At 68.9% G+C, this 230,686-nt stretch carries 173 protein-coding genes (2 of these 173 cut by a window edge); 78 read left to right on the top strand and 95 right to left on the bottom strand.

Going from position 1 to position 230,686, the window contains the following annotated elements:
• The 3 genes from POL67_RS22085 to POL67_RS22075 form a co-directional block, all read right to left on the bottom strand.
• Positions 1–1,430 carry the 5' portion of an acyl-CoA synthetase gene (locus POL67_RS22085; protein WP_271920144.1) on the bottom strand. It extends 214 nt beyond the left edge of the window, so only the first 1,430 of its 1,644 coding nucleotides appear in the window; the start codon lies at positions 1,428–1,430; its stop codon lies off the left edge, out of view.
• An 18-nt stretch (positions 1,431–1,448) separates the two neighbouring features.
• The gene (locus POL67_RS22080) at positions 1,449–1,781 is read right to left on the bottom strand and encodes a DUF2325 domain-containing protein (protein WP_271920142.1); all 333 of its coding nucleotides are present in this window, start codon (positions 1,779–1,781) and stop codon (positions 1,449–1,451) included.
• A 168-nt stretch (positions 1,782–1,949) separates the two neighbouring features.
• On the bottom strand, positions 1,950–4,484 hold the full coding sequence (locus tag POL67_RS22075; RefSeq protein ID WP_271920140.1) for a serine/threonine-protein kinase: 2,535 nt from the start codon (positions 4,482–4,484) through the stop codon (positions 1,950–1,952).
• 289 nt (positions 4,485–4,773) lie between these two features.
• On the opposite strand from POL67_RS22075, the gene POL67_RS22070 reads away from it, so the two are divergent.
• A complete protein-coding gene (locus tag POL67_RS22070; protein WP_271920138.1) occupies positions 4,774–5,391 on the top strand; it encodes an RNA ligase family protein in 618 nt (205 codons plus the stop codon).
• 168 nt (positions 5,392–5,559) lie between these two features.
• Here POL67_RS22070 and POL67_RS22065 read toward each other — a convergent pair whose 3' ends face one another.
• From POL67_RS22065 to POL67_RS22035, 7 genes are all read right to left on the bottom strand, one after another.
• Positions 5,560–6,495 (bottom strand): hypothetical protein, encoded by a 936-nt coding sequence (locus tag POL67_RS22065; protein WP_271920136.1) that lies wholly within the window; start codon positions 6,493–6,495, stop codon positions 5,560–5,562.
• Between the two features lie 158 nt (positions 6,496–6,653).
• The gene (locus POL67_RS22060) at positions 6,654–8,798 is read right to left on the bottom strand and encodes a hypothetical protein (RefSeq protein ID WP_271920134.1); all 2,145 of its coding nucleotides are present in this window, start codon (positions 8,796–8,798) and stop codon (positions 6,654–6,656) included.
• Between the two features lie 47 nt (positions 8,799–8,845).
• Positions 8,846–10,141, bottom strand: coding sequence for a hypothetical protein (locus POL67_RS22055; RefSeq protein ID WP_271920132.1), 1,296 nt, complete (start codon positions 10,139–10,141; stop codon positions 8,846–8,848).
• A 1,254-nt stretch (positions 10,142–11,395) separates the two neighbouring features.
• Complete coding sequence (locus tag POL67_RS22050) at positions 11,396–12,958, bottom strand: vWA domain-containing protein (RefSeq protein ID WP_271920130.1); 1,563 nt, start codon at positions 12,956–12,958, stop codon at positions 11,396–11,398.
• A gap of 18 nt (positions 12,959–12,976) precedes the next feature.
• A complete protein-coding gene (locus tag POL67_RS22045; protein WP_271920128.1) occupies positions 12,977–14,551 on the bottom strand; it encodes a hypothetical protein in 1,575 nt (524 codons plus the stop codon).
• A 158-nt stretch (positions 14,552–14,709) separates the two neighbouring features.
• Positions 14,710–15,558: an HAD hydrolase family protein gene (locus POL67_RS22040; RefSeq protein WP_271920126.1), complete on the bottom strand. Its 849-nt coding sequence runs from the start codon at positions 15,556–15,558 to the stop codon at positions 14,710–14,712.
• Between the two features lie 427 nt (positions 15,559–15,985).
• Entirely contained in the window at positions 15,986–16,588 is a 603-nt protein-coding gene (locus POL67_RS22035; protein ID WP_271920125.1) for a DUF4142 domain-containing protein, read from the bottom strand.
• A 239-nt stretch (positions 16,589–16,827) separates the two neighbouring features.
• Here POL67_RS22035 and POL67_RS22030 point away from each other — a divergent pair, with 239 nt between their 5' ends.
• Both POL67_RS22030 and POL67_RS22025 read left to right on the top strand, forming a co-directional pair.
• The gene (locus POL67_RS22030) at positions 16,828–20,283 is read left to right on the top strand and encodes a hypothetical protein (RefSeq protein ID WP_271920123.1); all 3,456 of its coding nucleotides are present in this window, start codon (positions 16,828–16,830) and stop codon (positions 20,281–20,283) included.
• A complete protein-coding gene (locus POL67_RS22025) occupies positions 20,280–21,080 on the top strand; it encodes an alpha/beta hydrolase (protein WP_271920121.1) in 801 nt (266 codons plus the stop codon). The genes POL67_RS22030 and POL67_RS22025 overlap by 4 nt, the downstream gene beginning before the upstream one ends.
• Before the next feature lie 4 nt (positions 21,081–21,084).
• On the opposite strand, the gene POL67_RS22020 is transcribed toward POL67_RS22025, so the two are convergent.
• Positions 21,085–25,080 (bottom strand): M36 family metallopeptidase, encoded by a 3,996-nt coding sequence (locus tag POL67_RS22020; RefSeq protein WP_271920119.1) that lies wholly within the window; start codon positions 25,078–25,080, stop codon positions 21,085–21,087.
• Positions 25,081–25,348: 268 nt separating this feature from the next.
• Between POL67_RS22020 and POL67_RS22015 the strand changes: the two genes are divergently transcribed.
• The 4 genes from POL67_RS22015 to POL67_RS22000 all read left to right on the top strand — a co-directional run bounded on the left by POL67_RS22015 (position 25,349) and on the right by POL67_RS22000 (position 31,986).
• Complete coding sequence (locus POL67_RS22015) at positions 25,349–26,437, top strand: phosphodiester glycosidase family protein (RefSeq protein ID WP_271920117.1); 1,089 nt, start codon at positions 25,349–25,351, stop codon at positions 26,435–26,437.
• Between the two features lie 297 nt (positions 26,438–26,734).
• The gene (locus POL67_RS22010; protein ID WP_271920115.1) at positions 26,735–29,845 is read left to right on the top strand and encodes a DVUA0089 family protein; all 3,111 of its coding nucleotides are present in this window, start codon (positions 26,735–26,737) and stop codon (positions 29,843–29,845) included.
• Positions 29,846–30,121: 276 nt separating this feature from the next.
• Positions 30,122–31,363 carry a hypothetical protein gene (locus tag POL67_RS22005; RefSeq protein ID WP_271920113.1) on the top strand — a complete coding sequence of 414 codons (1,242 nt, stop codon included), beginning with the start codon at positions 30,122–30,124 and terminating at the stop codon, positions 31,361–31,363.
• On the top strand, positions 31,360–31,986 hold the full coding sequence (locus tag POL67_RS22000; RefSeq protein ID WP_271920112.1) for an ABC transporter ATP-binding protein: 627 nt from the start codon (positions 31,360–31,362) through the stop codon (positions 31,984–31,986). The genes POL67_RS22005 and POL67_RS22000 overlap by 4 nt, the downstream gene beginning before the upstream one ends.
• On the opposite strand, the gene POL67_RS21995 is transcribed toward POL67_RS22000, so the two are convergent.
• The 4 genes from POL67_RS21995 to POL67_RS21980 form a co-directional block, all read right to left on the bottom strand.
• Positions 31,987–33,384, bottom strand: coding sequence for an RtcB family protein (locus POL67_RS21995; protein ID WP_271920110.1), 1,398 nt, complete (start codon positions 33,382–33,384; stop codon positions 31,987–31,989).
• A gap of 55 nt (positions 33,385–33,439) precedes the next feature.
• Complete coding sequence (locus POL67_RS21990; RefSeq protein ID WP_271920108.1) at positions 33,440–33,871, bottom strand: archease; 432 nt, start codon at positions 33,869–33,871, stop codon at positions 33,440–33,442.
• A gap of 31 nt (positions 33,872–33,902) precedes the next feature.
• The gene (locus tag POL67_RS21985) at positions 33,903–35,237 is read right to left on the bottom strand and encodes a tellurite resistance TerB family protein (RefSeq protein WP_271920106.1); all 1,335 of its coding nucleotides are present in this window, start codon (positions 35,235–35,237) and stop codon (positions 33,903–33,905) included.
• A gap of 807 nt (positions 35,238–36,044) precedes the next feature.
• Positions 36,045–38,096 carry a DUF4139 domain-containing protein gene (locus POL67_RS21980; protein ID WP_271920104.1) on the bottom strand — a complete coding sequence of 684 codons (2,052 nt, stop codon included), beginning with the start codon at positions 38,094–38,096 and terminating at the stop codon, positions 36,045–36,047.
• Between the two features lie 211 nt (positions 38,097–38,307).
• Here POL67_RS21980 and POL67_RS21975 point away from each other — a divergent pair, with 211 nt between their 5' ends.
• Positions 38,308–38,787, top strand: a complete 480-nt coding sequence (locus tag POL67_RS21975; RefSeq protein ID WP_271920102.1) for a Mut7-C RNAse domain-containing protein — start codon at positions 38,308–38,310, stop codon at positions 38,785–38,787.
• A gap of 10 nt (positions 38,788–38,797) precedes the next feature.
• On the opposite strand, the gene POL67_RS21970 is transcribed toward POL67_RS21975, so the two are convergent.
• The gene (locus tag POL67_RS21970) at positions 38,798–39,376 is read right to left on the bottom strand and encodes a BP74-related protein (RefSeq protein WP_271920100.1); all 579 of its coding nucleotides are present in this window, start codon (positions 39,374–39,376) and stop codon (positions 38,798–38,800) included.
• A gap of 188 nt (positions 39,377–39,564) precedes the next feature.
• On the opposite strand from POL67_RS21970, the gene POL67_RS21965 reads away from it, so the two are divergent.
• The 3 genes from POL67_RS21965 (at position 39,565) to POL67_RS21955 (ending at position 43,342) form a co-directional block, all read left to right on the top strand.
• Positions 39,565–40,347 (top strand): peptidoglycan-binding protein, encoded by a 783-nt coding sequence (locus POL67_RS21965; protein WP_271920098.1) that lies wholly within the window; start codon positions 39,565–39,567, stop codon positions 40,345–40,347.
• 63 nt (positions 40,348–40,410) lie between these two features.
• Positions 40,411–42,045 (top strand): hypothetical protein, encoded by a 1,635-nt coding sequence (locus POL67_RS21960; RefSeq protein WP_271920096.1) that lies wholly within the window; start codon positions 40,411–40,413, stop codon positions 42,043–42,045.
• 355 nt (positions 42,046–42,400) lie between these two features.
• Positions 42,401–43,342 (top strand): TolB-like translocation protein, encoded by a 942-nt coding sequence (locus POL67_RS21955; RefSeq protein WP_271920094.1) that lies wholly within the window; start codon positions 42,401–42,403, stop codon positions 43,340–43,342.
• Positions 43,343–43,367: 25 nt separating this feature from the next.
• On the opposite strand, the gene POL67_RS21950 is transcribed toward POL67_RS21955, so the two are convergent.
• The 4 genes from POL67_RS21950 to POL67_RS21935 form a co-directional block, all read right to left on the bottom strand.
• Positions 43,368–44,249, bottom strand: a complete 882-nt coding sequence (locus POL67_RS21950) for a hypothetical protein (protein WP_271920092.1) — start codon at positions 44,247–44,249, stop codon at positions 43,368–43,370.
• A gap of 227 nt (positions 44,250–44,476) precedes the next feature.
• Positions 44,477–45,067, bottom strand: a complete 591-nt coding sequence (locus POL67_RS21945) for a hypothetical protein (RefSeq protein ID WP_271920090.1) — start codon at positions 45,065–45,067, stop codon at positions 44,477–44,479.
• A gap of 383 nt (positions 45,068–45,450) precedes the next feature.
• Positions 45,451–46,719, bottom strand: a complete 1,269-nt coding sequence (locus POL67_RS21940) for an acetyl-CoA acetyltransferase (RefSeq protein WP_271920088.1) — start codon at positions 46,717–46,719, stop codon at positions 45,451–45,453.
• A gap of 44 nt (positions 46,720–46,763) precedes the next feature.
• A complete protein-coding gene (locus POL67_RS21935; protein ID WP_271920086.1) occupies positions 46,764–48,251 on the bottom strand; it encodes a multicopper oxidase family protein in 1,488 nt (495 codons plus the stop codon).
• Positions 48,252–48,468: 217 nt separating this feature from the next.
• Between POL67_RS21935 and POL67_RS21930 the strand changes: the two genes are divergently transcribed.
• From POL67_RS21930 to POL67_RS21920, 3 genes are read left to right on the top strand one after another with little or no spacing between them, the layout of a single operon-like run.
• The gene (locus POL67_RS21930; RefSeq protein WP_271920084.1) at positions 48,469–50,304 is read left to right on the top strand and encodes a hypothetical protein; all 1,836 of its coding nucleotides are present in this window, start codon (positions 48,469–48,471) and stop codon (positions 50,302–50,304) included.
• Between the two features lie 30 nt (positions 50,305–50,334).
• Complete coding sequence (locus tag POL67_RS21925) at positions 50,335–52,161, top strand: hypothetical protein (protein ID WP_271920082.1); 1,827 nt, start codon at positions 50,335–50,337, stop codon at positions 52,159–52,161.
• Positions 52,158–53,222, top strand: a complete 1,065-nt coding sequence (locus POL67_RS21920) for a multiheme c-type cytochrome (protein ID WP_271920080.1) — start codon at positions 52,158–52,160, stop codon at positions 53,220–53,222. Before POL67_RS21925 ends, POL67_RS21920 begins: the two co-directional genes overlap by 4 nt.
• A 3-nt stretch (positions 53,223–53,225) precedes the next feature.
• On the opposite strand, the gene POL67_RS21915 is transcribed toward POL67_RS21920, so the two are convergent.
• Positions 53,226–54,659: a carotenoid oxygenase family protein gene (locus POL67_RS21915; RefSeq protein WP_271920078.1), complete on the bottom strand. Its 1,434-nt coding sequence runs from the start codon at positions 54,657–54,659 to the stop codon at positions 53,226–53,228.
• A 161-nt stretch (positions 54,660–54,820) separates the two neighbouring features.
• Here POL67_RS21915 and POL67_RS21910 point away from each other — a divergent pair, with 161 nt between their 5' ends.
• The 3 genes from POL67_RS21910 to POL67_RS21900 all read left to right on the top strand — a co-directional run bounded on the left by POL67_RS21910 (position 54,821) and on the right by POL67_RS21900 (position 57,965).
• Positions 54,821–56,140 (top strand): AAA family ATPase, encoded by a 1,320-nt coding sequence (locus POL67_RS21910; RefSeq protein ID WP_271920076.1) that lies wholly within the window; start codon positions 54,821–54,823, stop codon positions 56,138–56,140.
• Between the two features lie 14 nt (positions 56,141–56,154).
• Complete coding sequence (locus tag POL67_RS21905; protein ID WP_271920074.1) at positions 56,155–57,366, top strand: vWA domain-containing protein; 1,212 nt, start codon at positions 56,155–56,157, stop codon at positions 57,364–57,366.
• A 320-nt stretch (positions 57,367–57,686) separates the two neighbouring features.
• On the top strand, positions 57,687–57,965 hold the full coding sequence (locus POL67_RS21900) for a hypothetical protein (protein WP_271920072.1): 279 nt from the start codon (positions 57,687–57,689) through the stop codon (positions 57,963–57,965).
• 28 nt (positions 57,966–57,993) lie between these two features.
• Here the strand turns inward: POL67_RS21900 and POL67_RS21895 are convergent, their stop codons facing one another.
• The 7 genes from POL67_RS21895 to POL67_RS21865 all read right to left on the bottom strand — a co-directional run bounded on the left by POL67_RS21895 (position 57,994) and on the right by POL67_RS21865 (position 69,705).
• A complete protein-coding gene (locus POL67_RS21895) occupies positions 57,994–58,272 on the bottom strand; it encodes a DUF5985 family protein (protein WP_271920070.1) in 279 nt (92 codons plus the stop codon).
• Positions 58,273–58,299: 27 nt separating this feature from the next.
• On the bottom strand, positions 58,300–58,563 hold the full coding sequence (locus tag POL67_RS21890) for a DUF5985 family protein (protein WP_271920068.1): 264 nt from the start codon (positions 58,561–58,563) through the stop codon (positions 58,300–58,302).
• Positions 58,564–58,571: 8 nt separating this feature from the next.
• A complete protein-coding gene (locus tag POL67_RS21885; protein WP_271920066.1) occupies positions 58,572–59,009 on the bottom strand; it encodes a hypothetical protein in 438 nt (145 codons plus the stop codon).
• Positions 59,010–59,031: 22 nt separating this feature from the next.
• A complete protein-coding gene (locus POL67_RS21880; RefSeq protein WP_271920064.1) occupies positions 59,032–61,131 on the bottom strand; it encodes a hybrid sensor histidine kinase/response regulator in 2,100 nt (699 codons plus the stop codon).
• Between the two features lie 31 nt (positions 61,132–61,162).
• Positions 61,163–67,477, bottom strand: a complete 6,315-nt coding sequence (locus tag POL67_RS21875) for a HAMP domain-containing protein (protein WP_308789546.1) — start codon at positions 67,475–67,477, stop codon at positions 61,163–61,165.
• Positions 67,478–67,807: 330 nt separating this feature from the next.
• Positions 67,808–68,479: an NAD(P)H-binding protein gene (locus POL67_RS21870; protein ID WP_271920062.1), complete on the bottom strand. Its 672-nt coding sequence runs from the start codon at positions 68,477–68,479 to the stop codon at positions 67,808–67,810.
• On the bottom strand, positions 68,476–69,705 hold the full coding sequence (locus POL67_RS21865; protein ID WP_271920059.1) for a HEAT repeat domain-containing protein: 1,230 nt from the start codon (positions 69,703–69,705) through the stop codon (positions 68,476–68,478). Before POL67_RS21865 ends, POL67_RS21870 begins: the two co-directional genes overlap by 4 nt.
• Before the next feature lie 165 nt (positions 69,706–69,870).
• Here POL67_RS21865 and POL67_RS21860 point away from each other — a divergent pair, with 165 nt between their 5' ends.
• Positions 69,871–70,989 (top strand): hypothetical protein, encoded by a 1,119-nt coding sequence (locus POL67_RS21860; protein WP_271920057.1) that lies wholly within the window; start codon positions 69,871–69,873, stop codon positions 70,987–70,989.
• On the opposite strand, the gene POL67_RS21855 is transcribed toward POL67_RS21860, so the two are convergent.
• Together POL67_RS21855 and POL67_RS21850 are read right to left on the bottom strand one after the other, a co-directional pair.
• Positions 70,986–71,180 carry a hypothetical protein gene (locus POL67_RS21855; protein ID WP_271920055.1) on the bottom strand — a complete coding sequence of 65 codons (195 nt, stop codon included), beginning with the start codon at positions 71,178–71,180 and terminating at the stop codon, positions 70,986–70,988. The two genes, POL67_RS21860 and POL67_RS21855, sit on opposite strands and share 4 nt — an antisense overlap.
• 43 nt (positions 71,181–71,223) lie before the next feature.
• On the bottom strand, positions 71,224–71,835 hold the full coding sequence (locus POL67_RS21850) for a Spy/CpxP family protein refolding chaperone (protein ID WP_271920053.1): 612 nt from the start codon (positions 71,833–71,835) through the stop codon (positions 71,224–71,226).
• A gap of 170 nt (positions 71,836–72,005) precedes the next feature.
• Here POL67_RS21850 and POL67_RS21845 point away from each other — a divergent pair, with 170 nt between their 5' ends.
• The 4 genes from POL67_RS21845 to POL67_RS21830 all read left to right on the top strand — a co-directional run bounded on the left by POL67_RS21845 (position 72,006) and on the right by POL67_RS21830 (position 76,364).
• Entirely contained in the window at positions 72,006–73,253 is a 1,248-nt protein-coding gene (locus tag POL67_RS21845) for a LysM peptidoglycan-binding domain-containing protein (RefSeq protein ID WP_271920050.1), read from the top strand.
• Positions 73,254–73,257: 4 nt separating this feature from the next.
• On the top strand, positions 73,258–73,944 hold the full coding sequence (locus POL67_RS21840; protein ID WP_271920049.1) for a hypothetical protein: 687 nt from the start codon (positions 73,258–73,260) through the stop codon (positions 73,942–73,944).
• A 46-nt stretch (positions 73,945–73,990) separates the two neighbouring features.
• Complete coding sequence (locus POL67_RS21835; RefSeq protein WP_271920047.1) at positions 73,991–75,742, top strand: M61 metallopeptidase family protein; 1,752 nt, start codon at positions 73,991–73,993, stop codon at positions 75,740–75,742.
• A gap of 292 nt (positions 75,743–76,034) precedes the next feature.
• The gene (locus tag POL67_RS21830) at positions 76,035–76,364 is read left to right on the top strand and encodes a four helix bundle protein (protein WP_271920045.1); all 330 of its coding nucleotides are present in this window, start codon (positions 76,035–76,037) and stop codon (positions 76,362–76,364) included.
• Positions 76,365–77,032: 668 nt separating this feature from the next.
• Here POL67_RS21830 and POL67_RS21825 read toward each other — a convergent pair.
• The 4 genes from POL67_RS21825 to POL67_RS21810 form a co-directional block, all read right to left on the bottom strand.
• The gene (locus POL67_RS21825; protein ID WP_271920043.1) at positions 77,033–77,419 is read right to left on the bottom strand and encodes a hypothetical protein; all 387 of its coding nucleotides are present in this window, start codon (positions 77,417–77,419) and stop codon (positions 77,033–77,035) included.
• Positions 77,420–77,626: 207 nt separating this feature from the next.
• On the bottom strand, positions 77,627–80,146 hold the full coding sequence (locus POL67_RS21820) for an FG-GAP repeat domain-containing protein (protein ID WP_271920041.1): 2,520 nt from the start codon (positions 80,144–80,146) through the stop codon (positions 77,627–77,629).
• A 51-nt stretch (positions 80,147–80,197) separates the two neighbouring features.
• Positions 80,198–83,314 (bottom strand): FAD-dependent oxidoreductase, encoded by a 3,117-nt coding sequence (locus POL67_RS21815; protein WP_271920038.1) that lies wholly within the window; start codon positions 83,312–83,314, stop codon positions 80,198–80,200.
• Between the two features lie 150 nt (positions 83,315–83,464).
• A complete protein-coding gene (locus tag POL67_RS21810) occupies positions 83,465–84,352 on the bottom strand; it encodes a 5'-3' exonuclease (RefSeq protein WP_271920036.1) in 888 nt (295 codons plus the stop codon).
• 284 nt (positions 84,353–84,636) lie between these two features.
• On the opposite strand from POL67_RS21810, the gene POL67_RS21805 reads away from it, so the two are divergent.
• On the top strand, positions 84,637–86,985 hold the full coding sequence (locus tag POL67_RS21805; RefSeq protein ID WP_271930864.1) for an ATP-binding protein: 2,349 nt from the start codon (positions 84,637–84,639) through the stop codon (positions 86,983–86,985).
• 6 nt (positions 86,986–86,991) lie between these two features.
• Here the strand turns inward: POL67_RS21805 and hflX are convergent, their stop codons facing one another.
• Together hflX and POL67_RS21795 are read right to left on the bottom strand one after the other, a co-directional pair.
• Positions 86,992–88,338 carry a GTPase HflX gene (hflX, locus tag POL67_RS21800; protein WP_308789545.1) on the bottom strand — a complete coding sequence of 449 codons (1,347 nt, stop codon included), beginning with the start codon at positions 88,336–88,338 and terminating at the stop codon, positions 86,992–86,994.
• A gap of 119 nt (positions 88,339–88,457) precedes the next feature.
• Complete coding sequence (locus POL67_RS21795; protein ID WP_271920032.1) at positions 88,458–89,258, bottom strand: M90 family metallopeptidase; 801 nt, start codon at positions 89,256–89,258, stop codon at positions 88,458–88,460.
• A 104-nt stretch (positions 89,259–89,362) separates the two neighbouring features.
• Here POL67_RS21795 and POL67_RS21790 point away from each other — a divergent pair, with 104 nt between their 5' ends.
• Positions 89,363–90,133: a hypothetical protein gene (locus POL67_RS21790; protein ID WP_271920030.1), complete on the top strand. Its 771-nt coding sequence runs from the start codon at positions 89,363–89,365 to the stop codon at positions 90,131–90,133.
• 329 nt (positions 90,134–90,462) lie between these two features.
• Here the strand turns inward: POL67_RS21790 and POL67_RS21785 are convergent, their stop codons facing one another.
• The 4 genes from POL67_RS21785 to POL67_RS21770 all read right to left on the bottom strand — a co-directional run bounded on the left by POL67_RS21785 (position 90,463) and on the right by POL67_RS21770 (position 94,656).
• On the bottom strand, positions 90,463–91,890 hold the full coding sequence (locus POL67_RS21785; protein ID WP_271920028.1) for an IS4 family transposase: 1,428 nt from the start codon (positions 91,888–91,890) through the stop codon (positions 90,463–90,465).
• Between the two features lie 176 nt (positions 91,891–92,066).
• The gene (locus POL67_RS21780) at positions 92,067–92,591 is read right to left on the bottom strand and encodes a cupin domain-containing protein (RefSeq protein WP_271920027.1); all 525 of its coding nucleotides are present in this window, start codon (positions 92,589–92,591) and stop codon (positions 92,067–92,069) included.
• Between the two features lie 53 nt (positions 92,592–92,644).
• Positions 92,645–93,424 carry a Uma2 family endonuclease gene (locus tag POL67_RS21775; RefSeq protein ID WP_271920026.1) on the bottom strand — a complete coding sequence of 260 codons (780 nt, stop codon included), beginning with the start codon at positions 93,422–93,424 and terminating at the stop codon, positions 92,645–92,647.
• 113 nt (positions 93,425–93,537) lie between these two features.
• On the bottom strand, positions 93,538–94,656 hold the full coding sequence (locus POL67_RS21770) for an SMP-30/gluconolactonase/LRE family protein (protein ID WP_271920024.1): 1,119 nt from the start codon (positions 94,654–94,656) through the stop codon (positions 93,538–93,540).
• Positions 94,657–95,107: 451 nt separating this feature from the next.
• On the opposite strand from POL67_RS21770, the gene POL67_RS21765 reads away from it, so the two are divergent.
• Positions 95,108–95,641 (top strand): methylated-DNA--[protein]-cysteine S-methyltransferase, encoded by a 534-nt coding sequence (locus POL67_RS21765; protein ID WP_271920022.1) that lies wholly within the window; start codon positions 95,108–95,110, stop codon positions 95,639–95,641.
• Between the two features lie 51 nt (positions 95,642–95,692).
• On the opposite strand, the gene POL67_RS21760 is transcribed toward POL67_RS21765, so the two are convergent.
• Positions 95,693–96,250 carry a hypothetical protein gene (locus tag POL67_RS21760; protein ID WP_271920020.1) on the bottom strand — a complete coding sequence of 186 codons (558 nt, stop codon included), beginning with the start codon at positions 96,248–96,250 and terminating at the stop codon, positions 95,693–95,695.
• A 72-nt stretch (positions 96,251–96,322) separates the two neighbouring features.
• A complete protein-coding gene (locus POL67_RS21755) occupies positions 96,323–97,171 on the bottom strand; it encodes a citrate/2-methylcitrate synthase (RefSeq protein ID WP_271920018.1) in 849 nt (282 codons plus the stop codon).
• Between POL67_RS21755 and POL67_RS21750 the strand changes: the two genes are divergently transcribed.
• The gene (locus POL67_RS21750) at positions 97,154–98,437 is read left to right on the top strand and encodes a citrate/2-methylcitrate synthase (protein WP_308789544.1); all 1,284 of its coding nucleotides are present in this window, start codon (positions 97,154–97,156) and stop codon (positions 98,435–98,437) included. The genes POL67_RS21755 and POL67_RS21750 overlap by 18 nt on opposite strands.
• Here the strand turns inward: POL67_RS21750 and POL67_RS21745 are convergent.
• Both POL67_RS21745 and POL67_RS21740 read right to left on the bottom strand, forming a co-directional pair.
• Positions 98,432–99,118: a dienelactone hydrolase family protein gene (locus POL67_RS21745; protein ID WP_271920016.1), complete on the bottom strand. Its 687-nt coding sequence runs from the start codon at positions 99,116–99,118 to the stop codon at positions 98,432–98,434. The genes POL67_RS21750 and POL67_RS21745 overlap by 6 nt on opposite strands.
• 63 nt (positions 99,119–99,181) lie before the next feature.
• On the bottom strand, positions 99,182–101,206 hold the full coding sequence (locus tag POL67_RS21740; protein WP_271920014.1) for a potassium transporter Kup: 2,025 nt from the start codon (positions 101,204–101,206) through the stop codon (positions 99,182–99,184).
• Positions 101,207–101,329: 123 nt separating this feature from the next.
• Between POL67_RS21740 and crcB the strand changes: the two genes are divergently transcribed.
• From crcB to POL67_RS21700, 8 genes are all read left to right on the top strand, one after another.
• The gene (gene crcB, locus POL67_RS21735) at positions 101,330–101,716 is read left to right on the top strand and encodes a fluoride efflux transporter CrcB (RefSeq protein WP_271920012.1); all 387 of its coding nucleotides are present in this window, start codon (positions 101,330–101,332) and stop codon (positions 101,714–101,716) included.
• Between the two features lie 199 nt (positions 101,717–101,915).
• A complete protein-coding gene (locus POL67_RS21730; protein ID WP_271920010.1) occupies positions 101,916–102,716 on the top strand; it encodes an AAA-like domain-containing protein in 801 nt (266 codons plus the stop codon).
• A gap of 209 nt (positions 102,717–102,925) precedes the next feature.
• Complete coding sequence (locus POL67_RS21725) at positions 102,926–105,061, top strand: serine/threonine-protein kinase (protein WP_271920008.1); 2,136 nt, start codon at positions 102,926–102,928, stop codon at positions 105,059–105,061.
• A gap of 79 nt (positions 105,062–105,140) precedes the next feature.
• Positions 105,141–106,349, top strand: coding sequence for a serine/threonine protein kinase (locus POL67_RS21720; RefSeq protein WP_271920006.1), 1,209 nt, complete (start codon positions 105,141–105,143; stop codon positions 106,347–106,349).
• A gap of 200 nt (positions 106,350–106,549) precedes the next feature.
• Entirely contained in the window at positions 106,550–108,028 is a 1,479-nt protein-coding gene (locus POL67_RS21715; RefSeq protein WP_271920004.1) for a hypothetical protein, read from the top strand.
• 110 nt (positions 108,029–108,138) lie between these two features.
• On the top strand, positions 108,139–109,458 hold the full coding sequence (locus POL67_RS21710) for a tetratricopeptide repeat protein (RefSeq protein WP_271920001.1): 1,320 nt from the start codon (positions 108,139–108,141) through the stop codon (positions 109,456–109,458).
• Positions 109,459–109,520: 62 nt separating this feature from the next.
• A complete protein-coding gene (locus tag POL67_RS21705) occupies positions 109,521–109,985 on the top strand; it encodes a hypothetical protein (protein ID WP_271919999.1) in 465 nt (154 codons plus the stop codon).
• A gap of 164 nt (positions 109,986–110,149) precedes the next feature.
• Positions 110,150–111,037 carry an STAS domain-containing protein gene (locus POL67_RS21700; RefSeq protein ID WP_271919997.1) on the top strand — a complete coding sequence of 296 codons (888 nt, stop codon included), beginning with the start codon at positions 110,150–110,152 and terminating at the stop codon, positions 111,035–111,037.
• 24 nt (positions 111,038–111,061) lie between these two features.
• Here the strand turns inward: POL67_RS21700 and POL67_RS21695 are convergent, their stop codons facing one another.
• The 3 genes from POL67_RS21695 to POL67_RS21685 all read right to left on the bottom strand — a co-directional run bounded on the left by POL67_RS21695 (position 111,062) and on the right by POL67_RS21685 (position 117,745).
• Positions 111,062–113,881: a YncE family protein gene (locus tag POL67_RS21695; RefSeq protein WP_373372365.1), complete on the bottom strand. Its 2,820-nt coding sequence runs from the start codon at positions 113,879–113,881 to the stop codon at positions 111,062–111,064.
• 353 nt (positions 113,882–114,234) lie between these two features.
• A complete protein-coding gene (locus tag POL67_RS21690) occupies positions 114,235–116,178 on the bottom strand; it encodes a HEAT repeat domain-containing protein (RefSeq protein WP_271919995.1) in 1,944 nt (647 codons plus the stop codon).
• Between the two features lie 31 nt (positions 116,179–116,209).
• Positions 116,210–117,745, bottom strand: coding sequence for a glycosyltransferase (locus tag POL67_RS21685; protein ID WP_271919993.1), 1,536 nt, complete (start codon positions 117,743–117,745; stop codon positions 116,210–116,212).
• Between the two features lie 225 nt (positions 117,746–117,970).
• Between POL67_RS21685 and uvrA the strand changes: the two genes are divergently transcribed.
• Positions 117,971–120,886, top strand: coding sequence for an excinuclease ABC subunit UvrA (uvrA, locus tag POL67_RS21680; RefSeq protein ID WP_271919992.1), 2,916 nt, complete (start codon positions 117,971–117,973; stop codon positions 120,884–120,886).
• 3 nt (positions 120,887–120,889) lie between these two features.
• On the opposite strand, the gene POL67_RS21675 is transcribed toward uvrA, so the two are convergent.
• The 16 genes from POL67_RS21675 to POL67_RS21600 all read right to left on the bottom strand — a co-directional run bounded on the left by POL67_RS21675 (position 120,890) and on the right by POL67_RS21600 (position 137,721).
• Complete coding sequence (locus POL67_RS21675; protein WP_271919990.1) at positions 120,890–121,438, bottom strand: response regulator transcription factor; 549 nt, start codon at positions 121,436–121,438, stop codon at positions 120,890–120,892.
• 2 nt (positions 121,439–121,440) lie between these two features.
• A complete protein-coding gene (locus POL67_RS21670; protein WP_271919988.1) occupies positions 121,441–122,799 on the bottom strand; it encodes an ATP-binding protein in 1,359 nt (452 codons plus the stop codon).
• A 150-nt stretch (positions 122,800–122,949) separates the two neighbouring features.
• The gene (locus POL67_RS21665; protein ID WP_271919986.1) at positions 122,950–123,453 is read right to left on the bottom strand and encodes a cytochrome C oxidase subunit IV family protein; all 504 of its coding nucleotides are present in this window, start codon (positions 123,451–123,453) and stop codon (positions 122,950–122,952) included.
• Between the two features lie 19 nt (positions 123,454–123,472).
• Complete coding sequence (locus POL67_RS21660) at positions 123,473–124,153, bottom strand: cytochrome c oxidase subunit 3 family protein (RefSeq protein ID WP_271919984.1); 681 nt, start codon at positions 124,151–124,153, stop codon at positions 123,473–123,475.
• A complete protein-coding gene (gene ctaD / locus POL67_RS21655) occupies positions 124,153–125,790 on the bottom strand; it encodes a cytochrome c oxidase subunit I (protein WP_271919982.1) in 1,638 nt (545 codons plus the stop codon). The genes POL67_RS21660 and ctaD overlap by 1 nt, the downstream gene beginning before the upstream one ends.
• An 18-nt stretch (positions 125,791–125,808) precedes the next feature.
• Positions 125,809–126,765, bottom strand: a complete 957-nt coding sequence (coxB, locus tag POL67_RS21650; protein WP_271919980.1) for a cytochrome c oxidase subunit II — start codon at positions 126,763–126,765, stop codon at positions 125,809–125,811.
• Complete coding sequence (locus POL67_RS21645; protein ID WP_271930859.1) at positions 126,762–127,616, bottom strand: SCO family protein; 855 nt, start codon at positions 127,614–127,616, stop codon at positions 126,762–126,764. The genes coxB and POL67_RS21645 overlap by 4 nt, the downstream gene beginning before the upstream one ends.
• Entirely contained in the window at positions 127,616–128,284 is a 669-nt protein-coding gene (locus POL67_RS21640) for a hypothetical protein (RefSeq protein ID WP_271919978.1), read from the bottom strand. The genes POL67_RS21645 and POL67_RS21640 overlap by 1 nt, the downstream gene beginning before the upstream one ends.
• Entirely contained in the window at positions 128,281–129,516 is a 1,236-nt protein-coding gene (locus POL67_RS21635; RefSeq protein ID WP_271919976.1) for a hypothetical protein, read from the bottom strand. Before POL67_RS21635 ends, POL67_RS21640 begins: the two co-directional genes overlap by 4 nt.
• Positions 129,513–130,124: a c-type cytochrome gene (locus POL67_RS21630; protein ID WP_271919974.1), complete on the bottom strand. Its 612-nt coding sequence runs from the start codon at positions 130,122–130,124 to the stop codon at positions 129,513–129,515. The genes POL67_RS21635 and POL67_RS21630 overlap by 4 nt, the downstream gene beginning before the upstream one ends.
• A complete protein-coding gene (locus tag POL67_RS21625; RefSeq protein ID WP_271919972.1) occupies positions 130,121–130,687 on the bottom strand; it encodes a DUF3341 domain-containing protein in 567 nt (188 codons plus the stop codon). Before POL67_RS21625 ends, POL67_RS21630 begins: the two co-directional genes overlap by 4 nt.
• A complete protein-coding gene (nrfD, locus tag POL67_RS21620) occupies positions 130,680–132,200 on the bottom strand; it encodes an NrfD/PsrC family molybdoenzyme membrane anchor subunit (protein ID WP_271919970.1) in 1,521 nt (506 codons plus the stop codon). Before nrfD ends, POL67_RS21625 begins: the two co-directional genes overlap by 8 nt.
• Positions 132,197–135,181, bottom strand: a complete 2,985-nt coding sequence (locus POL67_RS21615; RefSeq protein WP_271919968.1) for a TAT-variant-translocated molybdopterin oxidoreductase — start codon at positions 135,179–135,181, stop codon at positions 132,197–132,199. Before POL67_RS21615 ends, nrfD begins: the two co-directional genes overlap by 4 nt.
• Positions 135,178–135,831: a cytochrome c3 family protein gene (locus POL67_RS21610; RefSeq protein WP_271919966.1), complete on the bottom strand. Its 654-nt coding sequence runs from the start codon at positions 135,829–135,831 to the stop codon at positions 135,178–135,180. The genes POL67_RS21615 and POL67_RS21610 overlap by 4 nt, the downstream gene beginning before the upstream one ends.
• A gap of 263 nt (positions 135,832–136,094) precedes the next feature.
• Positions 136,095–136,799, bottom strand: coding sequence for an aspartyl/asparaginyl beta-hydroxylase domain-containing protein (locus tag POL67_RS21605; protein ID WP_271919964.1), 705 nt, complete (start codon positions 136,797–136,799; stop codon positions 136,095–136,097).
• A gap of 55 nt (positions 136,800–136,854) precedes the next feature.
• Positions 136,855–137,721 (bottom strand): iron-containing redox enzyme family protein, encoded by an 867-nt coding sequence (locus POL67_RS21600; protein WP_271919962.1) that lies wholly within the window; start codon positions 137,719–137,721, stop codon positions 136,855–136,857.
• A gap of 62 nt (positions 137,722–137,783) precedes the next feature.
• On the opposite strand from POL67_RS21600, the gene POL67_RS21595 reads away from it, so the two are divergent.
• Complete coding sequence (locus POL67_RS21595; protein WP_271919960.1) at positions 137,784–139,574, top strand: NAD(P)/FAD-dependent oxidoreductase; 1,791 nt, start codon at positions 137,784–137,786, stop codon at positions 139,572–139,574.
• Positions 139,571–141,340 (top strand): S53 family peptidase, encoded by a 1,770-nt coding sequence (locus POL67_RS21590; protein ID WP_271919958.1) that lies wholly within the window; start codon positions 139,571–139,573, stop codon positions 141,338–141,340. The genes POL67_RS21595 and POL67_RS21590 overlap by 4 nt, the downstream gene beginning before the upstream one ends.
• 314 nt (positions 141,341–141,654) lie before the next feature.
• Here the strand turns inward: POL67_RS21590 and POL67_RS21585 are convergent, their stop codons facing one another.
• The 3 genes from POL67_RS21585 to POL67_RS21575 all read right to left on the bottom strand — a co-directional run bounded on the left by POL67_RS21585 (position 141,655) and on the right by POL67_RS21575 (position 145,547).
• On the bottom strand, positions 141,655–141,960 hold the full coding sequence (locus POL67_RS21585; RefSeq protein WP_271919956.1) for an NHLP leader peptide family RiPP precursor: 306 nt from the start codon (positions 141,958–141,960) through the stop codon (positions 141,655–141,657).
• Between the two features lie 86 nt (positions 141,961–142,046).
• A complete protein-coding gene (locus POL67_RS21580; RefSeq protein ID WP_271919954.1) occupies positions 142,047–143,165 on the bottom strand; it encodes an anthranilate phosphoribosyltransferase in 1,119 nt (372 codons plus the stop codon).
• Between the two features lie 1,083 nt (positions 143,166–144,248).
• Positions 144,249–145,547, bottom strand: coding sequence for a cytochrome P450 (locus POL67_RS21575; RefSeq protein WP_271919952.1), 1,299 nt, complete (start codon positions 145,545–145,547; stop codon positions 144,249–144,251).
• Positions 145,548–145,977: 430 nt separating this feature from the next.
• On the opposite strand from POL67_RS21575, the gene POL67_RS21570 reads away from it, so the two are divergent.
• The 10 genes from POL67_RS21570 to POL67_RS21525 all read left to right on the top strand — a co-directional run bounded on the left by POL67_RS21570 (position 145,978) and on the right by POL67_RS21525 (position 157,489).
• Positions 145,978–146,109 (top strand): hypothetical protein, encoded by a 132-nt coding sequence (locus POL67_RS21570; RefSeq protein WP_271919950.1) that lies wholly within the window; start codon positions 145,978–145,980, stop codon positions 146,107–146,109.
• Entirely contained in the window at positions 146,106–146,252 is a 147-nt protein-coding gene (locus tag POL67_RS21565) for a hypothetical protein (protein ID WP_271919948.1), read from the top strand. The genes POL67_RS21570 and POL67_RS21565 overlap by 4 nt, the downstream gene beginning before the upstream one ends.
• A gap of 307 nt (positions 146,253–146,559) precedes the next feature.
• The gene (locus tag POL67_RS21560) at positions 146,560–148,242 is read left to right on the top strand and encodes a B12-binding domain-containing radical SAM protein (RefSeq protein WP_271919946.1); all 1,683 of its coding nucleotides are present in this window, start codon (positions 146,560–146,562) and stop codon (positions 148,240–148,242) included.
• Positions 148,239–149,048 (top strand): phytanoyl-CoA dioxygenase family protein, encoded by an 810-nt coding sequence (locus POL67_RS21555; RefSeq protein ID WP_271919944.1) that lies wholly within the window; start codon positions 148,239–148,241, stop codon positions 149,046–149,048. Before POL67_RS21560 ends, POL67_RS21555 begins: the two co-directional genes overlap by 4 nt.
• Before the next feature lie 399 nt (positions 149,049–149,447).
• Positions 149,448–151,397: a B12-binding domain-containing radical SAM protein gene (locus POL67_RS21550; protein WP_271919942.1), complete on the top strand. Its 1,950-nt coding sequence runs from the start codon at positions 149,448–149,450 to the stop codon at positions 151,395–151,397.
• Positions 151,394–152,422 carry a hypothetical protein gene (locus POL67_RS21545; protein WP_271919941.1) on the top strand — a complete coding sequence of 343 codons (1,029 nt, stop codon included), beginning with the start codon at positions 151,394–151,396 and terminating at the stop codon, positions 152,420–152,422. The genes POL67_RS21550 and POL67_RS21545 overlap by 4 nt, the downstream gene beginning before the upstream one ends.
• Positions 152,423–152,483: 61 nt before the next feature.
• Positions 152,484–154,172, top strand: a complete 1,689-nt coding sequence (locus POL67_RS21540) for an SGNH/GDSL hydrolase family protein (RefSeq protein ID WP_271919939.1) — start codon at positions 152,484–152,486, stop codon at positions 154,170–154,172.
• The gene (locus POL67_RS21535; RefSeq protein WP_271919938.1) at positions 154,169–156,373 is read left to right on the top strand and encodes an SxtJ family membrane protein; all 2,205 of its coding nucleotides are present in this window, start codon (positions 154,169–154,171) and stop codon (positions 156,371–156,373) included. Before POL67_RS21540 ends, POL67_RS21535 begins: the two co-directional genes overlap by 4 nt.
• A gap of 2 nt (positions 156,374–156,375) precedes the next feature.
• Complete coding sequence (locus POL67_RS21530) at positions 156,376–156,606, top strand: DUF5989 family protein (protein ID WP_271919936.1); 231 nt, start codon at positions 156,376–156,378, stop codon at positions 156,604–156,606.
• 97 nt (positions 156,607–156,703) lie between these two features.
• On the top strand, positions 156,704–157,489 hold the full coding sequence (locus POL67_RS21525) for an SIMPL domain-containing protein (RefSeq protein ID WP_271919934.1): 786 nt from the start codon (positions 156,704–156,706) through the stop codon (positions 157,487–157,489).
• Between the two features lie 362 nt (positions 157,490–157,851).
• Here the strand turns inward: POL67_RS21525 and POL67_RS21520 are convergent, their stop codons facing one another.
• Entirely contained in the window at positions 157,852–158,442 is a 591-nt protein-coding gene (locus POL67_RS21520) for a hypothetical protein (protein ID WP_271919932.1), read from the bottom strand.
• Between the two features lie 95 nt (positions 158,443–158,537).
• Entirely contained in the window at positions 158,538–160,103 is a 1,566-nt protein-coding gene (locus POL67_RS21515) for a sigma 54-interacting transcriptional regulator (protein ID WP_271919930.1), read from the bottom strand.
• 266 nt (positions 160,104–160,369) lie between these two features.
• On the opposite strand from POL67_RS21515, the gene POL67_RS21510 reads away from it, so the two are divergent.
• Complete coding sequence (locus tag POL67_RS21510; RefSeq protein WP_271919928.1) at positions 160,370–161,743, top strand: cytochrome-c peroxidase; 1,374 nt, start codon at positions 160,370–160,372, stop codon at positions 161,741–161,743.
• Positions 161,744–161,746: 3 nt separating this feature from the next.
• Here POL67_RS21510 and POL67_RS21505 read toward each other — a convergent pair whose 3' ends face one another.
• On the bottom strand, positions 161,747–165,943 hold the full coding sequence (locus POL67_RS21505) for a serine/threonine-protein kinase (RefSeq protein ID WP_271919927.1): 4,197 nt from the start codon (positions 165,941–165,943) through the stop codon (positions 161,747–161,749).
• 118 nt (positions 165,944–166,061) lie between these two features.
• Positions 166,062–166,646, bottom strand: a complete 585-nt coding sequence (locus POL67_RS21500; RefSeq protein ID WP_271919925.1) for an HPF/RaiA family ribosome-associated protein — start codon at positions 166,644–166,646, stop codon at positions 166,062–166,064.
• 199 nt (positions 166,647–166,845) lie between these two features.
• Here POL67_RS21500 and udk point away from each other — a divergent pair, with 199 nt between their 5' ends.
• A complete protein-coding gene (gene udk, locus POL67_RS21495; RefSeq protein ID WP_271919923.1) occupies positions 166,846–167,475 on the top strand; it encodes a uridine kinase in 630 nt (209 codons plus the stop codon).
• Positions 167,476–167,530: 55 nt separating this feature from the next.
• On the top strand, positions 167,531–168,775 hold the full coding sequence (locus POL67_RS21490) for an ATP-grasp domain-containing protein (protein WP_271919921.1): 1,245 nt from the start codon (positions 167,531–167,533) through the stop codon (positions 168,773–168,775).
• Positions 168,776–168,799: 24 nt separating this feature from the next.
• Here POL67_RS21490 and POL67_RS21485 read toward each other — a convergent pair whose 3' ends face one another.
• From POL67_RS21485 to POL67_RS21470, 4 genes are all read right to left on the bottom strand, one after another.
• On the bottom strand, positions 168,800–168,961 hold the full coding sequence (locus POL67_RS21485) for a hypothetical protein (RefSeq protein WP_271919919.1): 162 nt from the start codon (positions 168,959–168,961) through the stop codon (positions 168,800–168,802).
• Positions 168,962–169,579: 618 nt separating this feature from the next.
• Positions 169,580–170,125: a cysteine hydrolase family protein gene (locus POL67_RS21480; RefSeq protein WP_271919917.1), complete on the bottom strand. Its 546-nt coding sequence runs from the start codon at positions 170,123–170,125 to the stop codon at positions 169,580–169,582.
• A 105-nt stretch (positions 170,126–170,230) separates the two neighbouring features.
• Entirely contained in the window at positions 170,231–170,548 is a 318-nt protein-coding gene (locus POL67_RS21475) for an SWIM zinc finger family protein (protein ID WP_271919915.1), read from the bottom strand.
• A gap of 11 nt (positions 170,549–170,559) precedes the next feature.
• Positions 170,560–171,102 (bottom strand): hypothetical protein, encoded by a 543-nt coding sequence (locus POL67_RS21470; protein WP_271919913.1) that lies wholly within the window; start codon positions 171,100–171,102, stop codon positions 170,560–170,562.
• Positions 171,103–171,739: 637 nt separating this feature from the next.
• Between POL67_RS21470 and POL67_RS21465 the strand changes: the two genes are divergently transcribed.
• From POL67_RS21465 to POL67_RS21455, 3 genes are all read left to right on the top strand, one after another.
• A complete protein-coding gene (locus POL67_RS21465) occupies positions 171,740–172,546 on the top strand; it encodes a hypothetical protein (RefSeq protein ID WP_271919911.1) in 807 nt (268 codons plus the stop codon).
• Positions 172,547–172,983: 437 nt separating this feature from the next.
• Positions 172,984–173,730 (top strand): hypothetical protein, encoded by a 747-nt coding sequence (locus POL67_RS21460; RefSeq protein ID WP_271919908.1) that lies wholly within the window; start codon positions 172,984–172,986, stop codon positions 173,728–173,730.
• Entirely contained in the window at positions 173,727–174,746 is a 1,020-nt protein-coding gene (locus POL67_RS21455; protein ID WP_271919906.1) for a site-2 protease family protein, read from the top strand. Before POL67_RS21460 ends, POL67_RS21455 begins: the two co-directional genes overlap by 4 nt.
• Before the next feature lie 3 nt (positions 174,747–174,749).
• Here POL67_RS21455 and POL67_RS21450 read toward each other — a convergent pair whose 3' ends face one another.
• The 3 genes from POL67_RS21450 to POL67_RS21440 all read right to left on the bottom strand — a co-directional run bounded on the left by POL67_RS21450 (position 174,750) and on the right by POL67_RS21440 (position 179,490).
• Positions 174,750–177,173 carry a hypothetical protein gene (locus tag POL67_RS21450; protein WP_271919904.1) on the bottom strand — a complete coding sequence of 808 codons (2,424 nt, stop codon included), beginning with the start codon at positions 177,171–177,173 and terminating at the stop codon, positions 174,750–174,752.
• Positions 177,174–177,304: 131 nt separating this feature from the next.
• Complete coding sequence (locus tag POL67_RS21445) at positions 177,305–178,144, bottom strand: DAPG hydrolase family protein (protein ID WP_271919902.1); 840 nt, start codon at positions 178,142–178,144, stop codon at positions 177,305–177,307.
• Positions 178,141–179,490: an FAD-binding oxidoreductase gene (locus tag POL67_RS21440; RefSeq protein WP_271919900.1), complete on the bottom strand. Its 1,350-nt coding sequence runs from the start codon at positions 179,488–179,490 to the stop codon at positions 178,141–178,143. The genes POL67_RS21445 and POL67_RS21440 overlap by 4 nt, the downstream gene beginning before the upstream one ends.
• 78 nt (positions 179,491–179,568) lie before the next feature.
• Here POL67_RS21440 and POL67_RS21435 point away from each other — a divergent pair, with 78 nt between their 5' ends.
• Both POL67_RS21435 and POL67_RS21430 read left to right on the top strand, forming a co-directional pair.
• Positions 179,569–180,456, top strand: a complete 888-nt coding sequence (locus POL67_RS21435; RefSeq protein ID WP_271919898.1) for a LysR family transcriptional regulator — start codon at positions 179,569–179,571, stop codon at positions 180,454–180,456.
• 18 nt (positions 180,457–180,474) lie between these two features.
• On the top strand, positions 180,475–181,296 hold the full coding sequence (locus tag POL67_RS21430) for a hypothetical protein (protein ID WP_271919896.1): 822 nt from the start codon (positions 180,475–180,477) through the stop codon (positions 181,294–181,296).
• Here POL67_RS21430 and POL67_RS21425 read toward each other — a convergent pair.
• Both POL67_RS21425 and POL67_RS21420 read right to left on the bottom strand, forming a co-directional pair.
• Positions 181,258–182,607: a nucleobase:cation symporter-2 family protein gene (locus POL67_RS21425; RefSeq protein WP_271919894.1), complete on the bottom strand. Its 1,350-nt coding sequence runs from the start codon at positions 182,605–182,607 to the stop codon at positions 181,258–181,260. The genes POL67_RS21430 and POL67_RS21425 overlap by 39 nt on opposite strands.
• A 45-nt stretch (positions 182,608–182,652) precedes the next feature.
• A complete protein-coding gene (locus POL67_RS21420; RefSeq protein ID WP_271919892.1) occupies positions 182,653–184,110 on the bottom strand; it encodes a S28 family serine protease in 1,458 nt (485 codons plus the stop codon).
• A gap of 242 nt (positions 184,111–184,352) precedes the next feature.
• Between POL67_RS21420 and POL67_RS21415 the strand changes: the two genes are divergently transcribed.
• Positions 184,353–185,924 carry a benzoate-CoA ligase family protein gene (locus tag POL67_RS21415; protein ID WP_271919890.1) on the top strand — a complete coding sequence of 524 codons (1,572 nt, stop codon included), beginning with the start codon at positions 184,353–184,355 and terminating at the stop codon, positions 185,922–185,924.
• A 9-nt stretch (positions 185,925–185,933) separates the two neighbouring features.
• Here POL67_RS21415 and POL67_RS21410 read toward each other — a convergent pair whose 3' ends face one another.
• The 5 genes from POL67_RS21410 to POL67_RS21390 form a co-directional block, all read right to left on the bottom strand.
• The gene (locus tag POL67_RS21410) at positions 185,934–186,545 is read right to left on the bottom strand and encodes a TetR/AcrR family transcriptional regulator (protein WP_271919888.1); all 612 of its coding nucleotides are present in this window, start codon (positions 186,543–186,545) and stop codon (positions 185,934–185,936) included.
• Positions 186,542–187,873, bottom strand: a complete 1,332-nt coding sequence (locus POL67_RS21405; RefSeq protein WP_271919886.1) for a cytochrome P450 — start codon at positions 187,871–187,873, stop codon at positions 186,542–186,544. The genes POL67_RS21410 and POL67_RS21405 overlap by 4 nt, the downstream gene beginning before the upstream one ends.
• A gap of 104 nt (positions 187,874–187,977) precedes the next feature.
• Positions 187,978–188,949, bottom strand: a complete 972-nt coding sequence (locus POL67_RS21400; protein ID WP_271919884.1) for a hypothetical protein — start codon at positions 188,947–188,949, stop codon at positions 187,978–187,980.
• A gap of 79 nt (positions 188,950–189,028) precedes the next feature.
• The gene (locus POL67_RS21395) at positions 189,029–189,544 is read right to left on the bottom strand and encodes a GNAT family N-acetyltransferase (protein WP_271919882.1); all 516 of its coding nucleotides are present in this window, start codon (positions 189,542–189,544) and stop codon (positions 189,029–189,031) included.
• Positions 189,545–189,572: 28 nt separating this feature from the next.
• A complete protein-coding gene (locus tag POL67_RS21390) occupies positions 189,573–189,851 on the bottom strand; it encodes a hypothetical protein (RefSeq protein WP_271919880.1) in 279 nt (92 codons plus the stop codon).
• A gap of 87 nt (positions 189,852–189,938) precedes the next feature.
• On the opposite strand from POL67_RS21390, the gene POL67_RS21385 reads away from it, so the two are divergent.
• Together POL67_RS21385 and POL67_RS21380 are read left to right on the top strand one after the other, a co-directional pair.
• A complete protein-coding gene (locus tag POL67_RS21385) occupies positions 189,939–190,562 on the top strand; it encodes a hypothetical protein (RefSeq protein WP_271919878.1) in 624 nt (207 codons plus the stop codon).
• Between the two features lie 54 nt (positions 190,563–190,616).
• Positions 190,617–191,744: a WD40/YVTN/BNR-like repeat-containing protein gene (locus POL67_RS21380; RefSeq protein WP_271919876.1), complete on the top strand. Its 1,128-nt coding sequence runs from the start codon at positions 190,617–190,619 to the stop codon at positions 191,742–191,744.
• 133 nt (positions 191,745–191,877) lie between these two features.
• Here POL67_RS21380 and POL67_RS21375 read toward each other — a convergent pair whose 3' ends face one another.
• Positions 191,878–192,267 carry a hypothetical protein gene (locus POL67_RS21375; RefSeq protein ID WP_271919874.1) on the bottom strand — a complete coding sequence of 130 codons (390 nt, stop codon included), beginning with the start codon at positions 192,265–192,267 and terminating at the stop codon, positions 191,878–191,880.
• Positions 192,268–192,397: 130 nt separating this feature from the next.
• Positions 192,398–193,291 carry an SDR family oxidoreductase gene (locus POL67_RS21370; RefSeq protein WP_271919872.1) on the bottom strand — a complete coding sequence of 298 codons (894 nt, stop codon included), beginning with the start codon at positions 193,289–193,291 and terminating at the stop codon, positions 192,398–192,400.
• Positions 193,292–193,374: 83 nt separating this feature from the next.
• Between POL67_RS21370 and POL67_RS21365 the strand changes: the two genes are divergently transcribed.
• Entirely contained in the window at positions 193,375–194,292 is a 918-nt protein-coding gene (locus tag POL67_RS21365; protein ID WP_271919870.1) for a LysR family transcriptional regulator, read from the top strand.
• 30 nt (positions 194,293–194,322) lie between these two features.
• Here the strand turns inward: POL67_RS21365 and POL67_RS21360 are convergent, their stop codons facing one another.
• Positions 194,323–195,873, bottom strand: coding sequence for a M17 family metallopeptidase (locus tag POL67_RS21360; RefSeq protein WP_271919868.1), 1,551 nt, complete (start codon positions 195,871–195,873; stop codon positions 194,323–194,325).
• 168 nt (positions 195,874–196,041) lie between these two features.
• Here POL67_RS21360 and POL67_RS21355 point away from each other — a divergent pair, with 168 nt between their 5' ends.
• Positions 196,042–197,469: a protein adenylyltransferase SelO family protein gene (locus tag POL67_RS21355; RefSeq protein WP_271919866.1), complete on the top strand. Its 1,428-nt coding sequence runs from the start codon at positions 196,042–196,044 to the stop codon at positions 197,467–197,469.
• 22 nt (positions 197,470–197,491) lie between these two features.
• On the opposite strand, the gene POL67_RS21350 is transcribed toward POL67_RS21355, so the two are convergent.
• Complete coding sequence (locus tag POL67_RS21350; protein ID WP_271919864.1) at positions 197,492–198,574, bottom strand: hypothetical protein; 1,083 nt, start codon at positions 198,572–198,574, stop codon at positions 197,492–197,494.
• Positions 198,575–198,775: 201 nt separating this feature from the next.
• On the opposite strand from POL67_RS21350, the gene POL67_RS21345 reads away from it, so the two are divergent.
• The 5 genes from POL67_RS21345 (at position 198,776) to POL67_RS21325 (ending at position 206,125) form a co-directional block, all read left to right on the top strand.
• The gene (locus tag POL67_RS21345; RefSeq protein WP_271919862.1) at positions 198,776–199,696 is read left to right on the top strand and encodes a RipA family octameric membrane protein; all 921 of its coding nucleotides are present in this window, start codon (positions 198,776–198,778) and stop codon (positions 199,694–199,696) included.
• A 173-nt stretch (positions 199,697–199,869) separates the two neighbouring features.
• Positions 199,870–201,552 carry a serine/threonine-protein kinase gene (locus tag POL67_RS21340; protein ID WP_271919859.1) on the top strand — a complete coding sequence of 561 codons (1,683 nt, stop codon included), beginning with the start codon at positions 199,870–199,872 and terminating at the stop codon, positions 201,550–201,552.
• 4 nt (positions 201,553–201,556) lie between these two features.
• Positions 201,557–203,101 carry a Kelch repeat-containing protein gene (locus POL67_RS21335; protein ID WP_271919857.1) on the top strand — a complete coding sequence of 515 codons (1,545 nt, stop codon included), beginning with the start codon at positions 201,557–201,559 and terminating at the stop codon, positions 203,099–203,101.
• Positions 203,102–203,103: 2 nt separating this feature from the next.
• A complete protein-coding gene (locus POL67_RS21330) occupies positions 203,104–204,060 on the top strand; it encodes a peptidase associated/transthyretin-like domain-containing protein (RefSeq protein ID WP_271919856.1) in 957 nt (318 codons plus the stop codon).
• Positions 204,061–204,088: 28 nt separating this feature from the next.
• Complete coding sequence (locus tag POL67_RS21325) at positions 204,089–206,125, top strand: alpha/beta hydrolase family protein (protein WP_271919854.1); 2,037 nt, start codon at positions 204,089–204,091, stop codon at positions 206,123–206,125.
• A gap of 78 nt (positions 206,126–206,203) precedes the next feature.
• Here POL67_RS21325 and POL67_RS21320 read toward each other — a convergent pair whose 3' ends face one another.
• Complete coding sequence (locus tag POL67_RS21320; protein ID WP_271919852.1) at positions 206,204–206,758, bottom strand: hypothetical protein; 555 nt, start codon at positions 206,756–206,758, stop codon at positions 206,204–206,206.
• Between the two features lie 408 nt (positions 206,759–207,166).
• On the opposite strand from POL67_RS21320, the gene POL67_RS21315 reads away from it, so the two are divergent.
• The 5 genes from POL67_RS21315 to POL67_RS21295 all read left to right on the top strand — a co-directional run bounded on the left by POL67_RS21315 (position 207,167) and on the right by POL67_RS21295 (position 212,994).
• Positions 207,167–208,594, top strand: coding sequence for an IS4 family transposase (locus POL67_RS21315; RefSeq protein WP_271919850.1), 1,428 nt, complete (start codon positions 207,167–207,169; stop codon positions 208,592–208,594).
• 81 nt (positions 208,595–208,675) lie between these two features.
• Positions 208,676–209,377, top strand: a complete 702-nt coding sequence (locus POL67_RS21310; RefSeq protein WP_271919848.1) for a hypothetical protein — start codon at positions 208,676–208,678, stop codon at positions 209,375–209,377.
• 34 nt (positions 209,378–209,411) lie between these two features.
• Entirely contained in the window at positions 209,412–210,644 is a 1,233-nt protein-coding gene (locus POL67_RS21305; RefSeq protein WP_271919846.1) for a CapA family protein, read from the top strand.
• Between the two features lie 26 nt (positions 210,645–210,670).
• On the top strand, positions 210,671–211,792 hold the full coding sequence (locus POL67_RS21300; RefSeq protein WP_271919844.1) for a TolB-like translocation protein: 1,122 nt from the start codon (positions 210,671–210,673) through the stop codon (positions 211,790–211,792).
• Entirely contained in the window at positions 211,789–212,994 is a 1,206-nt protein-coding gene (locus tag POL67_RS21295; RefSeq protein ID WP_271919842.1) for an MYXO-CTERM sorting domain-containing protein, read from the top strand. The genes POL67_RS21300 and POL67_RS21295 overlap by 4 nt, the downstream gene beginning before the upstream one ends.
• Before the next feature lie 67 nt (positions 212,995–213,061).
• Here the strand turns inward: POL67_RS21295 and POL67_RS21290 are convergent, their stop codons facing one another.
• From POL67_RS21290 to POL67_RS21280, 3 genes are all read right to left on the bottom strand, one after another.
• On the bottom strand, positions 213,062–214,261 hold the full coding sequence (locus tag POL67_RS21290; RefSeq protein WP_271919841.1) for a hypothetical protein: 1,200 nt from the start codon (positions 214,259–214,261) through the stop codon (positions 213,062–213,064).
• 215 nt (positions 214,262–214,476) lie between these two features.
• Positions 214,477–215,610: a PAS domain-containing protein gene (locus POL67_RS21285; RefSeq protein WP_271919839.1), complete on the bottom strand. Its 1,134-nt coding sequence runs from the start codon at positions 215,608–215,610 to the stop codon at positions 214,477–214,479.
• A gap of 69 nt (positions 215,611–215,679) precedes the next feature.
• On the bottom strand, positions 215,680–216,705 hold the full coding sequence (locus POL67_RS21280; RefSeq protein WP_271919837.1) for a hypothetical protein: 1,026 nt from the start codon (positions 216,703–216,705) through the stop codon (positions 215,680–215,682).
• A 99-nt stretch (positions 216,706–216,804) separates the two neighbouring features.
• Between POL67_RS21280 and POL67_RS21275 the strand changes: the two genes are divergently transcribed.
• Positions 216,805–217,395: a hypothetical protein gene (locus POL67_RS21275; RefSeq protein ID WP_271919835.1), complete on the top strand. Its 591-nt coding sequence runs from the start codon at positions 216,805–216,807 to the stop codon at positions 217,393–217,395.
• On the opposite strand, the gene POL67_RS21270 is transcribed toward POL67_RS21275, so the two are convergent.
• Positions 217,392–218,375, bottom strand: coding sequence for a hypothetical protein (locus POL67_RS21270; protein WP_271919833.1), 984 nt, complete (start codon positions 218,373–218,375; stop codon positions 217,392–217,394). The genes POL67_RS21275 and POL67_RS21270 overlap by 4 nt on opposite strands.
• 114 nt (positions 218,376–218,489) lie before the next feature.
• Positions 218,490–219,563 carry an endonuclease/exonuclease/phosphatase family protein gene (locus POL67_RS21265; protein ID WP_271919831.1) on the bottom strand — a complete coding sequence of 358 codons (1,074 nt, stop codon included), beginning with the start codon at positions 219,561–219,563 and terminating at the stop codon, positions 218,490–218,492.
• Positions 219,564–219,700: 137 nt separating this feature from the next.
• Here POL67_RS21265 and POL67_RS21260 point away from each other — a divergent pair, with 137 nt between their 5' ends.
• Together POL67_RS21260 and POL67_RS21255 are read left to right on the top strand one after the other, a co-directional pair.
• Entirely contained in the window at positions 219,701–220,918 is a 1,218-nt protein-coding gene (locus tag POL67_RS21260; RefSeq protein ID WP_271919829.1) for an ATP-grasp domain-containing protein, read from the top strand.
• A 202-nt stretch (positions 220,919–221,120) separates the two neighbouring features.
• Positions 221,121–221,717, top strand: coding sequence for a hypothetical protein (locus POL67_RS21255; RefSeq protein WP_271919827.1), 597 nt, complete (start codon positions 221,121–221,123; stop codon positions 221,715–221,717).
• An 18-nt stretch (positions 221,718–221,735) separates the two neighbouring features.
• Here POL67_RS21255 and POL67_RS21250 read toward each other — a convergent pair whose 3' ends face one another.
• Positions 221,736–222,314 (bottom strand): TetR/AcrR family transcriptional regulator, encoded by a 579-nt coding sequence (locus tag POL67_RS21250; RefSeq protein WP_271930857.1) that lies wholly within the window; start codon positions 222,312–222,314, stop codon positions 221,736–221,738.
• Between the two features lie 100 nt (positions 222,315–222,414).
• On the opposite strand from POL67_RS21250, the gene POL67_RS21245 reads away from it, so the two are divergent.
• The 5 genes from POL67_RS21245 to POL67_RS21225 form a co-directional block, all read left to right on the top strand.
• The gene (locus tag POL67_RS21245; RefSeq protein ID WP_271919825.1) at positions 222,415–224,211 is read left to right on the top strand and encodes a flavin-containing monooxygenase; all 1,797 of its coding nucleotides are present in this window, start codon (positions 222,415–222,417) and stop codon (positions 224,209–224,211) included.
• A gap of 42 nt (positions 224,212–224,253) precedes the next feature.
• Positions 224,254–225,930 (top strand): NHL repeat-containing protein, encoded by a 1,677-nt coding sequence (locus tag POL67_RS21240; RefSeq protein WP_271919823.1) that lies wholly within the window; start codon positions 224,254–224,256, stop codon positions 225,928–225,930.
• A 27-nt stretch (positions 225,931–225,957) separates the two neighbouring features.
• Positions 225,958–226,767 (top strand): SDR family NAD(P)-dependent oxidoreductase, encoded by an 810-nt coding sequence (locus tag POL67_RS21235; RefSeq protein ID WP_271919820.1) that lies wholly within the window; start codon positions 225,958–225,960, stop codon positions 226,765–226,767.
• Positions 226,768–226,863: 96 nt separating this feature from the next.
• Positions 226,864–229,029, top strand: coding sequence for an RCC1 domain-containing protein (locus POL67_RS53685; RefSeq protein WP_271919818.1), 2,166 nt, complete (start codon positions 226,864–226,866; stop codon positions 229,027–229,029).
• A 1,421-nt stretch (positions 229,030–230,450) separates the two neighbouring features.
• Positions 230,451–230,686 carry the 5' end (the start) of a response regulator transcription factor gene (locus POL67_RS21225; RefSeq protein ID WP_271919816.1) on the top strand. 550 nt of this gene lie beyond the right edge of the window, so the window shows 236 of its 786 coding nt (coding positions 1–236); its start codon is at positions 230,451–230,453; the stop codon falls past the right edge of the window.

The raw sequence follows: 230,686 nt of genomic DNA, 5'->3' as shown, positions 1-230,686 counted from the left end.
TCCGGCGCGGCCACGACGGCCGCGGCGAGCACGGCGGGGTGGCGATAGAGCGTGTCCTCCACCTCCAGCGAGGAGATGTTTTCCCCGCCCGAGATGATGATGTCCTTCGAGCGATCCTTGATCTTCACGTACCCGTCCGGCTGGAGGACGGCGAGATCACCCGAATGGAACCAGCCGCCCCGGAACGCCTCCTCGGTGGCGCGCGGGTTCTTGAGGTAACCCTTCATGACGATGTTCCCGCGGAACACGACCTCGCCCATCACCTCCGCATTGGCGGGGACGGGCTCCATCGATTCGGAGTCCATCACGGTGAGCCCCTCCTCGACGAGGTACCGCACGCCCTGGCGGCCCATACGCTCCGTGCGATGGCTGATGTCGAGCGCCGCCCAGGCCTCGTGCTTCTCGCAAACGGCCGCGGGCCCGTAGGTCTCGGTCAAACCATAGACGTGCGTGAGATCAAAGCCCATCCGCTCCATGCCCTCGATCATCGCCGCCGGCGGCGCCGCCGCGGCCACCATGGCGTGCACGCGGTGCCGGATCCCCTCCCGGAGCGCGGGATCGGCGTTCACCAGCATGGCGTGCACGATCGGCGCGCCGCAATAATGCGTCACCCCGTGCTCGCGGATCGCCTCGAAGACGTGGCGCGCGTCGACCTTGCGCAGGCACACGTTCGTCCCGGCGTTCGCCGCCATGGTCCAGGTGAAACACCAGCCATTGCAGTGGAACATGGGGAGCGTCCAGAGGTACGTCGCGTGCTTCGGCATGCTCCAGGTGACCATGTTGCCGATGGCATTCAGGTACGCGCCGCGGTGGTGATAGACGACGCCCTTGGGATCACCCGTCGTCCCCGAGGTGTAGTTGAGCGAGATCGCCTCCCACTCGTCCTCCGGCACGCGTGGCGTGAACGCGGGATCCCCCTCCGCGAGGAAAGCCTCGTATTCGAGCGCGCCGAGACGCTCGCCCGGCCCCTCGTACATCGGATCGTCCACGTCGACGACGAGCGGCTTCGATTGCGCGAGCGCGAGCGCCTGCCGCGCCGTCCCCGAGAGCTCACGATCGACGAGCAGGACCTTCGCCTCCGCGTGATCGAGCATGAACGCGATCGTCGCCGCGTCGAGGCGCGTGTTCAGGGTGTTCAGCACCGCGCCCGTCATCGGGACGCCGAAATGGGCGTCGAGCATGGCCGGGATGTTCGGCAGGAGCACGGCCACCGTGTCCCCCACGCCGATCCCACGTCGCGTGAGCGCCGACGCGAGCCGCCGCGCGCGTTCGTACGCCTCGGACCAGGTAAAACGGAGGCGGCCATGCACGATGGCGACGCGATCCGGGTACACCGCCGCCGCGCGCTCGAGGAACGTGACAGGCGAAAGCGGGGCGAAGTTCGCCTTCGTGCGGGGCAATTCTTCGTACGGGTTCCGTTTCGTGCTCATGCTCGAAGGCGGAGCCTATCACGCCTCCCACTGTTCGAGCGCGCCTCGTAACGCCGAGACGGACGCGCTCCGCAGGTACACGACCGGCGCGTCGCTGATCCCGAGGTTGTGCACCTGATCCCGGAGCGCATGCGAGACCATCGTCACCATGATGATGACGAGCGCGACCTTCCCCACGTCGCGACGCACCCCTTTCGGCACGCGCGTCTCGTAGTGCTTGAGGGTCAAGCCGTGCTTCTCGGCGACGTCACGGTACCTGTCCGACATCCCGCCGCTGCCGCCGATCACGAGCACGGTCCGACCACCACGCGAATCCTTCTCGACCTCTCTGGCAAGGGCTTCTCGGCTCATGCCAGACGTCCATCGCAAGCTCCGGGCCAGCGCAGACGATCGCGTTTTCCCCGTGTTTTGCAGGGGGAGACGCTTTATTCCCGGCCAAAATGTCGACCCGCCCGAAGCGCGCTCTGACAAGCTGGCAAGGGGGGTGTCTCCGTGGCGGACGCTACGCCAAAGTGCCCCTCACGCCGGCCCGAGCCATTGCGACGCCGTTTCGAGCAGCCGCTGGTGGTCCGGCACCTGTTCGAGGAAGCTGCGCCGGAAGCGCCGATCGCCAATCTTGTCGGCCTTCTCCAAGAGGCGCCGCCGCGCCTCGCCGAGGCGGCGCTTGGCCTCGGGCTCCTGGCCGGTGGCGCGCATGGCGAGGGCCTGCACGAGGCGCGTCAATGCGTCCCCTTCCTCGATGCCGCCAATCCGCTCGAGGTGGCTCGCCGCCTCGCTCGCAGGCGCCAGGGCGGCGAGCGCGTGGCCCTCGGCGAGGAGCGCGTCCGCCAGCACCGCGAGCGCATAAGCGCGCTTGGGCGGCAGATCCTCGGCCTCCTCCGCCGCCGTGCGCGCGAGCGTCACCGCGCCGCCGTGATCGCCCTGCATCGAACGGATCCGCGCCGCGTAGATGAGCAGCCCCGCCTCGCGGCGCCGATCGTTTCGCTGACGCGAGGTCTCCAAGGCCGCCTCGATGATCGGCAGCCCCTCGGCGTCCCGTCCGAGGTGCGCGAGGCAATACCCGAGCGCACCCTGGGCGAACGGCAAGAAATCGAGCTGCATGGGCTCGGCCACCGCGACGGCCCGCCGCAGGCCAAAGCAGGCTCGATCGTAGGCGCCGAGGTGCATGTACGCGAGCCCGACGTTCGTCCGCTGCACGCAGGCGTTGCGAATGTCGCTCGCCTCGGTGAACCCGTCCACAGCGGCCTCGACGCGGCGCAAATACGCCGCCGGATCCCCCTCGAAGATGGCGATCTCAGCGCGGGCCGCGGCGAGCCAGGCCCGGAGGAAGGGGCCCACGACGCCCGCCCGCGCGACGCGGCTGTGGGCATCGCGCGCGAGCTTGCGGCCGAGCTGCGGGACGCCCGCGCGAATCACGAAAATCGCGAGCCGGCAGGCGCTCACGAGGTGCGCCTCGGTCGTGACGCCCTCCTCCTCTTCGAGCTGGACGAGCTCGTCCACCCGCGCGAGCAGCCGATCCTTGCGGCCGAGGTAGCCATACGCAATGACGAGGTGCCCGAACGCGGCATGCCAGCCGTTCGAGCCGCGCGGCATGCGGGCCATCGCCTCCTGCGCCGCGCGCGCGGCCTCGCTGTACTGGCCGAGCCAGCGCTGCGCGATGGCGAGCACGAGCCAGGCCTTGCCGCGGACGTCCTCGTTCTCGCCGGGGATTTCGAGCGCGATCTGCGCCCAGCGGATCGCGTCGGCGAGGGCGTTCACGTCGAGCGCCTCCTCGGCGAGCTTGACGGGGTCCTCCTCGTCCGTGTTGTGACGCTGGCTCTCGGACCCGCCCCACTCGGTCCGCGAAGCCGGGAGCGGAGTCAAGACGGGCACGCGCGGCCGCTGCAAGAGCGCACCGGGGCGCGGCGGCAGCGGGGGCGGAGGGCGGTTGACCCGGACGTACCCACCACCGTCCTCAGGCAGATGGGCACCGAAGCCGTCGTGGAGGTCGTGCACCGGCGCGTCGAGCACCGGGTCCTCGATCGGGACGACGTCGGCGAACGCCGGCCCCACGAACTGGCCCGGGTGCGGCGCCGCGTGCCCGACGAGCAAGCGCGTGCCGCCGTGGGCCTCGCAGAGCGCGTCGCGGAAGTCGAGGATCGTGGCGAAGCGCTCCTTGAGGTCACGCGCGAGCGCACGCGCGACGGCGGGCGCGAAGGGCCAGGCCGCCTTGGGCGCGACAAAGTCGAGCGAAGGAGGCGGGTCGGACGAGACGATCTTCGCGAGCAGCTTGGCGAGGCCGTCGGCCCCGAACGGCTGCACGCCCGAGAGCATCTCGAACGTGACGACGCCCATCGCCCACACGTCGGCGCGCGTGTCGATCTTCTCGGCGAGGACCTGCTCGGGGGCCATGTATTGCGGCGTGCCGAGGAGCATGCCGAGGCGCGTGAGGCTCTGCTTGCCCGGGTCGTGGAGCTTGGCGAGGCCGAAGTCGATGATCTTCGGGATGATCTCGCCCGACGGCGAGCGCGCGAGGATCACGTTCTCGGGCTTGAGATCCCGGTGGATGATGCCGGACGCATGCGCGGCGGCGATGCCGCTCATCACAGGCACGAGGATCGCGAGCGCCTCGTCGGGTTCGAGCGGCCCACGCGCGTCGAGGTGCTCGCGCAAGGTCTGTCCGACGAGCAGCTCCTGCACGAGGTAAAACGCGCCGTCGCGGCGGCGGCCGACCTCGAGCACGTTGACGATGTTCGGGTGCTGCACGCGCGCCGCGGCCTGCGCCTCGCGGCGGAAGCGGGCCACCATCGAGGGGTCGGTGGTGTAGTGCGGGTGCATGAGCTTGAGCGCGACCTTGCGCTCGATGAGCGTGTCCCACGCCTCGAACACCGTGCCCATGCCGCCCGAGGCGATCACCCGCTGGAGCGCGAACTTGTCGGCGACGACGGTGCCCGGCGAGAGCGGGATGCTGCTCGGCGGCGCGATGGATCGCGGCTCGGGGTCGAGGTCGGGCAGCGCATCGTCGTGGTGCATGCCCGGGGCGAAGGCTCCCTCGTCGTTCCGATCGTCGCCCACGGACGTGCTCCTCTCGGTTGTCCCCGCGAAACGCGCGCGGCGCCGTTATACCCAGGCACGCGCGGCAGGGGAAGCGGGGTTTGGCTCGTGTTGGTGAGGCCGCCGCGCTGGGGCGTCGCCCCAGGCCCCACCAGGGGCTGTCCGCCCCTGGACCCGGACCAGCCAGGGGCTGGACCCGTGGTCGATGACCTGCGCGATGCGCAGCTCATCGAGCAGGCCGTGGCGAGCTTCGCGGTGGAAGGGCTTATACTGGCCCGCGACCAGGGACAAGGTCCGTGGAGAGTTCTTCATGACCGAGATTGTCAAGCCGCCGTTCGAGCAGTTCCCCAAGATCCCGCGCCTCAACCGGCTGTGCGTCGCAACGGAGAAGATCGACGGGACGAATGCGTGCATCTACATCGGCGAGCCCGTCTCCCCCAACGCCGGTAAGCCGAACCCGACGATCCTCCTCGCAGGGTCCAGGACCAGGTGGATCACGCCGCAGGACGACAACTTCGGCTTCGCGCGCTGGGTCGAGGAGCATCGCGAAGAACTCATCACCGGCCTCGGGCCGGGCCTGCATTACGGCGAGTGGTGGGGAGCGAGCATCCAGCGGCACTACGGCTTGAAGGAGAAGCGCTTCAGCCTCTTCGACACCCAACGCTGGGGAGACAACGCGGTGCGTCCGGCGTGCTGCGGCGTCGTCCCGGTGCTGGCGCAGGGGATGGACATCCGCGCCGTCACCGAGAAGGCGCTAGCCCTTCTCCGCAAGGAGGGTTCACGCGCCGCGCCCGGCTTCATGCAGCCCGAGGGCGTGGTCATCGTCCACTCGGCCTCGGGCGGGTTGTTCAAGGTCACGCTGGAGAAGGACGAGGCCCCGAAGGGGCAGGGCAAGGAGGAGCCACGAGCCATCCGGCCTTCGAAGTGAGCGCTGGGGCGTCGCCCCAGGCCCCAGGAGGGGGCTGTCCGCCCCCTCGACCCCGGACCAGCCAGGGGCTGGACCCAAGGTCGATGACCTGCGCGATGCGCAGCTCATCGAGCAGGCCCGGGCAAGAGCGGCGACGCTTCGGCCCATCGAGACGGTAGGCAGAGTTCCCTACGGTCGAATCCCAAGCAGCGAGAGCGCATCCGACCAGAGAGGCCAGAGCGTGCGGTCGGGGTGCGCCATCAGCACGAGCGCGCCATTGTCGAGGCGCCTGACGTACGCCGGCGTATGCTCCTCGATGAAGCGGATGTGCTCCTCGGTCACGGGGATCATATCTCGCTCGTCGGCGGAGGCTCGTCCGATTTCGTCGATCAGGCGCGAGAGCTCCCATTGCATGGCTTCCCATGTGGGATGTAGCTTTTCTTGGGCTGCCTCCAGGGCCTCGATCAAGGCCTTGGGAGGCACGTCGAGCGCGGCGAGCACTTGTTCACGCGCCAATCGCTCTTCATCGATGATCCAGACGCTGCTCCCGCGCGGCGACGCTTCGACGCGCGCCCGGAGCACGTCGAGAGGAGAGCTCACGGCGAGATCGATCCGCTCCTTGTCGTGGAGGTGCATCCACGTCAGCGCGAGATCACGGCCGGGATATCCATCCGCGTGGTAGGTCCCTGCCATGGTCATGGGAGCGCCCCAGTCCGGCCCTTCGCCACAACCGCCTGTTGTGATGGCTGGGCTCGCCGTGCAAAACCGAACGAGGAGGTCGTAGCTGTCGATCAGCGCGATTTTCCAAGCAACCCCGGCCTCCATGGCCAGGGACGAGGGACCTCCGTGTTTCAGCCGCGGCAGCTCCGCCGGCAGGAGGAAGCCCTCCTCGAACCCCTTGTACCAGAAACCGATGTCGAGCGTGCTGCCTCCGCATCCGACCAGGAAGAATTTTTCTGCCTTCCAAGCCATGTTCACGTTGACACGGAATGCAAGCTCACGGCCGGACGCCGCCCTAAAATCGACGAGCTGCGCGCTGTTGCTCCCGTATTTCTCGTACCCTGGACGAAGCAACTCGGCCGCTTGCTTCGGGGGCAGGAGATACTCCGTGTCATCGTCGCCCATGACCATGAAACGCGATACGGGCCAATGCCCAGACGCGCCCACCAAGGTCGACAAGGCCGACCCGAAGGCCTCGAAGCGCTCGGCCTCTGGGCACCACGCGAAGAACGTTGCCCAGGGCCTCGGACCCTCGCCCGCTGGCTTGCGGCTCCATTTTCTTCTCATATCTCCACCACGTGGACGACGAGGTCGACGTTCTTCGCTCCGGTCACCTTCACGAGCTCTCCTGTGGCCATGCTGGTCAACTTCCCACCCTCTCCGATCTTAAAACCCGCCTTGAGGTTCGCCCCTTTCGGCACGACAATCTGCACGCGTTCCACGAAGCCGGCAACGTTCCTCTCGCCCAGCTTGGCCATGACGTTGTCGAACTGACTGAGCGCCTTCGGCACGTTGACGACGCTCATCGGGCCGACAAACTTCGAGTCGCTGAGGACGAGCCCGTTGGTCGGCGTAACCGTGAGGAAATCGCAAGCCCTGGAGACGCCCCGCGTCTGGGAGCTCTCGAGGATGTCCAGCAATCTGCGCACTTCGCCGTCCCCGAGCGCGAGTATCTTGTGTCCCTCCTTCTTGATCAAGTAGAGCGCCACATCTCGCTCGAACACGTGCTCGAGTTTCTCGCTGAGCTTGTAGCCACCGCGTTTGAGCTCTCTCCACTTTTTTATCCGACTCGTGCGCAACGCCTCGACGAGCTCTTCCCCGAACTCCACGACCCCCTGCGCCGTCGCCTTCCCGACCGCGCCGATCGGCGCATTCTTCATTCCCTTGTGGAACGCGACGCCCGCCCCCACGCCCGTCCCGACCGCCGAGAAGATCCGCTCGCCGAGCGACAGATCCCTCCCGGCGGGCAAACAAAACTCCTTCCCCGTCACCGCCTCGCACAAATCGAGCACCGCCCCCACGTACGGCACGAACCCGATCCCGATCCGCGTCGCCGCGTGCGTCATCGTCACTATCACGTCGACGTAGGGCGCCGCGACCTCGCCGAGCTCCGACACCCCCGCGGAAAACGCCCGGATCATCTGGAAGAGGTGCGTCTTCTCCAGATCGACCGTGCCCCCATCGCCGACCCCCATCGCATTGAGCGCGTCCTTCAACTCGTCCGCGTATGCGCCGTACAGGTTCTTCAAGACCCCGTCCACCTGCGCGCGCACGTCCGGCGGCACCTGCGAATCCAGGAGCCAATCCGCGGCGTCCATGTAGTGCTTCAGGTGGTTCGTCACCTTGTTCTGCGCGTTCAAGAACGCGCTCATCTCGGCCTGCGTCACGCCCGAGCCTGTCAGCAGCGCCTTTTCGATCGCCGCCTGGTTCGACCGCCACGCGCGTACCGTCGCGACGAACGAGCCCCTATCGATGACCTTGCCACCCGATACGTCCTCCGCGAGCGCCGCGATCACCGCGTCCGCATACGCGGCATAAGGATCCTTCCCCGGCTCGAACGCGCCCGGCACACCCGAAAGATCCGGGATGTCGACCGAGGGCGCCCCGCTCGGGCCGAGCCCGTAGTTGAACGGATCATCCGGATTGAACCCGTCCGTGCGCGCGTCCGCCGTCAGGAAGTCCGCCACCGCGTCCGCCTGCGCGCCGAACTCCGCGGCCAGGCTCGCGAGCTCGTTTTGCAGGTCGACAACGCTTTGCTTGAGATCGTCGATCAGCTCCTTCAGCGCCGCCCGCGTCGCCTCGTCGACGACGCCCGTGTATCGATCGAGGATCGCGTCGAGATCCACCTGCGCGATTTCATCGAGCGGCCTCTGCACCAGATCGTGAAGCTCCAGATCGAGCTCCCGCAGGAAGCTCAGCCGCTCGTCGAGCTCCGCGATCGCCGACGCGTTCGCGAGGAGCGCCTCTCGCTCGTGCGCGATGGCCACTTCCAGGTTCGTGATGGCCTGCGCGAGCGGAGGGTTGATCTCGGCAAGCGCGAGGCCGACCTGCGTGCTGCCGCTGAAGGCTGTCCCATCGCGGCGGACGTCGAACAGCGGCTTCTGGATTCCGAGCGTCGGCGCGACGAGCGTCACGAAATTCTGCGAATGGACGCAGGTGTTGTTGCCGGTGGAGGCAGTGACCCCGAACGAGAACTCGTTCGTGCCCATGCGCAGCAGCACGGAATCGAAGGGGGCTTCCGCCACATTCCCCCGCGAACCGTCGGGGCTCGCGAAGTAGGCCCCGGGCACCTCGAAGGTGGCCAGCGGCATCCCATTCCCGTGGAAATAGGCGCCTCCTTTCATGCTGAGCCTGGCGTCCTCGCAGGAGTTGCTCTCCTGGAACATCTCCCAATGCACGGTATACGGCGTCCCTGCGAACGCCGTCATTGGAAGGACGCATGCAAGGAGCAGGACCACCAAGCAAGGAAGCCTTCTCATAACCCCTCCGTGCTCTCGAGCGTCTCGAGCTCCGCCGCCATCGCCGCGAACCGCTGCCGCAGCGGCTTGCACGCCGCCTCGCGGAACGAGGACAATCCCTCCGCGCAAAGCGGCTTCAACTGGAGCAGCGTCTTCAACGTTCGACGGTGCTTCGCCGCGTCGGGCGACGCGAGCGCGTTCCCCGTCGCGCCGGCCTCGTCGAGCTGCGCGAGGAGCGCGCCGGTGTCCGCCTGAAATGCGGCGGAGGCCTTCGCGCGGCGCGACGCCATCACACCTTCGCCCGCGACCGGGCCAGCACCGAGCAAGGCGAGCGCGTGCCGTCGCAAAACGAGCCCCATCACGAGCGACGTCGCCATCCTGTCGCTGCGCTTGACCCGCTGTTCCACGTATCCGAGCATGGCGTGGATCGACCGCTGCGCGCCCGACGTCATGTCCGGCATGGCCGCGCCGTGCTCCGCCATGAATTCCATGTGCGGCGCGATCGCCTCCTCCGAGGTAAGCTCGAATTGCAGGATCTCCGCGGACAGCTCGAGCGCATGAAGCACGAGGTCATTCGGCTTCGCGCTCGCGGCCTTCGCCGTGCTCAAGATCGTTTGCTCGACGTCGTCGATCGTATCGAGCGTCGTCGTCGACGCATCATCCGCGAGCTTCTCGTACGCCTCTGTCTCGGCCGCCTCGGTCGCGCGATAGCTCGAATACTCCGCGACGATGTTCTTGTATGCAGCGCCGAGCGGCGAAGCGTCCTCCTTCGCCCCGTCGAGGACCGACCACGCCGCGCCCATGGCTTGCTTGTCGCTCGCGATCTCCGCGACGAGCGGGTCTTTCTCGGTCTTCGCTTTGTCCGCGAGCGCCGCCTTGAAATTCCCGATCGCGTCGACGGGCTCCTCCGATAGGATCTGCCGCTGTCTGCGCTTCGCTTGCCGGAGGAGCTCTCCCAGCCGGCCGTCCATGCTCGCTCGATAGGACTCGGCGCTCCCGGCGTTGACGCGCAAGTAGAAGAGCACTTCGTCGATCTCCGCGGACCACGCGTGAAGCTTGCTCCGGCTGCGGACGAGCTCGTCGAGCGTCACGTCCTCCGGCCATTCCGCCCACATCTGGATGGGCAATGTGCCATGGGCCTTCGCCTCCGCCCACGCGCTGCTCGGCCCGCGTTTCGTGCTCACGCAATACGCGCCCCCTTCGCTCGGCGACGCGCAGAATCGTCCCAGGGAGGGCTCGTCGCCCAGGAAACACGAGGACAAAGCCCCCGTCGCGGCGAGAAGCGCCGCGCGGATGAATGGTTTCGACTTCATTTCTATCGGATAACCGAAAGACCAGCGAAGAGCCAACCAAGCATTTCGACATACACCGAGGGCATATGCTGATTCCTCTGTATTCTTCGCCGGATAGAATCGCTCACGGTTTACGGCCTTGACAGATCCTGCCGTCCATGGCCGCGCCCCGGGTTATTCGAGACAATCGCTCGACGCGCGCCATCGCCACGCGCATCACGCTCACGGTTTACCCCTCGATTGCCCTGCCGCCGATGGAGCGTGCCCCCGGGGTGGCCACGTCCGTTTCTACGCGGCAAACGCTACGCCCAGTTCGCGGCACGCCGGGTCCCTCCATACGACGCCAGCATCCCGGACCCAGCGGGGCGCACGGACGACGCAGCTTGTCAAGGCGGAAGGAGTGTGCTGGCGCGCGCGGAGGCGGAAGCCGACATGTCGGCCGGACGATCCGCCTTCCGAATCCTCGCCGTCCGGCCCTGGCGCCGAGCATGGGTCTCATCGTGAAGTCGCTTCGCTGGGGCTTTGCCCCAGGCCTCACCCGGCCCCCCCCGTGGCGCCGTGCACGGGCCCGCGTTCTTCCTGGCAATCCGTTCTGCAACATCCGCCGACGCGGGCACAAGATCGATCGCCCGCGGATCGGACGCACATTGTCCCAAAGCACTCGATTGCACGCCCCCGCCCCCGCGCGGCAACCCCCTCCCCCACGAATGCATCCCCAAACCCCGCCACGGCACGCCATCCACGCAGGAAGGCACCCCCTCTCCCCGCGAAGGCACGCTCGCCCCACCCCAAGGCAGGCCCTCGACGTGTGGCGGCACACGTCGAACCCCTGAAGGCACGCACCGACCGCAGGAATGCAGCGCGCCGACGTATGAATGCACACGCTCGCTCCGCCACGGCAGACGTTGCCGTCACGAAGGCACAATGCCGACCCGTGAATGTACAGCGGGCGCGGAGCTGGGGCGTTGCCCCAGGCCCCAGCAGGGGCTGTCCGCCCCTGCACCCGGACCAGCCAGGGGCTGGACCCAAGCTCGATGAACTGCGCGATGCGCAGTTCATCGAACGGGCCCGGTCAAGACTGCCAATGACCCTGCCAACCAAGACAGCCGCGCTGCGGGTTCGGCTGGCAACCTGGGTTCTTCGTCGGCCTGTTTGAAAAACTGCGCGGAGCGCAGTTTTTCAACCCTGGGTCCAGCCCCTGGCTGGTCCGGGGTCGAGGGGGCGGACAGCCCCCCGCGGGGCCCGGGGCGGCGCCCCGGCTCTGCGGTTCCAGCGTCAGTCCGCGGGCCAGGGCGGCGGCGGATCGGCCGGCTCGTAGGGCGTGGTGTTTGCCTCGACGACCTTCAGATTCTCGATGAAGAGGTCGATGTACTTGAGATCGTCCTGGATGTCCGCATCGGGGTGCTCGGCGAGCCACGTGTCGACGCTCGGGCGGAGTGCTTCCAGCGTGCGGCGCGCGGTGCGCGGATCGCTGTCGGCCGTGAGCTCGGAGGCGAGCTTGAAGCCGGCGTAGATGTTCAGCATGACGAACCCCTTCTCGACGGTCTCGTCCGTGAAGAACGTCTGCGGATCCTCGTACATGTGCGGGGCCTTGATGTTCGTCGACTGGGCCTTCGTGAAGCCCGTGAGTGGATCCCTGTACGAGAGGTTGAGTGACCCGACCTCGTACGGATCGGGCACGCTGATCGCGCCGGAGCGCGGCACGAGCTCGAGGATCATGGCGCCGCCGCCGCCGCGCCGGCCCTCGGAGATGGGCTCGTCGGAGCTCGTGCGGCCCGCGAGGAAGAGGCTCGGGATGGAGATCGTCCCGCCGCCCTCGGCCGTCTGCCAGCCGTTCGTCCCGTAGACGCCGCGCACGACGTAGCCGCCGCCGACGGTGACGTCGATGTTCACGTCGAGCGCGACGGGCACGAGGAAGGTATTCACCTCGTCGGTGAAGACCTCGACGACCGCCTTCGGATCTTCGAGGAAGTAGAAGTTGCCCGCGCCGACCTCGCTGAGATCACGCATCACCTCGACGTCGAAGTCTCCGCCGACGCCGATCGTGGTCACGCCGATGCCCTTCTTCGCGTATGCCTCGGCGAGCGAGGTGAGCTTGCTCGGGTTCGTCAGGCCCGCCGTGGCCACGCCGTCCGAGAGGTAAAGCACGCGGTTCTGGTAGCCCGGATCGAAATACTGATCGGCGACGGAGAACGCGGTGAAGAGGCCGTCGTAGAGGTTCGTCGAGCCCGCGGCGAAGAGGCCCTGGAACGCGCTCTTGAGGGCCTGGGTATCGGAGGCGCTCACGTGATCGAGGACGAGGTTGGCGCTCGTCGAGTACGTGACGAGCGAGATCCGATCCGTCGGCTCGAGCGCCGGGATCATCTCGACGAGGCCCGCCTTCACGTAATCCATGGGCTGGCCGGCCATGGAACCGCTCACGTCGACGGCGACGACGAGGTGCAAAGGCGGGCGCGTCATGCTGCCGACGTCGATCGGCGAGTTCATGCCGATCTGGACGAGGGTGCAATTCGAGCCCGTGATCATGTTGCCCATCACGCCGAGCAGGCCGTGCATGCAGACGTTGTTGCCGCAGTTCGGCGCGGCGTAATCGAGCTTGTGCTCGGCGAAGAAGCCGAGGTCGTCGAGCGCGCCGGGGCCCGGGATCTCCCCGTCTTCGAGGATCTTGCGGAAGAGGCCGAAGTCCTGGGCGCCGCCTTGCGAGATGCCGGTGGCGCCGGGCTCGGGATCCACGTTGCCGCCGAAGGTGCCCGCGTCCGAGCTGTCAGCCGCGCAGCCCGTCAGCACGAGCGAGGCGAGCAAGGTCGAAAGGAGCGCTGTACCGATTCGATGGTCCATGATGGTTTCCTCCCGAAATCAAGGCCCCGCGGGGACGACGAGGACGGATTCGTAATGACGGCTGGAACGAGCGAAGGGCGGGCATTCCGTGTCGCGGATGGGCATGGCCTCGGCGCGCACGAGGTGCAGCGTGCCGTAGCCGTCCGCGAGATTGAGGCTCTTGCCCGCGCGCAGGAAGGTGATCGAGGGGACGTGATCGCCGAGGTAGGCGACCTCGAGCGGGACGAGCAGGCTGCCGCATTTGTCATGCGCGCCGGCGCAGCCCTCGGCGGGATCGGATTCGACGGTGGGCTCGGTGAGCGGCTCGGCCCCGCCCGTGGAGTCGTACCGCGCGAGGACGTTGCCGCGCACCGCGAGCACGGTATGCGTGTCGCTGCGGAGGTAGAGGGCCTTGCCCTCGGGCGCTTCGCCGTTCGTCTCGGGGTAGGAGCCGCCGTCGATCTCGAGCTCGTTGATGAGGATGCTGTCGCCCGCCTTGAACGGCATGGCCGCGCCGGGCACGCACACGTACATCGTCGATTTGTTCTGGAGCACGAGGGCGTGGCAATCGTCGGGGGACGAGAGGACGGATTCCAGGACGTAAGGTCCGCCGAGGGGCAACGGCGTGGACCACTCGATGCCGACGGTCTCGTCGGGCGAGGCGCAGCCGGGAGCGACGGGCGGATCTTCGAGCGCGGGCGCCTTGAAGACGGCCTCGTGCGGGCCGAGCGAGAGTTTGCCATTTGAATCGAGCGAGAGCGGGATCATGAGGCGATCGTCCGAGTTCGTCGCCGTGGAGACGAACTGGGTCGGGAATTTTTGCGAGGACCAGGCGAGGAGCGTGGGCGCGAGGCCGTCGGCGTCGACGAGGTAGGCGACGCAGCCCGCCGTATCATTGTTCTGGAGGGGCAAACCCCGGCCCGGCTGGAGGAGCCACGCCTCGGCGGGGGCGAAGAGCTCGCGCGAGAGCGCGGACTCGGGATCGGCGAGCAGCGTGGTGCAATCGACCTGGACCGAGTCCTTGAGCGGACGCAGGCGCACGATGCGCTCGCCGTCCGTGGTATTGCCGAGGGAGAGCGCGCCGGCCTCTGTAGGCGTGACGCCGCAGAAATCGGGGCCGCACTCCGGCGGCGGATCGACGGGCTCGCTGGTCGCGGCACACGCGAGGGATCCGAAAACGACGGCTGTGCGCTGGGCCAGGGGGCGCTCCGGGAGGGGGCGCTGCATGGCCGGGACGAGGACGCGGAACGCGAGGGCGAGCGCGGGCAGCGCCATCAAATCGGTCGGATCGACGGTGATCTTCCAGGGGAAAGGCGTGAGCGCCGCGAGGGCCTCGAAGCCGCGCGCCGCCGCGGGCGAGAGCTTGATCGCGGCAAAGACGGCGCCCGTTGCGAGGTGCGCGAGGAAAAGGCTGCGGCGACTCCCGAGGCGGAGGAGCGCCGCGAGCAGCGCGGGCGCCACCACGAGCCCGGCGAAATCACTGAGTTTGCCCGTGATCGCGCCGGGGAGAATGCCCGCGCCCTTGAGGACGTGGTCATTCAGGGCGAGGAGGGCGAGGGACCCGAGCCACAGGGGGTGCAGCAGCGCGCGACGCGCCGCCAAAGGTCGTTCCATCGGCATTTCATCTCCTGGATGAGGGAAAAACGAAGGCTGGGCACGGTCAGCAAACGATGTGCCATGCACGTATTCCAGGCATTCGAGGAGGGATCGTGCTCCGAGGCCCGCCGCGCGGCCCTGACAGCGGTGTCGCGGCGGGCGCGGCACCGCCCGAATCAGAGGCGGGCGCGCTCGATGCGTCGCTCGATCACGTCGAGGATCCCGCGGGCATAACTGGCCCCGGCGGTGCGGGAGAAGCGGCGGCGGGCGTCGTCGGTGGCGTTGTCGACGAGGTAGCCGTGTTCGACGGCGGAGAGCATGTCGACGTCGCCCACGTCGTCGCCGAAGCTGAAGGCCCGGGCGCGCGGGATGCCGAGGCGATCGAGGACGAAATCGACGACCTGGCGTTTTCCGACGCCCCGCGGCACGAAATCCACGTCGTACGTGCCCTCTGGCTCACCGAGCGCGGGATGACAGGGATAGACGTGAACGCCGATCCCGTGGCGCTCGGCGACCTTGTGGAGGATCGAGGTGATCTCGGGGGATCTGCCGCGTCCGCTCGGCTGGAACGTGTAACTGTCGATGCGCCGGCCCGCCTGCTCGCGGCGGACCAAGGGAATGCCGCGGCGGAGGAGATCGTCGAGCGCGGAGGCGACGCGGGCCCTCGAAAAGCCGCTCTGCGCGACGCGCGCGTCCCACTCGGCGACCGGGCGGCGGCCCTCCTCGCGGGAGAAAAAATCGAGTTCGGCGCCCCAGGAGCTCGCGATGAAATGGGGCACGACGCGCAAGCCGTGGGTGCCGACCGTGGCGGCGACGACGTCGATGGGCCCGTCGGCGACCCAGCCGAAGACGAGGCCGAGCGCGGTGGCCTCTTCGAGGAGGAGCTGCTCGAGCGAGCGCCGATCGCGGCGGCGCTCGGGCGAGCCGTCGTGCGCGAGGTAGGTCTCGTCGAAATCGGCGAAGACGACCCAGCGCGGGGCCGCGACGCGCGGCAGATACGTCCGGCGATCACCGAGCGGCGGCATGGCGGATCCATCGCACGGCCGACGAAACGAGGCCGAAGCTATTGTTTGTCAAGACAAGCATGGCATCCATTCCTTCGCGGGTGAGGCAAAAAAGAAAAAAGCGGCCCCCGAGGCGCAGGACGAGAGAGGCCACGATCGGCCGCGGCGAGCCCGACGGCCGCCGGCTCCCCGTCCATGACGCCACCCATCGCCGAGATTATCATGCAATGGTGGTGGGCCGCCCGAAATCGACGCTCAGATCGGACGTACCCTGTCCGATCCGAGCGTCCGGGATCTTTTTCGTGTTTATCGGCCCTGCGCAGGTCCGAGGGTGTTCCCCAGGCGTCGCGAGCGGCTCGAGGCTAGGGAGGCCGAGCGAGGCGTACACTGTACGTCGAGCGAGGCCGACCGACGCATCGAGCCGCGCAGCAGCCTGGGGGACACCCTCTCAGATCCGGTCGCCCGGCAGCATCGGGAAGCGGCTGCGGAGGCGCCGCGCTTGGGCGAGGTGCTGCGCGAGCGAGGCGCGCACCTCGCGCAGGAAGGTCTCGACCTCCGCCGACTCGGCGTTCGGGATGAGCTGCGCGTCGAGGAGCGTGATCGCGCGCTGGTGCCCGCCGATCTGGGCGTTGAGGTAGGTGACGTCGAAATCCGCGGCCGGCACGGTCCGGAGCAGCTCGCCCGCGCGCTCGGCCTCGTGGCGGAGGTTCGACTGCATCTCACTGCCCTCCTGCTTGATCCGGAGCTTCTCCTGGAGCGCCTGGATGCGCGTCTCGATCGCTTGATGCTCGGCGGCGACCCGCTCCGCGTAGGACCGGACCCCGTCGCCCGTGGCCCGGAGCCGCGCCGTCTCCGCGTTCGTGATCTCGTTTTGATTGACGGTCGACACGACGGCCAGGATCTGTCCGAGCGAGAGCGGCTCCGAAGGCTCCTCCTTGGCCGGACTCGGACGGTTCTCCCCCGCGTCCGTGCCGCAGCCCCACACGCCCGCGGACGCGAGCGCGAGCAGCGTGAAGGCGCGGCGGAAGGACCGATGGAATGCATGAGCCATGCGTCGTCTCCTCTTCAAAAGCGCCGCCCGCTCGCTTCGGCTACCGCCGAGATCCACGCGCCAGCGCCCCCCTGCCCATGAGGCCTCGCGGCGCGCGCCGAGAGCCGGGCCCACCGTCTCCCGAAGTCGGGGGGACCCGGACGGCCAATTGCTTTCCGCCCGGGTCGTTGTGCCTCCGCGCTGCGTGGTGTAAGTGGGGCCGAGCGCGGCGCTCGGGATCCGTCGCCCCGCCCTTGCGCATGGACACGACCCCCATCGAGCGAAGCCTGCGAAGCGCGGAGACCGGGACGCTCGTGGTGGACAGCCGCCTCGTCGCCCGCGTGATCAAGCGCCACCGGCGGATCGTGGGCATCGGGCTGCAGGTGCCGCATCCGTCGTGTTACGCGCTCGGGCGGGACGAGCTCCTTGCGCTCGTGCCGGCCGCGGAGCTCGGCGAGGCCGGTGCGAAGCTGCCCGAGCACGTGGTGCTCCTGCCCCGGCCGAAGGGCTCGGAGATCCTCGACGCGTCGCCGGCCGAGGTGCTGACGCGGCTCTGGCGCGGGGCGTTCCACGGGCAGGTGCACCTCGCGCTCGAAGCCGCGCGGCGCCGCGGCGCGCTCGACGAGGCGGCGATCCGGGCGCGGATCGATCGGATCGGGCAGACGGAGTTCGACGAGATCCGGCGGGTGCTCCGCGCCGACGATTTGCTCCTGCCCCCGGCCGACGACGCCGAGGTGTACACGGAGTTCGCCGCGCTCTTCTTGGAGCTCCACCACTTCGCCCCGCGCCTCGTGGCGAGGACCTTTCCGACGCTGCGGGATACGTCGCGGGCGCTCGCGGTGCTCGGCGGAGACGTGGACGCCCGCGCCCTGCTCGCGGCGTGCCGGCCCGAGGGCGCGGCGGATCCGACGGACGCGCCGTTCGGCAGGGAGTCGACGACGCCGACGTACTCGGCGCTGCCCGCGCTCGACGTGCTGCCCGGGTTCCTGTCGCGGCGCGCGACGACGGTCGCGGGGGCGCAGAAGCTCGTGGTCCAGGCCGAAAAGGCGCGCGCCGAGGGCAACCACGTGCGGGCCGCGCTCTCGCTCCTCGCGGCGATGCCCGCAGCGGGCGAGGATCAGCAGGTCAAGCTGCGCGCGCAGGTGCAGCGGGATCTCGACGCGCTCGGGGCGCGGCTCGACAGCGCGCTCGTGGGCCCCGGCGAGAGCGCGGAGAGCGCGCCGCGCGTGCCGTGGACCTCGTCGCTGATGCCGCTCGCGGTGACGGCGAGCGAACGGCAGGCGCTCCGGTATCCGGTCGAGGCGCGGCTGCTCTACGATCTGCAGCGGGCCTGCGTGGCGCACGAGCGCGGGGCGTCGGCGATCGATCTCGTGACGTGGGCGCTCTCGCTCGGCGATCGCCCGATCGTGCGGAAGCTGCCGGCGACGCGGCCGCTCAAGATCGCGCGGCACCTGCGGAGCGCGTTGCAAAAGCTGCGGCACGTGGAGATGCCGTCCGCGGATCGACGGCTCGTCGCGCGGCTCTTGCGGATGGCGGTGCGGCGGGCCGAGGAGAACGTACGGAAGACGCTCCGGCCGGTCATCGAGGGGACGCTCGACGGCGTGGGGCTCCGGCCCGCGAGCGTGCCCGAGCACGTGGCGCGCAAGAAGCTCGTCGAGGAGCTCTGCGATCAGGTGGTGGCGCGCGGGTTCTTGAGCATCGGGCAGCTCCGCGACGCGCTCTCCCGGAGCCAGCTCAAGATGGGCGACGTCGCGCACCCGCGTGAGCTCGTGCGCGGCGATCCGCTGCTGCTCGCCGATCGCGCGCTCGACGTCGCGCTCGACGGCGTCTACCGGCGCGGCGAGGTGTACCTGCGCGCTCTGCAGAAGGTGTCGAGCGTGTTCTTCGGCACGAAGGTCGGTCGGCTCGTCACGCTCTTCGTGATCCTGCCGGCCGGCGGCGCGTTCGTGGTGCTGGAGGGCCTGCAGCACATGGTCGGGCCGGCCGCGAAGGCGCTCGGCTTCGTGCCGCCGCACCTCGTGAGCACGCCTTCCCTGCTCGTGATGACCGCCGTGCTCTTCGGGCTCATCCACAGCGAGGCCCTGCGCGCGGGGGCGATGCGGCTCCTGTCGATGCTCGGCCACGCGCTCGCCGCCGTCTTCGTGCGCCTGCCGCGTTGGGTCTTCTCCCTCGGGCCGATCCGGCGCGTGCTGGAGAGCGGCCTCGCGCGGGCGCTCGCGCGTTACGTGCTGATGCCGCTCGTGGTCGCGACGATCCTCTACATGGCCACGCCGCTGCGCGACGTACCCGGCGTGATCGGGCCCCTCGGCGCGGCCGGCGTGTTCGTCGCGGCGAGCGTCCTGCTCAACACGCGCGTGGGCCTCGTCGCGCAGGAGGTCGTGTTCGATCAGATCGCGCTCGGCTGGGAGGCGCTCAAGGGGCGCGCGCTGCCGGGACTCGTGCGGCTCGTGATGGGCATCTTCCGCGCGATGCTGGAGCTCTCGGAGCGGACGCTCTACCGGGTCGACGAATTCCTGCGCTTCCGGGAGGGCGACAAGCGCGCCACGATCCCGCTGAAGGCCACGCTCGGGCTCGTGTGGTTCTTCGTGGCGTACGTGATCCGGCTCTACATCACGCTGCTGATCGAGCCCGAGATCAACCCGGTGAAGCACTTCCCGGTGGTCACGGTCGCGCAGAAGATGCTGATCCAGCAGCTCGCGGAGATGCTGACGGTCATGAACCACGCGCTCGCCCCGCTCGGCCCGGTGATCGGCGGGACGATCGCGGCGACCACGGTCTTCCTCTTCCCGAGCGTGTTCGGCTTCCTCGTGTGGGAGTTCAAGGAGAACTTCCGCCTCTACCGCGAGAACCGCGCGAAAAACCTGGGTCCCGTGCCGATCGGTCATCAGGGCGAGACCGTGGGCACGCTGATGCGCCCGGGGTTTCACTCGGGCACGTTGCCCAAGCTGTACGGAAAACTGCGTCGCGCCGCGCGCCGCGCCGATCTCGACGAGTCCCGCGGCATCGAGCACGGCCACGGCTCGCTGCGAGGCCTGCAGGAGCAACTCGACGATCTGCGCGAGACCGTGCGGCGCGCCGTCGATCGCGAGGTGAGCGGCCTGCTCGCCGCCTGCCCCCGCTTCCGCGCGGGCGCCATCACCGTGCAGAGCGTCGAGCTCGGATCGAACCGGCTGCGCCTGGAGCTCGCGTGCGACGCGCTCTCCAAGGCAAAGGCCGTGATCGCGTTCGAGGAGCAGAGCGGGCTCGTCGTGGCGAGCGTGGTCGAGCCGGGGTTCGTCGACGCGCTCGAGGGCGCGGATCGTATCCTGTTCGAGAACGCGATCGCCGGGTTTTACCGCATGGCCGGCGTGGATCTCGTGCGCGAGCAGATCCGCGCCGCGCTCGGCGACGACGTGCCGTACGACATCGCCGACGAGGGCCTCGTGCTCTGGCCGGGCGATGGCTACCGGACCGAGGTGATCTACGCGCTCGACGCCGGCTTCAGCGGGCCGCTCGTGCCTCCCGCTGTGCGTGGCGAGCGCCCGGCGGCGGAGCCCAAGCCGCTCGATCTACGGAAAATCCTGTTCCGGGATCAGCACATCCCCTGGGCCGAGTGGGCCCTGTCGTGGCGCGAGGAGGTCGCGGGCGAGGCGCCGCGGCGGGTGCTCTTCGGCGCGTCGATCCTGCCGCCGCCGCGACGCGAACGGGAGCGGGCCGCGCGCCTGGCGTCGGCATGATCCGCGCGACGGGCAGCATCTTCCTCGCGCTCGTGCTTCTCGCGCCCGCGTGCGGGCGAGACACGCCGCCGGAGCCTCCGCCGGGCAGCGCGGCCCCACGGACCGAGGCGAAGCCCGCGTCCGGGCCGCCCGAAGCCGCCGGAATCCGCTACCTCGAACGCGTGACGGGCGGCGCTGCCGCGACGGAACGGTTGCCGCTCGTGGTGGCGATCCACGGGCTCGGCGATCGTCCGGAGTCGTTCGTTCGGCTGTTCGATCGCATCGAAGGTCGCATGCGGGTCGTCGTTCCGTACGGGACCTCGCCCTACAGCGACGGCTTCTCCTGGTTCCCGCTCGCGCGTCGAGATCCGGCAAAACTCGCGGAGGGCACGTCGCTCGCGGCCGACGGGCTCGCGGCGATGCTGGAGGAGCTCGAACGAACACGGCCGACGCGCGGCCGGCCGATCGTGACGGGATTTTCCCAGGGAGGCATGCTGAGCTTCACGCTCGCGGTCAAACACCCCGAGCGCGTCGGCGAGGCGCTTCCCCTCGCCGGCTTGCTCGCGCCGCCGCTCTACCCGAGCGCGTGGCCCATGGGAAAACTCGCGCCGCCCGTCCACGCGTTCCACGGCGACGCGGACACGATGGTGCCGCACGCCGGCGCGACCGAGACCGTACGCGCGCTCGTCGCGGTGGGCTTTTCGGCGGAGCTCACCACCTACCCCGGCGTGGGGCACACGGTGAGCGCTTCGATGCGGGGGGACTGGCAGAAGGCGCTGGAGGCAGCGGCGCAGCGGGCCGCCGCCTCCAGCCCGTGACGGGTCAGTTGCGGTTCCGGCGACGCAGCCGCGCGAACACCGCGCCGAGCAGGCCGAGGGCCGCCGCCGCAGGCAGGGCCGGGCTCTTCTGCTCGTCACCCACGACCGCGCAGCCGCAACCACCGTCTTCGACGATGATCGGGCCGACGCCCGGGTTGCCGCCGGCGCCCGCGCCGCCGTCGCCGCTGCTCCCCGTGCCCGGCAGAACGGTGACCTTCACGAGGTCGCTCGCCAGGCCCTTGCCGTCGGAGACGGTGAGCTGGAACGTGAGCGTCGTCTCGGCCTGAACGTCGGGCGCGACGAACGTCGGCCTCGGCTGGTCGCCTCCCACGAGCGCGACCTCGGGCCCTTCCGACTGCGTCCACTTGAACGTCAGCTTGTCGCCCTCCGGATCGCTGCTCTTCGAACCATCGAGCTCGACCTGATCACCACCTGACACCACGAGGTCCGCGCCGGCGTTCGCCACGGGCAGGCCCACGCAGTTCGTGCTGTCCTCCACGATCGACGCGAACGGCTTGTTCACCGCGCCCTTCACGTCGATGTCGTCGATCTCCCAGCCGTACGCGCCGGCCGCCGGATCGGTGCCGATGCGGAAGCGCAACTTGAACGACTTGCCGGCGAGCGAGGTGCCGAAGTTCAGCGTCATCGTGCTGAAGCCCGGCCACGCCGCGTTCCGGTTCGTGAAGCCTTGCCGCTTGCCGAGCGGGTTGTCGGAGATGTCCGTGATTTGGCCGGTGTAGGGCACGTTCGCGAACTGGCTCGCGTCCTGCCAGCTCTGCCCGTCGTTCGTCGAGATCTCGAGGACCGCGCCGTCGTAGTTGACGGACCCACCGCCCTGCGGCGGCGGGCCCACCTCGAACTCGTGGCGGTGCTTCATCGTGATCGTGAGCGGCCCGGGGCCCGCGACGATCACCGGCGACTCGAACGAGGTGTCGCTCATGCTGCCGAGGTCCACGCCGTGGAAGACGTGGTTCGGCGGGCCGTTCTGGATGCGTCTCCAGACCCGATCGGCGCCGTCGCCCGACTTCTTCCACGTCTCGATGTCGCTCTCGGCGCTCTCGATCGTGGCCGACGCCGGCACGTTGTCGTAGTTGATGTACGGCACCTCGACGAGCGTCGACTTGGGCTCGCACGTCTGCGCGCTCGTCACGGCGATGTCGAGCTTCACCGAGCTGATGCCGGCGACCGAGCCGTCGAGGGCCACGTCGATCGTGGTCTTCGCCGTCCCGAAGGGCGGGACCGTGCCGAACTGCACCTGCGTGCCCTTCGGGAACGAGAGGCCCGCCTGCTGCGCCGTCACGCTCGCGACCGCGTCCGTGAGCGGCACGACGCCCGTGTTCTTCAGCTCGATCGTCACGCGGCCCGTCTCCTGGGCGTCGAGGCGCCCGTCGGCGTCGCAGGACTGCACGGCGTCGTCGAGCCCGCCCGCGAGATCGGAGACCGAAGCCTTGACCTCGAAGCTCTCGACCACGCCCACGTTGTCACCGGAGTCGCGCTCCGGCGAGACCGCGCACGAGCCCGCGCCGCGCTTGGCGAAGGCCTTGGCGAGGACCTCCATGTCCTTCACGTCGACCGCGAACGCGGCCGAGAGGATCGCGTCGCGCTGCTCGAGGTACGTCGCGTCCGGCGGCACCATCTTCAGCGACGTGACGATGTAGTCGGCCATGCGCCGGCGAGCCCCTTCGAAGTCGTAGGGAGCGCCCGGCTCCTGGCTGCGCTTGAGGAGGGCGATCGTCGCCTCGAACATCATCGTCGCCCACACCTCGCCGGCGTTGTGCACCTCGGAGTTCGGTGCGGGGACCACGGCCATCGGATGATCCGGCAGCGCCTCGTTGTCGACGATGTGCCGGTAGGTCAGGCCGTTCTTCGTCATGTCGGTCGAGTACGGGACACGCCGGATGCCGTAGTAGCCGCTGTCGCCGAGCGAGGCCGTGGCGTAGACGCTCATGCCGAAGACGCCGTCGAGATCGTCGCCCTCGCGCAGCGTCATGTGGAGGGCGACCGTGTCGCCCCAGCCCTCGCCCATGCCGCCGCACATGTTGGCGCCGCAGTACGCGAGCCGGTTGTGCAGGTAATGGCCCCACTCGTGCGCGACGATGTGGTTGTCGATCGTGCCGTCGCGCTCGACGCCCGTGGCCGAGCGGACCATCGTGGCCGTCACGTCGCCGCCCATCATCGCCAGCTTGATCGCCGCGGCCGACTCGAGCGTGATGGACAGGACCGGGAGCGTCACGGTCCCGTTCGGCTGCCCGTTCGGCATGTACGGCGGGGCCGGCTCGTTCACGTTGTTCGCGAGGATCATGCCGATCGCGCCCGCGGCCTGCGCGTTCACGGCCTTCTGCTTGAACGTGCAGGAGCCGCGATCGATGACGACGATCTTGCCGGACACGTTGTTCTTGATGGACTGGCAGCCGTCGCCGAAGGTGCCGGGCGTCTCGTTCGTCGTGGCCGTGGACTGGTCGTTGACGAGCGAGAGGGCGCCGGTCGTGTTGAACACCTGCTGCCCGAACTCGGCCACGTCGGTGCCGTGGTTCTTGCCGCCGGGGTTCGTCGTGAGGCTGCGCGCGGACGCGCCCGTCCAGAGGTACATCTGCATGATCGGCGACTCGCCGTCCGCAGGCGTCTGCATGTTCGCGTTGTCGCGGCTCTGGAACGCGTCGTCCTGCGCCTCGGCGCGGAGCGGATCCCCCTCCGCGCCGCCGCGGCCGTAGTTGCTCTTCTGTGCGTTGCCCGCGGCCTCGTCGAAGCCCGAGTCGTACCAGTAATCGTGCAGCCAGTTCGTCACGTAGAAGAGCTGCGTGGTGGCGGCCATGATCTGGTTCGGGTTCGCCGTCGGCGTGAGGTTCACGTCGTACGTCCGATCGAACGTGCCGGGGGACGTGACGGTCGGGCGCGTGTCGTTATTGCTGAAGCCGTCCGGCTGGTAGTGGTCGGCGTACGCGTCGACGTTGTTGCCCGACGTCTCGGTCGCCCCGGAGGGCAGCCACGGATCGAAGGTGCCCTGGGGGTTCTTGTTGAAGCCATCCATCGACACCAGCACCGGCGCGATGAAGTCGGGCTGGGAGCCGTCGGGCACGCCCGTCGGGTGCGGCGTGTAATCGGCCTGCGGGCCGTCGAGGGGGCGTTTGTCGCCGTTCGCTTCGGCCCATACCCTGTAATTGAAGACCACGTCGTGCGATAGGTTCTGCCGATAAAGGACACGCCCGTCGTCGGCCGCGATCACATAACCGTAGAGCCCCGCGTTTTTCTGGTCCACCTCGCGCGGGCGGATTTCGAGGTAGTACGCGGGAACGAGGCGATCCGGCAGCGGGAAATACACCTTCTTCACACGCGCGGGGCCTCCCAGCGCGTGCCCCTGCGCGGGCAGGAGATCAAAGGTCTGGTAACGGCCTTTTTCCCCGCGTGGGATGAGGTTCGCCGTGGGGAGCTCGGTCCCGTGGAAATCCCGGAACGCGCTGGCGAGGGCGCCCTGGGGTGTCACGACGAACGTGCGCGATACCCGCTTGTTTCCGGCAAACGCGGCCGGGTGGAGGTTGTTCGCGGCCGCCACGAGGCGGTGGCTCCGATCGAGCATGACGTTCGCGCCGCCGCGGAAGACCTCGACGCCGTCGATCTCCTGGCCGAGGCGCACGACGACGCCGCCCGCGCCGCGATCGTGAATTTCACGCACGACCGTGCCCTGGATGGCGGCTTCGGGGACCTTCAACATCTCCGCCGCGGAGACGAGCGCCTTGCGCGCGGCGAGGTCGGGCTTCGTGCTCGCGACGAGCGCCTGCGTGCCGGCCTGATCCCGCGCGGCCCAGAAGAACGTGGGGGCGCCCGAGTGCGGATGCACCGAGGTGACGTGTCCGCCGATGGGGGACCGTAAGATGCGCGGGGCCCCGGCGGGCGTCGGCTGCGCGCGATAAGAAGCATCGAAGTTCGGCAGCTCCTTCGCATGAGCGAAGGAAGCCCCGACCAGCGCCGTGAGCATGGTGAGACAACGAACGGAGCGCTTCATCGAATTCCTCCACCAACGGAGACGCTCTCGCCCTCGAAAGGGAAGTGGGCGAGAGATGGGCAAGGGCTAGGCGTACTCGGTTATCCCGCTAGAGGGAAGCACATTTGCGCGGCACGTTATGGTCTCTCCGCGGGCCGGCGCGCGCTTCCGCACGTATTCGGACGATGATGCAAGATTCCGTCGCCCGCGGCTTGGAAATTCCCGCCGCGCTGCTTTTCTTTCGCAGTTCAGGTGCTCGGCGCGCGACTTGTGCTAATGGCGGCCGGGCATGGTCCGTCGGTTCTTCCCGTGGTTCCTTTCGATCCTCGCCTGCGGGTGCGGCGGGACGCCCCCTGCCCTCGATCATTCGGCGCCGCCGCCGCGATCCGCGGCGATCCCCGCGGCGCCGCCCGTCGTGACGCCGCCGCCAAAGCCTGCGGAACCGAGCCCTCCAGAGACCGCTGCTGCACCAAAGGTTCCTGCTCCCACGAATTCGGGTCCTCCTTTTCCGCCCCCCGCGTTCCCGCCGCCCCACGCGCGCACCGCCAAACCCGGCGACGGTGTCTTCACGCCGATCGAGGAGGGCGCCGCGCGCGGCACCGGCGCGCTCGCGCGCGCCATGGTCCACCCCCACCCCATCAAACCCCACCCATATGTCGTCCTCGTGGCGATCGATCTGCGCCGGGTCGACCTGCGCCTCGTCGCAGGCACGGAGGAGCCTACGTCGACGGTGGTGTCAAAAGATCGACGACCCGGCCTCGTCCCCGCGGCGGATCTGCCTTCGCTGATTGCGGTGTTCAATGGCGGGTTCATGGCGAAGCACGGCCAATGGGGGATGATGGTCGACGGCGACGTTTTTTTGGCGCCGCGAGAGGACGGCTGCACGGTGGCGCTGCTCGGGGACGGGTCCGTGCGAATCGCGAGCTTCCCGGCGCTCGCGCCCGTCACCGCGGAGATCTGGTCCTACCGGCAGACGCCGCCCTGCCTGATCGAGGGCGGCGCGCTGCACCCGCGGCTTCCGGCCGAGGACACGGCGCGGCTCTGGGGCGCGGCCGAGGGCGGCGATCGCGAGATTCGCCGCACGGCGATCGGCCTGCACGAGGACGGCACGACGCTCCTCTTCGCGATCGGCGAGTGGGTATGGGCGCGTGATCTCGCGGCGGCGATGAAATCAGCCGGCGCCGCGTCCGCCGCGGAGCTCGACATCAACTGGTCGTATACACGGTTCCTCCTGTACGACCATTCGACCCCGCCCGCGGTCGTCTCGACGCTCATCGAAAAGGTCGAATACACAAAGACCGGATATGTATCGAAGCCCGCACCTCGGGACTTCTTCTACCTGAAGCAGAAACAATCCGGCGCCCCCGCGCGGCCTTGATCCGACGCTCGTGTTCCCCCCACCGAGGCCGAGGGGTTGGGTGGGGCAGACCGCAGAGTCGACACGAAGCGGGAGCATGCGGCCGAAGGCGAGGCCGGCCATAGCCCCGAAAACGCGTGTCCGAGGGTGCTTCCGGGCCGATCTACCCCTTGACCGGTTTTTTCGCCTGTGGTGAGGTCACGTGTTGGCAAACGGGAAAGTCCGGCGTCCCCGGGGGCGGCGGGCCGTGTGGTCCCTCGCGCCGGCATGGCGCCGATCGGGAGAAAGGGCATGTCGCCCATGAGTCGATGGAGAAGCTTGGGAATCAAAAGGTACGCCGCGGCGACCTTCGCGCTCCTCATGGCCGTGAGCGCGGGCGCGGGCTGCGAGAGCACGGATCCCCCGGACACCACCGGCGGCGCCGGGGGTGAAGGCGGGGCGGGCGGTATGGGCGCGTGCTCGGCGCCCGCGGATTGCCCCGGCGCCGACACGGTCTGCCGGACGCGCACCTGCACGGACCGCGTCTGTGGCGAAACGTTCGCCCCCATGGGCACCCCGAGCGATACGCAGATGCCCGGCGACTGCGCCCGCGAGATTTGCGACGGCCAGGGGAAGCTCACGCTCGAGAACGACGACAGCGACGTCCTCGACGATCAGAACGATTGTACCGAGGACGTCTGCAATGCGGGGCAGCCGGAGAACAAGCCGCGTGCGGCCGGCGACGCCTGCACCTCGAACGAGGGCAAGCTCTGCGACGGCGCGGGCACGTGCGTCGAGTGCCTCGCGCCCGCCGACTGCCCCGAAAACGTCTGCGCGAACAACGAGTGCGTCCCCGCCGAGTGCGGCGACACCGTGAAGAACGGCGCCGAGACGGACGTCGACTGCGGCGGCGCGGATTGTGGCCCCTGCGCCGACGGCCTCGTCTGCACGGTGGCCCCCGATTGCCAGAGCGGCGTGTGCAACGCCGGCGTCTGCCAGACGCCCACGTGCACGGATACCGTCGAGAATGGCGACGAGACGGACGTCGATTGCGGCGGCGCGAGCTGCAGCCCCTGCGGTCCCGGCCTCGGCTGCGCGCAGGACAGCGACTGCGTGGGCGGCTCCTGCTCGGGCTCGATTTGCTTGCCGACCTGCACGGACGAGGTCACGAACCACAACGAGACGGACGTCGACTGCGGCGGTCCGAACTGCTCGCCCTGCGCCGCCGGCCTCATTTGCTCGGTGAACTCGGATTGCGCGAGCACGGTCTGCACGACGGGCATCTGCCAGGCCTCGAACTGCACGGACACGGTCCAGAACGGGACCGAGACCGGCGTCGACTGCGGCGGCGCGGATTGTGGCCCCTGCGCCGACGGCCTCGCCTGCAATCAGCCGGCCGATTGCCAGAGCGGCATCTGCACGGGCAAACTCTGCCAGGTGCCGACGTGCACGGATACCGTGAAGAACGGCGCCGAGACGGACGCGGATTGCGGCGGCGGCACCTGCCCGACCTGCGACCTCGGCAAGGCGTGCCTCGTGAACGGCGACTGCACGAACAACATCTGCGCGGGGAACGTCTGCGTCCTCTCGCTCTGCGGCGACGGCATCCTCACGGGCGCCGAGACCTGCGACGACGGCAACGCCGTGGCCGGCGACGGCTGCAACGCCGCGTGCGCGCTCGAGGTGGGCTGGACCTGCGCGGGCACGCCGAACGTCTGCGCCCCGATCTGCGGCGACGGCGTCATGAAGGGCACCGAGACCTGCGACGACGGCAACACGAACCCCGGCGACGGCTGCGACGCGACCTGCAAGGCCCAGCTCGGGTACGTGTGCACCGGCCAGCCGAGCGTCTGCAAGACGGTCTGCGGCGACGGCATCCCGGCCGGCACCGAGGCGTGCGACGACGGCAACATGAACGACGACGACGCCTGCCTCCCGGGCTGCGTCGTGGCGACCTGCGGCGACGGCTACGTGAACGTGGCGGCCGAGACCTGCGACGACGGCAACCATACGGCCGGCGACGGCTGCACCGCCACCTGCCAATCCGAGCCGTTCTTCGCGTGCTACGGCACGCCGAGCACCTGCGTCCTCGTCGAGACCGAGCCGAACGCCGCGTGCGCGAGCGCGAGCGGCCCGCTCAAGCCGCCCTTCGCGGTCACCGGCAAGATCAGCCCCGTCGGCGACAGGGACCACTACTCGTTCACCGTGCCCGCGGTCGCGGACGTGAAGATCGAGACCTTCGTCCCGGCGGTGGGGAGCTGCACGACGGGGAACGACACCAAGGTCTTCCTCCTCGCGGCGAACTGCACGACGGTCATCATCGAGGACGACGACGACGGCATCAATACCTGCTCCCTGATCGATCCGACGGCGTCGGCCGACACGGCGGCGCGCAAGCTCGCCCCGGGCACGTACTATGTGCGCGTCGAGGAGTACGACAACAACGGGACCATCGGCGCCTACCAGCTCCAGGTGACGTTCACCGCGCTCTGCGGCAACGGCGCGATCACGGGCAGCGAGACGTGCGACGACGGCAACACGAACAACGGCGACGGCTGCTCGACGAGTTGTGTCATCGAGCAGGGCTACAAGTGCACCGGCACGCCTAGCGTCTGCACGCCGACCTGCGGCAACGGCATCATCGACGCCAGCGAGACGTGCGACGACGGCAACACGGCCAGCGGCGACGGCTGCTCGTCGCCTAGTTGTGTCATCGAGCAGGGCTACAAGTGCACCGGCACGCCCAGCGTCTGCGTGAAGACCTGCGGCAACGGCATCATCGACGGCACCGACACGTGCGACGACGGCAATGCGAACTCCGGCGACGGCTGCTCGTCGCTCTGCGTCATGGAGCCCGGTTACAAGTGCACCGGCACCCCGAGCGTGTGCACCGCCTTCGAGACGCTCTGCAACGACGGCATCGACAACAACGGGAACGGGCTCACCGACGCTGCGGATCCCAACTGCACGCTGCCGGCCTACTTCCCCGCGTGCGCCGCCGGGCAGAGGTTGCACGTCTACAGGTCGATCGATACCCCGATGAGCATCCCGGACAACAACACCACGGGCGTCACGAGCACCCTCGCCGTCGGCCCCACGGGGACGATCACGCGCGTGGCGCTGCTGGTCAACATGGACCACGACTACATGGCGGACGTGGACCTCAGTTTCATCTCGCCGAACAACACCACGTTCGACGTGACGAGCGACAACGGCCTCAGCAACGACGACCTCATCAACACGGTCTTCGACTCGACCTGCCCCAACGCGATCACGAACACGAGCTTCACGGCGCCGTACACCGGGTGCTTCTCGCCCGAGACATCCTTCAACTCGCTCGTCGGGATGTCATCCGCGCTGGGGAACTGGAAGCTCCGCGCCGTGGACGACTCGAGCGGCATCACCGGCCCGCTCCAGAACTGGGCCCTGATCATCTGCGCCAACCCCTGAGAGGGTGTTCCCCAGGCTGCTGCGCGGCTCGATGCGTCGGTCGGCCTCGCTCGACGTACAGAGTACGCCTCGCTCGACCTCCCTAGCCTCGAGCCGCTCGCGACGCCTGTGGAACCCCCTCTGATCCCGCCTCGCCAAGCCGGCCGCGCTCTCCTCGCGGCCGGCGCTCTCCCCCGCGACTTCCTCTGACCCACGGAACCTCGGAGCCTCCGCGCTTTTCCAGCCCGGACCTCCCCGGTATCCTGCCCCCGCGCGCACACGGAAGGGGGCGTGCGAATGCGACACCTCGCTCTCGCGAAGATCCTCGTCGTCCTCTCGATGCGCGCGGCCTATCCCCTCGCGGCCCCGCTCCTGCTCGGCATCTTCCTCGTCGCCACCGTCCTCTTCGGGCCGAACGGGATGAGCCCGCCCGAGGCGCTCGCCGTCATGCGCGCCTCCCCCACGCTCATGACCGTCCTCTGGACCGGGTGGCTCTTGCTCGGCCTGCCCGCCGCGCGCGCCGCGCTCGTTCCTCCGTCCGGGACCTATCTCCGGTGGTTGCCAGCGCCCCGCCTCGTGTTTCACCTCGCGGGCGGCGTGTGCGCGCTCGTCGTCGAGGCGCCGTGGATGCTCCTGTTCGGGCGCGGCGAGGGCCTCCTGTCGGCCTCCACGGCCGGGCTCGCGGCCCTCGCGGGGCACGCGCTCGCCGCCACGCGTCCGTGGGGCGCGCAGGAGGCGCTGGCGGCGGCCGGCGTGGGCTTCGCCGTCTTCGGAAACGTCCCGCCGCTCGCGTTCGGGGCGGCCCTCGTCGCGGCGTGCCTGGCCGTCCCTGCTGCCTTCCGCCGCGCGCCTGAAGCATCGGCCGGGGCGGCCCGCGGGTTTTGGGGTCGATCTCCGCTGGGCGCGCTCGCCTCGACGTTCCTGCTCGGCGTCCTGCGCGGCGAACCTGCGGTCCTCGGGCGCGCGCTCGCGCTCGCCGCGCTCGCCGGGCTCGTGCTCCCGCTCGCCGCCCGCGGGCACGATCTCGATACGGACACGTCGATCGGCGCGCTCGCCCTCGGCCTCGCGGCGGTCGCGCTCTCGCCGGGCCTCTCGGGGGCCGCGGCAGCGGTCGTGCGGGCGGAGCGCGCGGCCTCCTGGCTCTGCGACGCGACGGGGACAGCGCCGCGCACCCGCGCGCTCGCCGCGGCCCTCGCGGGTGGCCTCCTCGGGGCCACGAGCGGGCTCGTCCTCGGGACCGTCGGGGCCCTCGGCCTGCATGCGCCGCTCGCGCTCGCGACGCGCCTCGTCGTGCTCTCGGTCGCCTCCGGGCTCGCCACGGGCGCGATCCTCGTCGGCGGCGCGCGCGAGGCCGAGGCCTCTCCGCGGCGCGGCGATCGCGGCATGATCGAAGCGCTCGTGTGGGCTGCGTTCGGCGCCGCCGCGGCCTCGCTCGCCGGCGAGCTCTCGCTCGGGATGGTCGTCGGCGTCGGAATCATGCGGGTCGGCGCAGCCACGCGTCGCGCCGAGGTACTACGCAGGCTCCGAGGTGCGGCGTGACGCTCTCGATCGTCGACTTGAACAAGCGGCTCGGCGGACGGCTCGTGCTCGACGCGGCGAACCTCTCGGCCGCGCGAGGCGAGGTCGTGGCGATCTTCGGCGACAACGGCGCGGGCAAGTCCACGCTCTTGCGCATCCTCGCCGGCGTGCTCGACGCGGATCGGGGCCACGCGACGCTCGACGGCGCCTCGATCCTCGGCCCGCGCGCCGCCGCACGCGCCCACGTGGGCTACGTGCCCGAGGCCGCCGACGCGCCGGCGCACCTCTCGCCGCGCGAGCTCGCCGCGCTCGTCGCCGCGCTGAAACGTGTCCCGCTCCCGGACGAAGCGCTCCTCGAACGGCTCGGCCTCCGCGCGTACTGGGATCGGCCTTTTGGCGGCCTCTCCCTCGGCCAGCGGCGCCGGAGCTGCTTGTGCGCGGCGATCCTCGGCGACGTGCGCTTGCTCCTGCTCGACGAGCCGACGAACGGCCTCGACGCGGCCGGCGTCCGCGAGCTCGCGGCGCTCGTCCACGAGCGGCGCGCCGCGGGCACGACGATCCTCGTCGCGACGCACGATCCCGGGTTCGCCGAGGCGATCGGCGCGACGCGGGTCCGGCTCTCGGCCGGCAAGCTCGAGGCCTGATTACCCTTTCACCACGCCGAGCGGCCGCAGCCGGGCGACCTTTTTAGCGATGCCCGCCGCGGCCACGACGTCGACCACCCGATCGACGTCCTTGTACGCCGCGGGCGCCTCCTCGGCGAGCTCGGCGTTCGACGCGCAACGAATGACGATGCCGCGCCCCTCGAGCTCCTTGCGGAGCGCCTGCCCCGTCACCATTTTCTTTGCGGCGGTGCGGCTCATTTGCCTCCCGGCGCCGTGGCAGGTGCTCCCGAACGAGGCCTCGCTCCCGTGCTCGGTCCCGACACACACGAACGACGAGGTCCCCATGCTGCCCGGAATGAACACAGGCTGCCCGATATCGCGATACGCCGCGGGCACGTCCCGGCTCCCCGGACCAAAGGCGCGCGTCGCGCCCTTGCGATGCACGCACACCTTCCTTCCCTCGTACTTCTCGATCTTCGCCGTGTTGTGCCCGACGTCGTAGATCAACCGCAAAAAGCCGTCCCGATCCCCGAACATCCGCCGGAACACGTCCCGCACGAGGTGCGCGATGAGGTGCCGGTTCGCGAAACCGAAATTGGCGGCGGCGCACATGGCCGCGAAGTATCGTTGTCCCTCGGGCGACGAGAGCGGCGCGCAGGCGAGCTGCCGGTCTGGCACGTGAATGCCGTACCGCTGCATCACGGCGTCCATCAGGCGCACGTGGTCGGTGCACACCTGATGCCCGAGCCCGCGGGATCCCGAATGCACGAGCACCGCCACGCGCCCGACCGAGAGCCCGAGCCGCCCGGCCGCCCCCTCGTCGAACACCTCGTCGACGATCTGCACTTCGAGGAAATGGTTCCCGCTCCCCAGCGTGCCGAGCTGATCGGCGCCGCGTTGCCTTGCGCGCTCGGACACCGCGGACGCGTCCGCGCCTTCGAGCGCGCCGCCCGATTCGATGGCCTCGAGATCGGACGCCGTCCCCACCTCGTGCTCCCGGACGAGCGCGCCCGCGCCGCCTTCGAGAATGCGATCGAGCTTCTTGCCCGCGAACGACCACCGCCCCCCGCGCCCGGCGCCCGAGGGCACGCTGCGCGAGAGCTCGTGCACCAGGCTCTCGACCCGAGGGGCGATGGCCTTGTGTTCGAGGTTCGAGACGAGCAGCCGCACACCACAGTTGATGTCGAACCCGATCCCGCCGGGCGAAATCACGCCGTCGGGCAGGGCCGTCGCGGCCACGCCGCCGACGGGAAACCCATACCCCTCATGCATGTCGGGCATTCCGCAGGCGGCGCCCACGATGCCGGGGAGCGTGGTCACGTTGACGAGCTGCTCGACGGAATGGTCCGCGAGCAAGGCGGGCAAGGTCTCCGGGCTCGCGAAGATCCGCGCTGGCACGCGCATGTCGCTGCGATAGGAGGTCGGAATCTCGTACACGGAGGGAGCGACCTCGACGAGCGGCGGAGGTCTCGGGGTCGCGGGTGTCGCGGGTTCAGATGTCGAGGACGACGTGGACCGAGTAGCCATGCGAATCCTCCGTGATGTGGACGTCGTGCAGGGTGGCCGCCTTGACGAGGGGCCGGAGGTCCGGGACGACCGCGCCGCGCACCCGGGCCACGAGGTGATCGGCGGCGAGCTCGTCGAAATGGAAATCGACGTAGACCCGCGCGTCCACCTCGGTCCGAAAGACGAGCTCGTTCATCCAGTCGACGAGCAACGCCTCGCGGTCGACCGAATGCAGCGAGACGGAGACACGCTCGCCGGCGGCCTCGGGCAGCGGCGCCGCCTCCCCGACGGCGAGCTCGGCGAGCGCGCGGCCGGCCTCGGCGAAGAGCTCGGGGAGCGTGGGCGCGAAGAGGCCGAGCCGGAGCTCGGCCGTGTGGTCCTCGAAGGTGTGGCGCGGGCCATGCGGGCCGAACGTCATGCGGGGGAATATCGTCGCCGGGGGGCCGACGTCACGGGAGGGGCGGAATGCCGAGGCCCCCATGCAAGCGGGTGACGTCCTCGGGGCGCAGGCCGAGCATGGAGGGCAGGCCTTTGAGATAGGAGCGCTCGGCCTCGGATTCGGTGCCCGCGGAGAGGAGCGAGACCACGTAAAACTGCTCGGCCATCTGGGGAGAGCGGATCTGCCCGACGAGCGCGAAGGGCGGCTGCGGGGCTTCGAGCTCGCGGGCGAGCGCGTCGCGATCCTCGGGCCCGAGGCCGGCGCGCGCGAGGCGATCGAGGATCCGCGCGCGCTCCTCGGGATCGATCTGGCCGTCGATGAAGGCAGCGGTGATCATGGCACGCACGAGGAGCAAGGCGTCGGCGTGGGCGTCGGCGGCGGGAGCGGGAGCGGGAGCGGGAGCGGGAGCGGCTGCGGGAGCGGGCGCGGGCGCGGCTGCGGGAGCGGGCGCGGGAGCGGCGGCGGGCGCGGGCGCGGGTGTGGCGACCGGGTTTGGCGGAGCCCCCCAGTGCGCAGGCGGAGCCGGCGGCGCCGCGTTCGGCGGAGCGCCCCATTGCGCAGGCGGCGCGGTCGGAGCTGGCGGCGCTACGTTCGGCGGAGCGCCCCATTGCGCTGTCGGCGTCGTGCTCGGCTGCGCATTCCATTGCGAAGGTGCAGCCGGCACAGGCGGCGTCGCGTGGGGCGGCGTCCCCCATTGCGCCGTCGGCGTCGTGTTCGGCTGCGCGTTCCATTGCGAAGGTGCAGCCGGCGCCGGTTGCGCGGGCGGAGGCCCGCCCCAGCCCGCTTGGGGTCCCGGGTTGGGCGGCGCTCCCCACGGCTGCGCCGGCTGCGGCGGGCCGCCCTGCGGGCCCCCCCAGGGCGCGTGTCCTTGCGCAGGCGCCGCAGGCGCGCTCGTCCCCCACGTCGACGGATCGTTATGGTAGACCGGCACCCCGAAATTCGTCGCGCCGCCCCCCTGCGGCGCCCCCGGCGGAATCGGCCCGGACGAAGACCCCATCAATTGCCCGAAAAACCCTTGCTGCTGCTGCACAGGCGCGCCCGGCATGGCCTGCATCCCCGGCGCCCCCGGCATCATCCCCGGCGCACCCGGCATCATCCCCGGCGCACCCGGCATCCCCGGCGCCGCCGGCTGCTTGAAGTGCTGATACGCCATGTACGCGAGCCCGCCCGCCGCCGCGACCCCAGCAGCGCCCGCGAGCAGCGTGCCCGCCCCGATACCGCTGTCGTCGTCGCGACGCTCGTACTCATCGTCGCGGGAACGCCGACGACGGCCGGAATCACGGAAGCTCCCGCCTTCGACCCCATCCGAGACCAGCGCGCCCAGGATCCTCTGCGCATCAAACATGGACCGCATGTTCACCAGAACGCGCGCCGCTTTCAAGACCAGCGGGCCTCACCAAGCCCCCCATGGGCCCGCCAGGCGCAGTTTCCCGGGCAGCCCACGCGTCGTCCAGTCCCCACCGAATGCCCTGCATCCCCGCAGGATCGCGGCCGCTCCCCGCAGATGGCCTCCTGCCGCGCCGCAACCCAGTCCCCATCCGCGCCCCCGCCGACCTCGGGCATCGTAAACCGCCACTCCCCGAGCACATCCTCCACCCTGCAGCGCCGCAAACCGCCCTCCGCACGCACCCGCACGCAGTCGACAGCGCCGCCATTCGAAGACCCCGCTCCAGAGGCACCAACCTGCAGCGCCGCAAGTCTCCCCCCGCAAGGCCGTCTCCCGTTGTGCGGCGCTGCAGGTCGCCGAGCGCGCTCTGCGCATCCCATCCTGCAGCACCAGAGCGCGCAGCCGGGGCGCTGCCCCGGACCCCGCGGGGGCTATTCGCCCCTCGACCCGGACCAGGCACGGCCTGGACCGAAGGTGGAAGAACTGCGCTCCGCGCAGTTCTTCCAACGGGCCGGTGGCAAGACCATGGAGGTGGCTCTCGAGCGGGCGACGGGCACGCCGCCGGTTGGACCTGCAGCGCCGCGCTCTCTGTTGGCAGGGTCGTTGGCGGTCTTGACCCTGGCCGTTCGATGAACTGCGCGGAGCGCAGTTCATCGACCCCGGGTCCAGCGCCTCGCTGGTCCGGGTCCAGGGGTGGACAACCCCTGGTGGGGCCTGGGGCAACGCCCCAGCGAGGCGCCGCCCCAAGCCGTGAGGTCCCTTCCGTCAGATCGACAGGTTCGCGATGTAGTCCGCGAGTTCTTCCCGTGCGACGCGCACGGCGGCCTCCGCTGTGTCGATCGTCCGGTCGATCTCGCTGATTCGATCTTCGGTCGACGCGAGGGCTGCCAGGTACCGCGTGTGCAGATCGCTGCCTTGCGGCGACGAGGCGAGGTTTCGGCGCAGCCGATCCTGATCCGACACCAGCGTTTGCCGCTCGGTTCGCAAGAGCGCGAGTGCCTCCTCCCGCGACGCGAGCGTCCGCTGCAGCTCTGCCACGTGCTCGAGTGCGGCCCGCACTGCCGCCGACATTTCCGTCGACGCGAGCAGCACTCCGAGCTCTTGCGCCGTGATCGACCCGATCACGATGCTCTGCTCGATCGGCCGCTCCAGCACGGCTTCCACGGTCACGGTTTGTCCTGCGGGAACCTCACGCCGGATTCGCACGTGCGTGTCCGTCGTCCCGATCACGCCCTCCGTCGGCTCTGCCAGGGTAAACCCCTGGATGCGCGGGTGCTCCAGGACGAGCACGCGCGCCTCGTCTGCTGCGCCCTTGATCTTGTACACCGTCGTCCGCTGCTCCACGCGACGCACCTCCAGCACGCCCCGCGCGATCTTTGCGCCCTTCACGAGCTGCGCGAACTTCTCCTCGCGGTCCACGCGCACCTCGAGATCGACCGCGTAGCTCACGAACCGATCCTCCCCTGCAGGGAGCGCGCCGAGACGCGCGTCTCCGACGAACGACATCGGCTCGTTGGCCTGCGCGTTCTCGTAGATGGACAGGATCCCGGGCGGCAGACCCGTCTCGGTGTCGTTCGTCAGTCGCACCGATGCGAGTGGGTTCCTCGCGTCGACGTCGTAGCGGTACCAGGACACCCGCTCGATCGGGAGCGACTCGCTCACGATCGGCACGAGCAGCGATTGGCCCCGCGGCAGATCCACGGGATCCGGGAAGCGGAAGACCACCTGCGTCGCGCCTTCCGTGGGCTCGGCGATCGGCGGCGGCTCTGGTGCGCCCTCCTCCGCGGCCGACCGCGCGCTGTGCATCAAGGCGTCCGCGGCTGAAGGCGCCGCCATGAAGCCATGCATCATGCGCCCCCCGCCCCCTCCGCCATTGGCCGCCTCGGCGAGCTCGGCTTCCGGCACGGCCCCCACGTCGACGGGCGGCAGCCTGCGCCCGAGCACCTCCACTGGCACCTCCGGTCGGTTCACGAAATACGATTCGTAGACTGCCTGCCGCAACGTCACGGGGTTGCCCGACGCCACCGACAGCTCCACGCGGTTCCAGTCCTGCCCGCTCATGTTCTCCAGCAAGGCCCAGCCTTCGAGCTTCGCCTCGCCGTCCTTCTCGGGCACCACGAGCCGATACGTCGCCTTCCACAGCGGCGCCGCGACCACGTACCCCACGCGCACCGTCCGCTCGCCTTGCCCGTGCACGTCGATCGTGATCGTGCGCTGATCCGCGGCGGCGTACGCCGCGATCGCGGCCAGCGCTTGCTCCACCTGGGCGCGCAGCCGCGCGTCCATGATCTCGATCGCGTCCGCCTCTTCGAGCACGACCTGCCGCATGCCCGTCGGCGTCAGCAGCGACAGCCTGTTCCGCACGATCGTCCCTTGCCCCTCGCCGAGCGAGACCTTCTCCTCCGTCACTGCGACGAGCCGCCCCTCCATGGTCGTCGCGTGCGCCGAGACGCGCAGCATTTGACCACGCAGCGCGCGGAGCAGCGAGGCCGTGGAGGACAGGTCCGCCTGGGAGAACGGCAGATCTCGGAAGATCTCGGAGAGCGGCGCGCGCCCCGGAAGGCTCGCTTGTCCGAGCCGACCTTGTGGATCCATCGCGAGCAGGCTCTTCAGCACGTCGCTCACCTGATCGAGCCGCACGTCGAACGTGAGCTCGGCGTCCCCCGACACCTGCGCCTCGTGCTCGAAGTACCCGACACCGCCCGTCGAGAGCATCACGCGCTTGAGCGCGAGCTCCTCGGCCGACGCCGAGCCCGCGACGAACGACGTGGTGATGAGCCCGAGGGCCCACGTGGCCCCGATCCTCGATTTTCTCATGTGCCCTCCCCTTTCGCGCCTCTCGGGCTCCGCCCGGCTCGCCCGCGCTCCCCCGGAGGCCCGCGCATCGGCGGCATGCCGCCCGACCGCACTGCCATGTTCGTCGAGCACGGGGCGGGGCACGTCAATGCACACGAGCCCGCCTCCCCGTTTTCCGCGCTCTCCTTGCGTGACCTTTCGCTCGGCCCGCCGCGGCATACACTGAAGCCTCGTGGAGCCGCGGTTCTTCTGCGACGCGATGCTGGGCGGGCTCGCGCGGTGGCTCCGCGCCGCGGGCTACGACGCCGTGTTCGAGCAAGGCATCGACGATGCTGTCCTCGTCGCGCGGGCCGGGGAGAGCGGGCGCATCCTTTTGAGCTCCGACGGAGGCATCTTCGAGCGCACGCCCGTCCGCGAAGGGCGCGTGCGCTCGCTCTTCGTGCCGCGCGCGCTGGGGTTGTCCGGGGAGCTTCGGTTTGTCCTCGGCGCGTTCTCCCTCCCGCTCCTGCCGCCGCGGTGCATGACCTGCGGCGGCGCGCTCCTCGAGCTCACGAAGGACGAGGCGCGCGCCGAGGCGCCACCGAAGACGCTTTCGCGGATCCAGACCTTCTACCGCTGCGAGGGCTGCGGCAAGCTGCTCTGGAGGGGCTCGCACTGGGAGCGCATCGCGCGCGTCCTCGCCGAGGCGGAGGCTGCCGCGCGCGTGCGCTGATGCGGCGTGATCAAGGCGTGCTCGGACGAACCTCCACGTTCGTCACCTTCGCGTTCCACGGGCAGTATTGCTTCACCTCATCGATCCACGCGGCCGTGTGCTCCTCGACGTACTCCGGTGTCCCGTCGCAGAGCTCGATGGTGGTGTCCACGAAGGCGACCTTCTCGGGGTCGACGTGGAAGGTCCACTTCGGATCGCAGTCCTGCCCGTCGAGGACCACCTCGAAGTTCGGGATGCGCGTCGTGCCCATCTCCTTCAGGTTTTTCGCCTCCTCGATGAAGGCCTGGTTCGTGATCCAGACCGTGAACGGCTGATCCACGACCTCGAACGTCACGAGCGCGCCGCCCGTCCGCTCCTCGCAGAGCGCGCTGCTGCCGCCACCCTGGCCGCCCTGCCCTCCGGCGCCGCCTTGACCACCCGCGCCGCCTTGGCCGCCTTGGCCGCCTTGACCACCGCTGCCGCCCTGCCCTCCGGCGCCGCCTTGACCACCCTCACCACCCTCGCCGCCCGCGCCGCAGGCGGCGTCGCACGTTTGTCCCTTGTCGCAGCCCTGGAGGAACGCAGTCGTCGCCACAAGTGAAAGAACCATTGCAAGTGAGTGAATCCGTTTCATGCCCACCCCTTCCAGCACGCTCCATGCCAGCGGAAAAATCGATTCTGGCCAGACCCACGCCGCGCCGCGTCTGGCCGTGGTGGCGCGTGTGGCACAACGTGGGCCGGAACGACAGCTTCTCGACGTCTTGCGGCGCGGGCGGGTGTTTCGTTTAGAATGCGCTCATGCACCCCACGCTTCGGCTCTCGGCAGGTTACGCCGACAAATCCCCGCACCTGCGGGACGAGGTGAAGATCCTCCAACGCGCGCTCGCGGGCTGGGGGTTCGACGTGAAGCCCGATGGACAGTTCGGCCCCGGCACCGAGCGGGCCGTGCGCACGTTTCAACGGCGCCAGGGGTTGGTCCCGGACGACGGCATCGTGGGGCCGAGGACGTGGGAGGTCTTGCTGCAAAAGAAGGCCACGCCCGTCGGCACCTCGGTGCGCGACACGCCCATCGTCACGGGCAGCGAGTGCTTCCCGTTCAGCAAGCTCCCGACGGTGAACTGGACGAGCGCGCCGCGCTCGTTCGGATCACGGCGGAGCGGCGGCACGCGCGCGCATGCGGGCTGCGACCTCTACGCCTCGCTCGGGACGTGGGTCCACGCCATCGCCGACGGCGAGGTGAGCCTCGGGCCGTATCCGTTTTACTGCGAGACGTACGCGCTCGAGGTGAACCACGGCTCGTTCGTCATCCGGTACGGCGAGATCCAGCGGTTCACGACCGTGAAGCAAGGCGACAAGGTCAAGGCCGGCGACCGGATCGCCAAGGTCGGGCACCTCGTGGGCATCAAGGTGCCGAGCGACATGCTCCACCTCGAGATGTACAAGGGCAACCTCTCCGGCCCCCTCACGCAACGCACGGGCGGCGCGAAGACGGCGAGCGGCGCGTCCTACCAGCGCCGCGCGGACCTCATGGATCCCACCTCGCACCTGCAGCGCTGGGCGGGCAATTTGCCGCACGATTGACGCGGGCGCGCGGGGCGGACGCGCCGCTTGCCAAGCGCGGCGGATTCGCTGTACCAAATCTCCATGCGCCCGCTCCGCCCGTCCTTCGCCCTCCTCGCCGCGTCGCTCCTCGCCCCCACGCTCGCCGGCTGCGGAGGGGAGGAATCGCCGCCGGCGCCCCCCGCCCGCACGCCGATCGCTGACGACCAAGGCAAAGCGACGAACCTCTCCTGCCCCGGGGCGGCCGGATGCGAAAAGGCCGAGGGGGACCTCTACGTCGGCGCCTCCGTGCAGAAAATCACGCCCACGATCGAGACCTGGACGGACACCGATCAGAATGGCCAGTGGGACGAGGGCGAGGCGTTCGAGGACGCGAACGGCAATGGGACATGGGACGGCGTCTGGCTCGCGGGCTTCGGCAATGGCCGCGCCGCGACGGGCGTGCATGACGACGTCTGGGCGCGCGCGGTCGTCCTCCAGCAGGGCGACATCTCCGTGGGCATGGTCTCGCTCGACCTCGTGGGGTATTTCCAGCAATACGTGCTCGACATCCGCAGGGCCGCGTCCGCGGAAGGGCTCGATTTCGATCACATCCTCGTCGCCTCCACGCACGTGCACGAGGCGCGCGACACGATGGGCATGTGGGGCCGCAGCCCGAGCCACACGGGCATCGATCCCGCCTACATGGATCTCATCGTCAAGCAGGCCGTCCTCGCGCTGAAAGAGGCGAAGGCGGGCCAGAAGAAGGCCCACCTCGTGGCCGCGCAGGCAGAGGCGCCGGAGCTCGTGAACGACACGCGCAGGCCCTTCGTCATCGATCAGAACATCACCACGCTCCAGTTCCGGGACGAGCGCGACGCGGTCCTCACGAACATGGTGTTCTGGGGCAACCACCCCGAGGCGCTCGGCTCGGACAACACCCTACTCACGTCGGATTATCCGCATTTCCTCCGCGAGACGATGGAGGCGAAATGGCCGGGGGCGCCGGCGGTCTTCTTCAATGGCCCGCTCGGCGGCCTCACGACGACGATCGGGATCGTCGGCTGCCCGGATTTCGCTGGCATGGAGACGTGCAAGCAGGGCACGTGGGAGCGCGCGGAGTACGTCGGCAAGGGCGCGGCGGAGGCGGCGATCGCGGCGCTCGAAGGCGCGAAGACGACGAAGGACGAGGCGCCCTCGCTCGCGGTGCACCGCCGGGCGTTCCTGATGCCGGCGACGAACACCTCGCTCGCGATTGCGGTCCTCTCCGGGCTCATGCCGCGCGACGTCTACTGGTCCGATGGGAAGCGCGTGTCGGAGGAGGAGCGGCCGACCCTCGGCGTCGGCCTCCTGCTGAACGGCGACGTGGTCATCGCGACCGAGGTGAACGGCATTCACATCGGCCCGGTGGCGATCGCGACGGTGCCCGGCGAGCTCTACACCGAGCTCTGGCTCCAGAAGCCGGACGGGAGCTCGTACATCGAAAAGCCCGAGGGCGCCGATTACCCGGACGCGGTCCCCGAGACGCCGATCCAGGCGGTCTTGCCGAAGGACTCGATCAAGGTGATGGTGAACAACGCGAACGACGCGATTGGCTACATCATCCCGCTGCCGCAATGGGACGTTCTGCCGCCGTACGATTACGGTGACAACGACAACGAGTACGGCGAGGAGAACTCGTCGGGCTACCAGGCAGCGCCGACGATCACGAGCGAATTCGGCAAAATGTACGAGAAGTGAACGGGGGGAGCTCCACGGCTCCCGCTCGGGCACGGCGACATGCGCACGTTCCTCGCCGCCTTCCTCCGCGAACACGCGGACGCCTTCGCGCGCTGACATTCTTCCTGTCGTGCAGGGCACACACCTTGACGGGTGCCCGCGTTCAATGCGAAGACGAGTTGTGCACCTCGCTCACGCCCTTTACATCTCCATCACCGCTTGCCTTCTCCTTACCGCTGGATGCACTCCAGAACCGCGGGAATACTCCGCCGGGGGCGCAGGAGGCAGCGGCGGCGCGGGCGGTATGGGCGGCGCGGGCGGTGCGCCGGCTTCGTCGTCGTCGTCCACGGGCGGCGGAGCCTCGTCGAGCAGCGGCATGCAATGCACCGACGACGGGGAATGCGCCCCCGGATATTGCGGCGGCGGCGCGTGTGTGGTGCCCGAACTCTTCGCCTCGGGGCAGAATTATCCGAGCTCGATCGCGCTCACGGCGGACGAGGTCCTGTGGACCAACAACACGGGCGGGGACATCATGCGCCAATCCAAGGCTGGCTCCGTGCCCACGCCTTTCGTGAAGGGGCAAGACGGTCCGAGTGAGCTCGTCGAGCGAGATGGGGTCCTCTTCTGGTGCAATACCAAAGGCAACTCGATCTCCACGGCCAAGCTCGGGGATCCGGCCGGCGGCTTCGGGCAAAAGCTCGTCGACGTCAACTCGCCGCTGCGATTGGCCACCGATGGTGCGACGCTCTTCATCGCCACCACCCAGGTCTTGTACCGCGCGCCCGTCACGGGAGGGCCGGTCTCGGATCTCGTGACCGACGTGGAGTGGTACGGCAACATCTCGCAAACGGCAGGCATCGCGCATCACGAGGGGATGGTGTATTTCAGCGAGTATCTCGGCGGGCGCGCCGCGCGCGTGTCCGCGGCAGGCGGCGTTCCGCAGGTCCTCGCGCCTGGCCCTGGCATGCTCGGGATGATCGCCGCCGACAAGAGCGGCGTCTATTGGGTGAGCGTCGAAGCGAGCGCCACGAAGGTCTGGGTCTCCGATCACGCGGGCTCCGGCGCGACGAGCGTCTTTCAAGGTGGAAAGGTCACGGCGTTTTCCATGCCGAAGATCGTCACCGACGACGAGGCCATTTACTTCAGCATGGATACGGTGGACACCGGCGGCTCGGGGCTCCGGCGCAAAACGAAGGCAGGCGCGGACGTCGCGCGTGTGCTCGCGAGCGGGCAGGAGGTGGTCGTGGACATCGCGGTGGACGCGACGCACCTTTACTGGATTTCAGGGTCGTCCATTCTGCGGATCGCGCTTCCCTGATCGGCGGACCTGGCGAGCCAAACGCCTACGGGTCTCGTCCCAGGATGGCGTCCACGGTCGCGATGTCGATCTCGGGGTTGAAGCTCGCTCGTGTCACGGGGTCGGGACGTAAAACCACGAAATCGGGGTGATCGGCGCGCGAATTCCCGGTCCACGCGCCTGCGCGCACGACGAGGCGCCGCCCCTCCCATACGCCGTAGAGGTCGTAGGTGTACTCGCGGGTCGTCACCTCCGTACCCACGTAATCATACGACTTCACGTTGGGGGTCGCCACGAACAGGACGGTACGGACGTGCACGACGTCGCGCGCCCTCGCGTCACGCGTGATCTTCGTGATGGCCTTGTACACCGGCAGGTTCCAGACCTCGTGTCCGGCGTCCCTGTCGATGATGAACGGACGCCGCTTCATGAAGAGCTCGGCGACGAGGACCCGATGGAATGTGTGCGGCAGGATGTCCGCGTAATTGTCGTTCCACGCGCCGTCGTTGCGATCGCCGAGGGTGGGCGTGTCGGTCACGGCCTCGTACGTCTTGAGAAGGAGCGCCTTGAGGTCACCGACTTTGAAGCGCAGCGAACCATGAACCATCGGTTTGGTCGGCTCTGGCTCCATGATCGAGGCGAGCGCCCACGCGAAGCATAGACCCGACCATGAATCGGCCCGCGCATCGTACAGCTTGTTGCGCTCGTAGGCCGCCGCGTTCGTCGTCTTGTGCTGGAACGTGCTGCTGTAGAGGTCGTACTTCTGGAGAGGCGAGAGCTCTCCGTTCGTCTCCGTGAAGAGGAAATCGTCCACGGTCGGGTACCACCACGAGGACCAGGGCTTGATCGTCGCTTCTGCGGTGAACTGGCCCTCCGATATCACGAGGTTTTTCCGGGTGGTGCCACGTCTCTCGGTGACTTCCTCCACGGAAATCTCCACATCGCTGTCTTCTTCGGTGCGTCATCGCCGCACCCAGCGAGCGTACCGAACAACATCAGCAAGAGGGCAGCAGGATGGACACGAGACGCCATGGTGGAACTCCTCCGTGCAAACGAACGACTTGTCGCGTTTTCGACTCCAAAGGCTACAGACGGAAAGAGCCGGAAAGGCCGACCGCTGGGGCGGCCCGCCTTCCCGGCGTGAGACGGCTCCTTCTACCGCTGCGGCGTAAGCTTCGCCTCGCTGCAGGAATTGACGACGTTGCCGGTCTCCTTCGTATCCACGAAGGCCCACGCGCCCTGGGCGTCCTTCAGCTTGGCATCGCACAGCTCGGCGACGCTGCTGAACGACAAGAGCTCCTTGCAGTCGTGGACGGTCACGTCACGCTTGAACGTGGTTTCCATTTCGGTGTACTCGCGACAAGGCGCCTGGACCACCATGGTCTTCGAGTGATCCTTGTTGCCCGTGTCGCTGACGCAGGACTTTTCACAGCTCAGCTCCGCGTAGGTCGAGCTACTCACCCCGAGCTCGATCGGGACGAGGAACTCCCTCTGCTTCCATGTGAGATCCGTGCGCGTACACGAAATGCTGAACCACTTCGGCCCCCTCTGCCAGCCCATGGATTGCGGGTTTCCGCAGCTGTTTTGGAGTTCCTCGAAGCCGAACTGCCTGGCACAGGTGGCCTCGGGCTCGATGGGGCGAAGGCCTTCCTGCCCGCCGGCGGCCTCCGAGGTTTTCACGTCCACGAATGCGAGAGAACCGAATGCGACGGCAGTCAGACCGATGGCGAAAATGCGCTTCAACATGGCTTCCTCCGGTATGCGTGGAGAGGACGCCCTCCCTTCGAGAGCCACCCCTCACGCGCTGTGCCCGCAATGCAATCGTTCTGCCGCGGGCAAACCCGGACGAAGGTCACGTCGTGGCCCGCGCTCCTCCGGACAGGCCAGAGTTTCCCTTGAATCGGACGCGATGGCCGGGGCGCAAATTGCTCCGTGGGTAGGCCCCGCGCAGCCGCCCTCGGCGTCCCGGGCGCATCGGCGCAGCGCAGGCGCCCCTCCCCGCGGCTCGTTCCCGAGAACCAGGCAAATCGTACGGGTGCTCGACCCAACGGAATGCGCAGGCGTCCGTCAGGCGCGCGCTTCCGCCGCATTCACCCTTCGCCTTCGGGTCCCCCCCGATGACGATCGAATCACGCCCGCCCGATAACGAGCACCACCGCCGTCGTCGCGCTCCCGCCGATGTTCAGCGTCGCCACGCGTTTCGCGCCCGGCACCTGATTTTCACCTGCCGCGCCCGTCACCTGCTTCTGTGCGTCCAGCAGCATGCGCACGCCCGTCGCGCCCACGGGGTGACCAATGCCCATGAGCCCGCCGCCCGGGTTCACCGGCAGCTTCCCGCCGCGCAGGACCGTGCCGTCCTCGATGGCCCGGAACGGCTCGCCCGGCGGCGCGATGCCGAAATGGTCGATCCCCATGTAATGCGAGATCGTGAAGCAATCGTGGGCCTCGACGGCCGAGAGCGCGCTCGGCCCCTCGATCCTCGCCCGCGAGAACGCGTCGAGCACCGCGCCGCGCACGTGCGGGAACACGTACGGCTCGCCCCGGCTCGCTTCGAGTTTGTCCTTCATGCCCATACGCGCCGTCCGATGCCCGTACCCCTCGATGCGCGCGACGCTCTCGATCGGGACGCCGCGCCGCCGCGCCCATGCGGCCGTGTAGTCCGCCGACGCGAGCACCACGCAGGCGGCGCCGTCGGTCACGGGGCTCGCGTCGTAGCGGCGCGTGCGGCCGGCGATCACCGGGTTTTCCTTGTCATCCTCGGCGAACGCGCCTTCGGAGAGCGTCCAGGTGCGGGTCTGCGCGTTCGGGTTCCTCCGCGCATTCTCGTAGTTGTTCCGGGCCAGCGCCGCGAGGTGCTCGCGCCGGAGCCCGTAACGCCGATCGTATTCCTCGGCCACGTGGCTGAAGAGCTCCGGCCATGGATACGCGACGCCGCTCGTCTCGCGCGGCACCCACGCGGCCGCGCCGAGCTTCTGCTGCGATTCGAAGCCCGACTGCGCGCGCATGAGCTCCACGCCGAGGACGAGCGCGACGTCGTAGCGCCCGGCTTGCAGATCGGCCATTGCCGCGAGCACCGCCACGCCGCCCGAGGCGCAGGCGGCCTCGTGCCGCGTGATGGGAATTCCCGCGAGATCGGGATGCGCCTCGGCGAGCAGCCCGCCGAGATGGCTCTGGCCCGTGTAAAGCTCGGGGATGAAACTGCCCACGTGCCCCACCTCGACCTCGCGGGCCTCGGCGCCCGCGGCTTCGAGCGCGAGCGTCGCCGCCTCGCCGACGAGATCGAGCAGGCCCTTGCCTTCCCGCGTGACGTTTCTGGCGAAATCGGTCTGGTGGCCGCCGAGGACGAAGACCGGGGGGAGCACGCGATCACGCGGCGCGAGGCGGGGGGAAGCCGTCATGGTGCGACGACTCTACGGCGCGCGTGGCCCCGGCGGCAAGGGCGTCAATGTCCGTGCCCGGCGGCCTGCGTGCCGACCTGGACATCGGCCATCATCCCGTTCTCGCTGTGCTCCGAGATGTGGCAGTGCACCATCCAGCGCCCGTGGTTCTCGAAGTACGTGAGAATGGTGGCGGTCTCGTTGCCGCGGACCTCGACCGTGTCGCGCAACCCGGGCTCGAAGACCGGTTTTCCGCCGCGCTCGAGGATCTGAAAGAACTGGCCGTGGATGTGGAACGGGTGCCGCGGGCTCACGTTGCTCGACAACGTGATCTTCACGGGGACATTCGGCTCGAACGTGTCGAGCAGCACGTGCTCGTGCCCCTCCCCCACAAAGGACGGCACGCCATTGATGGTGAATTGCACCTGCCCGTCCACGACCCCGCCCGAGAGCTTCCATTCGTGCGCTGTCGCTTCCACGGAGGTCGCGGGCAACGAGACCTTCGGGTAAACGGGCTCCGCCGTCACGGTTTCGCCTTCGATCGTCCCGCGCGCGAGCACGAAGGGCGCCTCGACCACGTTGTCGTTCTCGTCGAGCACGAGGACGAGCGCCTCCAGCACGACCTCGGTGGCGTCCGCCTTCGGGCGCACCTCGAAATCGTACCGTTGGCCCGGCGCGATCTCCACGCGCTCCAGCGCGAAGGCCTCGGGCAAAAGCCCGCCGTCGGTCGAAATGACACGCGCATCCGCGCCCCGGATGCGGAGCCCGTACGAGAGCGCGTTCGTCGCGAGCACGAAGCGCCACCGCTCGATGGCTCCGCGCGGAATCGTGAACGTCACGGGCCCATCGCCGTCCTCGCCGTTGATGATCCTGCCATTGGAGAGGAGACGATTGCCGACGCGCCCCGCGCCGATGTCGGGTCCGCTCGTCAGGAAGCCCGAGATCTGGTTGTTGTTGGTCCGGAGCCGGATGTCGTCGCCGACGAAGATGCGCTCGGCCGAGAACACGGGGAAATCCCGCTCGTGGACCACGAGGGCGCCGTAGAGCCCGTATTCGAGCTGCTGGATCTGGTGCAGGTGCGTGTGATACCAGAACGTGCCGGCGTCGGGGACGACGAAATCGTACGTGAAGGACGCGCCCGGTTGCACCGGATTCTGGATCACGGGGGAGCCGTCCATTTGATCGGAGATCCGGAGCCCATGCCAGTGGATGACGGTCTCCTCGGCGAGCTCGTTCCTGAAATGAATGATGACCCGATCGCCGACACGCGCGTGGAGCAGCGGCCCCGGGAATTGATCATTGTAATTGAAGAGCTGCGTGGCTTGGCCCGGGAGGAGCTGCACGGCGTGGGGCCGCGCGACGAGGTCGACCTCCACGACGTGGGGGTCTGGGTTCAGGTCCGGCAGGGGCGTGAGCCCGGATACTTCGGGAAGCGGCGGCAACTCAGGGTGCACGACCTCTCCGACGGTCGTGCCCGGCGCGGGGGGCGCATCGCTCCCGCAGCCCACGAGGAACCCGACAAGGGCAAACGCGCCCATCGTGTAGCGATTCATGGAACGTGAAGCTACCAGTCCCCGCCGAACATGAAAATGAAAATCGTTCTCATCTTTGGGGTCACGCGAACCGTTGTGCCAGTCACCTCACGGGCAGCGAGGGACGCCCGTCCGCAGCACGCGCCCTTGTTGCCTTTGCCTCGCGCGACCGTCCTCGTGGCCGCGCAAGGCCCGGCTTCCTCTTGACGTTCCGCGCGTGGTCGTGTCCCGTCGGGCCATGCGCACTTCGCTCGTCCTTCCGCTCTGGTTTGGTGTCGTGGTCCTCGGCTGTGGTGACGCCGGCGAAATCGGGGAGACCAGCGCAACCGGCTCCGGCGCGAGCTCCGTCGGAACCGGAGGCCATGGCGGAATGGGCGGCGCGACCGTGGGATCCGGCGGGACGGGCGGCGTCGGGGGAATGGGCGGCGTCGGGGGAATGGGCGGCGTCGGGGGAATGGGCGGCGTCGGGGGAATGGGCGGCGTCGGGGGAATGGGCGGCGTCGGGGGAATGGGCGGCGTCGGGGGAATGGGCGGCGCCGGCGGCAACGGTGGCAATGGCGGGAGCGGAAACGGTGGTGGCAGCGGCGGCGCCGGCGGCAATGGCGGTGCGGGCGGCAGCGGTGGCGCCGGCGGCAATGGCGGTGCGGGCGGCAGCGGTGGCGGCGTCGGAGGAATGGGTGGCAGCGGCGGCATAGGCGGCATGGGCGGCACCGGCGGCATGGGCGGCACCGGCGGCGGCAATGGCGGCATGGGCGGCGCCCCACCGTTTTGCATGCCTGGCTCCATCGAGACCTGCTACACGGGCCCGCGCGGCACACAAAACATCGGCGCTTGCAAGCCCGGCACGATCACTTGCAATCCGGATGGAATGGCCTATGGCCCCTGCACGGGCGAAGTGACCCCGGTCGCCGAGGTCTGCGCGACGGCCGAGGACGACGATTGCGACGGACAAATCAACGAAGAAGGCGACGATTGCGTCTGCGCCCCCGGCTCGTCCGAGCCTTGTTACACCGGCCCCATGGGCACAGCCGGCCTCGGCATCTGCATGGCGGGCACGCAGGTCTGCAATGACCTCGGCACGGCTTACGGCCCCTGCACCGGCGAGGTCACGCCCTTGGCCGAGACCTGCGCCACCGCGGATGACGACGATTGCGACGGACAAACCAACGAGGAAGGCGCCGATTGCGTCTGCCCCCCGAACGCCGTCCTCCCCTGTTACACCGGGCCGATGGGCACGCTCGGCGTGGGCCTCTGCAAGGCCGGGACGGCGATGTGCAACGCGCTCGGCACCTCGCTCGGGGCCTGCATGGGACAAACCCTCCCGGCGACCGAGACCTGCGCCACGCCCGGCGACGACGATTGCGACGGACAATCCAACGAGGGCTGCGTCTGCGCCCCGGGCAGCACGCAGAGCTGCTACACCGGCCCCGCGGGCACGTCGGGCATCGGCGCCTGCAAGGCCGGCACGCGGGCCTGCAATGCACAGGGGACCGGATACGGGGCCTGCACCGGCGAGATCCTTCCGCAGCCCGAGAGCTGCATGACGGCCGCCGATGACGATTGCGACGGACAAACGAACGAGGGTTGCGCCGCTCAGACCTGCGCGGTCTACCAGGAGACCTTCGACGACGGCAACGCGAGCCCGCTCACCGCGGGCGTGTACAAGGTCGACTGGTGCGACGATTACATCCCGCTCGCCTCGAACACGCCGCCCTGCATGACGGGCCGCACCCTCCGCACGAACGAATCGACGATCGATCCCACGATCTGGGTCTACAAGGGCGACGCGAGCTGCACCTCCGTGCGATTGAATTACACCTACTACCAGTTCGATCTCGCGAACGTGAACGTCACCTACCAGCAGAGCAACGACACGATCGAGTCCTGCGAGAAATCAGGCATCTTCACCAGCGTCACGGGCCATAACGCGCTCAAGGCGTGCACGGCGCAGACGCAGATCACGATCCCGTTCGGCAGCTCGAAGGGCGTGTACATCCGCTTCGACCACGGCACGGGCTCGAACGCGCTCTGGCTCGACAACCTCTCCCTGGAGTTCGTCGGCTGCGGCTGTTGAGCGTCCAGGCGAGTCGCGTTATCGTCGGGCATGGTCTCCCGCGCCCGCCGTTCGCCCTCCCCTGCCCTCGCCGCGCTGCTCGCCGCCCTCCCCTTCGGTTGCGGCGCGCCGCAAAGCCCCGCGAGCGTCGACGCGAACGCCTCGAAGCCCGCCGACACCCAAGCCCCGATCGCGAGCACAGCGCCGACGACAACCGACGCGCCCCCCCCGAACGAAACGCCGAGCCCCGCCCGCGAAAGACCCGCGCGGTCGCCGAGCCTCTTCCACCCGCTGATCGTGCACGGACAGCCGAGCTTCCGGATGTTCGTGCTCCCCTCGTTCGTCGCGGCCATCAGCGGGGATTACCTCTCTACGCCCATTCGGATCGACGAAACCGGCGCGCGGGTCGATGCAAGCCTCTATGCCGGGCTCAAAGGCATCGGCGAGCCCAATGCATTCTACGTCATGTGGATCACGGGGGATCCGCCGAACCACGGCAAGCTCGGGCTCAACCTGCCCGGCGAGCGTGGCGGCGAGGACGTGTTTTATTCCTGGAAAGGCTCGGCCTGGGCGCGCGACCCCGACAGACCCATGCCGCCAGCCGTCTCGAACGCGTATTATGCAGGCGCGATCTATTCGAGCGCGGCGTGGGGCGATCGAACGCTGTACGAGATCAACGATCCCAAGCTCGACGAAGCCAAGCCGATCTTCGTGCTCGGCCCTGGCGGGAGCAGCCCGCCCGCGCCCGAAATCACCAAAGGCACGGGGAGCTGCAAGACGAAGCTGCTCGGACACGCCGACCTCGCGCGGTTACCATCGGGGGATCTGATCGGCTTCGGAAAAGTATGCCGCGAGGGAGACCAGCCCTCGTTTTACGGGCAATCGGGCGCGGGGCCCCTCGCCGTGGAGCGCTGGCCCAAGGGCTCGCGCACGTCGGTGATCGATGTGCTTCCAGGCTCGGAGGCCGTGACCTCGCTCCCGCCCGGCTCGCGCTTCTACGAGCTCGGCCCGAACGACATCCTCGCCGTGGCCCAGCCCGCAGACCACGGGGCTTACGCGGCGCACTGGAATGGCAAGGCCTGGAGCGACATCTCGCCCGGCAAAAAGGAAAGCATCAACGATGCCTTCCGCACGAAGGACGGCGCGCTCTGGCTCGTGCGCGAGACGGGGCTCGATCGATACACGTCCGGGAAATGGGCGACCTTCACGCTCGCCGGCAACAACCGGCCGCTCGAATGGGCCAAACTCGGCCCGAACGGCACGATATGGGCCGGACGCACGGAACAGCTCCTGACCTTTGAAAAGGACAGCTTCCACGTGATCCCTTTGCCGGAGCTCGATCCCGTCGAGGAAGGCACGCCGATCGACATCGTCTTCCGCAGCGACGAGACTCTGGTCGCGGCGCGCGCCGGCGGCCAGGTGACGGTGCTCTCCACGAAAAAGCCCACGAAGGTGCTGGATCTCGACGCCCCGCAGGCGCCCGGGGAAGGCACGCCGCCGTCGCGCCCGGTGCAAAAGACCGAGCCCGACGCGTTTGCCCGCATCACGCCCGGGACGCCGAGCTGCAAGGAGCTCTTCGTCGTGCTCTACAAGCTCGCGAAGGTGGCCCCGCCTGATTACGATTTTCCCCTCACCCGCGCCGCCATCAAAGGCCATACCGAGCTCTCGGGCGTGAAATTCGCCGAGACGGAGGAAATGGGCCGCCGTTACTTCGTGGCCTTCGTCCCGAGTTTTTCCCTGGGCCAGAAGCTCGTGAAGACCATTCAGGAAGGCGTGAGGGGCTCGACGCCGCAGCTCCTTTGCGGAACACCCGCCCGGACGAATCGTGACATCCGCATCGACCTGCGCACCGGGGAGATTGTCAAGGCGAACCCATGACCTCCGGAAGGATCGTCCTCCTCGCCACGCTCGCCTCGGGGCTCCTCGGGCTCGCTGCCGCCGAGTCGGCCGAGCCCACGAGAATGCCGGGGCCCGCGCCCGTGCCACGCACCGCCCACGCGGCCGAGGAGAACACGCGTTGCGAGGGCTGCCACGCGGACATCGCAACAGAATGGCGCGCCTCGCTGCACAAAAAGGCCCACGACGATCCGGCCTACCAAAGAGCCCTCGCCATCGAGCCCCTGCCCTTCTGCCGCGGCTGCCATGCGCCGGAGGCCGATCCCATGCGGGATCCACCTCCCGATCTCGGCGCCCTCGGCGTCGCCTGCACCTCGTGCCACGGCGACGGCTCGCGCGTGCTCGCCGCCCCGCGCGAAACGCAACGAATCGCGCCGCACCCCGTCGTGCGCGCGGCCGCGTTCGCCTCGGCCTCCGCCTGCGCGGCTTGTCACGAGTTTTCCTTTCCCGACCCTGATCGCCGCTTCACGCCGCTCTTCATGCAGGCGACGGCGAGCGAGCACCGGGCCTCGCCATTCGCCGACGCGAGCTGCGCCGAATGCCACATGCCCCTCGTGGGCGAGGGCGCGTCGCGGCACCGCAGCCACGTATTCCCGGCCTCGCGGGATCCCGCGCTCCTCCGCGCCTCGGCCCGCATCACGGCCACGCGCGCGAGCGCGAGCACCGTCGAGGTACGTATCGAGCCGCTCGCCCTTGGACACGCCTTCCCCACCGGGGATCTCTTCCGGCGCCTCGCCATCCGCGCCGAGGCCGTGGGCCCGGAGCAAAGCGTGCTCTCCGAGGACGCGCGTTACCTCTCGCGGCGCTTCGGCCGCGGCAAGGGGCGCGACGGCCACTCCATAAAAGTGCTCACCGGCGATGATCGCGTGATGCCCGGCGCGCCGTCCGTCATCACGCTCTCGCTCGGCGAAAAGGCCAACACCGCGCCGATCCTCTGGCAAGTCACCTACGAGCGCGTGGAGCACCCGATTGAGGAGAGCTCGGATCACGCCGTGGTGGAGGGCGAGGTCGTGCTCGCGGAAGGCACGCTCGCCCCACCCTGAGCGTCACGCCGGAAGGTCCGATCCCGGCACCCACCACGCGTGATACCCCGTCGGCACGCGCTGCGGGAGTTTGACCCGCGCGAGAGGGGCCCGGGAGACGTCCTTCGCGTCGAGCACGTACGCCTCGCTCTCGCCGCTCGCCTCGTCGACAACATACGTCACGAGGTACCCGTCGTCCTCGCCCTTCGAGCCCACGCGCGGCGCAAACACGACCTCACTGCCGAAGCGGCCCGCAGGATAGGAAAACGCCGCGCTCGTCCCCGCCTCGTAATCGTATTTGACCACGCCGTCGAAGAGCAACGTCGGCGCGGACGTGCTGAGCCGCGGGTTGTAGCTATACCGCGTCTTCCTTCCGAGCGCCCGGTTATCCATGCGCGGGAACTCCGTGAGCACATCGTCGAGGCGCGACTCCTTCACGGCGCCCGTCTTCGTATCGAGCTCCCACCGATACAGGTTCGGTTCGAGCCGCAAAAACCCGATCGTCGGCACCTCACGCGCGGGGTTTTGCGGATCCCCGACCACGGGCGCATCGATCTTGCAGCCGACGAGCACGATCCGATCCCCCTCCTCCCACGCATTGATGGTGTGGTACATGTAAAACGGCTCGGTCTCGAACCAGCGAATCTCGGAGCCCGGCGCGTGGCGCGGGAGCACGCCGATGCGCGCAGGTTTGTCCCGAAAATATTTCACCTTCGTCTTGCCGACGGCGAGGAGCTGTGGGTCCCATTGCATCGACATGTCGAAGAAGATGGCAAAATGCTCGGTGATCGCGAGATCGTGCTGGAGACGCGGGCCGGGCAGCTCGATCTCGGTCTTGTGCACGAGCTCGCCCGAAGCCGAGACGACGGCGTACGTGAGGTACGGCGGGAAGGGCTTGTAATCGAAGAGCATGAGCTCGCCCGTGACCGCGTCGACCTTGGGGTGCGCCGAAATCGTGGGCATCTTGCCGCCCCACGTCTCCGTGCCGCACGTGTCGAGCGACGTCGGATGCACGACGTATGCCGCGCCGCCGAGCCACCAGAGCGAGTACAGCCGGCCCCCATGAAACACGAGGTCGGTGTTCGACGTGTCCTTGAAAGGTCCGCGTGGATTCGTGAAATCCGGCCGCTCGGTGACGCCCGTCCAGAGCGACGCGCCCGCCTTCTCCTCCTCGACGAATGCCCACGTACGCACCCAGCGGTTCGTATACCTCGCGCGCCCGTCCTCGAAGCGGAGCGCGTGGATCATGCCGTCGCCGTCGAACCAGTGGTAACGGCCCTTCTGGCGGAATCGCGGGTTCGAGCCGTTGCGCACGAACACGCCCGCGAGGTCTCGCGGAATCTCGCCGATCACGGGCAGATCGTGCGCCGTGATCTCGCGATCGACGGGCGCGTAGTTGCCCGACAGATAAGGCGGCGGCGCGGGGATCTCGGCGCTCGAAGTCATCGACGTCGTCATGGCTCTCTCCGGCGTGGACGGGGCAGCTCGCGCGCCCCACGTGCGCGAGCCAGGGAGGATAAGGAAGCCGGTATCGAGGCGCAAGGGCCGATGTCCCGCGGAACGATGCTCTCGGAAGGAGCGTGGCAGCGGCCCGCGCACGTGCTAGCCGAAAGCATCCCGTGGCAAAGCCTTCCTCCGCTCCCGTCCTCGAAAGCCGCCCCGCGCACATCCCCGTCGGCCCCCGGCTCGAAGCCGCGCTCGAGCTCGCCTATCGCGCGCGGCGCCCCGTGCTGCTCGAAGGGCCAACCGGCATCGGCAAGAGCGACATCGTCAAGAAACTCGCCGATCGCCTCGGTATCGCCCACGTGGTGCTCGACCTGTCGCTGCTCGAGCCGCCGGACCTCGTGGGCCTGCCCGTCATTCAGGACGGCCGCACGCGATACGCCGTGCCCGAGATCTTGCCGCAAGACGGCGCAGGCATCCTGATGCTCGAAGAGCTGAACCGCGCCGAGCGCTACATCCAGCAGCCCGCCCTGCAGCTCCTCAGCGCGCGGCGCCTGCACGGATACGAGCTGCCGCCGGGCTGGGCCTGCTTCGCCGCTGTCAACCCCGAGACCGAGGGCTACCACGTGACGCCGCTCGACAAGGCGCTCCGCGCGCGCTTTTTGAGCCTGCCCGTGCGCGCCGACCGCCCGAGCTGGCTCGCGTGGGCGCAGGTGAACGACGTGCACCCGGGCGTCATCGCGATCGCGCAGGCGCACGAGCGCGTGCTCGACGACGTGCCGCCCCGGACCTGGACCTACGTCTCGCACCTGCTCAAGACGCTGCGGCCCGACGAAATCGAGAACGTGGGCCTCCTCCGCGACGCGCTCTCGGGGTATTTGCCGACGTCGTGGCTCGAGCTCGTGGTGTCGAGCCGCGGCGTGTGGTCGAGCCGCCTGCCCTTCGACGTGCGCGCGCTGCTCGCCGACTACGATCACCGCGCCGATCTCTCGCGCGCCGTGCGCGGCTTTGCCGAGGCCGGACAAACCGATCGGCTCGACGAGATCACGACACGCCTCGTGCGCCTGCTCGAAGGGCCCGAGGCCGGCGTGCTCGCGGCCGAGCGGCAAATCACGCTCGCCTCGTTCGAGGCGCTGCTCGCGGATCTCCCCGGCGATCAGCGCGACAAACTCGTCGAGGCGCTTGGGCGAAACCCCACGGCGACCTCGCTCATCGACGTCCGCCCCGAGGAGCTCTGCGAGCGTTACGCGAATAGCCCCGCACAACGCAAGCTCAATGGGTGGGCTGCCGAGCCTTTGAAGCAGCACCGCGTGGGGCTCGCCGTGACGGCGCTCTCCTCGCACCTCGAACGACAAACCAAGCTCGCGGAGGTCAAGCGCAGCAACGTGGTGCGCGCGAGCCTCGGCGTACTGCTCGCCGAGCTGCCCGAGCGCTGGGCGCTCGATCTCGTGGCGACGTGCAAGCGCCTCGGCATCACCCCCATCCGCCCCGGTTGACGGAAAAGCAACGCATGGTCGATCCCGTCCGCGCCTTCCTCGACGATTTCGTACAGACGAGCGATTTCGCGCGGCGGTACCCGTATTACACGGCCGCCCTCGCGAACATGGTGCCGGTCGCCGATCCGTCGGTGAAGCGGATGGCCGTCTCGCTCCACGAAGGGCGGTTTTTCCTGCACGTGAACGTCGACTCGTTCCTGCGCGAGCCACAATGGCTGCGCGGCGTGCTCCTGCACGAGGTGCATCACGTGGTCCTCGGGCACCTCTCGCACCCCAAATTCGCGGATCCGGCCGAACCGGAGCTCCTCGAACTGGCGCTCGAAATGAGCGCGAACGAGTACATCGAGGAGCCCCTGCCCGACCCGATCACGTGGCAGAAATACACGGCCTTCGGCATTCGCGCGGGCCAGAGCAGCCTGGAGCGCTACGAAAAGCTGCTCGAAGCGGCGCGGGCCGGCAAATTCACGGCCAAACACGCGCCGGGCGGCGAGAGCGTCGACGAGCACAGGTTGCTCCGGCGCGCAGCGGGCGCGCCCGGCTCGGTAGAGCAAGCCCGGATGCTCGTGGCACGGGCGATGGAGACCGCGGGCGACGTCGGGCCGGAGGGCCCGCCCGAGCGCAGGTTGCTCGCGGGAAAGGAGCCGGGGAGGCTGCTCGCGGAGCTCGACGGCGTGCTCGGGCCACCCGAATGTTTCGTCGATTGGAAAACGGCGCTGCGCATGTTCACGTCGCGGCGGCGTACGCCCGTGGGCACGTTCGCGCGGCCGAGCCGGCGTTTTCCCTCGCGCATCGGCGAAGTGCCGGGGCGCGCGTGGTCGCCGCGGGCGATGGCGCGGCCGCGGGTGCTCGTGACGATCGACACGTCGATGAGCATGTCGGACGCCGAGCTCGCCGAGATCGCAAAGCAGCTCGCGCTCCTCGCCGAGGAGGCCCGCCTCACGGTCGTCGAGTGCGACTGCGAGATCCAGCGCGTCTACCCGTTCACCGGCGCGATCGAGGACGTGCAGGGGCGCGGCGGCACGGATCTCCGCAAGGTCTTCGCCGAGAGTTTTTGGCGCCCGCACGCGCCCGATGGAATCGTGTATTTCACCGACGGCGAGGGTCCGTTCCCCGAGGAGCCGCCGCCCGTGCCGACGCTCTGGATCCTCACGAAGCCGCAGAATTTTGCATGCCCGTGGGGCGAACGCGCGATCCTCGAGCGGCGACGCGCGGTGACGCATAGGTGAAACCATGGGAGCCTTCGACGACGTCCTCGGAATGGTGTCTTGCCCCGCGTGCGGCTCGCGGTACGGAGCGTTCGCAATGGGCGAAGACCCTGAAGGACGCAACGCCCGAGGAGCGCCGGCGGATCCTCGCGGCCGCGTATCAAGAGCACGCGTACCTGCCTCTGGTCTCCGCGCCGCGGACGCCCAATGCCGGGGGCTCGGACTTCCTCTCGGCTCCGATGCGCTGCAGGGCGTGCGGCGACCGCCGGACGCGATTTTGCCATACGTCTCTCTTTCAAGATCCGGAGGCCCCATCCTACGCGGAATGGGTCGCGGGCGAGGTGATCCCCGTCCCGATCCCGCCCGGCAGCACACGCCTTTACCACGCGAAACGCCCCGTCGTCCTCGGCGAGCGATTCAGCGTCCTCGAAGCCTCTTACCCACGGTTTTGCGCCTGCGGCGCCGGGCCGGTCGTCCCGCTCCTCTGGTTTGCCGCCGGTCGAGGGTCCGCGACGCTCATCGAAATGGAGGCGCTCGATCACCTGGATGACGAGACACTCGCGCGGGTAGCCTTCGTCCACGTCGAGCACCTCTCGTCTCTGCGCCGAGGCTCCCCATGAAACAATGCGCACGCGTCAATTCTCGTCTTCAGGGAATCGGTCGAGGCGTCGCCTTGTGCGCGCGGTTCTTGTCGATCACCGCATAAATGATGAGGGCGTTCGCGACGAGCCGCACGAGGTACACGTAAGGAAAATCGTCCTCGGGCAGCTTCGCGATGGCCAGGATCAGCCGGTTCACGGCCATGAGCGAGAACGAGAGCGCAAAAATGGCGAAGAGCCGATCCCGTGTGCTGCGCCAGAAGCGCAGGAAAAACAGCGCGATCACCAGGAATCCGAGGATCAGGGCCCCGCTGAGCAGATCGTTCATCGCCGCACCCCTCGCCGCTTCCGCGCATCAATCCCGCAAATCGTACACGAGACCATACAGGAGAAACGAGACGCCCATCACGGCGGGAATTTGCCGCACCGTGGAGAGGTCGTGCTCCGGAATGAGGATCAGATCGACAAAAAGAAGCACATTGTTCAAAGCGAGCCCGGCAAAGCAGAGGCCGCTCCATAACAACAGGCGCACCTTGCGCGCAGCATAGGCACGCAGGAGCAGCGTCATCGCGACGAGGCTCGTGAGCGTGCAGAGAATGTACACGACGGCCGGTATCATGCTTCCCCTCACTTCTTCTTCAGCATGAACGCGTCCGAAAACGCGCGCAGATCACTCTCGGGACGCCCATAGACGAGATCGATCACGGCGAGCCGCCTCTCCTTGTAGAGCTTCGCCGCCGCGTCGATCAGCGCCGCCATCTCCTCGGATTCGGGGCCGTGCTGGTACACGGGCCCGCGCTCGGTATGGCGAACCTTGAGGAAACGCGCCTCCGCGAGGTGCTCGAGGCGACGCCCGATCGACATCAAGCTCGATCCGAGCTGACGGCTCACCTCGTCGGCGCGCCATTCCCGCGCCGCCGTGTCCCGCAAAAGGAACATCACCTCGAGCTGTTCGAGGGACGAGACGTGCTCCTGGATGAATTGCGCGAGCTCCGTCGGAATGGGCCCCGAGGACGTCCTGAGCCCCCCATCCGGCTTCGAGCCTCGATCGTGCTGGTCGCCCATCACCACTCATCCGGGCTCGCCGTCAGGGGACCTCGCGGAGGGCCACGGCCTCCGCGGGCTCCGCACGCGAGCAAGGCGCGCCGACGAGCCCCGCGATGGCGCGGACGAGCTCGGCAGGATCGATGGGTTTGGCGGCGTGGCGCTGGAAGCCCGCCGCGAGCGCGCGCGCCTGATCCTCCGCACGTGCATGCGCCGTGAGCGCGAGCGCAGGCACCGCGCCCCCGCGCTCGGGCGTGCGACGACGGACGAAATCGATGAAGTCGTAGCCGTCCTCGCCCGGCATCGCGATGTCACTGACGAGCACGTGCGGGCGCGCGGCGTCGAGCTCCGCGATCGCCTCGCGTACGGTGGCCACGATCCGGACGTCAGCGCGATGTGCAGCGAGGACCTGGCGCAGGATCTCGCGCGTGTCTTGATCGTCGTCGACCACGAGCACACGCAGGCCGCTCAGATCGGGCAGCGGGAGGCGTGGCTTGCCGTTGGGCGGAGGCGTCGGGCCGTCGCCCTCCCGCGGCAGGAACGCCGAGGGAAGACGCACGGTGAACGTCGAGCCGAGGCGCGGACCTTCGCTATGCGCGCTGACCGTCCCGCCGTGTGAAACCACGATGTGACGCACGACCGCGAGGCCGATGCCGAGGCCGCCGTGCATACGGCGGCTGGAGCTGTCGCCCTGACGAAACCGATCGAAGACGTAGGGGAGAAAATCCGTGCGGATGCCCTCGCCGTTGTCCGCGATGGCGAGCTCGAGCTCGTCACCCACGCGGCGGAGGCGCACCTCGATGCGACCGCCACGCGGCGTGAACTTGATGGCGTTCGAGAGAAGGTTCGTCGCGACCTGCCGCAGCCGCTCCGGATCCCCCTCGACTGAATCCTTGCCCGCGGAGCACACAACCACGAGCGTGATGTCCTTGGCCTGCGCGGCGGGACGGAGCGCGTCGACGGAGGCCTCTACGAGCGGCGCGAGGCGCACCTGCCGCTGCTCCATGCTCATCTTGCCCGTGACGATCCGCGAGACGTCGAGCAGGTCCTCGATGAGCTTGTTCTGCGCCCCCGCGTTGCGATCGATCACCTCGAGCCCACGCGCGAGCTTGGCCGCATCGGGCTGGGTCTCGCGCAGGATCCGCGTCCAGCCGATGATCGCCGTGAGCGGCGTGCGGAGCTCGTGCGAGAGCGTCGCGAGAAACTCGTCCTTGAGGCGGCTCACCTCGCGCTCCTCGGCGTGGAGGAGGTTCTGCAGCGCGACCGAGGCGAGCTGCGCGGAGAGCAAAAGCAGCGACTCGTCGTCCTCACGGAAGCCGTCGGCTTCGCCGTTCGTGACCTCGATCCACCCGACGCACGTGCCGTCCGATCCGACGAGCGGCGCCGCCATGAGCGGGCCGAGTTCGTCCGCGCGCTCGGGCTCCCGCTGCGCGCGCTCCGACGCGGAGAGCGTGACCACGCCCCCCGCGGTGGCGACACGCGTGAAGATCCAATCGCTCGCGGGATCCACAGGGACCGTCCGCGGCGCGGCGAGCCCGCCCGCCGAGGACGCGGCGGTCCCGTGCTTCGATCCGCTGACGAGCGCGACGAACGACGACCTCGCTCCGAGTGCGGCGCGCGTGCCCGAGGCGATAGCGTCGAGCATCGCTTCGAGGGATCGCGCCCCGTTGATCGAGAGCGACGCGCGCGCGAGCGCCGCGAGCTGACCGGCCTTCTTGGCGACCGCTTGCGCCGCGAGGTTCGCCTCCTCCGTCTTGCGGTAGAGCTCGACGAACACCGAGACCTTCGCGCGCAGGATGTCGGAATCGACCGGCACGAGCATGTAGTCGACGGCGCCGAGCGCGTAGCCCTGCTCGGCCTGGATCGCGTCGCCGAACGCCGTGAGGAAGATGATCGGTGTTTGCCTGGATCGCTTGCGTTGTCGGATGAGGCGCGCCGTCTCGAAGCCATCCATGATCGGCATGTCGACGTCGAGCAGGATGACCGCGAAGTCCTCCTGCAACAGAAACCGCAGCGCCTCCCGCCCGCTCTGCGCGAGGACGACCCGCTCTCCGAGCTCGGCGAGCATGGTCTCGACCGCGAGGAGCCTGTCCCTGCGATCGTCCACGACGAGAATCCCGACCTTGTCGCGAGCGTGCTTCATGCCGCTCCTCCTCTGCGTGGATGGACGACGCTCATCGGTGCAGCCAGAACCTGAGCCGCGCGAAGAGCTGCTCCGGATCCACGGGCTTCGCGATGTAGTCGGTCGCTCCCGCCTCGAAGCACTTTTCGCGATCGCCCTTCATGGCCTTCGCGGTCACGGCGACGATCGGAAGCGCCCGCCACTCCTCGCGCCCGCGGATCGTCCGGATCGTATCGTATCCGTCCATCTCGGGCATCATGATGTCCATGAGAACGACGTCGATCTCGGTGCTCTCTTCCAGCACCTTGATCGCGTCCCGCCCCGTCTCCGCCGCCTGCGTGATCATCCCCTGCTCTTCGAGGATGGTCGTCATGGCGAAGATGTTGCGGATGTCGTCGTCCACGATGAGCACGCGCTTGCCGGCGAGCACCTGCTGCGAGCTGTGAAGCCGCTCGAGCGCCTGCCGTTGCGGCGGCGTGAGCTTGTCGATCGGCAGGTGCAGGAAGAGCGCGACCTCGTCGATCAGGCGTTCGTCCGATCGGCTGTGCTTGAGGACCCCGCTGTGACCGAGCCGCTCGATGCGCTCCTCGTCGGCCAAGGACGTGGCTCCGGTCGCGTGCACGATGAAGGGCACGTTCGAGAGCATCGAGATCTCCGAGGCGCGACGCACAAGGTCGAGCCCATGCCCGTCGGGCAGATCCACGGCCGTCACGACGACGTCCGGGCGCTCCACGGAGAGCAGCTCCATCGCCTCGTCGAGCGTGCTCGCGACGCGGACGTCGACCAGGTCGTGCTGGAGCAGGTTCACCCTGGACGCGCGCTCCGGACCGTCGGGCTCGACGACGACGAGCGAGCGCCGCGGCGCGTCGAGGAACTCGATGATCCGCTCGATCGCGTGGGTGAGCGCGTCCCGCGTGCGCACGGGCTTCGAGAGCACGTCCCGCGCGCCCATCCGCAGCGCGCGCTCGCGCTCGTCAACGTCCGTCGTGATCACCTGCACCGGCACGTGCCGCATGCCGAGGTCGTGCTTCAGCCGATCGAGGACCCGCAGGCCGTCGATGTCGGGCAGGTGCAGATCGAGCGAGACCGCTGCGGGCTTGAGCTCACGCGCCATGGAGAGCGCGTCGGCCCCGCGGTGCGCGACCACGGCCTTGAGCCCTGACTCGCGCGCGACCTCCACGATGAGCCGTGCGAACGCGAGATCGTTCTCGACGACGAGGAGCGAGCGTTCACCCGGCCGGAGGGCCGTGCGATCGTCCTCGATCGACACCGGCAAGAGCGGCGGCGTGTCGATGAGCAGGGGCTCGGGCACCTCGTAGGCCGCCATCGCGGTCGCGGCCTCCTGCATCGTGATCGGGCGCGCGCGGGACACGCGCTGCGGCGCTGCGTACACGTGCGGCACGTAGAGCGTGAAGGTGCTGCCGCGTCCCGGCTGGCTCGACAAACGCAGCTCGCCGCCGAGCAGGTTCGCGATGCCGCGGCTGATGGCGAGGCCGAGGCCCGTGCCGCCGTACTTGCGGCTCGTCGAGCCGTCCGCCTGCTGGAACGCCTCGAAGATGATCTGCTGCTTGTCGGTCGAGATGCCGATGCCGGTGTCGTGCACGCTGAACGCGATCGCCCAGCCCGCGCGGCCGATGTGCTCGTTCTCGGGGCTGTAGCCGTCCGAAACGGTGCGGACCTCGAGGCGCACCTTGCCACGCTCGGTGAACTTGAAGGCGTTCGAGAGCAGGTTCTTCAGGACCTGCTGCAGGCGCTTGGCGTCGGTGTGGATCGAGCGCGGCAGCATGGACGCGAAGTCGAGTTCGAACTCGAGCTTCTTCGCATCCGCGACGTGCCGGAACGTGCGCTCCACGTAGTCGGCGAGGTCGCGGAACCAGACCTCCCCGACGTCGACGACGACCGTGCCCGACTCGATCTTCGACAGATCGAGGATGTCGTTGATGAGGCCGAGCAGCTCGTTGCCGGACGAGTGGATCGTCTTGGCGAAATCGACCTGCTTGGCGAAGAGGTTGCCTTCCGTGTTCTTCGAGAGCTGCTCGGACAGGATCAGGAGGCTGTTCAGCGGCGTCCTTAGCTCGTGCGACATGTTCGCGAGGAACTCGGACTTGTACTTCGAGGTCAACGCGAGCTGCTTGGCCTTCTCTTCGAGGGCCTGGCGGGCCTGCTCGACCTCGCGGTTCTTGCGCTCGACCTCCACGTTCTGCTGGGCGAGCAGGCGCGCCTTCTCGCCGAGCTCCGCGTTCGTCTGGCGCAGCTCCTCCTGCTGGCTCTGCAGCTCGCGTGCGAGGGACTGCGACTGCTTCAGCAGATCCTCGGTGCGCATGTTCGCCTCGATCGTGTTGAGCACGATGCCGATCGACTCCGTGAGCTGATCGAGGAACGCGAGGTGCGTGGGGCTGTACCGCTCGAACGAGGCGAGCTCCAGGATGGCCTTGACCTGGCCCTCGAAGAGCACGGGCAGGACCACGATGTTCACGGGCGCCGCCTCGCCGAGGCCGCTCGTGATCGTGATGTAGTCGGGCGGCGCGTTGACGAGCAGGATGCGCTCCTTCTCGAGCGCGCACTGGCCGACGAGCCCCTCGCCGAGGCGGAACTGGTTGTCCGAGTGCTTGCGCTGCTTGTACGCGTAGCTCGCGAGGAGCTTCAGGATCGGCTCCTCCTTCGAGACATCCATCGTGTAGAAGACGCCCTGCTGCGCGGAGACGACGGGCGCGAGCTCCGAGAGGATCAGCCGGCCGACCGTGAGCAGGTCCTTCTGGCCCTGGAGCATGCGCGAGAACTTGGCGAGGTTCGTCTTCAGCCAGTCCTGCTCGCTGTTCTTCAGCGTGGTGTCGCGCAGGTTCCGGATCATCTCGTTGATCGTGTCCTTGAGCGCCGCGAGCTCGCCCTGGGCCTCGACCTTGATGCTCCGCGTGAGATCACCCTTCGTGACGGCCGTCGCGACCTCGGCGATCGCGCGGACCTGCGTCGTCAGGTTTGCCGCGAGCTGGTTGACGTTGACCGTCAGATCTCGCCACGTCCCTGCGGCGCCCGGGACGCTCGCCTGGCCGCCGAGCTTGCCCTCGACGCCGACTTCGCGGGCGACGGTCGTCACCTGATCGGCGAACGTCGCGAGCGTGTCGATCATGCCGTTGATGGTGTCCGCGAGCTCGGCGATCTCGCCCTTCGCGTCGACGGAGAGCTTGCGCTTGAGATCCCCGTTCGCGACCGCGGTCACGACCTTCGCGATGCCGCGGACCTGGTTCGTCAGGTTGCCGGCCATCGAGTTGACGTTGTCGGTGAGGTCCTTCCACGTGCCGGCGACGCCCTTCACCTCGGCCTGACCGCCGAGCTTGCCCTCCGTGCCGACCTCGCGCGCCACGCGCGTCACTTCCGACGCGAACGAGTTGAGCTGATCCACCATCGTGTTGATGGTGTTCTTCAGCTCCAGGATCTCGCCCTTCACGTCGACCGTGATCTTCTTCGACAGGTCGCCATTCGCGACGGCCGTCGTCACGGCTGCGATGTTCCGGACCTGCGCCGTCAGGTTCCCGGCCATCGAGTTCACGGAGTCCGTCAGGTCCTTCCACGTACCCGCGACGCCCTTCACGTCCGCCTGACCGCCGAGCTTGCCCTCCGTGCCGACCTCACGCGCCACGCGCGTCACTTCGGACGCAAACGATCGGAGCTGATCGACCATCGTGTTGATGGTGTTCTTCAGCTCCAGGATCTCGCCGCGCACGTCGACCGTGATCTTCTTCGAGAGATCCCCGTTCGCGACCGCCGTCGTCACGGCCGCGATGTTCCGGACCTGCGCCGTCAGGTTCCCGGCCATCGAGTTCACGGAGTCCGTCAGGTCCTTCCACGTCCCCGCGACGCCCTTCACCTCCGCCTGACCGCCAAGCTTGCCTTCGGTGCCGACTTCGCGCGCCACGCGCGTCACTTCGGAGGCGAACCCCGAGAGCTGATCGACCATCGTGTTGATGGTGTTCTTCAGCTCCAGGATCTCGCCCTTCACGTCGACCGTGATCTTCTTCGACAGGTCTCCATTCGCGACCGCCGTCGTCACGGCCGCGATGTTGCGGACTTGCGCCGTCAGGTTCCCGGCCATCGAGTTCACGGAGTCCGTCAGATCCTTCCACGTACCCGCGACGCCCTTCACGTCCGCCTGACCGCCGAGCTTGCCCTCCGTGCCGACCTCGCGCGCCACGCGCGTCACTTCCGACGCAAACGAGTTGAGCTGATCGACCATCGTGTTGATGGTGTTCTTCAGCTCCAGAATCTCGCCCTTCACATCGACCGTGATCTTCTTGGAAAGGTCGCCATTCGCGACGGCCGTCGTCACGGCTGCGATGTTCCGGACCTGCGCCGTCAGATTGCCGGCCATCGAGTTCACGGAGTCCGTCAGGTCCTTCCACGTACCCGCGACGCCCTTCACGTCCGCCTGACCGCCGAGCTTGCCCTCCGTGCCGACCTCGCGCGCCACGCGCGTCACTTCGGCCGCGAACGAGCTCAGCTGATCCACCATCGTATTCGTGACGTTCTTGATCTGGAGGATCTCGCCGCGCGCATCCACGGTGATCTTCTGCGTCAAATCACCATTCGCAATGGCCGTCGCGACCTTCGACACGTCGCGGAGCTGGACCGTCAGATTGCCGGCCATCGAGTTCACGGAGTCCGTCAGGTCCTTCCACGTCCCCGCGACGCCCTTCACGTCCGCCTGGCCGCCGAGCTTGCCCTCCGTGCCGACCTCGCGCGCCACGCGCGTCACTTCGGCCGCGAACGAGCTCAGCTGATCCACCATCGTGTTGATGACGTTCTTGATCTGGAGGATCTCGCCGCGCGCATCCACGGTGATCTTCTGCGTCAAATCACCGTTCGCAATGGCTGTCGCGACCTTCGACACGTCGCGGAGCTGGACCGTCAGATTGCCGGCCATCGAATTGACGTTGTCGGTGAGATCCTTCCACGTGCCGGCGACGCCCTTCACCTCGGCCTGGCCGCCGAGCTTGCCCTCCGTGCCGACCTCGCGCGCCACGCGCGTCACTTCCGACGCGAAAGAGTTGAGCTGATCCACCATCGTATTGATGGTGTTCTTCAGCTCCAGGATCTCGCCCTTCACGTCGACCGTGATCTTCTTCGAGAGATCGCCATTCGCGACGGCCGTCGTCACGGCCGCGATGTTACGCACCTGGCTCGTGAGGTTCCCGGCCATCGAATTGACGGAGTCCGTCAGATCCTTCCACGTGCCGGCGACGCCCTTCACCTCGGCCTGGCCGCCGAGCTTGCCTTCCGTGCCGACCTCGCGCGCCACGCGCGTCACTTCCGACGCGAACGAGTTGAGCTGATCCACCATCGTGTTGATGGTGTTCTTCAGCTCCAGGATCTCGCCGCGCACGTCGACGGTGATCTTCTTCGAGAGATCCCCATTCGCGACGGCCGTCGTCACGGCCGCGATGTTACGCACCTGGCTCGTCAGGTTGCCGGCCATCGAATTGACGGAGTCCGTCAAATCCTTCCACGTGCCGGCCACGCCCTTCACGTCCGCCTGACCGCCGAGCTTGCCTTCCGTACCGACCTCGCGCGCCACGCGCGTCACTTCGGACGCGAACGATCGGAGCTGATCCACCATCGTGTTGATGGTGTTCTTCAGCTCCAGGATCTCGCCGCGCACGTCGACGGTGATCTTCTTCGAAAGGTCGCCGTTCGCGACGGCCGTCGTCACGGCCGCGATGTTGCGGACCTGGGCCGTCAGATTGCCGGCCATGAAATTGACGGAATCGGTCAGGTCCTTCCAGGTGCCGGCGACGCCTTGCACCTCGGCCTGACCGCCGAGCTTGCCTTCGGTGCCGACTTCGCGCGCCACGCGCGTCACTTCGGACGCGAACGACCCGAGCTGATCGACCATCGTGTTCACCGTCTTCGCGGTGCGGAGGAACTCGCCTTCGAGGGGCCGGCCGTCGACTTCGAGCGCCATGGCCTGCGAGAGATCACCCTTGGCCACGGCGCCGATGACACGCGCCATCTCGCTCGTCGGGTGCACGAGATCGCTGATCAGCGCATTGACGCTGCCGACCTTGTGCGACCACGCGCCCGAAAGCCCCGCGACCGCCGCGCGATCGCCGATGCGGCCCTCCTTGCCGACGACGCGGCTCACGCGCTCGAGCTCGCTCGTCACCCGGCTGTTCAGTTCGACGACGTCGTTGAAGGTATCGGCGATCTTCCCGTCGAGGCCCTCCCAATCGATGGGCAGGCGAACCGAAAAATTGCCCTTCTTGAGCGCCGTCAACGCTTCGAGCATCAGCTTGCGATCGAGGACGCCTCCGGCCACCGCGCCCTCGCGCGTCGCCGGCCGCTCGGCGCCGGTCGCGCCGCGCGTCTTCTTCACGTCGGCGGAGGCGTTTTTGGACTTGGCCCCGACGGGTTTGGAGCCGGCGACCCTTTTTTCACGAGTGGTCGCTGCGCGCGAGGCGCGGGTCGATCCATCCAGCGTACGTTTGGGCATGGCACCACCTGGGACGACGACGCGCCGCCCGCAACAATGCGCATCCTACCGAGGGCACCCTTTGGCGAAATCCGGCGCTCACCGGTTCCGGCGTAGGGCCCCCCCTTATGCCCCTGTCGAATTCGTGCTTGCTGTTCGTGTGCAGCCCAACGACCGAGAAAAACCCGTTCGAGCCCCAATTGTCGGTCCGGACAACCAGGCTGCTTTTTGCTGCTACGACGCGAGTTGGCGAATGTCGTCGAAGGTGCGGATCCGCACGCCCGCCGTGGCATCGGACACCAAGCCTGCCACCATCGCCGCCGCGACGTCACGCGCCTCAATCGGGCGATAAACACGCAAAGGGCCAATCATGGCCCCGCTCACGCCGCGCAGGATGGGGGCCGCGAACGCCTCCCCCGCCCTGTGCTCGGTGCGATCGCCGAGGAGCATGCTCGGGCGCAGGATATCGACGCATTCGTACCCGAGATCGCTGACGTCGCGCTCGGCCTCGCCTTTGACGCGCAGATAAAAGTTCATCGAGCTGCGATCCGCCCCGATGCTCGACACGAGGGAAAGGCGGCGGGCTCCCGCACGTTTGCCGATCTTCGCGACGGAGACCACATAATCGTGGTCGACCTTGGAAAATGCCGGTCGTGATCCTGCTGCCTTGATGGTCGTGCCGAGCGTGATGAATACGTCATCGACGGCGGGCACGGATGAAAGTCCTTCAAGCGCGTCGAAATCGGCGCGGATTTCCTGCAGTTTGTCGTGGGTGATTCCGGTCGGCCTGCGCACGAGCACGATGACACGCGCGTACGCCGGGTGTTCGAGCAGGCGCTCGAGGCAACTCCGGCCAACGAGGCCCGTCGCGCCCGCGAGGAGCGCGGTTCGTCCTTGCAAACTCATTCCGACTTTCCTTTCCCTTTGCGAAGAAACACCACGAGACACACGAGGAGCACGGCGACGATCACCGAGGTGATGCCCTTCCTGCCGAGCCCCGTGCCTGGCGACTGCGAAGGCGAGCTCGTCGCGGCGGGCGCGGGCGGAGGCGCAGCGGCGCGGGTGTCGAGGAGGTTCTGCTCGGTCGTGGCCACGCGTCGGGTCTCGGGATCGGGGTGCGATTTCGCCACGCGGGCGATGACCTCCCGCGCGGCCGGCGAGCCCACGCGGCGCAGGCTGCCGAGCGCGGCGAAGCGCAGTTCGTCCGGCTCCCGATCCACGGCGCGCCCAAGCGGCTCGACAGCGGCCTCGTTCCCCTCGGCGCCAAGCGCCCGCGCCGCCGCGATGGCCGCGTCGCGCTCGCCTTTCTCCAGAATGGAGGCGAGCTCGGCCGTCACGGCCGGGACGAAGGCGCGCGCCGCGGCCGCGCGAATGACCTGCACGCGATCGTTCGGAGGCGCCGCGCGGAGGAGCGGAATCCAGCTCGGCCCCACGGGCACGAGCTTGCGGCGTTCGAGCTCCATGAGCAGGCCGACGCGCAAGGTGACGGGCCGCGCGGCGTCGTCGAGGAGCCTGGTGAGCGCAGGGACGTCGGCCTCGCCGATCAAAGGCGCGGCACCGGCGAGCGTGAGATCCCGGAGCGCGAAGGTCACGATCCGAGGCTCCGCGGAGCCGAGCATGGAGACGGTGACGCGCCCGAGCGCGGCGGCATCGGCGCTCGTCCGGGTGCCCTTGCCGAGGGCGGCATAAGCGCGCGTGGCGTCGATCCACGTCGCGCGGGTCGCGGGCACGAGCACGATACGATCGGCGATGGCCTCGACGGATTGATACGGCACGGCGGCGGCGTCCTTTGCATCGGGGCGCCTGCGTTCGAGGAAGAGGAGGATCTCCTCGCCGGCAACGTACTTCTCATCGGCGTGGCGGTGCGGCACGAAACGGATGTTTTCCACCTTCGTGTCGCCCTCTCGAAACCATTCGAGAATCCGGGCCTCGACGGGCGGCAGCGGGCCGGCGCCGCGGGGCTCGGGGCCGACACGCTCGATGCGCGCGGCCGCGATGACGTCGGCGGCGCTCGCCATCTGGTGCAACGTGAGCCCGCCCGGAATCGTATGGGCCTCCACGAGGGCCGGCGCGAGCGCCAGGAACACGACGCTCGTGGCGGAGACGTAAAGCGACGCGCGGGCACGGGGCACGGCGCGGATGCTACTCGAAATTGGCCCCACGTGGCGGCGGCGCGCCCTAGCAGGATCGAGGTCCGGGGCAAGCCGCGAATCCTTGCTCGGCGCTGGGAAACACGTCAGGATCGGGCCCAACGTCGGGGGCGAATGACCCGGGGCGGGGAATTCCGGAGAAAAACCATGACGGATCACGAGGACCCGCAAGAGATCGTCGATCGGCTCGAGGAGCAGCTCGATCTCCCGGTCCATCCCACCTACCCGCTGAGGGACCGGGAAATCGTGGGCATCTGGCGCAAACGGAGCGTCGAAGCGCTCCGCGAGCTCGGGAGCCGCGGCCTCTTCATGCACAAGGACGCGCTCGGAAGGCCGCTGCACGAGAGCCTTTGGGCCGTGGCCGACGCGCCGATGGTGGCGTCGTTGGAGGACGCGCCGGGACGAACCATCCTGCTCGGCGAGCTCATCCGCAACATCGTTCATCCCGGCCGCATCACGCAGGGCCTCAAGGGCACGTGCGCCGCGACGTGCGTGGAGATCTACGTGGCCGAGCGAGATCCGGCGGAGTACGCGCGGATCATCGCGGGGCTCGTGAGCCCCCCGGGCCGGGTGGTGGTGCGGAGCGGCGGGGAGATCGTGCGCGACGAGGACGTCCTCGAACCGGACGAACACGAATATCGCAGGAGCCCGGTGAGCCGGTTGTTCCAGGTCGCCTGCATGGAGTTCGCCTACCCCGAGCTCGACTACCACAACACGGAGGACGGGCAGTTCGAGGGCGTGAAGAACACCGGGACGGGGCTGAGCCTCGGCGCCTTCGATCGGCTGCTCGTCGGGATCACGGGGCACCGCTGGGAGACGCTCTCCGATGGGCACGCGCGTTTCGCGGCGCTGTTCAAGCAGCTCGGCCTGGACACGAGCGGCGTGGCCGATCTGCACCGCGACGCGCTTTCGATCATCGAGCGCGTGACCGACGCGGGCGAGGCGGTCTTCGCCACGCTGGAGGTGCCGAAGGTGCGGAGCCCCGTGCGGAGGGCCGCGGGCAGCGCCGATCACGCGGCGCACAAGATCCGGGTGCTGAAGCTCGATCGTCCAAACGGAACGGTCTTGTACGACGATCCGATGGACCCCCAACAAAGCTGGTTCGAGGGGATCCGGACGAACATCGTCGACCGGTACGGCCGCTGCACGATGCCCATCGCGGATTTCGAGAAGCTGCTCGTGGAGCTGAGTTACCCGCCCGAGCTCTGGCCCGGGCCGGAGCAGGCGCGGCCTGCCCCGGCCGAGACCCAGCCGGAATCACGTTAACGCGGCGGCGCGGGCGGGGGCGGCGGCGCGGGCACCTCGCCCCTGCGCGCGGCGTCCACGCACACCTTCGCGACGTGGTTCTCGAAGTGCTGCCTTCGCTGCCAGCTATGACAACGCAGGCTCGCGAAGCCGGTGGCATACCCGCCGATGGTCCCCAGGGTCAAAAGCACGATCGCAAGTCTCCGCTTCATGGTCTCACCTCGTCCTGGTTCGTCTTGAAAGACGCCCCGCGCCTCAAATCTCCACGCCTCGCCCGCCGAAACCGCCCCAGAATCCCGGGGATTGCTCGATCAGGTCCGAAAGGCGCGCCCGCTGCCGCTCGTCGAGCGCCTCGTGCACCCTCGCCATCGAGCCCACCATCGCCTTGCGCATCGCTTCGAGCGCCGTGTCGTGCCGCGCGAAGAGCTCGCCCATCACGGTCTCGTCGAAGCTCGGGCTGCGCATTGCCTTCGCCAGGTCCTCGCGGCTCTTGCGCAGCTCGCCGCGGTGCTTGGCCATGACATCACGCATCTCCTCGAACGCCGCCGCGATGGCCTTCTCCTGGCCCGGCGTCGTGTCGAGCGCCTCGAACAGCCGCCGCAGGACGAAGTGCGTCATGCCGTACCCGCCGGGCCGGAAGCCCGCTCGCCCGTGCGTCCGGAAGGGCCCGCCGTGCTCGCGGTCGTAGCCGCCCTCCCAGCCGCCGTGGCCGTCGCCGCGCCCGCCCCACCCGCCGCCGCCGCCGTACGAGCCACAAGCGCCGCCGTACCCGAAGCTACGGTAGCCGTAGCCGCGGTGGCACCCGCCGTGGCGCAGCACCTTGACGAGGCCGATGAGGCAAGCGGTTCCGATCAGAAATCCGAGCATGTTCCCTCTCTTCCGCGGCTTTTCGCGCGCCGCGTCGTTCACGCAGAGGAACATCACTCGCTCGTGTGAAGGGCGCGCCCCGCTCGGTGTGAAGAAGCGCAAAGACGCGTCGGACCCATCGGACCCAAGAGAGTGGCCAGGTCCGGCCGGCGTCGGGTAGAGTCGTCTCGATGCGGCGGTGGTTCTTCGGGCTCATTTTCCTGGTCTTCCCCGGCTGCGCGGCCACCGCGCCCGCGGAAGCAGGCCCGAAGACGGGTGGGCGCGCGCCGATCCTCGTGCAGCCAGTGCAAGCCACGGCGCCCAAGCCTGCGCCGAGCGCCATGCCCGCCGCGACGAACGAGCCCGCCGCGGACCACGACGACGACGACGACGAGGAGGGGCCGGACGACGACGAAGCGGAAGCCGCCGAAGCGGAAGGCCCCGAGACCGAAGCCGCCGCCGCGACCCCGAAGCCGCCGCCGCCCAAGCCTCCGTCGCCCTTGCTGGCGCTCAGCGTGACCCAGCTCGAAGCGCGCTACCGCAGCGATCCCGCCTCCGTGGGGCCGCTCTCGCTCGGCGCGACGAACGCGGGCGCGCTCGTGAACGGCGTGCAGATGCCGAAGAGCGAGAAGTGGATCGTGCAGGATCCCTCGTGCGCATGGGGCACGCAGGAGACCGTCGACGGGATCGCGCGCAGCATCGAGAAGGTCGCGGCCGAGCACCCGGGCGCCCCGCCCCTCGCCATCGGGCACATCAGCAGCAAGAAGGGCGGTCATCTCTCGCCCCACCGGAGCCACCAGTCGGGCCGCGACGTGGACCTCGGCTACTACCACAACCCGCCCAAGACCACGTTCGTCCGAGCGACCGAGGCAAACCTCGACATCGAACGCACGTTCGCCCTGGTGAAGACCATCGTGAGCGAGACCGACGTGGAGCTCGTGCTCATCGACACGGCCGTGCAGCGCCTGCTCGTGGCCCACGCGCGGCGTTTGGGCGAGGACGAGGCCTGGCTGGATCAGGTCTTCCAGGTCCGCGGAAAACACCCGCGGCCCGTCGTGCGACACGCGCGCGGGCACGGCAACCACCTGCACGTGCGCTTCGTGAGCCCGGTCGCGCAGGAGCTCGGGCGCCGCGCGGGGTCGTTCCTCAGGCGGGAAAAGATCGCGCCGCCGCACGTGGCCGACGCGGTCGTGATGCACAAGGCCCGGAGCGGCGACACACTGCAGATCCTGGCCCGCCGGTACGGGACGACCGTCGAGGCGATCCAGGGGGCGAACGGGCTCAGGACCATCGACATCAAGATGGGCCGGACGTACCGGATCCCGGTGCCGAAGCCCCCGGCCCCGCCGAAGGCGCCGGCCGTCTCGAAGCGGCGCGCGGCCCCGCCGCCGCGCGCTGCCGCGGGCGCGACGCGCGGGCCGACGGCGCACGGGCGGTAGCGCCATGGAGTACCGGAACAACCTCGACGCCGCGCGGATGCGCATCGAGACGCTCGAAGCGAAGCTCGCCGAGCGCGAGGCGTCGCTCCGGGCGCGGGAGGCGGAGCTCGCCGAGCAAACCGCCGAGAACACGCGGCTGCGACAAACCGGCGCCAAGCCCCCGAAATCGCGCGGCGTCTGGATCACGCTCCTCGTGTTCACCCACGTCGCCGTCGCGTGCCTCGGTGGCCTGATCTTCCTCGGCGCGTTCGGACCGTCGCCCTCGTACGTCAACTGCCCCTCGTGCCCTCCCCCGCCCCCCGCGCTGGCCCTCGCGGACGACCCCGCCGCCCACCCCCCGACCCCGAGCGTCGAGGGCAAGGCCACGGACAGCGACACCGGGGAGAGCGCGATCACGCAGTCGAACGACCGCATGCGCCCCGAGGTGCGGGCCTGTCACGTCGAGGAGCGAAAGAAACAGCCCGACGCGAAGGGGTTTCTCTCGGTGGTCTTCGAGGTCGAGCCCGAGGGCAAGGTCGGTCGGGTGAGCTTGAGCCCCATGTCGGTCGGCATGAAGCCCTGGTGGAGCGCGGACTTCGAGCGCTGCGTCGCGAAGGCCTACCGGAGCCTCACGTTCCGCCCCTTCGACGGGGCAAAGACCACCGCGAAGCACACGTACTTCCTCTCGACGAACGACCCCCTCGGCTTCTGAATCCGCGTGCAAGCGCGCGCGCCGAGGCAGTATCCTCGCGCGCACCGTGCGTCTCCCCCGCCCCTCCCTCTCGGCACCGGTGCTCGTCGCGCTCGCCCTCGCCTCGTGCCTCGCCGCGTGCGCGTCCGAGCCGCTGATCGCTGAAAGCCCCTGTCCGCCGCCCGCGAAGAGCACAACCCCCGCGGCCACGACGCCGCCGAAGGCCGAGAACACGCCGCGCACGCTCGAAGTGCGCCTCGCGCCGACGCGCGACGGAGGGAGCGAGGTCGTCGCGATCGACGTGTCGATGCGCTTCTCCGTGCCGCCCGTGGACTTCGGCGAGGCGCGGCCGCTCGTGTTCCGGCTCGACGACGCGCGGGTCGAGGACATCGACGAGCTCACCGCGCGTGACGCCGAAGGATCCCTCGCGCTCGTGCGGGACGAAGGCGACGGGAGCGACGCGACCCTCGCGCCCACCGCGTGGCGCGCCGAGCGTCGCGCGCGTGGCCCCGTGACCGTGAGCTACACGCGAAAGCTCGCGGCCGCGCAGGCCACAGCGACGCTCTCGGCGTCCGCGGGTGGTTTCCTCGGGACCGGGCGCGCGTTTTTGCTCGTGCCGGAGACGACCGAGCCCCACGTGATGCGCGTGCGCTGGGACGTGGCGGGGCTCGGCGACGGCGCGACCGGCGCGTCGTCGCTCGGCGCGGGCGACGTCGAGGTCAGCGGCTCGCCGACGGCGCTCGCGGGCGCCACGTGGGCCGCGGGGCCCTTGCATCGCGTGACGCTCGAACGACCGGCGACGCGCGAGGGCGAAGGCGCCTCGTTCGCGGTGACCTCGCTCGGGCGCGGCGTGTTCGACGTGCTCGACGCGGGGGCCTGGGCGAGCCGGGCCTGGGTCTCGGTGCGCCCGCTCGCCGACGCGCCGCTCGGCCATTTTGAACTTTTCCTGCGATCGAGCGGGAGCGCCGGGCGCCGCTTCGACGCCTCCGTCGCGGGGCGGAGCGCGATCGCGGTCGGCGACGAGGGGCTCACGTTCGGTTGGCCGGAAAAACGCGTGCTGGCAAAGGCCATGGCGCGGGCGAGCCTCGGGTATTCGGTGGCCGGCTGGTTCGACGAGGGATTCGTCTCGTATTTCGCGGTCGACGCTTTGCGCCGGGCGGAGCTCGTGACAGCGCGCGACGTGCTCGCCGAGGTCGACGCGCGGGCGATGCGGTATTTTTCGTCGGCCGAGGTGCGCGCGGAGGATCGAGGCATGTTGTTCGCCGCCGAGCTCGACGCGCGCATTCGTGCGAAGAGCGGGGGGAAACGCTCGCTCGCTGACGTGGCGCGCGAGGTCGCGCCGAAGGCAGGTGAAGGCGAAACCCAGGCGGCACTGCCGCGCCGCGTGCCGGAAGCCGCGCTGCGCGAGGCGATCACGAAGGAGCTCGGCGCCGAGGGCGAGACGCGTTTCGCCGCAGTGATCGGCAAAGGAGGCGCCGCCGAGGTGCCGGACGACGCGTTCGGGCCGTGCTTCGTAAAGGTGAAGAAAAAGGTGCCGCGGTACGAGCTCGGGTTTGATGCCGCGTCCGCGACCGAAAAGAAGGTGCGCGGCCTGTCGCCGAAATCGGCGGCGGCGAAGGCGGGGCTCAAGGAGGGGGAGCGCATCACGGCGGCGGATCTCGGGGACGGGACGGTCGATCGTCCCGTGGAGATCGAGGTCGACCGCGGCGGCAAGCTCACGAAGGTGCGGTGGTTGCCGCGGGGCGAAAACGTGGATGGGTTCTCGTTTGCGTTTGGCCCGAAGGCCCCCGCGAGCTGCGACGCGCCGAAGGGGCGCTGAGGCGGGGGCGGGCGCGGGAGCGGGAGCGGAAGCGCAGGCGGGAGCGGGAGCGGAAGCGCAGGCGGGAGCGGGAGCGGAAGCGCAGGCGGGAGCGGGAGCGGGGGAGCCCGCTCGGGGACGGCGAGCGTACCGTCGTGCTCGGCCTCTTCAAGGCCTTGCCGTGCTCGCCGTGCTCGCAGCACTGCGTGCTGCTCCGCGCGGCTCCGCGCGGTGCTGCGCAGCCTTGAAGAGGCCTGCGCGCGACGGTGGGGGGCGGGGTCCCGGCGATTGGGTCGTCGGGCGGAGGTTCTTTATGCTGAGGATTTACGACGTGGTTTTGGCGATGGCCGGGGACGCGGCGGGCATTGCAGAGAGGATTGAACGACGGGATTCCGATCTCGGTCGGCAACTGCGCAGGGCCATGCATAGCGTCGCGCTGAATGTGGCGGAAGGAGCCGGGAACACGGCCGGGCACAAGCGGCAGCGCTATCAGACCGCATTGGGATCGGCTCGGGAGGTGCTGGCCTGCGTCCAGGTCGCCCAGGCCATGCGGTACATCGGCGCCGTCGACGCGCAGGCGCTGGACCGAATGGACCACGTCATCGCCACCCTCGGACGCCTCGTCTACCGCCGCGCATCGTAATACAACGGGCGGGCCGTCCTCCCTTCAGGTCGGTCCGCCCGTTCCGCCAGAATCGCAGCCCCCATTCCAGGCCGTCTTCCACCGGATCCGCTGCCTACGGGCCATCTTCACCCTTGAGACCGTTGGCTGTGGTACACTTCTCGCTGGCCCCGACGCGACGGGACCGGCGAGGTGCTCCAAAATGGAGCGCTGGGTGCTCCATTTTGGAGCGGGAAAGCCCCAACGCCTGGTCCGGACGCTCGGGTGCCGGCATGGGGAGGCTCCATCGCCTGGTCCGGACACTCGGGTGCCGTCATTGGGGAGGCCCCATCACCTGGTCCCGGCGCTCGAGTGCCGTCATGGGGACGCCCCATCGCCTGGTCCGGACGCTCGGGGTGCTCTTTGGGGAGGTCCCATTACCTGGTCCGGACGCTCGGGTGCCGTCATGGGGACGCCCCATCACCTGGTCCCGGCGGTCTGCATCCGTCATGGGGAGCGCCCATCGCCTGGTCCCGGCGCTCGGGGTGGTCTTTGGGGAGGCCCCATCGCCTGGCCCCGGCGCTCGGGTGCCGTCATGGGGAGCCCCCATAACGAACGTACCGCGGATCCCACCACGTCAGGGGGGCCGGTCAGTTTGTATCGCTTTTGAGGAAGGGAAAGGCCGCGCCTCGGGAGCAGCAGCGGGAGGGTCAGTTCAGATCGAAGTATACGTCGAAGGTGCGTGGGTCGCGCTGGGTTCGCACATACAGCTCCTCGAACACCACGTGCCCGGTCAGGCTCACGTAGGCAGGTGAAGCGGGCGACGCCGTTACGATCTCGGCAGGAAGCAGGGGGGCGTCACACAGGAGCACCCCCTCGAAGTTGCTCTTCCATCCAATGGACTTCTTGAGGAGGATGCAAGTGCGCCCATCGGCGAGCCGCGCCACGTGCACCCGGGCATCCGCGCTCGCCCCGGCAAGATCGCCCGAGAGGGACATCTCTCGCGTGGATGGGGGCGCGACGCTCTGCGCATGCACCCACGCGAGGACCCGCGTGTCCTGTGCGCTCCCCCCGCATCCCACACCCAAGAGGCTCATGAGCACCCCCAGGTAGCGCCCCCCTTGTCGTTGCCGCCACGTGCGCATGCTCAAAGGACCGCTCGGGTGGAACCGCTGTCGAACCGGCACATGGCTCCGAAGATGACACGGTGGGGGGCACCGGTGCAAACGGTCGGATTTCGCGAGAAGGGAGAACAGGCGGTCCCGCGCGCCGGGGGCACGGGCGCGGGACCGCCGGGCCGAGCCTCAAGCCGGCGGCTTGCAGAACACGCCGACGATCGTCCCGAGGTTGTTCCCGGGTTTGCATTCGGCATACGCGCCGTCGTCGTTCGGAATGACGGTGACGTCCACCTTCTGCGATTCGATCGTGGGCGGCATGCTCCAGTTGCAGGAGACGAGCCGGCATTCGCCGGGCTGCAGGACTTCGGTGGTCTTCGCCTCGCAGACCTTCGCCTGCCCGACGTAAAAGCCAACCGAGAGCCCCGCGCCGACGGGATCGGCGCCGCGGTTGCAGATCGGAGCGCCGATCTCCGCGCCCTGGCCGCTGCACGCGAATTGCGCGCTCGCGCCCGCCGTGGGATCCCCCGTGGCCGCGCCGTTCGCGTTTCCGGGCACGTTCTGGCGGAAGTTGTTGAGCTTGGGGTCGTCCCAGTTGTTCGTCCAGGCGCTCGTCTTGGGAATGGTCCCATCCTCGTTGACGTGTGTCACGGCATAAGGGTGCTGGTTCCAGATCGTCCGCGAGCGGACCCATTTGTCGTTCGCGTCCGAGTACACGCGGATCCCGGACACGCCGTGCGGGTGGCCGGCGCGGCACGTATTGCCCGTGCCGGGGGTGCCGGCGGGCGGAGGCGCGCAAAGGAGCCCCTCCTCGATGCAGGCGGCGTCGTCCTGGGCCGCGCAGCATTGCTTCGTCTCGGAGCAACGGCAGAACCCGGTGTCGCATACGCCTGAGATGCAATCGGCCGCCTTCTGGCAGCGGACGCCCGGGAACTGCGGATCGGCGCCGTTCGCGTCGAGGGTCTGGCACGGGATGCCCGTCCCGTCGGGCGAGCAAGCCTTGTTCGACGGCGTGACGAGATCCGCACGGAAATTGCCGTCGACGTCGGCGATGATGGGGTTTTCGTACCAGGTGCACGACGAGCGATACTGGCTGAAGAGGACGTCGCCCGTGTCCCCGTCATACACGCGGACGAAACACTCGTCGCCGTAGACGACCTCGCTCGACCCGTCGGCCTCGAAATCGAAGACGCTCGAGCCCGTGACGTTCGACGAGAGGTCCTGCGTCGATTTCGACCAGAGGATGTAGCCACCCGCGGGGCACGTTCCACCCGCGAGATCACACGTCGCGAGGCTGCATTGCCCACCCGGCCGCGGGGACGCGCCGCAATCGAGGTCGTAGATGGTGTAGAACGCCTGCCCTGCGACCGCGACCTCGGGCAAACCATCCCCGTCGAAATCGCTGACCGTGGGAGGACCGCCGCCTCCCGCCCCGGGCACGGCCACCGGCGGCTGCACGAGCGTTCCGTCGATCGCGTAGATCATGACGAGGTTCGACCGCACGACCACGATCTCGGGGTTCTTCGCGGGCACGCCGGCCCCGTACGCGCCGAAATCGGCGATGGCCACGTGCCCCGGCGCCGACGCCGACGCGCCCGGGAAGCCGGGCTCCTGCACCCACGCGCCGCCCGCCCACTCCCAGACGAATTGCCCGTTCGTGAACTCGATGTTCGGATCCTGATCGAGATTCGCCACCACGGAGAAGAGGCCCGCGGAGTAACTCGCATAGAGGGGCGGAGCGCCCGACGCGAGCGAGCCGTCGGCGCGGAGGACGGCGCCCTCGCGGAGAATCTCGGGCTTGCCGTCGTCGTCGATGTCGTGAATGGAGGGTCCGGCCCAGCCCACGGGGCAGCGGTGCAGGTTGAAATCGCAGGGGCCTCCCGGGATGCCGGCCTGATAAGGAGCTTTCCAGAGCAATCCCCAGGCGCCGGACTTTTTCGTGAACGCGAGCGTCGAGCCGTCCGCCCCGTACGCGACGATTTCAGCCACGCCGTCGCCGTCGAGATCGCCCGACGCGAGCGAGGACGACGAGACGAGCCAATCCGCCACGCCGTCGCCGTCCACGTCGGTGCCGCCGAGGTTCGCCTCGAGCGAACAATCCTTGCCACTGAGCACGCGGATCACACCCTCATCCTCGGTGTAATTGGCGATCACGGTCGGCGTGAACGCCGCGACGATGCTCGGCGAGCCCGCGGCCGCGGGCTTGTTGAAGTTCGTCACGATCGGCGTGCCCTGCACGTCGACGTGGCCCGGGAACGGATCGCCGTCGGGCGCCTTGCTGAACTCGCATTTGACGCGCGGCGAGAACTGGCCAGCAGCGATGACGTTGATGCACGTCGGATCATTCGGCGGCGACGCGCTCTCCCACGGCACGCATTGCTTGAGCATGGGCTCGCAATACGTGTCGTTCTTGCAATCCGCGTCATTCGTGCAGCCGGTCACGGGCACGCAGACGCCGTGCGAGCAGACCTGCGTCGTGGGCTCGCACGTCGGGTCACACGTCCCCGGGAACCCGCCGCCCTGCGCCGCGCCGACGGTGAACGTCCCGCCATCCCCGCCCTGCCCGCCCGAGCCCGGGCCCCCCGCCGCCCCCGAGCCGCCCGCGCCCGTATTCGAGCCGTCGCCGCACCCCTGGGCCAGCGCCGACAGGGCGAGCGCGAAAATGCCCGCCGCGGCGAGCCAGCGACCTTGTACCGATCTCCTTCTCATTCGTTCCCTCCTCGGGAGCATTCGTGGGAGGGAGAGAATACCGGAATCGGCTCAGTAATAATACACTTGCACCACGTGCAGCGCGACGAGCACGGGCAGCGGCCAGAACACCACGAGGTGCGCGCGCGACGAGAGGAGCCGCCGATCACGCGCCTTCACCGCGCCCCATCGATTCGAGATCGACGTCACCACGCCCGCGATCGCGCCGAGCACGCACACGGCGAGGAAATCAATCGAGAGCACCAGATTCAGGTGATGGCCGAGCCGGAGGCCCGTATGGACCACGAGCGCGAGGATCGTCGAGGCGCCGATCACGCCGTGGATCGCCCGGAACGTGGGCACGTCGAGCCACGTGAATCGCCTCCAGCGCTTGCGCAGCGAGAGCACGAGGCTCACCACGCAGAGCCCGAGGAGCACGTAGCCGGACACCTGCTTGAACGTGTCGTCCGTGAGCATGCGCGCAGGGCCGAGCCGGCCCGCGATCGTCGTCGGCACCGGGATCGGCCGCGACGCGACCGCCACGGCGGACAGCAGAAACGCGCCGATCGACGCCACGAGCAGCGGCCGGATCCCCGGCTCGGGCGGCACCGACTCCTTGCCGCGCGGCGCGACCGACGTGCTGGCCGCGGCCTTCTGCTGCTCGGCGGGCGGGAGCATACCGACCCGCTTGGGCGGCACCCAGCTCCGACGCGCCTGCACGTAACCGTAGTCGTAGACGCCCTCGTCGAGCGACCGGAACGCGGCCTCCGCCTCATCGGCGTACTCGTCCTCCGCGTCGTCCCCCTCGACCCCGTCGTTGATCGCGGGATCCTCGAAGAACGCCGGGAGCGGCGGCAGCGGCGTGATCTGCAGGTCCTCGACGGCACGCGCCGGCTCCTCGGAGAGCAGCGCCGGCGCGCGATCGGACGAGAGGCCGACCTCGGCCTCGTCCTCGGGCAGCGCGGGCGGCGCGAGCGCGCGGATCGCCGCTTCGAGGCCCTCGGCGAACGAGGGCGTGGGCGGGCGGGAGGACGGGCGCGGTTTGAGCCCAGCCGACGGGCGCGAGGCGGGCGGGCGCGACGACGGCATGCGCCGGCTGCTCGGCGCGCTGCCGTCGGAGGTCTCGCGGAACGTGGGCTCGGGAGCGAACGCAGCCGCCGCCTCGGCGCCGAAGTCCGCGAGCCCGGGCGGGATCTCCATGAGCGGCAGGGTCTTTCGGCGCACGCGGCCGCCGCTCGACGGCGGGCTGCCGGGCATGACGATGTTCATCACGGTCGACGAGCGCGGCACCGCGCCCGGGAACGTGGGCCTGCGCTGGGAGACCGGCGCGGGCGTCATCGTGCGGCGCGACGTGGGCGCCCGATCCTTGCGCAGCGCCGGGCGCTCGCCCATCCGCACGGACGCCGCGGGCACCGCGACGGGGAGCGCGCCGTTCTCGTCCACGCCGAGAAGCTCCGCGATGAGCGGCTTGCACGAGCCGCAGACCGTGCCCGCCCCTGTCTTGCTGCAGAGCGCCTCGACCGACCCGCAGCCCTCGACGATCGCCAGGCTGAGCGTGCCGCGCGTGACGCGCATGCAGCCGCAGACGACGGCCTCGTCGGCCCACTCGGTGACCTTCTTCGACTCCTCTTTCGCGAAGAGGTTGCCCGTCGAGCGGAAGCGCCGCATGTCGAAGAACGACATCGGCACGGGCGAGGTGAGCGCGTCGCGGATGCGATCGAGGTTCTCCCAGTCGCCCACGGTGACCGCGCCGATGAGCTTTCCCTGGCGCGTCACGAGCTTGCGGTAGACGCCGCCGGTCGTGTAGCGCAGCGCCGACGAGAGCGGCTTCGTGTCGCCGTCGTACTCGCCGAGCGCGGCGACCGTGACGCCGAGCAGCTTCAGCTTCGCGGACTGATCGGCGCCCTTGAACTCCGCGTTCTCGCCGAGCAGGTTCGCCACCAGCACGGTGACCATCTGGTAGCCGGGCGCGACGAGGCCGTACGTGATGCCGCTATGGGACGCGCACTCGCCGATCGCGAAGATCTGCTCGTCCGACGTCTGCAGCCGATCGTCGACGAGGATCCCGCCATTCGGCGCGCACGTGATGCCCGCGGCCTTGGCGATGTCACCGCGCGGACGGATGCCGGTGGACACGATGATCATGTCGACGGCGAGGATCTTCCCGTCTTCGAACTCCATCACGAGCCGCTCGGTCTCGTCTTCGAGCGTCTCGTCTTCGGGCTCGTCCGCGACGTCGTCCTTCGGCTCCTCGGCTTCCTCCAGAGGGTCTTCGTCGACGGGCGGGGCGAAGCGGTACGGGCCGGCGTTGGCGGGGGCGAGCTCGCCGGGCGTCAGCGCCATGAGCGTCTTGCGCGCCTGCCGCTTCGCTTGCTTCTCGGCCTCTTGCTCGGCCTTCTTCTTCGCCGCGAGGTGCTCCTTCGTGGAGAGCACGCTCTTGATCTTCTTGCCGACCTGGATCTTGACGCCGAGCTCCTCGATCTTCTCCTTGAGGACCACGGCGCCCTGCGCGTCGAGCTGCCGCGGCATGAGGCCCGGCGCGACCTCGATGACCTGCACCTCGATCGGGTGCAGCCTCCGCCCGAGGTCGTAGATCGCCTTCGCCGCCTCGAGGCCGAGCAAACCGCCGCCGATCACGGCGACGCGGAGCGAGCCCTCGACGTGCGCCTCGATGTTGTAGACGTCGTCGAAGGTCCGGTAGACGAAGACGCCGCGGCGGAGCCGCTTCGATCCGTCCTCGGCCTTGATGTGCATGCCCTCGATGGGCGGCACGAACGGCTCGGAGCCCGTGGCGAAGACGAGGCGGTTGTAGGGGACGCGGCGGCCCGAGTACGACTCGACGAAGCTGTGCTCGCGATCGACATAGACGATCGGATCGTCGAGGTAGAGGTCGATGTCGTGGGACTCGTACCAGTCCTCTTCCGCGAGGATCAGGCTCTCGCCGTCGCGGCCGCCGAAGATGTCGGTGAGGTGCACGCGGTCGTAGGCGGGGAAGCGCTCCTCGCCGAAGACCACGATGCGGATCGACTGGTTGACCCCGTTCTCGACGAGCTTCTGGCAGAGCCGATAGCTCACCATCCCATTGCCGATGATGACCAGCGTCTGCCGGTCGTCATCGACAAGAGGCTCGTCGGCATCGGGGAACCCCCCTGCCTTTCCGTCGTACGTGCCCCCCAATCCGGACGTCACCGGCCTCGGTTCTACACCAGCATCGGGGCGGCGGGCACCTTCTCGACGGCCCGGTCGGGAGGGCCCGCAAAATTCGAGCGCTCGGCGTCACGCACCCCACGGGTCCGACGAACCGCCACCGGCCCTTCGCGCCCTGGGAGGCGCGCGCGCTCAGTCGCGCCAGCGCGTCACACGCTTGACGAGGTCGGGCATCCCGAGCTCCGCGCAGAGCGTCCGAAGCTCCGGCCCCGCCCCCCGGTACACGAGGTCCGCAAACCCCTCGGTCAACGGGACGTCGGTCCGGAGCGTGGCGAGCTGCTTGAAGAGGCGCGCCTCCTCTTCACGGGCGGCGAGGGTCGCGGCGAGCTTCTCGGCGCCCCGCACCTTGAGGCCCCACGCGGAGGCCTCGCGCGGGATGCGCTCGATCGTGCCGAACACGGAGAGCACCGCGGCGGCCGACTTCTCCCCCCACCCCGGCAATCCGGGATAGCCATCCGCCGAATCCCCGACGAGCGCCAAGAAATCCGGGATGGAGGTGGGTTTGACGCCGAACTTCTTGGCCACCCCGTCCTCGTCGAGGACGGCGTTGTCGTTTTTCCGGTCGAGCATGACGACGCGGGTGCCGTCGACGCACTGCGCGAGATCCTTGTCGACCGAGGCAATCAGGACCTGCCCCGCCTCGTTCGAAAAGCGCGCGGCGGCCGCGGCGATCGCGTCGTCGGCCTCGAATTCGACCATGGGCCAGACCACGAGCCCGAGCGCGCGCATGGCGTCCTCGGCCAGGCCGAACTGCGAGGCGAGCTCCTCGGGCAGGCCGTCGCCGGTCTTGTATCCGGCGTACAGGTCGTTCCGGAACGAGCGAACGACGTGATCCGTGGCACAAGCGATATGCGTCGCATCACGCGTGAGGACCATCAATGTCGAGAGCAGCCCGCGGACGGCGCCGACCTCGCGGCCGTCGGGCGCCTTGCGGGACGGCTGCGCGAAGTAGGCGCGGAAGAGCTCGTACGTCGCGTCCACGAGGTGGAGGCGCGGGCGGTCGGGTTCGGCTTGGCGCATGGATTTGGAATGGGGAATACGGGTCGGTAGGGGCCGAAAGGGCGCGTATCCTACGGCGCCGCGCGCGGGCTGGGAAGACGTCGGTTTGCCCACTCGGGCGCGCCCTGAATCGCGGATACGAGCATTCCGCAGCGCGGGCACGCGCGCAGGAATCTCCAGCGTTTTCCGTGATGTCCGCCAGCTATTTTGCGCACGGCGCGCTTGCGCGTCGGGCCTTTCCTTCGGCCTTTGGCTCGTGCGTAGATGGCCCGAGGGGCGAGGCGTGCCTCGGGGGCGTGGGACGAATGGGTTCGATCGAGGCGCGGCACCCGGCGCGGAGCCGCGGACGAAAGCTCGCCGGGCTCGGCGTGGGTCTCACCCTCGTGGCCGTCCTCTTCGGCGTCCGGCTGGGCTTCCAGGAGCTCTTCGGAGGCCACGCGCTGCTCGTCGAGCTCGTCGTGATCGCCGTGCTCCTCTGCGCGATCTGCGAACGATTCTGGCGCGCCCTCGCCCGCGCGCAGGGCCTCAACGCGGAGCTCACGCGCCGCGTCGAGGAGCGGACACGCGCGCTCGAGCAGACGGCCGGCGCGCGCACGGCCGACATCGAGTCGCTGCTCGCCCACGTCCCGTTCGCGTTCGCGTTCTTCGACCACGCGTGCCGCTACCTCCTGGTCAACACGGCGCTCGCGCGGATGAATGGTTTGCCCACGAAGGAACACCACGGCCGCTCGATCCAGGAGATCGTCCCGGAGTTCGTCCCGCTGGTGGAGCCGCTGCTCCGCAAGGTCTTCGCGACGGGCGAGCGCCTCGAAAGCGTCGAGCTCCGGGCCGCGTCCAAGGATCGCCCCGAGGAGCTGCGCGATTGGCTCCTCCACGTGTTCCCCGTGTTCGCGCCGGACGGCGCCGTCGCCTCGGCCGGCGCGCTGATCGTCGACATCACCGAGCGCAAGCGCGCCGATCGGATGGAGATGGAGGTCCGCGCGGCCCACGCGCGCGCCGAGCAGAGCCTGTCGAAGCTCGAAGCGATCCTCGGGAGCATGGCCGAAGCGGTGCTCGTGAGCGACGCGGCGGGCAACTTCGTCTCGCTCGACCCATCCGCGCGAAATGGCTCCGAAGGCGGGCTCCGCACGGACGGTCTGGTCCCGACCGCGGCCATCGGCATGAACCTGCGCGACTTCGTCGGCAAGACCGCGCTCTCGACGCTCGACGGGCGCGAGCTGCCCCTCGAAGAGTGGCCCATCTCCAGGGCGATCCGAGGGGAGGTGTTCAGCGACGTCGATCTGTGCCTGCGTCGCGCGACGGGCGAGGAGATGCTCGTCCGCTACGCCGGCCGGGCCGTGCGCGACGCGCGAGGCAACGTCGAGCTCGGCGTCGTGACGATGCGCGACGTGACCCGCGAGCTCCGCGCCGCGGAGGAGCGCGAGGCACTCCTCGCGAGCGAGCGCGCCGCACGCGCCGAGGCCCAGCGCGCAAGCCGGCTCAAGGACGAGTTCCTGGCGACGGTCTCGCACGAGCTGCGCACGCCGCTCACGGCCATCGTGGGCTGGTCGCAGATCCTGCAAAAGCCCGACCGCACCCCCGCGACGCTGCCACGTGGCCTCGAGGTCATCGACCGCAACGCGCGGCTGCTCACGCAGCTCATCTCGGATCTGCTCGACGTCGGACGCATCGTGAGCGGCAAGCTCAAGCTCGACGTGTCGTCCGTGGATCTCGAAGCCGTGATCGACGCGGCGCTCGAATCGGTGCGCCACGCGGCGGAGGCGAAGAGCATCACGCTCTCGCAACGCGAAGGCGAGCGCGGCAGGACGATCCTCGGCGATCCGGGGCGCATCCAGCAGATCGCGTGGAACCTCCTGTCGAACGCCATCAAGTTCACGCCGCGCGGCGGGGTCGTCGAGGTCTCGTGCACGAGCCACGACGCGCACGTGGAGATCGCGGTGAAGGATACGGGGCAAGGGATCCCGCCGGAGTTCTTGCCGCACGTCTTCGAGCGGTTCCGCCAGGCCGACGCCTCGGCCGCGCGCCAGCACGGAGGCCTCGGCCTCGGCCTCGCCATCGTCCGGCACCTCGCGGAGCTGCACGGCGGGCGCGTGCGCGCCGAGAGCGAAGGGCCCGGCAAAGGGGCGCGGTTCGTGGTGGATCTGCCCGTCACGCCGCGCTCGGACGAGGCCGAGCCGAACGCGCCCACCACGCGGGTCTCGAGCCCCGAGAGCGCGCGGTCCTCCCTCGTGAACGTGCACGATCTCTCGGGCGCGCGGGTGCTCGTGGTCGAAGACGAGCCCGACACGCGCGACCTCGTGCGACGCCTGCTCGAGGAGCACGGCGCCGAGGTCGTGGCCGCGGCAAGCGCGGAGGAGGCGCTCGCGCTCGTCGAGGCGCGATCCATCGACGTGCTCGTGAGCGATCTCGGCATGCCGGGCATGGATGGATTCGCTTTGATCCGCGAGGTTCGCAGCGGTCGCAGGCTCGATGCATCCCGCCTGCCCGCGGTCGCGCTCACCGCGTTCGTGCGCCCCGAGGACCGGCGCCGGGCGCTCGCCTCGGGCTACCAGGCGCACATCGAGAAGCCGATCGATCCGATGGAGCTCATCGCGGCCGTGGGAGCCCTCTCCCTCGGCCGCAAAGGCGGCTGTAGCGAGCCGAAGGGCACCTGACGCGCGTCACCTCTCGACGAGGCTCTGGAGCCGCGCGAGCGCTGCGGGCTCGGCGCGGAGGACGAGGTGCGCGCCGGATTCGTCGTACGTCTCGGCAAGGACCTTCGCGTGCTCGTAGACCTCGCTCACGAGGGCCTGCTTCGCGTACGGCACGACGAGCTCGCCGGGCACCATGAGCGCGTCGAAGAAGTCGATGAGGATCTGCCGCAGGCGCGTGATGTCCGCCGGATCCTTGGCCGACATCAGGATCGCCTCGGGGAACTCGCGCAGGAGGATCGTCCGGTCCTCCTCGGCGACCCGATCGACCTTGTTCAGCACGAGCTTGTAGGGCACGCCTTCCGCGCCGATCTCTGCGAGCGTCGAGCGCGTCACGTCGAGCTGGCTGCGGAACGTGGGATCCGAGGCGTCCGCGACGTAGAGCAGGAGCGAGGCTTCGAGCGCCTCGTCGAGCGTCGAGCGGAACGAGGCCACGAGGTCGTGCGGCAGCTTCTTGATGAAGCCGACCGTGTCCGAGACGAGGATCCGCGGTTTGATCTCGGGGTGCAGCGCGCGCACCGTGGTGTCGAGCGTCGCGAAGAGCTTGTCCATCACGTACACGTCGCTGCCCGTGAGCGCGCGCATGAGCGACGACTTGCCCGCGTTCGTGTAGCCCACGAGCGCAACGCGGCGCGCGTTCTGGCGAAGCGCACGGCGCGTGGCCTGTTCGCGCTGGATGCCATCGATCTCCCTGCGCAGCTCGGCGATGCGATCGCGAATCTTGCGCCGATCGAGCTCGAGCTGGCTCTCGCCTGCGCCGCGGCCGCGTTGCCGATCGCCGCCGCCGCTCGACTCGCGCATCCGTGGGGCCACGTAGTTGAGCCGCGCGATCTCCACCTCGAGCCGCGCCTCGCGGCTCCGCGCGTGGCGATGGAAAATCTCGATGATCACGCCGCTTCGATCGAGCACCTCGATGCCCGTGCACTTCTCCAGGTTGCGGAGCTGGCTCGGCGAGAGGTCGTGATCGACGACGACGAGCGTCGGCGTCTTCGACGCGTGCACGACGCCCGCGCCTTCGTCCGTGTCTTCGTCGTCGCCCGGGGCGCTCTCCGGCGCCTCGTCGTGCTCGTCCTCGTCGTCGCGCTTCTGCCCGGGCTTCTTGAAGCGCATGCCGGCGGGGCCGGGCCCGCCCGTGATTTCGGCGAGCACGCGGAGCTTCCCTTCCCCGAGCACCGCGCCCTTCGAGACGTTCGAGCGGCGCTGCGACACCGTCGCGACGACGTCGTAGCCGAGCGTGTTCACGAGCCGCCCGAGCTCGGCCATGTCGGCCTCGTGATCCACGTCGGCGACGGTTGCGAGCTGGACCGCGACGAGCACGGCAGCGGGACGATCAGTTCCGTTTTTGGACATAGAGGATGCGATTCGATCGAGGGAGCGGGCTCCCGCGCCCTCCTAGCACGGCGAGGGCAGGCGCGGAGAGCTTTGCAGGGGACGTTTCAACGCGAGGGGTGGCTGCCGAGCTCGGCGGGATCCTGCTGGTAGAAGGCGCGCATCTGCTCGTAGAGCGCGGGGTGCTTGGCCCGGAGGGCGCGCGGCCGCTCGAAAAAGATTTCCGTCACGACGGCGAAGAACTCGGCTGGGTTCTTCGCGCCGTACGTATCGATGAGCGTGCGGTCCCCCGACGCGACGTCCCGCAAGAGCCCCTCGTAGGCCGCGCCGAGCACGCGCGCCCACGGCCCGTACGCCGCGCGCCGCGAGAGCACGGGCGCGCCGTCGGCCGTGCCGTCCTCGGTGTCGAGCTGGTGGGCGAACTCGTGCAGGACCACGTTGTGCCCATCACGAACGTCGGCCGCGCCGTGCAGCACCGCGTCCCAGGCGAGCACGACCATGCCCCTGCCCCACGACTCGCCGAGCCTCGTTTCTCCGTCCTCGACGACGATGCCTCCCTCGACGGTCCGCGGACGCTTGTCGACGTACGTGCTCGGATAGACCAGGACGATCTCGAGATCCGGGTAGACGTCGCTCTCTCGGTTGAGGAGCAGGACGCAGGCCTGGGCCGCGATCGTCACGCGGATCTCGTCGTCGACGTCGAGCCCGCCACAGCCCTCGAAACGCTTCTCGTCGAGGAAAATCTGCACGAGGCCGCGGAGCTCGTCCTGGTCTTCGGGCGAGAGCCTACCGAAGTAGGGCACGTTCTCCGCGAGGATGTCCTCCCACGCGGGCGGAAAGGGGCGCCCCCGGACGGCGTTGCGCCTTCGTTCCTTGAAGAAGCCGAGCATCGGCGAGGAGGATGCCATGATTTCGCGTTCGGAAAGAACTTGAAATGGGGCGTCTCGTGATATTCATGCTATGCTGAAGGGTCGAGACGTCCGGCGCTCGCCGGGCAGCGTGGAGGAATCCAATGGCTTATCGCCTCGTGCAGCGTGGAGAGGGAGAGCAGCGGCCGCTCCTCGTTCTTTATCTGGTGGGTTCGCACGTCGACGCCGATCTGCGGGCCGCGCTGGGGCCCGAGGCGAGCATCGCGGCCTACGACGATGCCACGGGCGAGCCATTGCCGCAGACGGTGGCACGCGTCGCGGCCACCACGGGCGTGCCCGTCGGAGACGTCATCCTCGCGGGTTTTTCCGCGGGCTGCCAGGCCGTGCGCCGCGAGCTCATCGCGGGCCGTGATCCCTCGGGCGTGCTCGCGATCGACGGCACGCACGGGGATCTGCCCCCGGCCGACTGGCAACTCGCGCCGTGGCGAGCGCTCGCCGAGCGCGCGCGGCGCGGCGAGCGTCTCTTCGTGGCGACGTGCACGCAAAACACGTACGTCGAGACGGACCTTCCGAAGGCGAAGCGTTACAGCGCGACCGTCTCCGTGCTGCGGCTGGCGTTGGGCTTCGCGCTCGTGCCTTCGGGTGCGCCAGAGGGCGAGCACGACGGCGAGCTCCACGGCTACAGCTACGAGAGCGCGCGGACGGACGCCGAGGCGCACATCCGGCAGCAACGCCTGGTGCTGCCCGACGTCCTGCGCCGCCACGTGCAGCCGTGGCTCGCCGCACGGAAGACGGAGCTGCGGCCCGAGGAGCGCGCGATGGCGCAGGCCGCAGTCGCGCTCTCGCTCGACCGCCTCGCGCGATCCGAAGTCTCGGGCCAGCAACACGAATCCGTGCCCCCGCCGAGCGCCTGAGCGATCCCGCAACGGTCTCGTCTGTGAGCCGCTTCGCTGGGGCGTTGCCCCAGGCCCCAGGAGGGGGCTATCCGCCCCCTCCACCCCGGACCAGCGCAAGCGCTGGACTCGGGGTCGATGAACTGCGCATTGCGCAGTTCATCGAACAGCCGCGGTCAAGACCAGCGACAACCCTGCCCACCAAGGCCGCAGCGCTGACGTTTCAGCCGGGAACGTTCGCGTCGCCAGGTTGAGACGCACCTCCATGGTCTTGCCACCGGCCCGTTGGAAGAACTGCGCACCGCGCAGTTCTTCCACCTTCGGTCCAGGCCGTGCCCTGAGCACTGGTCTCATCTCACGAGCCCATTCTCCCTGAGGACCCGCAGCATCTCTGCTGCGGGGGCCAGGCGCTCCAGGCCGCGGCTGATGGTGACGGAGCCGGGGGGACCTCCGGAAGACTTGCCTGTGTAGCCGCCGAGCTCGGCGATCCACTGCACGGCGAGCGCGATGGGCGGGATCCCATCGGGGATCTGCTCGTTCTTCTTCTTCCGTTTCCGCTTGAGCAGCACCAAGGCCTCGACCTCGTGTGTCGCGAGCTCTTCGGTCGCTGGCAGGTCCGGTTGGGTGCGCGCGAGGTGCTTGAGACGTTCGGTGCGTGTGGCGATGGCTGCGAGCATGCTGCCCCAGATTTTGACTTGTTGGGTCCCTTGAAGTTGCGTGGACTCGACGTTGCACTGGCCCGTCTTCCACGTCCGGAAAAAGTCCTCGATGCGCCAGCGCTGGCTGTAACCATGGGCGACCAGCAACGCATCCTCGAGCGTTTGCACGGGGTGGTTGGTGTACAGCAGCCAATCGATGCGAGGCTCGCCCGCGGGCACGCTGCTGGTCTCGAGGACGCGCACGGCATACAGCGGCAACGCGCGCCAACGCTTGTTCCACCCGTCTCGAAGCGACAGCGTGACAGCCGCGACATGCGCGCTCATCCGCGCCATTCGCTCCGTGCGACCCGGTGCGGCCGAGATCCAAAGGGGAAAGGAGCCCTTTCGGGCGCTCGGGCGCGCCAACTCGTCGAACACGTATCGGCTCGCGCCCGTCTCCGACATGAGCCGGCGGTTTGCCTTGCCCCGCACGGTGAACCAGTGCCCGCTCGTCGAGAGGTGAAGCAAAAGCTGCCAGGCATCAGCCTCCCGGTCGAGCTGGTACCAGGCACAACACCCCGACGCCGCCATGGCGAGCCGCTCGGACGTCTCGGTGATCACGTTGGCCCAGTGGCCGAGCTCCTTTTCGTGCAGCTTGCGCTTGGCGCTGTCTTCTTTCTGCTTCTGCTCTCGCGCCCACCACTGCATCGACGTCAACCCGCAGGGCACCCCCTGCGCGTCGACGGCGAGACCGCAAACGACCTTCAGCCCGCGGGTGCCTCGACCATGCGTGCCGACCGCGCCGAAGTCCTTGCTGCGGTTGTGATCCGTGAGCGTCAGGCTGGTGGCATCGATGGCGACGAAGACGAACATCTCCTTGGCGCAACGGCGCGCGGTGGCAAGACCGGTGGCCTCGAGGATGGCCCCTACGTCGATGTGTCGGCTCTCCAGGAAGTCGTACGCACCCTGCCTGTGGGCATCGACTTGGAAGACTTCACTCACCTTTCCCGACGGATACAGCACCGCCTGCGCGGCCATGCGCGTCAGCCGCCGGGTCCGGCGCGGGTCTCCAAGGTCCGCATGCCCAAACTCCTCCGCCGCCCACGCTTCCGCCGACGAGGCTGTCTCTGCATCCAACATCTCCCCCTCTAAATGTCGTCAGAGGGGGCGAATGTACCGATGGAAGATGGAACCAATGCTCAGGGCCGTGCCTGGTCCGGGTCGAGGGGCGGATAGCCCCCGCGGGGCCCGGGGCAGCGCCCCGGCGCGACGGCTCCCCGATGAGACCCCCAATCCGGTGGAATGGCCGCTCATCTTCACGGCTTCTTTGCGTCGACCATGATTCGATCTTTCGGATCGAACTTCGGCGAGAATGTCGAAACGACCACGGTTACGCCGGGCCCTTCGTGCACGTAGGAATGCACGACGCCGCGGGGAATGACCTGCACGTCGCCTGCTTTCACCACGCGCGTCTGCCCCTCCACGTAGAATGTCCCGCTGCCCTCCAGGATCACGACGAGCTCGTCGTGCTCGGCATGGTAATGCAGAGGCACGGTCCCGCGGGTCTGGATTACGTTGACCGTGTGATCGGCATTCTCGAAGAGCGGGACGAACTTCGTCTTCTCGTCCGGCCCGATCGGTTTTTTCTCGACGACCTCGCGGGCATTGCCCAGGAAAAACGCATTTCGGCCCGCGTGCGCAGACGCGGGCGCGGCGGCGGCCGTCCCCGCGGGCTGCGGCTCCGCGCACCGTTCCTGGGTGGATGCGCAGGCGGACAGGGCGAACAGAGACGTCGCGGCGAGCAGGGCGATCGGGGTCGTAGGGGGAAGCGGCGTGCGCATGGCGCGCTGAGCGTACCAAAAGGCCCCGGGTAGGGTCGAGCGCTCGGCAGACGTCAGCGCCGCAGGCGTTCGAGCTCCGCGCGCATCCGGGCGAGCTCGAGCTCGAGGTTCCGGCGGGCCACACGCTCCGCGTCGAGCGTCTCCCGCGCCGCGAGCTCCGCCTCGCGTGCATCCTCGGCCTTGCGCTCCGCGTTGCGCGCCGCTTCCCGCGCGGCTTCGGCCTCCGTCGGGAACAGCTCCTCCCCCTCGGCGTCCACGGCCAGGCGAAGCCGCATGGCATCACCGCCGCCGACCGCGCGCAGCATGCAGCCGAGCACCTCGCTCCGGACTCGGTCCGCGTTCGTCGCCTCGACGACCACGAGCTTGCCGCGTTCGTCGCGCCGATGGACGCGGAAACGCGTGCGGCCCGAGCGGACGTCGACGTAGGGATCAAAGACGACGAGCTCGCGCGTGCCGAGCTCGTCGTGCCGCTGGGGGGACTGGGAGACGTCCTTGTTCTCGTCTTCCTCGGCGATGATCTCGAGCGCGAAGCTCGGCGCGACGCCTGTCTGCCAGACCTTCCAGCACCGCGGGGCCACGTCGGACGGGAGACCCGGCATCACGTACACGTCGGGCGCCACCACGGCCTTCGCGTTGCCCTTGATCCAGTAGATGAACTGGTCGGCGCCCACGAAGGCCTGGATGCCTCGTTCGGCGAGGAACCGCGCGATCAAGGGGCGAAGCAGCTCGGTCATGAGGCGCTGGAGAGCGCTTTCACCCATGTCGTCGAACGCGGGATAAAACGTGGGATCGTCCGGATCGTCCGCCCCGAGCCGCCACGCCGCGCTGCCCATGAGGGGAGACGTTAGCACGGCCGCAGACCCAGGGGAAGGGCACACGACCGCCGTATCACGCGTGCGCCCGAGGACCAAGAAAAACGTTTTTCCGCGGAGGGTTTGTCTTGCCGTCAGGGCAGATTCGGCTTCGGTGGGTGGTTCTTGTGGCCCTGATCCTTCACGTCGACCTCGACCACGGCAAAACGATCGAGCAGCCCGCTGGGGACCGCCTGGTTCGTCACGAAAAGCCCACCCTTGCCGTCGAATGCCATGTGCGCCGGGCCATCGAGGGGGACCTCGTCGTTCGTGGCCGAAGAGAATCGGCCGAGCTCGCCGCCCGCGGGCTTCACGACCGCGATCTGGCTCGTGATGGAAAGGGCCACGAAGAGCTCTCCGTCCTCGCCGAGGCCCAGGCCCGAAGGCGCCTCGAAATTCGGAAAGACGTGCACGAGCGTGACGTCGTTCTCGTTCGGCGCAGGGACGCGCCGGATCTTGTAAATGCGGCCCTCCCACGGCGCGTCGGCCGAGAAGCCCACGGTCACGTAGAGGCTCTTGCCGTCGGCGCTGACGAGGATCCCCCGCGCGCCCTGGAGGTCGTAGTATCCGGCGAGCTTGGCGCTCCGAAGCCAGATCTCGGGCGCGCCGCCGCCGGGCGGGATCCGATAAATCATGGCCTGGGCAGCGTCGGTCACGTAGGCATGACCGTCCTTGGCGAACGCGATGTCGCTGGGCATCGGCGGCATTTCGTAGACATTGTGCGCACAAAGATCGTTGGAATCGCCCGGCGTGCAGGAAGGGATGTCGGGAAAGGGGCCGGCATACACCGATTGTTTCCATTTCCCGTGCTTTTTCTCCGAGAGCCGCAGGACGCCGAGCTGGGAGCTCACGGCATACAGGCGCCCGTCGGCGTCGACCGAGAGGCCCGTGAGCGCGTGGGGCGCGGCGAGGTCCTCCCCCTGGATGGGGATCGTTTCGAGATGCGCCCCGGTTTTCCCGTGGAACACCGCGATTTCGGAGGGAACCCCGCCCGCGTCGACGCCGAGCGCGGGGCCGGCGACGTACACGCGGTTCTTCTGCAGGACGATCCCGTCCGGGTACCCCGGCAGCTCCGCGACGCGCGCAAGAAAATCACCACAATGCTTGGGCGCGGCCGAAGGCGACTGCGTCTGGAGGACCAGGGCAACCGCCACCGCCGCGCCGAGAAAAGACCCGATACGATTCCCACCCAGCCGAACTCTGGATCGCGTCATTCACGCCCTCCCTTGAAAGCTCGATCGGCGCCCGGCGCGCCGTCCTCGGACCCTCGAAAAGAGTCCAGCATGGACCTCGAATGCTGACGAATTCGATGGCCATCGCCATCAGGGAATTCCGGGAATACCCGACGTCCCTACACCCGATGGTATACATCCCACGACGGGAATGTGGAAGCATGCCCCATACCGAGGAACGGATGGGTCCAGGACGGAGCTCGAAAAGGCCCCGGGCAGAAAATGATTCCCGTCGAGGAACACCGTGGAGACATACGCGCGAGGACGAGCGGCAGCCCAAGGGGCACGCGCTCGGCACCCGTACGGCGCGCACGGCAATGACGGGGACGAACCGGCGAGCCCATGGAGCGACGCCCTGCATTCTCCGGTGACCAGACGCCGGCGGCGAGACCGCCGTGGACGCTCCGCTCAAGGTTTGGTAGGAACAACCATTATGGACGGATTGGGGTTCGAGCCCTTCGACACGCCGCTCGGTCGCGTGGTCGTGGCCTGGAGTCCACGAGGTATTTTCGCGCTCGCGCTGCCGAGCGAACGAGAGGAGGAGACGATCGCATGGATCACGGCGAGCGCGCCCGGCGCCATGCGCGGAGACCCGCCCGCGTGGGTCCAGGACGTGATGCGCCTCGTCGCCGCGCACCTCGGCGGCGCGCCGCAAGATTTCTCGAAGGTGCCCCTCGATCTCGAGCGCGTGTCGCCGTTTTACCGGGCCGTCTACCACGCCGCGCAGGACATCCCGCCCGGCCAAACCGTCACCTACGGCGAGCTCGCCGCGCGCCTCGGCAAGTCCCGGGCGGCCGCCCGCGCCGTGGGGCAAGCGCTCGCGAAAAACCCCATCCCGATCGTGGTGCCCTGCCACCGGATTCTGGGCGCCGCCGGGGCCGCCGTGGGGTTTTCCGCGCCAGGTGGGGTGCAGACGAAGGCACGGCTCCTCGCGCTGGAAGGTGCGCGGGTGCCGCGGGTTCGGTAGGCCCTCCCCCCCGACCCCTCCCCCTTTCGGGAGAGGGGCGGAGGCCGAGGTTCAGGCCGAGTGCGCTGCGCCGTTGAGCTCCGAGGGCTCGGGGGTGTCCTCGCTGCTCATCGTCGAGGGCCCGAGCTCCATGACCGGCGGCGCCGCCGGGGTCGCGTCCGGGGTCGCGTCCGTCGGCGTCGCGTCCGTCGGCTCGGCGGCCGGCTCGGCGCTCGCCGCCTTTGCCTTCGGCGGGCGGCCGCGGCGCTTCGGCGTGTCCCCGCTGGCCTCCCGGGAAGGCCCGGGCGGCGAGGACGTCACGCCCGCGATCCGCGCGACCGAGTCCACCTTCGACCGGATGTCGGGGTGATCGTCGGCGTAGACGCGCGCGTAGGCGAGCGCCTTCTGGGTCTTGCTCGACAGGGTCTCCTCGCTGTCCCGCAGCGCCGTGCGCGCCGCTTCGAGGGCCGCCTCCGCCTTGACCACGGCCTCGGTGTGGGTCCGGACCTCGGTGACCACCTGCTCGAGGATCGCCCGATCGACGCCGGGGAAGCTCACATGCGAGAGCTCGTTCGCGAACAGGTCCATGAGGGCCTGGACCGAAGGAGGAATGGGATCTGCCACGTCCATCGTCGTCTCCGTATTGCCGTTGCAGGGCCGGGGCGCGCGCCCGGACCCTGCGCGATCCGCTCGGGCGGGTCGCTACCCCAGGTCGTCGAGCATGTCGAGCACGGGCCCCGGCGCGCCGCCGTGCAGCGGGCCTTTGAGCGCGCCGATCGCCGCCACGATCGCCGACACCCGATCCGAGCCCGTCGAGGCCACGACCCGCGCGGTGAACGTCGAGGCGTTCATGCCGTGATCGGCCACGGTCACGAGGTAGGCGTCGAGCGCCCGCGCGGCCGCCTCGGGCGCAGCCGCACCGCGCACCATTCGCAAGAAGTCCGCCGCGTGCCCGAGCGCCTTGTCCGGGGCGATCGGCGCGTCCCCCGCGCGACGCCGCGCCCAGGCCGCCGCGAACGTCGCGACCGCGCCCGTGATCCGCGCGAGCTCGATCCACGCCGGGCGATCCGCCACCCGCCACGCCGCACGCGCGCCGAAGTGTGCCACGGCTGCCATGAGCGCCGCACCTCCATCCTCTGCGACGAGCGTCTCGCCGATCGACGGGATCTGCTCGAACGCGAGCGCGCGCCCCTCGGCGAGCGCGTCCGCGAGCGCGCCCTGGGTCGCCGCGTCCGGGAGCCGCCCCCGCCCGTCCCCCCCCCCCCCCCCCCCCCCCCCCCCCCCCCCCCCCCCCCCCCCCCCCCCCCCCGAGGCCCGAGCCCGCAGAGATCCTCGAAGCCGACCCGGCCCGCGAGCGCCTCGATATCGTGCCCGCCCACGACGAGCCTCCCCCGCTCGCCGTCGACCTCGCTCAATGCCGTATCCGCCACGACGACCCCATCGAGCCCACTCGCCTTCGTAGCCGCGTGCTTTGCCCCATTCTGCGTCGCTTGGTCCATCGTTTCCTCCTTGGTTGATGCTATCCTTGATGACGTGAGCAACGTTGATCAACGTGGATTGATCAATCCATCCACTGGATTCGACAATCAACCATCGGACCTCCTGTCCGGGCCGGAGGCCGCCGCGCTGCTCGGGGTGAAGCGCGAGACGCTCTACGCCTACGCGAGCCGCGGCCTCGTCCGCAGCGTGCCCAGCGAGGGCGGGCGGAGCCGCCTCTACGTGCGCGAGGACCTCGAACGGCTGAAGGCCCGGAGCGACGCGCGCCGCGGGCACGGCCCCGTCGCCGCATCCGCCTTGCGCTGGGGCGAGCCCGTCCTCTCCTCGACGATCACCACGATCGGCCCCGAGGGCCCGCGCTACCGCGGCCACGCCGCCACAACCCTCGCCGCGTCCGGCGTGCCCTTCGAATCCGTCGCCGAATTGCTCTGGACCGGCGCGCTGCCCGAAGAACGCCCCCCCTGGACGCTGCCGCAGGATCCCGCGCTGCCCGCCTCCCGCCTCGCCGACCTCGTCCCCGAAGGCGCCCCGCCCCTCGCCACGCTCGCCCTCGCCGTCCCGGCCCTGGCCGCGCGGGATCCCCTACGCTTCGCTGCGACCGAGGAGGCCGAGCTGCCCCGCGCCCGCGCCTTGATCCGCCGCCTCGCCGCGCTCTCGGCCCTGCCTTCGGGCGCTCGCCGGGCCAACACCGCGCTCGCCGAGCCCACGATCACCCGCGCGCTGCTCGTCGCCCTCGGCGGCAAGAGGTCCGACCGCGCCGAAGCCGCCCTCGAACGAGCGCTCGTGCTGCTCGCGGATCACGAGCTCGCCACCTCGACCTTCGCCGTCCGCGTGACGGCCTCGACGGGGGCCGATCTCTACGCCTGCGTGAGCGCCGGGATCGCCGCGGTCTCCGGCCCGAAGCACGGCGGCGCCTGTGACCGCATCGAGGCCGTCGTCGCCGAGGTCGGGCGCCCCGAACGAGCCCGCGCCGTCGTCGCCGCCCGCGCCCGCCGCGGCGATACGGTCCTCGAGCTCGGACACCCGTTTTACCCCGACGGCGATCCCCGCACGCCACCCCTGCTCGTGGCCGCGCGCGCGGAAGCGCCGCGAAAGACCAGCGTCGCGGCCTTGTTCGCGCTGCTCGACGCGACGAAAGAGGCCGGCCATCCACCTCCGTCCGTGGACGTCGGCCTCGTCGCGCTTTGCCTCGCCCTCGGCCTGCCGCCGGGCGCGGCGACGACGATCTTCGCGATCGGCCGGCTCGCCGGCTGGATCGCCCACGCCCTGGAACAACGCAGGGATCCTACGCTCTTGCGCCCGCGCTCGCTCGCGTCATGACGCCCGGGCCATGCGCCCTTGCGCTGCGATATGCGCCTCGAACCAGTGCCCCGCGAGATCCGCGACCTGGTCGAGCGCCCCCGGCTCCTCGAAGAGGTGTGTCGCCCGCGGGACGATGACGATCTCCCGTTCGCAGCGGAGATCCTCGAACGCCTGCTGGTTCAGGTCGATCACCAGCGTATCCGCCCCGCCCACGATGAGCAGCGTCGGCGCCCGGACCCGCGGCAGCGCTCCGCCTGCGAGATCGGGCCGCCCGCCGCGCGAGACCACCGCCTGCACCTCCTCGGGCCGCTCTGCCGCGGCCACGAGCGCCGCCGCCGCCCCCGTGCTCGCCCCGAAGAGCCCGATGCCGAGCCCCGCCGTCGACGACGCCCGGCCGAGCCAATCGACGACGCTCGCGACCCGCCGCGCGAGCAGGTCAATATCGAACCGCACCTCGGCCGTCCTGAGGTCCACGGCCTCCTCCTCGACCGTCAGCAGATCCACGAGCACTGTCGCGAACCTGCGCGCCCGCAGGCTCGATGCAATGTGGCGATTGCGCGGGCTGAACCGGCTCGACCCACTCCCGTGGGCGAACAGCACCACGCCCTTTGGCGCCGCCGGCATCCCGAGATCTCCGTTCAGCATCACGTTGTCCGCCGGCATGCAGACCGGCGAGGTCTCCGCTCGCTCGTTCACCATGATCCGCGCCTCCCCGTGCTCCCTCGGGCATCGGGCAGAGACCCCGCCGGCGGTAGCGGTCCGTCAGAGGTCGATCTGCATGCCGAGCTCGACGACGCGGCCCGGGGGCAGGCCGAAGTACGCGGTGGCGGGGCGCGCGTTGCGGGAAATGAAGGCGAAGAGGTCCTTGCGCCATTTCCACATTTTCGAGCGGCCCGTCGGCAGGAGCGTCTCGCGGCCGAGGTAATAACTCGTGCGCTGGAGCTCGATCGAGAGCCCCTGTTCCTTGCAGGCGGCGAGCAAGCTCGGCACGTGCGGGGTTTGCATGAAGCCGTAGCGGGCGCAGACCCGGTAAAACCCGTGGCCCTTGTGCTCGACGGTCACGCGCTGATCGGGCGGGATCTCGGGGACCCGCTCGTTCGCGATGGAGAGCAGGACGACCTGCTGGTGCAAGACCTGGTTGTGCTTGAAATGGTGCAGCAGGACGGGCGGCGTGCCGTTCGGGTTCGAGGCCATGAAGACGGCCGTGCCCCGCACGCGGTGGGGCTTCGTGCGCTCGACGTCCTCGAGGAACAGCTCGAGCGGCAAGACGCCATCCTTGAAGGACTCGGCCAGGATCCTGCGGCCTGATTTCCAGGTCGTCATGATCGTGAAGATCACGAGCGCCATGGCCACGGGGAACCAGCCGCCCTGAAAGAACTTCGCCGCGTTTGCCGAGAAAAACGAGAGGTCGATGGCCAGGAAGACGGCGACGGGCGGCAGCGCCTTCCAGAGCGGCCAGCCCCAGCGCTTCGTGACGACCACGAAATAGACTGTCGTGGTGATGGTCATCGTGGCCGTGACCGCGATGCCGTAGGCCGCCGCGAGCGAGGTCGAGGTGCGGAACGTGAAGACGAGGAGAATGCAGGCCACGAGGAGCGCGCGGTTGATCTCGGGGATGTAGATCTGCCCCTCGGTCTCCTTCGAGGTGTGGACGATCGTCACGCGCGGAAAGTATCCGAGCTGCACGGCCTGCTGGGTGAGCGAGAACGCTCCCGAGATGAGCGCCTGCGAGGCGACGATCGTGGCGCCCGTGGCAATGGCGACCGTCGGATAGAGGGCCCAGGACGGGACGAGACCATAAAAAGGGTTCGTCGCGCCCCCAGGGTGCTGAAGCAAATACGCGCCCTGGCCGAAGTAATTGAGCAGGAGCGCGGGCCATACGATGACGAACCAGACCCGGCGGATCGGACCCCGCCCGAAATGGCCCATGTCCGCATAAAGTGCCTCGCAGCCCGTGATGCAGAGGACGACGGCGCCGAGGAGCAAGAAGCCGTGGCCCCGGTGTTCCAGGAAAAACGTCACGCCGTGCCGCGGATCGACGGCGGCGAGCACGCTCGGACGGGTCAGGATCCACCGGGCACCCAGGATCGCAATGGTGACGAACCAGACGAGCGTGACGCTGCCGAAGACATTGCCAATGCCCCCGGTGCCGCGCTTCTGCACGAGGAAAAGCGCGAGCAGGATGACCACCGTGAGCGGGACGACGACGTGCTTCAAGGGCTCGTACGCGACTTCGAGGCCTTCCATGGCCGAGAGCACGGAGATCGCGGGCGTGATGACGCCCTCGCCATAAAGGAGCGACGCCCCGAGGAGCACGAGCAGGACGAGCGGCCCCGTCCCCGCGCCCTTGCCCGTCGGCACGAGCGCGAGCAGGGCCATGATCCCGCCCGAGCCCTGGTTGTCGGCCCGGAGGACGAACGTGAGGTATTTCACCGTCACGACCATCAGGAGCGACCAGAAGACCAGGGAGAGGATGCCGAGGATGTTCGCCGGCGTGGGCGCGATGTGATGCGGGCTCTCCGGGCTGAAGCACTCCTTGATCGCGTAGAGCGGGCTCGTGCCGATGTCGCCGAAGACGACGCCGAGGGCGCCGAGGAGCAAGGCCCAGCGCGCGCCCGGGGTCGTCGCGCCGTGCGCTCCGGCGCCGTGGGTCGCGGTCGCGGCGGCCAGCGTCCGCGCGCTGGCTGGTGGCGCGTTTCCGGCCGCGCTTGCGTCTGGGACCGCGCTGCCCCCGTCCGCCGCGGGTGCCTCGGTGGAGGGGAGCGTCCCCGCTTGGTCTTCCGTCATGGCGCGCGGATGGTACCCCATCCCGGGAGAGACGCGAGGCGCGGCCGGCCACGCCGGGAGGCTTGACCACAAGGACGGTGTGGACTTCTGTAGAGAGATGCCAGCTCAGAGGCGCGCGCACCGATGGGGATGAAGCTCGTGTGGGTCTGCGTCGGCGGGGCGATCGGCTCGGGGGCGCGGTTCCTCGTGACGACCTGGTCCCTCTCGCGGTACGGCTCCGCGTTTCCCTACGGGACCCTCGCCGTCAACGTCATCGGCTCGTTCCTGCTCGGGCTCCTCTTCCAGCTCTCCCGAAGCGCCACGTGGCTCGGCCCCACGCTGCAGGTCGCGCTCGGGGCGGGTTTTTTGGGCGGATTCACGACGTACTCCACGTTCAACCTGGAGGTCGTCCAGTACGTACAGAACGGACAGCCCCGCCTCGCCGCGCTGTATGGCACCGCGACGCTCGTCGGTTGCCTCTGCGCCGGGTTCGTCGGGATGCACCTCGGGCGGCTCCCCGGTTCGCGCTGACCGGTCGCGAAAAACTTCGAATCCGCGGTCCCTGGGGACATTCCTCATCGTGAGCACGACGACGAGGCAACACGGACAAGGCGGGTTCGGTGAACCAGCCATTGAACATGGCCGGGATTCCAGCGAACGCCTGGGGCACGACAGGGCCGCAGGGGCACGGTTCCTGAGCACGCACCGACACCGCCGAAGGTTCAACGTGGTGGGGCCCTGCCACGATGAGCTGCATTACATGCTGGGTGCGAGCACGCGGCTCGTGGAGGTGCCAGAGTTGGTGGCGCGCGGGGCGTACGTGGTGGTGCACGCGCCGCGGTTGCACGGGCGAACGACGTGGCTGCGGGGGCTCGCGGCCGGGCTCGCGGAGGCTGGCGCGTGGGTCGTGGTGCGGGCCTCCTGCCGGCCGAGGGGGGGCGCCGCGGAGGGGGCGTTGGGCGAGCGGGCGCTGCTCGAGGCGATTGCGAAGGCGGCCGGGGAGCAGCTCCCAGCGCCGCTGCGGCCTCCGCCGTGGCCCCCGTCGTACGACGTGCGGTTCGCGGGCGTCGTGCTCTCGGCGTGGGCGCGCGCGTGCCCGCGGCCGCTCGTCCTGCTGCTCGACGACGTGGATCTCCTGCCGCGCGAGACCCGCACGAGCCTGCTCACGCAGATGCGGGCGACCTACGAGGCGCGGCCCCGCGCGGCGCCGTGGTCGGTCGTGTTCTGTGGCTCCGAGGAGGTGCAGGCCTCGGCCGTGGAGCTCCTCGGGCCTGGGGCGACGTCGCTCCGCCTGCCCGATTTCACGGCTGTGCAGGTGGCCACGCTCTGCGCGGAGCACACAGAGGAGACGGGGCAGCCGTTCCGGGACGAGGCCGTGGCCGAGATCGCTGCGATCTCGGGCGGGCATCCGTGGGTCGTGAACGTCCTCGCGCGCGAGATCGTGGAGAAGCTACGCCCTCCACTCCGGCAGCCGATCACCGCCGCGCATGTGCGCGCGGCTGCCGAGCGGCTGCGAGGCGCGTGGGTCTGAGAGCGTGTTCCAGAAACTCTCCGAGTTTTCGCGTATCGACCGCATCGCGGTCGATACACCAGAGGTCCAGGGCTGTGCCCTGGTTCGGGTCCAGGGGCGAAGAGCCCCTGGTCGGGTCCGGGGTGAAACCCCGGCGAGACGCTGCGGCCCCCCTCTGAGCGGGTGTTTGCTTCCCGTGCGGGTGCCGCTCGGGCACAATCCGGCGGTTCATGTCGATCGGCGAGGACGATCCTGGAGAAACGGCACCGAACGACGCCGACACCACGGCGCTGGTCACGGAGCCCTCCCCGGAGGTCGACACGGCGGCGTCTGCGGAGACGCCCCAACCGACGTCGCGCATCGCGGCCCTCGCGCTCGCGCTCCCCCTCGACGACGAGGCGATCGCGCACCGCGCCGATCCGCTCATTGGCCTCGTCGTCGCGGGCCGCTACCGCATCCTCACGCCGATCGGCCGCGGCGGCATGGGCGTCGTTTACAAGGTCGAGCACGTCCACCTCGGCAAGTTGCTCGCGATGAAGCTGCTCGCGGGCGAGCTCAGCATGAGCCCCGAGGTCGTGCGCCGCTTCAAGCGCGAGGCGCTCACCGTCTCGCGCCTGTCGAGCCCGAGCACCGTGCACGTCTTCGACTACGGCGTGGACGCGGGCCTCACGTACATCGTGATGGAGCTCGTGACAGGCCGGGATCTCGCCGCGGTGCTTTCCGACGGCGGCCCGATGCCGTTCGCGCGGCTCGGCAAGATCGTCCTGCAGATCCTGAGCTCGCTCGGCGAGGCGCACGGCAAGGGCATCGTGCACCGCGACGTCAAGCCGCAGAACGTGATGATCACGACGACCGAAGGCGGCACCGACATCGCCAAGGTGCTCGACTTCGGCATCGCGAAGCTGCGGGAGGAGGCCGACACGAACGCGGGCGGCGAGGTGACGCGCCGCGATCAGCTCATCGGCACGCCGTACTTCCTTCCGCCCGAGCTCATCCGCGGCGACCCCGTCGATCACCGCGCCGATCTCTACGCCGTCGGCGTGCTCCTCTACCACGCGCTCACCGGCCATTATCCGTTTCACGCGAAGACCTCGGCGAGCATCCTGGTCAAACACGTCACGGAAAAACCCGTGGCGCCGTCGATCCGCGCGCCATCGCGCGGCGTGCCGCCCGGGGTCGACGCCATCGTCCTCCGCGCGCTCGAAAAGGAGCCCGCGGCGCGATGGCAAAACGCCGAGGAGCTACAGGCGGCGATCGCGGCGGAGCTACGCAAGCTCGGAACGGACGTCGAGGCGCTGCTCGATGCGAGCGCGCTCCGAAAACTCACGCGTGCGGCGCTGGCGGGGGCGGAACGCAGCCCCGGCGAGATCGCGAGCCGCGACGAGGTCGAGGCGTACGAGCGCAAGCTCAGGAGCCGCCGGCACCTCGCCTGGTTCGCGTCGAGCCTCGTGCTCGTCCTCGGCGCGGGCGCGGGGCTCTTCGTGATGTGGGGACGCTGGACGCCGCGCTTTGCGGGCGTCGAGGTCGAGCCCAACGACACGGCGGCAAACGCGACGCCGCTGCCGCTCGGCGTGTCGGCGTCGGGCCTGCTCGGCAAGCGCATCGACGCGCAGCGCAGCGATCGCGACTTCTACACGTTCGAGATCCCGAAAGGCACAGGCGATACGCCGCGGATCGCGCGCCTCGTGGTCACGGCGCTCCCGAACATGGAGACCTGCACGCTGCTCTACCGGCAAGGCTTCCAGGCGCCGATCGCGCAGTACTGCGTGGGTCGACCCGGCCATTCCCTCTCGATCCCGCGCCTCAGCGTAGAGCCGGGCCGCTACTACGCCTCCGTGCTGCAGGATCTGGATCCGCGCGGCGATCGCAAAATTCCCTTCGTGCACGAGAACGTGTCCGACACCTATGCCATCACGGTCGCGCTCGCCGAGGAGAGCTCCACACACGAGATCGAGCCGAACGACGAGTTGCCTTCGGCCACGTCGATCGAGCCTGGCGAGACGCGGACGGGCGCGCTCGGGTGGATCGACGATCAGGACACGTACTGCGTAGGCGCGGGCGCGCAGGGACATGCGATCCGCTGGACGGCGCGCGACGCCGTGCGCGACGCGGGGTCGGTGCTGGAGGTCACGACGATGCGAGGCCGGGAGGCTGGCAGCAGGGTCCGCGTGCACACGGCGGGTGAGGGTACGCTCTCGCAGGAAGATTCGCGCTCTCCCTGGACGGGCCCCGCGATCGCCTACGAGGAGGGCACGCCGCGCTGCGTACGCGTTCGGCTCGCGCGGGATCCTTGGACGGCCGAGGCGCCGCGGACGCAGCCCGGTGGGATCGAGGCCTACGTCCTCGCGGTCGACATCGTCCCCTGAGCGAAGAGGGACAAAAACCTCACATCCTTGAAACGAGGGGGTACACTCTTCAAAGCGCGGGGGGCACGAGGAACCAGCGATGTCGGAGAACCAGCGTTACCGGGTCATCAAGCGGCTCGCCTCGGGCGGTATGGCCGAGGTGTTCGTCGCGGAGAGCGCAGGAATCGAGGGCTTCCGCAAGCAGGTCGCGATCAAGCGCGTTCTCCCGCACCTCAGCAAGAACGAGCAGTTCATCGACATGTTCCTCGACGAGGCCCGCCTCTCCGGCCGCCTCGCGCACTCCAACGTCGTGAGCGTCTTCGACATCGGCGTCGGCGACAGCACGTACTTCATCGTCATGGAGTACGTCGACGGCGCCGACTTGAAGCAGGTCATCGAGCACCAGAAAAAGGTCGGCAGGCCGATGCCGGTCGAGAGCGCGTGCTTCATCGCCGCGAAGATCTGCCAGGGCCTCGCCTACGCCCATGATCTCCACACGCCCGAAGGCGAACACCTCAACATCGTCCACCGCGACGTCACGCCGGCGAACGTGCTCATCACGCGCCACGGCGAGTGCAAGATCGTGGACTTCGGCCTCGCCAAGGCGTCGAGCCAGCTCGCCAACAGCGACGCCGGCATGATCAAGGGCAAGTTCGGGTACCTCGCGCCCGAGACGGTCATGGAGCTCGGCGTGGACAAACGCGTCGATGTCTTCGCCGCCGGCATCATCCTTTGGGAGATGCTCGCCGGCCGCCGCCTTTTCCTCGGCGAGACCGACCTCGGCACCGTCAAGCTCGTGCGCGACGCGACCATCCCGTCGCTCAAGCCCATCAACTCGGACGTCCCTCCGGAGCTCGAAGAGATCATCCGCACCGCGCTCGCGCGTGATCGCGACGGCCGCTACCAGACCGCGCGTGATTTTGGCCGCGATCTCACGCGGTTCCTCTATCGCTTCGGCAGGCCCGTCAGCGAGTACGAGGTCGCCGAGCTCGTCCTCGGCGCTGCGGGCGCCCCGGCTGGCCGGAAGGACGGGCTCGCGATGATCGGCGAGATGCTCGACCTCATGCTGCTCGAGTTCAAATCCCTCACGCAGCAGGACAACGCGGGCGGGCCGACCAGCCTGCAGCCCGATCTTTTCAAGCTCACGGGCGCGAACCCGACCGTCTCCCCCTCCGCCCTCGAATCGGGGGATACCGACGAGACCTTTTCCGGCCTCAGCGACGAGCTCGAGGGCCCCGATCCGGACGACGCCGCGCAGGACAAGGGCCGCGCGCCCACCGCCTGGTGGCGGGGCCTCATCTCCCGCTGAGCCTCACCTACCCCACCCCTCCTCTCCACACAGTGGATGAGGAGGGCGCTCCCGGCTCGTTCCCCTGCCGCTCGTCCCCTCTCCGCCTCGCGGCGGGGGGCGGGGTGAGGTCGAAGCGTCATGGACGAAGGAAAAAATTGATTTCCAGCCTGCCACACTCGTAGCTTTCCTTTTCCGGGCTCCCGCCTTCGGACCACGCGATGACCCAGACAGACAAGCCGAACCACGTGCATGTCCCCCACGACGGCCGCGTTGCTCCGCGACGCGCGCGCCTCTGCCTCTTCCTTTCGGCCCTCGTCACGACGAGCCTCGCGCCCCTCGCGATCGCGGACGCCGCCGACGCCGAGGCGCTGCTCAAGGAGGGCAAAAAGCTCGTCACGGAGAAGAAGTACGACGAGGCGTGCCCCAAGATCGCCGAGGCGTACAAACTCTCCCCGAGCCCCGCGTCGCTGCTCGATCTCGCGCTCTGCCACGAGAAACAGGGCAAACTCGCGACCGCGTGGGGCGAGATGCTCGACGCCGAGGCCGATGCCCGCAAGGCCGGGCGCGCGGACGTCGAGGCGCGCGCGCGCGCGAACAGCAAGGCGATCGAGCCGAAGCTGCCGCGCGTGACCGTGTCTGTCGCCGCGAACACGCCCGGCATCGAGATCGCGATCGACGGACAGAAGATCGATCTCGGCGCGCTCGGCAAGGGTCGGCCCGTGGATCCCGGCGAGCACAAGATCGTGGCCACCGCGCCCGGCCGTAAGCCCTGGGAGACCACGCTCAGCCTGAAGCCTGCCGAGCGCAAGAGCGTCATGGTCCCGGCGCTCGCCGAGGATGGGAGCGCCGCGCCGACGGGCGACAAAGCGCCGGACAAACCCGCCGGCGGGGACACGGGCGCGACGGGGCAACCGGCCGGGACGACCACGACGAACGACACGAAGACCGACGGCGGCGCCGCGGGCGCCGGTGATACGAAGCCGAAGGACAAACCCGAGGAGCCCGACGACGGCAAGGGGCCGATCCACCGCGCCAAGCGTCTCGTCGTGGACGTCGGCGCCTTCGGCGGCGCGCAGCTCTTCCTCGGCGGTGGCAGCGTGGACGCGCTCTCGGCCCTCACGTACGAGTATCGCATCACCTACCCGCTCGGCGGTGAGGCGGCCGAGTACAAGGCTTGTGATGCGAGCGCCTGTTACGCCACGGTCGATCCCGCGATCGGCGTCCCTGTTGGCGGCCAGGTGTTCGTCGGGTACGCGCTCAGCGAGAAGCTGCACGTCGGCGGCCGCTTCTTCGGCAGCTACCTCGTCACGGGCGGCTACTCGCTCCTCGTCGGCCCCGCGCTCAGCGTGCGCGTGAACGATCGCCTCTGGGTCGGCGGCACACTCGCCGTCGGGTTCGGCGGACAAAACGCGACCATCAACGGCGCGCGCGGCGCGGTCCCGAGCGAGTGGGCCGAGCTCAACGGCGGCGACGAGGTCGAGCTCCTGCTCAGCCGCACGATCCCCGCGGAAAACGAGACCGGCTTTGGCTTCTCGTTCGGCGCTGCGGTCGAGGTCTCCTACACGCTCGCCGAGTTCGGCAAGGGCAAGAGCCTCACGACGGGCTCGCTGGTCGCGAGCGCGTGGCCCACGTTCCTCAAGACGTGGGACGGGTTTGCCATCGCCTTGCCCGTCGGCATCGGGTACCGCTTCCACTGATCCACGCCCCTCCCGCATCGCCGCGTCCTGGACACGTACGTGCGTGATCCTGCGCGGCAGACGCGCGCTCGCGGCGTGCGCGTCGCGCGTCGATGTGCGAGGCTCGGCCCGTGCGCAGCCACCGAGCACGGGCGTCGAGCCTGGGCCGCCGCGCGCTCGCGGGCCCTGTCTGGGCGACCCTCCTGCTCCTGCTTGTGTCCTGCACGGCGGCGCCTCCGCGCCACGGCGGCGAGGTGCTCGGCGAGGATCGCGACGCGCTGCTCGACGAGGCCAGGCGCGCCACGTACGGCGGGGACAAGCCCGCGGCGCGGCGGCGTTACGAGGCGCTCCTCGTGCGGAATCCGCGGGACGACGAGGCGCGGACCGGGCTCGCGCGGCTCGACGCCTGGGAGGGGCACCACGCGCGGGCGGCGGCGGCGTATCGTGACGTCCTCTCGCGCCACCCCGACGACGACGACGTCCGCACCGGCCTCTTCGACGTGCTCACCTGGCAAGGCCTGTGGGACGAGGCCGAGGCGACGCTCGACGCGGCGCGACGCAAGGACACCCCTCCCCTGCTCGCCTGCCGGGCGCGGCTCGAATACGCGCGGGGCGACCTCACGACGGGGCACGCGCTCGCGGAGCGGGCCTCGGTCGCATCCGGCGGCAACACCGAGCTCCGCGCGCTCGCGCGAAGGCTGTCCACGGGGTATGCGCGCGTCACCACGCGCGTACTCGTCTTTCCCGCGCCCATGCCAGCGCTCGGGCAGGTCGACGTCGAGGTCTCCCAGGCGTGGCGCAGGCTCATCCTCGGCGTCGAAACCGAGCATGGCGGGCGCCCGTCGACGGCGGCGGGCGCCTGGTCCTACGGCGCGACCTGGGGCGGCCGGGCCACGTGGCTCTTCGGGCATGGTTTTTCCCTCGGCGGCGAGGCTGCGTTCGGCGCGCCGGCCGCGAGCGTCCCCATGCTCCGCCTCCGCGCGTACGGCACGGCGCCGATCCGGCCCTGGCTCACGAGCGGCCTCGCGTACACGTACCGCCGGTACACGGGCGGCGTCGACACGCACGGGGTCAGCCCGACGCTTGGCCTCGTGATCGGCGATGAGCTGCGGCTCGACGCGACGTATTGGCTCACGCACGTCCGTGTCGAGGATCCTCGAGGTGCGAGCGAAAGCCGCCTCGTCCATGCGTTCTCGTTTTCGGCGGGCCGCACGCTCCTGCCCTGGCTCGCGCTCCGGGCCGGGTATGCGCACGGCGCCGAGGCCGAACGATTCCCGGCCGCATTTCAGATCCTCGACCTCGTCACGGATTCCGTCTACCTCAGCGCGGATCTCTGGCCGTACGATTTTTTGCGCGTGATGCCGCTCTACAACCTCACGTTCCGCGGCCCGCCCGGCGCCGAGCGCATCACGCTGCACACCTTCGAGCTCGGCGCGCTCGTGCGCTGGTAATTGCGAGAACGGCGGCCGCGCGGCGCTTTACGCCCGAGGCGCGCGGCGGCATGATCGCGCCCATGCAACTTCGACGTTATCTTGGTTCGATCCTGGCCGTCTCCGCGCTCCCCCTGCTTCTCGCCTGCGGCAGCACCGTCGAACCGGGCGGCCCCGGTGGTCCGGGCGGCTCCGGTGGCTCCGGCGGCGCGGGTGGTTCGGGCGGCGCGGGCGGCTCCGGCGTCCCGGTCACGCTCACGTGTTTCGACGACAGCGTGCAGTTCCCGACGGCGAGCAAAGGCTGCGTCACGGATCAAGATTGTGGCCAGATCCTGCACGTGATCGATTGCTGCGGCAGCCTCGCGGCCATCGGCCTCGCCGCGAAGGACCTTCCGGCCGTCTCGATGGCCGAGCAAGAATGCGGCATGCATGCGCTTTGCGATTGCATCGCCCAACCCACGCGCGCCGAGGACGGGAACACCACGGAGGACACGTCCTCGATTCAGGTCGCCTGCGTCTCCGGCGTTTGCTCGACGCGTCTGCCTTGAGCCAGCCCCAAGCGAGCCCCGAGACCAATCTACCCGACGGAAGTGCCCGTTTTCTCGACAGTTTCCAGTCTACCACCCATTGACACACCAAACCCCCCTTGGGTATCGTCGCCGGATCGGGCGCCGCGTGCCTTTTGGGGTGCCCCCATCGGGAGGCAGACGACGTGTCCGAGCGGGATCTGGAGCAAGAGAACAGGGCACTGCGCGCGCGGGTCGAAGAGCTGGAAGAGCGCCTTGCCGCCCTCGCGCCCCCGCCTGCGCGCGCCTCGACGATCGAATTGGGACAGCTCCTCCGGCTCCTGCTCGATCACCTCGACTTGATCGTGTGGGCGGTCGACGAAAGCGGCACCTTCACCTTCCACGACGGCAAGGGGATCGACGCGCTCGGCATCGAGCGGGGCGCATTCATCGGCCAGAACCTCCATGTCATGTACGGCGCCGAAGGCACCTCGGGGGTCAGAAGGGCCCTCTCGGGCACGCCCTCCCACGACATCCAGTCGGGGCACGGAATGCACTGGGAAAACTGGTACGTCCCCGTGCGAGGCGAGCAGGGGAACGTCAAATACGTCGTGGGTTTATCGCTCAACGTCACCGAGACCATGCAGACCCGCGAGGAGCTCGACGCCAAGCTCGCGCTGATCGAACGACAACAGCAGGTCATCCAGAACCTCGAGACGCCGATCATCCAGGTATGGGATCACGTCGTCACGCTCCCGATGGTCGGCGTCGTCGACAGCTGCCGCGCCGGCCGGGTGACCGAGGATCTCCTCGCTGCGGTCTCGCGCCTGCAAGCGCGCTTCGCCATTCTCGACTTGACCGGCGTCGACGTCGTCGACACCGGCACGGCGAGCCACATGCTGAACATCCTCGGCGCCGTCCGCCTGCTCGGCGCCGAGGGGATCATCACCGGAATCCGGCCAAACGTGGCGCAAACGATGGTCTCGCTCGGCCTCGACCTCTCCCGCGTGATCACGCTCGCGACGTTGCGGGATGGCCTCTCGTTCGCAATCCGAAGCCTCGGCGACAAGCCACGCGCGGGTGCGCGCGCATAACCACGCGCGCACCCCGTCGTTCCATCAGGGCGTGCTCAGGGGATTCGCAGGGCTGCTCCCCGCGTCGATCTCGTCGCCGTCGAGGTATCCGTCGAGATCCCGATCGATACCGATGCGCACCCCGGAGCCCGGCGGCACGCAGGTATACGTGAGCGATTGGTTGCTCCCGAGGAAGATCGAACGCAAAATCGCGTCGGGGATCGGCGGAATCGCCTGCTGATCGACGACGAAGCGCTGGATCTCCGGGATGTAAAGGTACCCGACCTCCACCTCCGAATAGGAGCCCGAGGCGCCCTTCGCCACGAGATCACATTCAAGGGCGTTCGCGCGCTGCAAGAGCAGATCGATACGCGCCGCCGCCGATGCCTGGTTCGTCACGGTGAGCGTCACCTGTTGCCCGACGATGGGCGCGAAGTTCGTGTCGAAGGCGAGCTGATACGCTTCCATGTCGCGCTTCGCCTGGTCCCCCGCGGGTGTGAGAGGGATCCCGGGCGCGACCACGACTCCGTCCGGAAGGATCCCGGGGAGGACCTGGGTGCCCGCGTCGAAGATGGCGCTGCGCTGGAACAACGTCGGGGTCGCCCCGTCGTGGGTGAAGCCGAAGCCACGAATCTGATCCCCCAGGAAGGGATCGGGGTTCTCGGAGCCGAAGGCGGCGGCGGAGCCGAACATGCCGACCTTCTGGTACTGGTTGCGCAGGTGCACGTTCTTGAACATCTGCGGCGGCCCCCCAAAACCCGAGAAACCATCGCCCCCGAAGAAGCCCGGGAAACGATCGTCCGGGTTGGCATTGGGATCGATCGGATGGCACGTCCCACAGGTGATCCCCCCGGGGAGGATCGCCGTCTGGAGGAAAAACGCGCGGCCTGCCTGCTGGGAGGGCGTCAGCGAATTGTCGAGGTTCCGAATCGGGTTCGGCGGATAGGCCACCTGAAGGATGAACTCCGCGAAGGCCTGCATCTGCTCGTTGCTGATCTCCGCCGTTCGGCCGAGCAAGCCCACGAACGCAGGGTTGAACTTCCGGAATGCGGCTTCCTCGTCGAACGCCCCCGCGTCCGACTGCACGCTCGGCTCGTCGTTGCCGCCCGTGCGGTCGGCGCGCCAGTGCATCGGGCCGTGGTTCGCCATTCCGCGCAGGCTCTGGGTCGCCATCGGGCCCTTCATCGGATGGAAATCGGGATCGATGAACAGGGGCCCCTTGAACGGTCCGGGGTTGTTCAGGATCGTGCCGTCGGGGTTGCCGAGATCCCAGGAGAGATCGTCCATGTCGCCGAAGATGTGGCAGCTCCCGCAGGCCGCCTCGCCATTGCTGGAGGACAGCCGCGCGTCGTAAAGAAGTGGCCGCCCCGCGACGATGCTCTCCGGCTCAGGATTGTACATCCTGACGTGGGCGAGCTCCTGGCGCGTCGACAGGCTCACGACGGAAATCGCATTATCGAAGCGCGTGAGGACGTACATGCGCCCTCGGCCCTCGTCGAGGACCATGCCCGTCGGTCCGCCGCCGCTCAGCGTGATGTGGCTCGACGCGCTGGGCACGAAGGAGTTGTTCTCCAGCGCGGCCGTATTGAACACACCGATCTTCGAGGATCCGAACGCGGCCACGTACAGGGTGCTGCCGGAGCTCGAAATGGCCATGCCGAGCGGTTGCGCGAGGCTCCTCTGGTTCACGGCCGGGGACGCCGGCAGGTCGAAGTAATTGATGTGCTTGTTGAGGTGCCGCGGGGCGACGCCGCCGGGGCCGAGCACCGTGATCCGGCTCTCGTGCAGGTGGCCCTGGAGCGTCTCGCCGGCGAAGATCCCATCCCCCTCGAAGCGCAGGTCGTTGCGGGCCTCGGTGTTGCTGACGTAGACCTTCCCATTGACGGGATTGACGGCCATGTTGAAGAGGACCGTCCCCACGCCCGAGAAGGACCCCGCGGAGCCTGCGACCTGCTTGGGCGGGTTCGCGTTGGCGTCAATGACGAACACGTCCTTGTCGGGCAGCGAGAAATTCACCGCGTCGTCCCAGGGGCGGCCGAGGACGTCCCGCCACGACGAGCCGTTGTACTTCACGAGGACGCCGACCTCGGGCGCGGGGAACCCCTGGAAATTCGTGTTCGGCCCGGGCACGCCGCCAAACGCCTCCCCGCCGTCGGGCACGAGGGATTCGTCGACGATGGTCGTGCGATTGCCCGAATGGAACACGGCCGCATAGACGCGCGAGCCGTCGGGCGTGGCCGCGAGCGCGCGGGGCGTGTCGCCGAAGAGGTTCAGGATCTTGAGCGGCGCGCCGCCCATCGTCACGCCGAGGTTACCAGCGTCGAAGACCCATACGTCCGCGCGGCCCACGCCGGGCGTCGTGAGCTGCGGGTCGAAGGGTACGTTCTGGCCGCGGTGGGCCGTGGTGATGAATGCGCGGCTCTTGCCCGGCCCTGCGAAGACGATATCGCGTGGCTCGTCGCCGACGTGCAGGGTGCGCACGACGGATCCCCTGCCGGCCCCGTGCACGTTGATGATGCTCACGCTGTCGGACAGGTGGTTGACGACCCAAACCTCGCTGTTGCTGCGCGCGGCGACTGCGACGGGCTCGAGTCCGACGGGCACGGAGCCGGTATGCTCCATGAGACCGCTGTATGTGAGCCGAAAAATCTCGAGGCGATTGTCGGGTGTATTGACCACGAAGAGCAGGTGCCCGCTCGGGGACATCGCGATCGGACGGACCTGACCGCTCTCGAACAAGGTATAGGACGAATCGTCGGCGGACACCTCCGTGGTCTGCGAGAGCGTCGCGCCGAGCGTCGCGCCGAAGTAGGCCAAGCACTTCAATCGCATGAGCGGCGTGGCCGCGTGAAGCATGGATCGCATGACAGCTCCCAGGGCAGAGGCGACGGCCGGAAACACGCCGCCATGGTCAGGAAGAAAAGGCCCAACGAGAGGATTGCCCGCAAATTGTGATCTGTAAAGGTAGGAGGATCCCGATGACCACGGGAAGCGCCGCCGCAGGGATCTCTCGGACAGCATGGAGGACGTCCGCGCGGGGTTCGTCCGGGAATCGCCCGCGCCCGTCGCGACCGTAGGACGTGCGTTCCGCGCAGGCATGCGTGTTCGGCGTGAAAAACCCAGCCGACGCAAGAGGTGCCGGCGTCCGCGTCACCGTCTGGTTCGGCAGGGAAAACGGCGGGGAGGTTACCGCCCCCGACGGCGCCCGGGCGGCGCCGTCAAGCGGCGGTCTCGCCCGCCTTCTCCAGGAACAAGCTTCCCGTCGTTCGTCGGGACGCACCATTCCGCTCCGAGGGCGCCCCCTCCGAGGAGCGCCGCCCCTTCTTGTCGTCGGCCGCGGCCCCGAGCCCGAGCGCCTGGGACGCCTCGAAGACCACCTCCGGCGAGGGATCCGAGAGCGCCCGCACGAGCGCGGGCACCGCGAGCCACCGCTCCTCCACCTGTGCGAGGCTCCGCGCCGCGAGCGCGCGCGCCTCGGCGGAGGGATCACTCACGGCGACCTCCGCGAGCGCCGCCGTCGCCTCGGGCCCTCGCCGGTCGGCGAGCTCCAGAATCGCCCGCACCCGATCCTCGAGCCGCGCCGCGCGCCGCGCCGCAATGGCGAAACGCGAAAGCGTCACCATCCTGCGGCCGCTCTCGGCCGGACGCACCGTGCCCACCCGCGCCTCGAACGCCCGCGCCACGGCCTCGCCCTCCGCCTCGCAGACGGCCCGCGCCGCCGCCGCGGCGGCCCCGTCCGAAAGGAACGCCCGCGCCTCGGCGACCCACGTCTCCACGCCCGCGAGCGCGCGCGCCACGATCCACGCCGCCTGCGCGACGCCCTCGGGTTTGTCCCTCCCCAGCATGACCACCACCTGATCGCCGCCGATCCGCCCGAGCGCGAGCGCCGCGCTCTCCCGCGCCTCCGCGGCCGTGTCGTCGAGCGCCCGCCCGAGCGCCATTGCGTGCCGGGACGAACCAAGCTCCCCGAGGATCCGGAACACCCCCGCGCGCACCGCGCCCGCCTCGTGCCGCGCTGCCGCGACGATCGCCTCGGACAACCCCGCGCGCCCCACCGCCACGAGCGCCGCCCGCGCCGCCGCGCGCCCCTCGGCCGTCGCCTCGCCGAGCGCCGCGGCCCAGGCCGAGACCATTCCGAGCCGATCCATCGCGAGCGCCGCGCTCCGCCGCACGTCGTTGCACGGGTCGAAGAGCGCCCGCTCGATCGCCGATCGATCCTTCGGCGACAGGGCCGCGAGCGCGTCCACCGCGCGTGATCGCACCTCCGGATCGGGGTCGCCGAGCGTGGCCACGAGCGTCCCCACGACCTCCTCGTCGCCCACCCGCGCGAGCGCCGCCGCGGCCCGCGCGCGCACGCTGCTCGACGGATCGCCCAAGACGGCGCTCAAGAGTGGCCGCGTCGCCCGCAGATCCCCGATATGCCCGAGCGCCTCCGCCGCGGCCGTCCTCGCCGCGGCATTGCCGTCGCCGAGCTGCGCCACGAGCGGCAATGTCGCCCCTGGATCGCCGATCTTCCCGAGCACCCGCGCGGCCCAGGTCCGCGCCTGTACGCGCTCGTCGTCGAGCATCCCCACGAGCGACCGCACCGCGTCCGAGCCAAATGAAACCAGCGCCTCGGCCACGACCTTCGCGCCCCCCTCGCCCTGCGACGCGAGCGCCTCGCAGAGGTGCGGCAAGACCGCGATGTCCGGAATGGATCCAATGGCCTCGGCTGCCGCGAGCCGCACCGTCGTGTCCTCGTGCGGATTCGCGAGCGCCGATGCGAGCGCAGGGCTCGCCGACGCGGCGCCGAGCTTGCCGAGCATCCGCGCCGCGTGGGCCCGCTCGTTCCACGATTTCGAGTCGCGCAGCGCGCGCTCCCAGGCCGTGCGCAGCCCGAGCTCCTCGCAGACCACCGCGCAGCGCGCCTCCTCGTCGAGCGCATGCTCCAGGGCGGCCTGGATCGTGCTCCGATCGAAGCCTTGCGCGAGCGATCGCGCCACGCGCGCGGCTGGCTCGGCGCGCAGCCTCGAGAGCACCTTCCGCGCGGCCGCGAGCCGCTCGACCGCGCGCCGCTCGTGCCGCCGCCGGAGCGCCTCGCGCCCGATCACCGAGATACCTGGCACGAGCGCGAAGACCGCGATCCCGAGCCCCACGTACAGGACCAAGACAAGGGCACTCACAGTCTCCCCCGATCCCCTTCGAATGCCGACGTCAGGCCCGCTGCGCGGCGGGTGCAACGGGCGCAAACCCTTTGCGCGCGAACTTGTCCCAGCCCTTCTTCCCCTTCAAAAAATCGTAGAGGCCTCGGAGCTGCCAGAACACCAGGTATTGCCGATATCCGAGATTCGACAAGACCCCCACGAACACGAGCACAATCGCGTCACGCGCCCGCGGGTAGGGCACGAGCGACGCCGTGCCGGCGAGCCCCCGCCCGGGCCGCGCCGAGAACGTGCAGAGAACGACCGACAGCGTCGAAAGGCAGAAATTCATGGCCATCGCGAGCCCGAGGAACGCGAGCAATGCCTTGCCGGAGAGCGCGCCGAAGATCGTGGTCAGGAGGAGCAGGAGGTATCCGACGCACTCGGTCGGCGGTGCGAGCGCCTCGAACACGAGCTGGTACGGCATCGCGAACAGGCCGATCTGCCGGAACTGCGGCCGGAACAGCATCGCGCGGTGATAACTCATGACCTCCCAGAGCCCCCGGTACCACCTTGCTCGTTGCTTTCCCAGATCCCGATAATTCTCGGGCGCCTCCGTCCACGTGACCGCGAAGGGCAAACAGACGATTCTCCCCGGCCTGCCCTTGTCGAGCAGATACCGATGGAGCCGCACCACGATCTCCATGTCCTCGCAGACCGTGTGCGCCCCTTCCGTGCAGTATTCGATGCAGATCCTGGAACGAACGTGGCGCGTGAGAAAGCCGCCGACCTCGAAAAGCACGTCACGCCGGATCAGCGCGAAAACACCGGAGAGAATGAGCACCGCGTTGTCCTCGGACAAGGCCGTCCGCCCCTTCGCGAAGGATCGCATGTATTCCACGATTTGCAGCTTCCCGATGAGGCTCGTCGGCAGCGCGAGCTCCTTCACCTCACCCTCGCGGATGATCGATCCATTCGAGAGCCCGACCTGCACGCCCACCGCAACCGTATCGTCGGGCGACTCCATCACCTTGCGCACGGCGAGCAGGAGCGCGTCCGGGACGAGCAGGCTATCGGCATCCATGCTGGTCACGAATTCGCCGGCGGCGACGCTCGTCGCTGCATTCAGCGCGTCCGCCTTGCCGCCGTTCTCCTTGTCGATCAAGACCATCCGCTTGACGTTCTCGGGCAGGCCCGTCCGGCACTCCCACATGCCGCGCACCTCGGCCGTATCGAGCCCGCTCGCGCGCTCGAGCACGGCTGGGACGAACGGGAATGCCGAGAGCAAGACCTCGACGGTTCGGTCCTTCGATCCGTCGTTGCAAATCACGATCTCGTAGGCCGGATAGCGCAGGCGGAGCTGCGATTTCAGGCTCTCCACGATCGTGACCTCCTCGTTGTAGGCCGGCACGAGCAGCGAAACGACGGGCAAGAATGCGTCGCCCTCGGAGAGCGCCGCGGGACGGACCAGCTCGGCCGTGAGCTCGCGTCGAATGCGACGATAGCTGACCAGGACGAACCGCAGGTTGATCAGGAAAAACAGGGTCACGTACCCGACGATCACGAGATCGAGGATACGCAGGAGCCAGATGAGCGCGCCCAATGCCACCCCCCACGTCCCTCCGGAGCTCCGAGGTCAGGATGCACCGGCGCGTCCTGGTCCCCAAAGTCTCCGGGGTGGTCCACGAAAACACCATTCTACCGTGTTTCTCGTAACGCGGTATACACGAACACGCATTCGAATGGGAACGGACATGGCGATTCGGGAAGACACGGACGGACGAACGTGCTACGGCCCAGGCGCGCGCGATTTACCGAGGACAAACCACCGCCCATGCGCAAGACCCGGACGAAGAACGAGATCCCCGCCGCCCGCGAGCCCGATTTCATCGTCGTGAAAGGCGCCCGCGAGCACAACCTCCGCATCGAGCACCTCGAGGTCCCCAAGCGCAAGCTCGTGGTGTTCACCGGCCCGAGCGGCTCGGGCAAGTCGAGCCTCGCGTTCGATACGCTGTATGCCGAGGGCCAGCGCCGTTACGTCGAGACGCTCTCGGCCTACGCGCGGCAATTTCTCGGCCAGCTCGATCGCCCGTCGGTCGAGCACGTGTCCGGCCTCTCGCCCACGATCGCCATCGAGCAAAAGAGCGCGTCCTCGAATCCGCGCTCCACCGTCGGAACGATCACCGAGATCTACGATTACCTGCGCGTGCTTTACGCCCGCGCCGGCGAGCAGCGCTGCACCACCTGCGGCAAGTCCGTGGCCTCGCAAAGCGTCGACGAGATCGTCGAGACGCTGCTGGAGCTGCCCGAGGGCAGCCGCGCCACCCTGCTCGCTCCGCTCGTCGTGCACCGGAAAGGCGAGCACAAGGAGATCTTCGAGGATCTCGCGACGCGCGGTTTTTCGCGGGTCATCGTCGACGGCCAAATGGAGAAGCTCGATCCCCTGCCCCGCCTCGACAAGAAGCTCTGGCACGACATTTCGCTCGTCGCCGATCGCGTCACGGTACGCGCCGAGGACCGGCCGCGCATCGCCGAGAGCATCGAGCTCGCGCTGCGCGAGGGCAAAGGCGAGATGGTCGTCGACGTCGAGGGCGAGAAACCCCGGCCCTTCAGCCAGGCGCGCATGTGCTGCGGCAAGAGTTTTCCCGAGCTCAGCCCGCAGAGCTTTTCGTTCAACAGCCCGCTCGGCATGTGCCCGAAATGCAGCGGCCTCGGCACGCGGCTCGAAGCGGACCCGGATCTCATCGTACCCAATCCGGCGCTCTCGCTCCGGGAGGGCGCGATCGCGCCCTGGGCCTCGGCAATGTCGCGCGGCGAGGGCTGGACGTTCCGCATCGCGGACGCCGTGGCCAAGGCGACGGGCGTGGACCTCGATACGCCGTTCGGAAAGCTCTCGGCGAAGAAACGCGAGCTCATTCTTTACGGGCTCGAAGGCAAGAAGATCGCCGTGCAATGGGGCAAGGAGGGCTCGGAGAGCCACGGGACCTTCGGCATGAAGTTCGAGGGCGTGATCCCGAACCTGGAGCGGCGCTTCCGCGACACGACGAGCGACATGGCGCGGGATCTCTACCGGAAGTTTTTCCGGGAAATGCCCTGCGACGCCTGCGAAGGAAGGCGCCTCCGCCCGGAGACGCTCGCCGTCCTCCTCGCCGACAAGAACATCGCCGCGGTGACGTCGATGACGGTGGGCGCCGCGATCCATTTCGTGCAAACCCTCGCCCTGCCCGGCAACAAGGCCCGGATCACGGAGGGCGCGTCGCGCGAGATCGAGGCGCGGCTCGGGTTCTTGATGAACGTGGGGCTCGATTACCTGACGCTCGATCGCTCGGCGACCACGCTCTCCGGCGGCGAGGCGCAGCGCATCCGGCTCGCCAGCCAGCTCGGCAGCGAGCTCTCGGGCGTGATGTACGTGCTCGACGAGCCGAGCATCGGCCTGCATCAACGTGACAACGAGAGGCTGATCGCGACGCTCCGGCGCCTGCGGGATCTCGGCAATACGGTGGTCGTGGTCGAGCACGACGAGGAGACGATCCGCGCGGCCGACCACGTCGTGGACTTCGGCCCCGGCGCCGGCCACGAGGGCGGCCGGGTGCTCTTCGCCGGCACGCCGGAGGAGCTCGAAGAAGCCAAAGGCAACGTCACCGGCGATTACCTCTCCGGCCGCCGCCGTATCGAGATCCCCGGCGAACGCCGGAAGCCGGGTGGTTGGATCAAGATCAAGGGCGCCCGGGAGCACAACTTGAAAAACGTCGATGCGCGAATCCCGATCGGCGTCCTCTCGGCCGTGACGGGCGTCTCCGGCGCGGGGAAAAGCTCGCTCGTCAATGGCATTCTGCTTCCGGCGCTGAGCCGCGCGCTGCATGACGCGACGGGCCCCGTGGGCGCGCACGACACGATCGAGGGGCTCGACGTGCTCGACAAGGTGATCGCCATCGATCAGCAGCCGATCGGCCGCACGCCGCGCTCGAACCCGGGCACGTACACGAAAGCGTTCGACCACATCCGCGAGGTCTTCGCGCTCCTTCCCGAGGCGCGGGCGCGCGGCTGGGACTCGGGCCGATTCAGCTTCAACGTGAAAGGCGGGCGCTGCGAGAGCTGCCACGGCGACGGCGTCGTGAAGGTCGAGATGCATTTCCTCGCCGACGTGTACGTGCCCTGCGAGGTCTGCGGCGGCAAACGGTACAACGCGCAGACGCTCTCCGTGCGTTTCAAAGGGAAAAACATCAACGAGGTGCTCGAATCGAGCGTGGAAGAATGCCTCGGGATGTTCGAGCACCACGTCGCCCTGAAGCGAATCCTGACGACGCTCGTGGACGTGGGCCTCGGCTACATGAAGATCGGCCAGCGCGCGACGACGCTCTCCGGCGGCGAAGCGCAACGGGTGAAGCTGAGCCGCGAGCTCGGAAAAACCCAAACGGGGCGCACGCTCTACGTGCTCGACGAGCCCACGACGGGCCTGCATTTCGAGGACATCCGGCGCCTGCTCGTGGTGCTCGCACGGCTCGTGGACGCGGGGAATACGGTCGTGGTGATCGAGCACAACCTCGACGTGATCAAATTCGCCGACTGGGTGCTCGATCTCGGCCCCGAAGGCGGCGCGCGCGGCGGGCGCGTGATCGCGGAAGGCGCGCCCGAAGTGGTGGCGCGGGTGACGGAGTCCCATACGGGGCGATTTTTGGCGGACATCCTCGGGCGCGAGCAGGTCAAGGCGAAGGCCAAGAACGGCAAGTCCACCCGCGTTCACGCCTGATCGTCAGGACGACTTTTTCAATTTCCGCTGAAGCGTCCGGCGGTCGATCCCGAGCAGCTTCGCCGCCACCGCAATCACCCCACCCGAATCCTTGAGCGCGGCGTTGATCGCGTCGCGCTCGAGCTCGTCGAGCTTGTACGTCGTCCGGCTCGACGGCGGCGCCCCCGTAAACGGCGCGCGCGGACGCTCGAACAGGACCGTCGCCTCCCGCAGCAATCGATCCGCGTCGATCGGCTTCGTCAAAAGCGTGTCCGCGCCCTCGCGCACCGCCGCCACCGCGAGCGGGATGTCCCCGAATCCCGTGAGCATCACGATCGCCGCCTCCGGGCAGAGCCGGCGCAGCCGCGGCAATGCCGTGAGGCCGTCGACGCGCGGCATGCGGTAATCGACGACCACGAGATCCACGGGCGCATCCTCCAGCGAGACGAGCCCCTCCTCCACGGTCGCCGCCGTCCGCGCCTGTACCCCGCGCCGCCGCATCGCGCCCTGGAGCGTCGTGCGAAACGCGTCGTCGTCTTCGATGAGCAGCGCCGTCTCGATCTTGCGAGGCATCCTCATACCTCCCAGTCACGCGACGCCACACGACGCGCGAGCCGGATCGTCACCCTTGCCCCGCCCTCGGCCCCATTGTCCACGCTGAGCACGCCGTTCATCCGATCGAGCAGCACCGAGCTCACGTACAGCCCGAGCCCCATCCCGCCCTCGCGCTCCTTCGTCGTCTGAAACGGCTCGCCGAGCCGCGCGAGGATCTCCGGCGCGAACCCGGGCCCGCTATCGTCGACCACGATTTCGACGTGATCACCGCCGTCCCGCACGGCAATCCTGATCCGCGGCTTCGCCGTCCGCGCCATCGCCTCGGTCGCGTTCGTCAAGACGTTCACCAGCACCTGCAAGAGGCCCGCGGGCATGACCGTCACGTGCACCGGCTCGGGCGCGTCGATCGTGATCTCGCCCCGGTACACGAGCCGCCGGAGCTCGCGCCCCGCCATCTCCGTGACCAGCTTGCCGAGCTCGACCTCCTCGCACCGCTGATCCGGCCGGATGTAGCCACGCACGAGCCCGATGATGTCGCTCGCCCGCTGCGCCTCGCCCGCGATCGTGCGCGCGAGCTCGGAGGCATCCGGTGAGACGTCCTTCGTGATCTCCGAGAGCTCGCGCCCGGCGAGCAGGATCGTGGCGAGCGGCGTCGAAAGCTCGTGCGACATGCCGCCGACCACGCGGCCGAGCATCGCGAGTTTGTCGTTCCGGAGCGTGCGTTGCCGCAGCTCGTCGAGCCTTCGCGCATACACGAACAGGAACACGCCGAGGAACACGGCGACGGACGCGAGCGAGACAAACGCGCCGAGGTGGTGGACGCGCTCCTTGCCGAGTGGCGCCGACGCGAGCGGCAGCGGATCGGCGAACGAGACGAGCGCGCCCACGGCCACGGTCAGGCCTGCGATCGCGAGGATGGCGCGCCCGCCGCTGAGGAAACCCGCGAGGGCGATCTGGAAGACGAGGAACGCGGCGAACGGGTTTCCGGTGCCGCCCGTGACCCACAACACGGCGCCGAGGGCGATCACGTCGAACGTGATCTGCCCGGCGACGAGGCGCCGCTCGTGGCGCAGCATGCGGCCGATCACGAGCGCGAACGACCCATTCAGGACCACGAGCAAGCCGAGGATCAGGAACACCGGCGTGACCGCGAGATCCGGGACGAACCATTTTCCCGTCGCCGTCGTGAGGCCCATGCCGAGGATCGCGAGCCAGCGCAGCTGGATCAGCCACCGCGCCGCGGTCCCCTCGGGGATCGGATCCGCGCTCGAAAGGACGGCCCTGACGGACGATTGTCCCCCTGGAGGTACACCACCCGCCGCACGTGCCGTCCCCGGCTCGACGACGGCGATGGGGGGAACGGAGACACGGGCCGACATCGGGTCCGCCAGACTATGGCGAGTCCGAACCCGGTGTCGAGCAGTTCGCGGCTCTCGGAAGCTTGGAGGAGGCGGGGGCTGGGTTCGCTTGGGGCTTGGGGGCGTCGCTCGGCTTGCCCGAGCGTGCCCCCAAGGGAGGACGCGAAAAACTCAGTGCTTGGCGGGGGTCGCGGCCGGTGCGGCCGAACCGGCGGCCGGTGCGGCCGAGCCGGCAGCGGCGGGCGCGGCCACCGCCTTGGGGACGGCGATGTCGCCGGTGCGCTCGCCCTTGAACGGGTCCTTCAGATCGACCGGGTTCTTCCCCTCGATCGCCTCCGCTTCGCCGCGGAACTGCGTGTCGCTCATCGTGATGCCGATGAAGACCGCCAGGAAGATCAGGGCGGAGACGAAGATGATCGCGTGGAACTTATGGTCCCACTTGAGGTGCATGAAGATGAGCGCGACGACCGACGCCTTGATCGTGGCGATCAAGAGGGCGACGATCAGGTTGCCCATGTGACCGAGGTCCACGTAGCTCGCGCCCACGGTGACGACCGTGAGGAAGAGCAGCGTGCTGAACGTGCCGATGTAGACCTTGAACGGCAGGACGTGCGGAACGTGATCGCCGTTTCCGCTTCCGTGACCGTGGTCGTGCTCTGCGTGCGAAGTGCTCATGGTGCGCTCTGCTCCGGGCTCAGCCGACCAGGTAAAGGAGCGGGAAGAGGTAGATCCACACGAGGTCGACGAGGTGCCAGTAAAGGCCCACGTTCTCGACGGGCGCGTAGTAACGGCTGGAGAACTCGTTCTTCTGGTTCCGGAGGAGGATCCAGAGGATGAGGCCCATGCCGATGACCACGTGCACGCCGTGGATCCCGGTCATCATGAAGTAGATGGCGAAGAAGATGCCCGGGTGACCCGAGGCGAAATCCGCCGCCGTGAAGTTCCCGCCGGGCAGGAGCCCGTCGTGGATCTTGTGGCTGTACTCGAAGTACTTCACCACGAGGAACATCGCCGCGCACGCGAGGGTGATCGCGAGCAGGATGGTGGTCTTCTTCTTCTCGTTCTTCTGCGCGGAGCGCACCGCGAGCGCCATCGTGAAGCTCGACGAGATCAGCACGATGGTGTTGATGCCGCCCATCACGCGATCGAGGTGGTGGTGCGCCTCGACGAACGACGGGAAGTACTTGCTACGGAAGATGGCGAAGGCGCAGAACAAGCCGCCGAACAGCAGGATCTCCGTCACCAAGAAGAGCCACACGCCCATTCGACCTGCGTCGAACTGGGTGTCTGCCTTGTCGAAGTGGTGGGCGACGTGGAACTGGGGGGAGAGCTTGCTCTCCTCGACGCCGCCCAAAGCCTCGGCTTTCGCGCTCATCAAGCAGTCTCCTCAGCGGGACGTTCGTACGCGTCCAGCGTCACGATGGGGGCCTTCTCGAAGTTCTCCGTGATCGGGGGCGAGGCCGTCTTCCACTCGAGCGTGGCGCCGCCCCACGGATCGGCCGGCGCCGGCGCGCCGGTCTTCAGCGACCGGGCGAGGCAGATGAACGTGATGAGGAAGCCCGTGCCCAGGACCCACGAGCCGTACGTCGAGAACGCGTGCAGCGGCTGGAACTGGTCGAGGTAGTTGTAGTAGCGGCGCGGCATGCCACGCGTGCCGAGGATGAACTGGGTGAAGAACGTCCAGTTGAAGCCGATGAACGTGAGGGCGAAGCCCACGCGCGCCAGCTTCTCGTCGTACATCTTGCCCGTCATCTTGGGCCACCAGTGGTGGAGACCGCCGAAGAACGCGATCGCCGTGCTGCCCATCATCACGTAGTGGAAGTGGGCGACGACGAAGTACGTGTCGTGCAGGTGCAGGTCGACGCTCAGCATCCCGAGGAAGAGGCCCGTCAGACCGCCGATCGCGAACAGGAAGAGGAACGCGATGCCGTAGAGCATCGGCACCGTGAACCGGATCGACCCGCCCCAGAGCGTGCCGAGCCAGTTGAACATCTTCACGCCGCTCGGGATGGCCACGAAGAACGTCAGGAAGGAGAAGATCGCCGAGGAGAGCTCGCTCTGCCCCGAGACGAACATGTGGTGGCCCCACACGAGGAACGACACGAGGGCGATGGCCACGCTGGAGAACGCGATCGCCTTGTACCCGAAGACCCGGCGCCGCGCGTTCGTCGCGAGGATCTCCGTCGCAACGCCCATGCCCGGCAGGATCATGATGTACACGGCCGGGTGGCTGTAGAACCAGAAGAAGTGCTGGAACAGGACGGGGTCACCGCCGAGCGTCGGATCGAAGATGCCGATGTGGAACGCGCGCTCGAAGATGAGGAGGAGCAGCGTGATGCCGAGGACCGGCGTCGCGAGCACCTGGATGATGCTGGTCGCGTAGAGCGACCAGAGGAAGAGCGGCATGCGGTACCAGCTCATCCCCGGGGCCCGGAGCTTGTGCAGCGTCACGATGAAGTTGAGCCCCGTCAGGATGCTCGAGAACCCCATCACGAACACGCCGAACGTCGCCGAGATGACCGACGTCGTCGACACGCCGGAGGCGTAGGGCACGTAGAAGGTCCAGCCCGTGTCCACGCCTCCCGTCACGATCGCCGCGAGCATGAAGATCGCGCCGATCCAGTACAGGTACAAGCTCAGCAGGTTGAGCCTGGGGAAGGCCACGTCCTTCGCGCCGATCATCAGCGGCAAGAAGAAGTTGCCGAGCGACGCCGGGATCGACGGGATGATGAAGAGGAACACCATCGCCGCGCCGTGCAGCGTGAACGCCTGGTTGTACTGCGAGGCGTCCATGATGGTCTTCTTCGCCGTCAGGAGCTCGAGACGGACGAGAAGGGCGAAGATGCCGCCGAGGCCGAAGCCGACGAGCACCGACACCAGGTACATGATGCCGATGCGCTTGTGGTCGACCGTCGTCAGCCAAGACCAGACGCCAGCGGTTTGGTTCAGGTAGTTTTTGCCTCGAACCTCGGGCGAGTGCCCGAGTTCGTCGACCGTAGCCGTGTTTGCCATGATCGAGCCTCCGATTCCCTACTGGACCGTCTTCAGGTACGCGATGAGCGCGTCGATGTCCGTTTCCTTGAGCAGGCCCTTGTAGGTCGGCATGACCGCCGGGTACCCACTGACCACCTTCTTGTTCGGCTCGAGCAAGCTCTCGCGGATGTAGTTCTCGTCGACCTTGACCGACGAACCGTCCGCGATCTGCTCCGTTCGACCGAAGACCCCCTTGAACGTCGGGCCCTGGATGCGGGACCCATCGAGCGAGTGGCAGGTGTTGCAGCTACGCGTCGCGTAGAGCTTCTTGCCGAGCTCCGCCGGGGGAAGCGGCTTCTCGCCGGGCATGAGGCCGGTCTCCTGCCAGTTGTCGTAGTCGGCCTTGTCCATCACCCGCACCTTGGCGAGCATGTCCGAGTGGCCGACGCCGCAATACTCCGTGCAGAACAGGATGGTATCGCGGTTCTCCGTCGCCTCGAACCAGACCGTCGTGTACGTGCCCGGCACGACGTCCTGCTTCACCCGGAACTCGGGCACGAAGAAGCTGTGGAGGACGTCCTTCGAGCTCATGATGAGCTTCACGGGCTGGCCCTTGGGCACCACGAGCTCGTTCACGCTCACGTTCCCGTTCGGGTACGTGAACGTCCACATGTACATCTCCGCCGTCGTGCGGATCTCGAGCGCGTTGCCCGGCGCGACCATCGCCTTCATCCACCCGCTGAGCCCCACGAAGAAGAGGCCAATCACGAGGATCGACGGGATGATGGTCCACGTAATCTCGAGCGTCGTGCTGTGCGTGATGTCACTGACCTTGTCCTTCGCGGTCCGCCTCTTGTAGCGGTACATGAACCACGCGAGCGGCACCATCAGGGCAAAGAACATCACGACGTCCAGCCAATAGACGATGTAGTACGCAGTATCGATTTCCTGCGCAATCGTCGAAGACTGCTTCGGCATCCAGAACGAGCCGAGGTCGATCGGGTCAAACGTCATGCCAGAGCTCCATCCGTCGACTTCGACGCGCGACGACGCTCACGCCGCCAGAACCCGAGGATCATACCCCCAAGGCCCAGCACCGTGAACACACCGCCCGCCTTCATCAGACGCCTCGTCGCGAGGACATACTTGTTTTCTGCGGGATCGTAATGAAAGCAGAACAGGAGCACGCGGCCCCACGCGGACGCGAGCTTGCCCTGCGACGCCTCGAGCAACGACAGCTCGAGATCTTTCGCGCTGTAGTTGAGCCCGTACAGCGTCCGCGAGAGCTTGTTGTCGGGCGTGAACACGAAGACGCCCGCCGCGTGCGCATACTGCTGCGTCGCCTCTTCCCAGCGGTACCGGAAGCCCACCGCGTCGGCCACGCGACGCACCTGGGCCTCCTCCCCCACCAGGAAATCCCATCCCCGATCCGCCACGGGTCGGCCATACACGCCGAGGTACGAGTCGCGCTTCTTGCGCGCCGTCTCGTACGTATCGCGGGGATCGAAGCTGACGACGACGACGCGGTACTCCTTGCCCGCCGTCCAGGCGAGGCCCTTCATGCCCTGGAGCAGGCCGTTCACGACCAGCGAGCAGAGCATCGGGCACTCGTAATACGCGAGCACCAGGATCACCGGGTGCTCGCCGTCGAGATAACTGCCCAGCGTGACGTCGCGCCCCTCGTGATCCCGGAGCTTCGCGTCCGCCGGAAGGACGGCGCCGGGTCGCTCCTCGATGTCCACGCCTTCGAGCTCCTTCGGCAGCGCCGGGTCCCCCGCGAACGCCGGCGAAACCGGCGCAAGCGTGACCACGGCCGCCGTGAGCGCGGCAGCGACGAACATAAGGAAGCGGCCCGGACGAACCATCACTTCTTGGGCTCCTTGGGCTTGTCCTCGGGCTTCTTCTCCGTGGGTTCGCCCTTCTTGTCGCCCTTCTCCTCGACCTTGGCGCCGTCCTTCTTCTCCTCGCCCTTGTTCTCGCCCTTGTTCTCCTCGGGCTTGTCCTGCGGGGGCGTGGGGGCCGGCTCCTCCTTCAGAGGCGGGGCCATGGGCGGCTGCCGATAGCCCGCGATCGTCAGCTCGACCGCTCGATCCGTCGGGATTCGCACGACGCCGTCCTTCTTGCTCACCCACTGGTAGTGCGTGAGCTTCTGCTGCTCGGCGGCGCGAAGGGCCCGAAGGTCGCTCGACTGGAGCGAGAGGACCTTGTCGTGGAGCTCGCGCTCCACGTAGTAGTTGAAGACCTCGCGCACGAAGACGCAGAGAGCCACCACGACCACGCAGGTGATGACCGTGACGAGCACAATGAGGCCGTTGCGCGGCCTATCGTCCTCGACCGGGTCATGCCCGCCGTGCCCGTGGCCACCCTCGTGCGCGTCGCCGCCGTGATCGTCGTGATCCTCGGCGTGCGCGCTGGCCTCCGCGCCGTCCTCGCGCTCCTCGGAGGTGGACTCGTCGTCGCCCGAGGACACCTTCGAGGTCTCCTCGGCCGCGGACTCCGCGCGGCCCTGGTTCTTCTTCTTCTTCTTGCTCATGGATTGTCCACCTTCACGGTCTCGGCGAGCCGAGGATCACGGAGCGGGTAGAGCGGGCCTTTTGCTGCCTGCCGCGCAACCAGGAACGCCGCGATGCCGAGCGGTCCGAGCAGGCCGCAGATGTCCACCACGCTGAAGTGGAAGTGGTGGTCGAACGTCGGCATGACGAGCCAGTAGAGGTCGACGTAGTGCATGACCAGCATGATCACGGCGCCGACCGAGAGCCCCAGCGCATTCCGCTTCACGTGCCGCGAGAGCAGAAGGAGGAAGGGGATCACGAAGTGACCGAAGAGGATCGCGAGGCTCACCTTCGCCCAGCCCGCGTCGTCCCAGCGGTGGTGGTACCAGATCGTCTCCTCGGGGATGTCGGCGTACCAGATCAGCAGGAACTGCGAGAAGCCGATGTACGCGAAGAAGACGATGAACCCGAAGAGCAGCTTGCCGATATCGTGCCGGTGCTCGATCGTGCTGATCTTGCGGAAGTAGCCGCGCTGCTGGAGCTGCACCGTGATCAGCGCGAGCACCGAGAGCGAGCTCGTCGCGCACCCCGCGAACACGTACACGCCGAAGATGGTCGAGTACCAGTGCGGGTCGAGGCTCATCACCCAATCGAACGCCGCGAACGTCGTCGTCAGGGCGAAGAGGATCATCGCCGGCGCGCTCGCCGCCTGCATCTTCTCGGTGAGCTTGGTGTCCCCGCTCTCGTCCTGCGCGCGGCTCGTGCGCGTGAAGTAGAGGCCGAGAGCCACCCACACGAGGACGTAGAACGCCGACCGACCATAGAAGAAGTTGGGGTTCAGGTACCCCGCCTTCTTCTGCAGGATCGGATCCGTCGCCGCCTGCGGCCCCATCCAGTGATGGTAGAGGTCGTGCGCCCAGACGAAGATCGGAATCGAGAGGACCGCGACCGCAGGCAGGAGGCCCGCGAGCCACTCCATCTGCCGCCGCGCCGCCACCGACCAGCCCGCGCGCGCGAGGTGCTGGACCAGGACGAAGAACAGGCCGCCGAGCGCGACCGTCGCGACGTACAGGAAGCCGATCAGATACGAGGCCGCGAATCGCTTCGGGTCCATCGCATATCCGGCACCCGCCGCCACCACGCCCACGACCGCGAGCCCCATGCCCGCCTTCGTGAGCGAGTCGCCCACGTCTTTCGGGAGCTTCCGGGCGTCGTCGCTCTTCGACTTCTCGCCCGTGGCCCGACCTGCGGTCATTGCCGCCGCCTGGCTCATTGCGCGTCTCCTTCTGGATCGATCGCGTTGCGCTTGTCGGCGGGCACGTCGTCGATCGAGGCATGCTGGCTCTTGCCGAGCACCCTCACCCACGTGACGATGGCCCACCGGTCAGCCACCGGGATCTGCTTGCGATACGCCGGCATGTTCCGGACGCCGTGCGAGATGGTGTCGAAGATCTGCCCGTCCGGCATGGTCCGGACGCGATCCGACGAGAGCTCGACCGGCGGGGGGAACCCGCGCTGCACCACCATCCCGCGGCCGCTGCCCGACATGTCGTGGCAAGGCGCGCAGTAGATGTTGAAGCGCTCCTGGCCACGACGAACGAGCTTCTCGTCCACCTCGACCGGCGCGCGGCCGATGAACTCGCCCTTCGCGTCCTTGCCGCGGTGATACGCGTCGTCCTCGTCCAGGTGGCCGACCGCCACCGTCCCGTCGACGATCGGCCGCATCGCGCGGCCGTCCTCGAAGAACGAGCTCGCCTCACCCCACTGGTACTTGGGCTGCCAGTCCATGTCTCCGAAGACATGGACCGGCGGCTCCTCGCTTTTGTTGCCGCGGCAGCCCGCGAGGGCCAGCGCGAACAAGAGGAATGCGGCGGGCCTCATTCCGTGACCTCCACGATCTCACGCGCGCCGAGCTCCTCGAGGAGCTTCCTCGTCTTCGACGCGTCGTATTTGGGGTCCTTCGCCTCGACGGTGACGAAGAACGCGTCGTCCGTCGCACGCGGGAAGGACGGGTGCTTCATCGACGGGTGGTAGAACATCGGCAGGCGGTTCACGCCCCACAAGCCGAAGAACGCACCAAACGCCGAGAAAAGCACCGTCAGCTCGAACATGATCGGCACGTAGGCCTGGTACGAGAACGACGGCTTGCCGCTGATGACGAGCGGGTAGTCGAACGAGACGAACGCCGTCAGCGCGATCGCGCTGAGCAGGCCCACCGTCCCGCAGGTCAGCACGATCCACGGCATCTTCGACGGGGGCAGCCCCATCGCCTTCTCCAGGCCGTGCACGGGGAACGGAGTCTGCGCGTCGAAGTCCTTGTACCCTGCGTTCTTCAGCTTCTCACAGGCGTGCATCAGCTCGCCGGGCGTGAGGAAGTAGCCCATGAGGCCGAACGGCTTCGCCGCCTCCTCCTCGAGCTCTTCGTGACGATGAGCCTTATCCACGGGACTCCTCCTCGTCCTTCTCCGCGTCGCCCTCCGACGCCTCCTCGCCCTCGTCGCCCTCGTCCTCGCTCTCGTCGGACTTCGCGCTCGCCTCCTCGTGGTGGTCGTCGTGTGCGTCGTGACCGTGGTCGTCGCCATGGCCCGCGTGCGGATCCGCCTGCGGCATCACGCCCTTGACCTCGCTGATGGCCACCGCCGGCAGGAACCGGAGGAAGAGGAGGAACAGCGTGAAGAACAGACCGAACGACCCGAGGAACGTCGAGATGTCGAAGAGGCTCGGCCGGAAGTAGGTCCAGCTCGAGGGGATGTAGTCGCGGTGGAGGCTCGTCACGATGATGACGAAGCGCTCGAACCACATGCCGATGTTCACGAAGATCGAGATCACGAACATCGCCGGGATGCTGGTCCGGATGCGCTTGAACCAGAAGAGCTGCGGCGAGAAGACGTTGCAGCTCCACATGGTCCAGTACGCCCACTTGTACGGACCGAACGCGCGGTTGATGAACGCGAAGCGCTCGTACTCGTTGCCGCCGTACCAGGCGATGAAGTACTCGATCGCGTAGGCGTAACCGACCATCGTCCCCGTGAGGAGGATGATCTTGTTCATGTTCTCGAGGTGCTTGATGGTGATCAGGCCCTCGAGACCGTACGCCTTGCGCGCGAGCACCATCAGCGACACGACCATCGCGAAGCCGCTGAAGATGGCGCCGGCGACGAAGTACGGCGGGAAGATCGTCGTGTGCCAGCCCGGCATGATCGACACGGCGAAGTCGAACGACACGATCGTGTGCACCGAGAGAACCAGCGGCGTCGAGAGACCGGCCAGGATGAGGTAGGTCTTCTCGTAGTTCAGCCAGTTCCGGTGCGAGCCGCGCCAGCCGAGCGAAAAGATGCCGAGCACGATCGAGCGGACCTTCGTCTTCGCGCGATCACGCAGCGTCGCGAGGTCCGGCACCAGGCCGACGTACCAGAACAGGATCGAGACCGTCGCGTACGTCGAGATCGCGAACACGTCCCAGAGCAGCGGGCTCTTGAAGTTCGGCCACATGCTCATCTGGTTCGGTATTGGGAAGAGCCAATACGCGAACCACACGCGACCGACGTGGAACACCGGGTAAATCGCCGCCGACATGACGGCGAAAATCGTCATCGCCTCCGCCGCGCGGTTGATGCTGGTGCGCCACTTCTGCCGGAACAGGAAGAGAATGGCGCTGATCAGCGTGCCGGCGTGGCCGATACCGATCCAGAAAACGAAGCCGGTGATGTCCCAGGCCCAGAAGACCGTGTTGTTCAGACCCCAGATACCGAGGCCTTCCGCCGCGAGCTTACCGAGCGAGCCGAGCAGGATGAGCAGGACGCTCACCGCGAGGCCCAAAAGGACCAGCCACGAGGGGGTCGTCTTTTTCTCGACGATCCCCGCGACCGTCTCGGTCACCGCATTGAAATCGCGGTGACCGAGGACGAGTGGAGCACGCTTGCCGGGCGTGTCTTCTTGCAGGGCGGCGGTGGTCATGCCCCCTCCAGCTCAGGGTTGGGGTTCTTGATCTTGGCGAGGTACGACGTGCGCGGGCGGACGTTGAGCTCCTCCAGGAGCCTGTATCCGCGCGGCCCGGCGGCGCGCTTGGCCACCTCGCTCTGCTTGTCGTTCAGGTCGCCGAAGTGGATGGCCTGCGCCGGGCACGCTGCCTGGCACGCCGTCACCACCTCGCCGTCGCGGAGACGCTCGCGACCCTCCGCCTTCGCGGAGATCTTCGCGCGGTTGATGCGCTGCACGCAGTACGTGCACTTCTCCATGACGCCTCGGCTCCGCACCGTGACGTCCGGGTTCATCTGCATCTTGTGCTGCTCGATCGTGTCCTTCGTGTAGTCGAAGTAGTTGAACCTTCGGACCTTGAAGGGGCAGTTGTTCGCGCAGTACTTGGTGCCGATGCACCGGTTGTACGTCATCTCGTTCAGCCCCTCGGGGCTGTGCGTCGTCGCCGCGACCGGGCAGACCTCTTCGCACGGCGCGTTCTCGCAGTGCACGCACATCATCGGCTGCGAGACGCTCGTCGGGTTCTCGAGGTCGCCCTCGAAGTAACGATCCATCCGCATCCAGTGCATCTCGCGCGACTTCTGCACGCCCTCGGCGCCGACGATCGGGATGTTGTTCTCCGCCTGGCACGCGATGCTGCAAGCGTTGCAGCCGACGCACGCGGCGAGATCGATCGTCATGCCCCAGGCATGGCCCTTGTCGTACTTCCGCTCCTCGAAGAGGCTCAGGTACTTCTTCGGCGGCGGGACGACCTGCGGGTTCTCCTGGTACTTGGCGAACGACGCCTCGTGCACGAGCGGTCGGCCCTCCGTGAGGAAGTGCTCCTGCGTCCGCGAGAGCTTCGTCGAGCCGCCCGCCTTCGTGATCGACACGCCGTCCGCGACGTGGAAGCCCGCGCTCGTGCGCAAGGCGCCCGTGTCGACGCCGATGTTCTTGCCGACCCGACCGACCGCGCTCCGGCCCTGACCGATCGTGACGAGGATCGTCCCTTCGGCCAGCCCCGGCGCCACGAGCGCGGGGAGCGTCACCGTCGCGCCGTTCGCGCTCACGTTGACGAGATCCCCATCGACCACGCCGAGCCCCTTCGCCGTCTTGGGCGAGAGGGACGCGACGTTGCCCCAGGTGAGCTTCGCCATCGGGTCCGGCATCTCCTGGAGCCAGCCGTTGTTCGCGTACCGGCCGTCCCACGTGTGCGGATCCGGGTCGAAGATGACCTCGAGGTCGCCCTTGGGCGCCACGGCCTTCTGCGCCTTGATCGCCGCGCCGACCTTCGCCGCGTCGAGATCCGCCGTCTCGGCCGGGAAGGCGCTGTCCTTCCAGAGGCCGTCGTGCAGGGCGCGCCGGAAGTCACGCTCGAAGTCGGCGACGAGCGACTGCGCGCCGTGCCAGCTCGCGCGGACGAGGTCGTAGCCCTTGCGCGTACCGCCGAGGAAGATCTCGAGGATCTCCGCGTCGGTCTTGCCGCCGTACATCGGCGCGATGAGCGGCTGGACGAGCGCGCCCGTGCCGTCCTCGGACCGGACGTCGCCCCAGCTCTCCAGCGCGTGCGCGCGGTTCAGGTGCCACGCCGCGGCCTTGCCCGTCTCGTCGACGTGCGTGCCCACGTGGACCAGCGTCTTCGCCTTCGTGAACGCGTCGCGGACGTCCGCGGGCGCGTTGAACGCAGGGTTGCCGCCGAGCACGATCAACGTGTCGATCGTGCCTGCCTGGAGGTCCTTGCCGAGGGTCACGACCTCGGCCGGGCCGCCCTTCACCTCGTCGAACGGGCGCACGAGCTTCACGGTCTTGCCGACCGCGCCGATCGCGCGATGCACCGCGTGGAAGAGCGCGTGCACGGCCGGGGGCTGCTTGCGCCCCACGACGATCAAGGCCGCGCCGTTCCGCTTCGCGATGTCGGCCGCGATGGCCTTGACCATCTTCGTGGCCTGCGGATCGAGCGCGCCGGCGCCGCCGAGCGCGGACGTGATGTCCGCCGGCAGCTCCACCTTCGCGGCCGCGGCGATCTCCTGCGCGAGCGCGTACGCGAGCGCCGGGATCTTGTGGCTCTGGAGGCGCAACCGATGATCCGCGCTCGTCCCCGTGACCGAGAAGGAGCTCTCGATCGCGTAGAACCGGTTCATCGGCTTGTCCTTGCTGTCCGGGTTCCGCCGGTCCGCGAAGGCGCGCACGTTCTTCACGACGCTGCCCTCGTTGAGGAGGAAGTCCGCGTCGAGCGAGACCACGACGTCGGCCGCGCCGATGTCGTAGATGGGCACGAGCGCCTTGCCGAAGGCGATCCGCGCGGCTTCCTCCGTCACGTCCCGGCCGAACGCCTCGTAGCGCACGACGCGCGCGTCAGGCATCAGCTTGAGGAGCGCGTCGAGCTGCGCGGCGACCGTGGGCGAGCGGTGATCCTCGACGAGGACCGCGAGCCCCTTGCCGTTCTTCTTCTTCGCGTCGTCGCCGAGCTTGCGCAGAAACACGCTCGCGTCGTCCCACGTCCGCGCCTCGCCCTTCTCCTGCGGGCTCTGGCTGCGATCGGGATCGTAGAGATCGAGCACCGACGCTTGCACGAACGAGTTCGTCGCCCCGAGGCTCTCGGGGTGGCGGGGGTTGCCCTCGATCTTCGTCGGCCGGCCCTCGTGCGTCTCGACGACGAGGCCGATCGCGGTGCCGAGGATCGGCATCGCGGTCGAGAAGAAGAGCGGACGGCCGGGGACGATCTCCTCCGGCGCGCGCGTGTAGGGGACGATGACCTCTTCGGGCCTGCGGCACGCCGCGAGTCCGCCGAGGGCCATCGATGCGCCCATGATGGCGAGGAAGCCTCGGCGGCTCGTCCCTTGCGGCGCCTCGGCGGCGCCCTCCGGGAACTCGCGCGTGAGGTCCTCTGCGAACGACGGCGACTTCTCGAGCTCGTCGACGCTCCGCCAGTAGTTCTTTCCGGACGTATCCGGCTCGATGGGATACGGAGCTCGCTTCATCGGTGGCACCCCGAGCAATGAACGGGAGGCGAGACCTTGCGCTGGGAGGGCGGTGCCGCGAGGTTCGCGACGCTCGCCGGCACGGTCTCGTCGACCATCTTGGTGATGTCCTTCGGATCCCGGAGGTTCGGCTCGGGATTCCGATGACAGTCGAGGCACCAGCCCATGGAGAGGGGCTGGGCTTGACTCACCTTGATCATCTGGTCGACGCGGCCGTGGCAGCTCTGACAAGCCACTCCTGCGGTCGCGTGGGCCTGGTGGTTGAAGTACGCGTAGTCGGCCAGGTTGTGGACGCGTACCCAGGGGATGGGGTTCCCCGAGGCGAAGCTCTCCCGCACGGGAAGAAGCTTTTGACTATCCGTCTTCACCTTCGAGTGGCAGTTCATGCACGTCTCGGTGGAGGGGACGGACGCTTGGGCGCTCTTATCGACGGCCGTATGACAGTAACGGCAGTCGATGCCGAGATCGCCGGCATGCAGCTTGTGGCTGTAGTCCACGGGTTGTGTGGGCGTGTAGCCAACTTCGACGTGCTTGTTGGTACCGTAGTACCAAAGGCCGCCCGCAGCCGCGGTGCCAAGCGGAGCAAGTACGAAGGCGGCCACCATCGGCAGCACCCGGTTGGACCACTTTGGGAATAGGTATCTCGCCATGTGGACGCTCGATCATCGGGAATTCCCGACGACGCGGGCGGGTTTTGCCGTCCCCAGCCGACGAGGGCAAGATGGCAAAGCGCCGCACACCTGCGGCAACTTGCCGCGCCCCTCCCCTTACGGTCCGACCAACGGTTCGTCGGGCCACATGTAGGGACATTTTCGGCCACAGAAGAACGTTCCGTAAGGAAACGTTTCAGGTTCGTCGAGCCGGGTTTGGTCCGGACGCGAACCACGCGCCCCCCTCCCCTGCCCCGCGCGGACTACTGCTGCGCGAGTCGCCAGAGCAGATACGCGTCCGACTTCATCGTCTCGGGCAACGACGCCATCGGATCCCGCGACAAACGGGCCATCGCCTCGGGATCTTTCGCGCCTTCTTCCGGCGTGCCCGCGGCGACGAGGGCCTCGACGGGCGGCACGGGCGGCAGATCCACCATGAGGTGAATCCGCGGCGATCCAAGGTTTTCCGCGCCGTGCGGCACGCTGTTGTTGAAGGCCCACACGGTGCCCGCGGGCAGATGCAGGAAGCGGCCCGCGACGCAGAGACGCGCGGCCGGCGTCGTGATCAGCGGGACGTGGAAGCGGTGGTGTTCGTCCCAGTGGGGCGTGTTGTCGACGTGCAGATGGATGCGCGAATCCGGCGGGCTCAACCCGAGCCACGCCGAGACGGGGCGCGCAGGAAAGGCCGTGTCGAGCAGCTCGCGCAGGCGCGGGAGAGGCGCGAGCGCAGGGGCGTCGATGCCGCCGCCGCTCGTGAGCCGACTGCCGGGCCAGCCGCGCTCCTCGCCGCCGCGCAGGATGCAAAACGACGTGCCGAGGTGCCACTTCCACTGGCTCGGCAGCCACGTGATGTCCGCCGCTTCGATCTCGGCGACGATCGGCGCGACGTCGATCACGAGCGGAAGCCGCAGGAAACGATAGGTCTTGGGCAGCGCGCGCGGGCTCGGGACGTGACGCCTCTGGTACATCCGCTCTCTCTCCTGTCGAGAGGCCGAGCATCGCAGCCGACGCGGGCCCCCCGTGTCAAGCGCCGAGCTTGACGCGAAACGGCTCGAACATCACGGAAAGATCGTCGTCGCTGCGGGCCGAACTCCCGCGCGCAAATCTCCCGATCCGGGTGGTCTCGTAAGCGGCCCTCGCGATCGCCTCGCGTTCGCCGTGCGGGAGGCCGGAGACGAGCGTGACGATGTCGTCGACGTGATCCGCGTCGGTGCCGGCAGCGCTGTGCACGCGCAGGCATCGCGTCGCATCGACGCCGCTCGGCAGCACGGCTTGCACCACGCGCACCTCGGCCGCGCTCCGCGTCGCGGCGAGGCGCTCCAGCGCGAACGCGTAGCCCACGCACCGCGCTGGATCTCCCGGGCCACGCACGAGCGACGTGAAGAAATCGACGAGCGCCGCCGCGGTCTCCGGCACGTGCGCGGCGACGAGCGCGCGGGCGTCGTAGCCGAGCGACGCGAGATCGCGCAGCGCGAGCGCATCGTGCCCGTGCTCGTCGCGCGACTTTTCATGCGCCCACGCCGCGAGCGCCGCGCGCCCCTCCCCTTCGAAGCGCGCGGCGGCCTCGATCATGAGCCTGGGCGTCGCGTGGGTCGTGTGAAAGTACCCTGCGAGACGGTGGATCCAGCCTGCGAGCGTGAGCTCTCGCCGCGGCGGCGCGGCCCCTTCCCGTTGCGCGACGCCCAGCGCGCCATCGAGCAGATTCCGCGTCGCTGCGAGGCTCGCCGGCCCCTCCGGCGGCACCGAGAACGGCCCGCCGAAGGCCAGCTCTTCTTCGTGCAGGAACGCCCGCGCGCTCGTCGCGACCACGATCTTGCCTTCCGCGATACGCGCCCACGTGATGTCGGAACCCTGCACGATCGGCGACTCCTCCTCGGCCCTCGGGGCCACGGATACCCCATCGGGCGCGAGGCTTCCAGGCGTGCGCGCCGCGTGATAATCGACCTCGCATCATGGGCATCGAGCGTCGCGACGTGGTCGTCCTCGGCGGGGGTCCTGCAGGCAGCACCTTCGCCGCCATCCTCAAGAAGTACGAGCCGAACCTCTCGGTCACGGTCCTCGAGAAGGCGCGCTTCCCGCGGTACCACATCGGCGAGTCCCTCATCCCCGCGCTGAACCCGGTCCTCCGGGATCTCGGGATCTACGACGATCTCGGACGCGCGGGGTTCATCCGCAAGATGGGCATCACGTTCGTGTGGGGCCGCGATCGGACGCCCTGGGACGCCGACTACCTCAAGCTCGGCGACGTCCGCGTCCACGAGGGCGCCGAGGTGCTGAACGTCCTCGGCCAGGATTTTTCGAAGCTCCTCCGCCGCCCCGAAGAGCGCGACGAGACGTTCAACGCCTTCAACGTCCGGCGCGCCGAGTTCGACCACATGATCATGAACCGCGCGCGGGACTTCGGCGCCGACGTGCGCGAGGGGACACGCGGCAAGACGATCCACAAGGACGAACACGGCCGCGTCACGGGCGTCGACTGGGAGGATGATCAGGGCCGCGAGGGCACGATCGAGACCTCGTTCATCCTCGACGCGAGCGGGCAAGGCACGCGCTTCACGCCGGGGGGCCGCGTCTTCGATCCGCACATGAACAACTACGCGGTCTACGGCTACTGGTCCGGGGCCGAGTGGAAGATCCTCTACCGGGGCACGCGCGACCGGACGAACGTGTTCATCTGCTCGGTCGACAAAGGCTGGATCTGGTACATCCCCGTCGCGCAAGACCTCATCAGCGTCGGCGTCGTGACGAACACGGCGCACTTCAAGGACGCGCTCCAGAGCCAGGATCCCGAGTCGTTTTACCACGAGACGATCCAGGGCTGCCCCGAGGTGCGGGGCCTGCTCTCGCGCGCGACGAACCGCGACGACTTCATCGGCGGCGGCAAGCGCATCTCGGTGACCCGCGACTGGTCGTCGTGGGCGAAGAGCCCCACGGGACCGGGCTGGGCCACGGCCGGAGACGCGGCGATCTTCGTCGATCCGATCCTCTCGTCGGGCGTGACGCTCGCGATGCAGAGTGGCCATCGCGCAGCGTACACGTACCGCACGGCCCGCGCGCGGCGAGACCTGCCCGAGGACGCGCTCTGGCGCGCCTACGCCGACTACATCCGCGGCGAGGCAGGCTCGTTCCTCCGGCTCGCGCGTTACTTCTACGGCAACAACCGCGCGGCGCCCTCGTGGTGGTGGGAGGCGCAGACGCTCGTGAACGCCTCGGGCAAGCTCGCGGTCGACGATCGGCAGGCCTTCACCATGGCGAGCGCCGGGTTCTTCCCGACGCTCCGCGCGGTCACGGACGACACGGTGATCCCGCTCGTCGCGGGCATCACGGGCCTCCAGGGCGACGTGTACAACGTCTTCTACGAGGACGGGCTGCCGCCGCCGGAGGCGCTGCCGAAGCAGGCGATCGAGCACCTCGCGCGCTTCCGGCTGGCGCTGCGCACCGAGCCCATGGCGACCGAGGGCAAACCGACGGGCCAGCTCGACGTCTTCTACGATCTCGTCAGCGACGACGCCGACTTCACGCATCGCACGCACGCGGCGCCGAGCAAGATCGCGCCTGCGCTCGGGCCCGTCGTCGAGGCGATGGGGCGCCACCACGACGTCGCGTCGCTGCTCGCCGAGGCCCCGCGCCTCTTGCCCGCGGGGTACGCCTCGCCCGAGGCGATCCGCGCCGCGACGCTCTCCGTCGTCCGCGCCGCCGCGAAAAAAGGGTTCGTGAAGCTCGCGCCGGGGGCCACGGCTTGACCGCCTACGGAAACGACGAGCTGACGCTCGTGTTCGTCCTTCACGAGCATGATCGGGAGTCGATCCGGCGCGCGGCGGAGGCGGCGAGCCACCCGGACGACAACAAGCGCGCGCAGCACCTCGAGCGCGAGGAGCTGCGCAAGTTCGTGACGCTGCCCTCGGACGAGCGCCGCGCCGTGCTCGCGTGGCTCGAAGAGCACGGCATGCCGCACATGGACGTGCGCAGCGTGTCGGGACAAACGATCTTCGTGAAGACCACGAAGGAGGCCGTGGGCCGCACGTTCGGCGCCGAGTGCCGGCGCTGGCTCGACGACAAGGAGAAGGACGAGCGCGCGCTCACGCCCATGGAATGGCCGATCCCGCGGCAGATCGCGCAGTACGTGCAGTCCGTGAAGGTCCGGCAGAGCGGCAACCGCGCGCGCAGCACGATGGTCGCGGACGCGGGCGCCGAGCACCCGATGCAGTTCCCCACGCTCGAAGGCGCGCGCGAGAGCCGCCCCGAGCCTGGCTTTGGCCTGACCCCCGCGGACGTCCGCGCGATCTACCGCTTCCCCAAGGCGACCGAGCTCGACGGGTCGGGCGAGACGATCGCGCTGCTCATGCTCGGCGGCGCGCTCGAAGAGAGTGATCTCCACGCGTTCTGGGACGCCCACGGGATCCCGCATCCGCCGGAGATCAAGACGTACCACGTGGGATCCCGGCCCTCGAAGGTGACGAGCGCGAACAAGCTCTACACGCTCGAGGTCGCGATGACCGTCGAGTGGGTGGGCGCGATGGCGCCGGGCGCGCGGATCCTCGTGTACTTCGTCGATCCGATGGTGATCGCCGACCCATGGGTGACGTTCCTGCTCAAGGTCATCGGCGACCGCGAGAACATGCCGACGATCGTCTCGACGAGCTGGATCACGCCCGAGCGCAGCTACTACCGCGTGCACGGGCGCCGCGTCGTGAGCGGCCTGCTCGACCAGGCCGCAGCCATCGGCGTCACGGTGATCAGCGCGGCGGGCGACTGGGGCGCATTCGACGGCGTGCCGCGCACGATCAAGGACGGGAGGTACGTCGGGGACGCACCCTGGCCACACGGGGTGTTTCCGGCGGTGGAGGAGCGCGTGCTCTCGGTCGGGGGCACGATGATCACGGGTCGGGCGCCACTCACGGAGATCGCGTGGAGCGGGCCGCCGCCGCCCGGGCTCGGGCGGGTGCTTCATTTCGTGCGACTCGCGTCGAGCGGCGGGTTCAGCCGCGAGGTGCCCATCCCGAAATGGCAAAGCGACACGCTGAAGGGCTGGTACGCGCGTGGCGAGGGCGAGCCAGCGGTCGTGCCGTACGGCCGCGGCTTCCCGGACGTCGCGCTCATGGCCTCGGGCTCGGCGGTGCAACGCGCGTCGAACCAGCCGCTCACGATGCAAGGCTACCAGGCGGTCGCGTGTGGGCAGTGGGTCGACTACGCCGGCGGCACCAGCGTGGCAGCGCCGATCTGGGCAGCGATCGTGGCGCTCATGAACCAAGCACGGCGCGCAGCAGGCCTCGGCCGCGTGGGCTTCATCAACCCGATGCTCTACGCACTCCGGAAGGAAAACCCAGCACCCTTCCGCGAGATCTCCGAGGGGAGCACGGACGTGGCCATGAACGTGCTCAACGCGCACGGCAAGGCCGTCATCCACCGACTGTCAGGCTACTCAGCCGGCCCCGGCTGGGACCCAGCAACAGGCCTCGGCGTCCCCGACGTGACGCGCCTCATCGAGCTCGTCACGCGGCGACGGTAACCTCGTCGCGCCGGGGCGCCGCCCCGGACCCCGCGGGGGGCTGTCCGCCCCCTCGACCCCGGACCAGCCAGGGGCTGGACCCAGGGTTGAAAAACTGCGCTCCGCGCAGTTTTTCAAACAGGCCGACGAAGAACCCAGGTCGCCAGCAGAACCCACAGCGCGGCTGTCTTGGTTGGCAGGGTCGTCGCCGGTCTTGACCGGGCCTGTTCGATGAACTGCGCATCGCGCAGTTCATCGAGCTTGGGTCCAGCCCCTGGCTGGTCCGGGTCCAGGGGTGGACAACCCCTGGTCGGGGTCCGGGGTGAAACCCCGGCTCAGAACCCGGGGTCGTAGTCGTGCAGCGGCGACGTATCGAGCGGCAGGACGGAGACGTCGCCGGAGGGGGCGGAGGGCAGGACGATGTGGCGGCGCTCGGCGGTGTTTTCCACGACCACGAAGGCGACGCCGGGGGGGACCTTGAAGCCGAGATCGGAGAGGACCTTGTTCGGGTCGTCGATGAGCTTTTGGCGGAACTCGGGGTCCTGCCAGGCGCGGAGGACGGCGCGGTCCCAGACGGCCAGGTTTGCCATCTCGTCGGCCGACATCTCGATGTGTTTCGTGTAGGTGGTCTTGTTCGTCATCGGAAATCTTCCCCGTTCACGGCGGACGACGCAATGCGCCGAGGATACCCACCGGAGGGGGCCTCGTCACGTGGTTCCGGCGACTTTTAGTCCGCGAGGAAAGTTTCGAGCTTGGCGCGACCTGCGGCGGGCTGCGGGTTTTGGGCCTCGATCAGCGCGCGGAGCTGCGCGATCGCGCGGCCTTCGTGGATTGCGCGGCGCGCTTGCTCGACGCCTGTGGTGAGCGAGTCGGCCTTGCCCATCAGCTTCAGGCCGGCGGCGGCGTTCAGGAGGAGCACGTCGACGATGGGGCCTTCGAGCTTGCCGGCGAGGGCGCGGGCGAGGACGCGGGCGTTCTCTTCGGCGGTGCCGCGGGAGGCGATGGCTTCGAAGGGGGCCTCGCGCAGGCCGGCGTCTTCGGGGCGGATCGTGTATTCGCGGATCTCGCCGCCGGGGAGCAGCTCGGCGACGTGCGTGGGGCCGACATTGCCAATCTCGTCGAGGTAGCGGCCGGGATGGGCCGTGGACTCGGCGCAGGGGACGAGGGCGCGCTCGTAGCCGAGATCCCGCATGACCTCGCAGACGATGCGAACGAGGCGGGGCTCGGGGACGCCGGCAATCTTGTGGCGCTCGCCGACGTGGCGGACGAGGGGGCCGCCGATGTGGAAGGAGGTGCCGATGCGGATCTGGCTGATCACGCGGGCAAAGCCGCTCGTCATGAAGGCGCGGCCCACGACGGAGGTAAAGCCGAGGCGGCAAGTCTCGGTGCTCTTGACCTGGGCCTCCCCGGGGGCATCGAGGTCGACGCCCCAATGAGCAAACATGTCAGCCGCGCCGCTGACCCCGGTGAGGGCAGGAGCACCGGGTTTGTGGACGTAGAGGCCGCAGGCGGCGGCGAGGACGGCAGCGCCGCTGGAGACGTTGACGGTCTTCAGGGTGTCCATGCCGACGCCGGCGATGCTGAGGGGCGGTTCCGGGGAGCGGACGGTGTGGGGGAACCAGAGGCGCCACTCGTCCTGGAAGGCCTCGACGACGCCGGTGAGCTCGGCCTGGGACTCCCCCTTGGCGCGGAGGGCAGCGATGAAGGCGCCCTGGTGGAGCTCGGGCTGCTCGTTGCGCCAGATCTGCCGGTAAGCCTCGCGCACCTCACCCCGGGTAAGATCCTCGCGCTGCTGAAGCTTGACCACGAGGCGGCCGAAGGCGCGGAGCTTGTCTTCGTCGAACATTGCTTCGAGGGAGCCTACCCCGATCACGACAAACCGAGAAGGGGGACGAGGCAGGGGCGCCGCGCCGGGGTTTCACCCCGGGCCCCGACCAGGGGTTGTCCACCCCTGGACCCGGACCAGCCAGGGGCTGGACCCAAGCTCGATGAACTGCGCGATGCGCAGTTCATCGAACAGCCTGGGTCAAGGCCGGCGATGATCCTGCCAGCCAAGGCGGCAGCGCTGCCGGTTCTTGGGAGGACGTCCGCGGAACCCGGCCTCGTGGTCGTCGTCCTGGGCGCAGGTTTCGGGCGCACGCGGGTGTTCGAACGTTCAAGGGGACGCGGGTGACGGTGACGCGCGGGTGTTTGAATGTTCGGACGCCGACGAGCAACGATGACGTGGGGGGGTTGGAACGTTTGGAGACCCTCGAGAGACGGTGACGCGTAGGCGTTGGGACGTTTGGAGACCCTCGCGTGACGGTGACGCGTGGCGGTTGAGACGTTTGGAGACCCTCGCGTGACGGTGACGCGTGGCGGTTGAGACGTTTGGAGACCCTCGCGTGACGGTGTGGGGGTTGGGACGTTTGGAGCGATGGAGACCGCGATGGAAGGGAAACCGAGGATCAGCGCGATAGCTTCTCGCAAGGTTGGGCCGACCGCACCGCCCGAAGGCCAATGCTAGGCGCTGACCATGGAGAACGATCGACGTCGTGAGACTTCGGCGATCGCCATCGCGCTCCTCGCGCACCTCCTGCTTTGGAGGCTGTCGCCCCGCGAATCGCCGCTTGCGCCCCCCGCTCCGCCTCCGCCACCGCCATCCGTCGAGGCGGATACGACGATCGATATCGAGCCCGCGGCGCCCGCGCCCACGCCCACGCCCACGACGGCGCCCGCCTCCGCCCCCACGCCCCCACGCGCTGCCGCCATCGCACGCGTCCCCGCGGCCGCGTCTGCGCCCGCTCCCGAATCCGCTCCCGCTCCCGAATCCGCTCCCGTTACCGCCCCCGCTCCCGCTTCCGCCTCCGCCGCCGCTTCCGCCCGCCTCAGATGTGGCTGAGCGCCACAATGGGCGGGTCGTTATCGCTGGGCAGGAATCAACGGACGATCACGCGCACCGGAGCGCCGGGCAGACCCTGCAGCCCCACCCGCACTGGCTTCTTGACACGAGCTCGAAGCTGTAGCGCCGCAGCAGCGTGCCCAGGACGAGCTTCATCTCGTACAGCGCAAAGGCGGCCCCGATGCAGCGCCGATTCCCGCCGCCAAACGGCAGGAATTCGAAGGGGGAATAGGTTCGCTCCAGGAATCGCTCGGGACGAAACACTTCCGACTCCGGAAATACCGCGGGATCGTGGTGGGCCCAGATGATTTGCGCGAACACGCCTGCTCCGGCCGGCAAATCGTAGCCCGCGATTCGCATGGGCGTATTCAGCTTGCGCCCCACCCCCGGGCTCGGCGGGCGCAGGCGCAGCGTCTCGTTGCACACCGCTTCCAGATATGGCGCCTTGGCCAGCGCCTCGGGCTCCGGATCCGCGCCCAGCGCCGTCAGCTCGTCCTGCAGCCGGCGCAAGACGGCTGGCGCGTGTCCGAGAAAAGAGAGCGCCCAGGAGAGCGCGCCCGCCGTCGTGCTGTGCCCCGCGAAGAGCAGCGTATGTAGCTGCTCGAAGATCTGCTGGTCGTTGAGCTCCGTCCCGTCTTCCTGGCGGGCTTTCAGGAGCAAACTCAGGATATCGGTGCGCTCGGCAGGGTCGGCTCGGCGGCGGGCTAGCTCCGGATCGAGGAAGCTTCGCAGGTCCTGGGTCACGCGCTGCCAGTGCGCCCACGGGCCGAACCCCCCAAACTCCCGGCGCAGCCAGGGAATCACGAGGGTGACGGTCAGGCCCAAGGACAAGCTCTTGCGCAGCGACTCGAGCAGCTTCTCGAGGCGCGCCGCTTCCTCCGGCGCAGTGACTCCGAACACGATGTGGATGATCGTCTGCAGCGAGATCGTGTGCATGAGGTCCTGCGCCACGAGCTGCTGACCCGGCTTGAAGTCCCGGGAGTGCTGCAGGGCGAGGTCGCAGATCTGCTTCCCATACAGGCGCATGCGCTGCCCATGAAACGGCGGCATGAGCAGCTTGCGCATAGCCGTGTGCCGCGCACCCGAGAGCACGAACAGCGACGACTCCCCGAACAACGCGCTGAAGTTCTTGGCCAGCATCTGGTCAAGGGCCTCCGGCGGCACCGCGAACACGGAGCGCAGCCCCTCCACACTGCCAGTGGCCAGCCCCGGTTTGCCGTCCATCTTCGGGAGCGACATCGGATCGCCATAACGCTCGCGCAGGCGCAGCGTGTAGCCGATCGGGTCCATGATCCCCTGCACGTTCACCAGGAAGTTGTTGGTAGGGCCTTTGGGAAAAGTGGCCATGGGGCGCGTTCCCTCGATTGTAATGAAAGCTTGAGCTTCCTAACGGGTATCGCCGTAGGGGACAGTACATCCAAACGGGTCCGCAGTTGTCAAGTCTTTTGTGACCCGTCCCCTTCGAGTTGACGCAATCGGTTTTCAACGCGTTTCCCAGGCAGGCCCAAAGTGACCTCCCTCCACAGCAGTACACAATCAGATTTCGGTTGCCGAATCCGCTCCTGCTCCCGAATCCGCTCCCGCTCCCCCGGCCGCCGGGGACGACTACGGTGGCCCTCCGCCCGCGGATCCTGGCTCCGGCCTCCCCGGCCTCGGTACGCCCATCTGGTCCGTTCCCGGCGTCGTCGCTGCGCCCCCCGCGAGCAAACCCGCGGCCACCACGATTGAAGCGGCTCCCGTCGATCGTGAGGCCGCGACCCACGTTCTCACCGGCACATTGCACACCCAGGACAAAGAAAAGGGGATCGACATCCCTGCGGCCGGCCTCGTCGCGCGGTCCGTCGCCTCGGCTGTGCGTGCTTCCGTGGTCAAGGACGCGCGCGCCACCTTCGAGGTGAAGACGTCGTGAGCACCTCGTTCGAGGTCAAACGGGCCGGGGAAAAACCATTGCCGCCCGGCGCTCCGAAGCCCATCGACCGGCGCGCGCCTTGGCTGCTGGAAGACCCCACGAAAACCAGGCCGCCGCCGGAGAAGAAAAAGAAGAAAAGGTAGAAGCCGTTTCCGGCGTCGTCGCGCACTCTTGGGGTTCGCCGCCGAGGCAGTCTTGAATGTCGGCAAGTCATTCTACGAGACCGTCGATCGCACGACCGACGGCCCCTACCTGATCGACGCGCTCCGGCGAACCTACGCCGCGCCGGCCACGCAGGCGGCCTCGAAACATCCCTGCGTCCCCCTTCGGGTCGCGTCCGTTCGCCATTCGCTTCACCAGGGATCGATGACAAATACGCCCTTCCTGCGACCGAGGAGCGTCGGTCGTGGATGCACAGTCGAGCCGTGACCTGCTAGCATCGCGGCATCCATGGCTCGGCGGCGCGTCATCGCCATCGCGGCGAACGAGGTGATCCTCCAGGGCAGATTCACGCCCTTCAGCTTCGGCGCCCGGCGCGTCTGGGCGACGCTGGTGAACTCACCCGCGGGAAAACACGCCGAAGTGCACTTCCGCGAATCGCCCTCGATGGACGTGGACGCATGGGTCGACTGGGTGCTCTCCGTCGAGCCGGATATCGTGGGCTTCGCGGCGTACGTCTGGTCGTTCTCGCTCTTCTTGCGCGTTGCCGAGCGGGTGCGCGCCCTTCGCCCCGCGTGCACGATCGTGTTCGGCGGCCCGTCGGCGCGGTCCCAAATGTTCGACCTGCCGCAGTTCCGCGCGCACGCGGGGCTGCTCGACGCGCTGGTCTTGAACGAGGGCGAGTGGACGTTCGCGGCCCTCGCCGCGCTGCCCTCGCTCGACGCCGCATCGCTCGCGACGGTGCCGGGGCTCGCGCTCCACGCGCGCGGCGCGTGGCACGAGACGGCCGAGCCCCCGAAGCGCGCCCTCGACGACCTCCCCTCCCCCACGCAGCTCGGGATGATCCCGGCCGGGCGCACCGGGGCGATCGAGACCTACCGGGGCTGCCCGATGTCGTGCTCGTTCTGCCAGTGGGGCAAGAGCGACGTGCCCGACCGGGTGTTCAGCGCGGCCTACGTCGCCGCGGATTTCCGCGCGCTGGCGGAGCTCGGCGCGCCGAACGTGCACCTCGCCGACGCAGGGTTGAACCTGAACTCGCGCGGCTTCAGGAGCCTCGCCGAAGCCGAGCGCGAGACAGGATTTCTCCGCACGCGGCGGCTGCACGCCGCCGTGTACCCCACGCAGCTCAAGGACGAGCACATGACGTTCCTCGCGTCGATCGAGCGGCCGCAGCTCGACATCGGGATCCAGTCGTTCAACCCCGAGGCGCTGGCGAGCGCAGGGCGGGCGTTCCGCGAGTCGCGCTTCGCGCGCATGGTCGAGACGCTGGGCGAGATCGCCGAGGTCGAGACCGAGCTCATCCTCGGGCTGCCGGGCGACTCGCCAGCGAGCTTCCGCGTGTCGTTCGAGAGGGCCCTCGAGCTCGGGTGCCGCCTGCGGGTCTTCCACTGCCTGGTGCTCCCCGACGCGCTCATGGTGCGCGACGTCGAGCAGAACGCGATCGACTTCGACCCCGTGACCCTCATGGTGCGCTCGTGCCGGGGGTGGACCGCCGAGGACCTCCTACGCACACGCGAGTACGTCGCCGAAGTCGCGCGGCAGCGCGGGGGCGACGTGCTGGAGAACCTCTGGACCATGCCGCCGACCCGACGCGACGACCGAAACCGGGCGCGCGGAGACGTCTCTCCCGCAGGGATCGAGCTCGGCGCGGAGATGCTCGAGCGCGTACAGAGGATGGTCGGGCAGGCAACGCACGGGGCGTGGACGGTGCGCTCGGTGCGGCACGACCACGCGCGGCTCCTGCTCGAGGTCGAGGTGCGCGGGCAGCCGCTGGGGATCGAGGCCGCGGTCTCCTCCGTGACGCCCCAAGCGTTCCGCCGCGTACGCGGCATCGCGTTCAGCTACACGCGGCGTGGCGGCGCCCCCGACGCGGAGACGCTGCGCGAGCTCGTCGCCGTGACCGATCCCCTCGTCGAGCCCGCGCGCGACGTGCTGGGCGCAGGCGAGCGCGTCAAGCTCCCGGTCGCACCATGAGCGAACCAGGACTCGTTCCCACGCGCGACGTCTCGCCCGAGGAGATCACGCGTTACCGAAGCGACGGCTACCTCGTGCTGCGCGACGTGGTGCCGGCTGCGAAGATCACGGCGTTCCGCGACGCCGTGCGCGAGGTGGTCGCGCGCCACGCCGAGCCGCGCCCACCCGCGCCCCTGCGCGACACGTACGCCAAAGCGTTCATCCAGGTGTTCAACGCGTGGGCGTTCGACCCGCGCGTGCGCGAGCTGGTATTCGACCCAGGGCTCGCAGACCTGGCGGCGCGGCTGATGGGCGTCCCCGCGCTACGGCTGTTCTGCGACGAGATCCTCTACAAGGAGCCCGGCGCAGGGCACACGCCCTGGCACCAGGACCTCTCGGCATGCCCGTTCAAGCCCAACACGGGCATCACGCTCTGGATCCCGCTCTGCGAGGTCAGCGCGGAGATGGGCACGATGTTCTTCGCGCGCGGCTCGCACGAAGCAGGCGAGCTCGGGCCGTATGACATCTCCGACGACACCGACCGCGACCTCGGCGCCTTCGTGCGCGAGCAAAAGCTCGCCTGTGTAGACACCGGGCCGATGCGCCCGGGAGACCTCTCGTTCCACGACGGGTGGTTGGTGCACGGCGCAAACGAGAACCGCACCGAAACGCTACGCGAGGTGATCGTGCTGCACTATTTCCCCGACGGGCAGCGCGTAGCCCTACCGACGAACCCAACACGCGAGCGGCTGCTCGGCGCCGTAGCGCCACACCTGCAGCCAGGGGACCTCGCCGACTGCGAGCTCTGGCCGCGGGTGCCGCGGTAGCGCGCGCTCATGCCGGGGCGCCGGGGCGCTGCCCCGGACCCCGCGGGGGGCTGTCCGCCCCCTCGACCCGGGACCAGCCAGGGGCTGGACCCAGGGTTGAAAAACTGCGCTCCGCGCAGTTTTTCAAACAGGCCGACGAAGAAGCCGGGTTGCCATCCGAACCAGCAGCGCGGCTGTCTCGGTTGGCAGGGTCGTCGCCGGTCTTGAACCGGGCCTGTTCGATGAACTGCGCATCGCGCAGTTCATCGAGCTTGGGTCCAGCCCCTGGCTGGTCCGGGTGCAGGGGCGGACAGCCCCTGCTGGGGCCTGGGGCAAAGCCCCAGCTCCGCGCCTCCGAGATAAGTGGTACGTTCGCGCCGGGACACCAGCTTGACCGCCAGCGTACCTCGCCCGCGCGACGTGCTCTTTGTGCTTCCGCCGGACTTCTCGGCCCCGACGGCGCACCTTGTTTATCGTTTTCCGCCGCTTGGTCCCGCGGTCGTCGCGGCGAGCATCCGCTCGCTCGGGCTCACGGGGCGCGCGGTGGATCTCGCCCTCGATCTCTTCAAGGCGCCGCTCGACCTCGAGGTCGCGCCGCTCGTGGCGCCGGCGCTCGTCGAGCGGCACCTCGCGGGCGAACGCGACGCGCGCATCGACGCCGTGATGGACCGGATCTTCGAGCGCCTCGACGAGCCCGGCCGGGGTGCGGACCTCGTCGCGGTCTCCATTGACCGCGGCAGCCAGGTGCCCTTCGTCGCGGTCCTCACGTGCGAGATGAAGCGCCGCTGGGGAAAGCGGATCATCGTGGGCGGCGTCGCCGTCGAGCACCTCCGCGGCCTCCTCGAAAGGAGCGGCGCGATCGGCGCCGACATCGTCACGAATGCCAGCACGCCCGCGCAGATCCGCCGCGCCTTCGCCGCGCTGCTGGACCTCCCGGAGCACCGGCGCGGAGGTCCCGTCGAACCAAACACGGAGATGGTCCAGCTCGTGCGGGGCGGCATGCGCAAGGCCCCCTCCGCCGCGGACTGGCCCGCGCCCGATTTCTCGATTTACGATCTCGACCTTTACCGCCGCGACGTCGTCCGCGCCGATGAAGATGCCTACCCGGCTTATCGCGGCGAGATCGGCGCGTCGCTCGTCCTGCCGTATTTCTTCACATTCGAATGCCAGTTCTCCTGCGCCTTCTGCCAAACGGGCGGCACGCAGGAGCACAAGCCGATCGACCTGGTGGTGCGGGAGCTCGCGGAGCTCGCGGAGCGCTGGCAGACGCGCGAGTTTCTTTTCTTCGACACGCAGGTAAACCTGCTCGCGGCGGATCTCTCGCGCGCCCTGCTCGCGGCGCGCCTCGATCTGCGCTGGTCCGACTCGTACCGCGTGCGCCCCTCGGAGCCGGGGGATCTCGAGCTCATGGCGCGCGCGGGCTGCGCGGGCCTGACGATCGGCGTGGAGTCGGCCTCGGCGCGGGTGCTGAAGGCCATGGTCAAAGGGCACCGACCCGAGCAGGCGACACAGATGATCCTCGATGCGCACCACCACGAGATCATGGTCCGCGTGAACGTGCTCTCCTGCTTCCCCGGCGAGACGCGCGCGGAGCTCGAGGAGACGTGCGACTGGGTCCGGCAGAACGCCTTCGCCATCGACGATCTCGCGCCCTCTTCCTTCTACCTCACGGCCGACTCGCCGATCGGCAGAAAGCCGGAGCGGTACGGCGTCCGCGTCCGGGGTCCACGCTCGCTCGAAGGGGAAACGCGGTTCCGCAAGTCGCCCGATTCGCTCATGTACGATGAGATGGACGGCCTCACCTGGGAGGAGCGCGCGCCGATGCTCGAAGAGAGCGAGATCATGCTGCAGAGCGCCTGGCTCGAAGGACGCGCTTCGCTCCACGGGCTCGGGGGGTTTTCCCCGTCGGCCATGCTCGGGCTCCGCCGCCATTTCGCGACCAAAACCGAGATCTATTCGTTCCTGGGCCGCTGCCGCGGCGGCGCGCCCCGCCTCGAAGAAGAGGCGCGCGCCCCGGAGACGAGCGCGGAGGTCAACCCCTCGATCCTGCGCTCGTCGCTGCCCAGGCTGCTCGCGCCGCGCTGGGCCGACGCTGCCCTGGCCCGCGCGTTCGCCGCGGCCTTCCGCGCGGCGGCGCCCTCGCTCGCGGCGCGCCTGCGCGAGGGCGACACCGCGCACGTCGTGCTCTGGTCCGACGGTCGATTCCTGTTTTTTCGCGGGACCGTGCGCCGCGGGAGCGACGATCGGGCACGCTCGTTCAGCGTCGAAGAGCCCCTCGGCGCGCCTCCCCCCGAGGGGATCACGCAAGGGTCCTCCTTCGAGGTGCTCACCTTCCGGCTCGATCCCCGGAGGCCCAGGGTCGTGCCGTGAGCGGCTTCGTGTTCTTCCGCGAAAAGCAGCTCGCGCTCCGGGTCGCCGCGGCATGGCCGTTCCACAGGACCGTGGCCGGCTCCGTTCGGGCTGTGCTCGACGAGGAGATCCGGCGCTCGGGCTCCCTCGACGAGGTGCAGCTTTATTTCGAGAATCCCTGCGCCCAGGCTTGCGAGTTCTGCGAGGAGCCTCGGCGCAGGGGCCGGTTTCCCAGCCGGCACCTCGCGTCGCTGCTCCAACGCTCGCAGGAGCTCGGCCTCGACCTCGTCGGCTCCGGCGCGCTCGCGGCGCTCGTCGACGCGCTCGTGGACCTGGAGCCGAAGGTCCCGCTCACGATCACGGGGCATGACTGGACACGCCACCCGCGCCGCCCGGAGATCCTCGCCGCACTCGAGCGCCGCCCGGACGCGCGCCTCCGGCTCCAGGGGCCCTCGCTCGGCTTCTCCTCGCCCGAGCTCACGCGCCGCGTCGCGGCCTTGCCTGGGCTCGAATGGATCGCGACCACCCTGCAATCGAGTGATGCGGCGGAGCACGACGCCATGGTCGGCGCCCCGGGCGCCCACGCGGAGCTCATCGCGGCGCTCGACAACCTGAAGGCCGCGCGGGTCCCCGTCCTGCTCACGGTGGTGCTCAGCCGGCGCGCGCTCCGCACGCTGCCCGAGACCTTGTCGTTCCTGTCTGCGCGACAGCTCTCGGTATCGCTCCAGGCGTTCATCCCGGACGAGGCCATGGGCCCGGCATTCGACGTGCTCGCGCCGCTCGACGAGCTCCGCCGCGCCCTCGATCGGGCCCCGCGCGAGGCGCTTGATGCCATCCATTCGGTCGTCGGAGTCCCCCCGTGCGCGGCGCCCGCACAGCTCCGCCGGAAGATCGCCCCGGCCCATCGAATGAAAGGGCGCGAAGGAGCGAGGTTCGGAGCGGGCTGCGGGACGTGCGCCGCGCGCGGCCGTTGCTCGGGCGTACCCTCCAGTTACCTCGTGGCGCTCGGGGCGCGGGGGATGGAGCCCCTCGCGTCGACCGATTGACTCGATCTTCAAGCGAAGGTCACCCCGGCCTGCTGTGCTAGTCTGCCCCGCCAAGCACCCCATGATCCGTTTTTTGGTCCCGTGTTTCGCCGTCCTGCTCCTCCCGCGCGTGGCGGGCGCCGTGGAGACGGGGGGTGCGGCGCGGGGGGCGTGCGCTCCGCCCGTGGGGGCCTGGATCGCCGCCTGCGCCGACGCCGAGCACATCGAGCTCGCGGCATTGGAGTGTTTTTCCAACCGGGTGATCGTGGAGGCCAGGGGGGAAGCTGCGCTCCGGGTCGACGTCGCGCGGGACGGGAGCAGCTCCTTTCGGCGCGTCGGTCAGGCGGGACTGTCCCCGCTGGGCCAGTTCCCCGACTGGCGCGCGGAGCCGGAGCCGCGTCAGCGCGCGCTCGATGCCCTTGCCGCGTGCCTCGCGCGGGACGCGACGTTCCTCGTGTCCCCCGCGCTCGCCGCCCCCGAACAACCGCCCGCGCCGGCGCCGCCTCCCGAAATGCGACCCTCCGAGGGCCCGGGACGCGCTGGGCTCCCGTGGCCCTCGTTGCTCGCCACCGGCCTCGCCGCCGCGGCGCTCGGGCTCGTCGGGGGCGCGCTCTGGCAAAAGCGGCGCGGCTCCGCCGGGGCTGTCCAGAAAAACGACGACCCAAGACCGCAGCGCTTTCAGGCCTCTCCGGCGTCCGTGATCCTGCTGCTCTGTAGCTTTACGCTGGTCGAGGCCTGGGCCATCCACGCCGCGGATCCGGACTTCTTCATGCCGGACCCGTTCCATTTCCTCGTCGCGGGCGCGGCGCTCCTTTTCATCCTCGCCGGGTTCGTCCGCTGGCCCCAGGTCCGCCGCGGGCTCGTCACGCTGGCGATCGCCGCGCCGCTCGTGATCCTTGCCATGGAATGGCGGCTCTCGGCGGCGGACGTGAACAACCGGCATATCGCTCCATCGAGCGACGGCCTGCTGCGTTATACGTACCGGCCCGGCTACGCGATCGAAGAATCCGAGGGAGAACGAATCGTGGTCACCGAGGATGGGTTATGGGACGTGCCGCACGTCGTCCCCAAGCCTCCTTCCGTGCTCCGCGTGGTGGTGCTCGGAGACTCGGTCCCCAATGACCCGTCCATCCCCTTTCGCCGTCGTTTCCCGCGGCAGCTCGAAGCGCTCCTCGCGCAGAAGGCGCCCGCGGGGCAAAAGGTCGAGGTCCTCAACGTCTCCTGCGAGGGATACAACACCGTGCAGGAGGTGCGGCTCCTCGAAAACGTCGGCCTGCGGTACGAGCCCGACGTCGTTGTGCTCGCGTACGTGCTGAACGACCCCTTCCTGCAAAATGGCGGCTACCGGCGCATCGGGAACAGCTTCTTCGCGTTTCACCTCGCCAACGTGATGTACCGCCGAAAATGCCCCCTCTTCGAGGAGATGCACGCGGGATACACGTTCGACCTCGTCGTGCGCGCGTCGCTCTCGCGCCTGCGCTTGCTCGCCGACAAGCACCACTTCCAGGTCCTCGTCGCGCCCCTGCCGCTGGTGGAGCCCTTCGACGATCCGAGCTGCCTCTCCGTCTACGACAAGGTCGTCGCGGCGGCGCGCGAGCAAGGCTTCTCGGCCGGGCGCGTGGTCGACGCATTCCAGGGAGAAGATCACCGGGCGTTCCTCAAGCCCCAGGACGCCCTCGACATCACCCACCCGAACGCCGCAGGGCACGATCGAATGGCGCACAGGCTCGCCGATCTCGTCGCGCCGCTCCTCGGGCAGGCGACGCCGTGAGCACGCGGATCCTGGGCCTTTCGGCCTTTTATCACGACGCCGCGGCGGCCCTCGTCATCGACGGCGAGATCGTCGCCGCGGCCCAGGAAGAGCGGTTCTCGCGCCTGAAGAACGACGACGCGTTCCCCCGGAAGGCCGTCTCCGCCTGCCTCGCCGAGGCAGGCATCGAAATCGAGGACCTCGATCACGTGGCGTTCTACGAGAAGCCGCTCCTCAAGCTGGATCGAATCCTCGAAACGCACCTCTCGTGCGCCCCGTTCACCTTCCCCCAGTTTCGGCGTGGCCTGCCCACCTGGCTCGAACGCAAGCTCTTCTTGCCCCGCGAGCTCGCCCGCGGCCTCGACGGCCGCTACCGGCGCGCCTTCGTGTTCACCGACCACCACGAGGCCCACGCCGCCGCTGCGTTTTTCCCCTCTCCCTTCGAGGAGGCCGCGATCCTCACGGTGGATGGCGTGGGCGAATGGTCCACGACGACCCTCGGGCTCGGCCGAAACAACCGGATCGAGCTCTCCCACGAGCTCCGCTTCCCGCATTCCCTCGGCCTGCTCTACTCCGCATTCACCCAGTGGGCAGGCTTCGAGGTGAACACGGGCGAGTACATGTTGATGGGGCTCGCCCCTTATGGCGAGCCCCGCTACGAGGCGCTCATCCGCGAGCGAATGATCGATCTCAAGCCGGACGGGTCGTTCCGCCTCGAGATGCGTTTTTTCGATTGGCTCGGCGGGTTGACCATGATCTCGCCCGCGTTCGAGCGCCTCTTCGGGGCCCCGGCCCGCGCGCCCGGCGCGCCGATCGAGCAGGTGCACAAGGACGTCGCCGCCTCGATCCAGCGCGTCACCGAGGACATCCTCTTGCGCCTCGCGCGCACGGTCGCCGAGAAGACAGGCGCGAAACAGCTCTGCCTGGGCGGCGGCTGTGCATTGAATTCGGTGGCCGTGGGGCGCATCCGGCGGGAAGGTCCCTTCGAGCGGGTCTGGGTGCAGCCCGCCGCGGGCGACGCAGGGAGCGCCGCAGGCGTCGCGCTCTTCGTCTGGCACCACCTCCTCGGCAAGCCGCGCGAGGCGCGCGCAGGGGACACGCAGCGCGCCTCGTTGCTCGGCCCGGCCCACGACGCGGCCTCGATCGGAAAGACGCTCGCGGGGTCGGGGCTCCGCGCGCACGAGCTCGACGAGGAGGCGCTCGTCACGCGCGCGGCCGAGGTGCTCTCCGAGGGGCGGGTCCTCGGCTTCTTCCAGGGGAGGATGGAGTTCGGCCCCCGCGCGCTCGGCAGCCGCTCCATCCTGGCCGACCCGCGTGTCGCCGGCATGAAGGACACGATCAACCGGAAGATCAAGTTCCGGGAGGGGTTCCGTCCTTTCGCGCCCTCGGTGCTCCACGAGGACGCGCTCCGATTCTTCGACATCGCGCCCGGGGAAGAGCTGCCGTACATGACGCACGTGGTGCCCGTGCGAAAGGAGGCCGCGCCTGCCCTGCCAGCCACCACGCACGTCGACGGCTCGGCGCGCATCCAGACCGTCGACGAGGCGCGCCATGGCCTTTATGCCCGCCTGCTCCAGGCCTTCCGCGCGCGCACGGGCTGCCCGGTGCTGCTCAACACCTCGTTCAACGTGCGCGGCGAGCCGATCGTCTGTACGCCGGAGGATGCGCTGCGCGGATTCGCGCGGACAGACCTCGACGGCCTCGTGCTCGAGCGCTTCTTGCTGCTGCGCGACGAGCAGCCCCCCGCGGCGCTCGCAGCGCTTGCGGCGTCGGGCGCCCCGGCGAAGCGCGCCGCGTCTCTCCTCGATCGCCTGCTCCGCCCCGAGGACGCCCATCCTTCGCGACGGACGTTGCTTCAATTCGGGCTCTTGCTCCTCGCCCTCGGCGTGGTCTTCGGCGGGGTGGTCTGGCGACGCTCCCGCGACCCCGGAGATCTCGTGGCGGGCGCTCTCGCGGGCGCGGCGCTCCTCGCGGGCACCCAGATCCCCGGGCTCGGCCGCGGGATGTACCGCGCGTGGATGGCGCTCGGCGCGCTGCTCGGCGCCGTGATCAGCCCGCTCGTGCTCGGCGCCATCTACCTCGTGATCTTCGCGCCGATCTCCCTCGCGCGCTCCCTCCTCGGCCGCGATCCGCTCGGCCTCCGCTTCGACCGGAATGCGGCGTCGTACCTCTCCGACAAGCGCACGCACCGCGATCCGCGGCGTTATCTGAGGTTGTATTGATCATGCCCCCTCCCTCTCCGCCGGAAAACGACGACAAACCCGGCCACGTGCCGCCCTCGTTCGAGGAGGCCGCGCGGACGGCGCGCCAGTCCACGCTGCGGGACGCCTTCGCCTACCTGCGCGAGACCCGCAAGCTCTGGCTTTCCCCCGTGCTCGTGATCCTCCTGATCCTCGGGCTCGTGCTCGCGCTCTCGGGCACGGTGCTCTCGCCGCTCATCTACACGCTCTTCTGAGCCGCTCGCCCGGGCGGGCGCATCTCTCCACGTCCAGGGCTCCCCCCTTCTGGTCCCGTCCGTTCGCCTTAGATTCCCCACGCAGAAGGAGGGATCGATGACGAATACAACGAAACTCTTTGCGTTGCTCGCGACCTGCATGATGTCCGCGGTCTCCACGCCCGCGTTTTCAGGGGTGCCTTCGAAATCGGCCGACACGGAGGACACCGACGCGTATACCGTGACCGTCTCCGGGCTCGGGGAGGTCATGGTGGCGCCCGATTCGCTGCGCACGAGCATCTCGATCCGGGCCCGCGCCGAGACGCTGGCCGAGGCGCGCGCGGTCGCCGGGAGGAATACACGGTCCGTCATTCAAGCGCTGGAGGGCCTCCGCATTCAGGATTTGCAGGTGCGGACCGTGGAAATCACGGTGACGCCCATTCCGGAGCGCCAGCCGGAGGGGCTCGGGGAAACCACGGAGCCGCGGATCATCGGCTACCAGGCGGAGAGCAGCCTCTCGGTCGCCCTGCGCGCCGTCGGGTTCGAGGCGCTGCGTGTCCAGGGCCCGCGCATCCTCGATGCGGCGCTCGGCGCGGGTGCCAATGTCGTCGGCGGGCTCGATTTCTTCCTGAGCCAGCCGCGGGAGGCGCACCGCCTGGCGCTCGCGGCGGCCGTCGCCGATGCAGAGGCGAACGCCAGGGTCGTGGCCGGCGCCGCGAAGGTCGAGCTGCGCGGGCACCGGACGATCTCGACGGAGGTCGTGGGAATTTTCGAACCCCAGCAAGCCATGTACGCCGCCGCCGAGATGGGGGCAGGCGGGGAAAACGTGATCGACTTCCCGGTCGAGCCCGGGGAGATCCGGGTGACCACGCAGGTGACGGCGAGCTTCGATTTCGAGGAGTGAGCCTGCGTCTCATCGAAAGCCGCCGCGCCGGGGCGCCGCCCCGGACCCCGCGGGGGGCTGTCCGCCCCCTCGACCCCGGACCAGCCAGGGGCTGGACCCAGGGTTGAAAAACTGCGCTCCGCGCAGTTTTTCAAACAGGCCGACGAAGAAGCCGGGTTGCCAGCAGAACCCACAGCGCGGCTGTCTTGGTTGGCAGGGTCGTTGCCGGTCTTGACCGGGCCTGTTCGATGAACTGCGCATCGCGCAGTTCATCGAGCTTGGGTCCAGCCCCTGGCTGGTCCGGGTCCAGGGGCGGATAGCCCCTGGTCGGGGTCCGGGGTGAAACCCCGGCGCAGCGGCTTCCAAAGGAGCCGTGTCCGGCTCTATTTACACGCCGCTTCGAGCTCTTTGGCGGCCTTGTCCCACGCGGCCTTTTCTTCCTCCGACCACGCGCCCGGATCCTTCTGCGTGAGGGCGGTCCGCGCCGCCACTCGTTTTTGCTCGATGGACGCGAAGGACGCGGACGCGCCGTGCATCTTCGATTCGCCGGGCGAGATGACGAGCGTCACGACCGAGCCCACCGCGCCGAGACCCGCGGTCACGATGCCCGTGATGCCTGTCACCGTTTTGATCGTGTCGGGGGAATCGATCACATACGCCCCCACGCCGCCGACGGCGCCGCCCACCGTCCCGACGCCGCCCGTGATCGAGCCCATGATGGTCTTGAACTTCTGCTGCTCCTGCTTGGCTTCCTCGTAATCATAGAGGAGCTGCGCCTGGCGCTGGCCACAGACGCGATCGGTGCGCTCCGCTTGCCGCGTCACGTCCTCCGGCCATTGCGGCTCCCCGGTGATCAGCGGTTCGCTCGGTCGCTTGAGCGGAGTCGTGGCCGTGGTGCTGGAACACCCCATCGACATCGCCGCGAGCGCCATCCCCGCAAAAACCCCCACCCCATCCCCCCAACGTTTCCCCATCCATTTCCCCATAGAGCCGACGGTATCACCGGCGCCGCGCGCCAAACAAGAAGGCCCGCGGAGCGCCGGCGCCGCCAAGCACCTTTTCGTCTCCGTCAAGCATTTGTCTCCCGCCGCAATCCGAGACGCTTCATCCGGCTCTGGAGCGTTGTGGGGGGCAGGCCGAGGATCTCGGCGGCGCCCCCTTCCCCATAGATGCGACCGCCCGTCGCCCGGAGCACCCGCTGGATGTGGCGCCGCTCATTTTCGGCGAGCGATACCAGCGCCTCCGTGGCCCCGCCTTCCCCGGCGGCCGGCCGTTTGCGGGCGGGCGGCCCGAACAGCGCGAGGTCCGCGCGCTCGATCGTGCCCGCCGCGGCCCGGATGGCCCCGCGTTCGAGGATATTCGAGAGCTCGCGAATGTTGCCCGGGTAATCGTGCTGCCGCAGCGCCTCCTCGGCCCCCGCGGAGAGGCGGAGCGACGCCTTCCCGACCCGCGCGGAGAGCTCCTCCAGGAGGACCCGGCAAATGGCGGCGAGGTCTTCCATGCGCTCGCGCAACGGCACGAGGCGCAGCGGGTAGACCGAGAGCCGATAATAAAGATCCCCCCGGAACTGGCCCGCGCCCACGGCTTGTTCGAGGTCCACGTGGGTCGCCGCAATGACCCGCACGGAGACCCGAATCGGCTGCTCCGCGCCTACGGGCAAGACCTCGCCTTCCTGCAATGCGCGCAGCAGCTTGCCCTGGAGATCGAGCGGCAGCTCGCCGATCTCGTCGAGGAACAACGTCCCGCCGTCCGCGGCGCGAAAGAGGCCGGGGCGGGCCCGCAAGGCGCCCGAGAAGGCCCCGCGCTCGTGGCCGAAGAGCTCGCTTTCGAGGGTCCCCGAGGGCAAGGCCGCGCAATTCACGGGGACGAACGGGCGCTTGCCGCGCGGGCTTTTTTCGTGAATGAAGCGCGCCAGCCGCTCCTTGCCGGTGCCGGTCTCGCCGATGAGGAGCACGGTCGAGCTCGTCCCCGCGACGAGGACCGCCTGCCGCGCGAGCTCGCGCACCTGGGCATTGTCGCTGTCGCCGAGCACGGAGGCATCCTCGGTGATCTCGCCGATGCGGCGCGCGAGCGCGGCGGCCCGCTCCTCGCTTTCGAGGCTCGCGCGGGCGAGCTTCTGGTTTTGCCGGATGCAATGGATCGAGAGCGCGAGCAGGCGCCCGAAGACCTCGGCGAGATCCACGACGGCGCTCGGATAATGGCCGCACCGCGCGCGGTCGATCGACATGACGCCGAAGACCTCGGAGCCCGTCACGAGGGGCACGATCATGCACGCGTGGCCGTGCGGAAAATCCATGAATCCATCAAAGATATCCCCGTCCCCGTGGGCGTGATCGTCCTCCGTGAAGACACGGCAGCGACGCTCCTCGATGGCGAGCCGAAGGGAGGGGAAATGGTCGAGGTGAATCCGAACCTCGCGGACCTCGGGCCGGAAGAGCGAGCCGCGCCCGGCCTTCGCGCGGAGCAAGGGGCCTTCGAGCTCGAAGACGACCGCGAGATCGTAAGGCGCAATGCGGCCGAGCCATTCGAGGCCCCGCTGCAAGAGCTCGTCGAGCGCGTCCGGCGTCCCGTCCGCGAGCTGCGCCAGGTCCGCGAGCTCGTGCGTACTCGCGGTGACCCAATCGTCCAGGTTCATACGGTCCGAGACTATCCGACCCGTCCCGGCGCACGCAACGACCCCTCGGTGTCCGGGCACCGACCGGTCGGTGTCGCGCAACGATATTTCGATGCACACCGACCCGTCGGTGCGGTGGCGCGCGGCGGGATCGAGCGAAATCGCGGGGTTACAGATTTGGACACGCTGGTACGTGCTGTGCCCGTCGCGCCCTGGAGGGGGGCGTAGGGTCGCGAGGCGTGAGGAGGACGAGCATGAACTTATCTGCGGAGAACGGACGACGGCGCATGAGTGCGTCACGGGTGCTTTTGGGTGTGGTGACGTCGGTGGCGCTGCTCGGCGCTTGTGGCGGGGAGAATGGCGAGGGCACAGGGCCGATCGCGCCGGCCCTCGATCAAGAGCTCACGGCGCTGCTCGAGGCCGAGGGCGTGAAGCCCGTGGAGAAACCTGCGGCGCAGGATCCGGGGCTCGTCGAGCTCGGCCAATTGCTCTTCTTCGAGAAAGAGCTGAGCGGCCGGCGGAACATCGCCTGCAGCACGTGCCATCATCCCATGCTCGGATCCGCGGACGGGCAAAGCCAATCCCGCGGCCAGGGCGCGACGGGGCTCGGGCCGCAACGGGTGCACGGGGACAAGAGCCTGTTTTTGGCCCGGAATACGCTCTCGATCTGGAACCGGGGCGTCAAGGGCTGGGACACGATGTTCTGGGACGGCCGGCTCGGCGGCAATCCGACGGACGGGTACATCTCCCCCGCGGGCGACGCGACGCCGCAGGATTTTTCGAATGCGCTCGCGGCCTTCTTCATCATCCCGATCACGCCGGACGAGGAGATGCGCGGCTTCCCGGGCGAGCTCGACGTGAAGGGGAACGCGAACGAAATGGCCGACCTCACGAACGACGATTTCGCGAAGATCTGGCCGCTCGTCGTGGCGCGCGCGATGGCCGTCCCATTTTACAAGGACGCGCTGCTCGCGGCCTTCCCGGGCAAGACGGAGGCCGATATCAACGTGGTGCACCTGGCCGAGGCGACGGCCGCCTTCATGACCGACGCCTTCACGGCGCTCGATACGCCGTTCGATCGTTATCTCGCAGGCAATCACGGCGCGCTGTCGGACGCGCAGAAGCGCGGCGCGCTCCTCTTCTACGGGCGCGCGAACTGCGGATCGTGCCACAGCGGCGCGCTGCAGACCGATTTCGGGTTCCACAACATCGCGGCGCCGCAGGTCGGCACGGGCAAGGGCGACGAGGCGCCGCTCGATTACGGGCGCGGGCGGATCACGCTCAAAGAAGAGGATCGGTTCAAGTTCCGGACGCCCTCGCTCCGCAACATCGAGCTCGAGGGGCCATGGATGCACAACGGCGCGTACGCAAACCTCGAAGACACCGTCCGGCACCACCTCGATCCCGAGGCGTATTTGAAGGCGTACGACGACAAGCAGGTCGAGCCCGAGCTCTGGGGCACCTACCAGAGCAGCGAGGAGACGCGGAAGCTGCTGCTCGGGTCGCTCGATCCCTTGCTCAAGGTGGAAGGCGCGCGCCTCACGGACGCCGAGGTCTCGGATCTGATGGCGTTCCTGTCGGCGCTGACCGATCCGGCGACGTTGAATCAGCTCTACCTGATCCCGGACAGCCTCCCGAGCGGCCTGTCCCTCGACGATTGACGCTCACTCTCGCGCAAACATCGCCGCCACCCGCTGCCTGAGCGAAGCATCCGCGGACGACCCGAGGCTCGCCTCGGTGTCGGCCGCGAGCGACGCGATCCGATCCACGCGCCCCCGCGCCCGAAGCAGCCCCGCGAGGCGCTCCACCACGTCGATCCACGGATCCCCGCCCATCGGCCGCGCCAGCCGCTCGGCCTCCTCCGCGTGCTCCAGCGCCTCGCCCCCGCGGCCCGTCTTCTCCGCGAGGTCCGCGAGCAAGAGCCGACACTTCACGGCGCGCCCCGAGAGCCCGAGCTCGGTGCACAACGTGAGCGCGCGGAGCGCTTGCACCTCGGCCTCGAGCAGCTCCCCCTTTTCGCGCAGGTGATGCGCCAGATGGAACCCCGAGTGCGCCTGCGCCAGCACATTGCCCTCGCGCACCGCGAGCGCGTGCACGGCCTTTTGATCCTCGATCGCCTCGTCGAGCCGCCCCATCGCGGCGAACGTCATCGCCCGGCCGCTGCGCGCCGCGACCTGGCCCCACACGGCCGCGAGCGGATCACCCTCCAGGGCGAGCTGCTCGCCGGCGCGGATCGCCGCCTCGAACACCTCGATCGCCGCGTCGTACCGCCGCACGTCGCGCAGCAGGTTGCCGAGGTCGTGGCCCGCACGCACGACCGCGGGCAGGTTGTCCGATCCCCGGAGCGTCTCCCAGCCCTTCTCGGCGAGCGCGAGGCCTTCTTCGATCTTGCCCTGGCTGCGGAGCTGAAAGCCGCGCGTGCAGAGCGCCTGCGCCGCGTCGAAGGGCCGGCCCGCGCGGCGGAAGAGCTCCTCGGCTCGTTCGAGCTGCGAGACGGCCTCGGGCCAGCGGGCGCGCTGGTGCGCCGTCTCGGCGCGGAGGAGATGACAACGCGCGCGCACCGTGAGCGCCTCCTCGCGCGCGTCGTCGCTGAGGAGCGCGAGGCAGTGCTCGACACGCTCGCCCGCCTCGTCGAAGCGGCCGAGCCAGAAGAGCGCGATGCCGAGATCAAAGAGCGCGCGGGCCGCCGCGAGCGGGTCGTCGTCGCGCAGGCGGCTGCGCAAGGTCTCCGCCGTCATGAGCGCCTCGACCGCGTCGACGAACGCGCCGAGCGCGACGGCGCGGCGACCCGTGAGGCGCGCGTACTGCACGATGCGCTCGACCTCGTCGGTCTGGCTGTAGTGATGGAACAACGCAGGCAAGTGCGGCGCGAGCTTGCCGGCGTGCAGGCGCTCGATGGACGCAGCGGCCAGGTGGTGCAGTACGCGCTTGTTGTCCATGAGCACCGTGCCGTAGATGGCGTCCCGCGCGAGCACTTGCCGGAAGGCGAACGTCTCCTCGCCTCGCTCCTTGCGATGCGAGAGGATACCGCGACGGACGAGCTCGTGGAGATGACGTTGCGAGGTCCGCTCGTCGCCGAGCGCAGCTGCAACGGCGTCGAAAAGATCCGCGCTGAACTCCACGCCGAGGATGCTCGCGTACTGAAGCGTGGTGCGGAGCTCGGGCTCCAGCCGGTCGAGGCGCGTGAGGAGCATGCCGACGAGCGAGGAGGGCACGGTGAAGCGCCGGAGGGACGCGGCGTCGGCCGTGACCATGCCCTGCTCGCGGAGCGAGAGAGAGAGCTCCTCGGCGAAGAGAGGGTTTCCGGCGGCCCGCTCGACGAGCAGGCGCACGACGTCCGCGGAGGGCTCCTCCCCCGCGAGGAGCATGGAGATCTCGCGGATCTCGTCGTCCGTCAGCGGCGCGAGCGGGACACGCGTCACGGCGACGTGCTCGGGGAGCGTCGCGATCTCGCCATCGCGGCTCGTGACGAGGAACACGACGGGGAGCGTGGAGCGGTAGCCGCCGAGGACACGGCCGAGCAGGTCGAGGCTCGTCGCGTCGGCGCGGTGCATGTCGTCGAGCACGCAGAGGACGGGCCGGCCAGGTCGCAGCGCGCTGGCCTTCCGCGCGAGGGCTTCGAGCAGGAGCGTGAGCGTCTGCTGGACGCGGCTCTGGAAGCCGTCGGGCCCGTACTGCTCGACGAGGTCGTGCCCGCCGAGGCCCAGGAGAAAGTCGACGACGGGCGCCTTGGCGATGAGCTCGCTCCGGCGCGCGTCCTCGAGCGCGGCGGCGAGGGCGCCGATCTCGGTCGTCGTCTGGAGCGCGTCGATCATGGTCGCGCCCGGCGGGAAAAAGACGCGGCGGAGGAAGGCGACCCAGGCGCCGTAGGGCGCGGCGGAGGCGGGGTGCGCGCGCACGACGAGGGTACACCGCGCGTCGTCGGCCTCGACGCGCCGCAAGAGCTCGTGCACGAGGCGTGACTTGCCGACGCCGGGCCCGCCCGTGACGAGCCCGAGGTGCAAGCCGCCGCGCGCGCCCGCCTCGGCGAGGAGGCCTTCGAGCGTGGTGCGCTCGGCGTCGCGCCCGACGAAGGGCCGATCCTCGACCGCGCCGGCGCGGCTCTTGCGCGGGCCCTCGACCTCCGAGGGGCCGAGGATCTCGTAGGCCTCGCTCGGGCGCGCGCGGCCCTTCATCGAGATCGGCCCGAAGTGCCGCTCCGTGAACCTGCCGCCGAGCACATCGAGCGTCTCGCGGCTGACCACGACGGCGTTGAGCGGCGCCGAGCGCTGGAGCATCTCGGCGAGGTTGATGCTCTCGCCCGTGAGCATCGCGTCGCCGCCGCGCGTGACGAAGCCCGTGTGGATGCCGATGCGCATGGAGAGCGCGCAGCCGATCTCGGCGAGGGTCGCGTTGACCTCGTGCCGCTGATCAAGCGCGGCGAACGCGGCGGCGACGGCGCGCTCGGCGTCGTCCTCGCTCGACGCGTGGTAGCCGAAGACGGCCATCAAGGACTCGCCCGGGGGCCTGTCGACGCGCGCGCCGACCGTCTCGAAGGCGCGGCCGACGACCTCGGAGATCTGCGTCGCGATCTGCTCGATGTCCTCGGCGCCGAGCGTGCTCTCGCGGGGCTCGTCGAGCGCGAGGCCGACCATTGCGATCGTCAGGTGCCTGCGTTCGCCCTTGCGCAGGCTCGGCCTCGGCACGTCGGCCGCCCCCGCCGCCGTCCCTACCCGCACACGGCCGAGCCCCGCGAGCTTCGACTGGATCCCCGCGAGCTTCGGTACGGGCGGCGGCGGCGGGATCGTGACCGTCTTGCTGCGCGTGATCGCGACGGTCGCCTCGTTCTCGAGGCTCGCGCGGCGCGTCGGCACGCTCGACCGTTGCCCCGCGCGGCGCAGATCGTAGAGCACGGCGCGATCGGCGGCGAAGGGCTCGAGGGCGCGGGCGAAGGCCGCGGCGTCGGGGAACCGCTCGATCGGCTCGATGCGAATGGCGCGCATGACGGCCTCGGCGAGGCCGGGCGACACGTTCGGCGCGGCGGCGGCGAGCGAGCGCGGAGGTTGCCTCTCGGCGAGCGCCGTGAGGTAGCCGATGAGGCTCGACCCGGGCCACGGGCGCACGCCGGCCACGAGCTCGTAGAGCACGACGCCCGCGGCGAAGACATCGGTCCACGGCCCGATCGCGCCGTGATCCCGGACCTGCTCGATCGCCATGTAAAACGGCGACCCCACGAGCTCGCCGGGGCGCGTGTTCGGATCGTCGACGAAGTGAGCGACGCCGAAATCGAGCAGCTTCGGGATCTCGCCGAGCACCTCGCTCCGCGCGAGGAAGATGTTTCGCGGCGTGATGTCGCGGTGGATGACGCCGAGCTTGTGGACCTTGTGCAGGACCTCGAGGACCTCGAAGAGCACACGCGTCGCGTACGCCGGCGTGAGCGGCCCGTCGGAGAGCCGCTGCTGGAGATCCTCGCCTTCGAGGTACTCCATCACCATGTACTGCGTGTTGTCGTCGAGCCGATCGATGTCGAAAATCTGCGGCAGGCGATCGTCGCGGATGCGGCTCGCGGCGAGCGCCTCGTTGCGGAAGCGCTCGGCCATCGCGGCCTTGCCGACCATCTCGGGGCGCACGGTCTTGATGACGACGCGCGTGCCGAGCACGGGGTGCATCGCCTCGTAGATGATCCCCATCCCGCCCGTGCTCATGACGCGGACGAGCGGGAACTTGCCGATGCGCGCGCCCTTCTCGAAGGCGCGCAGCGCGGGCCCTATCCCGTCGGGCAAGGGGCCGGGCAAGGTCGAGCCCACGCGCGGCGTCCCTGAAAAGCCGCCGGCCAGCGTGTCGTGATCACGTATGGGGAAGCGCCCCGAAGGGTCCGCCACGCCGTCCTCCGCCAAGACCAGGATCGCCGCACCGGGCGACTGCCCGGGCCGCGCGTCCGCAGCGGGCGTTCGTACCCAGTTTGCCGGGGCTCCGCAAGAGGCGGCGGATTTTGATGTTCTAGGCGGCGCGGTGACCGTGTCCGCCCTTGCCGACGATGGCGACGGTGCTCGCCTGCGGCCCCTTCTCTCCGAGCTCCTCCTCGTAGCGGACCTCGGTGCCCACGGCGAGCCGCGCGAAGCCGTTGTTGAGGACGCTGTTCTTGTGGAAGTACACGTCGTAGCCGTCCTCGGCCTCCAAGAACCCGTAGCCGCTCTCGGGGAAGATCCGCGCGACCCTTCCGTGCGGCGGCCCGACGTGGGTCTTCACGTCGCCCCGCTGCTTCGCCACGTACTCCCGGAGGAGCCGGCGCGCGCCGTCGAACGCCTCGTGGACCGCGACGTACACGTCCTCGTGCGCGCGCATGTGCTGCTCTTCGGCGGACTCGCCGCCGACGACGATCTCCTCGCCGGGTACGGTCATGTCGATCCGCACCCGGTAGACGTTGCCCTGGTGACGCCGGCGGGACTCCGGCTCGATCGCCACGCGGCAGCTCATGATCCCTTCGTAGACCTCGTCGAGCTTCTCGGCCTTCTCGCGCACCTCGCGCGCCACGGACTCCGACGGTGGCATGTCGCGGAACGTGATCTGGAGCGGTAACTTCATGGAACCTCCATGGCGCGAGTCCGTCGGGTCGCCTCGGCGCCCGCCGGCCATCGACCCTTCTCCCCCTCACATTCGGCTCCGTCCGCGCTGCGGCAAGACCCGGCGCGCCCGTCAAGGTGTGGCGCGGCATGCTTGTTCGCTCCACGGTCGACCAGGCCGCCGAATCGAAGTATGGTGCCGCCGGGACGAACGAGCTCTGATGCGACCGCTCATCATTGGAGTTGCTGGCGGCAGCGGCTCAGGCAAGACGACCGTGGCCCGCCGTATCGTCGAGGCGCTGCCTCCCGCCGGCGTGAACATCCTCGAACACGACGCGTATTACCGCGACCGCGGCGACATCTCCTACGAGGAGCGCTGCGGCCTCAACTTCGATCACCCGGAGTCGCTGGAGACCGAGCTGCTCGTCGAGCACCTCGCGGCCCTGCGGGAGGGCGCGTCCATCGACGTGCCTCGGTACGACTTCAAGACGCACCGGCGCGCGCCGGATTCGCGCCGTGTCGCGCCGACGCCGGTGGTCATCGTCGAGGGCATCCTGGTGTTCGTCGAGGCGAAGCTCCGCGACCATCTCGACATCAAGATCTACGTCGACACGGACGCCGACATCCGAGCCTTCCGGCGCATCCGTCGCGACATCGAGCACCGCGGCCGGACGTTCGATTCGATCCGGGAGCAGTACTACCGGACCGTGCGGCCGATGCACCTCATGTTCGTCGAACCCTCGAAACGCTGGGCCGACGTGATCATCCCCGAGGGGGGTGACAACAAGATTGGCATCGATCTCGTGATCGCGCTGATCCGCCAGATGCGCGGGGCCGAGATGGCCGGCTGAGTTTGGCGCGACGGCCAGATGACATCCCGGCCCGAGTTGGAGTAATGGAGGCCCCGTGATCAACACCGACCACGATCCGACGAGGCCCGCCTCCCTGCCCCCGCCGCCGACCACGATCCTCTGCGTGTCGAGCTACTTCAAGGGCAACGACTTCCTGAAGCAGGCGCGGCGCGAGGGTTGCCGGGTGATCCTGTTGACGCTCGAGTCCTTGCTCGGCAAACCCTGGGCGCGCGAGGAGATCGACGAGATCTTCGGCATGCCGACGTTGAACGATCGGCGCGCAGTCGTGAACGCGGTCAGTTACCTCGCCCGCACGCGCGAGATCGAGCGCGTCGCGCCGCTCGACGACTACGACGTGGAGCTCGCCGCGCACCTGCGCGAGCACCTGCGCATCCCGGGCATGGGCGAGACGACGGCGCGGTATTTCCGCGACAAGCTGGCGATGCGCGCCCGCGCCAAGGATCGCAGCATCCCGGTGCCGGACTTCGTGCACGTGCTGAACGACGAGCGCGTGCGCCGCTTCCTGCGCACGGTGCCGGCGCCGTGGCTGCTCAAGCCCCGCTCCGAAGCCGCGTCGCTCGGCATCAAGAAGCTCGATCGCGAGGAGGACGCGCTGCGCGTCATCGAGGAGCTCGGCGACGATCGCTCGCGCTACCTGCTCGAGCGGATGATCCCGGGGCAGTTCTTCCACGTGGACGCGATCGTCTCCGAGAAGCGCATCGTGTTCGCCGAGGCGCACCAGTACCGGACGTCGCTCTTCGAGGTGGTGAACCAGGGCGGCCCGTCGGCGACGCAGACCGTGGATCGATCGAGTGATCTCTGGCGCGAGCTCATCGACCTGAACGAGCGGGTGATCGAGCACATGGGCCTCGTGCGCGGCGTGACGCACATCGAGTACGTGCGCTCGACCGAGGACGGCCGGATCTACTTCATCGAGGCAGCCGCGCGCGTAGGCGGGAGCCACACGTCGGACATCGTGGAGGCGGCGACGGGAATCAACCTGTGGCGCGAATGGGCGAAGGTCGAAATCGCGCAAGGCGAACGCCCGTACGTGCTGCCGCCGCGGCGCTACGACTACGGCGGTCTCGTGATCTCGCTGTCGCGGCAGGAGCACCCGGACATGTCGGTGTACACGGACCCCGAGATCGTCTGGCGCACGCCGGAGAAGCCGCACCACGCAGGGCTCATCGTCCGCGCAGACAACCCGGCCCGGGTGCGCGAGCTGGTCGAGAACTACGCAGAGCGGTTCACCCAGGACTTCACGGCCGTCCTGCCGCCGCCCACCGCGCCGGTGGCCTGAAGCGCAAGCGCCCCGGCACCGTCCTCACGGCCCGCCTCCGATCATCGTCGTCACCGGCAACTCCTCCACGGCGCCATCAGGCGCAGCAGGCGCGTTGCTCCCAGGCCCGCGGGAGAGAAGAACGCCCGCGCTGATCAGGCACAACACCACCACGATGACCGCAATCATCTCGAGGACCTTCTTCATTCTCCTCCACTGCGATATCGCACCGCGAATACCGCAGCCTCCTCGCCGGAACGGGGCTTGAACCTCAATCCAATACGCGCGCACCAAGCCATTCCACGGCGGAGCCATCCGCCGGCTCAACTCGAATGCGCAGCCCATCGTCGAGCGCGGCGTAGATTGCCCGTCGAGCGCCCCCTCGTCCAGGGGAAATGGCTTACATGATGGACATTGATTGTCCGATCTCCCGCGGGGCGGATCCCGCGGAGGCTCGGCGGCGACGCAGAGCCGGGGCGCTGCCCCGGACCCCGCGGGGGCTGTCCGCCCCTCGACCCGGACCAGGCACGGCCTGGACCGAAGGTGGAAGAACTGCGCAAAGCGCAGTTCTTCCAACGGGCCGGTGGCAAGACCACGGAGGTGGGTCTCAGGCTGGCGACGGGTGCGTTGCCGGTGGAAACGTCAGCGCGGCTGTCTTGGTGGGCAGGGTCGTTGAGGGTCTTGACCGGGCCTGTTCGATGAACTGCGCGGAGCGCAGTTCATCGAGCCTGGGTCCAGCCCCTGGCTGGTCCGGGTGCAGGGGCGGATAGCCCCTGCTGGGGCCTGGGGCAAAGCCCCAGCGCGGCGCCTTCGAACGGCCCGCCCTCAGCCGAGGAACTCGTCGGTCGATCGCATCTTCGCATAGGCGAAGCCGAGGGCGGCCATGAATGCGGCGTGGGCTTGCGCGGCGGGGACGCGCACGCCGTTGAACTCCAGATCGCGCGAGGCGCAGGCGTCGTGAATGACCGTGACTGCGTAGCCGAAATCGGCGGATGCGCGCGTCACGGCATCGACGCACATGTGGCTCATGTTGCCGCAGATCACGACCTCGGTGATGCCATTGCGGTCGAGCACCTCTTTGAGGTTCGTGTCACGGAACGAGTTGATCTGGTGCTTCAGCACCACGGGCTCATCGCCTTGGTTTTGCACCTTCGGGTGAATTTGCGCGCCTTCGGAGCCGGGGGCGAAGAAGGGGGCGTCGGCGGTGGGAAATTCGTGGCGAATGTGGACGACCAGGTCGCCCTTGCTGCGGGCGGCGGCGAGCAGTCGCGCCGCGTTGTCGGCGGCGGCCTCGACCCCGCTGAGCGTCCACTTCCCTCCGGGGAAGTAATCATTCTGGATGTCGACGACGATGAGCGCGCGCGTGGCCATGTTTTTTATCCTTTCCGGATCCGCAGCCGGGGATGACTGCGGCGTGTCTACCACGCCACGCTGGATTTGGAAAGGATGCGAGCCGCCTGGCAGGGCGGGCTCGCTTCACGTATATCGATGCCCTGCTGGCAATGCTTCCTCCATGAACGTGTGTCCACTCGCGGCGAGCAGGAGCAGCCCCAACGCGTGCTTGCATGGCCGCTTGCGGCTCGGACAGCTACACCGCGCGTCCTCCGCCGAGCGCGCGAAGACCGCATATGCGTCGCCCTTCGAGCCGAGCGCCACGCCCCATACGGCGTCTCCCTCACGACCGAGCCTCCGCCAGGCCGAGGCCTTTGCGAGCTTCTTGGCATCCGCCAGAGCGCGGGCATCCGGCGCCAGCGCTTGGATTCCAGCAACCGTCAGCGAGCTGAACCAAGTCATTGCCGCACCTTCTATCCTTGAAAGATCGTGAAGAGCCCGTGACCCGACGAGGAGCCTACGTCGAGCGCCTCCTTCGCCTCGCGCAGCGTCGCCTCGGGGCTGTAGCGCTCGTTGAAGCTCCGCGACGAAAGCGCATGCGCGATCGCGTTCGCGAGGCGCCTGCACGTGTCGGGGCTACGCCAGGCGATCGCCGGAATGCCGGAGGGAGACGCAGGCAAGTCGAGCCATTCGGCTTCACATGCCCGATACGAAAGCTCCCAAAGCGGGTATTCGCTCTCGTCGGGATAATACTCCAGGCCCCACTTCCGCTGCGCGAAGCTCGCGAGAAGAACCTCCACCGCGCGCCCATACATGGCCCCCTCGGGGTGCTCCGCGCGTTTTGGTAAAAAGACGAACGTGCCCCGCGCCATCACCTCGAACGCGGGACGCAAGCGCTCGTCGGGCGGCTCGGCCGCGCGGTAGACGGCATCGACGAGGTCGGTGACGTCGCCACGAATGCGCGCCTGCAAAGGCGCAGGGTCCACGAGGAGGAGGTCGAGGAACTGGCTTCCCATGCGGCCTGGAGTCTCGGCGGAGGCGCGCGTTCGTGTCAACAAGTGCCCGCGCGCGCCGACCTCGCGTCGCGCCCCTTCCAAGCCGACCTCCGCACACGCCGACCTCGCGTCGCGCCCCTTCCAAGCCGGCCTTCGCGCATGCCGACCCCTCTCCGCGCCCCTTCCAAGCCGACCTCCGCGCGCGCCGACCTCGCGTCGCGCCCCTTCCAAGCCGCTCCCGGCGCACGCCGACCCGTCTCCGCGCCCCTTCCAAGCCGCTCCCGGCGCACGCCGACCCGTCTCCGCGCCCCCTCCCCGCCTCGCTCCCCACGCGCTGACCCCGCTCCGCGCCCCCTCCCCGCCTCGCTCCCCACGCGCCGACCCCGCTCCGCGCCCCCTCCCCGCCTCGCTCCCCACGCGCCGACCCCTCGTCGCGCCCCTTTCCGCGGCGACGCCGCTTCCTTTCGGATCACCCCCGCTCCATTCCGGATCGCCCTCCGCTCCATTCCGGATCGTCCCCCCTCCGTGCCCGCGTGCATGTGGCCCTTTTCGCGCGTTTTTCTCGGCGTTCTCGGCTGGCATTCCTCTTGCCATGTCTCCCTCCCGAACCCGCGGCGCGACATCCCGTCGCGTCCGCTTCCAGCGAGGTGTCTTTCCCATGCCGACGACCACCACCCCCGCCAAGCTCTCACGCGCCGAAAAAGCCGCCATCTGCCGCAAGCTCCACGACAACCTCGTCGTCCGTGCGCAGATGGGCCCCCCCGAGCCCGCGCTCGACGCATTCATCCCGCAGCTCGACGCCACGGCCACGCGGCTCGAAGCCCACGTGGCCGGCAAATATGCCGCCAGCGCCGCGCGCGCCGCGTACGCCGAGCGCGTCGAGGAGGCCGACGTCGAGGTCGATACCGTGGCCTGCCACATCGAAAGCTTCTTCGACAACGAAGGCCATCGCCGCCAGGGGCCCCACGTCGCTGCGGTCCGAGCGATTCACGCCGCCGCATTCCCCACAGGTCGCGCGTTCCTCGACGCGCGTGTGCCCGAGGAGAACGCCGAGATCCGCCGGATCCTCGCCGTCCTGCGCGCCCCGGAGCACGCCGCGACGCTCGCCGGGATCTCGTTCCCCATGGAATGGATCACCCGACTCGAATACGCAGTCGGCGAGAGCGACCTGGCTTATGCCGAGCGGGCTTCCGCGCGAGGGACCGCCGGCCATCACGTGAACCTCGGCAAGGACGCAGAAGCCCATTGGCTCGATGTGGTGGGGCGGCTGCGCAAGCACGTGGAAAGCCGCGCGCCCGCGGGAGACGTCGAGCGGTCCCTCGAAGGTCGCGCACTCCTCGCTCCCCTGACGGACGCCATGGCACACGCCAAAGCCGTCGCCGCCGCTCGCGCAACGCGACGAACCAAAAAGGCGGAAGAGCCGCCTGCCGAGCCACCTTCGTCGATTGACTTCGCCCGGCCGTGATCCCTCGCGAAGGCGCAGAGCTGGGGCTTTGCCCCAGGCCCCACCGGGGCTGTCCGCCCCTGGACCCGGACCAGCGCAAGCGCTGGACGCGGGGTCGATGAACTGCGCTCCGCGCAGTTCATCGAACAGCCAGGGTCAAGACCGGCGACGACCCTGCCAATCAAGACCGCGGCGCTGACGTCTCCACCGGCCACGCCCCCGTCGCCGGCTTGAAACCCCCCTCCATGGTCTTGCCACCGGCCCGTTGGAAGAACTGCGCGGAGCGCAGTTCTTCCAGCCTCGGTCCAGGCCGTGCCTGGTTCGGGTCGAGGGGCGAACAGCCCCCGCGGGGCCCGGGGCAGCGCCCCGGCACGACGCCCCCACGAAGAGACCCATTCGGCGGCATGATTGACTTCGCCCGCCCATGACGCTCAACTCCCGCCGATGGAGATCGGGGGATGAGCGAAGCCACACTCGACACCAAGCCAGCCGAACCCGCCGCGCCCGCCGCGCCCGAAGCGCCCGAAGCGCCCGAAGCGCCGGCCAAGCTCGACTTCGAGCGCGCCGAGTTCGGCGCGCCGGCCGCCAGGCACGTGCAGTGCTCGGCCTGCCAGTCGGCCATCACGACCGCGTACTACCAGCTCCTCGACAAGGTCCTGTGCAGCTCGTGTCGTGACGCGGTGAACCGCTCGTCGGAGGATGCTCGCAGCACCTCGGCCTTTGGAAGAGCCTTCCTCCTGGCCGGCGGCGTCGCCCTCGGCTGCGGCGTCGTGTACGCGCTCTTCGTGCACTTCACGCGGATCCAGCTCGCGCTCGCGACCATCGGCATCGGCGTGCTCGTCGGCCGCGTCATCCAGAGCGTCACGCGTGGATTCGGGAGCACGAAACATCAGGTGCTCGCCGTCGTGCTCACGTACCTCGCGTCCGCGATGGGGTACCTGCCCGCGATCCTCGCCGAGATGAATGCAGGCGACGACACGCAGAGCTTGGGGCTCATCGGCAGCATCGTCTACGTCGTGCTCGTCTCGGCGTTCACGCTGATCGCGCCGCTCCTCGACATCATGAACGGCTTCAGCGGCATCCTCGGCGTGCTGATCATCTTCTTCGGCCTGCGCACCGCGTGGCAGGTGTCGCGGGGCGTCGGCGGCCCCATCGCCATCAGCGGCCCGTACCAGGTGAACACGAGCCCGAGCCCGACCCCGTGAACCACGTCGTCTCGCGCTGCGCGGCCTGCGGAGTCGAGCTCGCCCCGGGCATGCTCGCTTGCCCCGCCTGCCGCAAGCTCGTGCACGGCGCGCGCCTCGCGTCCCTCGCGGCGGACGGCGACGCCGCCGAGCGCGAGGGCCGCTTCACCGACGCCCTCACACACTGGCGCGAGGCGCTCGGGCTCTTGCCTCCGGGCAGCACGCAACATCGCGTCATCGGCGAGACGATCCGCCGCCTCAGCCTGGCCCTCGAACAAGCTGGAAACACACCGAAGCCGCAGGGCGGACGCGCGAAGACGGTGGCCGGCCTCGGCGCGGTCGCGCTCGTCGCGTGGAACCTCAAGTACTTCCTGCTCTCGCTGCTCGGAAAGGCAAAGCTGCTCCTCTCGGGGCTCGCATCACTCCCCACGCTCCTCTCGATGTTCGCGTGGCTCGCGCTCGATCGATCCCGCGGGCTCTCCTTCGCGCTCGGGCTCGTCGCTTCGATCTACGTGCACGAGATGGGGCACGTGTCGGCGCTTCGCCTGTACGGCATCCAGGCGACCGCGCCGATGTTCGTGCCGGGCCTCGGCGCGCTCGTGCGGATGAAGCAGTATCCGATCGACGCGCGCGAGGATGCGCGGGTCGGGCTCGCGGGGCCCGTGTGGGGGTGCGCCGCGGCGGCGATCGCGCTCGCGGCGGGGCTCGTCCTGAAGGATCGCACGATGCTCGCGGTGGCGAGCGTCGGCGCGACGATCAACGTCTTCAACCTGGTCCCGGTCTGGCAGCTCGACGGCGCGCGGGGCTTCCGGGCGCTCGAACCGCGGCAGCGGGGGATCGTGCTGACGATCGCCGCGCTCGCCGCGCTGCTCTCGGGGGACGTGATGGGCTGGATCGTGTGCGCGGCGGGAAGCTTGCGGCTCAAACGAGATCTGCCGCCGGAGGGGGATTCTCGGGCCTTCCGCACGTTCGCGGGGCTGCTCGTCGCCTTGTCGGCGATCGCGTGGGCGGCCGGGAAGGCCGCCCCGCCGGGCTGAGGATCAGAAGCAGAAGACCTTGCAGAGGACCTCGCCCACGTCATCCACGACGTCCTCGACCTCGCTGCCCACGTCCTCCGCGAGGTCCTCGAGGTCCGACACGCCGCCCTCGAACCAGCCCAGGGTCGAGTCGAGCGTCGAATTCACGACCGACCCGGCCGTCGAGGTCCAGTTCGTGACCTCGGCGGCTGCATTCTCGGTCGTGAAGATGAGCGCGGTGCTGGCCGTCCCGGCGACACCATTGAGCTTCGAGCCGATCTCCTCGGTGGTTCCATGCAGCCAAACCGTCGACTCCCGCGCGGCCTCCCGCGTCCACACCACCGCGACGCCCGCGTGATGGCTGATCACGATGCGACCGTCGTTCACCGCGTCGACGAGGCCGACGCGGACGTCGTGGCTCCAGTCGATGCCCCACGCGTGGAGGTTGTAGGCCATGATGTGGAGCGGAGTGCCCAAGCCGACGACCCAGCCCCGCAGGTGGTTGTACGCGGTCACGGCATCGCTGCCCTTGACGTACACCGACACGCCCACGGGAACGACGACGAGCGGGACGCTGAAGCCGTATTGCCCATCCTTGCCGTACTTGAGCTCGCCATAGAGGCCCACGCCGGCCGACAGGTTGAGCGACGCGGTCGTGCCGGAGGGATCACCCACGCCCGTTGTGAGGACGAAGAGGTTCGATTCGAAGCCCATGGCGAGCCCGCTGTCCGTGAACATCGCGCCGGCATTGCCCTGGCCGATCTCGAGCGTCGTGTACCCGAGCGCGTTCTGCGACGTGCTCGACATCATCGAGCCCGAGAAGGTCATCCCGTAACGCGATTGCTCAAAATCGCCGTTGAAGAAGGCAACGGAATAGGTGCGTCCCTCGGGCAGGTCCGTACGGGCCGCTTCGAGCTCGGTCGCGTCGACCGTCGTGCCCACGTTCCCCACGAGATCGGAGACCGTCGCGAGCAAGCTCGCCTGTTGCGTGACGCTGAGCGTCTCCCAGAAATCCGTGCCGACGCCGAAGTTGTATCCCGCGGTGCGCAGCGCCTCGGCGATCACGAAGGGGTCGGCCACGACGAACCCATTGCCGCCGGGCAACTCGACCACGAGCAGAAGCTCCTGGGCGCCGTCGCCGTTGATGTCCTGGTAGACGAACTTCAGGGTCGGCGCGGGCACGTCGTCGAGGGCGTGGGTGATGGCGAGGCGCGGGCCTTCCAGGGTCGTGTTCTCTTTCGAGGCGAACGCGAAGTTGAGGTACGGCGTGTACTTGGCGCGGACGAGGACGAGCGTGATCTTGCCGTTCCCATCCGCGTTGATGAAATCGACGAGCGCGTCGCTGGTGAACGAGACGGTCTTGCCCACGTCGGTGCGCTCCACCGTGAATTGCCCGAGCGCATCGACCTCCGAGTTCCGCACGCCGTCGGACGAGCTGTCGATTTCGTTCGAGAACGTCGCGTCGTTCGCCGTCGCCTCGTCGAAGCTCTCGGACACCGCGCCGTCACGGACCCCGAACACGACGAAGTTCAAGCTCTCCGGGATCGTGCCGACGTCCTGGAAGTAATTCGCGACGTCGAGGCTCATCGTGGCCTTCTCGACCTTCGTGCCCGGCGCCATCTCGAAACGAACCACGCCCTTGCGCGTATTGGCGTGCGTGCCGCCGTTGTTCTTCACGAGGATGTCGCTCTCGGCCCCGTGGACCGTCGAGTCCCCGTACCGAGCATAGGTGTCCGCGGCGGCGCCGAGCGTCTCCTCGGCCTGGATGAAGAGGCGCGGCCCGCTCAGCGTCGTGTGCTCCTTCGAGGCGAACGCCGTGTCGAAGCTGTTGCTCCGGAGGACACGCGTAACGACGAGCGTGATCACGCCGTCGCTATCGGCGTTGATGAAGTCGACCAGGGCCGCGCTCGAGAATCGCACGGCCTTGTGGAGGTCGGCCTGCGTGAGCGTGATCGTCCCGAGCGGGTCTTTCGCGGTCGTGGCGGGGTTACCGTCGAAGACGCCGACCGCGGACGTGTTCACGCCCACGGCGGTACTGGTGATGACGCCAGAGAAATTCGACCACTTGGCTGATTCCTCCTCGACGTCTTCCATGGATCCCGAAGCCTCGGCGAGGCCCCAGATCCGGAAATCGCAGGAGAGCGCCTCGTCGAACCTGGCGAGGTCGAGGTAAAGCGCCGCGTCCGTGGCCTTGTCCGTCGGGTTGATCTGGAACCGCATGACGGTCGCCACGGAGTTGTACGACTGGTCCGTGCTGGTGTTCCGCGACAGCTTGACGACGAGCTCGGTCGAGCTGCCGTGCGGTCCCGATCCGTCGAGGTTCACGTGGGTATCGTCCGTCGGCGTGACGACGGTGGCCCGCGCGATCGTCGTGTGCCCGAGGAACACGAGCGCGAATCCCATCAATCGCAAGAAGAAGGTCCTGAAGTGGTCGTGGCGGTGGTTCACGGTGCCTCCGAAGGTCGACGAGGCGGCGTCAGCGCCTCACGAATCGAAGGTAGCTCCGCTCGATGTCCCTACAATGGCCACGGTTCGCCATGGGATGTCCACGCGTGGACATCGTCGAAACGGCTGTGGGATCAGGGCATTTCGTGGAGCTCGGCGTGGAGCTTCGGGAGGAACGAGGCGAGGTGCGACATTTCCTGGGAGCAATGCACGAGGAGCGCGCGGGCTTCTTCCAGGCTCGGCGCCGCCACGCGCCGCGCGATTCGCGACACGACGGCGCCGACGAACCCCGGCGCCCGCACGACGCCGTGGGGCCCGCCGAGCCAGAAGCGGGAGCGCATTTCGGCGCCCCCCGGGACACGGCGGACGTGATGCACGAGCCAGCCGGCCTCCACGGGCAGCCCGAGCAGGCCGATGCGCGCGCAGACCACGGTGGCCTGCGCGGGATCCGCGAGCGCCGCCTCGTCGAATCCGAGCTCCGCGGGCCGGACGAACCGGATCGTCACCTGCTGCAATCGGCTGCCGATGTACTCGTCGACGAACGAGACGCGGCCGACGTACCGCGCGCGCCCCTCGGCGCCCGGCGGATCCGCGTCTCCCCAGCACGCATGCACGTGCGCGCGGGGATGCCAGAGTTTGTAACGTTGTGGCTCTTTGCCATGCCAGCCGAACCACCAATCGACCATGGCCGGCGACACGTCGGGCATCGCGGTGCGCACCGCGAGGAAGAGCGCGCCGTCGTCGCGAACGCCGAGTCCATTCTCGACCTCGTGATCCCCCGCGTCGAGGAGCCGCGGCGCGCCTTTGAGATCGGGGAGCAAGGGCGCGGCGAGCGGGCCACAAAGAAGCGCCTCCCGCGCATGCTCCACGAGCGGCGCGACACGCGGATTCCAGAAGGCTGCATAGGGCTTGTTGCTGAGCTCGCCCTCCTGCATGCCGAGGTGGAGCGGGCGCGACGGAATCGGGTGGCTCATGGTCGTCCCATCCAGGCGTGAAAGGTGTGTTTCGGATCGCGGTCTCCTCGGATCTGATCGAGCCGCGCGAGGTTTTCCGACGTGACGAACCGCGCCGGCCGTTTTCCGAGGTTCTCGTCGGCGAGCTGGCAGCCGCTCGCGAGAGGTTGCATCTCCCGCATGCGATCCCCGGCCCAGGGCGCGTAGAGGTCGTCGTCCTTTTCGCGTTTCCACCCTGCATACAGGGCGATGTAGATGTCGTCCTCCACCGAAAACGCCATGTCGGGTCGATCCGGCGGCGGCGCCCAGTTCAACCAGAGCACGTGCGAGGGCGGCGGCGGGAGTGTCTCGGCGATCTTGCGCAGGCCCGGGAGCAGATCGTCGATGGGGGCGTGGGTCCACATGTTGTCGACCGCATACCGATGATCGTCCGGGTAATGGTGCATGACGGCGCTGTAGAGGAGCGGCAGCGTCGCGGGGATGAAGTCGGCCTTGAGCGCGGCGCTGCGTCCGAGGGCGCTCTCGTTCATGAAGGCGAGCGCGTCGAACGTCTCGCGCGCGGTGCCCGCGAAGACGGGCGCAAAGACCTCGATGCCCGGCCCGCCCACGCCGGTCGCATTGCGCGTCATGACGAGCTGCAGCTCGACCGCGGCGGACACGGAGGGCCCTACGGCCCGCGCCCAGCGGAAGACCTCTTCCATCCGGGACATGGGAAAACTCTGGAACGCGAACCCCGTGACCTCGGGCTTTTCGTACACGCGCAGGTGAAAGCGCGTCACGACGCAGAAGAACCCGGGGCCCGAGCCACGCGCGGCCCAATAAAGATCGGCGTTCTCCTCGGCGCTCGCGTACACCCGCTCGCCGTCGGCGGTCACGAGATCGAGACCGATCACGCTCATGCACGCCGGGCCGAGCGCGCGGCCGTGCCAGCCGAAGCCGCCCTGGAGCAGATACCCCCCGACGCACACGCCCTTGCAATGTCCCGTGGGGAAAAACAGCGACTGCCGCCCGAGCATCTCGGCGAGCTCGTTGCCGGCGCGGCCCGGCCCCGTGGTCGCGCGCCTCGCCTTCCGGTCGATCGTGACCTCGTCGAGGCCGGAGACGTCGAGCAAGAGCCCGCCGTCCCGCAGGTGATTGCCCGCCCAGCTATGGCCCCCCGAGCGGACGCCCATCCGCAGGCCCTCGCGCCGCGCGAGCTTCACGGCGGCGACGACGTCGCGCTCGGTCTTCGCTTGCACGATCACCTCCGGATATCGATCGGGCACACGCGCATTCCACATCGTGGCCCGCCGACGCTCTTCATAACCGGGAGCGCCGCGCCGGAAGGTTCGTCCCTCGTGCGGCACATCGAGATGGCTGGTCAACATCGTTCGATGGTAAGCTCGGCCGAGCGGCGGGCGCATGGCCAATCTCGGCCACCCGGTGCTCAGAAAACGACTATCCCCATGGACCTCGAAGAGCTCCGAGCCTTTCTCGCAGTGGCCGAGGCTGGCTCGTTCCTGGCCGCGGCGACGTCCCTCCGCATGCCCCGCGCCACGTTGCGCCGCAGGATCGATCAGCTCGAAGCACGCGCCGGCGTGCTGCTCGTGGATCGGACGCGGGACGGCGTCAGCCTCACCGAAGCCGGAAAACTCCTGGCGGCGCGCGGGCGGCTCATGGTGCAGGAGTCGAACGCGCTCTTGCAATCGGTCCGGGAGGCGGGATCCGAGCCGGCCGGCGTGCTTCGTGTCCTCTTGCCCGTGGGCTTGCCCCCGCACGTCCTCATTCACGTGCTCGGCATCGCGCGCAAGCACCCACGCCTCGCCTTCCGGCTCCATTTCAGCGACGATCCGATCGCGGGGCTCATGGAGAGCGTGGACCTCGCCTTTCATTTCGGCGAAACGAGCCCCGCGGGGCCGTGGGTCTCACGCGAGCTCATGCGCACCCGCGTGTGGCTGGTCGCGTCGCGTGAATACCTGGCCCGGCGCGGGACACCACGATCCGTCGAGGAGCTTTCGCGGCACGATCTGCTCGCGTGGGAGAGCCCGGGCGACGACGGGCGCTCCTGGCCTCTGCTCCGCGGCGGCACGTTCCCGGTCTCGCCCCTCGTCACGGCCCAAGACATTCACGTGATCCGTCAGTTCGCGCTCGCGGGGCACGGAATCGCGCTCCTGCCCGACCCCGGGATCCCGGACGAGGGGCTGCCCGAGGGCACGATCGTCCCGGTCCTGCCCGACATCGTGGGCCGCGAGCTCGGGTTCCGTGTGGTCGTGCCGGCCGTCCTGTCCGAAATCCCGCGCATCAAAGCGATGCTCGATCTGCTCGAGCCATTCCTCGGAAAACTGGGCTTGTAATTCGAATAGGGGGAAACGATGATCTCGCTCCGACGCCGAACCTTCGCGAGGACCTGTGTCGCGCTCTCGGCCGCCGCCCTCACCTTCACCACGGCCCCGGAGGCGCGCGCCGACTCCTACCGCGATCTCGCAGACGGTCTCGCGACGATCTTCTTTACCGGGACGGCGATCCTCGTCACCGGCACGGTCTTCACGATTCACGACGCCGCGATCGTGTCGCAAGGCGAGCCCCCGGCGCTCGGCTGGTCGATTGCGGAGAGCGCACTCATGACGCCGTCGGCGCTCCTGCTCAACGGGCTCCTCGTGCGGTCGCACGTTGACGGCATCGACTCCAACCTCGTCGCCGCCGTGTTCCTCGTTCCCGCCGCGTGGACCGGGGCCATGAGCGCGCACGGGATCTGGTCGCTCGCCGCGCCGAGCACGGATCGGGGGACGGTGTATGGCGTGTCCTGGGCGCTCGGCGCGAATCTCGCGTTCACCACGGGCGCGGTGAGCGCATTGTTCCACGAGAACAGGACGCCGCCCGTGGCGTTCGGGATCCTCGAAATGCTGGGGACGACGCCGACGATCCTCGTGGGCGCCGCGCAGCTTTTCGATCCCGCGGGCCGGGATCGCGGTGCATGGACAGCGCTGACGGCGTGGTCGGGCGCATTGTTCGTGCACGGCGGGATCACGCTCGCCACGGCGATCGTGCGCGCGCGAGAGGACGACACGGACGACACGAAGACCGACGCGGAGGTGGCCCGGGGCGGGTTTGCCCCGCGATTGCATTTCGGGCCGACCCTGGTCAGCGATGGAGTTTTACGGGCTCCCGGGATCGGTGTGAGCGGCGTGTTTTGAAGGCTCGCGCCCGCGGGCAAACACCGCGTGGAGGAGGATGCCGGTCACGCTGCCGGCGGTGATGCCGCTTTGCAGGATCACCTGGAGCCATGGGGGCAAACTCCGCCAGAAATTCGGAGCGCCGAGCGGAATGAGGCCCACCGCGAGGGTCGCCGCGACGATGAGCCCGTTCATGCGCCCCCGCTCGCTGTCGAAATCGACCCGCGACAGCGTACGCAGCCCGCTCGCGGCCACCTGCCCGAACATGAGCAGCCCCGCCCCGCCGAGCACGGGCGCCGGAATCGCGGCGACGAGCGCCGCGAGCTTCGGCAAGAGGCCAAGCACGACGAGGATCACGCCCGCCGCCGCGACGACCCAGCGGCTGCGCACACGCGAGAGCGCCACGAGGCCCACGTTCTGCGCATACGCGGTGTACGGAAACGCATTCAGCACGCCGCCCAGCATCGTGGACAAGCCGTCGGCGCGTAAGCCCCGCGCGAGCGCCTCGGGCGTCAAGGGCCTGCCCGTGAGCACGCCGAGCGCCACGAAGTCCCCCGTCGATTCCACCATGACGACCAGCATGACGAGGGCCATCGACGCCACCGCCCCCGGCTCGAAATGCGGCAGCCCGAACGCGAAGGGCGTGGTCACCGCGATCCAGCGCGCCTCGCGCACGCCCGCGAGATCGAACATGCCGAGCGCCGCCGAGATCACGGTGCCCGACACGAGCCCGAGGAGCACAGCCACGCCCTGCCAGAAGCCTCTGAGCACGCGTTTGTAAAGGAGAACCAGCGCGAACGTGGTGAACGCGAGCCCGAGCGCGGCCGGCGCGCCGAAATCGGGGGACGACGGGTCCCCGCCGCCCGCCCAGCGCACCGCGACGGGCAACAAGGAAATGCCGATGAGCGTGATGATGCTGCCCGTCACGACCGGCGGGAAAAACCGGAGCAATCGCGCGAAGAAGGGCGCGACGAGCAAGGTCAGCGCGCCGGCCGCGATGACGGCGCCGTACACGGAGGGCAATCCGCCCGTCTTGCCAATGAGGATCATCGGGCCGACGGCGGCGAACGTACACCCCTGGATGACCGGCAGACGCACGCCGAAGCCGGGAAACCCCACGGTTTGCACGAGCGTCGCGAGGCCGCAGGTGAAGAGGTCGGCGCTGATGAGATACACGAGCTCCTCCCGCGAGAGGCCGAGGGCGCCGGCGACGATGAGCGGCACCGCGACGGCACCGGCGTACATGGCGAGTACGTGCTGGAGGCCATACGCGAGGAGGCGCGGCAACGGCAGCCACGCGTCGACGGGATCGGGGGCGCTTTGCGAGGCCATGGCCGAGGATCGCCCCGCGCAGGCGCGAACGCAAGCGTATGCGAATCAGCGCAGCGGCAGGCGGAAGCGTGCCCCCGGGGCCTCGTCGTCCGCGACTTCCGGCGCGAGCGGCGCGGCCGTCCGGGCGGCCGACGGGTCGAAGGGCATGTCGGCCCAATCGAAGATGCGGCTCATCGCGTGCAATCGTTCCTCCTCGGGTAGGTCTTCGATCCCCACGCCGTGGTGCCCGTCGGGCACGAAGTACCGGAATGCGTCGTTCTTCGCTCGGACATCAAACGGGCTCGTGCTCCAAGGATCGTTCTCCCCATAAATGAAGAGCATCCGCTTGCCATGCGCCCACGTCCGCGCTTCGATCAACGGCATGAGACCGTAATCGAAGGGGATCGTCACCGGCACGGGCGTGAGGTTTTCCGCCCTGTCCTGCCCCGGATACCGCAGCAGATCCCGCAAGGGGGCCTCGTCGAAGCGCGGGTGGCCGAGCTGGGTGGCCGACTGGTAGAAATAGGGCCCATAGTGCACGTTGATGGTCTCGTCGTCGTAGTTGAACGGGGCGCCGAGGTAGTTGATGTAGAAGGAGAGCAGCTCCTCGTCGCTCGCGTCCGGCGCCGGGAGATGAGGCTCGCAGAATTGCACGGGGCAAAACTGCCAGTAGAAAAACGAGGCTTCGAGGACGCCGAATTCGAAGGCGCGGTCGGCCCCCACGATATCGAACGTGAGGCCCCAGTCCTCGCCCAGCTCCGCCACCATCATCGGCACGATATGGTCACGCCGCGCCAGAAGGGCGCGCTGATAGGCGATGAGCCTCGACCGCATCGCCGCGTCCCCCACGTTGCGGATGAACGTGACGTACCGCGGATCGCTCGGCGAATAGGTGGACGGCGACACGAACGCGACCGTGCCGTCGACGTCGTCCGGGTAGTAGTAGCGATGATAGATCGAGGTCATGCCGCCCTTGCTGCTGGCGCCGGAGATCCAGCGGCCTGTATAGACGGGCCTGAACGCCTGCACGATCCGGTGGTGATCGCCGGCGGACTGCTCGATGTCGAGGTGCTCGTACGTCGGGCCCGCGGGCACGGATTCGCCGTAGTAGCGATGCTCGGCGTAGAGCTGATTGGCCTGGAGCATGGCCGTGACTTTGCCCTCGATCGCCCTCCGCGTGTTCACGGCATACCCGCTGGGGAGGAACGACGTGGGCGCGTCGAAGGAGCGATGCAGGAGGGCGATCTTCTGTGTGAAGCGCGGGCCGTCCGGGTCATGGTGGTCCACGGGCTGCTCGAATCGGAGCACGAAGAAGCGCGTGCCCGGGATGGTCGAGGGGTTCTCACTGACCACCGTGAGCCCAGGGATCCCGTTGAGCTCAGCGAGGACCTCGTCGGTCACGGCCGCCTGCGCAGCGGCGACAGGCTCGTCCAGAGCAGAGCCCTCGCCGGTGCCGCACGCGGCGACGCCGAGAGCGAGGAAGATCGAAGTCACGGGAAAGTTACGAATTTGCCGCATGTTCATGCTTTTTCATTTTGGCAATCGCCGTGCCTGGCCCCACGCCGCGCCGCACCTCGGCGAAACGCCCTACGCGCGGGAGACACGCGGTCCACGTGCACGTGTCGAGCAACCGGCTTGCACGAATTGCGCAAGCCAACGCCGATGTCGTCGCGCGATTCGTGCAATCGAGGGCGGTGGTGCGGTTCCGACGCGGCGCACAAATCGACGCGCAGGCATGGCGCGTCCTGTGGTACGCTCCCGGCACGATGTCCGCGCCCTCCCCTGCCCTCGCCTTGCCCCGCGTGTACAACGCTGCCGGCCATTTCATCGATCGGCACCTCGCCGAGGGGCGCGGCGAGAGGATCGCCGTCATCGACCACGAGGGCGCCGTCACGTATGCGGAGCTCGCCGAGCGCGTGAACCGAGCGGGAAACGCGCTCCGCGGGCTCGGCGTCCGGATGGAGGAGCGGGTCCTCCTTTGCCTGCTCGATGGCCGTGATTTCCCAACCGTCTTCTTCGGAGCGATGAAGATCGGCGCCGTCCCGGTGCCCGTGAACACGCTGCTCCAGCCCGACGATTACGCGTACCTGCTCGAGGACAGCCGCGCCCGCGTGCTCGTTCTATCGTCGCCGCTTTCTCCGAAATTCGCGTCGATCCTCGAAAAGGCGCGTTTCCTCGAGCACGTCGTGCTCGTCGGCGACGCAGGCGCGAGCCCCGGGAGGCATGCGCACCTGGGTGAGCTCCTCCGCGCCGCCGAGCCCACGCTCGCAGCCGCGCCGACGACGCCGGACGACGTGGCTTTCTGGTTGTACTCGTCCGGATCGACCGGTCGGCCGAAAGGCGCGGTGCACCTGCATTCCCACCTGCAGCAGACCGCCGTGCTTTATGGCGAGCGTGTCCTCGGGATCGAGCCGGGCGACGTGGTTTTCTCGGCGGCGAAATCGTTTTTCGCGTACGGCCTCGGCAATGGGATCACCTTTCCCTTTCACGTCGGCGCCACGGCCGTCTACCAGCCCGACCGGGCGACGCCCGATACCGTGATGCGCGTGCTCCGCGAACAACGTCCCACCATCTTCTACGGCGTCCCCACGCTCTACGCCTCGATCCTCGCCGATCCCAAGAACAACCGCGAGACCGGCTCGAATCGCCTCCGCGTCTGCGTCTCCGCGGGCGAGGCCTTGCCCAAGGAGATCGGCGAGACATGGTTCGAGCGCTTCGGGGCGCACATCCTCGACGGGATCGGCTCCACGGAGATGTTGCACATTTTCATGAGCAATCGGCCCGGGGACGTGCGGTACGGGACCTCGGGACGCCCCGTCGCCGGCTACGACGTAAAACTCGTCGACGACGCGGGCGAGCCCGTGCCCGACGGCGAAGACGGCTCCCTGTGGGTGCGCGGGCCGTCGAGCTGCGTTTCGTACTGGAACCAGCGGCAAAAGAGCCTCGACACGTTCCACGGCGCCTGGACCCGCACGGGCGACCGGTACGTGCGCGACGTGGAAGGATATTTTACGTACGCAGGGCGCAGCGACGACATGCTGAAGGTGTCGGGGATATGGGTCTCGCCGTTCGAGGTCGAGAGCGCCCTCACGGCCCATGAGGCCGTGCTCGAAGCCGCCGTCGTGGGCCACACCGACGAGGCCAAGCTCGTCAAGCCGAAGGCGTTCGTCGTGCTGAAGCGGCCGGACGAAGCTTCGCCGGCGCTCGCGGACGCGCTGAAAGATTTCGTGAAGGGGCGGCTCGCGCCCTACAAGTACCCGCGCTGGATCGAGTTCGTGCGCGAGCTGCCGAAGACGGCGACGGGGAAGATCCAGCGGTTCAAGTTGCGCGAGGGGTGAGAAGACGATTCAAGGGGCCGCGCTGCGCGCGCCGCCCTCGGGTCTGGCGCGGATCCCGTCGAGGAGCAGCGTCTTGCAATGGGCGAACGCCTCGGGAAAGCTCATCCCGAGCGCGGCGAGGACGTCGGGGCGGAGGATGTTCTGCACGTTGTTGATGACGATGCGGACGACGAAGTCCTCGGGCACGTCGGGCCGGAAGACCCCCGCGCGTTTGCCCGCGGCGAAGAGCGCGCGCGTGCGCGTGTGGACGACCTTGCTTCGCCATTGATCGACGCGCGCCCATAACGAAGGCGCGTCGCGCTGCAGATCGGTGAGGAGCGGACCACGCGCGGATTCGTAGCCGCCCGCGACGAGCCGCATGAAGCGCTCGAGTTTGTCCTCGAAGCCGAGCGCCGCGTCGTCGAGCACGGCCGCGAGCTCGACGTCGATCGTGGTGAACGTGGCGTCGATGACGGCCTCGCAGAGCACCTCTTTGCTCGCGAAATGGCGGTAGAGCGTTTTTTTGCTCATGGCGAGCTCGGAGGCGATCTCGTCCATCGTGACGCGGCCGAACCCGTGCGCGAAAAAGAGCCGTCGCGCGGCGGCGAGGATGCGGCTGCGCGCCTCCGCCTCGGCCGTCACGCGACGGCCCGCTGCACAGGCCCGAGGTACCGGAGCGGCGCGCCCTCGGACGGACCCAGGGTCACGTTGCGGCGCACGACGCGCGGCGGCTCGGCGGAGAGCACCTGGAAGCGGTGCGCCGAGAGCAGCGTCCCGAGCACGATCTTCATTTCGTAGAGCGCGAATGCCGCCCCGAGGCAACGCCGCGCGCCGCCGCCGAACGGGAGATACTCGAACGGCGTGAATTTGCGCTCCAGGAATCGCTCGGGCCGAAACACGTCGGCGTCCGGGTACACGGCGGGGTTGTGATGCGCGAGCACGATCGCCGCCATCACGGAGGCCCCGGGCGGGAGCTCGACGCCGCGGAACGTGAACGGCGCGAGGAGCTTGCGCGAGACCATGCCGACCACGGGATGCAGCCGGAGCGCCTCGTCGCAGACGGCCGAGAGATAAGGCAATTTCACGAGCGCCTCGGGCGACGGGGCCGGGCCGAGCTCGCGGATTTCGGAGAGGAGCCGGTCCCGGATGCGCGAGTTCCTGTGGATCCCATCGAGCGCCCAGGCCATGCCAATGGCCGTGGTCTCGTGGCCGGCGATCAACATGGTGCGCAATTCGTCGTCGATCTCCTCGTTCGACATGGGCCTTCCCTCCTCGTCGCGCACGGAGAGCAGGAGGCTCAAGATGTCGTCGCGGACCTCGCCACTCTTGCGCCGGGCCTCGATCTCCTCGGCGAGGAGGGCGTGGAAACGCTCGGTAAAACGCTGGAAACGCGCCCAGGGCCCGAGGCCGCCAAAGGAGCGGCGCAGGGGCTCGATCATCATGAGCGGCGGCGTGTACGCCTCGATATAGCCGACAATCACCTCACGGAAGAGCGCCACGCGCGCAGGGTCCCGCACCCCGAAGACGGTCTCGATGATGACTTCGAGCGAAATCTCCTGGGTGAGATCTTGCGCCTTGAACTTCGCGTCCGCCGAGAGCTCGGCCGCCTTGCGAAGCGTGATGGCCGCCATGAGATCGCCATAGGCGCGCATGCGATCGCCATGGAAAGGCGGGGTGAGCAGCTTGCGCTCGCGGCGGTGGGGCGCGCCGTCGAGCAGGAGCACGGAATGCCGGCCAACCACCGGTTCGAGCGGAAGGACCGCGTATGGGGTGAACAGGGAGGGATCCGCAGTGAAGATCTCCCGGATCCCCTCGGGATCCCCCGTGACGACGACGTCCCCCGGAGGAAGCGGGAGCGTGAACGGGTCACCGTATCGACCGACGGCATCGAGGAAAAAACGCTTCGTGTCCCGAGCGAGCTTGAGCGCCTGGAGCGCAGGGAAGCGGGGACCGGCAGGCAGGGTGTGCATCGTGGCCTCCGTGGGAACCAAGGAAACTGTACTGGTTTCCTCAGTTTCCGACAACGCCAAAAACGTGCTCTCGGCCACGCGCTGCCGCAAGGGATCTGCCTGTGTCAGTGCTCGCTTGCAGCCCCGATCCAGGTCGCGAGCTCGGCCGGCGACAGATCGAGCACGGCGTCTCCAACCCGGTCCGGGCCCTGCTTGCGGAGCAGCTCCACGAGGGACGAGCGCTCGGCCGAGGTCATCGCGCGACCGAGCCGGCGCTCGACCATGTGCACGAGCGGTCGAAGCCCCTCCGCGCGGCCTTGCTCACGGCCTTGCTCGCGGCCTTCCTCGCGGCCTTCCTCGCGGCCCTTGGCGACCATCTCCCGGCCGAACTCGCTCTGATACTCATAATTTCGCATGGCCACCAGCCTCTCCAGCGCCTTGCGCGCAGCCTCGCCTACCGAAAATAGCACGAGATCCGCGTACAGCGCCTTCCGCTCGTTGTCCTCGACCCCGGTGGTCGCCGCGAGCGCCGCCACCGCCACGTCGAGCGCGACCTCCGTTTGTCCGTGCGCCAGCGCCGAGAGCACGGCCAGCTCGGGCCGCCTCGCCGCCTCCGCGAGGTCCGTCACCACGGGAACCCCCTGCGGGCCGAGCACGAGCGGCACGACGGATCCTCGTCCCGGTCCCAGCTCGATGGGTTTGGCCAGGCGAGACGCGAGCGTCGCGTCGGGGGTCACGACCAGCAGGCAAGCCGGGCAGCGGTAACGCGCCCTCGCCCCGGCGACGTAGGCCGGCCAGACGAACGGTTTGTCGGGGTCCCACTGCAGCTGCACCTCGACGAGGATGACGAGGACCGGCCGCTCTTCGAGCAGGAGCACGAGGAGATCAGCCCTCCTTTCCCGTGGCACGATGTCCGTCAGGTCGGCCGCCTCGATGCGGGCCTCGGTGAAGCGCGGCAGCGGCACGGAGAGCGCCTCGGCGAGCAGCTCCGCAGCCAGCACGGGCCGATTGCGGAACAACTCGACGAGCGCTTCGTGGAGCAACGAGGGCACGAGCGCCCGGTAGGTCGGTTCGTCCGCGGGGTCAAGGACAAACATTTTCCCCGCGCCCTCGGCCGGTCGAAGGCGGCGCGGGCGGCGTCCTCGACGCCCTCGATCACGCCGTCGGCGAAGGCCGTCACGCGAGCGTGAGGCGCATGTGAACCCGGAGTTCCCAGTCGATGCCCATTTCGTGTTGCGCCTCGGTCGCGGCGCGCATCTCCGGGGACCATTCTTCCGGCGGGACGACGACGAACCCGTGGCGCGTGTACCAGGGCATGTTCCACGCGACATCCGATTGCGTGTTCAGCACGAGGGTCCGCTCACCCGCCGCGCGCGCCCGTTCGATGAGATCCCGCAAGAGCGCCGTGCCCATCCCGAGTCGTCCGTGCGAGGGGAGCACGCTCACCTGCCCGAGGCAGAGCTCCGCGCCCAAACGCGTGACGAAGAGCCAGCCGACGACCTCGCCGTCCACCTCGGCGACCGTGATGCGCCCGGCCGCGACGGCCCGCTGCGCAGCGTCGAGCGGGATGGTCTCCCCGTCCAGGAACGACGCATAGCGAGTCGCCCGATAACGCTCGTCCGCGGCGCGCTCGATGGCCCCGAGCAACGGAATGTCTTCGACGCGCGCCGGACGCAGGACGAACGAGGTCACCGCCGGACCTTATCACACCTCCCCGCACCTACCGTCTCGGTTCAGAGCTTCCCGGGCAGGTGCCGCATTCTCTCCAGCCGTGCCACCATTCCTTTCCGTCGGGACAGAGGTACAGCTCGTTGCAGAATTTTACGCGCACGTAACACTTCGTCAGCACGCGCTGGTAGACGCAGCCCGGCGGCTCGGCGCCTTCGCCCGAGGCGGCGCCCGGGCCAGTCGTGTTCGTATCTTGCGCGGCGGCGGAGGAACCGAGCTCGACCACGGCGACCAGGGCCACAACGAAGGCGAACGGCCCCTTCCTGTTCATACGACCTCCGCGCTGGATCTGAGGACCCGACGTGCACGTCGCAAGCACGCGCGGGAACTCCGCGCGCCCCGCGGCCTCCATGCCCCCATGGTTCGTGTCCTCGCCCGCGCCGCTTCGATGATGCTCCCGGCCCTCGGGCTCGCTTGCAGCCCAACGCGCCCGCCAGCGGTCGAGCCTCCGCCGGCGGTCTCCTCGGCGCCCTCCCCCGCCGAAGACCCTTCCCCGCCCGTGATGCCACGCGCGCCGGTCTCGACGGCCGGTTGCCCCTTCCGGTGGACGCCTCACGAGATCGGCGCGAGCGTGCTCCGGCTGCCCGCCGCGTACGCCGGTCGGTTCATGAACCCGCTCTACGACGTGGCCTGCGCCTGCGTGCGCCCGGGGGAACACGTGTACATGGTCGCCCGCATCGTCCCCGAGCGAGGGACGATCGAGGCCGTGACGGCCGATCGGAACGACCTCACGACGCGCGCCGATCCGAGCATCGATGCCTGTTTCGCCGCCGTGCTCGGGGCGACGACGTTCGAGCCATTCGAGGTCGGCAGCGACGTCGTGTGTCCCGAAGAGCCGCCGCCCACGAAGGGCCCGCCGTTCTTCCGCCCCCCGCGCCCGGCGAATTGCACCGCGCGCGGCCAGCAGACCTCGAAAATCATCTACCCGCTCGTCGTGGACCGCCGGGGCGAGGCGCCCTCCTCCTCCGCCGAGGGCTCGTAAAAAAAACGCCACTTTGTCGTCCGCCGAGCCCGCGTGGACTGCTAGAAGTCGCGTGTGCTCTCGGTCGCGCGTTTCGTTACGCTGGTGAAGGTCGCCGCGTGGTCGGTGTTCCTCCTCGTCTTCCCGCCCATCGCCTTCGCGCATGGGATGTACGCGGCGACCGTCCTCTTGTCGGTGCTGGGCCTCCTCCTCGATCTGACGGCGTTCGGAAGCCTCCTGCCCGAATCGACGTCGCCGAAGGTGCGGCGCGGCGCCGTCGCGAGCCTCGCGCTCCTCCACGTGTCCCTTCTCGCCCTGTCCGTCGTTCACCTCGTGTCGCCGCGCTACGGCGCGTGGCAACGAATCGCCGGCACCGACGAATGGAACAATCTTGCGCTGGTTCGCGCCGAGCAGGGGCCGCTGCTCGCCGTGGGGGGCAGAGACGTGTTTTCGCTCGGAAAGGACGGCGCGTTCGTCCCGGTCCCCGGCATCGATATCCCGGTGCACGTGATCGGCGCGGGCGCGCATCGGGCGTGGTTTGTCGACGTCGAGGGCCAATTTGCGTGGGGCTACGACGGGGCCTCCCTCGAAAAAATCCCGCTCGGGTGGGGGGAGGGCACGCGGGGGCCCGACGGCGCCGCGCTCGATGATGCGTTGTTCGTCGCTCATCCCCGCGCGCTCGTACGCGTGGAGCGCAGCGGACACCAGAGCAAGGTGATCGACGGCGTCTCCATCACCGGCGTCGCCACGGATGGAGACCGCGTCGTGGCCGTGGGCGCGCATGTCTTCGTGAGTGAGGACGGGGGAAAACGTTTTCAGGATCGCGGGCCCCTCGATCTGCCGGCCCCCTCGGTCTTCGCGGGCGGAGGCTCTTATTACGTGGTGCAAGGCGGGTTCATGTCGTCGCGGCTCTTCGTGAGCGAAGCGGGCAGACGCCTGGAAGAGCGCCAGGTGCCAATGCGCGACATTCGTGTCCTCGCGGTGGATCCACGCGACGGCCGGCGGGTATGGCTCGGGACCTGGGGCGAAGGAATATGGCGCTCCGAGGACGCGGGGCGCACCTTCGAGAACCTCGCGCTCGAAGGGCTCGAGGTGCAGTCTCTGGTGGTCGATTTTGCGAAGAAGGAGGCCGGCGCCGAGGCGTGGGTCGCGGCGACGAACCTCGCGATCCCGAGCGGCGTGTTCCATTACGGGACACGCTGATCTTCCGGTCCGCTCTCCGCGCAGGCGCGGGCGCTCTACGATCCGCGCGGGAATGCCGAGCCTTCCACGCGTATCCAGAACGTCCATGCCGACCGCGTGAGGGTCGAGCCTTCGGGAGCTTCGGGGCCGTGGCCTATTCGCAGCGTGCCGTCATTCCCTCGTCGACGCATGTCTGGTTCGAGTCCGCGCAGTCGAACGCCACCACGAAGCGGGGAGCCCCCTCGGGGTTGATGAGCTTCGGACTGCACATCAGCCGGACCGTGCCGTCGCACGCGCCGTCGAAGGTGTCGTCGCACGTGGTTTGCGGCGCGCGCGCGCAATAGGCCATGCCTTCCGTGGGTTCGACGCAAACCTCGTTGGGCGCCTCGCAGGGCGTACTGCTCACCTTCCGGTTGACGACCTGGTCCGGTCCTTCGCCGCAGATCTCCAGTACGTTGCCATTGCATTGTTCCTTGAAGCTGCACTCGTTGCCGCACCCGTTCAGCGCCAGGAACATCGCGGCTGCCAGGAAGATCCGCCACATGGGGCCGAGAGATGGCCTAGTGGGCGCCCGGACACAAGCTCTTTTTTACGCGAACGCCCAGGCCTGCGTCCTCATGCAGACGACCCTCGTGATTGCCGCCCTGGTCCGGGGGCGGCCGGGTCGCGGGAGTTCAGCTCCGTGCAGGCACGAGAGCCGCGCGGTGCGCTTCGAGGAACGCGGCGACGGATTGCGGCGCGTGGCCGGTCAAATCCTTCACCACGCTCGTTGCCACCGCGAGCTCGCCTTTCTGCGCGGCGACGTCGAACGAGACGAGCACCTTGGCCACGCCCGACGGGAGGCCGTGCTGCACGAGCCCAGCTTCGAGCGCGTCCGGCGTCACGGACACGTGCTGCACCGTGCGGCCCGAGAGCTCGCTCGCGATCGCTGCGATCTCTGCGCTCGTCACCACCGCAGGCCCCGTCACATCGAGCGTACGCCGCCCCGCGGCGGCCCCGGCCAGGGCAGCGGCCGCCGCGCGCGCGCAGTCTTCGCGCGTGACCAGCCCGATCGCGCCTTCGCCGCGCGCATCGACGAGCTGTCCCGCAGCAATCGCCTGCGGAAGCGATTGAAGGAGCAGGTCGGTGTAGAGGTTGTTGCGCAGGATCGTGAAATCGAGGCGCGAGGCCGCGAGCGCAGCCTCGGTCTCGCGATGGTCCCCTGCAATGAGGATGGGCGAGCCAGCGCGTGGGTTCGTGAGCGATGTATAGACGACGTGTGTCACGCCAGACGCCTCGAACGCGCGCAGCGCGGCGGCGTGCTGGGCGAGGCGGCGACCGGGACGATCGAGGGCGTCGGTGCTGATGAGCAGCGCGCGGCCCACGCCCTGAAAAGCATCGGCGAGGCCCTTTTCGTCCTCGAAATCGGCGCGTCGGATTTCGATCCCCTTCGCGGCGAACTCCTTCAGCGCGTCGGGCGTTCGTGTGGTCGCGACGATCGGTCCCACGCCCTGAGCGAGCAGAAGCTCGAGCACGCGCCGGCCGAGGTGGCCCGAGGCACCCGTCACGAGAAACGCTTGATTCGACATGCTCTCCTCCTTGAAAGACCCCCCGAATCTAAACTCGTGCTAGGTTGTGGACAATCCTCATTGTCGAGCGTCTGTGGTGCAAGATGGCAACAATCGATCTGAACCTCGTCCGCGCCTTCATCGCCGTGCACGACACGGGCAGCTTTTCGAACGCCGCCGCGCGGCTCGGGGTGCCTCGCTCGACCGTGAGCCGCGCTGTCGCGGCGCTGGAAGAATCGCTCGGGATCCTCCTGTTTCACCGGACGACGCGAAAAGTGTCGCCGACCACGGCGAGCGCGGCCCTTTATGATCGCGTGGCGCCTTCGCTCGCGGCGCTCGAGCTCTCCCTCTCGGATCTGCCGGAGCGCGAAAAGGCCCCGTCGGGTCTGCTCCGCGTGACCACGACCGTGGATCTCGGCGCCGCCGTCCTCGCGGAGGCCGTCACGCGGTTCACGACGCGGTATCCGAGCACCCAGGTGGAGGTGCACCTGACCAACAAGCTGGTGGATCTCGCGGCGGAAGGGTTCGACCTCGCGCTTCGGGTGTTCGTCGGGCCTTTGCGGGATTCGCCGCTCATCGCGAGGAAAGTCGGCACCATCAACCTCCGGCTTTACGCGTCCCCCGCGTACGTCGCCCGACGAGGCGCGCCTCGCACGCCGGAGGAGCTCGCGTCGTTTGATTGGGTCGGGTTCGTCGGGACATCCCCCGTGTACCTCACGCAGCCGGGATCCCGGACCGCCGTGGATGTGCGCACGCGCGTGGCGAGCGACGACATGTCCTTTCTGCGCGAGGTGTTGAAGCAGGGCGCGGGGATCGGGACGCTCCCGTCGTTCGCCGCGGACGCCGACGTCGCCGCAGGCACCCTGGTCCGCGTCCTGCCGCAGTGGGTCGTCACCACGGGGACGGTCTATCTGATGCATCCGGGCCGGAAGCACGTGCCACGCAAGGTGACCGCGTTTCGCGACCTGCTCGCCGAGATGTTACGGCAGCGCCCGCTCTCCGCGGCGCCCGACGAGCCGTGAGCGCTCGTTCGACGAGGGAGTTCGTCTGCCCTACTCCGCCGGCTGCCCCAAAAGCGCCGTGAGCATCGCCACGGGGCTCCCGGTCGGCCGCCCAAATTGCCAATCCGGCGGATCCACCACCACGCCCCCGATATCGAGGTGCACGAACGGGATCCGATCGCCCCGCAGGCCCGACGCGATATCGAGGAACGCAAACGGGAATTGATGCCCGCGCGGCGTGTTCACCGACGCCAATCGGTTCGAGCTGACGACGTCCTCCGCGCTCGATCGCGGTGCCACGAACGAATAATCCTCCCGCCGCGGCCTCGACTTCTCCACCGGCTCGCCCCACGCCTCGCCCAGCCGATCCAGGAGATCGAGCGTCCCCGCACGTTGCGCCGGGCCATTGCCGATCGCGCCGACGTACGGCCCGAACGCGCGGTACACGTGGCCCGTGAGCGTCGCGACCGAGAACAACGTCGGCGAGGACGCGCGCTCCGCGATCGTCTTTGCCTCGGCCAAGAGATCGGCCAGCACGAGCCGCCCCTCCGCGTCCGTGTTCCCGATGCGCACCCGCACGCCCGAACGCGCGCGGATGATCTCGTCGCTCACGAACGACTCGTCGCCCACGCTGTTCCGCACGAGCCCGAGCAACCCCACCACGCGCACCGGCACCTTGAGCAGCGAAGCCGCCAGCACGAGCCCCGCGACCGCGCCCGCGCCGCCCTTGTCGCGCGACATCCCGGCCATGTGCCCGTCCGTCTTCAAATCCGCGCCCCCCGTGTCGTACGTCACGCCCTTGCCCACGAGCACGAGCGTCCGCGACGCCGGCGCCTCGGGCGTGTACGAGAGCCGCACCACGCACGGCCGATGACGCTCGACTCCCATCGACGCCCGCGCCACCGCTGCGAGCAGCGGATACCCCGACACGTCGTGCTCCACCTCGACACGCACGCCCGTGCCGCGAAACGCGATCTCGCAAAGCTCGGCGATCCGGCGCGGCGCCATGCGCTCCGGCTCCGTGCCCGCGATGTCACGGCAGAGCGCGCGTCCGTGATCGATCGCCGAAAGCGACCGTGCCCGCGCCTCGTCGAGGCCCACCACGCCCACGGCCTCGGCCGTGCGCGGCGCCTTGCTCGCCTCCCGCGCCTCCACCGGCGCCCACTGGCTGCCGAGCGCCGCGAGCGCCGCGACCTCCCGCGCGCGGGCAAACCGTGGCCCCGAAGGCGCTTGCACCCACACGAGTGGCCGCGTCGCGCCCGCATCCACCGCGCGGCTCGTCCCTGCGGCCACGGCCTCCGCCACGCTGCGCACGTCGTCCGTGTCCTCGCCAAGCGCGCCCATCGGCACCACCACGAGCCGCCCCCCCGGCAGCGCCGGCGCCGCGATCACCGCGGGAGGCCGCGGGCCTCGATCGAGCGCCGCGTCGGCCTTGAGCGCGCACGCGAGCGCCGCGGACACGGGGCCCGTGAGCGTCGCGCGCGAGCTCATCGGCGAGGGCGCGACGAGGACCAGGGCATCAAAGGGCAAACCTTCGAGGGAGCTTTGGGCGAGCGCCTCCTCGGGTTGACCGAGGAGCAACGGTGGATCGTAGGAGGACATCGGGGCACATCCTAAGGGAAGCCGCCCGGCCGCCGCAACCGAGGGCGTCATGGTTCAGACGGCACGCTTGCGCTGGCCAGCGGCCCCGAGGTGCTTTAGATGACTCCCCGTTTCCCGATTGGGGCTACGCTCGGACAAGCCGAGCTACGCCCCCAAGCCCCCGTGCCCATGCCGATCACCCCCCGCTACCGCCCCGCGCCCCGCATCTCCTTGCTCGGCGACGGCTTCGCCGACGTCGTCACGGCGGCGCGATTCACGACCCGCACGCTTCGCTTTCGCAACCAGCGCTGGGCCAGCCGCCTCGGCCTCGGCGAGCTCGACGCGGAGGAATGGGACCGCCATTTCGGTCGCCTCGAGCCCCTGCCGGCGAACCTGCCCGCGCCGCTCGCCTTGCGCTACCACGGACATCAGTTCGACGTGTACAACCCGTACCTCGGCGACGGCCGCGGGTTTCTCCTGGCCCAGCTCGAGGATCCCGAGGACGGAAGGCTCCTCGATTTCGGCACGAAGGGCAGCGGGACGACGCCGTATTCGCGCGGCGGGGACGGGCGGCTCACGCTGAAGGGCGGCGTGCGCGAGGTGCTCGCCGCGGAGATGCTCGAAGCGCTCTCCGTGCCGACGTCGAAGGCGTTTTCCCTGTTCGAGACGCACGAGGCCTTGTTCCGGGGCGACGAACCCTCCCCCACCCGCTCGTCCCTCCTCGTCCGCCTCTCGCATGGCCATATCCGCTTCGGCACGTTCCAGCGGCACGCCTACCACCGCGACGTCGCGCGTTTGTCCCAATTGCTCGATTTTTGCATCACCCATTACGTGCCCGAGGCTGCCGGAGGCCCGGATCCGGCGGTCCGGTTCGTCGAGGCCGTGGCGCGGCGCTCGGCCCGGCTCGTCGCCGCGTGGACCGCCGCGGGGTTCGTCCACGGCGTCTTGAACAGCGACAACATGAACATCACGGGCGAGAGCTTCGATTATGGGCCGTATCGCTTCCTGCCCACGCACGACCCCTCGTTCATCGCGGCCTATTTCGATCACACCGGCCTGTATGCCTTCGGGCAGCAGCCGCGCGCGGTGGCGCTCAACCTGACGCGCCTCGCCGATGCCTTGCGCCTCGTCTCCCCCTCGGCCGCCTTCGCCCCCGCCGTGCGCGCATTCGAACCGGCGCTGCGCGAGGCGCGCGCGGCCGCGTTCCTCGCGCGGATGGGCCTCTCGCCCTCGGATCCGGATGTCGACGCGAGCCTCGCCGAGGCCATCGAGCTGTTCCTCGAAGACAGCCAGGTCCCCTTCGATCGATTCTTCTTCGACTGGTACGGCGGTGTCCAGAGCGAGGCGCGCGCGCGGGCGAGCGAGGCGTCGAGGTTTTACCAAGGAGAACGATTCGACGCGCTGCGGAGCTTGTTCGAGCTCTACACGCCCGCCCGCCCCGACGCGCTCTCGCACCCATATTTCCAGGGCGATGCCCCGTGCTCGTTGCTCATCGACGAGATCGAATCGCTCTGGCACGCGATCGACGCACACGAGGACTGGGCGCCGTTCGAGGAGAAGGTGGCGGAGATCCGTCGCATGGGAGAGGCGCTCGGCGCGAAGGCGCCGGCGGGGTGAGGGTCGGGGCTGCTCGGCGTCGTCAGAAGAACTTGTGACAGCAGATCGTGGTGGGTTCGCTCGCATGCACCTCGCCTTTGGGCTGGGCCGCCGGGCAAAGCCCCTCGCCGGCCGTCACCTTCGGAGGCACGATGTTCGCCGCTTCGAGCGCGTTGAACGAGGCGCAGTTCCCGATGGGGCTCCCCGCCCCGCTGCAATTGATCCCCGCCTTCTTGAACGCATTCGAGGAATCACAATGCAATTCGCTCGCGACGCAGCCGCAGCCCGGGCAAAAACGCTGATCGTCGAACTGAGCGTACGCCACCTTCGGCAGGGAATCCCAGCCCGAAGGACAGGCGGCCTCCGCGCCGGCCTTCTTGATGCACGCGTAATCGCTGTACTTGCCAGTGGGCACGGTCACGCACGCGCCGCCGTCGGTGCAGGCGAAGGTGGCCTCGATCGGGCAAAGGTGTACGTTCGTCTCCCAGTGGTTGTCATTCACGAGGGTGCCCCCCGACGCCGTGCAGGTCTTCTGGCCATTCACCGTCGTGACCTGATAAGTACCTGTCGCCCGACAATAGGACGTCCCGAGCAGCGTGACGCCCGGCATGCTCTCGCCCGAGATGCACCCTTTATCGAAGTTCGCGGGCGTGCCCATATCACAGCCGTTCGCCCAGCACGACAGCACCGCGCCGACACACGTGGCTCCAGGGTTGATCGTGCACTCACACGGCAGGCATTCGGCCTTGGCAGGATCCGCGTACAAAATCTCGGGGAGTTTGCCGTTGGGGCATGCCCCCGCGTTCTCGTTCCACGTGGTCGGCTTGCCCCAGTAAGGCCCGGTCCAGCCGTCCTTGAAGGGCACGCCCGGAAGGCATTGGTTGGGCTCGTCGCACGCCCCGCCGCTGCCTCCTCCCGCGCCCCCGGGCCCTGCTGGCACGCCGCCCGTCCCCCCGCGCCCGCCCATTCCGCCCGTGCTGCCCGTTCCGCCTTCGCCGCCGGTCGACGAGCCGGTATTCGCGGTCGGGGGCTGGTAATCCGTCAGGGCACACGAGGCGATACCGATCGCCGCGAACGCCACCATCGTCGCCCCCACGAGCGCGCCGCGCATCGTCCAACCGCTCATCGTTCGTCCTCCTGAAAAATAAGAAAGCCGGCTCGCTCCCGGCACCGACGGCGTCCGGGCCACCACGCGCGGGTGGCCCGCCTTCTCGGAAGAAACACGATATCCGAACGGTGGACGCCCGTCATCTGCCCTCGCCGCCGCGGGACGACGATTCAATGCTTTTCAAACGTGCGATCTCTTGGTTTGATGCGCCGAGCCATCATGCACGACGCATCGCCGGCCGAGGTCCTCGTCGTCGCTGCCCCGAGCCAGGACGGCCGCGCCTCCCGCATCACCGAGCGCCTCGAAGAGCGCGGCCTCCGCGTGAAGCGCTGGCCCGAAGAGGACGACAGCGCCGATCCCGCCCGTTCGTTCAGCCGCGCCGCAAAGTCCGCCGCCGCGATCGTCCTCTTCGTCGATCGTAGCTTCGCCGCCGGAAAGATCGGCGCGCCCGAGGAGCTCCTCCCCGCGCTCGTGAAGGTGACCGACAAGCTCCTGCTCGTCGCCATCGATCGGCCCGCGCTCGCCCCGTTCGTCGATCTGCGCGCCGACATCCTGCCCGCGCGCGGGGACCTCGCGGAGCTCGACGAGGGTTCGGCCGAGGACGTCGAGCGCCACGTCGTACACGAGATCCTCGCCGAGGTGGACGCATCGCACGCGCCGGTGCGTACGGACGCCTTCGACGAGTACCGCCTGCTCTTCGACAGCACCGAGCGCCTCGTCGAGCGCAGGCGCGGCACGACGCAGACGTTCCTCACGGTGAACGCGGGCCTCTCGGCGGTCGTCGCCTTCCTGATCAAGGACCTCGCGCTCACGGGCACGCGCCTCGCGTTCGTGACGATCCCGCTCTTCTTGATCGGCATGCTCGCGTGCCGCCTCTGGAAGCGCACGATCCTCCAGTACGAAGCCCTCGTCGACTGGCGCTACCGGCAGCTCCGGCGCATGGAGCGGCGGCGCTTCGTCGGCAGCTACCGTGTCTTCACGCGCGAGTGGGAGGGGCTCTACGCGCCACGCGGCAAGAAGCGCTTCGGCTTCTCGGGGCTCGAGGCCACGGTGCCGGCCACCTTCTTCGCGCTTTACGCCCTCGGCCTTGCGTTCGCGCTGGCCTCGCTCGTCGGTTTGCTCGATCGGCTGCGACCTTGAGCGCGCCGGACGCACGCCGCCCCCTGCCGCCAGGGCGGAATTTCAGCGCCTTCCCGGGCCCTTTGGGAGAGTCCGTAGAGCCGGACCTCGGCGAGGGTTGTGGAGAGTCCGGCGGGAGCGGTATAGTTCGGCTGGATTCGCGTGCCCGGCTCGGGCGTACCCTTCGCTTCCTCATGCCGCCTTCGTCCCAACACCCGCCCGCGTCCGCTCGATCGCCGAGCGCTGCCGCGATCACGGGCGCAGCGGAGAACCCCGCGCCCTCGGAGGCGGAGGCGCGAGCCATGGCCGACACGCAGGACGCGCCCCGATCCGGAATGCCACGCTCCACGCCGCCGCGCTCCACGCCGAGCGAGGCGTCGCCCGCCACGAGTTACCTCGCTGGTGACGTGATCGCCGGCAAGTACCGGCTGTCGAAGGTCCTCGGCGAGGGCGGCATGGGCGCGGTGTGGCTCGCGAAAAACCTCACGCTCGACATCGACGTCGCCGTCAAGCTCATCCGCCGCGACTTCGCCACGGCCGAGGCGTCGCAGCGCCTCCTGCAAGAAGCGCGGGCCGCGGCGCGCATCGGGCATCCCTCGATCGTGCGCGTGTTCGACTTCGGCACGACGGAGCAGAAGGACCCCTTCATCGTGATGGAGGTCCTGCACGGCGAGTCGCTCGGGCAAACCATCTCGCGCCGGCGTAGGCTCTCGCCCGCGGCCGCCGTGCGCACGCTCCTGCCCGTCGCGAGCGCGCTCGCGGCCGCGCACGCGAAGGGCATCGTCCATCGTGATCTCAAGCCCGACAACGTCCTGCTCGTGACCGACGATCGCGGCGCCGTGGTGCCCAAAATCGTCGACTTCGGCATCGCGAAGCTGCACCACGAGGAGGTCGTGCGCACGACGACGCAAGCCGGCGTGATCCTCGGCAGCCCGCACTACATGTCGCCCGAGCAAGCGTGTGGCCGCAGCGACGTCGATCATCGCACCGACATCTGGGCGTTCTGCGTGATGCTCTACGAGGTCACGACGGGCCTGAAGCCCTACGACGGCGGGAACTACAACGCGCTGCTCAGCGCGATCCTGCTGCGCGAACCGGAGCCCTGGTCCGAGCACGAGATCGACGACGAGGAGCTCTGGTCGATCGTGCAACGAGGCCTCATGAAAGAGGCCGACGATCGCTGGCAGTCGATGCGCGAGCTCGGCGCCGCGCTCGCGGCGTGGGCGCAGAGCCACGGCGTGGAGACCGACGCCGCGGGCAACTCGCTCCGCGCCCACTGGCTCGAACCCGAGGAGCATCGGCCGCTCTCCGATAGGCCGCCGATGTCCGCCCTGCAGCCCTCGTCGCCGCGGCCGCGCATGATCTCCGAGCGCGAGATCGCTCCGCTGCGCTTGCCGTCGAACGTCGACGGCGAGGCGGCCGATCCCGCGACGCAGAGCGCGGAGGGCGACGCCGAGACGAGTGGTCCCGTCCGCCCTCCTTCGAGCGTCCCCTCGCCGACGACGAGCACGCGCCCGCCCGAGCGACGCTCGCCCGCGCTCTGGATCGGGCCGCTCGCGCTCGCGGTCGGCGCAGCCTCGGCGGGAGCGTGGATGTATCTCCAGGGAGACACGTCCACGCAGACCGAGGCGAGCGCGCGCGCGCCCGCGGCCCTGACCGCGCCGCTGCCGAGCGAGGCCAACACGAAGCCCGCGATCCTCCCCGCGATGCCCTCCGCGGCGCCGCATCCGAGCGCCGCGCCTGCGTCGAGCGCGAGCAGCGATGCCTCCGCGCAGCCGGTCGCGCCGGGCACGAACGCGCCGAACGTCACGAAGCCCCTCGGCGGCAAGAAGGGGCCGGGTCCGAACATGCCTGTCCCCACCGAACCCAATTTCTGAGCTCATGAACGCTCGTGGCACGCCGCTCACGCTCCTCCTTCTTCCCCTGCTGATCACGCCCGTTGCGTGCTCGCTGCTCGCCGAGTCGGAGCTCGCGGGCAAACCCCTCGAAAACGTTGGCGGGGCCGCGGCCACGGGCACGGGCGGCAGCGGAAACGATGGGGGCGGCGGCGCTCCGCCGTGCAACAACTCGTGCAGCGCGAGCGAGGCGTGTTGCGCCGACGCGTGCGTCGATGTCACGACGAACGTCGAGCACTGCGGAGGCTGCGGGCAGGCGTGTGCGGCCGGCGAGCGCTGCTGCGAAGATACGGGCTGCGCGGCGTGCTGCGAGACCGCGGACTGCCCCGCGGATCACGAGTGCCTCGGCAACACGTGTGTCCTCCAGTGTGGCGGGGAGACGCAGGCCTGCGGCGAGGTCTGCGCGATCCTGGATTCGAACCCGCAGCACTGCGGCACGTGTTTCAAGGACTGCCTCGCGGGGCACGCGTGTGCGGGCGGGGTCTGTCAGCCCGGCTGGGTGGAGATGACCACCATGAACGCGCCCGCGCCCCGGCAACGCGCCGCGGCCGCGTGGGCGGGCACGAAGCTCTTCGTGTGGGGTGGCCAGAACGCGCAGGGCGCGCTCGGCGACGGCGCGCTCTACGATCCGAAGACGGACGCGTGGACGGCCGTGAGCGGCATGGGCGCGCCCGAGCCGCGCGTCGACGCCGTCGCGGTGTGGACCGGCGAGCGTGTCCTCGTCTGGGGCGGCGGCCCCGCGAACGGCTCCACCGCGCTGAACACAGGCAAGCTCTACGATCTCGCGACCGACACGTGGAGCGACGTCGGCATCGCGCCCATCGGCCGGCGCGCGCCCGTCGCGTTCTCCACGGGCAGCCGCGTGCTCATCTGGGGCGGCAGCAGCGGCGGCTCGCCCATCGCGGGCGGCGCGCTCTACGACCCCGCCATGAACAAGTGGAGCTCGATGAGCACCGCCAGCGCGCCGAACGCGCGGACGAACACCGGCTGGGTCTGGTCCGGCACGGAGATGCTCCTCTTCGGCGGCCGCCCCTTCGCCGCCGGCGCGTCGAACGAGAGTTTTGGCTACGATCCCGTGATGAACAAGTGGCGCAGCCTTTCCACGCAGAACGCGCCCACCGCGCGGTATGATGCGTTCACCGTGTGGATGAACGGCACGATGCTCGTGCACGGCGGGCGCGACGTGGCCGGCGCAGCCTTCGAAGACGCTGCGATCTACGACCCGATGAGCAACGTGTGGACCTCCACGACCGCGAACGGAAAGCGCTCCGCGCCGATGGGCCGGACCGGCGTCGCGGGCTACGCTGGCACCCGCGCTGTCCTCGCCGGCGGCCTCGACACGACGCAGAAGATCGCGCTCGACGGCCACGCGTACGACGTCACGAACGCGTCGTGGAGCGCGATCCCGCCCTGGCCCTCGATGGCCGATCACGAGTACGGCGTCGCCGTCTGGACCGGCGAGGAGATCCTCCTCTGGAGCGGGCTCGACAACGGCACCTTGATCACCGCGGGGGAGCGCTACCGTCCTTGACCGTGATCCCGAGGCGCTTCGTCTCCTCCCTCGTCCTCGCCGCGATGCTCTGGAGCCATGGGCTCGCGCATGCGCAGAGCCCTGCGGACGTCGCCCTCGCGCGTGAGCTCTTCCGCGACGGCGCCAAGCTCGCGCAGGAGGGCCGCTGGGCCGAGGCGCGCGAGCGATACATGCGCTCACTCGCCCTCAGGCGCGCGCCGCTCACCCTCTACAGCCTCGGCGTCGCGAACCGCGAGATCGGCCGCCTCGTCGACGCCCTCGAGAGCTTCCGCGCCTTCCTCGTCGAGGCGGATCTGCAGAACGCGGCCAACAAGCCGTACGAGCAGCCCGCGCGTGACGCCATCGCCGCGCTCGAGCTGCGCGTCGGTCGGCTCGACATCCACATCGCCCCCGCCGCGCCGCCCGCGCTCAGCATGCGCGTCGACGGCGCCGAGGTCCCGCAGGCAGCGCTCGGCTTGCCGCGCATCGTCGATCCGGGCGAGCACACGATCGTCGTGCGCGCCCAGGGCTACCGCGAGGCCACGACGCGGGCCAAGGTCGGCGAGGGCGAACAGAAGGCCATCACGGTGACGCTCGTGCCGCTCGGCCCGAAGGGACCCGGCCCCGGCCCCGTGAAACCGCCCGGCGGCGGCACACCGCCGATCCCGCCCGAGCAGCCCATCGTGCCGATCTTCCTCCTCGCCGGCGGCGCCGTCGCTCTCGCGTCGGGCCTCACGGTCGGATTGATTGGTGTTCAAAAGGCCGCAGACGCCCCCGTGCAGGACGGGCCCGAGGCCGCGCAGGCGCGCAGGTTCGCGCTCGCCGGAGACATCGTCGGCAGCGCGGGCGTCCTTGCCGCGGGCGCGGGGCTCGCGATGTTGCTCCTCGGCAAGCCGCCCGACCCGCCTGCCGATTCCTCCGAGGTCTCGGTGCGGCCGTTCGTCTCGCCGACCGGGATCGGCCTCGTCGGCCGTTTCTGATCGCGCCGCGTCTGGTAGCATCGCGCGCATGCGCCTTCCGCGACTCGCCCTCCTCGTCGCCACGGGCCTCGCCTCCTGCGCCTCGCCGGAGCCGCCGAAGCCCGTGCCGGTCCCCCCGGCCGCCCTCGTCCCTCCCACGTTCGGGCCTTCGCCGGGGACGACGCCCGCGCCTCCTGCCGAGGCCGCTCCCTCGTCGGGCATCACGCTCGAACAGCTCCTCGACGTGCACCGCGCGACGGCCCCCCGCGCGATCGGCCGCGAAAAATTCCTGTTCCTCTCGGATGCTCCGGGCACGATGCAGATCTTCTCGGCCTCGCTCGACGCGGCCCCCACGGCCGAGCCGCAGGCTCCGGTGCAGCTCACCAAGTTCCCGGATCGCGTCTCGGATTTGCGCATCGCGCCGGGCGGCGCGGCGGCCGTGTTCCTCAAGGACAAGGGCGGCGACGAGAACGATCAGATCCACTGGCTCGACCTCGCGGCCGGCGACAAGCCCGAGGCCACGCAGGCGCTCACGGACGCGCCCAAGGTCAAGCACACGCTCCCCGTCTTCGACGACGCCGGCAAGCGCTTCGCGTTCACCTCGAACGCACGCAACGGCAAGGACATGGACCTCTACGTCGAGGCGCTGCCCGCGAAGAAAGATTCGTTCGGCAAGAAGCCCATCGCCGAGCTCTCGGGCAGCCACGCCGTCGCCGATTTCGACGGCGATCGTGTCGTCGTCATCGAGGTCCGCTCCGGCTTCGATCAGGACCTCTGGCTCGTCGACGCGAAGAGCGGCACGAAAAAACTCCTCACCAAGCACAAGGGCGACGAGCGCTGGGGCGCCCCGCGCTTCACACGCGACGGCAAGTCCTTGCTCGTGCTCACCGATCGCGGCCGCGAGTTCCTCTCGCTCGTGGCGCTCGACGTCGCCACTGGCAAGATCACCCCGATCTTCGAACTCGATCACGACGTGCAGGACGTCACCGTCCCCGCGTACACGAGCCCCAAGGCCGAGGCTTCCCAGCCCGAGGACATCGTCGCGCTCACGGTGAACGTCGACGGCGTGGAGGAGGTGCACGTCGTCACGCTCGACGCGAAGCGGAAGGTCGTCTCGAAGAAGAAGGCCGACCTCGGCGGCGTGGTGACGAGCGTGAACCTCGCCCCAACCGGCGACGCGGCCTTCGTCGGCCTCGAACGCCCGAACCTCCCGACCGAGGTCTATCGCGTCGACGTCGCAACCGCCGCGGTCGCGCGCGCGACGAAAAGCCACCATGCGGGCATCGACACGTCGAAGCTCGTCCCGCCGGAGCTCGTCACGATGAAGACCTCCGACGGCCGCGCCGTCTCGTTTTTTTATTACCAGATGGCACCTGCGGCCGGCGAGAAGCGGCCCGTCGTGATCTCCGTGCACGGCGGCCCCGAGGGACAGGCCCAGCCCAACTTCAACCCGCTCGTGCAATCGCTCGTGCTCGCCGGGTATGCAGTGGCAGCCCCGAACGTGCGCGGCTCGACGGGCTACGGCAAATCGTTCTCCCACCTCGACGACAAGGAGAAACGCGAGGACTCGGTCCGGGATCTCTCCGAGGTCGGCAAGTTCATCGCGGCCCGCCCCGACGTCGATCCCACGCGGATCGCGCTCATGGGCGGCAGCTATGGGGGATACATGGTCCTCGCCGGGCTCACGCTCTACCCCGATCAATGGGCGGCCGGCGTCGACATCGTGGGCATCGCCAATTTCCGCACCTTCCTCAAGCAAACCGCGCCTTATCGCCGGGCCCTGCGCGAAGCCGAATACGGATCGCTGGCGAAGGACGGCGCCTTCCTCGACCGCGTGAGCCCCATCCACAAGGTCGACCGCATCAAGGCCCCGCTCATGGTCGTGCACGGCACCCGTGATCCTCGCGTCCCCATCGGCGAGGCGCGCCAGATCGCCGAGGCCGTCAAGAAACGCGGCTTGCCCGTCGAGCTCATGACCTTCGAGGACGAGGGCCACGGCATCGCCAAACGCAAGAACCGCCTCGTCGCGTTCCCCGCGATGATCCAGTTCCTCGACAAACACGTGAAGGCCAAGGCCGCTCCCTGATACCCAAAAGAAACGCGGCGCCCGGGGCCGAGAGCCGCGCGCGCCGCGTTTTTTTTTCGAATCCGGACGAGCGTCCGTTCAGGGCAGGAGCCGCGAGAGGAAGCTCCACTTCGTCGACTGCCCCGACTTCATCGCCAGAATGGCGGTGATGCCAATGACGCCCGCCGTGCACGCCAGGTTGATCGGGCCCATCACGTTCAACCACCGCAGGAGCCCCCTCGCCTTCTCGGGCGTCCGGGCTGACGGCTCGCTCCCCGATTGCACGGGCACCGCGCCTTCCGGGGCCTGCTTGCCGAGCTCTTGACCGCTCAGGATGTTCGCCGCGCCCGTGAGGACGGCGGCGCCGAGCAGGATGTCCTTCGCGAGGACGAGCCCGCGTGTCTCCTTGTCGATCGATCGCCCCGAGATCGCCGCGCGGCCGATGAACCAGGTCAGCGCCGCGACGCCCAGGCTCGCCTCGGTCACCACGTTGTAGTTGCTCCATGCGTCGTGCAGGACCTGTCCTCGCTCCTCCTCGGAGCCGATGTCCTGGACCGCGCGTGAAAGCGCGAGCTTGCCGAAGAGCGGGCCGCCGAAGCCGGCGGCGAGGCCGAGATCATGCAGCACCCAGGCGGACGTCGAGAGCACGGCCATGGTCATTCTCCCTTCCTGACGAATGCAATCGGCCCCCCGGGGACCGTCTTGCTCACCGCTGCCATGTCTGCACGAGCGATGCCGCGAAAGGCCGCGCCCGCCCGCGCGCCCATCGTTGAAATCCCTCGCCCGACCCCTGTAAAACATACCACGTGACCCCGATCGATCCCTCCCACAAGACCCTCGTCGAGCAGCTCCGCGCCCTCGCCGGGGTCTCGGACGACACGAACGCGTTCGACATCGTCAAGGAGGAGGGCCGGACCATCCACGTCCGCTTCAGTCCCGGCTCGACCGACTCCCTCGACGTGAAGACCGCCCTTTCGGAGCACGGATCCACGCCACGCCCTGAGCATTGGTTCCATCTTCCATCGGTACATTCGCCCCCTCTGACGACATTTAGAGGGGGAGATGTTGGATGCAGAGACAGCCTCGTCGGCGGAAGCGTGGGCGGCGGAGGAGTTTGGGCATGCGGACCTTGGAGACCCGCGCCGGACCCGGCGGCTGACGCGCATGGCCGCGCAGGCGGTGCTGTATCCGTCGGGAAAGGTGAGTGAAGTCTTCCAAGTCGATGCCCACAGGCAGGGAGCGTACGACTTCCTGGAGAGCCGACACATCGACGTAGGGGCCATCCTCGAGGCCACCGGTCTTGCCACCGCGCGCCGTTGCGCCAAGGAGATGTTCGTCTTCGTCGCCATCGATGCCACCAGCCTGACGCTCACGGATCACAACCGCAGCAAGGACTTCGGCGCGGTCGGCACGCATGGTCGAGGCACCCGCGGGCTGAAGGTCGTTTGCGGTCTCGCCGTCGACGCGCAGGGGGTGCCCTGCGGCTTGACGTCGATGCAGTGGTGGGCGCGAGAGCAGAAGCAGAAAGAAGACAGCGCCAAGCGCAAGCTGCACGAAAAGGAGCTCGGCCACTGGGCCAACGTGATCACCGAGACGTCCGAGCGGCTCGCCATGGCGGCGTCGGGTTGTTGTGCCTGGTACCAGCTCGACCGGGAGGCTGATGCCTGGCAGCTTTTGCTTCACCTCTCGACGAGCGGGCACTGGTTCACCGTGCGGGGCAAGGCAAACCGCCGGCTCATGTCGGAGACGGGTGCGAGCCGATACGTGTTCGACGAGTTGGCGCGCCCGAGCGCCCGAAAGGGCTCCTTTTCCCTTTGGATCTCGGCCGCACCGGGTCGCACGGAGCGAATGGCGCGGATGAGCGCGCATGTCGCGGCTGTCACGCTGTCGCTTCGAGACGGGTGGAACAAGCGTTGGCGCGCGTTGCCGCTGTATGCCGTGCGCGTCCTCGAGACCAGCAGCGTGCCCGCGGGCGAGCCTCGCATCGATTGGCTGCTGTACACCAACCACCCCGTGCAAACGCTCGAGGATGCGTTGCTGGTCGCCCATGGTTACAGCCAGCGCTGGCGCATCGAGGACTTTTTCCGGACGTGGAAGACGGGCCAGTGCAACGTCGAGTCCACGCAACTTCAAGGGACCCAACAAGTCAAAATCTGGGGCAGCATGCTCGCAGCCATCGCCACACGCACCGAACGTCTCAAGCACCTCGCGCGCACCCAACCGGACCTGCCAGCGACCGAAGAGCTCGCGACATACGAGGTCGAGGCCTTGGTGCTGCTCAAGCGGAAACGGAAGAAGAAGAACGAGCAGATCCCCGATGGGATCCCGCCCATCGCGCTCGCCGTGCAGTGGATCGCCGAGCTCGGCGGCTACACAGGCAAGTCTTCCGGAGGTCCCCCCGGCTCCGTCACCATCAGCCGCGGCCTGGAGCGCCTGGCCCCCGCAGCAGAGATGCTGCGGGTCCTCAGGGAGAATGGGCTCGTGAGATGAGACCAGTGCTCAGCGCCACGCGTCGTCCCGGCGGGGTATCGCAATGGCCGCCGTGAAGGGCCTCTGCTCGTCCCGAGGCCCATGCGCCTCCTGCTCCGCAAAGAGACCACGTCGAATCGTGAGGGCAAGAAGAGCGGCGTGGATCACGAGATCCAGACCGGCGACCCCTCCTTCGACGACGAGGTCTTCATTGATACGTTGATCAACGATGATCTCGTCCGCGCCATCCTCGCCTCGCCCGACGCCCGCGCCGCGATCCTCTCGCTCCTCCGCGACAAGTGTCATTCGGTCCGCATCGACGAAACGAGCGCCGGCGAGATCTCGCTCGATCTCGTCGAGTTTACCCAGCCCGCGCCCGATCAGGAGCGCGGCGCGCGTATCGTCGACGCCCTCGCCCGCCTCGCCGCGTCCTTGCCTCCGATCCGGGCGAGCGGCGAGGCGCCCCCGGTGGATCAGCAGGCCGCGGCGTCCACGGCCGGCTGCGTCGTTGGCTTCGTTGGCCTCATCGGGACCCCGCTGGTCGTGTTCGGCCTCGCGCCGAGCCACTGTGTCGTATCGGACGGGGAAGGCTCGGACCTCGTGTGCAGCGCGGGCCCGGAATGTTGTGAGCCGCTCTGGGTCGGTTTTTTCGCGGGGATCTTCCTGAGCCTGCCGATGATGGCCGTTCTCCATCGAATGGTGCGCGGGAAGCCGAACTCTTCGACGAACCGGTTCATCTTGCAATGCGCCACCCTCGTCGTGTTCGCCGAGCTCGGGATCGTCGTCTCGCGCCTCTGGCGCTAGGCTCGGCGACGCGCTACCCGGAGGAATCCTCCGCATGGCTCCGCATCGAGTCACCGCTCCCCTCGCGCTCGTCGTGGCCGTCGCCGCATGTGGGAACGATCGCGCGGACACCACGAATCTCGCGCCCGCCCCGGCGCCCGCGGCGCCCGCCCCGGAGCTCCCGGATGCCGGGGACGAGGACCCGAGCGACGCCGCGGCGCCGGATGCATCGACGAAAACCCCTGCATTCGTCACCGTATTCGCCGCGGGCGACGTGAGCTTCGGCCGCCTCGTCGGCCAGATCCTCCTGCGCGAGCCGGATCGCGCCCTGTTCGCCCCGATGGACCACCTCCTGCGCGCGGCGGACGTGCGGTTCGTCAATCTGGAGGGGCCCATCAGCGATCAGGGAAACGAGACCGTCTCCCCCGAGAACAACCTCGTCTTCAATGGCCCTCCCGCCTCGGCCGACGTCCTCGCGCGCGCCGGAATCGACGTCGTCTCGACGGCGAACAACCACGCCTGGGATTACGGCAAATCGGCCATGCTGGAGACGCTCGATCACCTCGATCGTGTCTCCGTCCTGCACGCGGGCACGGGCGCGACCCTCGAAAAGGCCTTCGAACCCGCCATCGTCACGCGGCGCGGGTTTCGCCTGGCCTTCCTCGCGGTCACCGACGTCTGGAACCAGGGCGCCCTTTCCAAGCACCCGGGCCGCGCCCACGTCGCCGGTGCCGATCGCGAGGCCCTCGTCCGCGCCGTGCGGGCGCTCCGCGCGCAGCGCGACATCGATGGGATTTTCGTCAGTCATCACGGCGGCGAGGAGTACCGCGAAGATCCGCTCCCCGGCACGCGCGCCCTCGCCGAGGCCGTCATCGACGCGGGCGCCGACGCCTTCCTCGGCCACCACCCGCACGTCGTGCAAGGCGTCGCGTTCCACGCCGGAAAGCCCATCGTCTACAGCCTCGGCAACCTGCTCATGCGCATGCACAGCGGCCACCCGTGGACCGAGATGGGCCTCGCCGTGAAAATCGAGCTCGAAAAAGGCGCCCCTCCCCGCCTCTTCGCGTGCCCGTTCCGCATTCACGGCATCGAACCGATCCCCCTCGCCCGCGATCCGCGGCGCAAGACCTACGAATCCCACTTTTTTGGTCGATTCCAGGCCCTGTCGCGCCGCGTCGGGGGCGCGTCCCTCGGCCCCGCCGGCGAGGACGGATGCGCACCCGTTGCGCCGCCTCCCAGCGCCAAAACACCGACGTCCTCAGATTCCCTCGCACCGAACTTTCCGTAGTCCCCGCCGGGCATTACCCTTCCTCCATGTTCACGCGAAAGCTCCTCCTCGGCCTCGGCGCCTCGTGCGTCGCGGTCGCACTCGCATTCGCTGCCGCCGGACCCGAGGGCGCGACGCCTGCGCACGCCGCAGCGCCGCCCGAAGTCCGGGGGCCTCGCGTGGCCGTCCTGGCCACGTTCCCGGGCGCCGAGCATACCTCGCTTTATCTCGTCCAGGCCGGCGGAGGGGCGGATCCCGCTCCCGTCGCCACGTTCGCGCACCTGCCCGACGCCGCCGTGCGCGCCGCCGTCGTCCCGGGCACGCCGTACATCCTCGCCACGGCCGATACCACGCCCACGCGCGACACCTCCTTTAATGCCTCGCTCTTCCGCCTAGAGCCCCACGCGCCGCCCGAGGCGCTCGTCGCCGGGGTCGTCCACGCGAGCCGCCCCCTCGTCACCCCCGCCGGCCGCGTCTTCGTCTCCCGCGGCCGCGCCGGCACCGAAATCGAGGGCCAATTGCGCGTCGATCCCCTCACCGTCGACGAGGTCGACCTCGCGACCGGAAAAACCCGCCCCGTCCACGCCGAACACGGCCACCTCCTTTTCCTCGCGGGCGCGGCCGGCAAAGAGATCGTTCTTTATCGCGTCCTGCCCGATCACGCCGATATCGTCGCCGTAGATCCCGACAGCGGCGCGGTGCGCTCCATCGTCGACAACCTCCCGCCCTTCGCCCGCGATTTTGCCATCGACGCCGGCGGGAAAAAGCTCGTCTTCCAGGGGCGCCACGAGACGAACAGCCGCACCTGGGTCGTCGACGAGATCGACCTCGCCTCGGGCCGCGCGCGCCGGCTCTTTTCGAGCCCCAGCATGAACCTCGCCCCCGCGGTCCTCCCGAGCGGCGGCGTCCTTTACAATCCGCCGGGCCGCGGCCTCTCCACGCTCGACGCCGAGACGCGGATTGCAGGCCCCCTCGGCCCCGGCGTCGACCTCGTTGCCGCCACGACCGCCGATTCCCGCTGGATCGCCGCCCTGCACACGCAGCCGAGCGCGCTCTCCGTGCCTTTCCTCGTCGACACGGAGACCGGCGCCGCCGCCGTCCTCCCCGCGCCCCGCGGGAGCCGCGCGGCCGTGGCCGGGTTTTACGCCGAGAAGGGAGGTGCGCTTTGAGCCCCAAGCTTCCCCTCGCCGCCGCCGCCTCGCTCGCCCTCCTCGCCGCGAGCGGCGGTGCCGCCGCTTATTGCCCCTCCTACACCGCGTCGAGCCCCTCGAACGATCACGACTGCGCCATCGAGGCCGTGGCCGGGACGAACCCCACGAACGACGAATGGAACGTCATCTTCGACCTCGTCTCGCAGGGCCCCGCGGCCTGGGGGAATGACGGCCCCTCCGTCACCAACATCGGCCAGGGCTGCGGCAAACCCGAGCCTTACCAATCCGTCCCCGCGCGGTTCCCTTGCGAATTGCTGAAGGCCCTCACGAAGGTCGAGTCCGGCTGGCGCCAGTTCTGCGTCCCCACGCTGCCGGCGGATCAGGTCGGCGGCGAATCACGCACGATCATCTCCTTCGATTGTGGTTATGGCATCGGCCAGGTCACGAGCGGCATGCACGTCGGGGAAAACCCGGATTTCGACCGCGAGCGCGTGGCCTCCGATCCGTTCTACAACCTCGCCACGAGCACCCGCATTCTCGCGGCGAAATGGAAGGCGACGAACTGCGTCGGCGACAACCAGCCCAAGGTCGTCGAGCACTGGTACACGGCCACGTGGGCCTACAATGGCCTCGCCTACGTGAACAACCCGAACAACCCGAACTACGACCCGAACCGCGGCGTGTGGAAGCCGTCCGTGGGCGGCGCCGCGCCGTACCAGGAGAAGGTCTACGGGTTCATGGAATTCAATAGCCAGTGGGAGACGATCACGCCGGCCTACCCGAACCCCGGCGATATCGGCGGAGGCACGAGCCCGCCCGCGCTCTCCGATCCCGATTGCGCCTCCCCCACGGATTGTGAAGCCAAACGCCCGACCCACGTCACCACGTGCAACGGCGCGGTCGGCGGAAGCGGTGGCGCAGGCGGAAGCGGTGGCGCAGGCGGAAGCGGAAGCGGCGGCGCAGGCGGCAGCGGCGGCGCAGGCGGCAGCGGCAACGGCGGCGACAACGGCGGCGGCAATGGCGGCGCAGGCGGAGACGCAGGCGGGAACGCGAGCGCCGGCGGAGCCGGCCCCGACGACGACGACGGCAATGGCGCCGTTCGCGGCGTCATCACCTGCCAGTGCCGCGCCGCCGGCACCAACGAAACCATTCCCGGCTGGCTCGGCCTCGCGACGCTCGCCGCCTTGGGTGGGCTCGGCGCGCGCCGCCGCCGCCGCTAACCCCGAGGGCCGACGCGGGCCGGGGACGAGACGCCCCGGCCCTCCCGGCTTCACGCAGGGGTCCGCATCACTCGCAGGCGAGCGTCTTCATCTCCTGCACGCGGAACGGCAGCTCCTTTTGCAGGATGAAATCCGAGATGCGCGTCTCCGGGCCGGTGCGGCTCCGCGACACGTGAAGGAAGTTCGTGGTCGTCTCGCCCGCGTGACAACCATTGCACGTCCCGATCGAGAACTTCTGCCGAATGTTCTCGGCCACGTCGGGGATCTCCCATAGGAAGGTGTTCGTCGGCACACGGGCCGATCCACCGTTGAAGGGCTGGCCTTTGAACCGGGGCCCCACCTTGTATGTCCCGTCCAGGATCTTGCGCTCGTTCTGCTTCACGAATTCGGTGAGGAGCGGCGTCTTGTTGTGGACGAGGTCCGGCGTCAAGCCCACGCTCGCCGGCAAGAGCCTGCCGCGCGTGTCGATCTCGAATTGCCGCAGCTCCCACAGGGGCGTCGCGTCGCCAGAGGTCAGCGCGATCTCGTTCGTCCGGAGCTGGTTCAGCACGCTGCCCGCGGGCAGCCCTTGCCACGATTTCGCGCTCACGAATTTCTCGGTCAGCGCTTCGAGCTTCGTGTTGTAATCGGGCCCGAACGGCAGCGCCCCGAGCGCGTGGAACTCGCGCGCCCACGACTCCGCCGTCTGGCCTCGGGTCGCCGGCAGCTTGTATTCGAAGATCATGGTGAACGGCAGCGCACGCCCGTCGGGCCCGTGCACCTGGTAGACGAGCCGCCCCTCGCCCACGCCCACGCCCACGCTCTGCCGCTTGCGCAGATCGAGCCGGTACACGATGGCGAGCAGGGACATCGGCGCCTTGTCGAGCTCGTACGTCTTGCCGCCCGCGCTCTTCGCCCGCCAGGGCGCGAGCACGAGCTCCTCCATCCGCGGGCGCGCCTTGATCGTGAGCCCATCGACGGTCTGATCGGTGAGCCACGATTCCATGAATCTCTTGATGAACTCCTGCTCGTCGTGGCCCTTCGCCATTTCCTGGACCGCGTACCCGAACGACCACTTTCCGAATCCGCGGGCCCGATCGTCCTGGATCACCGAAAGATCCGTGATGAAGAGCTCCTTCGCGGCATCGACCGAGCAATTGGTGAGCGCCTCCTCGTTTTCCCCGAGGGACTCCGCCTCTCCCATTTCGGAGACCGGGGTTTCACCGCAGCCCACCCCCAGCACGAGCGCCAGAGCAACCGTGAAAAACCCATGCATGTTACGCTTCATGACTGTCCCCGCCCCCTCCGCGGAGGTGCGCCCGGTCCAATCGCGGTACGCGGTTTGTCCCGGACGTGCCCCCACGGGGTCCTAAGGTCCTTCGGCGCGCCCGTACCCAGCGTTTCGCGCCGAAAACCTGCTCCCTACGCAACAGTCACCAATATCATGCGGGCATGGTGCGTCGGCCAGTCCCCCCGCCCCAAGCTTTTGCCCGGGAAGCGATTTTACGTCCGCTCGCGCCGCGCCGCCTCGATTCCGTCGCGCAGGCTCCGGAGCAAGAGGATCCCGCCGAGGTCCACATTGGCATGGACCAACGTCCGCGCGAGCTTCGACGTGATGCCCGTGGCGATCGGCCGCGCCCCGAGCAGACGAATCGCATGTCCGAGGCGCGCCACCTGCTCGGCCGTCTCCGCCGTGAGCGCATCGGCGCCGGTCAGATCCAGGATCACGTGCTCGGCGCCGCGCGCCGAAACGGCCCCGAGGATCCGGCCTTCCATCTCCGCCGCGCGCGCCGCATCGAGCGCCCCGATGATCGGCAGCGCAATCGTGCGGGACGAGACTTCGAGCACTGGCGCCGTGAGGGCCAGGATCTCCTGCTTCTGCCGCTCCACGAGCGCGAGCGTCCCCCGGAGCGCCTCCGCGAGCTGCCCCTCCTCGGCCGCCCGCCGCTCCGCCCCGCGCCGCGCCGTCTCGTCGGTGTGGTGCACGAGGATCACCGTCTGTCCCGTCGCCGGATCCGGCAGCGTACGCGCCTCGACCGCGTGCCAGCGCTCGCCCGCTTCCGTGCGCACGGCCGTCTCCAGCGAAAACACCTCCCCGGCCCGCGCCGCAGCGAGCAATGTCTCCGGAACGACGTCGTCCGGGAAGCGCGCATGAAATGGCGCCGAAGCCCCGAACGCCCGTTGCGCCGCAGGGTTTTGCAGGACAATCTCCCCTGCCATGTCGAGCAGCGTCACCATCACGGACGTGTGCCGCAGCGCCTCGATGCTGCGCACGAGATCCGGGCTCGGCGCCTTCTCCTTGACGAACCCTTGGATCAGCACGCCCGTCCGGTCGTCGTCGAGCGGCACACCCGTCATGAAGAGCTTCACCGTCACGGGCTCGCCCTTCGGATACAGCGTCCATTCCTCCTCAGCCGTCCGCCCCACGCGGAATCCGTCGATGTACCCGCGCATCCGCGCTCGCGTCGACTCCGACATATCGGAGTAATCGCGGCCGTAGAGCTCCTCCGGAGTGCTCGCGCGCCAAAGCTCGAGGGCAGGTTTGTTCGCCCAGCGCTGGCGGAAAAAGTCGAGATCGAACACCCAGGTCGGGACGGGGGAGGATTCCAGGGCGGCGAGCCGTTCGTGAAGCTTCATGGGTCGGGCGTCGCAGACGACGCGTGACGTCGCTGGGGGACCTCGTCTAAGACGGAAACAGCGCGGTGTCTACCCCACCGCGCGCCTCTCTCCCAGGCCCGGCTCGTGTTGTTCCATGGGCAATCCCGCAATCTCGCGAAGCACGATCGGAAAGAAGCTCTCGTTATCCATCGCACCCGGCGCGCTGCCCGGATAGCGGCGCTCGATCGAGCGCTTTCCCCGCATCGGATCGATCCTGCGGATCACGACCGTCCCGCCTTTCACCTCGATCTCGTCCACCTCGATCGCACTCCACCGTTCCACGCGTTCGCCGTCGAAAAGATCAATGAACCCGAGCCCGATCCGCGCGCGCCGCGAGGGATCCCGCGCATCTCGCCCGATCTCGATCGCGCCGTGTGCTTCCACATCCTCGCGCGCCTTTCGAAGGAGCCAGTCGTTCCAGGCTCGCTCGGCCGCCACGGCGAAGAGATACGGCTGGTGCTCCGGCTGCGCGCCCGCGCGCGGCGTCTCCCCGTCGTAATGACCGTGGATCCGGAACGCCGCGCCGACGCTCCGGCGCCCCATCCAGCGCAGGTCGAATTCGACGCGGTTCGTCTCCCCTTTTTTGCGGACGCGCACGACCTTCACGAGCGCGCGCGCGTCCTCGAAACGGAGCACCACGCGCGGCAGCGGATCCCCCCACGTGTGCTGCGCGAGCCCGTCCTTCCCGACGTACGTGCACGACGCGGTCGGCCCATTCACCTCCCACGCGATCGGCGCCGCGAACCAGGCCCCCGCGGCGGCCGCGATCGCGACGAACACGTACGAGATCGACTCCGTCCAAGGAGAGCCGAGGCCGAACCCCTGCCGCAGCAGCCATACCAGGATGCCGATGGGCACGAGCGAGACCACGCCCACGGCGACCGCGGCGAACGCCACGAGCACGGACGTCCGCGCGACGCGCAGCGAGAGCGTCACCGGCTTCTCGCCGGCCTGCACGGTGCTCCCGACCGAACGTACGTCCCCGATTTCCGGCGGGGGCAAGGCGAACACCCGCATCCCGTCGACCAGGCGATCCCCTGCGTGTGACGTCGCCAGAGGCGCGATCCGTGTCATGCCGTCCCGCGGGCGAGGATACCCTCCCCCGCCGCGTTTCGCGAGCCCGTCCTCTTCGGCCTTTGCTTCGCAGACCCTCCCGGATTACGCTCTCGCCGCGTGTCGGGCCCTCAGAGATCCTTCAGCGCGGAGCGTATCGGCGCGTGGGCGTACGCGAATGGCTTCACGTGGAACCCTTTCCCCGGGGAGAGCTGGTTCCGCCCGTGGGAGCCGCACGACAACATCGCGCCCCCGGGCCAGTACCTCCACGCGGTCACGCGCCAGACGCCCCACGGCCCGTATGTGCTCGTCGAGCCCTGGTACGCCACGGACCTCGACACCGAGCCCCTCGAACGAACCATCTTCGCGTACGCGACGCACCCGCACCTCGTGCGCCGCGCGGCCATGCGGGTCGGCGAGCACTTCGTCACGCGCGTCGCTTACCTCGAAAGCGCGCCGCCGCCGAAGGTCGAGATCGGCGACAGCCTTTGGGATCAGCACGTCACGACCTTCGCCGCCTCGCCCGCCGAGGCCGCCGCCGCGTTCCCGCCGCGCCTGCGCTCCATGCTCGCGAGCTGGGGGTTTCAGGGGCACCTGGAGATACGCCCCGGCGGCCTCGTGATGTTCATGGCGGGCCTGCGCCCCGTGCCCGAGCATTACCATCGCTTGCTCGGCGCGACGCGCGAGGTGCTGCACGCGGCCCTCGGCTAAAAGACGAACGGCACGTCGATCTGCACGATCTTGTACTCGAGGCCGCCCGAGGCGAATCCGGTCGGCAGATCGAGGCCCATCGTCAGGGAGACGCCAGGACGTAGCCACATCTTGTCGTTCAGCTTGATGTGCCCGCGCGGGCCGAAGCCGAGCGTCCAGTTGTCGATCCGCGTGGGATCCGGGCCCTTCTCGATCGTCCCGTTCGAGACCCACAACTGGTAACGCAGCTCGGTGCCGATCGAGAGCTGCGGAATGACGAACCAGCCGAAATGCAGGCCCGCGGTGAGGTTCGTCCGCGCCGCGTCCTTGTCGAGCGTGGCGCCACGCACGCGGAGGAGCTGGAGGAGCGTCACCTCGGCCTGCAGCGTGATCCCGTTCGCGATGTAGCCGATGCCCGCGCCGACGATCGGGGTCATGTAGTTGATCTGGAAGAGCGCGTTGTCCATCGAGGCCCGCGCATAAATCCCGTCCAGGTTCGCCGTGCGTGTCGCCGCGTCGGGTTTGTCGCCGCCGCCCGTGCCCACGGGGATCGTCGTAGCGGCGAAGAGGCCCGCTTTCCACGACTCGCCGATCGGAATCGAGTAGAGCGCGCCGATCGCGGGGTTGATGAACGACGTGGCCTTCGTGCCCTCGGGCCCCTTCGTCTCGCTGTGAATCATACCGAGCCGTACGATGGCCGCGAGGTTCGGCAGGATCTTGTAGCTGCCGGACAGGAGCACCGGGACCGTGGTCTTCGTCGTCGAGAACGCGAGCGCCGTGTCGAGACGAACCACGTTCCCCGCGGTCACGGGCCGGAGCATGAAGGGCAAGGAGTACGGCGCCGGGGTCTTTTTCGCCGGCGCGGCCTCCGGTGCAGCGGGCGGCGCCTCCGCCGGGGCATTTTCCGCGCGCGCCGGAAGGGCGACCGAGAGGCCGCCGAAAGCGAGTCCTAACGCAACGAAACGTGATGCCTTGCGACGAACCCCAATTGCGTTTTTCACGACCGTACCCTCTCCTCTCCGAGCCCAACGTATCCGAGAGCAAGCGCAAGGTGCGAAAAAATCCGAGGGGACCTCGTGCGCGGCTTGGCAGGCCAGACCACGACGCGCGCTGACCTATCCCATGTCCCAGCGATACGCGCCCACGATCCCCGCGTGATCACTCACGCGCGGGTGCAGCCCATCCTCGGGCCCGGCGCCGTCGAACACCCGGACGAACGCCTCGATACGCGCCGCGCGCCGGCCCGCCGTGGCCCGGAGCATCTGGTAATCGATCCGGCTCGTCAGCGTCTTCTCCCCGAACGTGGGCCACACGTTGCGCGTGGCCATTCCCACGTCGGTATATCCACGCTCCACGAAGAGCGCGACCTGCCGGTCCTCGGGGCTTCCATTGAGATCCCCTGCCAAGAGCGTCGCGGCGTGATCACCCCCCGGCAACCGGGCGGCCTCGGCGAGCAGACGCGCGACCTGCGCTCCGCCGTCCGATCCCCACGACACGTGGGTCGTCCCCACCCGGATTTTGGTCTCTTTGACAGTCGTCCGCGCGAGCAGCGCGATGCGGGCGAGCGGACCTTCACTGAGCTGCAAGACCGTCACGTCCTCGATCGGGCCCGACGACAGGATCGACAGCCCCTCGTGGTACACGTCGAACCCGATGTGGGCCTCTCGCCACACGTGCTCCCAGCGCCGCCGCGTGAACCGCTCGAGGTGCTCCTGCAAGATCCGCCCGGCGTTCGGCTCGGCCGGGTTCGACACGTGCTCGCCGACCTCCTGCAAGAGCAGCACGTCGAGCCCCATCGCCGCCACGCCGAACGCGATCCGCTCGATCTTCGGGATCGAATCGTTCACCACCGCGCCGTCCTGCAGGCCGCGCTCCTGGTAGGTGTGCAGGTTCAGCGAGAGCACGCGGATCGCCGCGGGATCACCGAGCTCACGCCCTCCCACGACGAACGCCGAGTTCCGCCCCCCGAGCCCGTCGTCGACGTCGAGCGGGTTTGCCGGGTCCGCGGTCCACCGGCCATCCACGACGAGCTTGTACGCGTGCAGCCCGCGCGGCAGCGGCCGCGTCGTGAGGACCCACAGATCCGTGCCTTCGCGCTTCACGAGCGGAATCGGGTCCTTGCCCCAGCCGGTGAAATCGCCGGCCACGAGCACGCGGGAAGCGCGTTCGTCGCGGTAGACGAAGGACACGGAGCCATCGTGCGCCACGCTAGAGCCGGGAGAAGAAACCACCTCGGGGCGGGTCATCGCCACCTTCGGTTATGCTTGCGCGAGGGGCGTGTCAAAAGGATTTCCGGGGCGGCCTTCTCGCCTGTAGTCTGCCGGCCATGCGCAACGTGGTCTTCGTCCTGCCGTTCGTCACGGAGGGCGCCCTCAAGTTCGTCTCCGGAACCGCGAACGTGCCCGGGGTTCGCCTGGGCGTCCTCGCCCAGGATCCGGCGGACAAGCTCCCGCCCTCGATCAAGGATCGCCTCGCCGGCCACTGGCAGGTGCAAAACGCCTTCGATGCGCGTCAGATCGCCGAGGGTGTCCAGGGGATCGCGGAGCAGATGGGGCCCATCGATCGCCTCATCGGCTCGCTCGAGCCGCTCCAGGAGCCGCTCGCCGAGGTCCGCGCCGCGCTCGGACTGCCGGGCATGTCGCCCGAGGTCGCGCGGAACTTCCGCGACAAGGCCGTGATGAAGACCATCTTCGAGAGCAAAGGCGTCCCCTGCGCGCGCCACCGCCTCGCCCACCGCCGCGAAGAGGCCCTCGACTTCCTCGCCGACGTCGGCCTCCCGGTCGTCGTCAAGCCCCCGGCCGGGGCTTGCTCCGTGGACACGTTCCGCCTGGAGACGCAGGGCGACCTCGACGCGTACCTCGCGCGGATGGCCGCCGAGGGCGGCCCCGTCCTGTTCGAGGAGTTTTTGCGGGGCGAGGAGCATTCGCTCGACGCGGTGACGGTGAACGGCCGGATGGTGTGGTATTCGATCTCGAAGTACTGGCCGTCGCCGCTCACGGTGATGGAAAATCCATGGATGCAATGGTGCGTCCTGTCGCCGCGGCACGTGGACGTGCCGGCGTACGCGTCGATCCGGGAGACGGGCGAAAACGCGGTCCGCGCGCTCGGGCTCACGACGGGCCTGACGCACATGGAATGGTTTCAGCGGCCGGACGGCAGCGTGGCCGTCTCGGAGATCGGCGCGCGCCCGCCCGGCGCGCATTTCATGACGCTGCTCTCGCACGCGCACGACGTGGATTTCCACGGCGCCTGGGCGAAGCTCATGGTGGACGACACATTCGAGGTGCCGGAGCGGAAATATGCGGTGGGCGCGGCGTATCTGCGCGGCGCGGGGACGGGTCGCGTGAAGGCGGTGCACGGGATTGCCGAGGCGAACGCGGAGATCGGCTCGCTCGTGGTCGAGGCGCGCCTGCCGACGCCGGGGCAGCAGCAGGGCAATGCCTACGACGGGGTGGGATTCGTGATGCTGCGGCACGAGGACACGGATCTGGTCGCGCAGGCGCTGCGGCGGGCGGTCGAGATTCTGCGCGTCGAGCTCGAATGAACGTCCGTCGTCCGCTGTGACGCTTGACACCTTCCTGCCCTTCCTGCCAAGATCGTTTGGCAGGACGACACAACATCCGAACTCTCGGTCCGGGAGAGTGGGAGGGTTTTTCGTGAACGACATGCGCTCGGCGCGCCCAGCTCCGTCATCGACATTCCTTGGTCGGCTCAAGCGTGCGGCCTCTGCGCTGCTTATTGCCTCGATGCCCGTCCTCGGGCTCGGCACCCTCGCGGGCTGCGCGTGGCAACCCACGATCCTCCGCGTGGATCCTGCGTTGACGTCCAAGGACCTCGTGAGCGGCAAAATCGCGGTCATGCCCGTGAAGTTCGACGACGACAAAGTGGGCCCCAAGGAGCGCTCCTTGATGGCGGCCGCCTTCGTTCGTGCCGTCCTCCAAACGCGCGAAGACATCCACCTCGCCAGCAGCGCCTCGCATGATCAGGCCCTCCAGGGGGCGCTCGAAGAAGAAGCCAAGTTCATGCGTGTCTATGAGGAGGGGGGCACCGACCCGACGCGACTCGCCGAGCTCACGGCCTCCCTGAATGCTCGCTACTTCGCCCTGTCTCGCCTGCATTACGAGCAGGCCGTCCATGGCGGGGGGAACATGGCCGGCAATACCGTCCAATCCACGCTCTCGGGGCGGGTGTCGCTCGTCGATACGAAGTCGGGGGCGGTCGTGTGGGAGGGGGAATTCGTCAGCACGCGGAGCGGCGTCGACACGCAGGTGGATCCCCACCCCTCCATGCATGCATTGCCGTTCTTCTCGACCTTCGTCCGCGGTTGGCCCAACCAGCCCTGACGCGGCGTCCGCGCTCGCTCAGCCCGCGCCCTCGTCGACGATCGCCTGGGTCGCGGCTTCGAGCCATCGGCGCGTGGAGGCGATGCGCGCATCGGCGAGCGGTTCGAGGGGCAAGAGCTTCCAGCTCGTGAGGAAGCCGGTCCAGAGGATGTTGAGCCGCGCCGCCCGCTCCTCGGCGTTCGGGGGCCCCAGCCACGCGGCCAGCGGCACGATCACCTTCGTCTGAAGAAACTCGATGCTCGCCGCGTGCGCCGCGGGGTCGGCCGCCGAGAGGATCATCATCGCCAGCGGGCCCGAGGCGTCCTGCGTGTCGCAGAAGATGGACACCATGTCCACGCCGAAGCTGCGCCGATCCCCGTGGAGCATCGGGGAGATGTCGATGATCCGCTCCAGCGTCGCGCGGTACAGCCCCTCTTTCGAGCCGAAGTAGCGGCCGACGAGCGCGGAGTTCACCCCGGCGAGCTCCGCCACCTCGCGCACGCCGGTGTTCGTGAAGCCTCGTGTCGAGAACAGGGTCCGCGCGGCGTCGAGGATCGCGGAGCGCGTGCGATCCGCATCGCGCTGCCGCGTCGGCTTCTTGGGCTCGGTGCGAGGCATGTACACGGCTGTTTACTTACGCCGAAGACAGGGGTATGTCCAGAGATGTACACAGCCGTGTACATGGTTGGTGGCTGTCGAGTCGAAAGGATGTGTGCGGATGGATGCGACGAAGAAGGGTGAGGCCGCTTTTTCTCCGGAGGCGTTGCAGGAGAAGTACCGGCTCGAGCGCGAGAAGCGGCTGCGCGCCGACGGCAGCACCCAGTACCTCGAGCTCAGCAAGGTGTACGCGGACTTCGACAAGGATCCCTACGTCGAGCCTGGCTTCACCCGTCCGGCGGTGACCGAGACGATCGACGTGCTGATCGTCGGTGGTGGCTTCGGCGGCATGCTGGCGGCGGTGCGGCTGCGCCAGGCGGGGGTTCATTCCTTCCGCGTCGTCGAGAAGGGCGGCGACTTCGGCGGCACCTGGTACTGGAACCGTTATCCGGGCGCCGCCTGCGACGTGGAATCCTACATCTACATGCCGCTGCTCGAAGAGACCGGCTACGTCCCGACGGAGAAGTACGCCAAGGCGACCGAGATCTTCGCCCACTGCCAGCGGATCGGCCGGCAATTCGACCTCTACAAGGCGGCGCTGTTCCAGACCGAGGTCGAGCAGATGGACTGGGACGAAGAGCAACGGCGTTGGATGGTTACGACAAACCGCGGCGACAAACTCGCGGCGCGGTTCGTGGTCATCGCCGGGGGCATCCTCCACAAGGCGAAGCTGCCCGGCATCCCGGGGATCGAGACGTTCAAGGGCCACAGCTTCCATACGAGCCGGTGGGACTATGCTTATACCGGCGGCGGCCCCGCGGGCAGCATGACCCGGCTCGCCGACAAACGCGTGGGCATCATCGGGACGGGAGCGACCGCAGTCCAGGCGATTCCCCACCTCGGCGCTTCGGCCAAGCAATTGTACGTTTTTCAGCGCACGCCCTCGGGCGTCGGCGAACGGAACAACCAGCCGACCGACGAGGCCTGGGCGAAGACGCTCGCGCCCGGCTGGCAGCGGGAGCGCATGATCAATTTCACCGCCATCGTTTCGGGTCGAAAGCAGGACGTCGACCTGGTGAAGGACGGCTGGACCTACATCTTCGACGACGCCGAGACCCGCAATGCCACGACCCCCGCGGAGGCGGCCGGGCTGCGCCAGCTCGCCGATTACCGCAAGATGGAGGAAATCCGCGCGCGGGTGGACTCCATCGTCAAGGATTCGGCGGCGGCCGAGGCGCTCAAGCCCTACTACAACCAGCTCTGCAAGCGTCCCTGCTTCCACGACGAATACCTGGAGACGTTCAACCGCCCGAACGTCGAGCTCGTCGATACCGACGGCAAGGGCGTGGAGCGAATCACGCCCACCGGCGTGGTCGTGAACGGCAAGGAATACCCCGTGGATTGCCTGATTTACTCCACGGGCTTCGAGGTCTCGAGCGAATACACCCGCCGGCTGGGCTTCGACATCCGCGGGCGCGGCGGCAAGTCCTTGCGCGAGAGCTGGGCCGACGGCCCGACGACGCTCCACGGCATGCTCACCCGCGGATATCCGAACCTCCTGATCTTCAGCCCCACCCAGAGCGGTTGGGCCATCAACTTCGTCCATGTCCTCGACGAGCTGGCGCAGCACGCCGCCTACATCGTCGAGCGTTGCCTGAAGCAGGGCGTCGAGACCATCGAGCCGACGGAGCAGGCGCAGCAGCAATGGTGGGAGGTGATCATGGGCAGCCTCATGACGAACCCCATCGCCTTCGGCGGTCCCGAATGCACGCCCGGCTACTACAACAACGAGGGCATCCTCGCGCTGAGCCTGGCGCGCTTCGCCGCGTACAACGGCGGCACGCTCGAGTTCTTCGAGATCCTGAACAACTGGCGCAAGGCCGACGATCTCGCGGGGCTGGAAGTGACACGTGGCTGATCGGCAAAACGTGAGCGCCTGAGCCCCCCTCGGAGGTCCCCCGTGTATCGATTCCCCATCCAAACCCTGATCGCCTGCATGCTGCTGGGATGCCAGCCCCCGGCCGCGGCTCCCCAGGCCACGCCACAGACGCCTCCCGAGGGCCCTTCCCGGGCCTATCGCAAAGAGGTGGTCGTGGCGGGCTCGCCCTTCCAGGGCGTCCATGGGCTGGCCCTCGACGGCCATGGGCACCTTTTGGCCAGCAATCTGCTCGGCCAGTCGGTCCATTCCGTCGATTTGCACAGCGGCGCGGTATCCACCCTGGTGGGGCCTCCCCTCGGCGGCGCGGACGACGTGACCCTGGGGCCCGATGGATCCATCTACTGGACCGGCTTTTTCTCCGGCCGATTGATGCGGCGCACGCCCGATGGCAAGACGCACGTCCTTGCCACGGATCTGCCGGGCCTCAACTCGCTGGCCTTCCGCCGCGACGGCAGGCTCTACATCACCCAGCTCGGCCGGGGGGTCGATGCGCTGTCGGAAGTGGATCCGGACGGGAACAAGCCTCCTCGGCAGGTCCTCGCCAATCCCGGCTTCCTCAATGGGTTCGAGTTTGGCACGGACGACCGGCTGTACGGCCCGATCCTGCTCAAGGGGCAAATCGTCCGGTTGAACGTGGACACAGGCGCCATGGAGGTCGTGGCGCAGGGTTTTGCCATGCCGACCGCCGTCAATTTCGACGCGCGCCGCGAGAATCTTTACGTGGTCGACGCGGCGCGCGGTGAGCTCGTCCGCGTCCGGGCCGCCACGGGAGAAAAGAAAGTCGTCGCGAGTCTGCCCACCGGACTCGATAACCTGACGGTCGGCCCCGACGACCAGGTGTACGTGTCCAACATGGTGGACAACGACATCCGCGTCGTGAATCCCGCCGACGGCTCCATCCGGCCCCTCGTCGAGGCGCGCTTGACCGTCCCCTCTGGCCTCGCGGTCGCGCCGGAGGATCCGGACGAGCGCCTGTACGTGGCGGATGTGTACGCCCTTCGCCGGGTGGGAGGGCGTGACGGAAAAATCACCGATACGACCCGTGTCCTCTCCACCCGAATGAACTTTCCGATGCAGGTGAGCCTGGGCGCGAAACACGTCGTGCTGAGCAGCGCCTATCTCGGGAGCGTGCAGGTGCAGGATCGGGCCTCCGGGGAAATCCTGCGGACGATTCCCAACACGAATGGCGTCCAAGGCGCGCTCGAGCTCGCCGATGGCACGCTGCTCGTCGCGGAGGCCCAGACGGGCAAGCTCGTGCTTATCGATACGGCCGAGCCTGCAAAGACCACGGTGCTGACCGAGGGATTGGAAGGGCCCGTGGGGCTCGTGGCAGACACGGAGGCGAAGGTGCCGGGGGTGTACGTCACCGAGGTGCGCTCGGGGCGGGTGACCCGGGTGCGTTTGTCGGATGGTTTCAAGCACACGGTGGCCAGCGATCTTCAGGCGCCCGAGGGCATTGCCCGGCATCCCGACGGCGGATTGATCGTCGCCGAGGTGGGCCGCAAGCAACTCGTGCGTATCGATCCGGCCACGGGGCGCACCACCGTGCTCGCGAGCGGCCTGCCCATTGGTTTGCCCGAGAGCGAGGGCCTGCCGCCGGGCTACGTCCCCACGGGGGTCGCCGTGGGCCGCTCGGGCACCATCTATCTGTCGTCGGATATCGAGAGCGCGCTCTATCGATTCGTCCCGGCGCCCTGAAATTCCCCTTCCGAGGAGTGTACGACCATGAAGGTCCGAAACAAGGTCGTCGTCGTGACCGGCGGCGGAAATGGCATCGGCAGGGGGCTCTGCCTCGGGCTTCTATCGAAGGGCGCGAGCGTCGCCGCCGTCGACATCGACGCGTCTGCCCTCGAAGAGACCCTCGCGCTTTCAGGGCGAGATCGGGACAGGCTTTCCACCTACATCGTGAACATCACGGATCGGGACGCGGTGGACGCGCTCCCGGCCCGGGTCGTCTCGCGTTTCGGGGCGGTCGACGGCATCATCAACAATGCGGGCATCATTCAACCGTTCGTCCGGTTGAAGGACCTCGATTATGCGGCGATCGATCGCGTGATGAACGTCAACCTGTTCGGGACGCTCTACATGACCAAGGCGTTCCTGCCGCACCTGCTCGCACGCCCGGAGGCGCACATCACGAACATCTCCAGCATGGGAGGATTTCTTCCCGTACCGGGACAAACAATTTACGGGGCCGCGAAGGCGGCCGTGAAACTCCTGACGGAGGGTTTGAACTCGGAGCTTCTGGGGACGAACGTGAAGGTCACGGTTGTGTTCCCGGGAGCGATTGGCACCAACATCGCGGTAAACTCGGGTGTGATGGACACCCTGCAGCTGAAGGACGGAGCGGCGCCGGTGCCCAAGATGCTGGCGCCCGGCGCGGCCGCGCAGATCATCCTCGAGGGGATCGAAAACGACGCATACCGCGTCCTCGTCGGGCCCGACGCCAGGCTCATGGATGCCATCTACAGGCTGCACCCCCAGCGCGCGGCGCGATTCATCTACGACCAGATGCGCGCGTTGTTGCCGAAGTAGCCCGCGATTCTCCCCCTGCCGCGCGAAAGACAGAAGCGAGAGGACCCGCCTCCACGAAGGGGTGACAAACACCCTCCTGCTGAGTAATGTCGCCGCGTGCGCTCCGCCCGCCCCCGCCTGGCCCTGCTCCTCCTCGCGCTCGCCGCGTGCAGCCATCCCGCTGCATCCGGAAAAACCCCGATGCCGACCGCGCCCGCCGCATCGAAGCCCAGGCCGACCGTCGCGACCGCCGCCCCCGCGGCCAACGCCTCCCCTGCCGTCTCCTTCGCGCCCGTGAAGCTCGGTCAGGTCCGCCGCGTGGTCGCGGGAAGCAGCCATACCTGCGTGCTTGGCTCCGAGGGCGTGGCCCGTTGCGTCGGGCTTCTCCACCAGCCGCATCTCCCCTCGGGATCCTCCGAGAATACGCGCGTCGCCGACGTCGTGCTCGGGGAGCGTATGGTCGATATCGCGGCCGGCTCCGGCTTCACGTGCGCGCTCACCGAATCCGGCGCCGTGTTCTGCTGGGGAGGCTGGGTGTACGCCGATCCGACCACGAAACGCGAGCTGCGTATCACCGGGGTCACGGACGCGACGGGGATCGTCGTCCAGGAAACGGTGGGCTGCGCCATTCTGCGCGACGGGGACGCAGCCTGCTGGGGCAACGCAGAGTGGCTCGGCGAGAGCGGGAACACCTCCCCAACCGCGGCGATTCGGCTCGGGCTCAACGACGTGACGTCGATCGCTCCGGGGGAAGATTACGTATGCGTCACGCGCAAGGGAGGCGCGGCGCAATGCAAGGGAAACCTCCCGTGGAAGAAGGACGCGGCGGCGACGTGGGTACCCGTTCCCGCGAAAAAGGGCGCGGCGCCGTTTCGGCGCGTGTCGGCCGCGAGGGGACGCGCCTGCTTCGAGACGGACAGCGCGCCGCTCTGCCTGGGCACCGATCTCCTGGGGAGCATCCTCCCCGAGCTCGACATGCCTGCGTTCGCGCGCGGCGCGCGTCGGGTGCAGGCGGGGGGCGAGCGCGTCTGCGCGATTGACACGAGCGGGCGGGTGGCGTGCTGGGGACATGCCTATTATGGGGAAACCGGCATCGATCCGGACGCGCCGCTCGTGGGCGGCGCCGTGCCCGTCGTGGGCGTGAGCGACGCCATCGATCTCGCGCTCTCGGACAACCATACCTGCGCGCTCGAATCGGACGGCGACGTGTTTTGCTGGGGCCTCCATCGAGAGGGCCAGCTCGGCGACGGCAAACCCCTCCACCGGGCGACCCCCGTGGACGTCGGCGTCTTTCGGGGCGCGACGGACATCCAGGGCGGGTCGAGCGAGACGTGTATCCTCGCCGGCGGCGACATCTCCTGCTGGGGCGGCGACAGCGACCCGGGGCCATGGCCGCAGAAAGCGAGCTTTCCCGACCGGGTCGTGGCCATGGACCTGGGTCAAGTCACCGTGTGCGGGCTCCTGCCCGGCGGCGACGTGCGTTGCGGGTTCTTCAACAAGGTCGACCGTTGCAAGGACCGGGACAACCGTCAGCATTGCACCCTGGCGTCGCGCTGGGACAGCGACCGGCTGCCGGCCTTGCCCGGCAAGGCGACCGATTTCGCGACCGATCGTATCAACAACGTGTGCGCCCTCGTCGGCGGCGCTGCGCATTGTCTGTTTTACCTCGGCGAGGCCGGCGGGTATGACGGCGATACCTGGCAAAAGGTGCCGCACGTGTCGGGCGCGGTCTCGATCGAGGCCACGGCCGAGACGATGTGCGTGATCCAGGGCGCCGATCGCCACGTCGCCTGCTTCCACGATCATCGCTTCGACGCGGACCAGGATTTCGCCGAGGAAGCGCCGAACCCCAAGGTCACGAAAATCGCGGGCCTCACCGGCGTGACGGCCCTGACCGGCGGCGCCTCGACGTTCTGCGCCCTGGCCGGCGGCGCGCTGCGCTGCTTCGAGCCGGACGTCGAGCGGGGCACCCCGACGATAAGGCCGACCTCGGCCGTCGCGATCGACGGTCTCCCGCAAGCAGATGCGATTGCAGGCGCGGACGACATGTTTTGCGCGATCCAAGCGGGAAAGGTCCATTGCTGGGAGATGAACCACCCGGGGGCCGTGAAGACGGTGCCGCTGCCGCGACCGGCGACGCGGATCGGCGTCGGATACGAGCACGCGTGTGCGCTCACGGACGACGAGCATTTGTGGTGCTGGGGGCGCGACGAAGGCGGGCAGCTCGGCGTGGGGCGCGTCGCGATGTCGTATCGGCCGATCCGAGCGGAGGTGTTGCGGTAGCCGCCCCGGGACTCCGCCCCGGTCCCCGCGGGGGGCTGTCCGCCCCCTCGACCCCGGACCAGCGAGGCGCTGGACCCAGGGTTGAAAACTGCGCGGTGCGCAGTTTTTCAAACAGGCCGATGAAGAAGCCGTGGGGCCAGCAGAACCAGCAGCGCGGCTGTCTCGGTCGGCAACGTCGTTGCTGGTCTTCACCGGGCCTGTTCGATGAACTGCGCACCGCGCAGTTCATCGAGCTTGGGTCCAGCGCCTCGCTGGTCCGGGTCCAGGGGTGGACAACCCCTGGTGCTGAGCACGGGTCTCATCGAACAAGCCCGTTCTCCCAGAGCACCCGGAGCATCTCTGCTGCGGGTGCCAGTCGTTCGCGTCCGCGGCTGATGGTGACGGAGCCGGGCGGGCCTCCGGAAGACTTGCCGGTGTAGCCGCCGAGCTCGGCGATCCACTGCGCAGCGGACGGCCCGCGACGCCGGGGAACGCGAGCGCCCAGCGCCGCCCGACCCGCACGAGGCCCGCGCCGCTTCGACCCCGCCTCCACCTCCTCGCAACGCGCCCGGATCCGCTGCCAGCCCGATTCCCCTTTGTCGGAGCGCCCCTCGCCTCTGCGCCGAGGTCGATTCCGCGTTGCTGGACCACGCGCGGAGCCGTCTCCCAGCTCGTTCCCCTTTTTCGGAACGCCCCCCGCCTCGTTTCCGGGAGCCTTCCCCTTTTTCGGAACGCAGCGCGACGCCGCCCTCGAGGTTCTTCCCACATCGTGCAACGCGCCTGGATCCGCTTCCGGGGACGTTCCCGATTCCGGGAACACGTACCGCCGCGGGGTGGGGCGCGTTCCGATCTTCGGGAACGAGCGTTTCGCCGTTTTCGCGGGGATTGTCCCTTCCGCAAGGCGCGTCCGCGGGTCCCGCGCCTCCGTTGCACGGACCGGGCGCCTCCTCGGATACATTTTCCCCGGGCACGTCCTTGCGGCGCGACCCGCCGCGGCCGCTCGCAGCGGGGCCCCGCGGACCGGTATTTCGCCGTGATCCGGTCGTCCCCGCGCTGCACGACGATTGTAACCGAAAGCTCGATGAACTGCGCTCTGCGCAGCTCATCGAACAGACCCGTTCAAGACCGGCGACGACCCTGCCGACCAAGACAGCCGCGTTGTGGGTTTGGCTGGCCCCCCGGCTCCTTCGTCGGCCTGTTTGAAAAACTGCGCACCGCGCAGTTTTCAAACCTGGGTCCAGCGCCTCGCTGGTCCGGGGTCGAGGGGGCGGACAGCCCCCCGCGGGGTCCGGGGCGGCGCCCCGGGGCGCGGTGCTACCCAGATGAGACCCATGCTCAGGGCAAGGAGCACCGCTGGCAGCGTGGCGGGCGTCGCGCCCTCGCGAGCCCGACCCCGCCCTTCCCTGTTGAACCCGCCCCCGAGCGGCGCGATACCTCCCCGCATGCCGCACATCCTGATCGTCGAGGACGAGCCCGCGATCGCCGAGTCCCTCGCGTACGCGCTCCGCCGCGACGGCTTCGGCGTCACCCTCGCCGGCACCCTCGCCGGCGCCGAGCGCTCCCTCGACGGCGCCTCCCTCGTCCTGCTCGACCTCATGCTCCCCGATGGCAGCGGCTTCGACCTCATCGGCAAGGTCCGCAGGAGCGGCCTCGGCACCCCCATCATCGTCCTCACGAG

The organism is Polyangium mundeleinium, from assembly GCF_028369105.1.
Lineage (GTDB): Bacteria > Myxococcota_A > Polyangia > Polyangiales > Polyangiaceae > Polyangium > Polyangium mundeleinium.
This window is presented reverse-complemented; position numbering and strand designations above follow the sequence as displayed.

What these genes read in the sequence shown, in the direction of transcription:
- POL67_RS21890 (WP_271920068.1), bottom strand. Translation starts at nt 58,563, where the DNA reads ATGATACCGGCCGTCGTGTACATTCTCTGCACGCTCACGAGCCTCGTC.
- POL67_RS21305 (WP_271919846.1), top strand. Translation starts at nt 209,412, where the DNA reads ATGGCTCCGCATCGAGTCACCGCTCCCCTCGCGCTCGTCGTGGCCGTC.
- POL67_RS21645 (WP_271930859.1), bottom strand. Translation starts at nt 127,616, where the DNA reads ATGGTTCGTCCGGGCCGCTTCCTTATGTTCGTCGCTGCCGCGCTCACG.
- POL67_RS21440 (WP_271919900.1), bottom strand. Translation starts at nt 179,490, where the DNA reads ATGTTGACCAGCCATCTCGATGTGCCGCACGAGGGACGAACCTTCCGG.
- POL67_RS21235 (WP_271919820.1), top strand. Translation starts at nt 225,958, where the DNA reads ATGAAGGTCCGAAACAAGGTCGTCGTCGTGACCGGCGGCGGAAATGGC.
- POL67_RS21945 (WP_271920090.1), bottom strand. Translation starts at nt 45,067, where the DNA reads ATGTTGAAGCGCATTTTCGCCATCGGTCTGACTGCCGTCGCATTCGGT.
- POL67_RS22015 (WP_271920117.1), top strand. Translation starts at nt 25,349, where the DNA reads ATGGTCCGTCGGTTCTTCCCGTGGTTCCTTTCGATCCTCGCCTGCGGG.
- POL67_RS21595 (WP_271919960.1), top strand. Translation starts at nt 137,784, where the DNA reads ATGGGCATCGAGCGTCGCGACGTGGTCGTCCTCGGCGGGGGTCCTGCA.
- POL67_RS21525 (WP_271919934.1), top strand. Translation starts at nt 156,704, where the DNA reads ATGACGAATACAACGAAACTCTTTGCGTTGCTCGCGACCTGCATGATG.
- POL67_RS21390 (WP_271919880.1), bottom strand. Translation starts at nt 189,851, where the DNA reads ATGAACAGGAAGGGGCCGTTCGCCTTCGTTGTGGCCCTGGTCGCCGTG.
- POL67_RS21935 (WP_271920086.1), bottom strand. Translation starts at nt 48,251, where the DNA reads ATGAATCGCTACACGATGGGCGCGTTTGCCCTTGTCGGGTTCCTCGTG.
- POL67_RS21860 (WP_271920057.1), top strand. Translation starts at nt 69,871, where the DNA reads ATGACGGATCACGAGGACCCGCAAGAGATCGTCGATCGGCTCGAGGAG.
- POL67_RS21970 (WP_271920100.1), bottom strand. Translation starts at nt 39,376, where the DNA reads ATGGTTCTTTCACTTGTGGCGACGACTGCGTTCCTCCAGGGCTGCGAC.
- POL67_RS21665 (WP_271919986.1), bottom strand. Translation starts at nt 123,453, where the DNA reads ATGAGCACTTCGCACGCAGAGCACGACCACGGTCACGGAAGCGGAAAC.
- nrfD (WP_271919970.1), bottom strand. Translation starts at nt 132,200, where the DNA reads ATGACCACCGCCGCCCTGCAAGAAGACACGCCCGGCAAGCGTGCTCCA.
- POL67_RS21345 (WP_271919862.1), top strand. Translation starts at nt 198,776, where the DNA reads ATGCACGACGCATCGCCGGCCGAGGTCCTCGTCGTCGCTGCCCCGAGC.
- POL67_RS22065 (WP_271920136.1), bottom strand. Translation starts at nt 6,495, where the DNA reads ATGGGCGACGATGACACGGAGTATCTCCTGCCCCCGAAGCAAGCGGCC.
- POL67_RS21290 (WP_271919841.1), bottom strand. Translation starts at nt 214,261, where the DNA reads ATGAAGCGTAACATGCATGGGTTTTTCACGGTTGCTCTGGCGCTCGTG.
- POL67_RS22020 (WP_271920119.1), bottom strand. Translation starts at nt 25,080, where the DNA reads ATGAAGCGCTCCGTTCGTTGTCTCACCATGCTCACGGCGCTGGTCGGG.
- POL67_RS21425 (WP_271919894.1), bottom strand. Translation starts at nt 182,607, where the DNA reads ATGGCCTCGCAAAGCGCCCCCGATCCCGTCGACGCGTGGCTGCCGTTG.
- POL67_RS21585 (WP_271919956.1), bottom strand. Translation starts at nt 141,960, where the DNA reads ATGACGAACAAGACCACCTACACGAAACACATCGAGATGTCGGCCGAC.
- POL67_RS21725 (WP_271920008.1), top strand. Translation starts at nt 102,926, where the DNA reads ATGTCGATCGGCGAGGACGATCCTGGAGAAACGGCACCGAACGACGCC.
- POL67_RS21465 (WP_271919911.1), top strand. Translation starts at nt 171,740, where the DNA reads ATGCCGACGACCACCACCCCCGCCAAGCTCTCACGCGCCGAAAAAGCC.
- POL67_RS21510 (WP_271919928.1), top strand. Translation starts at nt 160,370, where the DNA reads ATGAGTGCGTCACGGGTGCTTTTGGGTGTGGTGACGTCGGTGGCGCTG.
- POL67_RS21805 (WP_271930864.1), top strand. Translation starts at nt 84,637, where the DNA reads ATGGGTTCGATCGAGGCGCGGCACCCGGCGCGGAGCCGCGGACGAAAG.
- POL67_RS22060 (WP_271920134.1), bottom strand. Translation starts at nt 8,798, where the DNA reads ATGACGGCGTTCGCAGGGACGCCGTATACCGTGCATTGGGAGATGTTC.
- POL67_RS21885 (WP_271920066.1), bottom strand. Translation starts at nt 59,009, where the DNA reads ATGGGCGACCAGCACGATCGAGGCTCGAAGCCGGATGGGGGGCTCAGG.
- POL67_RS21515 (WP_271919930.1), bottom strand. Translation starts at nt 160,103, where the DNA reads ATGAACCTGGACGATTGGGTCACCGCGAGTACGCACGAGCTCGCGGAC.
- POL67_RS21610 (WP_271919966.1), bottom strand. Translation starts at nt 135,831, where the DNA reads ATGGCGAGATACCTATTCCCAAAGTGGTCCAACCGGGTGCTGCCGATG.
- POL67_RS21990 (WP_271920108.1), bottom strand. Translation starts at nt 33,871, where the DNA reads ATGACGTTCGGCCCGCATGGCCCGCGCCACACCTTCGAGGACCACACG.
- POL67_RS21915 (WP_271920078.1), bottom strand. Translation starts at nt 54,659, where the DNA reads ATGACGACGTCGATGACTTCGAGCGCCGAGATCCCCGCGCCGCCGCCT.
- POL67_RS21615 (WP_271919968.1), bottom strand. Translation starts at nt 135,181, where the DNA reads ATGAAGCGAGCTCCGTATCCCATCGAGCCGGATACGTCCGGAAAGAAC.
- POL67_RS21340 (WP_271919859.1), top strand. Translation starts at nt 199,870, where the DNA reads ATGCCGCCTTCGTCCCAACACCCGCCCGCGTCCGCTCGATCGCCGAGC.
- POL67_RS21855 (WP_271920055.1), bottom strand. Translation starts at nt 71,180, where the DNA reads ATGAAGCGGAGACTTGCGATCGTGCTTTTGACCCTGGGGACCATCGGC.
- POL67_RS21530 (WP_271919936.1), top strand. Translation starts at nt 156,376, where the DNA reads ATGCCCCCTCCCTCTCCGCCGGAAAACGACGACAAACCCGGCCACGTG.
- POL67_RS21765 (WP_271920022.1), top strand. Translation starts at nt 95,108, where the DNA reads ATGGACGGATTGGGGTTCGAGCCCTTCGACACGCCGCTCGGTCGCGTG.
- POL67_RS21830 (WP_271920045.1), top strand. Translation starts at nt 76,035, where the DNA reads ATGCTGAGGATTTACGACGTGGTTTTGGCGATGGCCGGGGACGCGGCG.
- POL67_RS21325 (WP_271919854.1), top strand. Translation starts at nt 204,089, where the DNA reads ATGCGCCTTCCGCGACTCGCCCTCCTCGTCGCCACGGGCCTCGCCTCC.
- POL67_RS21980 (WP_271920104.1), bottom strand. Translation starts at nt 38,096, where the DNA reads ATGAGAAAATCGAGGATCGGGGCCACGTGGGCCCTCGGGCTCATCACC.
- POL67_RS21660 (WP_271919984.1), bottom strand. Translation starts at nt 124,153, where the DNA reads ATGAGCGCGAAAGCCGAGGCTTTGGGCGGCGTCGAGGAGAGCAAGCTC.
- POL67_RS22025 (WP_271920121.1), top strand. Translation starts at nt 20,280, where the DNA reads ATGATCCGCGCGACGGGCAGCATCTTCCTCGCGCTCGTGCTTCTCGCG.
- POL67_RS21605 (WP_271919964.1), bottom strand. Translation starts at nt 136,799, where the DNA reads ATGTACCAGAGGCGTCACGTCCCGAGCCCGCGCGCGCTGCCCAAGACC.
- POL67_RS21415 (WP_271919890.1), top strand. Translation starts at nt 184,353, where the DNA reads ATGTCCGCGCCCTCCCCTGCCCTCGCCTTGCCCCGCGTGTACAACGCT.
- POL67_RS21880 (WP_271920064.1), bottom strand. Translation starts at nt 61,131, where the DNA reads ATGAAGCACGCTCGCGACAAGGTCGGGATTCTCGTCGTGGACGATCGC.
- POL67_RS21740 (WP_271920014.1), bottom strand. Translation starts at nt 101,206, where the DNA reads ATGACGGAAGACCAAGCGGGGACGCTCCCCTCCACCGAGGCACCCGCG.
- POL67_RS22050 (WP_271920130.1), bottom strand. Translation starts at nt 12,958, where the DNA reads ATGGACCATCGAATCGGTACAGCGCTCCTTTCGACCTTGCTCGCCTCG.
- POL67_RS22045 (WP_271920128.1), bottom strand. Translation starts at nt 14,551, where the DNA reads ATGGAACGACCTTTGGCGGCGCGTCGCGCGCTGCTGCACCCCCTGTGG.
- POL67_RS21920 (WP_271920080.1), top strand. Translation starts at nt 52,158, where the DNA reads ATGACCTCCGGAAGGATCGTCCTCCTCGCCACGCTCGCCTCGGGGCTC.
- POL67_RS22040 (WP_271920126.1), bottom strand. Translation starts at nt 15,558, where the DNA reads ATGCCGCCGCTCGGTGATCGCCGGACGTATCTGCCGCGCGTCGCGGCC.
- POL67_RS21560 (WP_271919946.1), top strand. Translation starts at nt 146,560, where the DNA reads ATGGCTCGGCGGCGCGTCATCGCCATCGCGGCGAACGAGGTGATCCTC.
- POL67_RS21745 (WP_271920016.1), bottom strand. Translation starts at nt 99,118, where the DNA reads ATGGTGAACGAGCGAGCGGAGACCTCGCCGGTCTGCATGCCGGCGGAC.
- POL67_RS21575 (WP_271919952.1), bottom strand. Translation starts at nt 145,547, where the DNA reads ATGGCCACTTTTCCCAAAGGCCCTACCAACAACTTCCTGGTGAACGTG.
- POL67_RS21335 (WP_271919857.1), top strand. Translation starts at nt 201,557, where the DNA reads ATGAACGCTCGTGGCACGCCGCTCACGCTCCTCCTTCTTCCCCTGCTG.
- POL67_RS22030 (WP_271920123.1), top strand. Translation starts at nt 16,828, where the DNA reads ATGGACACGACCCCCATCGAGCGAAGCCTGCGAAGCGCGGAGACCGGG.
- POL67_RS21705 (WP_271919999.1), top strand. Translation starts at nt 109,521, where the DNA reads ATGCAACTTCGACGTTATCTTGGTTCGATCCTGGCCGTCTCCGCGCTC.
- udk (WP_271919923.1), top strand. Translation starts at nt 166,846, where the DNA reads ATGCGACCGCTCATCATTGGAGTTGCTGGCGGCAGCGGCTCAGGCAAG.
- POL67_RS21870 (WP_271920062.1), bottom strand. Translation starts at nt 68,479, where the DNA reads ATGAGTTTGCAAGGACGAACCGCGCTCCTCGCGGGCGCGACGGGCCTC.
- POL67_RS21840 (WP_271920049.1), top strand. Translation starts at nt 73,258, where the DNA reads ATGGAGTACCGGAACAACCTCGACGCCGCGCGGATGCGCATCGAGACG.
- POL67_RS21430 (WP_271919896.1), top strand. Translation starts at nt 180,475, where the DNA reads ATGATCTCGCTCCGACGCCGAACCTTCGCGAGGACCTGTGTCGCGCTC.
- POL67_RS21955 (WP_271920094.1), top strand. Translation starts at nt 42,401, where the DNA reads ATGCAATGCACCGACGACGGGGAATGCGCCCCCGGATATTGCGGCGGC.
- POL67_RS21795 (WP_271920032.1), bottom strand. Translation starts at nt 89,258, where the DNA reads ATGGCATCCTCCTCGCCGATGCTCGGCTTCTTCAAGGAACGAAGGCGC.
- POL67_RS21400 (WP_271919884.1), bottom strand. Translation starts at nt 188,949, where the DNA reads ATGTTTGTCCTTGACCCCGCGGACGAACCGACCTACCGGGCGCTCGTG.
- POL67_RS21320 (WP_271919852.1), bottom strand. Translation starts at nt 206,758, where the DNA reads ATGGCCGTGCTCTCGACGTCCGCCTGGGTGCTGCATGATCTCGGCCTC.
- crcB (WP_271920012.1), top strand. Translation starts at nt 101,330, where the DNA reads ATGGGGATGAAGCTCGTGTGGGTCTGCGTCGGCGGGGCGATCGGCTCG.
- POL67_RS21760 (WP_271920020.1), bottom strand. Translation starts at nt 96,250, where the DNA reads ATGGACGTGGCAGATCCCATTCCTCCTTCGGTCCAGGCCCTCATGGAC.
- POL67_RS21555 (WP_271919944.1), top strand. Translation starts at nt 148,239, where the DNA reads ATGAGCGAACCAGGACTCGTTCCCACGCGCGACGTCTCGCCCGAGGAG.
- POL67_RS21715 (WP_271920004.1), top strand. Translation starts at nt 106,550, where the DNA reads ATGACCCAGACAGACAAGCCGAACCACGTGCATGTCCCCCACGACGGC.
- POL67_RS21405 (WP_271919886.1), bottom strand. Translation starts at nt 187,873, where the DNA reads ATGCACACCCTGCCTGCCGGTCCCCGCTTCCCTGCGCTCCAGGCGCTC.
- POL67_RS21250 (WP_271930857.1), bottom strand. Translation starts at nt 222,314, where the DNA reads ATGCCTCGCACCGAGCCCAAGAAGCCGACGCGGCAGCGCGATGCGGAT.
- POL67_RS21470 (WP_271919913.1), bottom strand. Translation starts at nt 171,102, where the DNA reads ATGGGAAGCCAGTTCCTCGACCTCCTCCTCGTGGACCCTGCGCCTTTG.
- POL67_RS21300 (WP_271919844.1), top strand. Translation starts at nt 210,671, where the DNA reads ATGTTCACGCGAAAGCTCCTCCTCGGCCTCGGCGCCTCGTGCGTCGCG.
- POL67_RS22070 (WP_271920138.1), top strand. Translation starts at nt 4,774, where the DNA reads ATGACCGAGATTGTCAAGCCGCCGTTCGAGCAGTTCCCCAAGATCCCG.
- POL67_RS21820 (WP_271920041.1), bottom strand. Translation starts at nt 80,146, where the DNA reads ATGAGAAGGAGATCGGTACAAGGTCGCTGGCTCGCCGCGGCGGGCATT.
- POL67_RS21370 (WP_271919872.1), bottom strand. Translation starts at nt 193,291, where the DNA reads ATGTCGAATCAAGCGTTTCTCGTGACGGGTGCCTCGGGCCACCTCGGC.
- POL67_RS21310 (WP_271919848.1), top strand. Translation starts at nt 208,676, where the DNA reads ATGCGCCTCCTGCTCCGCAAAGAGACCACGTCGAATCGTGAGGGCAAG.
- POL67_RS21385 (WP_271919878.1), top strand. Translation starts at nt 189,939, where the DNA reads ATGGTTCGTGTCCTCGCCCGCGCCGCTTCGATGATGCTCCCGGCCCTC.
- POL67_RS21315 (WP_271919850.1), top strand. Translation starts at nt 207,167, where the DNA reads ATGTTGGATGCAGAGACAGCCTCGTCGGCGGAAGCGTGGGCGGCGGAG.
- POL67_RS21365 (WP_271919870.1), top strand. Translation starts at nt 193,375, where the DNA reads ATGGCAACAATCGATCTGAACCTCGTCCGCGCCTTCATCGCCGTGCAC.
- POL67_RS21965 (WP_271920098.1), top strand. Translation starts at nt 39,565, where the DNA reads ATGCACCCCACGCTTCGGCTCTCGGCAGGTTACGCCGACAAATCCCCG.
- POL67_RS21905 (WP_271920074.1), top strand. Translation starts at nt 56,155, where the DNA reads ATGGTCGATCCCGTCCGCGCCTTCCTCGACGATTTCGTACAGACGAGC.
- POL67_RS22055 (WP_271920132.1), bottom strand. Translation starts at nt 10,141, where the DNA reads ATGAAGTCGAAACCATTCATCCGCGCGGCGCTTCTCGCCGCGACGGGG.
- POL67_RS21485 (WP_271919919.1), bottom strand. Translation starts at nt 168,961, where the DNA reads ATGAAGAAGGTCCTCGAGATGATTGCGGTCATCGTGGTGGTGTTGTGC.
- uvrA (WP_271919992.1), top strand. Translation starts at nt 117,971, where the DNA reads ATGCGCAAGACCCGGACGAAGAACGAGATCCCCGCCGCCCGCGAGCCC.
- POL67_RS21925 (WP_271920082.1), top strand. Translation starts at nt 50,335, where the DNA reads ATGGTCTCCCGCGCCCGCCGTTCGCCCTCCCCTGCCCTCGCCGCGCTG.
- POL67_RS22080 (WP_271920142.1), bottom strand. Translation starts at nt 1,781, where the DNA reads ATGAGCCGAGAAGCCCTTGCCAGAGAGGTCGAGAAGGATTCGCGTGGT.
- POL67_RS21960 (WP_271920096.1), top strand. Translation starts at nt 40,411, where the DNA reads ATGCGCCCGCTCCGCCCGTCCTTCGCCCTCCTCGCCGCGTCGCTCCTC.
- POL67_RS21985 (WP_271920106.1), bottom strand. Translation starts at nt 35,237, where the DNA reads ATGTTTGATGCGCAGAGGATCCTGGGCGCGCTGGTCTCGGATGGGGTC.
- POL67_RS21445 (WP_271919902.1), bottom strand. Translation starts at nt 178,144, where the DNA reads ATGAGCCACCCGATTCCGTCGCGCCCGCTCCACCTCGGCATGCAGGAG.
- POL67_RS21480 (WP_271919917.1), bottom strand. Translation starts at nt 170,125, where the DNA reads ATGGCCACGCGCGCGCTCATCGTCGTCGACATCCAGAATGATTACTTC.
- POL67_RS21245 (WP_271919825.1), top strand. Translation starts at nt 222,415, where the DNA reads ATGGATGCGACGAAGAAGGGTGAGGCCGCTTTTTCTCCGGAGGCGTTG.
- POL67_RS21930 (WP_271920084.1), top strand. Translation starts at nt 48,469, where the DNA reads ATGCGCACTTCGCTCGTCCTTCCGCTCTGGTTTGGTGTCGTGGTCCTC.
- POL67_RS21675 (WP_271919990.1), bottom strand. Translation starts at nt 121,438, where the DNA reads ATGCCTCGCAAGATCGAGACGGCGCTGCTCATCGAAGACGACGACGCG.
- POL67_RS21375 (WP_271919874.1), bottom strand. Translation starts at nt 192,267, where the DNA reads ATGTGGCGGATCTTCCTGGCAGCCGCGATGTTCCTGGCGCTGAACGGG.
- POL67_RS21720 (WP_271920006.1), top strand. Translation starts at nt 105,141, where the DNA reads ATGTCGGAGAACCAGCGTTACCGGGTCATCAAGCGGCTCGCCTCGGGC.
- POL67_RS21845 (WP_271920050.1), top strand. Translation starts at nt 72,006, where the DNA reads ATGCGGCGGTGGTTCTTCGGGCTCATTTTCCTGGTCTTCCCCGGCTGC.
- POL67_RS21355 (WP_271919866.1), top strand. Translation starts at nt 196,042, where the DNA reads ATGCCGATCACCCCCCGCTACCGCCCCGCGCCCCGCATCTCCTTGCTC.
- POL67_RS21780 (WP_271920027.1), bottom strand. Translation starts at nt 92,591, where the DNA reads ATGCGCACGCCGCTTCCCCCTACGACCCCGATCGCCCTGCTCGCCGCG.
- POL67_RS21360 (WP_271919868.1), bottom strand. Translation starts at nt 195,873, where the DNA reads ATGTCCTCCTACGATCCACCGTTGCTCCTCGGTCAACCCGAGGAGGCG.
- ctaD (WP_271919982.1), bottom strand. Translation starts at nt 125,790, where the DNA reads ATGGCAAACACGGCTACGGTCGACGAACTCGGGCACTCGCCCGAGGTT.
- POL67_RS21785 (WP_271920028.1), bottom strand. Translation starts at nt 91,890, where the DNA reads ATGTTGGATGCAGAGACAGCCTCGTCGGCGGAAGCGTGGGCGGCGGAG.
- POL67_RS21540 (WP_271919939.1), top strand. Translation starts at nt 152,484, where the DNA reads ATGATCCGTTTTTTGGTCCCGTGTTTCGCCGTCCTGCTCCTCCCGCGC.
- POL67_RS22005 (WP_271920113.1), top strand. Translation starts at nt 30,122, where the DNA reads ATGCGACACCTCGCTCTCGCGAAGATCCTCGTCGTCCTCTCGATGCGC.
- POL67_RS21580 (WP_271919954.1), bottom strand. Translation starts at nt 143,165, where the DNA reads ATGTTCGACGAAGACAAGCTCCGCGCCTTCGGCCGCCTCGTGGTCAAG.
- POL67_RS21285 (WP_271919839.1), bottom strand. Translation starts at nt 215,610, where the DNA reads ATGAAGCTTCACGAACGGCTCGCCGCCCTGGAATCCTCCCCCGTCCCG.
- POL67_RS21520 (WP_271919932.1), bottom strand. Translation starts at nt 158,442, where the DNA reads ATGGGGAAACGTTGGGGGGATGGGGTGGGGGTTTTTGCGGGGATGGCG.
- POL67_RS21940 (WP_271920088.1), bottom strand. Translation starts at nt 46,719, where the DNA reads ATGACGGCTTCCCCCCGCCTCGCGCCGCGTGATCGCGTGCTCCCCCCG.
- POL67_RS21255 (WP_271919827.1), top strand. Translation starts at nt 221,121, where the DNA reads ATGCCCGTCCTCGGGCTCGGCACCCTCGCGGGCTGCGCGTGGCAACCC.
- POL67_RS21260 (WP_271919829.1), top strand. Translation starts at nt 219,701, where the DNA reads ATGCGCAACGTGGTCTTCGTCCTGCCGTTCGTCACGGAGGGCGCCCTC.
- POL67_RS21635 (WP_271919976.1), bottom strand. Translation starts at nt 129,516, where the DNA reads ATGAGCCAGGCGGCGGCAATGACCGCAGGTCGGGCCACGGGCGAGAAG.
- POL67_RS21850 (WP_271920053.1), bottom strand. Translation starts at nt 71,835, where the DNA reads ATGCTCGGATTTCTGATCGGAACCGCTTGCCTCATCGGCCTCGTCAAG.
- POL67_RS21895 (WP_271920070.1), bottom strand. Translation starts at nt 58,272, where the DNA reads ATGAACGATCTGCTCAGCGGGGCCCTGATCCTCGGATTCCTGGTGATC.
- POL67_RS21775 (WP_271920026.1), bottom strand. Translation starts at nt 93,424, where the DNA reads ATGGGCAGCGCGGCGTGGCGGCTCGGGGCGGACGATCCGGACGATCCC.
- POL67_RS21825 (WP_271920043.1), bottom strand. Translation starts at nt 77,419, where the DNA reads ATGAGCCTCTTGGGTGTGGGATGCGGGGGGAGCGCACAGGACACGCGG.
- POL67_RS21475 (WP_271919915.1), bottom strand. Translation starts at nt 170,548, where the DNA reads ATGACTTGGTTCAGCTCGCTGACGGTTGCTGGAATCCAAGCGCTGGCG.
- POL67_RS21500 (WP_271919925.1), bottom strand. Translation starts at nt 166,646, where the DNA reads ATGAAGTTACCGCTCCAGATCACGTTCCGCGACATGCCACCGTCGGAG.
- POL67_RS21420 (WP_271919892.1), bottom strand. Translation starts at nt 184,110, where the DNA reads ATGAACATGCGGCAAATTCGTAACTTTCCCGTGACTTCGATCTTCCTC.
- POL67_RS21640 (WP_271919978.1), bottom strand. Translation starts at nt 128,284, where the DNA reads ATGAGCAAGAAGAAGAAGAAGAACCAGGGCCGCGCGGAGTCCGCGGCC.
- POL67_RS21670 (WP_271919988.1), bottom strand. Translation starts at nt 122,799, where the DNA reads ATGTCGGCCCGTGTCTCCGTTCCCCCCATCGCCGTCGTCGAGCCGGGG.
- POL67_RS21350 (WP_271919864.1), bottom strand. Translation starts at nt 198,574, where the DNA reads ATGAGCGGTTGGACGATGCGCGGCGCGCTCGTGGGGGCGACGATGGTG.
- POL67_RS21695 (WP_373372365.1), bottom strand. Translation starts at nt 113,881, where the DNA reads ATGCGATCCATGCTTCACGCGGCCACGCCGCTCATGCGATTGAAGTGC.
- POL67_RS21280 (WP_271919837.1), bottom strand. Translation starts at nt 216,705, where the DNA reads ATGACACGGATCGCGCCTCTGGCGACGTCACACGCAGGGGATCGCCTG.
- POL67_RS21460 (WP_271919908.1), top strand. Translation starts at nt 172,984, where the DNA reads ATGAGCGAAGCCACACTCGACACCAAGCCAGCCGAACCCGCCGCGCCC.
- POL67_RS21435 (WP_271919898.1), top strand. Translation starts at nt 179,569, where the DNA reads ATGGACCTCGAAGAGCTCCGAGCCTTTCTCGCAGTGGCCGAGGCTGGC.
- POL67_RS21770 (WP_271920024.1), bottom strand. Translation starts at nt 94,656, where the DNA reads ATGACGCGATCCAGAGTTCGGCTGGGTGGGAATCGTATCGGGTCTTTT.
- POL67_RS21810 (WP_271920036.1), bottom strand. Translation starts at nt 84,352, where the DNA reads ATGCGCCAAGCCGAACCCGACCGCCCGCGCCTCCACCTCGTGGACGCG.
- POL67_RS21790 (WP_271920030.1), top strand. Translation starts at nt 89,363, where the DNA reads ATGGCTTATCGCCTCGTGCAGCGTGGAGAGGGAGAGCAGCGGCCGCTC.
- coxB (WP_271919980.1), bottom strand. Translation starts at nt 126,765, where the DNA reads ATGACGTTTGACCCGATCGACCTCGGCTCGTTCTGGATGCCGAAGCAG.
- POL67_RS21630 (WP_271919974.1), bottom strand. Translation starts at nt 130,124, where the DNA reads ATGAGGCCCGCCGCATTCCTCTTGTTCGCGCTGGCCCTCGCGGGCTGC.
- POL67_RS22035 (WP_271920125.1), bottom strand. Translation starts at nt 16,588, where the DNA reads ATGGCTCATGCATTCCATCGGTCCTTCCGCCGCGCCTTCACGCTGCTC.